Below are 230686 nucleotides of genomic sequence, written 5' to 3' on the forward strand. Positions count from 1 at the left end.
ATAAACGGCGTGTGCACAGCCGCAATAATGCCGGAAAATGACATGATTTTAACCGGGTCTCCAATGGCCAAGATCAGCGCGGTTGAGGCTACGCCGGTAATGCTCACGAGATAAAAGATTTTCAGCGCTTGCCGATATCCCATTTTGGACGGACGCCAAAACACCATGGGGTGCATCCATTTCGGCGGCGCCTTTTCCTTGACCTGTTCATCGCCCCCTTTTTCGTAACCACTGAGCGGTAAAAGCAAAGTGATGTCGGCAAAGGAGCGAGCCCAGCCATCCTGATTGGCAATGACACTGCCGCCCAAAATAACGACAATCGCCATCATCATGACCCAATAGCCGAGTGATCCCCATATTTCAGAAAGAAGCTTTGTGAGTTGCAGCGCCACATCCACACCCGACGGCACAATGCCTTCAGGCTTGAGCAGTTCAACGCCCAACACCAGAAAACTGGTGATGGTCAATGTGCCGATCAGTACGCCAATAAGCGCGGTGTTCGACATGGTACGCATCCAGGCTTTCAAGCCATCTATCGCGGCATAATAGTCCTTTTCGGAGCGGCCTTCCTCTTCAACATCGTCGACATCTTCGCCCTTATGCAACTCGCCCACAGCACCGCCATAACCTTTGGTGGCCACCCAATAGGAATACCACAAGATCCCCATGGACCCGGCGAGTATGGTGCCGACCCAAGGCAAGATAAAAGGGATGTCGAGATTGTCAGGAATGTTGGGGGCAAGGCCCGCGGTGAAGCTTTGCAGATCAGGCTTTGATTGAAGGGCAGCCAAAAAGGTCACCACAACCATGATTAGCGCAAAAATCTGCGCCACGCGGGAAACCCATTTGTAACCCCCGAACCCCACAAGAAAGACTGAAGCCCAGAGCAATGCGATCGACCACAAGACCAAGCCGCCCGGCAAGACAGTCTTAAGGGCGCTACCTGCCAAGCCAGAAAGCCCTGCCACGCCGACAGCAGCAGCAAATAATTGTGGCACGAAAATCAACCACAAAGCCCAGTTGCGGGGGCCGGGCAAGGTGCTAAACCCATCGAGCACGGTACGCCCGGTGACCACCGAAAAGCGTCCTGCCTCACGGATCATAATCCACATGAGAAAACACACCATCAACAACAGCCACAAGAACGAGTAGCCATATTCCGAGCCAATACGCGGTGTGAATAAGATCGAACCAGACCCAACTGAAGATATGGCCCACAGGATACCCGGTCCCCACCATTTGACACGGTTTTTACCTTGTGGTGCTTCTGGCACAAATGAGCGTATTTGAATGGGCTGTTGTGGCACTTTGACTCTGGACGTCGATTTAAAATTTCAGGGCACTGTCGCGAAGATGCAGCCGCCGTCCCCCGGACGGCAGCTATTGTTTAAATGCGACGCCTACTGAAATGTTCCAAATCTGAAGCCTACGGGGCCAGCCTCGTTCAGGCTAAGTGAGAATGGGATCGCCAAAAATCAACTTATGTTCACCAGGCACGGCTTCAATTTTCGCTCGGCTCATCAGGCAAAATGCGGTGGAAAGCCCATCTGCGCGCGCTGCCGACTTGTCGACCACGCTTAGGCTTTGCCACATGCCGCCGGGTTGGCCGGTGTGCGGATCCAGAATATGCCCGGCTTGGCCGCCTTGATCGAACGCAGTTCCGCTGGGTGCGGATGTTGCGATGGCCGCATTTGACAGATTGAGCTGCTCATTTTTGTAGGCCAAGGAAACAGGCCAAGGCATACCATTTGGAGCAACGCCTTGGGCCGAGATTTCTCCGGTATTGACCAGCACATTTTTGACGCCCTCTTGCCGCAGCAAGTCGGCAACTTTGTCGGCAATATATCCCTGTGCGATACCATTAAAGGTCAATGCCATATCCGGTTTTGAAAACTCGACCTGAGATGGCGATGCGGAAACGCCCATCCACCCTGATCTGGCACGCGCGGTGGCGATCTCGTTTGGCGTCGGCTGTTCACCCCTGGCATATTTTTGAGCATGCAGCGCCCAAAGTGGCTGCACCGACGGATCGAAAACGCCAGCCGTCTCGCGGTAAATACGATCACTAATATTGATCAGTTCGAGCAATTCGACGGCGGGATCCGCCAACACCCCGTCTCGGTTTAATCGCGCCAATTGGCTATCTGGCAGATAGAGTGAAAACACCTTTTCCAACCGCGCAATTTCCAGCAGCGCCTTTTGGGTGAGTGCTTTTGCGTCGTCATGGTCGAGAATAATGTTGGCATTGGCCCCAAGTGCAACACCACTCCATTTATAGGTTGAGGCGCGAGCACCCTGCCCGATTAGCGGCAATGCGGCAGCTCCCGCCAAAATAGAAATCATCCGGCGTCGAGTGATCATTGGCTAACCTCTTCGTTTGTCTCGTCATGATCTACAGGGGCGAGCACGTGGTCTTGTGTTATGTCTTGCAAATGGCGTACTTCCCCACCGCGCAAATTGGCGAAGGCAAGCGCCGCGTCCTCCTCAGCAAAGGGCACAAGTTCTGGTGCGCCCATGCCCCCGAGGGCGTCAGACCCCACCACATAGAAGGCTTCGTCCGCGCGAATCCAATTGTCTTCACCTGGTTCGGACCAATTTTTGGCTTTGCCCATATCGTTCACATACATCACCACAATTTCCGCTGATTGCTCGGGTGACTTTACATAGGCGAGACCGTCGCGCACTTGCGAGAACCACAAGGGGTTCTCCATGCCCGCCAGGTACATTTGGGCCTTTGGCCCTTCGTGATCCAAAATAATCATTTGGCAATAATGCCCCGCCGCTTCTGCTGTCAAAGCGATGGGTTCAGGGGTTGGCGTCACGGCAGCTTCACTTGCGCAACCCGCCAGCACAAGCGCTGCGCTGGCAATAATGATTAGTTTTTTCGCGTGGATCATGGCTCGACCTTTCTGAAGGCTAGAAGCGCAAACAAGAGGGCCGCAATTGGCCACACCAGTAAAGATGCAAGTTGGCCGCCCAGCCCTGTCGCACTACTTGCTGCGCCCAGGCCGGAGGACAACATGTTGACGGATTGATCAGGCATGTTCAGCAGCCGAAATGCATCGGCTGGATTGGCCACCAAGGCGTAAGGGAAAATGGTTTTGGTAAAGGTGCCGCCTGCATCAGCGACCAACGCGCCGAGCAAGCCCAGATCATAAAGCACCACAGCGATCAACCATAAGGCGATGGCGACGCCGGACGCAGCCCCGGTTTGTTTGACAAGCGCTGAAATGGTGTAGCCGAGGCCCAGAAAAGTGGCCCCCAGAGCCAATGAGGTGAAATAGAGCACGATCAGAGCGCGCCACTCGGTGGCAGCAACTTCGTGACGAAAGGCGATGATTGCGGCGGTGATGCTAAGGCCGATGGCCACAGCCACGCCGAGCACCAGTAGGTGTGCGAAAAACTTGCCCAACAAGATTTCTGCCCGCGATAATGGATAGGACAGGCTAAGGGTCAATGTGCCGCGTTCTGCTTCGCCGGATATGGCATCAAACGACAAAAGCAGCCCGATCAGTGGCATCAAATAAACGGACAGCGTTGTAATGGAGGTGATGGACACAGTCATCGGCCCAGCGCCCAACACGCCTGTGGGCGCGTTGCCAGCTATGGTCAGCACCACATTGAAGGTGGCCATCAAAACAATAGCCGTGGCGACCCAAAGGTTGCGGCGTGCAATCAGCAATTCTAAACGTGCAATCGACAAGATTGATGTCATGATGATTTCTCCTCAATTCGAGAGAAATGTCGATAAAGCTCTTCCAGACTGGCGGGCGTCACATCGACATCTTTGACCACTGGCCCCAACGCGGTGATGGCAGACAAAACGCCGATTTTCTCGTCGGGGCGGCACATCAACTCCACGGACTGGCAATTGACGCGCGTGCCGCCGAGCTTATCGCTGACGCTTTCAATTGTGTCGGTGGACGCAGTGACTTTAAACCTGATCGGCAGGCTGGCGCGCTCGCGCAATTGTTGCAAACTATCATTGGCGACCAACTGGCCTTGCGACAGGATTGCGATGCGGTCCGTGCGCAATTCCAATTCAGTAAGTGCGTGAGACGACAGCATAACCGCTGACCCATTGTGCGCCATCTCTTCGACAATATCATAGAATTCATGGCGGCTGACCGGATCTAAACCACTGGTTGGTTCATCCAAAATCGCCAATTTCGGCTGGCCCAGCACAACTTGTGCCAAACCAATGCGCTGCCGCATACCTTTTGAGTACGTGCTGATCCGACGATCCGCTGCGTGCCCCAGACCAACGCGATCCAGCAAATCATCCGCTTGCTTCAATGGCACTGATTTTAATCGCGCGAAATGGTGCAGCTGCTCGCGCCCTGTTAAGGCGCCATGAAAGGCAACACTTTCCGGCAGATATCCGGTTTGCCGACGGGCTGCAGCCGAACCGGGATGATTGCCAAGCACATCAATCGTGCCTTGGCTGATCGGCATCAGGCCCAGCACCATTTTGATGATGGTGGTTTTGCCCGCCCCATTGTGGCCAAGCAACGCAACACGTTCCCCCGCTTCAACGGTAAGCGAAACGTCTGAAACGGTTTCCAGATCTCCGTGACGTTTGACAACATGTTGGATATTGAGAGCAGTCATTTAAAATTCCTCCCATTCAGGGATTTCAGGCTGGACCGGTTGCATGAGCGGATGACGATCCACTACGCCCCCGGGCAGCAGAGCGGGAAAAGCGGATTGGGACCACCGGATCAATTGAACAGCGGGCGAGCCCAACAGCGATTTTGCCATAGGCTGCGTCCATAAAACGTGGTCCATAATATCGTTTGGGCGGTAGGCCGCGTCGGCAATGCCGTTGCCGTCCAGATCGTAGGCGGCGTGATCAGACCAATAATTACCCTTGCCGTCGACGCTCCAATCGAGCCATTTTGATCCGACATATTTCACCTGAGTTCGATTGCCGACAAAGGCATTTTCAACAATGCTATTGCGCTCGGACCCGGCGGTGAAATGCACGCCGATCTGGCATTGTGAAAACAGATTGCCGCGAAAACTGTTCTTGTGGGCATTATAGATGAACACACATTTTTCGCCGCCCTGCTCGATGCGGTTGGTGAGGATGGTGCTTTTGTTGGTGTAATTGAGCATGATGCCGTGATCGCGGTCATTGCGCGACAGGTTCCCCTCAATCACCACATCATCAGAATACATAATTGCATAGCCAAGGTGATTGCCGAGGGAGATATTGTTGCGCACGACAGATTTGTTCGCGTGCATATAGTGGATGGCAAACCGCAGATCGCGCATGCGATTGCCAATGAATTCGTTCTGTTTTGAGGTGTTGACGAAAATGCCGTCGCGGCCATAGCGAATATCGTTGCCCACGACCTTCGAGCCCGGTGCGTTCCAGACATAAACACCATTGCCCCGCTCATTCATGCGGTGGTCGAGCCGGCCCTCAATCTTGTTCGCCCGCACCATAGCATCCTTGGTGCCGTGAACATCGATGCCGACGAGGTTGCCGAGCAGCACATTGTTTTCGATGAGCGCTCGATCTGCACTTTGGGCCGTGACGATACCAGAATCCCGATTTTGGCCATCGGAACCAGAGCCCGTGACCTTGATGCCGCGCACGGTAACGTCTGTGGCGTTGACGACAATCACCGAACCGGTTTCGTTGCCTTTGATGTGGGCTTTCCCTTGCCCATCCAGAACCAAAGGCACGTCAATCTGAATCGGCCCTGCATAGGTGCCTGGCGCGAGGCGGACATAATCGCCCGCCTCCGCTTTTTCGAGGATGACGGACAATGCCTCACCTTCAGGCGTCACTTGCCAATCGCGGGCCATGGCGGTGGCCACGTTCAATAGCAATAGTAGACAAGCAAGAAGGCGAAGCATCATGTCCGACAATCCTTATTTGGGCTCAACAAACATACGGCCGCGCATTTCCATGTGCAGCGCGTGGCAGAACCATTGGCAATAGAACCAATGCACACCTGGACGCCCTGCAATGAATGTAACAGACGCTGTAGCTTGTGGAGCAACTTCCATCGCCACATTGTGGTTAGACAGGCAGAAGCCGTGGGTCAAATCATCAATCTCATCGAGGTTGGTGACATACACAGTGACTTCATCACCCTGTTTGACGGTGAAGCTCTCCAATGAGAAGGCCGGGGCCACGGAGAACATGTAGACGCGAACCTTGTTGCCGTCGCGAATAACGGTGTCGTGACCATCTTCCAACACCACGCCATCGGCCGCAGCTTGCGCTTTGGCATCATCGAACATTGGATCATTGCGATCCCAAACAGCGTTTGGATTCACTTTTGACCGGTGCACAATGATACAGTCGTGTGGCTCTGCGAAAGTTGGGCCATCGTGAACGACCTTCATCTCATCAGAGCTGATGTCAATCAGTTGCTCATTTTCAGGTTTCAGCGGACCAACGTTCAAGAAACGGTCTTTTGAGAACTTGTTCAAAGAGATGAGCCATTTGCCATCAGCTTCTGCTGTTTCACCCATGGATGTTGAGTTGTGTCCAGGCTGATAAGCCACATCAACTTTTGAGATGATTGGATCAACATCTTCACCCGCGTAAGCGCGCACAGCGTCTTCAATGTTCCATTTGACCACTTGGCTGTCCAAGAACAATGTTGTGAAGGCGTTGCCTTTGCCATCAAACGCTGTGTGAAGAGGGCCAAGACCCAATTGTGGTTCTGCAACAATGCATGAACGTGGATCGATATCTTCTTCAAACAATGCGTCCAATTTGGTCACATCGATCACAGATACAGTTGGTGACAATTTGCCAGCAACACAAACGTGACGTTTGTCAGGTGCAGTGTTGATGCCGTGTGGGCTGTTTGGAATTGGAATATAGCGTGTGTATTTCTTATTGGAGCCTTTACGACCATCAATAATAGGCACGCCATTCAACACTTCCACATCACCATTGGCGACGCCTTTTTCGATTTCCTTGATGTTGAACACAACAACATGGTCCATCTCGCTCTCAGTCATTTCGGCAAGGTTCATGCCCATTTCTGAGTTGTAAGATGTTGAGAAGGCATATTTGCCTTGATAGTCACAGTCGGTGTTATCAAGGTTGCCGGAAACCATCACCTGCCAAGACACCTTCATTTCGTCGCCATCGATGGCTGAGAAGATGTTTGTGTAGGTGGAAACGTCATGCATTGTAGAGCCGTCATTCACCAAAGGTGCTTCATGCTCTGAGTTGGCAAACACATAGCCAGTACGTGGGTATTTTTGAGGGCGCATGCCGTGAATGTCATGTGCGTTCGGGATCTCAATGATCTTGTCACACTTCATCACGTCAACGCGCACACGAGCAACCCGTGTGTTGGCTTTGTCGTTCATGAAAATGTAGCGACCGTCATAGGTGCCGTCAGTGAAAGACATATGAGGGTGGTGAAGGTCACCATTGTCATATGTTTTCATGCCGGAATCGGCCAAGAATTGTTTGGTTTCGTCGGTCAAACCTTCAGTCAAAATTTTCAATGACTCGTTGGTTTGGCCCCAACCGGTTGCGGAACAGCGATTGAATACGGGTACCCGCATCAATTCACGCATGGAAGGCATGCCCATAATGCGCAATTCGCCTGTTTGGCCGGAAGACCAAAAGCCGTAATATTCGTCCAGCTCACCCGGAGCCAGCGTATGGTCATTTTCCGCTGCTGCCGCAGGTGTTGCCATAAGTGCGGCACCACCAGTGGTTGCCAAAGCGCCAGCTAAAAACGCGCCGGCACCTGTGCCTGTGAGAAGTTCCCGACGGGAAATCCCAGCTGATTTTACTTTATTGTCAGACATGTTAGCTCTCCTTTTTGCTAATGCCTTGCGGTGGATTTTTTTTACTCAGCAGGGCTTCCATTGCCGCCTTTGATGCCGTGTCATTTGCTGAGCGACGCTCGCGTCCTTTTCGTTGTTTGATGCAGACGGGACATTTCTGGTCGTCCTGATAGAGCACTTGGCAGTGCAAGCAGGACAGACATTCATTCGGGTTGATTTCCCCAGTTGGGTGGATCGCTTGCACAAAACATTCGTTTGCACAGGTTTGGCAGGGGTTGCCGCATTCTTTGTAGCGCTTGAGCCAATCAAACATCCGGATACGGCCTGGAATGGCCAGTGCCGCGCCCAACGGGCAGAGATAGCGGCAATAAAAACGCTCAATGAACAGGCCAGCGCCCAACAGCACCGTGGCGAACACCACGAATGGCCATGCGCGATCAAACTTCAAAATGATTGCTGTTTTGAAGGGTTCGATTTCGGCATATTGCTCCGCCATCGGAATGGAGACGAGCGACAAACCGAATAGACCTAGAAAGATCATATATTTCAGCGGCCAAAGCCGCTCATGTAGGCCCCAGGGCAGTTCCCACTGAGGTACTTTGAAAAAGCGCGCGATCTGGTTGGTGATTTCTTGCAAGGCGCCGAAGGGGCATAGCCATCCGCAAAATGCGCCGCGTCCCCAAAACAGCAGTGCGGCCGCAACTGAGAACCACAGAATAAACACAAGCGGGTCGAGCAAAAATGCATCCCAACTGAAGCCGCTTTGCAAACTTGCACCCAAGGCCATCAGGTTGACGATGGAAAGCTGCGCGTTTTGTCCCCAGCCCAAAAACACCAGCGTGACCACCAGAAAACTCATGCGGAACCAGTAGAAGAACCGCGCATTCCGGGTGAATTGTTTTTGGAAGAAGAAGGTTGCTGTGAGCACCGCCAACATGACGCCAAGCACGGTGATTTCAAATTGCTTGTCGCGCCAGATTCGTTGCCACAATGCGGCGCGGGCAGCATCATCATCGTTGGTGTCAACCGCTGAGGCGACTGGTGCAACTTTAGGCAAAGGCTTCAAATATTGCTCTGGCAATTTATAGCCGAGATCGAAGGTCAAAAAGGTCTTTTCAACCGGGCCGACTTCGCGGTGGGCCAGCAATTGCAACCGCCACGGTTTGGCGGGATCAAACTCGGCGTTTGCCGGAATTCTAAAAATATCCAACTCCGTAAAGCTGGGCGCACCATCCGCTGCGATTTCGCCGAGCCGACGATGGTTTTTATCGTGAAAGCGGACGGAAATGTCGCCCTGAATGAGCTGGATACGGTCAAAAATGCCGCCGCGCACGTAACCAGAGCCTTTAAAGGAATAAAGGCCACGTCCCGCGATCAGAATTGCATGTTCACCTTCATCCAGCCAGGATTGCAAATTGCCATATTCGGCCTCGCCCAAAAGGCTGAGGCCAATGCTGGGGGCAGACACCAAAGCGGCGTGCATATCGATGAACGTGGTTTCGGGGTCTTTTTCGATGGGCCGCTCAATCGCGCGTGGATCGCCCGCCTGCACGAAGGCCTCATTGATTTGACCAACATCCAAGGTCAGGCGACGGATGGAGCCATCGCCGGACATGGTTTGCCAGTCAGACACAAGACTTTCATCGTCATTCAACTCGCGCTGCGGGCTATTGTCCTTCGCTTCAGTGGACAGACCACCCAAGCCCAATGCGCGTGCCACCTTAATGGCCGAACGCACAATTGAGTCGTCGATGATCATGATGGTCACCGTCGCGCCAGAAATGATGTCGAGCTCGTGGGCTGATCCCCCTTGAGCCGCTTCCTGAACGACATCAAGGCCTTTGTAACTTGCAGTGAGCTTTTTGATTTTGCTGTCTGGAATGCCGATCAAAACGATTGGTTCAGAGTGTTCAACCAACTCAGCGCCGAGCAATTTACCCTCAAGGTCGATGGCGGCCATAACGTGAATGGGTTTGCCGGAATAGCCAGTGGTGCCGACGAAATCTGAAGTGACGAAGGCATAGCCAATCAGGTCTTGGTCCTGATAGATCGGCGCGACGGGCAGGTCTTGCTGAATGTCGCCATATCCGGACGCATCAGGCGCAAAAAGCTGAACGTCAGTCTTGGACAGGAATTTTTCAAGGACGGGGCGGTTGGTCTGCGCTGAAGCTGTAGAAACGCTTAGGATAAGACCCAACGCTAACGTTGATAGCAGGAATAAAAGGCGGGAAAGAATATTTGATTTGCTCATGAGAAAACTCGTGCATCACAAGTACTGGCGGGCGGTCCTCGCAGCATTTGATTGTGGATTGGCGCTGGTGTTTTGATGGTTTGGAATCGAAACGGGGCGGAAGAGTTGGCAGCAACAGTTAGAAAATGCATTGCGCCTTCAGGCGGGAAGCCGCCAAATTGCTCGGAGTCGGCAAGGCAAATTGCGCAACTGGCGCAGTCGGGACATGGGGTGTCCTGGTCACCATCGACCGCAACGACAAGTGCAGACTGTGAATCACAAATAACCGCTAGCAAGGGAGCTGCCTGCGCCGCAAAGGGTTGGGCCAACAAGAACACTACCGCACATGCCAGCAAAAAATCTGCACATAGCGCGTACAACGCCTTGCACAATGTCTTCCAGCTGGTTTTTGGGCGTGAAGCGTACATGGACAACCTTTTTTAGTTACAGTTGTCAAATACGCCTTGGTGGGGCGTTGGTCTTTGCGCTAGATCAAGTAAGGCGACAGATTTGTGGATTAGCGATCGTGCCTGTCACATTTCGGGACACGCGAAAACGGAAAGTTGCACTGGGACGTTGGCCAGGTTTAAACGGTTTTACGCGCCTCTTGCGACACCACGCGCAGATAGTTCAGGCAAGCAATTACTTCCCTGCCTTGGAAAGGCTTGGTGAGATAGACATCTGCGCCTAAGGACTTGCCGTAGCTAACATCGGACGCGTTGGCGCGTGAGGTCAGCATCATCGTTGGAATATCAGCAGTTTGTGGTGACGCATTCAGATGCCATAGAAACTGATAACCATCAATGCGCGGCATCATGGCATCAACCACGATGAGATCAGGCGTTGTTGTTTTCAGCAGATTCAGGCCAGCTTCGCCATCGGCACAGCTTAGAACGCGAAAGCCCTCTTCCTGCAGAAGCGGCGTGAGAAAGTCGATAATCTGGTCATCATCGTCGATCAATAAAACTGTTTCCATCTGAAATCTCGTCGGGTTTTTGCACTCAATACTCACTGATCATAATCTCAGCTTAAAAACATATTGTTACAAACCCATTGTTCATAAAATTAAAGTAAATAGGATATTATACTAACTAGGTATAATTTAATCTTAAATATAATTGTATCTACTCATGTTAACCTGAATGAAATCATTTCTGAGCCCAATAGTATAATGCGGCTCGCTTTTTATGTGCGCCCAGTTATGTCTTTTTGAAATGGTCGGCGCATATGAATATGATTTCGAACCGGAAAAAAACGCTTTTTGGTGCCATCCTGATGGCATTGGGCGTGGTCGCAAGTCTCTATCTTACCGCACATTACGAAAATATACCCCTTATCTGGATACCTACAGGCATCGCCACGTGGATGTTTCTAACGTGCCAAAAACGATGTGCGATTGCCCTCTTGATCGGCATGCTGGTCGGCACATCTGGGTATTTTTTATTGCTTGATTGGATTGGCGGCCCAAACCTCAAGCCGGCCATTGTGCTGCTGATTGCGGCAAGTTCCATGGCCTTTGCCGCAATCGTTTCTAATGTCATACAACGCTATTTTATGGTCAAAACCGGTGGCATATTTGCCACCCACAAAGTCCAGCCTGTCATAATTGCTGTGGTTGGGTGCATCGCACTTTCCCTTGCCATTGCGTGGATCATTGTCAGTTTTTTGGGTGGCACATCAGATTCCATTCTATTAGCAACGCTAAAAATCTTTGCCAGCAACACCTTGGGCATCATCGCTCTCTTCCCACTCATTATCGGAAAGGTTCAGCTGGAATTTTTCCGGGAAACAAATCGAACGCGCAATCGACGCGAATATTTGGCCATCGCCGTTTTGGTGTTCGCGATTTTTGCAGCCACGGTTTTTGCATGGCATGCCACAAGCACCAGCCAGTTTGAAAAGAACACCGCTCGTTTTGATGCCCTCACTGAAGAAAGTGAAAAGGCGCTCAAGAACCGCCTATTGTCGTATGAAGACGCCATTCTTGGTGGAGCCGGCCTTTTTTATGCGTCTGAGGAGGTCAATCGTGCCGAATGGCGCCAATATGTAAGTGCGTTGGATGTCGTCAACCGCTATCCCGGCATCAACGGCATTGGCTATATTGGGCGCGTTGATGTTGACGATTTGGAGCGCTATATCGCGAACGAGCGCTCGTCCGGCATGCCCGACTTCAGGTCTCATCCGGAAGTGGATCACGACACCCACTATGTGATCACATTCATCGAACCCGTGGAAATCAACGGCCCAGCTGTTGGCCTTAATATCGCATTTGAAACCAACCGCCGAACGGCGGCTGATCTGGCAGCAACAACCGGAAAGTCTGCCATTACACAGCGCATTCTACTGGTGCAGGATGCAGCGAAAACCCCGGGCTTCTTGTTGCTCTACCCGATTTATTCAACCGGTGTATTTGATGAGCTGACCAACCCGGAAACCGACTTGCAGGGCTGGGTCTATGCGCCTTTCATCGGCAAAAATCTGCTTGGTGATTTGACTGCCAGTCAAGGTCAGCAATTCAATGTCAGCATTTACGATGGGGCCACCACAAATAAGAACCAATTGATCTATGCTGAAAGTGAGACACAGGACGCAAAAGCGGCCGAGCCACCGCACTTTAAAAAAGTGCGGACCTTTAACGTCATGCAGCAGGATTGGACGATCGAGTGGACCAGCACAAAATCGTTTGAAGCCTCCACGATCGATTTTCAGGCAGAACTGATCCTGATTACCGGCATTGTGATTGGTGGCCTGTTGGGGCTTATGCTCGTCTCCATTGCGCATCGTGCCGCCAGCATTCAAACCGAAGTTGATCGCAAAACCAGAGAAATCAACAAGGCACGCGGGGGACTACAAGCGGTGCTGGACACGGTTGTGGATGGGATCGTTGAGATTTCAGCCGGTGGTCGCATTCTGGCGTTTAATCCATCTGCAGAGCACATATTTGGCTACGCCGCTGCCGATGTCATTGGCAAACCTTTTCACACGCTTTTGCTCAAACGTGACCACAGCAAAATGAAAGCCTATCTTGAAGGCGAAAGCCGTTGGTTGGAAGAAAATGGCATGGCCAATGGCATCACCATTACCGGCGTCCGTAAAGACAAAAGCACCTTCCCGATGGAGCTGGGCGCAAGCGCGTTCGATTTGGATGATGTGCGCCGTTATGTGGCAAGTGTGCGTGACATCACAGAGCAAGTTGAGGCGCAGCGCGCATTGGAGCTGAGCGAAAGAACGTTCCGACAAACCCTGGAAAATGCGCCCATTGCAGCCCTGTCGATCTCGCCGCAACGCGAGCTGATTCATATGAACAAGACCGCCAACGACATGCTCGAATATTCGATGGAAGAGCTGCAAGACCCTTCGATACTTTTGGCTCACCCCGACGATATGGATGTTGATGCCGAACAATTATTGTCCCTGGCGAATGGGTCCGCACAGAATTTTGTTGTTGAGAAGCGATTGATCACAAAGTCTGGCCAGACCATATGGGTCGAACAACATGTCTCCCCGGTTTACAATGCGGACGGGTCCATCAAATATTTCATCAAACAGATGATCAATTTGACTGAACGCAAAAAGACTGAGCGCATCAAGAACGAGTTCATTGCCACGGTCAGCCACGAACTGCGCACCCCAATCACTTCAATTTCTGGCTCACTATCGCTAATTTTAGGGGCATTTAAGGAAGAAATATCTCCCAAGGTGCACGGCCTTCTCACCATCGCACAGCGCAACAGCACACGGCTGATTGCCCTTGTGAACGACATCTTGGATATGGAGAAACTGGGCAATGGCGGCATGCATTATGAAATCGCAAATGTGCAACTGAATGAACTTTTGCCGCAAATCGTTGAAGACAACAGATCCTATGCCGCAACGTTCGAGGCAGATCTGAAGCTTGAGGCTGTCGATTCTGGACTATACATCAATGTCGACAAATGGCGCTTCAACCAGGTGCTGTCCAACTTTATTTCCAATGCCATTAAGTTTTCGCCCGCTGGCGGCACGGTTAAAGTGCGTGCGGACCAAAATGGTGATTATGCAAGGATCAGCGTTAGCGACAATGGTATTGGCATTTCCGATGAATTTCGGAACCGAATTTTTACCAAATTCGCGCAAGCTGACTCTTCGACAACCAGAGAGAAAAGCGGGACAGGTCTTGGACTGATGATCTCCAAGCAGTTGGTTGAACAAATGGACGGCAGGATTGGTTATACATCCGAACCGAATGTGGAAACTGTTTTCTGGGTCGAGTTCAAACTGGCAGCCCATGAAAATGAAGATGGAGAATCCATCCGTAAGGCTGGTTAGATCAAAATGATGAATGCAGCTCAACAAAGCGTAGGCCCAAAAGGGCATATCTTATGTGTTGACGATGAACACGATATTTTGAGCATTGCGCAAACCTCGCTCGAAGCGATTGGTGGCTTTGAGGTAACGGTTTGCAATAGCGGTCCGGAAGCACTGGATGTATTGCGCAACTTCCAGCCTGATTTGGTGTTGTTGGACGTCATGATGCCCAATATGGGCGGCCCTGCGACATTGAAGGCCATCAAGGAGTTGCCGAATTGTACTGACTTGCCCATCGTGTTCATGACCGCGCGGGTTCAACCCTCCGAAGTTGAAGCCTACCTGGCCATGGGGGCAAAACAAGTCATCTCCAAACCATTTGATCCGATGACATTATCTGATCAGGTCCAAGGCATTCTTGATCTTCAATTGCAGCACAAGAAAACCGAATAGGTGGTGACATATGCAGCGTGAGGGTGGAAATTTTGCTGACGCGATGCACGCGCTGCGACGTACATATATTCAGGATTTGTGGGAACGTGAGGAAATCGTTCTTGATGTTCTGACCAAACTTGAGGCCAACGATCTTAACGACGATGACCTCAAGGATTTGGAAGAGGTTGCACACAAGTTTGTTGGCACCGGTCGCACCTATCAATTTCCCGCCATAAGCGAGACTGGATTGATTGTCGAAGACCTGGCTCGCGACCGGGTGGGCGCCAACGATCCGAATTTGCAGCCGGCCATCCTGGCGCTTTTGAATGCGTGCGCGGATGCACGCACAGAGTTCGAAGCGCTCGACATGGCGCAGCAGCCTGCAACCGAAGAACAGCCCATATCTGTTGAAACGCCCAAGCCCGCTGCGTTGGCGAATTTACCGGCCGTTCTAATCGTTGACGATGACGCGGACACGCGCAGTTTGCTCGGGCAATTTATGTCCGACTATGCAGAATGTACGATGGCCGAGAATTCAGATCAGGCCGAAGAGTTTATGGCGAAGATACCTTTTGATCTGGTGCTTCTGGATAACAAAATGCCAGGTGGAAAAACCGGACTTGAATTGCTTAAACACATCAAGGCGGATGCTACCCTGCGCCATATGGACGTTGTGATGATTACCGCCAGTGGTGAACCGCAGATGGTATTGGATTCACTGACCGCGGGGGCTTCAAATTATGTTCTTAAGCCCTTTAAAGCAGAAGCGGTGGCGCAAAAGCTTAAGACAAGATTGGCCCATTTGAAACAAACCATATTGTTGGTGGATGATGATCAGGCTGTGCAGAATTTGCTTCAAGCCAAATTCCGCACGCTTGGCGTGAAATGCATCGGCTATGACGATGGCCTGCAGGCTCTCCAAGATATGGAGGACATCAAGCCTGACCTTGTTATTCTTGATCGCATTTTGCCGGGTCTTGAGGGCATGGCCCTGCTGCACAATATGCGTCAAAATACGTCGCTCAAGGATATACCAGTGGTGATTTTGAGCGCGAAACGAGACAATAAAGACATTATGGCTGGCTTGCAGCTCGGGGCATCAGACTATGTGGTCAAGCCCTTTAGCCTGGATGAGCTGGTGCTCAGGTGCCAACGCTTGTTGGAACGGGCGGCAGTTGAAGGCAAACCAATGGGCGCTCACGCGTACGGTGCATAAAGCGCAAACAGCTTTTCAGGTTAAGGGCGTGAAGAGCAAAGCGGGGATATTCTGAGAGAACAAATCTTAGTGTCGATTTGGGTGCTGAGCGGCATCTTGGCCTTGGCGGCAATTTCTATTCTGCTTTTACTTGTCCTACGGCGCATCTTTTTACCGCGGTGGGGGCAGAAGTTCAAAGATCGACGACACGAAATCGAGCAATATTTGGTGCTCGCGGTGAGTAGCCCAGTGGATCTGAGCGGCACAACAAAGCCAGACATTTCCCCGCGCGAATTTCCTTTGGTATTGGCAGCCGCATTGGATTTGGTGAGATCCGTTACCGGACAGGACGCAAAAAGGGTTGCGCAAATTGTTGATCATTGGCTTGGTCGTAACACGCTGCAGCGCATCGTGCGGGAGAGCGGACGGGGTCAGATCATTCAAGTCCTCACACTGCTTTCCAACCTTGATGACCCGGAAAGCAAAAGCACATTGTACGCCCACTTAGCGCATACTGACCCTTACGTGCAGCTGGCCGCTTTGCGCGGTTTGGCGCAACGGGCTGACGACGACGAGCTGCCCGAAATATTTGAACATATTCCGAAAATGGACCGCACAAACGCGGCCTTTATGGCGGACGTGCTCACACAATTTGGGCCACAATCAACCCCCTTTTTGGTGGCTTTGCTGGCGCAACAGGCCGAGGAGAGCTGGTGTGCGGCCATCATCATGGCGCTGGGCAATGTGGGGGATATGACCACGGCGCCCCACATCGTAGATTATGCCCAATCCCCATCTGTTCAGGTGCGCCGGGCTGTCGCGCGCGCATTGGGCGAGTTGCAGGCGACCGATGTGATCGACACGCTGCATTTACTGGCCCAAGATGAGCACGTGGATGTACGCAAAGACGCTATTGTTGCGCTGGGATCTGTTTACACGGACCAAACATATGCTGTTTTGCTTGAGGCCCTGGACGACACCGATTGGTGGGTCACCTATCACGCCGCCCAAGCCTTGCTAAAGATAGGGTCAAAGGGCGAAGCGCTTTTATTGGCCTACACCAACGCACAAGGTCCGCACGCGGCGCTGACCCAGCAAATCATGCTTGAGCAGGGTGGAACGCAATATGCTTGAGCAAATGGCCCAATCGCTCAGTGCATTTTTTCTCACCCATATTTTTTGGGTCTATGCGTTTTTGGGCGTCATTTTTGCTATTGGATTGCTGCAAAACTTGATCAGCGCCATCCAACTGCCGGCAGCCTATGCGGAGATGAAACGGCACTCGCAGGCACAAGACAGCGAAACCAATTGGCAATTGCTGATTTCAGAAGAAGTCATGCCCATGTCAATTTTAGTCCCCGCCTACAATGAAGAGCAAACCATTGTCGCCAACATTCGGTCGATGCTGTTTTTGCAGTTTCCGAATTTGGAAATTCTGGTCGCGAACGACGGTTCAAAAGATAACACATTGCAAGCGATGATTGACGCGTTTGGCCTTAAGCCCATGACGCGTGCCCATGAATTGACCCTACCCCACGCCAAGGTGCGCGGGGTTTATGGCTCACCCGCCTATCCGCAATTGGTGGTGATCGATAAGGAGAATGGAGGCTGCAAAGCCGATGCTGTCAATGCAGCGCTAAACTTCTCACGGCACCCACTTTATTGCGTTGTCGATGCAGACTCCCTGCTGGAGCCAGAATCGCTGCTGCGCTGCGTGCGTCCTTTTATGGAGGAGCCCGAACGCATGGTTGCGGTTGGTGGCACCATTCGTGTGCTCAATGGCTGTACGGTTAAAAATGGGCGCATCACCAAAATCGACTTGCCGACAAAGTTTGTCCCCTTAGTGCAAACGATGGAATATATCCGTGCGTTTCTCATGGCCCGTCTGGCATGGAGCCACTGGAATATGTTGTCGATCATTTCCGGCGCCTTTGGTATTTTCCGCCGTGATCTTTCAATGAAGGTTGGTGGGTGGTCGTCAGATACGATTGGTGAGGACTATGATTTCATTGTCAAATTGCACCGATATTTGGCGGAGCAAAAGATCGATTATAAGATGCGCTATGTGCCAGAGCCCGTATGCTGGACCGAAGCACCCGAGCAACTAAAGGTTTTGCGGACCCAGCGCACGCGATGGCAACGGGGCGCACTTGAGGTGGCGTCCAAAAACAAAGATATGATCTTGAACCCGAAATATGGACGTTTTGGCATGCTGGCCATGCCCAATAATATTTTGGTGGATGTGATCGGGCCGCTGGCAGAATTTATCGGCTATGTCGCCTTCCCGTTTTTGTTTTTCCTCGGGATTCTGGACCAAGCATTTCTGCTTGCATTTCTGGCGATCTTTTTCATTTTTGGCACTTTTATCAGTGTTAGTACCTTGATCTTGGAAGAGCTGGAGCTCGCCCGGTCCCCCAGAGCGCGCGACCTTTTGAAACTTGGTCTGGTGGCGCTAGTCGAGAATTTTGGCTATCGACAACTCAATAGTTGGTGGCGCATCGTTGGCTGGTGGCAATTTTTGCGCAAGGTCGAGGGTTGGGGCGACATGCCGCGCACTGGCGCAAACGACACCAAAGAATAGCGCAATTTCGCTTCCCCCAACCCACAAGATGCCAGCCTAAATCCGTGGCTAGGTAACCAGCCTTTGCAACAGCGAATCCGATGTGACCATGCCGACCGGCGCACCGTTTTTGGTGACCACAACGGATGCCTTGCTCGCGGTCAATTCGGCGGCGAATTCCATCACAGGTGTGTCTTCATCAACGTGTAAGTCGCCGCTGATGTCGGCATCGGTCATCACGTCTTTTGCCCGCAAAAAGGTGAGCGGGTTGGAGTGGGCGACAAATTCTTCCACATAGTCGCTGACCGGGTTGTTGGCGATGCCGTTCGGCGTATCGCATTGCACAATGCGGCCGCCTTCCATGATGGCGATGCGGTTGCCCAGCTTAAAGGCTTCGTCCAAATCGTGGCTCACGAAAATGATGGTGCGTTTCAGCCGTTTTTGCAGTTCCAAAAGCTCGTCCTGCAGTTTTGTGCGGATAAGCGGATCAAGCGCCGAGAACGGTTCGTCCATCAACAGGATAGGTGCTTTGGTCGCAAAAGCGCGGGCGAGGCCAACCCGCTGTTGCATACCGCCCGATAGTTCACTGACCTTATTATCTGCCCATTCGGACAAACCCACCAGTCCAAGTTGTTCGAGCACGACTTCACGACGCTTGGCTTTGGACATGCCGCCCAATTCCAGACCCAATCCCACATTTTCAGCGACACTACGCCAAGGCAGGAGGCCGAATTGCTGGAAGACCATCGCCACGCGTTCGCGGCGAATGCGGCGAAGATCTACCTGCGCCGCTTCGGTCACGTTCATCAGACCTTCGCCATTGCCCTCGTCTACATGCACAGCGCCGCGCACGACGGGGTTAAGGCCGTTGACTGCGCGTAAAAGCGTTGATTTTCCCGAGCCGGACAGCCCCATCAACACCAGAATTTCACCTTCGTTCACATCAACAGAGCAATCATGAACGCCCAGGACCTGATTGGTTTTTTCTTGAACCGTGGTGCGGTCTAGCCCTTCATCCATAAAGGGGAGCGCACTTTCCGGCGCATCACCGAAGACGATGGACACATTTTCGATTTTAACAGCTACACTCATTGTTCCGACCCTCTGTTCAGCATGCGATCCAGCAAGATAGCGACCACAACAATGACAATGCCGCTTTCAAAGCCTAGGGCTGTATTCACTTGGTTCAGGGCGCGCACGACTGGCACACCAAGTCCATCAGCACCCACGAGGGCGGCGATCACCACCATGGACAGTGCCAACATAATGGTTTGGTTCAACCCCGCCATAATCTGCGGAAGTGCATAAGGCAGTTCAGCTTTGATCAGCACATCGCGGTCTGTTCCACCAAATGCGCGCACGGCCTCCGTCAAGCGACTTGGCGTGGAGGAAATGCCCAACTGGGTCAGACGAATTGGCGCGGGGAGCACGAAGATTACTGTCGCAATCAAGCCGGGCACCATGCCGATGCCGAAAAACACAATCGCGGGAATGAGATAAACAAAGGTCGGCAGGGTCTGCATCAAATCAAGCACAGGGCGCATCATGGCGTAAAGGCGCGGTCTGTGGGCGGCGGCAATCCCAATTGGTACGCCAACCGACATGCACACAATACAGGCGGAAAGCACCAGCGTGAGGCTTTCAGTGGTTTCTTCCCAATAGCCCTGGTTGAAAATAAAAAGGAAACCGAGAGCCACGAGCAAACAGGTTTTCCAATTGCGTTGCATGAGCCAGGTGAACGCAACGAATGCAGCGATCACCAAGAGCGGATGTGGTGTCTGAAGAATCCAAAGAAACCCATCGATCATGGCTTCGAGTACAAGGGACAGCAGGTCAAGCGCGCCCTCCGCATGATCCCGAATCCATTCGAAAATCGCACTCGCGACTTTCCCCACTGGAATTTTGTAAGACGTCAGCCAATCCACGACCTGTTTCCCCCTTCGTCGTCTACATGCGAGACTTAATACGGCCCTGCACAAAGGCGCAGGGCCGCAATTTATAGCCTAAGATTAAAGGCCGAGTGCTGATTTCACAGCAGGCAACGCTTCGCCACCATCTTGCGTGGTGACACCAGCCAACCAGCCGTCGAGCACGGATGGGTTTGCAGCCAACCACGCTTTTGCGGCGTCGCTTGCTTCTTCACCATCATTGAGGATCGCGCCCATGATTTCGTTTTCCATTTCAAGGGAAAACTCTAGGTTTTGCAGCAGCTTGCCAACGTTCGGGCATTCTTCAACATAGCCGGCACGGGTGTTGGTATAAACCGTTGCGCCGCCGTAGTTTTCGCCGAACCAGTCATCGCCACCGGCAAGGTAGGTCAGCTCAAAATTGGCGTTCATAGGGTGTGGCGCCCAGCCAAGAAATACGATTGGTTCGTCTTTTTTGGTCAAGCGGGCTACTTGCGACAGCATCCCCTGTTCGGAGCTTTCTTTTACGTCAAAGTCTTTCAGACCAAACGCATTTTCCGCGATCATATCGAGGATCAAGCGGTTGCCGTCATTGCCCGGCTCAATGCCGTAAATGGTTTCATCAAGCGCATCGGCATGTTCAGCGATGGAGCCAAAATCTTTAATGCCAAGTTCTGCGCCAGCGGCGTTCGTGGCCAATGTGTATTTCGCGCCCTGCAAGTTGGCGCGTACAGTGTCCACAGTACCTTTTTCGCGATAAGGCGCGATGTCTGCTTCCATGGTGGGCATCCAGTTGCCCAAGAACACATCCACATCGCCTTCTTCAAGCGACACATAGGTCACAGGCACAGACAAAACACGTGTTGTGGTGTCATAGCCCATGGCTTCAAGCACGGTGGTTGTGGCCGCGGTGGTGGCGGTGATGTCAGTCCAGCCCACATCAGAGAAGGTGACTGTTTCGCAACTGTTGGCCAGCGCAGATGTTGCGCTCAGCGTGAGAATTGCAGCAGTAAGTGTACGCTTCATTGGGATCCCTCTTTTTTTCACATCATAAGTGCATGAGTTATTGATTGACGAGTCAATTAATAATATATTATGCGAGAAATGCAACCTTCAACTCTGGAATGACCTTTATGGCCCGCAAATCGGAAGCTGAACGCCGCCAGGAACTCATCGCCGCCACCATCAATGAAATCGGCTCCACTGGCACGTTGAATGTGACCACCAGTCAGATCGCGAAAAGTGCTGGCGTTTCGCCGGGGCTGGCCTTTCACTATTTCCAGGACAAGGAAGGATTGTTTCTGGCGGCCATGCGCTCAATCCTAAGTGAATATGGCAATGATGTGCGCCAAGCCCTCCGCGGGAAGAAGACCGCGGATGAGCGGTTGGAAGCCATCGCCGAAGCCAGCTTTGGCATGACCAGCTTTCGCCGAGAGGCCATTTCGGCTTGGGTGAATTTCTATGCCCTATCGCTGCGTTCTGAACCTGCCCGGCGGTTGCTTTATGTTTATCAACGCCGCTTGCACTCAAACCTTGTAGATGCCCTGCGCCCAAAGATTGGTGTGCGTGCGCCAGACGTCGCGCGGCGCATTGCGGGTTTGATTGACGGACTTTATTTGCGCTACGCGCTCGACACCAGATCCATCAATGTGATCGACGCCGAAACCCATCAGCTTGACGGCGCGGAGGGCTCGCAACATGTGATGCGCGCCATCGCAGCCGAATGTGCCGAAATTTCAGAAAATGACGTGATCTCGACCGAACAGGTCGACCCGGACCCAACAGCCATTCTCGTTGGCCCACAGGAGTAAATTGACCATGAGTTACCGCCCCCAAGCCAGTCACTTCATCAATGGCCAATATGTGGACGACTCAAACGGCGAACCGTTTGATGTAATCTATCCGCATACCGGCGAGGTGTTTGCCACGCTGCACATTGCGACCGCCGCCATTTTGGACGCGGCATTGGACAGCGCAAAGGCTGCGCAAAAAGAATGGGCGGCCTTGTCGGGCACTGAGCGTGGCCGCGTGTTGCGCCGGGCGGCGGATATTATGCGTGCGCGCAACCGTGAGCTTTCTGAAATCGAGACACTAGATACAGGCAAACCCCTGTCAGAGACGTTGATCGCAGACCCGGCTTCCGGCGCAGATGCGCTCGAATATTTCGGCGGGCTTGCCGGCACATTGACGGGCGAACACATCCCCGTTGCAGGCGGCGATTTTGTCTATACACGGCGTGAACCCTTGGGGGTTTGTGTGGGGATTGGTGCATGGAATTACCCGATCCAGATCGCCAGCTGGAAGGCGGCACCTGCCCTTGCTTGCGGCAATGCGATGGTGTTCAAACCATCAGAAATGACGCCCTTGACCGCGCTAAAACTTGCCGAAATTTTGCATGAGGCAGGAGCGCCAGCAGGGCTGTTTAATGTGGTGCAAGGCGCAGGCAGCGTCGGCCATTCGCTTATAACCGACCCGCGCGTTGACAAGGTATCGCTTACCGGCTCTGTGCCCACGGGACGTAAAGTCTATGCGGCGGCCGCTGATGGCATTCGTCATGTCACCATGGAATTGGGTGGCAAATCGCCCATTGTTGTGTTTGATGATGCGGATTTGGAAAACGCCGTTGCCGCCGCCATCAATGGCAATTTTTATTCAACGGGACAAATTTGTTCCAACGGCACACGGGTCTTCGTACAGGACGCGCTTTACGAGAAATTCATTGCCCGCGTTGCTGTGCGGATGGACAATGCAATTATTGGCGACCCCATGGATGAGACCACGACAATCGGCCCCATGGTATCTGCCCGCCAGCGCGACATTGTTGCAAACTATATCCGCATTGGTCAGGACGAAGGCGCCCGCCTGGTCAAAGGCGGCAAGGTGATCGACGGCGACGGGTTCTATATCGAACCCACCCTTTTTGCCGATGTGACCGACGAGATGACCATTGCCCGAGAAGAGATATTTGGTCCTGTGATGTCGGTGTTGCGCTTTAGCGATGAGCAAGAAGCAATCAACCGTGCAAACGCCACTGAATTTGGCCTTGCCGCAGGCGTTTTCACTTCAGATTTAACCCGTGCCCATCGCGTTGCGGCAGCGTTTGAGGCGGGTACATGTTATATCAACACCTATAATCTTACCCCCGTTGAAGCGCCGTTTGGGGGCATGAAAGCATCTGGCGTTGGCCGTGAGAACTCGAAAGCGGCGATTGAGCATTATAGCCAGATCAAAACCGTCTATGTCGGCATGAACGACGTCGAAGCCCCGTTTTAAGGAAATTGTTGTGCACGCAGAATATGTGATCATCGGTGCTGGCTCCGCGGGCTGTGCCATTGCGTATCGTCTCGCCGAAGCGGGCAAAAAAGTCATTGTCGTGGAATATGGCGGCACCGATGCGGGTCCGTTTATTCAAATGCCCGGCGCGTTATCCTATCCCATGAATATGAAGCAATATGACTGGGGATATGAAAGCGAGCCAGAACCGCATCTGGGCGGCCGTCGGTTGGTCACACCACGTGGCAAAGTGCTGGGCGGTTCGTCCTCGATCAACGGCATGGTCTATGTGCGCGGGCACGCGCGTGACTTTGACAATTGGGCCGAAATGGGCGCTCAGGGATGGGCCTATGCCGACGTGTTGCCTTACTATAAGCGGATGGAAAACTGGGATGATGGCGGCCATGGGGGTGATCCTTCGTGGCGCGGTAAGGATGGTCCATTACATGTCTCCCGTGGCAAGCGCGACAATCCGTTGGTGAAGGCATTTGTGGAAGCGGGCGCGCAAGCTGGCTACCAGACAACTGATGATTATAACGGCCAACAGCAAGAAGGTTTTGGGCCTTACGATGCGACGATCCATAATGGCGAGCGCTGGTCGGCTTATAAAGCCTATCTCAAACCCGCCATTGCATCTGGCAACGTTACGGTTGTGCGCGGACTTGCCCGTAAAATTGTCGTTGAAGACGGTCGCGCCACTGGCGTTGAAATCGAGCACAAAGGCAAGATTGAGACCATCCGCGCGACGGCAGAAGTAATCATTTCAGCCTCGTCGATCAATTCGCCGAAATTGTTGATGTTGTCTGGCATTGGTCCCGCGGCACATCTGCAAGAACATGGCATTGAATTGGTGGCAGATCGCCAAGGCGTTGGACAAAATCTGCAAGATCACCTTGAGCTCTACATTCAGCAAGCCGCCACCAAGCCGGTGTCCCTGTTTAAATATTGGAATTTGCTGGGCAAAGCCTGGGTTGGGGCGCAATGGTTGTTCACGCGCAAAGGCGTTGGCGCCTCTAACCAATTTGAAAGCGCAGCTTTTATCCGCTCCAAGCCGGGCGTGGATTATCCGGATATTCAATATCACTTTTTGCCGATTGCTGTGCGTTATGACGGGCAAGCGGCGGCGGAAGGTCATGGATTTCAAGCGCATGTGGGGCCAATGCGGTCCAAGTCGCGCGGCAGCGTTTCCCTGAAGTCAAATGATCCGTCAGATGCGCCGAAGATCAAATTTAACTACATGTCCCACCCTGAGGATTGGGAGGATTTCCGCACTTGCATTCGGCTGACTCGCGAGATTTTCGCGCAAGATGCTTTTGCACCCTATCGCGGCCACGAAATTCAGCCCGGAGCGGACGTTCAAACGGACGCCGAACTCGATGATTTCATTCGAGATCACGCGGAAAGCGCATACCATCCGTGTGGGACGTGCCGCATGGGCAAGGCCAGTGATCCGATGGCCGTTGTCGACCCCGAATGTCGCGTCATCGGGGTAGATGGACTGCGGGTCGCAGACAGCTCGATTTTCCCGCGCATCACCAACGGCAATCTCAACGCGCCTTCGATTATGACCGGGGAAAAGGCGGCTGACCATATTCTTGGCAAAGCCCCCTTGCCAAGAGAAAATGTTGGACCTTGGATCGCGCCGAACTGGGAAGAAAGCCAACGATAATTTTGGGGCCGCCCGGCACTCCATTCACAAATGGTTCAGCCGGAAACCGATGCTGACGATCCAATGCTAATCAACCATTCGCTTTTCATGTGCGAACGGGCTTAGGCCGAGCCACTCTTGCATGCAGGTGATCACTTCGCGTTCGCCACTCAGCTCGAGCCTGCCTTCATCCAAGGCCCTTTCAACCGTGTCCAGCCCCATCCAAATCGCGGTCATTGTGCGCAAGGTGGATTCAGAAAACAGATCAACGTCGTAACCGGGGTCGGCATAGCAGGCCTCTACGCCGGACTGGGGGTCGGCCAGCAGCCAGTAATTCTGTCTCGCCTTTGGCAAGTTACTAAAGACGAATTGCAGGCAAACGCGCCGCGCGGGAAGCGGGGCGATGTTCAGGCAACGATGCATGTCCCATATCAGCAATTCGGGATCGAGATTATTGAGGGAAACCTCTGTCTCCACCCATCTTTGCCCCCATGTCCCGATCCCCATAATAAGGGGCCGGAGGTCTTCACCAGCTTTGGTGAGGCGATATTCTTGCGTGCCTTGTTTGTTTTTGAACGATTGAATAACACCCACTGTTTCAAGCTCACCCAGCCGCTTGGACAATAATGATGGTGACATTCGCGGCACGCCACGCCGAAGGTCGTTGAACCGCGTGCTGCCACATAAAAATTCCCGGATTAGAAGCGGCGTCCAGCGCGCGCAAAGGATTTCAGAAGCCATCGAGATTGGACAAAACTGACCGTAACTGCCGCGCATAAGTGCCCCCCTTTCGGGTCCGGAGTTTTAGTCATTCTAGCCTAGGCCGAATTGTGACGGTGGTCCAGTACAGTTTCTGGACTATCGCTGCGCGGCCAATGGGAGGAACCTGTTTGCACATTCACGATACGAGGGAGAACAGGACATGGCACAAGTTATGGATAGATCAAAAACGGCTATCGACTTCAATGCGACGGCCAAAACTCTGGCTGAATCTTTTGCCGGCAAGGCGCAAGAGCATGACAACAATGACAAGTTCGTTGCCGAAAATTATGCCGAGTTGAAAAGCGCCGGGCTGATATGTGCTGCGGTGCCTGCGGAGTTGGGTGGTCAAGGCGCGAGTGTACGCACCCTTTGCGAGGTTTTGAGTATTATATCGGCGGCCTGCGGCTCAACGGGTCTGGCACTTGCCATGCATACGCATCAGGTGGCGATCCCCGCGTGGCGCTGGCATCATCAAGAGCCAGCGCGTCCGATGGTGGAGCCCCTTTTGCGTCGAATTGCGGCAGAAAAACTGGTGCTGTTGAGCTCGGGCGGATCCGACTGGATCGGCGGTTCTGGCAAAGCGGATCGGGTGGACGGTGGATATAAGATCACCGCACGCAAGGTGTTTTCATCCGGGGCACCTGCAGGCGATATTCTGATGACCAGCGCCATTTTTGAGGAGAACGGCGAAAAAACCGTTCTGCATTTCGGGGCTCCCATGGCCGCGCCAGAGGTCACTGTTTTGGATACGTGGCACACAATGGGTATGCGCGGAACCGGTTCGCACGATGTGCAAATTGATGGACTATTCATCGCGGATGACAAAATTCCGCTTCAGCGCAAGGCAGGTGAGTGGCACCCGGCATTCCAGATGATTGCAACCATTGCGTTCCCGCTGATTTACGCGGTTTATTTGGGCGTAGCACAAAGCGCACGTGACATCGCGATTGACATTGCTGGCATGAAGCCGATCTCTCATCGCGCACAGGCAATTGCAGGCAGAATGGAGAATGCGCTGGTTGCCGCGCGGCTGGCGCATAATTTTATGATTGAGGCGGCTGAGCGCAATGCCCCATCTGCCAACACAGTCAATGATGTGATGATCGGCCGCCGTTTGGTGGAAGAGAACACCATCCGGACCGTCGAATTAGCGATGGAACTGGCCGGTGGTGCGAGCTTTTATCGCCGCACCGAATTGGAACGGCGATTCCGCGATATTCAGGCCGCCCGCTATCATCCACTCCAGAAAGAAGTGCAGGCCGAATATGCTGGCGCCATGGCGCTCGGGCACCCGATTGCGGAAATCTACTAGCACAGGTTTTGGGAGCTAAAACCATGGGACAAAACGCCAAAGCCAGCGAACGATTGAATGCAGGAGGCGCGGCGGCCCCTCACCCACTATCTTCGGTTGATGCGGCTGCATTCCGAAATGCTTTATCGCGGCTGGCTGCGGCGGTGAACGTGATCACCACCGATGGCCCCGCGGGGCGATGCGGCGTCACAGCATCAGCGGTGTGTTCGGTATCGGATACACCGCCAACCGTTTTGGTTTGCCTAAATCGGGCGCATCGCATGAACGGTTTTGTGAAGGCAAATGGCGCATTTTGCATCAACATGCTGGCTGCTGACCAGCAAGACATTGCCGAAATGTTTGCAGGCTTTGGTCGGGTCGGAATGGCGGAGCGCTTTATCCGTTGTGGCGCTATTTCGGACATGGATCGAGCGCCGATTGTGGCCAATGTAATCGCCGCAATTGATTGCGACATAACTGGCATTCGCGAGGTCGGCACCCATTCGGTGATCTTTGGTACGGCCCGAGCGATAAAGATTGGCAAGGACCAAAAGAAGGCTCCTCTTGTCTATCATCAGCAGCACTACCACACCGTACAAATTCTCAAATCAAATGGAGAAAGCGCATGACTAAAATTGCGATTGTACAGGAACCACCTGTATATCTAAATCTTGCAGCCAGCATGGAACGCGCCATTGGCCTTGTTGAAAAGGCCGCTAAAGACGGCGCCAAGCTGCTCGTTTTTCCAGAAGCGTGGTTTCCGGGCTACCCAACCTTTTGTTGGCGCCTCTCGCCCGGGGCGGATATGGGCAAGACCGACGATTTATTTGCCCAACTTCAAGCTAATTCCATCGATCTGAGCAAAAACGGCATGGCCCCCTTGCAAGAAGCGGCGGCGGAGCATGAAATGGTCATCGTTGCGGGGTATCAGGAAGTTGACGGCGCAGTTTCAGGTTCGACCCTGTTCAATTCCTGCATCACGATTGATGCGGACGGTACAATTGCCAACAATCATCGAAAACTCATGCCGACCAATCCTGAACGAATGATTTGGGGTTTTGGCGATGGGGCCGGACTTAATGTGGTGGATACCGCTGTTGGCCGCATCGGTGCGCTTTTGTGTTGGGAAAGCTACATGCCGCTTGCGCGATACACACTCTATGCGCAAAACATCGACATCTATGTGGCGCCAACATGGGACAGTGGCGACACATGGCTTGCCACAATGCAACACATTGCCCGCGAGGGTGGCTGTTGGGTCATTGGGTGTGCAACGGCGCTTGAGGCGTCTGACATCCCAACCGACATCCCCCACTATGACATCTTGTTTCCGAAAAAAGATGAATGGGTAAATCCCGGCGATGCGGTTGTCTACCAGCCGTTCGGTGGGGTTGCAGCCGGCCCGATGCACCGGGAAAAGGGACTGCTTGTTGCCGAAATTGATGTGGCGGCGGCCAAAGCTTCACGCCGGAAGTTTGATGCAAGTGGTCACTATGCGCGGCCAGACATTTTCTCGCTGTCGGTTGACCGAACACATAAGCGGCCAGTTTCGTTTAAATGACAATCAAACCGGCGGTTTTGTTCAACAAAACTGCATCTCAGTGCCGCCGGTTTCAGTCGCTTTTACGAATGTCGCGCTGCCTCAAGTGCGGCGCGCATGTCTTTAATGCCTTCACCTATCTTATCGCCATAGCGTAACAGGCTGCCGCCCAAAAGATAAACCACATCGTCACCATACATGCTGAGCATATCGCCAGCCCTGTCTTTTGACATGCCGCCGCCCGGGCTGGGGAACATGGGTTTCCCGATGCCGTCCGCTGCACGGCATGCATTTGCGATTGATTTGCACTCTTCAACAGAAAAGCCGAAACGACCGCCTACATTGGGGAAGACAGAAATGTCCGAGCCAGCCAAGCGCTGCAACACGCCAAACATCATGGCGTGGGTGAAACCCGTATCATTGGACAAAACATATGGCCCCAAAAAGCTGGGGTGTGTCATGATCGGCAAGTCGAATGCCGTGTCGCGCGAGAAGTGGTTGACGATGTCAAAACCCAATAGGCCGGGCATGAGCAAAATGCCTCCTGCACCCGCCTGTTTGGCAAAATGGGCATCGTCGATCAATGTCGCGAAATGGCCGCCAATGTTGGGCAAGTAGAGGCAGCTTTGACCGGTCTCTTGATTGGCCCGCGCCACCGCGTTGGAGATTTTCTCCACCCGCTCTTTGAACGGCGCTGCCGGCTGGTTCACCAACCCATGATCTTCTTTGACAATATTGGCGCCAGCCACCGCGCACAAATAGGCGATTTCGGCCAATTCGTCGGCACTTGAGCCCTGGGGCTTCAGCACTGGAGAAATCAACCCTCCCTTTGGGGTATCCGCACGTTTGCGCACACCTTCAATACCAAATCGCGCACCGGGAAATTGTTTGCCCAGCGTGGAGCCCAAATCAATATGAGTTACCTGCAGGCCTTTTTGGATTGAAGAATTGCCAAAGATGACGTTGAAAAGCTGCGTTAGCTCTGTGCCAACGCTTTCAGGGCTATAGGAGAGCACAGCCTCGAACTGACCTTCATGGGATTGGCCACAACTTTCAACTTTACCTAAAATCTCGTCCTCGATAAATCCTTGAGGCACCACGTCCCGCGGGATCTCAACGGTCTGCTCCAGCGCGATATTATGGGCGCGTTCCAGCGCCTCATCGTTGCTTTGCGCTTCGATTTGATAGGTAACGTGCAAGCGGTCCATGATTAAAGGGCCTCCGCCTTGGCGCTTGAATGCACCGCATCTACCCGCACTGTGTCTAAATCGTCTGCGTCGATATTGGTTTCAATGTTCATCAGCCCTTCAATGCCACGCACTAGGGCCAGAGCATCAAGACCGTAATAGCGCATCAAATAGGGGCGTGAACCCCCATGGGCATATGTGTCTTGAAGGCCCAAACGCACCAGCTTTTTCTCAATACCAGCTTCGGCGATGGTTTCTGCCACGAGCGAACCGATACCACCATTGATCACATGGTTTTCAAGGGTGATCACCCCGTGTTTGACTGATTGCAAATGGTCAAGCAGACGTTTTGAATCAAACGGCTTGATGGTGTTGAGGTGCAAATGCCGGATCGACACGCCAGCGCCTGCCAAAGCCGCCTTTGCGCGAAGAGCTTCTTCTGTTGTGATGCCCGCTGTCACCACCAGAACGTCATCGCCTTGGGAGAGTTCGCGCATTTCACCCACTTTGATCGGGGTATCAAACAGACGCGGCACCGAACCGCGCAACACGCGACAATAAACCGGACCATCAATGGAATCTGCAGCTTCACAAAGACTTTCGACTTCCGTGGCATCGCCTGTTTCCAAGATCGACATATTTGGCATCGCGCGCATGATCGCAATGTCTTCAATGGCTTGGTGGGTCATGCCACCCGGCGTGGTGACGCCCGGCAAAAAGCCCATGATCCGCACTTTACGGCGCGGATAAGCGATCGAGGCCATCAATTGGTCATAGGGGCGACGATAGGTGAACACCCCAAATGTGTGAATGAAGGGCCGGAAGCCAGCAAGGCCCAATCCGCCCGCAAAGCTCATCATATTCTGTTCAGCCATGCCCATCGACATGAATTGCTCGGGGTGCCGATCGCGGAAGCCATCAATCTCGCAAGATGAGGTCAAATCCGCTGACATGCACAACACATCTTTGTTGGCCAGCGCGTATTTTTCAAATGCACCCGCATAAGGGCGCGTTACCATTTCAACCATTTTGATCTTCCCTAATGCGTGTCGAATTGAACCGGATCAATGCCCAGTTCTTTTGCGATGGAGACGTTCATCTCGTCACGCTCTTGTTCTGATTTAAAGCGCACATAGTGCAAGCGCGGGAATCGTTTTTGCAAAAATGACATGCCGTGTGTGGGTGATGAATGCGCCAGAATTATCAAGGGCTGCCCCTCATGTGGCTCTTTTTTGGCTTGTCGCATCGCATCCAAATCATGGGCGTCAATTTCCACCACGGTTGCGCCAAAGGCGCGCATCTTGGTGGCGATATCGCGTACTTCCATAACTGAGGACATGGCGCCATCGCACTGCTGATCATTCACATCCATGATCGCCCACACATTGTCGATACCATGGTGCGCGCAGGCCTGAATGGCTTCCCAGGTCTGTCCTTCTTGCACTTCACCGTCGGACATGAACACGCAGACTTCGCCAGGTTCGCCGCGCAAGCGACGGCCATATGCAAGGCCAGCGCCCGTGGATAGGCCGATGCCGAGGGTGCCATTGTGCACTTCCATGCCGGGAGAGTGTTCCGCGCCAATCATTTCAACTGAAGAACCGTCCTTATTGAACATTTCAAGCCCCTCTGCCGCCATGCGCCCTGTCTCGATCAAGGTGGCATAGGCCACCAGCGCGTAGTGGGCTGGGGCAATGAACAGTCGGTCATATTGGGGTTCAAACGGCCCGTTGTAGCCAGCACCGGTGACATAGTCATCATTGCCCGGCGCGGGCACCCCGCCAAATGGCGGCGGGATCATCGGCATTGTTGGCTCGCCCAAATTCAACGCTTCATTGTAAAGCCATGCCAATTGCTCAGCGGCTGAACAGGCTTGGCTGAGATAGCCACCATTGTTGCGCATCGAGTGTTCAAAAACGCGGCGGCGTATGCCCAACGCGATCTCTTCTGTCGTCTTTTGGTTTTTCACCCGTTCCCCCATCAAAAGTGTGGCGTGGATTCTCTAATTATTACTAATGTCAGTAACACATAACATTTGATAAATAAAGCGTGCAGGCGCCCTGAACTGCTAAAAAATCACGCCTTTGCGCAAGATAAAGCACCCAAATGGGCGCATTTCACCCACACGCACCACAGCAAAGCAATTTTTGGCGCGTTGGTAGAATGTTTGACGCTCAAGTGAGCCGAGATTTGCAGGCGCTGGCTTGGCCTTTTCCAGCACATCAAATACCAATTGATGCACCTCACCCATTTCGTCGGGCGCATTGTCGATTTCCATGCGCCATGCGCAAAAATCGTAAAATTCTTCAAGCGGGAAATGCTTGGTCATGGCGTTGATCAAAGCTGGGGCATCCATGCCGGGCAGGTCGACGATTTCGCCGGTTACTGTTTCAAGCGCTGTCGAATGAGCAGGAAAATTTGCATCCACAATAGCGATCTCGTCGCCATGGCCCATTTGCATCATCACATAGACGAGATGGGCGGATAGTTTGCGGTCTAGTCCTTTGAGCATTTGCTCCTCCACAAAAAAGGGGCGATCTTGGGTTTTGCCCAGTTGATCGCCCCAAGTTCAAAGGGTTGCGTCTTTTAGATTATGGCAACGGCATCCAGTCTGGAACCGCCACTGGTGCATGGGCAAACTGTGGCAATTTTTCGCTCAGCTCTTCCATGTTTTTGATGTCTTTTTCCAACAGATCTTTTTGTGTGATCAAGGTTGGTGGCACCACAACGCTTGCGCCGGGATCTTCACCAGCCAACATCATGGCCAAGGCCCGTACAGACACTTCGCCCACAACTGCTGGGTTGGTTGCCGCTGTGGCTTTCCAAGCACTGTTTGGCTCGCGCATTGCTGCAATGTCAGATGTCGAAACGTCAGCGGAATAGATGCTGACTTGATCGGTCATGCCCGCTTCATCAACAGCAATTTTTACGCCTTTAGCAAATTCATCATATGGCGCAAACATCACAGTGATGTCTGGGTTGGCGGACAATACTGAACGCGCTTGGTTGGCGTTTGAGTTGGCGATTGGGTTGTCCAATGTGCCGAACTGGGCTTTTTCGTCGATGCCAGGATAGCGTTCTTTGAACTCTACCCAAGTTTCGTTACGACGATCCAATGGCGCGATGCCTGGTACGTAGACATAGCCGGCTTTCCAGCTCTCGCCATTGTCAGCGATCGCTTGTTCCAAAGCCAAACGGGCCAAGTCGCGGTCAGACTGTTCGATCTGCGGCACCGCTGGATTTTCAACATTCACGTCAAAAGCCACAACTTTGATGCCTGCATCCACTGCGCGTTGCACAGCTTCCTGCATGGATTCAGTCAGGCCGTGCTGCACGATGATGCCGTCTACACCAAGGGCGATGGCTTGATCGACCATATCTGCTTGCAAGGCAGCGTCCTGACGGCTGTCCAACACGCGCAGATCAACGCCCAAAGCTTCTGACTGACGCTCTACGCCAGACAAATAAGCCTGGAAAAAGTCACCCGTTGAGAGATAACGCACCAACGCAATTTTCACATCGCCTGGATTGTCGAATGGTGCAGGCATATCGGCCGCATGGGCCAATCCTACGAAGCTAGATGCGGCAAGGGAAACCCCTGCGAGCATTTTAGCAAACATGCGTCTAGTTAGTTTCATTTGGTTCCTCCGATTTAAGTCGACCATATTGTTGAACGCTCTAGGGTGGTCGGGCCTAGCGTCTATTTGAAAGCGCGAACGTGAACATGAGGGCCACCACCAGCACGCCACCTTTCACAAAGTCCTGCGTGTAATAAGGGGCATTCATCATGGTGAGGCCTTGCAGCAAAATGCCGACGAAAAGTGCGCCGATTGCCGTGCCGAAAGCATTTGGCTTGGCGGCGCCCAGAACGGCAAAACCGATCAGCGCGGCGGCCACGGAATCGAGCAGCAAATTGTTGCCCGAGGCGATATCGCCACGGCCAAGACGGGCCGCAAGCAAGATGCCACCCATTGAGGCCAAAACGCCTGAAATCATATAGGCGATGATTTTGTATTTTTTCACCGGCACACCAGCAAGGCTTGCGGCGCGTTGGTTGGAGCCAATCGCGTACATCACTCGGCCATAACGGGTATATTCAAGGAAAAGCCAGATGCCGATGGCAATAACAATCAAGAAGACCACGGAAACCGGGATCAGATTGTCGATAAAGAAGTCAAAGCGATGACGGCCCAGCGCCAAGAATTCTGGCGAAAAGCTACCCTGAGCTGTCGAACCATCGGGCAAGCTCATGCCAGTCGCGATGGAGCGCCCTTCGGTTGGAATACGCTGCAGACCAATCAGCAAGAACATCATGCCCAATGTTGCCAGCAAATCCGGCACGCGCATTTGCACAATCAAGAAGCCATTGATCAGTCCGACCAGCGCGCCCATCAACAAACAGGCAACAACGGCAACCAGTGCGCTTTGCTCGAGCACCACCATCACATAGGCGGATAGCATCAACGCCGAAGTGGCGACCGCCCCAATGGACAGATCAAACCCATCCACCACCAAGGTGGCCGTTACGCCCAAGGCCAAAATGCCGGTGATGGCAACAGACTGGAAGATAAACACTGCGCTATAGGGACTTGCAAACCCTTCTGCGGCAATGCTGAAATACACCACAAGGCCGACCAACAAGGCCACAAAGCCATAGCGAATGGCGTAGTCGGTTAATGACATTGTTTTTGTGTTTACACGGGTTTCGCTCATCGAGCTGCCCCTTCTTTTTGCTTTTGTTGGTCTTTTGCCGCTGCAGCGCCAGATACTTGCTCTAAGATCAAGTCCACATCGACATGTTCATTTTTGTGCTCACCGACAATGGTGAATTCAGCCATCACCAAAATACGGTCTGCAATTTCCAAAGCCTCATCCAATTCCGCCACCAGCACGATGGTAGCCCGATCTTTGGCTGTTTCGCGCAATTTGGTGCCAATATCGCGACGCGCAGCGATATCCACCCCTTGGAAGGGCTCATCCAAAATCAGCACGTCGCATTCGTGAGAGAGCCAACGGCCCACCATGACTTTTTGCTGGTTGCCGCCAGAAAGCGTGCCAATTTCATCATTGGCCCCCTGGCAGACGATGCCCAGCTTGTCGATGGCGGCATTGGTTATTTTGTATTCGGCATTTCGGCGCACAAAACCGAAGGAAGACAGGCTGGACAAGAACGGCAAGGTAATGTTGCGGTTAATATCGAAATCCTGAACCACACCGTTTGTGCCACGGTCTTTTGCGCACAAAAACACGCCTTGATTGATGGCATCGCGTGCGGAGTTTGGCGCATAGGGCTTGCCGTTAAGTTGCACTTTGCCGCCAGCCGCAGCCATTTGACCAAATAGAACTTCAGAAAGCTGGGTTTTGCCCACGCCAACCAACCCGGTGATCGCGATCACTTCATTGCGGTGGGCTGTTAGATTAATCGGCTGGCTTTCAGGTTTGAGTTTCACATCGGTGAGCTCCAGCACTTTTTCGCCAGGCGCTTGTACGGTGATGTTCACATCGGTCATGGTGTGCCCGAGCATGTCATTCACGGCGCCCTCATAATCCAGCGGCGCTGTTTCGTATTTGCCAACAATAGTGCCATCTCGCATGGAGACAATTCTGTCGGCCACGCGACGGATATCTGACATGCGGTGGGAAATATAAAGAATCGCAACGCCGCTCTCACGTAGTTTTTCCACCAACCTGAACAGGCGCTCAGCTTCGGCTGCGGAAAGGGAGGAGGTCGGCTCATCCAAAATCATCATTTTGGGCGAATGGGCCATGGCCCGTGCAATCGCGACCAATTGGCGATCAGCGAGCGTGAGGTCGCTGACCATTGAATTCATATCAAAGTTCAAGTCGAGTTTGGCGGCAATTTCCTCAGCGGATTTGCGAATCCGTCTTGGATTGAGCAATGGCGCGCTCTTTGGGTTGGCCAACCAGTCCAACATCAAGTTGGACGCCACATCCAAGTCTGGCACCACCCCATCATTGATGTTTTGGTGCACAGTGACGATGCCTGCTTGCAGCGCCGCTGACGGCGTGTTGGGCGCAAATGGCTCGTCGTTGAGAAACACTTCACCTGCGTCCGCTTCATATAGGCCACAGATTATTTTCACCAGCGTAGACTTGCCCGCCCCGTTGGCGCCCATCAAAACGGTCACCTTGCCCGCAGGGATATCAAGATCCACGCCGCGCAACACACGGTTGGCGGCAAATCTCTTTTCTAGCCCACGAATTTTAATGGGTATTCCAGCCATAGTCTCCTCCGATGAAGTCACGTTAAATGCATCTGACATCAAATGTCAAACGTTATTGACATTTGACATTTAAATTGCAAATCATGGGTCAATATGTGTTTGGCGTTTGCGCTTTTGCATGTCACCCTAACCCTTGAATTTGTTAGCGTGACGAGCGCTTTGGGAGGATATTGTGAGCAATCCATATGAACCATTAAATGTAGACACAATTGGCGAAAAACTTGGCCATTTGGAGATTTTACAGGAAAAAGTAGGCCCCGATTCCAGCACGTGGACAGCCCAAGAAGTCGGCGATGGAAACTTAAACCTTGTGTTTATTGTCACCGGCCCGAGCGGACAAGCAATTGTGAAGCAGGCGCTGCCTTATGTGCGCCTTGTGGGCGACAGTTGGCCCCTGCCGCTAAAGCGTGCCTTTTTTGAATATCACGCGCTGACACGGCAGGCAAAATATGCGCCAGAGGATGTGCCGGAGGTTTATCACTTCGACGAATCGCAGGCGCTTATTGTGATGCAGTTCATGTCACCGCATGTCATTTTGCGCAACAGCCTGAAAGATGGTGTGCAGCATAAAAATTTGGCTGAGGTGGCTGGCAAATTTTGTGCCCGTACTTTGTTCCGCGGCTCAGACCTTTCAATGGACACAAAGCAGCGTAAAAAGGATTTGGCACTTTTCGCGGACAATATTGAGCTTTGTGACATTACCGAAAATCTGGTGTTCACTGACCCTTATTATGATGCGGAGATGAATCGCCACACCAGCCCGCAATTAGACGGCCTCGTGGCCAGCCTGCGCGCGGATATCGACCTTAAAGTCGCCGCACAGCATCTAAAGGCCAAGTTCTGTAACAATGCAGAGACTTTGTTGCACGGCGATTTGCACACCGGCTCCATCATGGTGACTGAAACGGACACGGTTGTGATTGACCCTGAATTTGCCACCTATGGTCCCATCGGGTTCGACATTGGCATGTTGTTGGGCAATTTCTATATGGCGTTTTTTGCGCAAGATGGCCACGAATCTGAAAAAGGCGCGCGCGACGATTATGCCCAATGGATTTTGGACGTGACGTGCGACATCTGGCACCATTTTGAAGAAGAGTTCAGCCATTTGTGGCGTACGGAACGCAACGGCATTTTGTATGACCAGCGGCTTTACGAAGACCAAAATCAAAACCTTGCGTCAGAACAAGCGCTGGCCGATCGGTTGAACGACATATGGACAGACTTGCTTGGCTTTGCTGGTGTTGAAATGCACCGCCGCATTCTGGGTCTGGCTCACATTATGGAGCTCGACAGCATCGAAGATGATGATCAACGCGCCGCCTGTGAAGCGCGGGCATTGCATTTTGGCCGCCAGCTTGTGATTTCACGCGCTGCATATAAATCCCCCCACCAAATCGCCGAGCTTGCGCGCACGGTTAGAAAGGACAATTTCCTATGAAAATAGATGGCACCCATTATCGCTCGATTTGGCTTGGGGACGATCAAAAAACCGTCAAAATAATTGAGCAGCGCCTGCTGCCGCATGAGCTGAAGGTCGTTGACCTGAAGTCGCGGGAAGACGCGGCCATTGCGATTAAGGATATGTGGGTGCGCGGTGCGCCGCTGATCGGCGCCACCGCGGCGTACGGCATGGCTTTGGCTATGGCCGACGATCCATCGGATGCCAATTTGGAAAAATCGTGGGAGATTTTGCACGAGACACGCCCCACCGCCATCAATCTACGTTGGGCTTTGAACCGCGCCAAAGCGCATCTTGGTGCCATGGCACCGGAAGAACGCGCGGCAGCGGCTTACAAACTGGCAGCCGAAATTTGCGATGAAGATGTAGAGATCAATCGCTCCATTGGCGAAAACGGCCTCAAACTCATTGAAGAGATTGCGGCCAAAAAAGCGCCGGGCGAAACGATCAATATTTTAACTCATTGCAATGCGGGGTGGCTCGCCACTGTGGACTGGGGCACCGCCACCTCGCCCATCTATCATGCGGTGGAAAAAGGCTTGAAGGTTCATGTGTGGGTGGATGAAACCCGGCCCCGCAACCAGGGCGCACAATTGACCAGCTGGGAAATGGCCAGCCATGGCGTGCCGCACACGTTGATCGTGGACAATGCGGGCGGCCATTTGATGCAGCATGGGCAAGTGGACATGGTGATTGTGGGGACAGACCGCACCACCGCCCAAGGCGATGTGTGCAACAAGATCGGCACCTATTTGAAGGCGTTGGCCGCCAAGGACAATAATGTGCCTTTCTATGTGGCGCTGCCCTCACCCACCATCGATTGGACCGTGAACGATGGCGTGAAGGAAATTCCAATTGAAGAACGCGATGGCCGCGAAGTGACCCATGTTTATGGCAAGCTGGAAAATGGCGAGCGTGATTGGGTGCAAATTTCACCTGACGCCACCCCAGGTGGCAACCCCGCATTTGACGTGACACCATCGCGCCTGATCACTGGTCTGATCACAGAGCGTGGCATTTGCGATGCTTCGAGTGAAAGCTTGAAAAAACTATTCCCTGAGCAGGAATAATGTGGGAAGGGGGCGCAACATGGTTTGCGCCCTTTTCTTTTTAACGTCTAATCTAAAGCGAGAATAAGTTCAGCTGTTTCCGCATCGGTCACCAAATGGGTCGCATAGCCGCCATTCATCACCGCCGCCATCGCTTTGGCCTTATCTTCGCCGACGGAAACCAAAAGTCCCATTTCGAGATCTGTTAGCTTGTCCAGTTCAACGCCAATCATGCGTTCATCAAGCGGCCCTTTGACAGGTTTACCGACCTTGTCGACAAAACGACCACACAAGACCCCACTGGCGCCATTTTCCACATAGGTTTTCAAATCGTCTTCGCTGGCAATGCCGCTCATCACGACGTGGGAATTGGCGCACACAGACCCTGCGGCAAACACAGCCTTGTTGCATTGATCCAACGCGGCCAACTGATTTTTAATGATCGGCTCCGCCCGCAATTGCCGGGCCAAATCAATGTTGGTGACAATGGCCGGCGCATGCAAATTGATGCAGGCCGCGCCGAGGCCCTGTGCCAAATGGGCGGAACAGATTTCGGCAGTGAAGCCATAGGGCGTTGCCATCGAACCGACGAGCTGCGCCACTTCCACATCAGGAATGGTCACATTGGCAGAGGACACCAAAAGTTCTGCCATTTCATATATGGTTTGCCCCCAAGCGACCCCCAGCTTATCGCCGGGCGCCACCAAATCCGGCAACCATTCGGCCGCGCCGCGCGCGGCCCGTGTGAGCCGCGATTGAATATCGCCCAACCCGTTGGGCACGATAAAGGCGGCTTTCAGGCCAAACTTTTCGCGCAATTGGTGCGAAAGCTTATGGCCCATAAATACGTCAGGCGCCATGGTGACGCGGATATAGTTCCGCTCACGCGCTTCCTGCAAATAATTAACGACAGTGGCGCGAGACACCGCCAAGCGATCGGCAATTTCGTTTTGGTTTAGCCCGTCATGGTAATAAAGCCACGCCGCTTCCACCACGATTTCGTCACCACTCACCTGTCCTGAGGCGCGTCTTTTGCCGTATGCCATAAAATCCCTCTTTTTTCTATTTGACAGATGTTACTAACATTTGTCAAATTACAGAAAATTTCCCCTAACTGGACGGACAGCTTCGTGGTAAAAAATCTCTGGAACGACAAAGACGCTCAACATTTTCTTGATAATGCTGGCCCAGAGGAAGCAGATCGTCAACTGGCATTGAGGGTTTATACATCCCGTATCATTGGTCAAGACCCTGATATGGTGATGCATGGAGGTGGCAACACTTCTGTGAAGGTGAAACGCGCGGATATTTTCGGCAATGAAATAGATGTGCTTCACGTAAAAGGCAGCGGTTGGGACCTTGAAACCATCGAAGCGGCGGGCCTGCCCGGTGTGCACATCACACCGCTTGAAAAGCTACGCCAGCTCCCAGCGTTATCCGACGAAGACATGGTGAATTTGCAGCGCTCCAACCTGCTCGACAGTACGTCGCCGAACCCTTCAGTTGAAACCTTGCTGCATGCATATATCCCCCACAAATTCGTCGATCACACCCACGCCACGGCCATGCTGGCTTTGGCCAACATGCCGAATGTGGAAGAGGTGATCAAAGAGATCTTTGGCGATAAGGTGGCTCTGGTGCCCTATATTATGCCTGGCTTTGAACTGGCCAAGGTGGCGGCCGATATCTTTGATCAGAACCCTGATGTTGAAGGGCTGCATCTGATCAATCACGGTCATTTCACGTTCGGCCCTGACGCCAAATCATCCTACGAATTGATGGTTGAGCATGTGAGTGCGGTTCAAGACTGGTTTGAGCGCCGCGCTGAAGCGCAGCCCCCTGTGCGCGGGTCAATGCTCAGTGCCAAAAGCATCTTGCCGAAAATTCGTGCCAGCCTTGCCCGTGCCATGAAGACACATACGGGCAATCAGGACCAAGCCGCACCATTTTTGGATTTGCGTGCCAATGACCAGATTTTGCGCTTTCTCACCCGCGATGATTTGGGTGATCTGGCCAAGCGCGGTGTAGCCACACCAGACCATGTGATCCGTACCAAAGGGTTTCCTACCATTATCGCCAGCGACGATCAGCAAACAATTGATGCGGCCATTGATGCATTTGTCGAGAATTACAAAGCCTATTTCGCGCGGCAGGACGCACGAGTGAGCGATCAAAAAACCATGTTGGTGCCCACCCCAAATCTATTTTGGGTGCCCGGTCTCGGTTTGATCGGGGTTGGCGGCAATGCTGCCGCTGCTCGCATTGCAGCAGATCTCGGCACGCAAACGATTCAGGTGATGGAATGGGCCGAGGCCAATGGTGGCTTTTACCCGATCAAGGAAGATGACCTTTTTGATATGGAATATTGGTCATTGGAACAGGCCAAGTTGGGCAAAGCCAAACCAAAGCCATTGCAAGGCAAAGCCGTGTTGGTGACGGGCGGTGCCGGTGCAATCGGACTGGCCACAGCAAAAGCATTCAAAGATCAGGGCGCCAACATTTTCGTGGTCGACCGGGATCAGGATGCGTTGATCGGAGCTATTGGCAATTTGGGCATGGATCATGATGGCGCCGTGATCGATCTTTGCAGCACGGAAGGGCCACAACATGCCATTGATGCCATCGTTCGACGGTTCGGCGGCATTGACATTTTGGTCACCAATGCAGGCGCGGCGTGGTCAAAATCCATGCTCGATATAGATCAAGATACATTGCGCAATAGCTTTGAGCTCAATTTCTTCTCGCACCAAAAAATTGCGCAAGCTGCAGCAAAGGTGATGCATACCCAAGGCACGGGCGGCGATATTCTCTTCAATGTATCCAAGCAAGCGGTCAATCCAGGCAAAGATTTTGGCGCTTATGGATTACCCAAGGCCGCGACATTTTTCTTGGTCAAGCAATTTGCCCTCGAGCTCGGGGAAATGGGCATCCGTGTCAATGGCGTTAATGCCGATCGCATTCGCTCTGGTTTGTTGACTGACGAATTCATCGAAAGCCGCTCTAAATCTCGCAACATCAGTGCCGAAAATTATATGGCTGGTAATTTGCTCAAGCGGGAGGTCGAGGCCCACCACGTTGCGGACGCATTTGTGGCACTTGCGCTCGCGGCCCGCACAACGGCGCATATAATGACCGTAGACGGCGGCAACATTGAAGCCAGCTTACGCTAACCAAACTTGTCGGCACGTGAACTGGCTAGTCACGTGCCGCTCCCCAGCGCGCAATCGGTCAACCGCTACGGCTCCAATCCAACAAATTGGCGATCAGGCGGTAGGCACCCGGCACCAGCTTATCAAGCTGGTGATGCAGGATCAGACTGGTGTGTATGTGGCGCCCCTTGCCAAACGCACCGACAAGCAAGCTGCCCTCAAGTGGCTTCTCGCCCGCATCATGCATAGACAAGAGCGGCTGATAGGCATCGTCCCAGGTTGAAGCAAAATAGAGCCCTCGCTCCTTGTGCCAATCTGCCCAGTCGTCAGCCCCTATTGTGTTTGGCCCGTTCAGCACCTCGTGCTCGGGCGCCAAATAGGTCACGGCTGCATTTTCATCGGTCACACGCCACCGTAAGGAGGGTTTGCCAATTTCCAATGGCGCCAATGGGACCCGATCTTTATCCCAATTGTCCCATGGGCGATGATATAGGGTGAGCAAATTGCCGCCGCCATGCACCCATCTATGTAGTGTCTCGATATTGTTGAGCAATTCGGGGCGAGTGCGGAAAGCAAATACCCCCACAATGATGCTATCAAAATCATCAAACCGACCCGCTGCAATGGCATCGTCGTCGATGTTTGCCACCTCCACGCCAAATTGGTTTAGCCAGTAATCCACACGATCACTGCCGCCACCAATATAGCCAATACGTCCCCGTGGCAGCGTGGCATCCAAAACACGCACCGACAATCGCGCAGGCTCTGCCCGATTGAGTGGTCCCGTGTGCGGATAATGCATACGCCGGACAAAATAGGCATCTTCACCGCCCAGCGTCACGGGCAACTCATAAAGACCTGGCTCAATGTTTTCCTTCGCCGTCAACGCAATCCCTCGAGCCCCCACTTCGCATTCCAAAGAGTCGTCTCCAGCTATCTGCAAATCGTCGGCGCTGCCGCCCGCACGCTCAATAGATTTGGTGGCCAAGCATTGTTTATTCAGCAAAATTGCTTTGGGCTCCAAGGCCACTTCATGTGCAGGCAAAATGTTTAGCCGTTGCAATGGATCAATTTGCATTTCTATTTTCACGCCTTCGATCGTCCACGCGAGCTGCAGATGGACATCTTCATTGGCGCGCACTGGCGACCAAATATCGGGCAATGGATCGCTTGGTAGCGCGTCCACGGGCACTCGGACCTCGAATTGATGTGGCGCTTCTTTTGTTACCTGCCATCCTGCTGGGCAAACGACCGTCGCTTCAATGTCAAATGGCGAATCCAACTCCACCTCAAATCGCACCGCATCGCCGGGACGCGCATAAATCTGATCTGACGACAAACTGGCGCGCACTGGACAGGCAAAGTAAAGCGCACGCTGTAGTTGCATCTCTTTTGCATCGAGCCGATGGATGATTTCGGCCTTCGCGTGGCTTGGACATTGCGCCTTGGCTTCACGCACAGCTTCCAGCGCCGCCAGCAAAGATGTCATAACACGATTGGCATGCGGCCAATGCTCAAGCGCAGCGTCCATCGCACTTTGTGCGGTGAAAAGCAGCAAGCCGATTTCGGGCGCTTTGGCGTAATTTGCCAGCTGGTCTAAAGTCTGGGGCAGCCCCTCAAATATTGAGTGCTCATCATGGGGTGCCTCGTCGGCCGCCCAGGCCAAATGCAGGGGCCATTTTTTCTCTTTGCCCGGCGCGACCCAGGTGCCCATGCCTTGCGTTTGGTGGTAAGCGCGAGACACTTGCCCCAATTGCGCATAATCCATACCGATCACAGGATCTTGGCCAGTCCCGTCAATCTCCACGGTTGCGGGCGGCGGCGGCAAGTCATCATCATATGCATCTCCCGCACCAGACCATGCGGGCAGATAGAGTTTTTTGACATGCCACACAGGTAGATTTTGCTCAGGAAACGCCTCTGGATCAGCGGCCAATATCACCGCCTTATAGGCACTTTTTGTCATCGCCCGATGGTGCCCGTGCTGCCCCGGCACATCCAGAAATGTGACGGCGGCGATATCTGGACGCTCGGTACGTAAAATCCAAACAAAACGCTCTAACGTGCGCGCTTCGCCCCACTTTTCTAGGGTTTCTTCGCCACTTTTGGAAAATCCAAAGTCTGCTAGCGGATCACCGGGATATTGGCACAGCCAATATTGGGTCATGTCCAAAATGTCTGCCGCACGTTCCATTTCACGCGTACGCACCACGCCAAGATCAACACCGGTTTCGGTGCCAATTGCATTCTGCCCGCCTTCCCCACGGGTAGAACAGGCGTGGGATAAATTGATCCCATCGCGATAATGCAAAGCCGCCAGCATGGTGGAGATTTCATCATCAGGGTGTGCACCGGTATTCATAAAGGAGACACAGGATTTTAGCGGCAACAAAGCGCGCCAAAGCTGCACAGAACGTGGCTGCGCAAAGGCGTTTAACAATCGATCTGCATCATGCTTGGGCATAATTATTCCTTTGCGTTCAATATGTTCGTGTGTTTGGCGTTATGGTTTGGTGGATCACCATTGCGCCCGCACCCAATGCCGCCGTCAGTCGGCCGGAAAACCCACGCATGACCCGCGGGCAGGTGCGGTCTTCGCGATTGGAAACAGACCCATCGGGCAAATCGAGGCGTTCGATAAGCGCGTTGATGACAGCGTCGGGCAACGCCCCACCTAAAATCACGCTTTGGGGGTCAAAAATGTTCTCTAGCGTGCCAATGACGTGGGCTAGATGTTGAGCGGCCTGGTCAAGCCAATCGCGAAAATGTGGATTATCCTGCGCCACCAATTGAGCAAAATCATCGCCGGAATTTGCGTCGATTCCAAATTGTGCCAAATGTTGCCGAGCCGCATAGCGGCTGGCATAGGTTTCAAGACACCCTTTGTTGCCGCACGGGCAATCACGACCGCCAATTTGCGTGACGATGTGGCCGATTTCACCCGCATTTCCAAACGCACCGCGCATCACATGCCCCTGAGAAATCACCCCAAGGCCAATACCCGTACCGAAATACACATAGCAAAAATCGTCCATGTCACTGGCGACCCCTGCCACCCGCTCTGAAACAGCGGCGGCTGTCGCGTCATTTTCGATCAGAACGGGATGTCCTATTTCGGCTTCAAATGCCGCCTGAGGATCAACATCTTCCCACCCTGGCAGCACAGCTTCACCGGCACTGGAGATGGCTGTTTCGCCAAACGGACCGGGCATCACCACACCCACACCCAACAGGCTTTTCGGACTAAAGGCAGTGGCGGCTATTGCTGCCCGCACCTGATCGCCCACCGCTTTGATCGCCGGCTCCGGGTGAGCATCCTCCAGCATCACACGTTCAAAATAAATCTGCTTGCCCGACAAGTTCAACGCGGCAACAATAATCACATCCGGTCGCAACTCGACGCCGATCGCAAAGGCCCCCTCGGGATTGAACCTATATTGCAAAGCAGGCTTGCCGCGCACCCCAGTTTTGTGGCCGTCGGGCATGAGCAATTTTTGACGCTCAAGTTCAGCTGTAATGTTAGAAACCGCCTGAATACTGAGCCCGCAACTACGCGCAATTTCGGCCCGCCCGGCAGGTTCATTCGCCCGCACATAATCAAGCACCACTTTTTGATTGTGGTCGCGATTGCGCAGCGCGTTGCCGCCAATAATGCCTGTTGTGCTCTTTGTTGTCATAAATGAAATTTATTTACTCAATTAACTTGAGTTAAGTATTGATTTGTTTTCTCAAATGGTCAACACTTACCGGCAGGCTCGAGCAAAAAAACATCAAATGTAGGGCATATCCCTCCATTAAGATGTTGAAAAACAAAAATAATATTCAGCCTTGAGCACAACCTATAGTGGAGGGATCCAAAAATGAAATCATGGAAGAACAAGCTACTGGGCTTTGCCTCAGGTGCAATTTTCGCCCTCAGCGCCGGGTCATCCTGGGCTGTGGAAATCGAATATTGGCAATATTTTTTCGAAGCCCGCGTCAATGCCATTGATGCGCTGATCGAAAAATTTGAGGCTGAAAACCCAGACATCACCGTCAAGCACAACACATTCCCTTATGCGGATTACCGCACCAAAGTGGCGGCAGCGATTCCCGCAGGCGAAGGCCCGGACGTTGTGCAGCTATTTTATGGGTGGTTGAATGATTATGTGGACGCTGAGCTGATTACGCCGCTGCCCACCGATATGTTCCCCCCGGAAAAAATCGAAGCCGAATTTTTCCCCATGGTGCAAGCCATGAAGCGTGATGGTCAATATATGGCGCTGCCCACTGCGGTGCGCTCATTGGCTCTTTTCTACAATGAACGCTTGTTTGAAGAGGCTGGCATCGAAAACCCGCCAGCAACGCTGGATGAGTTGGTCGAATCTGCCAAAAAACTCACCAAAAAAGACGGCTCCGGCAACATCACGCAGGTGGGCATCACCACAGGCATGAATGCTCAGGATCACCATTGGTGGCGCGAGGTGTTGACCCGTCAGTTTGGTGGCGAGCCCTACACCGACAATTATCAGAATGTGAATTATGATGATGACGGCAGCGGCGCTGCGGCCATGAAGTGGTATACCGACCTGCAGAACGTGCACGAGGTGACCCAAGCAGGCTTTATGGACGAGCCGCAAGCGGCCTTTAAAGCAGGGCGCGCAGGCATGCACATTGATGGTTCATTCCGCATTGGGGCACTTGAAAAGACCCGCGGATTGAAGTGGGGCGTGGCTGAACTGCCCGCTGGCCCTGATGGCACCAAGTCCAACTATTCAAGCTATTGGGTGAATGCCGTCACCTCTAAGGCACAAGGCGAAAAAGCCGAAGCTGCGCAGAAGTTCCTGGCCTTTATCACATCAGACGAAGCAATGCAGATTTGGCTGGACACAGTTGGCGAGCTGCCTGCGAAACCTTCGGCCGCATTGACAGATGAAAACAAAGCCAATCCTGTGTTTGGTCCTTTCATCGAAGGCTTGGGTTATGCAAAAACCACCATTTTTGCCAATGAGTCAGCTCAACGTCAGGTCTTGATGGATGCAACACAACGCATCTTCCTTGAAGGACAAACCGCTGAGCAAGCCATTGCGATTGCGGCAGAAGAAGAGCAAAAAATTCTCGACGAATATTACGGCGAATAATCGAGTTAGAGGGGCGGCGGCGCGTCGCCCCTTTATATTCTGAGGGGAACAGATATGAGCTTTTACGCCAATTTGACCATCAAACAAAAACAGGTGGTTTGGGCATGGACGTTTCTGTCGCTGCCAATTCTTTTTTATTGTGTCATACGCTTCTACCCAACCTTGAATGCCATCACCTTATCGTTTCAAGAATGGAACCTGTTGGGCGATCGCACGTGGGCTGGTGTCGACAATTATGCCAAATTGTTCGCGGACCCTGTTTTTTGGAAAGTGTTTAAAAACACCTTTATCTATTTGCTTTTGGGCACACCGGTCAGCTTGGTCCTGTCATTCCTTGTCGCTTATCATCTGGACAAAGTGCGCTTTATGCACGGCACCATCAGAGCGCTCTACTTTCTTCCCTTTATGACATCAGCAGTTGCCATGGCATGGCTTTGGCGCTGGTTTTATCAGCCCGTGCCGATTGGCCTCTTCAACAATGCGTTGGCCAGTGTCGGCATTCCGCAGTTTCCCTTCCTGTCCTCAACCACCTGGGCGCTTCCCTCAATTTTGGCACCGGCGGTTTGGGCAGGTTTGGGTTTTCAAATCATCATCTTTATGGCCGGGCTGCGCGCCATTCCGCAAACTTATTATGAAGCGGCCCGCATTGATGGTGTTGGTCCTTGGACCATTTTATGGCGCATTACCCTGCCGCTGCTCAAGCCGACCATAGTCTTCCTGGTCGTGCTGTCATCGATTGGGTTTTTGCGGATTTTCGACCAGGTCTTCAACATGACCTCAAACAATCCGGGCGGTCCTTTGAACTCCACCAAACCGTTGGTTTTGATGATTTATGAAACCGCCTTTGACTCATTTGACATGGGGTATGCCGCTGCCCAAACCGTAGTGCTTTTTGTCATTCTTTTGGCGGTGAGCCTGGCGCAGCTTTATATCATGAGGGACAAGTAAGATGGCCAACACAGCAGAAATTAAAGTCACGGCTGACGCCCTTGATAAAGCCGCGCCAAAGCGCCATGCCCGCAAACAGGACCCCGCCGCAATTTTGCGTTGGATCTTGCTGATGGGTGGCGGCATCCTGATGGTGTTGCCGATTGTTTACATGCTCTCCACCTCGCTCAAATGGCCGCATGAAATTTACAATCTATCCATCTTTCCGGATGAACCCACCCTCGATAACTACGCGTATGTGCTTGAAGATGGCCGCTTTTATATGTGGTTCGTCAACTCGCTTATTATCGCGGTGATCACCACGGTCTCCGCCGTGCTGTTCGACGCGCTTGTGGGATACACCTTGTGCAAGTTTGAGTTCCGTGGCCGCCTGATCGTGTTCGTTGCCATCTTGTCAACGCTGATGATCCCAACCGAGATGCTGGTGATCCCCTGGTATTTGATGGCCAAAAACTTTGGCTGGCTCGACACCTATTGGGGCATCATGTTCCCCGGCATTATGACGGCGTTCGGCACGTTCTTGATGAAGCAATTCTTTGAATCTGTGCCCAACGACTTCTTGGAGGCCGCGCGTATCGACGGGCTGAATGAATTTCAAATCTGGTGGCGTGTCGCCATGCCGATGGTGAAGCCCGCGCTTGCCGCGCTTGCAATCTTCATCTTCCTCGGCAACTGGACAGCCTTTATCTGGCCGCTCATCGTCACCAACTCGCCCGAGCTTTATACATTGCCGGTTGGCCTCACGACGTTCAGTGTGGAGCAGTCCGTGCAATGGGAGTTGATTATGACAGGCGCCGCTTTGGCCACGATCCCAACTCTGATTGTGTTTTTGGTGTTCCAGCGCTTCATTATTCGCGGCGTGGTAATGGCAGGGTTGAAAGGATGACCGATAACTCAACCTTTCCACATCCTGTTTATAAAGACACGGTTTTGGCCCCTCTATTTGAGGGGGCCAAGGCCCATCATGTGGACGCGTTCCGCATGATCAACCAAGCGCATCTTGTGATGTTGGTGGAAGAAGGCATTTTGCCCACTAAAACAGGGCATGAACTGGCCAAGGCATTGCGATCGATTGATGAAGAAGTCGACGTTAGCGCCCTCACCTACACGGGTGAGGTTGAAGACTATTTCTTTCTTGTGGAAGCAGAGCTTAAAAAGCGCCTTGGGCCAGATATCGCTGGCGCGTTGCACACCGCGCGCAGCCGCAACGACATGGACCATACGGTTTTCAAATTGGGGCTGCAAAAGCGCGCGGATCATTTGATCCAATCGCTGCATAATTTGGTCAACGCCATGCATGAAACGGCGGCACGTGAAAAAGAAACATTGATCGTGGCCTATACTCATGGCCAGCCAGCCCAGCCCAGCACGTTTGGCCATTATTTATTGGCCGCTTCGGAGGTTTTGTTGCGCGATCTCGACCGCTTGATGTTGGCGCGTGATCAAATCGAAAAATGTCCGATGGGCGCCGCCGCGATCACAACATCGGGCTTTCCAGTCAGCCGCCAGCATGTGGCGGAATTGCTTGGATTTGAAGAACCGCTAGAAAACTCATATGGCTGCATCGCTAGCGTGGACTATATCACCGGGTTATATAGCGCCATCAAACTTGTTTTCGTGCATCTCGGCCGGGTCATCCAGGATTTCCAATTTTGGAGTGCCTTTGAAGTTGGCCAGCTCTATGTACCGAATGCGTTGGTGCAAATCAGTTCGATCATGCCACAAAAGCGCAACCCAGTGCCCATCGAGCATATGCGCCATTTGTGCTCTGTGACGGCCGGGCGTTGCGACATGATGGTCAACACCATGCACAATACACCTTTCACCGACATGAATGACAGCGAAGGCGAAGTGCAACAAGCTGGCTATTCCACTTTTGAAAGTGGCGGTCGGGCCATTGATCTGTTGGCAGCTTTTATCCCGGCCCTATCCATCAATGACGACCGGGTGGCCAAAACCGCCGACGCGGCCTGCATCACGATCACAGAGCTGGCAGACACATTGGTGCGCGAGGAAAGCATATCCTTCCGCCAAGCGCACGAAGTCGCGGCGGCGACAGCCAAAAAGGTGATTGCTGAAGGTAAATCGTTGGGCGACGCCCATACGGATTTTATGACAGCTTTTGTCGAGATGACCGGACGCGAGTCCCATTTGGATGAGGCCGCTTATCGACGCGCTGTTTCAGCTCGGCATTTTGTGAATGTGCGCAAGCGTTTCGGCGGCCCAGCCCCGGTGGCAATTGAGGCGTCGCTTGAGCGACAAATAACGCATTTTGGACATCTCAAAGCCCACTTCGAGCAAATTCAAACAAGAAAAAAAACAGCGAACCAAATGCGTGAAAAGGCATTTGACGCCCTACTCAACAATCGGGGGGAATGATTGTGGCAACGGTAAAATTAAGCGATCTAACAAAAGCCTATGGCAAAACCGAAGTGCTACATGGCATCAATTTAGATGTAGAGGACGGCGAGTTCGTTGTGTTGGTCGGGCCCTCTGGTTGCGGCAAATCGACAACATTGCGCATGCTTGCGGGCCTAGAAGAGATCACCTCTGGCGAGGTCAGTATTGGCGACCGCGTTGTCAATAATCTGGAGCCGAAAGAGCGTAACATCGCGATGGTGTTTCAAAACTATGCGATTTACCCGCATATGAGTGTGCGCAAAAATATCGGCTTCGGGCTGCACACATCAAAAATGAGCAAGCCTGAAAAGGAAAAGCGCATTGATGAAGTTGCCGCCATTTTGAGCATGACAGACTTGCTGGAGCGCAAACCTTCGCAGCTGTCTGGTGGCCAGCGTCAGCGTGTTGCTATTGGCCGCGCCATGGTGCGGAACCCAGCTGTTTTCCTCTTTGACGAACCTCTTTCCAATTTGGACGCGCAATTGCGCACGCAAATGCGGTTGGAAATCAAAAAACTGCACCAGCGTGTTGGCACCACGATCATTTTTGTGACCCACGACCAGGTGGAAGCCATGACGTTGGCAGACCGCATCGTCATTATGAAGGATGGTCATATTCAGCAGGTCGGCACACCCTCTGAAGTGTTTCAAAAGCCTAAAAACATGTTTGTGGCCCAGTTTATCGGCGCCCCTTCCATGAATATGCTCACCGCTACTGTGGCGGGCAACAAAGCAAAACTGGATGCTGGCCCCACGATTGAACTGCCCAAGGCGCCAGGGGTTAAAGATGTCACTATTGGCATTCGCCCAAGTGAATTGACCACCGCCAAGGATGGCCAAACACCAACAATGGAAGGCATCGTTTCACTCGTCGAGCCCCTGGGCACCGAGACGTTGCTTTATCTCGATGTTGGCGGCATTGAAGTGATTGCGTCTGCCCCTGGCCGTGTTCACCCCCAGCCTGGCGACAAGATCAAGCTTTATGCTGATCCCGAAGAAATTCACGTATTCGATAGCGCCACGCAGGAGACCATTGCGTGAATGAGCTAGACCAAAAAGGCGTTTTATGCGTCGGCCGGGTTTATTGCGATTTGGTTTTCGCCGGCCTGCCGCATATGCCCAAGCTGGGCGAGGAGGTTTATGCCGAAAGCTTTAGCGCACACGCGGGTGGCGGCGCCTACATCACTGCGGCCTATTTAGCGGCGGCGGAACAACCGACGGATCTATGCGCATTTTTGCCACACGGTCCCATTGGCACCTTTGTGCAGAATGATCTGAACAAATCGGGCATCAGCAAGACATATACCGAAGAGGCCGATGCCAGCTGGGGCACGCAGCTCACTGTTGCAATGGCCCTCAATGACGATCGCGCGTTTTTAACGCGTAGGGGTGGCGCTCCCATTCCTGATAGCTTTGATCGTGCAATCAACGATCCCACCATTCAGCATCTGCACATTGCTGAACTGGCAACCTTGCTGGAAGCGCCCACAATTTTGGAACGCGCCAAGCAAGCAGGACTGACCATTTCTTTAGATTGTGCTTGGGATGAAAGCGCGATGGATGCCGGTCATGTGCGTGAATTGATTGGCGAAGTGGACCTTTTCTTGCCCAACCTATCCGAATTCCGGCGCGTCTTTGATGTGGCAGGCGAGATCGAGTTTTTTACTTCCGAAATGAGCAATTGGGCCACAAAAGTTATTGTAAAACGTGGTGCAGATGGCGCTACGCTTTTCCACAAAGCGTATCATATATCAGCGCCTGCACTCCATTGCGCCATTGTCGACCCCACCGGTGCAGGTGATGCGTTCAATGCGGGGTTCATCACCGCATGGCTTCGAGGTAAATCTGATCAGGAGGCATTGGCTGAAGGCAATCGCTTCGCCGCCTCGTCCATTAGCTCAATTGGCGGCGCCACTGGTGCAGCAATGATCAAAAAAACCGGCAGCTAGACAAAATTCTCGCTGCAGTCGGGGCAAACTCCCACTTGCCACGCTGTGTCGGCTTGGCATCGCGTCTTAATCCATCTTGCCCTTGGAGTAAGGGCAACACCAGTCTTGTCGATTTCTTTCTGCTCGTGATAAGAGTGTTGGTACATCGGAACATGTGCCTCTATCAGCAGCATGTCCTCATGCGTTGATCACAAGAAATTCGCTTGGACACATCACCTTCCCAATTTTGTCGACAGAAATCCATTTTGGATATTTTTCGACCTATCGCTTGGTCACACAATTTGAGAATGTTCAAAGAGGGAGGACGTATCGTGACCAGAGACGAACTTATACGCATTTTGGACTTTGCTGATACATCGCGACAGATCTGTTCAGACCGCACCAATCTCGCGGCGCCAGATGCGCGGTGGAACATCATTTCATATTCCATGCGTCGACACCTAGAGGGAAAGCTGTTGACGATCACGTCAGCGGCGTCAGCGTCAGGTGTGCCTTATGGCACCGCGATGCGAAGGATTACCGAGTTGATCGACGAGGAGCTTTTGCATAAGCGCCCAAGATCAAATACTGGCCGCTCGTTCTCGTTGCACCCCACCCGTAAGCTGATCCGTGAATTTGAATCTTATGCGTTGCAGCTTAAAGCCCATGTTGGCAAAACATTTGGGTTTGTCCAAAATGATGGCACCGCGAGCGACTTCTTCTTTGGTGGTTCATATATGACCGCCAAAATCCTGTCATTTCCCAATGCGATGCGAACTGGCGTTGGATTTGACAAGAAAATAAAGATCCTTTGCTCGCCCGACCCGACTTTTCGAACGCTGAAGCAAAACGCGCGAACGATCAATGAGCTTTGCGGCACGCAGGTGGAATTCACACTCTTGCCTCTTAATGAGCTTTATGCGGCCATTTTGCAAAATCACGAATTGGAGCAGTCAGAATTTGATATTGTCAATTTCGATCTACCCTGGCTGGGCAAGTTCGCGCATGATGAGATATTACGCCCCCTTTCAGACCTGATTGAGAATGAGCGGTATAATTCATCGGACTTTCATACCGCAGCTTGGAAAGGTGGACGATATCAAAATAGGCAATATGGCATTCCCATCCAACCCACCACTGAATTGCTTTTCTACCGTTCAGATTTGCTCAATGAAGCCGGTCTCACTCCGCCGCAAACAACTGAAGACGTTTTGCTCGCGGCGCGCACTTTGCATAAATTCCGCGGCACAACGCCCGGCATCGTGATGAATTACGGCCGTGGTTTGCCGGTGGCGCACACCTTTGTGCAAACCTTGGCGGATTTCGGCCAGCCCATTATCAATCTGCAACAGATCGACAATGAATTCGATGTCGATCATATCGAAGGCGAAAATTTTCGCCCAATGATCGATACAGAAGCTGGGCATCGAACGGCAGAGTTTTTGAAAGCATTGTTGGATTATGCCCATCCGAAAAGCCTCAAATGTTCTTGGGACGAACGGATTGCCATCTTCGCCAATGGCGATGCGGCGATGACCTATGGTTGGTCCGTGCGGGCAGCGGCCTTTGGCAAAGAGGGCGCAAAGGACATCCACGATAAAATCGGGTTTACGTGCCATCCATCCGTGGAAGGCAAGCCAATGGTGTCTCCAATTGGCGGTTTTTGCATGGGCATGCCAGCCAATTTGAGCGATGAGCGACGCCAATCCGCATGGAAAGTCATGGAATATCTGGCACGCCCGGAAATGATGAAGTGGTATGTGCAAAATGGCAGCCACACCAGCCCTCGCTTTTCGACCAGTGCCGACCCTGAGGTGCAGTCTTTTTCTAAAATGCTGGGTTATTTGGACACCATGGAACGTCAGGGGATGACGCAAAACTGGCCCCGCCCTCCTGTGCCTGAAATCAGCGGTATTTTTGAGATTCTTGGCAATGTCATTCATCAGATGCTGTTGAAGGATATCACCATTAAACAAGCGCTTTTGACCTGCCAGAATTCGATTGATCATTTGATGCGCGAAAATGGTCGCTATAAATAAAAAGCCCGCAATCGTTTAAGATTGCGGGCCCTATTAAGTGACATTTTAAATGTCGCTTACCAGCTAGGACGCTCGAACTCATCCACATTTTCTGGTGTTACTTTCGGTGTTTCAATACCTTGTAGCGGTGGCACCTCAATGCCATTCGCAATTTTGATTGCCGTTTGAATGGCAAGGATGGCATCATCAACAGGTGATTGCTTGTTAGAGCCAGAGTGCCAGCCCTCTTTCATGGCGTCCCAACCTTCACCAAACTGGTTACAGGTTACGACTTTCACCTCACCCGGTGCTTTGCCCGCACCTTGAAGTGCACTAATCACACCAAGGCCCATGCCATCATCAAAGGCATAAACGCCGTCGATTTCATCACCAAACTGGGTCAGGAATGTTTCCATCACCGTTTGGGCTTTCTCGCGGTTCCATTCAGCGGTTTGGCTGGCCAAGATATTGATGTCCGGATAGGAGTCGGCCATTTTATCTAGGAAGCAGTTTTTGCGTAGAATGGACACGGTGTAACCCGGCGTACCTTCCACAACCACAATGTCACCTTTGCCGCCAAGCGACTCGGCCAACATCTCAGCTGATTGCTCCGCCTGTGCGCAGTCATCCGGGCCGGTATGCCCTGCAATATAGCGACGCCCCGCTTCGCCGATGGGAGAATTCGACGTGATAACCGGGATGCCATTGCGTGATGCCTGACGGATCGCAGGGATCAATGCATTTTGTGATGTTGGCCAAACCACCAGGGCGTCAATCGGCTGTGATGACATGTCTTGGATTTGGTCAAATTGTGTTGCGGGGTCGCCTTGTGGGTCCAACACAATGGCTTGGATGCCAAGCTCTTTTGTGTAGCTTTCAGCGGTTTCCGCATATTTTGCTTGGTAGGCATTAGAGCCTGGGTAAAGCACGGTGATACCGATGCGTGTTTCAGCCAATGGTTTTTTCAGTTCGCCACCCAACCAGTCTGGAGCGTCCTGCGCCATGGCCAAGCCAGTGGCGCTGGCCATTAAAACCACGCTTGCGACCGTAAGCTTGATCGATTTGATCATGCTGTTCATATTTCTTCCTCCTCATTGATGCACAACTGACGTTGAGAAATAGCTCTCTTGCCAATCCGGTTAATTGGACGATTTGTGCATTTGAAAAACAACGACCCTGATATCCAAATCTGACAATTGGCCAGAACCACCCATCAAACGGCAATAAATATCCATTTTGGATGAACGACCGCTGTTCTCCCGCGTCTAATTGCGTCAGTTTACAATAAATGCTTGTCAGGCAAAGCGTGGAGGAGAGATTTGCCTATGTTCAAGCAGGATATGACCGCCCTACTCAGGCGACACGGTCTCTTATTCGCATTCGGCATATTTCTCGCCGGGGTTGCGCTCACCACAGACACCTTTTTAACCGTTGGCAATTTTCTCGACGTGATCCGTCAGGTGTCGATAACAGGCATGATCGCAATCGGGGTGACCTTTGTTGTCATTACTGGGCGCTTTGACCTTTCCGTTGGGTCCATGCTTACGTTTTTGACGGTGATTGTTGTTGACCAACACAATGTGTCAGGCCCCTTTATGGCCATTATATATGTGATGATTGGCGGCATCGTCATCGGCGCAATCAATGGGTTGCTTATTGGCTTTATCGGCCTGAATGCCCTCATCGTTACGCTCGCCATGCTGTCATTCCTACAAGGCCTGACTTTGTTTTATTCCGGCGGCGCCAATGTGAATGTCCAAAACGCGCAGAATACTTGGTTTGCCTTTTTCGGGCGGGCCGATTTATTCGGAATTCCTGTTCCAGCGCTTATTTTCATTCTCACGGCGATTGTGGCCAGCTTTGTGCTGACGCGCACAACATTTGGGCGGCAAATCTTTGCGGTGGGTGGCAATGAAACGGCCAGCAAATTCTCCGGTATTGATACGCGTAAAACGATTTTCTTTGCTTACATTCTGTCCGGCCTAACCACTGCGTTGGCCGCCATTATTATGGGCAGCCGGGTTATGGGCGCGCAAAACACCATTGGCCAGGGATACGAGCTTACCGTGCTTGCAGGCATTATTCTCGGTGGCACCTCATTGCTTGGCGGCTCTGGCGGCATTTGGCGCACCATTCTCGGCATCACCATGCTGGGCTTTATTCAAAACGGCCTGCTTCTGCTCGGATATCCCTATTATGTTCAATGGCTTGTCACCTGGGTTGTGATCATCCTCGCAGTATGGATTGATCTTGGTGCGAAGCGTGGAAAGGTGTTTGCATAAATGTCTACTCCCAACAAAATCTCCTTTCTCGCTCCCATTAAAAACTGGCTGCTGCGCAACCATATTTGGGTGTTCTTTCTGGTGGTGTTTGGCGCGTTTTCTCTCGCTTCGCCCTATTTCTTGACGGTAAATAATCTGAGCAATGTCCTCACCCAGTCTGCCTTTATCGGCATTTTGGCCATCGGCATGACCTTGGTGATGATCAATGGTGAAATCGATCTGTCGGTCGGTGCGGTTTTGGCTTTGGCCAGCGCGTTGGCCATTGGCCTGCAAGATTCGATTGGTGTTTGGCCCGCCGTGTTTTGCGGCTTGCTCTCCGGTGTGGCGCTTGGTGCCTTAAACGGCACCATTATCGCCCTCTCCGGCATTCACTCCTTTATCGTGACCTTGGGGGCGCTGATTGGCGTGCGGGGCCTGGTGTTCATTTACACTGGCGAAGATGCACTGATGGTCAGCGACTTTTCCTACACTGAATATCCCGAGATTTATCTCGGCCCCCTCTCCATCACCGCGATGATCTTTTTGGGGCTGGCTTTTCTGTTTCAATGGATTTTGACCTCCACGCGACATGGTCGCGAAGCCTATTCGGTGGGCGATAATATTGAAGCGGCACATGATGCAGGCATCAATGTAAAGCGCAACAAGATCATCAATTTCACCATTTGCGGCGGACTGGCCGCAGTTGCAGGCATCTTGCTGTCCATGCGTTTAGGCACAGCCGAGCCAAATGCGGGGAAGATTTGGGAGTTGTGGACCATTATCGCTGTTGTGCTGGGCGGTGTGCGGCTCACTGGCGGCTATGGCACTTTATGGATGACCATTGGCGGGGTGTTGACCCTGGCGGTTATGCGCAATGGCCTACGCCTTCTGAGCACTCCTAATTATGTGGAACTGATGGTTATGGGTGCAGTGCTTATTATGGCGTTGCTGCTTGATCACTTTTTGTCTGGCATCTCACGGAAGAAAACGTCATGACCCAGAACACAACACTTTTAGAGCTACAGGGCATCACCAAAACATTCCCCGGCGTCAAAGCGCTCGACAATGTGAGCTTGGATGTGAAGCAAGGCGAAGTGCTGGCCCTAGTGGGCGAAAACGGCGCTGGCAAATCCACATTGATGAAGGTGCTCGCTGGGCTTTACACCGCGGAACAAGGCAGCATCAAATATTTGGGAAAAGAGATGCAAGTGCACTCGCCGCTTGATGCGCGGCTTAAGGGTATTTTGCTGATCCATCAGGAACTTTCCCTATCCCCTGAGCTGTCCGTGGCTGAGAATATCTATCTCGGTGCGTGGCCAACCAATCGGTTTGGCTTGCTGCAAAAAAGAAAGCTGCGCAAGCAGACGCAGCAGGCATTGGAAGCACTTGGCTGTGACTTTGCGCCCGATGATCGCGTTGGCCAATTGTCCATCGCGCGCCAACAGATGGTGGAGATTGCCCGCGCTCAGGCGTTCAACGCCAATATTGTGATTTTTGATGAGCCCACTGCCTCCCTTACAGACAATGAAAAAGCCCAGCTTTTCGAAACCATTGAGGATCTACGTTCTCGCGGCAAAGGCATCATTTACATCTCGCACAAAATGGATGAGATCTTTGAAATCACTGATCGCATCACTATTTTGCGCGATGGCCAAGTGCAAGGCACCAAAATTACTGCGGATACGAGCGTTGATGAAATCACCCGGGCAATGATCGGGCGCGACCTCGACACCTATTTCCATCGCGCCAAAGAAAATTTTGGCGAGGATGTGCTGGCGATAGACGGTTTGAGTGCTGATGGTCTGTTCAGCGACGTCAGTTTTTCGGTGAAATCCGGCGAAGTGCTTGGCCTTTATGGCCTGGTGGGCGCTGGTCGATCCGAGGTGGTTGAAACCATTTTCGGCATTCGCAAGGCCCAAAGCGGCAGGATCATATGGAAGGGACGCGAGATTTCTCACCCCACGCCGGCTGAGGCCATTGAACTCGGCATCGCCTTGGTGCCCGAAAGCAGAAAAGAACAGGGCTTGGTTCTGGGCATGGGCGGACGTGAAAACATCACGCTGCCGCACCTTCACTTCTTTTCTACTTTGAGCGTGATGTCGAAAGAAAAAGAGCTCGAAACCTACGAGCAGTTTCAACAGGCGCTTGATATCAAAACCACGGGCCCCGAACAGCCTGTTGCCAAACTGTCAGGGGGCAACCAGCAAAAGTTTGTTCTGGCAAAATGGCTATGCTCAAGCCCCAATCTTATCATTTTGGATGAGCCAACGCGTGGCATTGATGTGGGATCAAAATCGTCCATTCACGAGCTGATCGCCAATTTGGCGGAACAGGGCTTGGCGGTGATCGTTATTTCTTCGGAAATGCCTGAAGTGCTTGGCGTGAGCCACCGCGTACTCGCCATGGCGAATGGCCGGATTGTGGGCAGTTTTTCTGGGCAAAACCAAACAGAAGAGAACCTGATTTCTGCTGTCTCCAAAACCTAACCTCGCACAACCCTCTGTGTGAACTTGGGCGGGCAATCACCAATGGTGTTGTCCGCCCTTTTTATTATCCAAATCGGATAACTGCGCGATAGGCGCGTTTTGGGCGAAATGTCATCATCGCCAAAAGACAGTTTTTGGAGTTTTATATGTCACAATCCAGCACAAGCTATGATTTTATTGTGGTTGGCGCAGGCTCGGCGGGTTGCGTGGTCGCGGGTCGATTGGGCGAAGCCGGATTTAAAACTCTACTTCTTGAAGCGGGTGGAAAAGATCGTAATCCTTGGATTCACATCCCGCTTGGCTATTCTCAGCTATACGCCAATAAATCCGTCAATTGGTGTTACGAAAGTGAGCCTGAACCTCACCTCAATAATCGGCGCTTGTTCCAGCCCCGTGGCAAAGTCATGGGCGGCAGCGGTTCGATCAATGGCATGATCTATATGCGCGGTCAGCAGCAAGATTTTGATCATTGGCGCGATTTGGGGTGCGATGGCTGGGGCTGGTCTGATGTGTTGCCCTTTTTCAAAAAAAGTGAAGATCAGGAGCGCGGACCCGACCAGTTTCACGGCGTTGGCGGCCCACAGGCCGTATCGGATTTGAGGACCGAACATAAGCTCGGCGAAGCCTTTCACGCCGCTTCTGAAGCGTTGGGCGTGCCGCGCAATCCGGATTTTAATGGTGCCACGCAGGAAGGCACAGGGTACATACAAACCACCACCAAAAAGGGTTGGCGCCATAGCACGGCAGCGGCTTTTTTGAATGGTCCGGGCAAAGAAAACATTCACATCGTGACCCATGCGATGGTTGATCGCATCATCATCGAGGATGGTAGAGCGATTGGCGTTGAATGGCATGATCGTTCGGGCCGTCATCAGGCACATGCAAATCGCGAAACGATTTTGTGCGGCGGCACGTTTAACTCACCGCAATTGCTCAAACTATCAGGTGTGGGCCCTGCAAACGAGTTACAGGCGCACGGCATTCCGGTGAAGCACAATGTACCTGGCGTTGGTGAAAATCTGCGTGACCATTTTGGCATTGGTGCTGAATATCGGTCGCGCGAGCATTCCACCGTGAATGACCTTTATAACAACCCGCTAAAGGGCGGATTGCAGCTGCTGCGTTTTCTCTTGTTCAGAACGGGTCCATTTGCGGATAATGGCAATTATTCCAACACCTTTATCAAAAGCCAACCGCATATTGATCGCCCGGATATGATGGTGACTTTTATGGCCTGGTGCACCGACGAAGAGCTAAAGCCACACCCTTTTTCCGGCTTCACCATCTTGGCGGAACATATGCGGCCAAAATCATGCGGACGGGTCACCCTTTCCGGTCCGCGATTGGAAGATCAACCGAAAATTCAATTCAACTTTCTTGAACATGATGACGATGTGCAGGCGGCGCTGGCCGGACTTAAATTTGGAAGAAAAATCGCAGAAACTGAGCCTTTGGCGAATATGGTTGAATATGAGCTATCGCCCGGCCCTCAGGTTCAGTCTGACGATGACTTGATCAGCTATTTGCGGGAAAGTGGCCTGTCCCTGCTCCATCCTGTGGGCACCTGCAAAATGGGTGTCGATGAGGATGCAGTCGTCGATTCACGACTCCGCGTGCATGGCATTACCAATCTGCGCGTTGTTGACGCCTCCATCATGCCCAGCATTGTCACGGCAAACACAAATGCCGCCGCCATTATGATTGGCGAAAAAGGTGCTGCACATATTATCGAAGATCATAAAGGGTGAATTGAACCATGCTGAATATTGCGCTCTTGGGCAGCGGCAGAATGGCCCATGTGTATGGACCCAAAATTAATGCGCATCCGCAGATGAATTTGGCCGCGATTTTCAATCCACGTTTATCGTCTGCGCAAAAAGCGGCGGCTCAATATGGCGGCCGGGCGGAAGATTCACTGGACGATCTTTTATCGGCACCGGACATTGATGCGGTGGTTATCGCCACACCGACAAACACTCATTTGGAGTATATTGCCGCCTGCGCCAAAGCGGGCAAACCCATCTATTGTGAAAAGCCGTTGGATTTAAATCTCGAACGGGTTGATCATTGTTTGGATATGCTCGCAACGCATCGCGTGCCCTTCATGTTGGGGTTCAACCGTCGGTTTGATCCGGACGTTGCCGCGTTGAAAAAAGCCGTGGATGCAGGTGACATTGGTGCGCTCACCTTTTTGATGAGCTGGAGCCGCGAGCCAGCTCCGCCACCTATACAATATGTGCGACAATCCGGTGGCTATTTTGTCGATGGAACGATCCATGACATTGACCTAATGTGTTGGATTACAAACGAAAACCCTTCGGAAGTGTTTGCTGCTGGCAGTTGCCTGTTCGATCCTGAAATCGGCGCGGAAGGCGATTTCGATGCTACAATGACAACGTTGAAAATGCCGTCGGGCTGCATTGTGCATGTCAATAACAGCCGCAAATGCGCCTACGGGTTTGATCAACGTATCGAAGCCTTTGGTCGCGATGGCATGTTGCAAACGCAAAATCATCGGGATCAAAATCTGATCCGCTCCACGAAAGATCTCACCCAGGCAAAAGCGCCGCTAAAGCACTTTTTCTTGGAGCGATATGATGCCTCTTTCGGACACGCGCTTGATGCATTTCATCAAGCCATTATGGCCGGCGCGGCTCCCTCTCCGTCAGCATCGGATGGTCGCAACGCGTTGGCCATTGCGCTTGCCTGCACGCATTCGGCAAAAACCGGCGAAACCGTCAAACCTGACTATATCTAAAAGGGGTATTTATGTCTGAACAACAATCTGTCGGCATCGGTTTGGTCGGAAGTGGATTTATGGGACGATGTCATGCCAATGCATTTCGCTCCGTTGCCGGGCTGTTTGATTTGCCGGTTACCCCCGTGCCGGTCATGCTGGCCGATGCAACCTACGATCTGGCGGAGCAAAGTGCGCAACAGCTTGGCTATAAGCGGTTCACTGGCGATTGGACAGAGCTTTGTCACGACCCTGACGTGGATATTGTGGCGGTCACCGCGCCCAACGCGTTGCATGAGCCAATCGTTATGGAAGCACTTCAAGCCGGCAAAGCGGTTTATTGCGAAAAACCACTTTCCACCACACTTGAAAGTGCGCGACGCATGGCGAAAGCCGCGCGAGACGCCAATGCCCTCACCTTGGTCGGTTTCAACTTTTTACGCAATCCGTTGATTGCCTTTGCAAAGCAGATGGTTGAGTCGGGTGAATTGGGTGAAATTGTCAATTTCCGGGGCCGGCATGCGGAAAACTATATGTGCGATCCCTCAACGCCGCATTCGTTTCGCACGGCGATTGATGGCGGCGGTGCCCTGGCGGACATTGGCAGTCACATCATTTCCATGGCGCGTTATCTGCTCGGTGATTTTGCTGCGGTTTCCGCTCAATGCAAAACCATCCACAAAGAGCGGCCTGTGGCGGTAGGTTCAAGCGAGCTTAAGCCTGTCGAGGTCGACGACATCACAAACGCCGTTATCAGCCTCAAAAATGGCGCCAGCGGCACGATTGAGTCCAACTGGGCGGCCAGTGGCAGAACGATGGATTTATCCTTCGAGATCACCGGCACTAAAGGTGCGATATCGTTCTCACAGGAACGCATGAACGAGTTGCTTGTGACGTCCAATGATCCAAAGCGATCTGGCTTCACCAAAATCGAAAGCGCTCCACAGCATTATCCTTACGGAAATTTTTGCCCCGCCCCCGGTCATCACCTTGGGTTTAACGACCTAAAGGTCATCGAAGTTGCAGAGCTGTTGCAAGCCTATGCCAATAGCTCGTTTTGCCAGACCGACTTTGACGAAGCTGTCGAAGTTCAACGCATTGTGGACGCCATGCAGCAATCATCGCGTGAGCAGGCAGTGATTGCCATATAAAGAACGAGGCAATTAGTCTTTGGGCTCTTCCGGACACACTGCGAATTGCACAGTGAAGCGCGTTGTTTATCGTATTCCACTTGCAATGCAAGTGGTCAAAATTCTTGAAGGGATCCACCAAGACCGGGATCAGGGAACTAATCGTGTCGTTCCCTCCTCTGGAATTACTCCGTTTGCGATATGGCATTCGCTATATTCTAGCGTAAGAAGTAACCTGCCGAGCGGCATGGTGGGCCAGCATGCGACGGCGCAAGGCTTTCGCTCATACAATAAAAAGCATTCTGACAATGATCGTCAAAACAGCATTCAGGCAGAAATCGCCCAACGCTAACATTCTTCGCTCGACTTTTTCTAATGATAGCATAATCCCATGACTAAGCTTCGCACAGTTGGCCATCTCAAACGGCCGTAGCTATCTGAAAACAAACATCGTGAAGTTCGTCGTCGTCATATCATCTGATCACATGAACAGCGGCTGCGGCGTGGCGTACGACGCGGCTGGCGGTTGAGCCCAGAAAGTAGTCTTGGAATTCCGGTCTATGGGACGCAATGACGATACAGTCGATCCCATGATCATCTGCATATTCCACAATGGCGCGCCCGGCATGGCCTTCAACAATAGCCGGCGCAATATCTTTGGCGCCTTCCAATGCGGCGGCCAGCGCCGTTTCCGTTTCCGACTGGCGTTTCGTGCGGTGGCCTTCTGGCAAATAGGGCTCGACATAGCCGGAGATCGGCTCCATGACGTGTAAGGCTGTAATCTTGCCCCCGTCAGCCAAAAGGCGCTGAGCAATTTCTATTGAGCCGCTGATGTCGCGATCATGTTCCAATGCGACGGCGATCAGAATGTTTTTATACATGTTCAATCCTCCTCTGCCTCCGAAGTATAGCAATTTCTGCCGGAGACAGATTGATTTAGGTCAGCCCTTTCGCCGAGCCTGTGCACGAGTGCTGCGCGGTTATCCCAACTGGGCAAAAGCTTTGAGCAAATCCGATCGGCTGATGATGCCAACTATTTGGCCATCATCAACAACTGGAAACAGGCGATAGGAACTGGCAAGGAAATGCTCGGCGGCTGAGACCACATCCAAATCCACATCAAGTGTGACCGGATCATGCGACATATATTGCGCGACGGTGCCGCCCCATTGCTTGTAGTAATTGGCGTTCAGCGCTGCGCGGAAACAGTCTTTTTTGGTGAGCATGCCGAGCAAACTGCCCGTATCATCCACCACCGGCGCGCCCGAAATGCCTTTATCCAGAAGCATCGCCACCGCATGATTAATTTCGAGCGTGGGAGAAAAGGTGGTGACATCTCGCACCATAAAATCGGCAATCGACTGGCGGGTACTCATGTGTTTTCCCGTTCATGTTCGCGATACGGACAGAAGTCGCAATCAAGCTTTTTGATACATGCCAACCCGCCACAGGACCCTTTGATTGGTGGGCGCCCCAAAAAGACGCCCACAGCCATGGCCGTCACGGCCAATAAAAAGATCACAAACACCGGCAGCAGAATTTCCATGATCTCTCTCCCTTCCTCACGCTATGACGAAACGCGTAAAATCACCAGTGTAGACCGGCTGCACCTTGTCGCCGTCTCGCAACAAAAACAGCGCATTCAGGCTTTCCCGCTCGGCCATTGCGATGGCTTGTTCTTCGGCAACGGCCATTAAGGCGGTGGCCCATCCATCAGCAAAGGCCGTATTGGCGCTGATCACCGAAACCGAAAGGGTGCGGCTTGGGTTGGGCCCGTCGCTGAACGGGTTGATGATGTGACCAAAGGTACGTCCGCCGCTTTTGTAGGCCTGCACGCCAAGCCCCGATGTGGCTATTGTTTGCCCCTTCAGGTCAAGCAAATGCGCAAGGCCCTGTTCGCCGGGCGTTTCCACGCCCACCTGCCAGGGGCGCCCATCCGGATGCAGACCGTGGCTGGTAACTTCACCGCCCAGATCAAGCATATAATCAGCAACGCCCATTGCCGCCAACTCTGTACGCATCAGGTCAAGGGCATGGCCCTTTGCGATGCCGCACAGATCAAGAGTGAGGCCCGCCCGTGCTTTGCGCAATTTGCCGGGGGCCAGGGTAAGCTCCTGATAGTTGCCGGCCACCCCTTCAATGGGACCAAAGCCATAATGCGCCACCCGTGGCCCGACGGTCGGATCGAAAGCCCCGTCGCTGCGTGCCGCGAGGTCGAGGCCTTCTGCCAGCAAGGCCTCCAGCGCCGGTGGCAGCGCGATCCAGTCTGTGCCGTCCTGTTTATTGACAACAGAAAGCGCGCTGGTGGCCAGATAGGGCGAAAATAATGCATCCGTCTCGCGGATGACCTGATTGATCTGCCTGGAAATCTCAGCTTCGGCGAAAGGCTGAGCAAGGGACAGTCGCCAGTACGACCCGAAGGCAGGACCGCCATAGGTTGCCAATTCCGCAGACCGCGCGGGCAGCGCCGTTAACGCAAGTCCACTGGCGGTAAGGGTCATAAATTTACGTCGCGTCAGCATGATCATATCCCGAAATCGTCGTTAAAAATGGAAGTGGGCTCAACCCCACAACTGTCCAGCATGGCCAGAACCGCCTGGATCATCAGTGGTGGGCCGCACAAATAATATTCGCAGTTTTCCGGTGCTGGATGGTTTTTCAGATAGTGGCGGAAAACCACTTCATGGATAAAGCCGGTCGCGCCGCGCCACTCATCTTCGGGCGCAGGCTCTGACAAAGCCAACGTCCAGTCAAAATTCTCGTGCGCTGCGGCGAGTTTGTCGAACTCATCGGCATAAAAAATGTCGCTGCCACTTCGGGCGCCATACCAAAACGAAATTTTGCGCGTGGTGCCAGCGGTCAGTTGCTCGTGGATCATGGCCCGCAGGGGCGCCATGCCGACCCCACCGCCAATGAATACCATTTCCCGCTCTGTCTCCTGCACGCCGAAATCCCCGAATGGCCCGGAGACGTTCAAGCTGTCACCTGATTGCAGATTGAACAGATAGGAGGAAACTATTCCCGGCGGAATGTGGGCATCAGCACCCGGTGGCGGCACCGCAAGGCGAATATTGAATACGATTTTGCCCTGATCCTGCGGCCGACTGGCGATGGAATAAGCACGGTGGGTGGTTTCATCATTTTTGGCCACAAGCTGTCGCCACCCCATGGTCTGCCACACCGCGTCATATTTGGGGGGCACGTCCAATTCGGCAAAGTCTAGCGTGTAGGCAGGCGCTTCCAGCTGCATATAGGTGCCAGCGCGGAAGGCAAAATCAACATTTGGCGGCACCTCCAGCACAAGTTCCTTGATGAGCGGCGCGAGCATCTGATTGGAGACAACGCGCGCGGTCCAGCTTTCGGCGGCCAGAATGTCATCAGGCACCGCCACAGCCATTGGTGCGCGGACCACAATTTGGCAGGCCAGACGTTCCCCTTGTTCCAGATCGCTGCGCGAAAGGCGGGCGGTCTCTGTGGGCAAAGGAGGTCCGCCGCCTTCGGTGACCTTCACCTTGCACAGGCCACAGGTGCCTGCCCCTGCGCAGGCCGAGGGGACGGGAATGTCGGCGTTGTTCAGCAAATTGAGCAGTTTTTGGCCGGTAGTGCCGGGCACTTTCATGGACCCATTTACAGTGACCTCCACAGGTAGGGCTGGCGACAGCCAAGCCCTAACCCCGATTACCAAAAGGGAAAGACATAAGATCAATATAGTGATCAGCGCGGTGCCCATGAGAATTTCGGTCATAGCTGCACCCCGGCAAAAGCGGTAAAGCCCATGGACATCAGCCCGGTGACAATAAAGGCCATGCCGAGCCCGCGCAGCCCGGCGGGGATGTCCGCATAGTTCAACCGCTCCCGAATGGCGGCGAGACCCATGATCGCCAGCGCCCAGCCAATGCCGCCGCCAAAGCCGAACACAACGCTTTCGGAAAAGCTATAATCGCGCTCGGCCATAAAAAGGCTGCCACCCAAAATGGCGCAGTTGACGGTGATCAATGGGAGATAGATGCCTAGCGCGCGATAAAGCGCTGGCACAAATCGATCCAACACCAGTTCGAGGATCTGCACCGTGGCGGCAATCACCCCGATAAAGGCGATGAGGCTCAAAAAGGTCAGGTCTACATCGCCGAGACCAAGCCAGCTCCAGGCACCTGGCGCCAGCAGTCGGGCCAGAATAAGATGATTGAGCGGCACGGTGATCGTTTGCACCACGATCAGGGCAATACCCAGACCAAAAGCTGTGTCCAGACGTTTGGAGACGGCGAGAAAGGTGCAGACCCCCAAAAAGAAACTGAGGATCAGATTGTCCGCAAAAATGGAGCGCAGAAATAGATCGATCATGGCGCTCTCCGATTGGGATCAATGGCGATTTTATAATCTGACGGCTCAATTTGCGCAGGGCGCAGCGCGCGAATGGCCCAAATTAGGAGCCCGAGAATGAAAAAGGCGCTTGGGGCCAAAAGCATGAGGTTTAGCGGGGTAAACCAGCCCCCGTCATAAACCGAAGGAAACACGGTAAGCCCGAACAGCGTGCCGGCCCCTAACAGTTCCCGAATAAAGCCCACAATCAGCAAGATCAGACTGTAGCCAAGCCCGTTGCCCAAAGCATCAAGCACGGCTGGCCCTGGCGGATTTTGCATGGCGAAGGCCTCAGCTCGCCCCAAAACCAAACAGTTGGTGACGATCAGGCCCACAAAAATCGAGAGACGCTGGCTGATGTCAAACGCAAAGGCCTGAATGATCTGATCGGCAACAATCACCAGCGACGCGATGATGGTGATTTGAACAATCAGCCGGATAGCGCTCGGTATATGCCGCCGAATGGTGCTGATTACCAGACTGGACATCACCAAAACGGTGATCAGGGCTAACGACATCACGGCAGAGGTGGTCAGGGAGGTGGTGACCGCCAGCGCCGAACAGATCCCAAGGATTTGCAGGGTGATTGGATTATTGTCGATGATCGGACCATAAAGATGCCGGAGTGCGCTCATTGTTCAAGCGCCCCCGCGCGCAATTTGTCGAGGAATGGCCCATATCCATATTCTCCAAGCCAGAAATGCACCGCTTCCGTCACCGCATTGCCGGTGCGCGTGGCGCCGGTGATCCCATCAACCTCAAACTCATTCGTGGCGCGACCGCGCACAACAGTAAGGGTGATGTCGCCATTCTTATCGGCCAGTTTTTTGCCCGGCCAGAGCGCTTGCCATGCCGGTTCCTCAATGCGGGCACCAAGGCCGGGCGTTTCGCCCTGTTCGACAATGGACAGACCTGCCACCGTATTGAGGTCAGCTTCAAGCGCCAGATTGGCATGGATGGTGGATTGATAACCGGACGCCGAAATCGGCAGGATGATCAACCGCAACTCGTCGCCGCTGCGCAAAATATGCACGGGTGCATAATCTGCCCGTCGCCCAAGACCCGCAATATCCGCTTCCGGCGGGATAATCGTGGATGTTTCGGGATCTTGCGCTGCAGCACGCATGTCGAAGGTGCTCGGGTCGATCTCGGTCATCTCAATATTTTTGAGATCAACGACTACGCTGTTTAGAGTGTCCGCGTCTGCCTCGGCGAGGATTTCTTCCATGCCGGGCATGGCCGCCATCATGGCGTCCAGCCGTGCCTGCCGTTCCGCAGCGCGGTTTGCCTCTTGCATTGGTTCCAGAATGACTGCGGCGCTCGACACCACCAGGGCACAAATGCCAGAGACCAGAAAGGCCACCACCAACGTTTTGGTGCGGCTTTCATTGGGCAATGCCAGCAATTTCAGCCACCAGGATATCGGATTAAGATCAGGCATTATGTTCTCTCCATTGCTTTGTGGTGGCGGCGATAATGCCGGCATCGATCAGGGGCGCAAAAATCGCGGCCAGCAAAGCGGCAAACACCACTGCCTGAGGCGCGGCGATGCCCACATCGGCCCAGCCGAGCAGTGCAATCAGTGCCCCAGCCAAGCCACCATAAAGCCAGCGCCCGCCGCGGGTGCTGGCCGAGCAAACCGGGTCTGCCACCAGAAAAACCATCCCAAAAACAAGACTTCCCTGCAAGAAAGGCGCGCCCGGATCTGCGCCCATGACAAGCGTGACAACAACAAGGCCGACGACGGCACCGATCATCACGCGCCCGGACAAGATGCCCGTGAGCAACAGCAAAGCCGCGCCGGGCAAAACCGATATGGCGACCCAGATGCCGGTGCCCTGATGGGCCACCTCTGGAAAGGCAAAGTATAAAAAGGCGAGCGCAACAACGCCGGCATGAATAAAGTTGCGACCCCAGCCGCCGAATATCTGTTCACCCACCACCGTGCCGAAACTGACCGCCAGCACAATTTGCCAGGCTTCGGTTATGCCGGAGGCCAAAAGCGCGACGGCAAAGGCGGTCACCACCGCAATCGGAGACAGGGGTTGCGCACGCGCAATCAAAAACACGGCCTGCCAAATAAGGATGGTGACCAACGCCACGCCGAACCGGAGCAATGCCGCGCCATCCTGCTCGATCCACAGGGCAGCGGCCACCGGCAAAAGCGCCACCACCAGCATCCAACTCACCATGTTACGTTGCCATATGCCAGTTGTCATGAGGCCTCCAATGTCGTCAATACGTCGCGCAGACGGGCAGCAAAATCTACTTCGCCGCCAGTCGCATAAGTGGCCAAAGCCATATCTTCTTCCGCCAGTTGCAGACAGCCCAACCGCGCCGCGCTTTCAGCATCACCAATGCTCAATGCCCGCAATAGCGGCACCACATGAAGCTTTGGGCCGAGGGCATTTTCCACCGCCTGTGTGGGCACAAAAGGCGCGGGCACAGCCGCAGCCCGCAGCGCAGCCACCAACCAGTTGCGTGGCCGTTCGGGCGGCATATCCAAGACGGTGGCTTGCAGGTGATATCGCGACAAATGGCGGTTTTCACGCCCACCCAAAGCTGGGCCGGAGAGAATACGCTTCCGGCCGGGCTGCAAATCCTTCCGCGTCAATGCGTGTAAATCCGCCCCCCACCGGACGCGCAAATAGCGGGCCGTGCTCAGGCCGGGGCCGGACAGCGTGATGGTGCGTTGTCCCGTGAGGTGACCATCGGTCAGCAATATGCCGAGTTCCGCCACATCCTGATAGCCGATATGCCAGACCGGCTTTTGCCGCGAAGGTGGATGAAGCCGGTTAATATGGGTGCCGACCAAGCCGGCGGGATGATGACCATCCACGTTCACAATCTGCGTTTGCTCATCCGCCGGGGCCAAAGCATCGCCGCTATGCTGGCAAAGATAGATTTTTCCCGGCGTCAAAAGCTTGAGCGCCGCCACGCCACGGGCAAAGCTGGTTTCCAGCCCCGACAGCACATCACGCGGATTCGGCGCTTGTGCGTGGGTGTCTGTTGCTGTGATAAAAATGGCAGCAGCCTGCCCGTCCAATGGCGGCACGCGGTCAAAAGGTCGGGCACGAAGAGCGGGCCACAGCCCGGCGCTCTGCATGAGGGCGCGCAGACCTTCATTAGTATGCGCCTTGCTCACATCAAACGACAGTCTATCATCGCCTGCAACCGTGATATGAATGGAGGACAGGCGGCGTTGAGCGCCGATATTGATCTGGTCGATTTTGCCACTGACTGGCGCGGTGACCGTGATTCCCGGGTTCCGCCGATCCTCAAAAAGCGGCGTGCCTGCTTTCACCGTTGCGCCCTGATCCACAAGAACCCGCGCGCGCATGCCGGGATAGTCCACGCCTAAAAGGGCGATGCAATCGGTTTTAACAGTGTCTGTTGGCCCGCTTATGGCTGGGCCGCTGAGTGGATACGGCAAGCCGCCGCGCACACTTATCTTCATGCCGATCAACCCCTTCTGATACAAACCCAAGCCTAGAGGTTTTATTGCGCTCAATCGTTGATTTGGGTCAATCTGATCTGCAACTTGTGGACGTATAGTCGGATGCAATGGAGGACCCTCAATATGAAGCGAAATGTTATTCTCGTTATTCTGGCTGGCCTGAGCCTGTTGCTCGCTCAGGTTGCCCTTTCCCAAAATGAGTCGACCGGACCGTCAATGGTTGAGCTTTGGCAAAAGTCGGGTCATGCCAATCCGCAGTCGTCTTCCTTCACGCATTGGAATGATGAGGGCGAGATCCCGGTTTCATGCGCCGCGTGCCACTCGGGTGAGGGTTTTCGCGCCTTTCACGGTATTGACGGTTCGTCCGTTGGTGTCATCGATAAGCCAGTAGCGACTGGCGGTGTCGTTGATTGCGCGACCTGTCATGATGACGGGGTGAAACAACTCGAACAAATTTTGTTCCCCTCTGGCGCGGCAATCGCGGCGCATGACGGCAGTGCAACTTGTTTGACTTGCCATCAGGGCCGGCAATCTGGTCCCGACCTTGACCAACGCACAACAGGTTTGCCGGATGACGAAGTGAATTCCGAGCTCAGCTTTGTGAACCCGCATTATGCATTGGCTGCTGCAACCTTGTTCGGTACTGAGGTCAAGGGCGGCTACGAATATCCGGGGCGCGACTATGCCGGGAAGTTCAGCCATGTCGAAGCCTATTCAACTTGTATCGACTGTCACGATCCGCACAGCACGCAGGTTACGCTGGACAATTGCACAAGCTGTCACACGGTAGATGCGTTGCGCGATATCCGTACGTCAAAGCTTGATTTTGACGGTGATGGCGATGTAACGAACGGCATTTACGCTGAAATTTCTGCACTTCATGAAAAGCTATTGTCCGCAATCGAAGCATACGCGGAAACCGTTTCCGAGGCGCCGATCGCCTATGCTAAGCAGTATCCTTACTTCTTTCATGCCGAGACTGAGCCAACCTACGCCAACCGCTACAATGCGTGGACCCCTGCCCTTTTGCGCGCCGCTTATAACTATCAGTTCATTGGCATGGACAAGGGCGCTTATGCCCACAACCCCCATTATGCGGTGCAACTGCTGCATGACGCGATCACTGATCTCGCAGACCGCACCAACACGACAAATATCGAGATTGGGCCTCGCCCGTAATACACAAAGCCCATGAAAGCCGCCTCGCGGCTTTCATGCTGTTCGTCTGATCGGCATTAGAGTGGGCAAGGTAGTATACCCAATACTGCATTTCAGCGGTTGCAGGTTGCCAACCGTCGCAAAATCCCAATAGCAGACATTGGGACATTTGATTTGAGTTTACTCAAAACAGACCTTCGTCGAACTATTGGTCTAAATTGTAGGTTAGTCGCTCGTGAAACTTGCTGGCGGCGAATGAAAGATGCCGCTTGCGCTCTATGACGACATTTATGTAGCCGGACCCAACATCGTTTTCGTGAAGTTTCAAGACCTTATACCCAACAGGGACAACGCCGATTTGATTGGGGTTCGGCAATATTGCAAGGCCGATCAAGGCAATGGGTGTTTGTTGGAGATATTGTGTCTGATCCGGGCAGGACAGATATAGCGTGGGTTCGATATCCTGTCTTTCGCATGCCCCCTCAAATTTCGCCATTAACTCGGTGTGTGTTGGCGGTGTAACAAGATTCAGGCCCTCCAGATGGTGGAGGCGCGCGGTTCGATCCTGTCCGAGCTTCGCACCATTTGGCACCATTAAACATATATCGACTTGTTTGGAGAAATTGATCTTTATGTTGCGGCTTAATTGGGGTTGATAAAAAAGGGCAAAGTCAATGTTGCCATTTACAAGTTGATCTTCGAGATCGGATTGAGACACGAGTTGGATTGATAGTTCAACTTGCGGGAACTCCTGTTTGAACTCGGTAATAAGAGGCACTAGGAACCCTGTGTGAATGTCTGCACTTACGCCAATCGTAACCTTGCCGATGTGCAGCCCCTTAACCGCCTCGATCTGAGAATTCATTCTGTCGTAGCTTGTCAATTGTTCCAAAGCAAAGCGATAAAACAGCTCTCCCTCAACGGAAAGCGCCACGCCGCGTGACAACCGGTCGAACACCGATATCCCCAGATCCAGTTCCAGCGCCTGAATGTTTCGATTGAGCGCGGACGGCGAAATTGCGAGCGTTTCTGCGGCCCCACGAATAGAACCAGCCTCTACGATTGCCCTAACATATTTGAATGTTTGTAAGTGACGCATGATTATTGTTTCACCACACTGGTGCAAAAAACGCAACATTAAGCGCACTTCTTTGCGGCAGACAGCAACACTCAATGTTTATTACCGTTCTGGCATGTCCAAAATGCTGATCAGTTATGGGCTCGAATGAACGCGAAAAGCGCAGGGCTTTCGCGACAACATTGAGAGAGAAATGATGAAAAAGCTGCTTCTAGCAACCGCAATGTGCGCCGCCGCCACAACATCAGCATTCGCGGAAATCAAGGTGGGGATTCTGCACTCATTGTCAGGGACAATGGCAATTTCTGAAACAACATTGAAAGACACCATGTTGATGCTCATTGAGCAACAGAATGAAAAGGGTGGTCTATTGGGCGAGGAGATCGTGCCCGTGGTGGTCGATCCAGCATCAGACTGGCCTTTGTTTGCCGAAAAGGCGCGTGAACTTCTAACAGTTCATGAGGTTGATGTGATCTTTGGGAACTGGACTTCTGTATCTCGGAAATCTGTTCTTCCAGTTATTGAAGAATTGAACGGCTTGCTGTTTTACCCGGTTCAATATGAAGGCGAAGAATCTTCCAAGAACGTTTTCTACACTGGTGCTGCACCCAACCAACAGGCCATCCCGGCGACCGATTATTTCCTGGAGGAGTTGGGCGTAGAGAAATTTGCACTTCTGGGTACAGACTATGTCTATCCACGCACAACGAACAAAATTCTCGCCCAATATTTGGCTGACAAAGGCATCTCTGAAAGCGACATCTTTGTAAACTACACGCCATTTGGCCATTCTGACTGGTCAAAGATCGTTGCTGATGTGGTTGCACTTGGCGCTGATGGCAAGAAAGTCGGCGTGATCTCAACCATCAATGGCGATGCCAATATCGGCTTCTATAAAGAGCTAGCTGCAGCTGGTGTCTCCGCTGCAGATATTCCAGTTGTTGCGTTTTCAGTGGGTGAGGAAGAGCTGACCGGCTTGGACACAACCAACCTTGTTGGTCACCTTGCGGCTTGGAACTATTTTCAGTCTGCCGATAGTGAAGCGAATGCAAGCTTCATCGAAACATGGAAAGAGCGCATGGGTGAAGATCGGGTGACGAACGACCCCATGGAGGCGCACTATATCGGGTTTAACATGTGGGTGAATGCTGTCGAACAAGCCGGCACAACCGATGTGGATGCTGTGCGTGAGGCCATGTACGGCCAGCAATTTGAAAACCTGACTGGCGGCACAGCCGAGATGTTGGTGAACCACCACCTGACAAAACCCGTGCTGATTGGTGAGATCCAAGAGGACGGCCAGTTCGACATTATCAGCCAGACTGAAGAAGTGCCGGGTGATGCATGGACAGATTTTCTTCCAGAATCTGCTGTCCTGAAATCAGATTGGAAAGAGCTTGGCTGCGGTATGTACAACACCGAAACATCAAGCTGCGTTCAGATCAAATCTAACTACTAATCCTATTGTTTGACCGATGAGAGGGCGGGGCTCTGCCCTCTCATTTGCTTGGAGACCAATGTGATATCTCGATTTCTCTTATTGCTGGCATGCTTTCTGATCGTACTGCCCACCCAAGCACAGGAAGGCACTGCTCCTTCCTTGAAATCCATTGTGTCTCAAAACGCACCGGACATCATCAAAGGCTCCGTGAGGACCGCCCCCCCAATCATTGATGCACTCGTCGCTCTGGACGATCCCAGCAGCCTACGGTTTCTTTCGCTTTGGCAGGAAAAAGACCTTTGGTATCGCAAGTCTGACGAAGAAATTTTTGTCGCAGAAAAGCGTGAAGACCGCACCTACGAATTGTTTGATATTGCCACCTTGGAACTTGTCGAAACCCTGCCCAAAAAGCAGATCAAGCAAATCAAACCCAATTCAGGTTTGCGGGCGCTCATTGATGAAGCCTTGGTGATCTCCCGGCTCAAAAGCGCCGACATGTCAGTCAGACAGGAAGCTATTTCAAGCCTATCACGCTTAGCCAACAAGCAGCATTTGCTGCCGTTGCGCGGGGCCATCAGTGCCGAACCCAACCAGGCGCTAAAAGCGGAAATGGAGCGGCTTGAACGTTTTTTGACTATTCAGTTCGGTGCGAGCTCTGAGGAACGGGTGAGTGCCATTCATAGAGCATCAGATGATCTGTCAGTTGAAACGCGCGCCAACCTAAATCGTGTCACCAGTTCGACAATGGCATTAAAAGACATGCTGGACGATGATGCCAACATTGCCCGGCACGTCATCCCGGGAGAGGCCGATTTTAGTGTTGAAGATGCGTATCAGCTTCTCATCGACAACGACCTTGCCGAAGCTATTCCCACCGCCAGCGAACGAACACAATTCCTTATCGAAAACATTGGGGAAGGAAAAGTCGGCCGATTCACATTGCACAATCTCGACACTCAAAAAAATCGCGATGCGGCCTATCTTTCACTTGTTGCTGAAGGAAAAGCACCCTTTTGGTCACCAGGGCTTAGCGCAGACATATTGGTTGAACAATTTGAGTTTGTAGAAGTCTATGATGAAAGGGATGCCCAAGTAACACAGGCGGCGGAAGTCGCGCTTGAAAAGATCGAAACCAGCGTCGCCTTGTCTGAGTTTGTGGATGTTTTGCTTGACGCCATTTCGCTGGCATCCATCTATTTCCTGGCTGCAATTGGCCTGGCCATCACTTTCGGCGTTATGCGCGTTATCAATATGGCCCATGGCGAATTCATCATGATGGGCGCATACACTGGCTTTGCGGTCCAGCAATTCGTCACAAACTACACCCTGTCTATCATCATCGCCATTCCTCTGGCGTTTGCCGTGACCTTTTTTGCTGGTGTTGCCTTAGAGCGATTGGTCATTAGACACCTTTATCATCGTCCTCTGGAAACTCTTCTTGCAACATTTGGCATTTCCATCGCGCTGCAACAGCTTGCGAAAAACATTTTTGGCACCCAGGCACGGCCGCTCACCGCGCCAGAATGGTTGGATGGAGCCTTAGTGATCAATGATGTGATCTCCATTTCCTTGATTAGGATCGCGATCTTTGGATTGGGTGTCCTATTTTTCGTGGTGCTCTTGTTTGTACTGAACAAAACAAGGTTTGGGTTGGAAACGCGTGCGGTGACCCAAAACCGCCAAATGGCGGCAAGCATGGGCATCAACCCGAACTTCATCAACATGCTGACCTTTGGCCTTGGCTCTGGCATTGCGGGCATCGCAGGCGTCGCAATTGGCCTATACGCCAAAGTGACGTCAGAAATGGGCGGTGACTATATCGTCCAAAGCTTCATGACCGTGGTCGTTGGTGGTGTTGGAAACATTTGGGGCACGCTGGCTGGCGCTGTGATGATCGGCTTTTTGCAAAAAGGCATCGAATGGTTCAATCCGGCAAACACTTTGGCGGCACAAACCTACATGATCATCTTCATCATCATTTTCATTCAATTTCGACCTCGCGGCATTATCGCCCTTAAAGGTCGGGCAGCGGGAGATTGATCATGCAAGGCCCCTTGACCCAGTTTTTGATGAAAAACCCGAGCGTTTTGATTTTTCTCGGATTGCTCTCCGCTTTCACCATTTTCGCCGCCATCGGCAGCGAGGCATTCGGCATCGGGTTCATTTCAACATCGATGATCAAAACACTTGGCAAAACACTTTGTTTTTGCCTGATCGCCATCGCCATGGACCTTGTGTGGGGCTATTGCGGCATCTTGAGCCTGGGGCATTTCGCCTTCTTTGGGCTTGGCGGATATATGATTGGCATGTGGTTGATGTATGAACGCACGCGCCTCATCGTGGAAAGCTCCATGGCGAATGCAGCACTGCCCCCCACCCCACAGGAAATTCAGGAGGCCATTGGCACGCAAATTTTCGGCGTTGTCGGTGGTGCCGAAATTCCGGCAATCTGGGCGTTTGCACATTCCTTACCGATCCAGCTTGCGCTGGTCGTGCTGGTGCCCGGTTTGCTTGCCTTGGTTTTTGGCTGGCTCGCATTTCGCAGTCGCGTAACAGGCGTTTATTTGTCGATCCTGACGCAGGCTATGACGTTGGCGTTGGCGCTCTATCTTTTCCAAAACGATAGCGGCCTTCGCGGCAATAATGGTCTTTCTGGCTTGCAAAATATTCCGGGGCTTGACCATGTGCCCCAATCTCATATCTCCCTTTATTTCCTTTTGGCGTCTGCGTTTGCGCTGGGCCTTGGATTTGTCATTGCCAAGCTTATTGTCGAGAACAAAATGGGCAATGTGATCAAGGGTATTCGTGACAATGAGGCGCGTGTACGCTTTCTCGGATATCACGTGGAGACCTATAAGCTGTTCATCTTTGTGCTTACGGCCATAATGGCCGCAATAGCCGGTGCCATTTACTATCCTCAGGCGGGCATCATCAACCCAGCGGAAATCGCGCCGATTGCCTCAATTTATCTTGCTGTTTGGGTGGCGATAGGCGGGCGTGGCCGCATTTACGGCGCGGTGATTGGTGCCGCGCTTGTGTCGATGCTATCCAGTTTGTTCACCGGGGGTCAGATACCGAATATTGAGGTCGGCCCCGTCAATGTCGTCTGGGTGGATTGGTGGCTCGTTTTGTTGGGCGTGAGTTTTGTCGCCGTAACACTTTACGCACCTAAGGGAATTGGTGGCCTAATCGATATGATTAAAATGGAGCGGACAAAATGAATGAAGCTCTATTGGAAGTCCGCAATATTTCCGTTTCCTTCGACGGGTTCAAAGCCATCAACGCGCTTTCTTTCAGCATCGCTGAAGGAGAATTGCGGGCAATCATCGGACCGAACGGGGCGGGCAAGACAACCTTTATGGATATTGTAACGGGCAAAACCAGGCCCGATGCCGGAGAAGTCATTTGGGGCGAAAAAAATGTTTCGTTGCTCAAACGTCAGGAAAGCCAGATTGCGCGTCTCGGTGTGGGGCGGAAATTCCAAAAGCCCACGGTGTTCGAAGAGCAGAGTGTTTATGAGAATTTGCTCATGGCGCTCGACAATGATCGTAGCCCGTTCTCGGTATTGTTCTATCGACATAATGAAAGTGACGACCAACGGATAGCGGCATTGGCCGAGGAAATTGGGCTTCAGGATCATCTGGAAAAACGCTCTGGAGACTTAAGTCACGGACAAAAACAGTGGCTGGAGATTGGCATGCTGCTCGCACAAGAACCAAGATTGCTGCTGGTGGACGAACCCGCTGCAGGCATGACCCAGGAAGAGCGCCAAAAGACGGTGGACCTGCTCCGCCGCGCGGCGCAAAGCCGGGCTGTGGTTGTCGTGGAGCACGATATGGACTTCGTCCGTAAACTCGACTGTCGGGTGACCGTATTGCACGAGGGATCGGTTCTTGCCGAAGGCTCATTGGAACATGTGACCGAAAACCAAGACGTCATTGACGTATATCTGGGGCGCTAAAATGCTGGAGCTAAAAGACATCACCCTTCACTATGGCCAGAGCCAGATTTTGCACGGTGTGGATTTGGTCGCTGAAAAGGGCAAGATCACTTGTTTGTTGGGCGTAAACGGCGTCGGCAAAACAAGCCTGTTAAAAGCCATAGCAGGTGTCCACAATCATTCTGGCGGTCACTATGTTCTGGATGGCGTGGAAAAAAAGGCGGCTTCGGCACACCATCTGGCCAAAGCCGGTATCGGCTATGTCCCGCAAGGTCGCGACATCTTTCCGCTCATGACCGTGCGGGAAAATATGGAGATCGGGTTCGCCTGTCTGGATAAAGATGAACGTGTTTTGCCAGAAGAAATGTTTGAGCTGTTTCCGGTCTTAAAGGAGATGCAGAACCGCCGTGGCGGTGACCTCTCTGGCGGCCAGCAGCAACAACTGGCCATCGCACGTGCATTGATCACGAAGCCAAAGCTTCTGCTGCTCGATGAACCCACCGAGGGCATTCAGCCCAATGTCATACAACAAATCGGACGTGTGATTTCATTTCTCAATGATCAGGGGCAAATGGCCATTTTGCTTGTGGAGCAATATTTTGAGTTCGCCTACCAGCTTGCTGATCATATCTATTCCATGCGTCGTGGTGAGATTATTTTGGACGGCAAAAAGTCTGAGCTGAAAAAGTCTGCGGTTCTGGAAACGCTGAAGGTATGATTTGATGCTGGATCGGGCGAGCCAAAATATTCATATGCAACGCGCCAAGGGATGCGCGAGGATTGGGTTTACGCATAAATCCGGTTCAACTCGGCTTGAGAGTTTGCATCAGTCCGGCTGCCTGAAAGCGCTGTTGCCAAATGTGCACAACACTTCGCCAGAAATTGTCTTCGTAAACACAGCAGGCGGCATCACCGGCGGCGATCAACTGGATATTTCGTGCTCGATCAGCGCGCAATCTGAGGCCACCGCCACAACGCAGACTGCCGAACGCCTTTACCGATCCACGGGCGACAATGCGTATATCAATATTCACCTGAAAGTGGATGAAAACGCCAAATTTTTCTGGCTGCCGCAAGAAACAATTGTTTTTGACGGTGCCCGGCTAACCCGTCGCATGAATGTCGAAGTGGCACCCACCGGCAGCGTGCTGTTGCTTGAAAGCTTTATGCTCGGGCGCAAAGCAATGGGTGAGAAGGTTCTTCAGTGCGATTTGTCTGATCAATGGCGCGTGTATTTGGGCGATAAGCTTGTTTTTGCAGAATCCATGAAAATCGGCGACGTCAGCGGACTGAGCTCTGCCGCGGCCCTCAAGGACAATTTGGCCTTTGCGACATTTGCATTTGTTGAGAAAGATGCACACCAAAAACTCGGCTGGCTCAACTCGCTCCTGACTGGTCTAGACATTCGCGCTGCCGCAAGCGGATGGAATGATGTTTTGGTCGCGCGATTTGTTGCTCCCGATGCATTTACGTTGCGCAGCGCCCTGTTCACAGTTTTAGAGCAATTCAACAAGCGACCCCTCCCCCGGGTTTGGCAACTTTGAGGTTCAAACATGAAACTTACCCCCCGAGAAAAAGACAAGCTGTTGGTTAGTTTAGCGGCCATGGTCGCGCGAAACCGGCTTGAGCGAGGCGTTAAACTCAACCACCCGGAAGCAATCGCATTGATCACCGATTACGTTGTTGAAGGCGCGCGCGATGGCAAGTCAGTTGCCCAGCTTATGGAAGAGGGCGGACGTGTGATCTCTGACGAGCAATGCATGGATGGCATCGCCGACATGATCCACGAAGTTCAGGTTGAAGCGACATTTCCGGATGGAACCAAACTTGTCACTGTCCACCACCCCATTCGATAGCTTTTTCGGAGACAAAAATGAAACCAGGTGAAGTTATTACAGGACCTACTCCGATCACGCTCAATGCGGGCGTTGACTCCATTGTGCTCAGGGTTGCCAATTCAGGTGATCGGCCCATCCAGATCGGCTCGCATTACCATTTTGCCGAAGCAAACCCATTCCTCATGTTTGATCGCGATGCCGCCTATGGCATGCGTTTGGATATTGCGCCCGGCACCGCGGTTCGGTTCGAACCCGGCCAAGAGCGAGATGTGCAGTTAATCCCGATCTCCGGAAACCGCAAAGCATTCGGCTTTAATCAAAAAGTCATGGGAGACCTCTAGATGGCGCGCGATATTGCACGGAATACTTATGCCGATATGTTTGGTCCGACGACAGGCGACAAAGTTCGGCTGGCGGATACAGAGCTGTTTATTGAAGTCGAGCGGGACCTGACAACCTATGGCGAGGAAGTCAAATTCGGCGGTGGCAAAGTTATTCGCGACGGCATGGGTCAGTCTCAAGTGACAAATGCCGATGGGGCGATGGATACGGTGGTCACCAATGCGCTGATTGTCGATGTTACTGGTATTTACAAAGCCGATGTCGGGCTCAAGGCGGGCCGCATTGCAAAGATCGGCAAAGCGGGAAACCCCGATACCCAGCCAAACGTAGATGTCATCATCGGCCCCGGCACAGAGATTATTGCGGCCGAAGGTAAAATCCTCACATCGGGCGGTTTTGACAGCCACATTCATTATATTTGCCCTCAGCAAATTGACGATGCGCTGCATTCCGGCGTCACAACCATGCTTGGCGGCGGCACCGGACCCGCGCATGGCACGTTGGCCACCACCTGCACGCCGGGGCCTTGGCATATTGGTCGCATGCTGCAATCAGCAGACAGTTTACCGATGAACCTTGCCTTTGCCGGAAAAGGCAATGCGGCGCTGCCACAGGCATTGGAAGAGCAAGTGCTTGGCGGTGCCTGTGCCCTGAAGTTGCATGAGGATTGGGGAACCACGCCTGCAGCGATTGATTGCTGCTTGTCGGTTGCCGATGCATTTTATGTGCAGGTGATGATCCATACTGACACTTTGAATGAAAGCGGGTTTGTCGAACATACGGTTGGTGCGCTCAAAGGCAGAACCATTCACGCCTTTCATACGGAAGGCGCTGGTGGTGGTCATGCCCCCGACATCATCAAAATTTGCGGCGAGCAAAATGTGTTGCCAAGCTCCACCAATCCGACCCGACCATTTACCGTGAACACACTTGAAGAACATCTCGACATGTTGATGGTTTGCCACCATTTGGATAAGGGCATTCCAGAGGATGTTGCCTTTGCTGAAAGTCGAATCCGAAGGGAAACCATTGCCGCAGAGGACATTTTGCATGATCTGGGCGCCTTCTCCATTATCGCATCTGACAGTCAGGCCATGGGCCGTGTCGGTGAGGTTTTGATCCGCACCTGGCAAACTGCCCATAAAATGAAGGTGCAGCGCGGTCCGTTGAAGGACGAAACGGGTGACAATGATAATGTTCGCGTCAAACGCTATATCGCCAAATACACGATAAACCCTGCGATCGCCCATGGAATTTCGAAAGAAATCGGGTCAATCGAACAAGGCAAGCGGGCCGATCTGGTGTTGTGGGACCCGGCCTTTTTCGGAGTGAAACCTGAGATGGTTGTGATGGGCGGCAGCATCGTGGTTGCCCAGATGGGGGACCCAAACGCCTCTATTCCCACGCCGCAGCCCGTTTATTCGCGCCCAATGTTTGGCGCGCTGGGCGGAGCCGTTCAACACACCTCGGTGTCCTTTGTATCCGCTGCGGCATTTGAAGCGGATATTGGCAATACGCTCGGATTGCAAAAGGAAACAATAGCCGTGGAGAACACACGGAATATAGGCAAATCGGATCTGGTGATGAACGATTATTGCCCTGAAATAGAAGTCAATCCGGAAACATATGAAGTGCGCGCTGACGGCGAACTTCTCACCTGCGAACCGGCCGAAGAGTTGCCGATGGCCCAAAGGTATTTCTTGTTCTGATGTTACGCGCTTTAAAAATTGACCGCCGCCAGGCGGATCCCATCGATACGGTAACCCTTTCATTTGATGATCGTTTTCGTCGCCGGATCAAGCTGTGTGGTGATGCTGGAACCGAGTTCCTGCTGGATCTTGAGAAAACGACTGAGCTTCACGAGGGCGATGATCTGATTTTAGAGGACAACTCGCATATCCGTGTACGGGCAGCACATGAGCCGCTCGTAAAGATCCAAGGTTCCGACGCACATCACTTGCTGCGCTTAACATGGCATATCGGGAACAGGCACTTGCCCTGTGAAATCCATGAGGATCATCTTGTGATACGTGCTGATCACGTGATTGAACACATGCTGACGCATCTCAATGCCACTTTGGAAAAATTCGAGGGGCCCTTCACGCCTGAGGGTGGCGCATATGGTCAAGGCAGGACGCATTCGCATGAGCATTGACCTACACCGACTTGTCGCCTGGTTTTCCCCTTCGTTCCCGATTGGCGCATTCAGCTATAGTCATGGGTTGGAGAACGCAATTGAGAATGGCGAGGTGACCAATGGTGGCGAGCTTGCAAGTTGGTTAGAGGCCATTCTGATAAATGGCAGCGGCAGAAACGATGCCATTTTGATTGCGCAAAGCTATCGCGCTGACGACGATGAACAAAATGCGTTATCAGAACTTAGTTTGGCAATCTGCGCGGGCCATGAACGGCAGTTCGAAAGCGTGCAACAGGGGCAAGCTTTTGCGAAAACAGCTGGAGAGATATCGGGATATTCGTTTACGCCAGGCCCGCTACCAATTGTCGTTGGGGAAGTTGCCGCAAAATATGAGATTGGTCTGCGCGAAGTGATCGCACTCTATCTACACAGCTTTGTTTCAAACCTCGTTTCGACGGCAATAAGATTGATGCCAATCGGCCAAACCGAAGGCCAAAAGATTCTACATGCTTTGTTCGAGCCCATTGAAATTGTTTCAGAGAACGCCCTGAACGCCTGCTTGGACGACCTTGGCGGTTCATGCTTTCTCGCCGATATCTCGTCCATGGCCCACGAAACACAACAACCAAGGATTTTCCGAACATGACCGGACCTCTACGCGTCGGCATTGGCGGCCCCGTCGGCGCAGGCAAGACCACACTGACCGAACGGCTCTGCCAGGCAATGGCTGACAAAGTGTCGATGGCGGTTGTCACAAACGACATATACACCACAGAGGATGCAGAACACCTCATGCGCAAGCAGGTCCTGCCACTCGATCGCATCAAGGGTGTTGAAACAGGGGGGTGCCCGCATACCGCTATTCGCGAGGATGCGTCGATTAATCTTGCGGCCATCGATGATCTGGTCGCGACCCACCCTGATCTCGAGCTTGTCCTTATCGAAAGCGGAGGCGACAATCTCGCCGCGACGTTCAGCCCGGAGCTCGCAGATATTACAATCTACATGATCGATGTGGCGATGGGCGAAGAAATTCCGCGAAAAAGGGGGCTAGGCCTCACCCGATCAGATATTCTGATCATCAACAAATCATCGCTCGCCCCATATGTCGATGTGTCGCTCGACATTATGGAACGCGACACCGAAGAAGTCAGAAACGGTAAACCTTATGTGTTCGCTGATCTTAAATCTGGCAATGGTGTAGCGGAAATTGTCGAAATCTTGTCAGAACTTGGCGGCTTGGCGCGTTCTTGAACTCGTACTTTTCGAACTGGCTAGCACATGTTTCATGTTTGGCAATTCGAAATTGGATGGGCCGCATCTTTTTTCGCACAGTCCAACAGTGAGGCTTGACGCTCATCTTACGCGGCACTGGGCATAATTCACCCTAACTCCATCACATGGGTGGTGGTGCTAGAAATATGAAGCGCCTTATCAAGAAGAATGGCAGAGAGAGAGACTGTATTTTATGGTGTAAACATCAATCAAAATCGATCTGAATCCATCCGTCTTATCTCTTTATATTCAATAACTTATTGATTTCATCTATCAAAATCTGTCAAAATAAAAATCAGTAAATCAAACCCACACTGGCGGGCTAGATGGTGGGCTGAAATGATATTGACAGATACCAAACTAAAGAAGATTTCACCGAAATTTAAGCCGGTCGCGGACGTTTATGTTCAGGGCTTATATTTTTATCCTTCTGCTACAAAGGTTGGCAATGGGAAGTGGCTTTTTCGATATACCTCCCCGCTCACTCGTAAACGTCGCGAAATGGGGTTTGGGTGCAGAGCGTTTTGTTTAACGGCATTCCGCCCCATATCTGACTTTCAACGTAATTGAATTCAGAGCACTACAATCAACAAATCCAGACATTCAAATTCTTGACAATTCAAGTGTCATTTTGGGCCCGCAATTCGTGCCAAGCTACCTCTGCCACTACCAACCAGATGGGAAATAGTATGGCTTGCATGTTAGCTTTGAGGTGGGGCTGGTCGAAGGATCACCCCCACCTCTGAGGGTTTTAACCGCCGTGTAGTTGCTGCAAAATACTGACGAAATTAAGGGAAACGCTGAAATGTACGACCAGTCCAATCCCAATGATCAGAAGGGCAAAAATGCCCACTAGTTTTAGTCGAGATAATGGTGTTCTTTTTGACATGGTTTTCCTATTGGCGGTTGAGGGAGGAATTTACGCTTTCGCGAATAGCTGAGAAGGCTGGTGGGCTGGACGCAAGTACTACGCCCACGAGTGAGCCGAGAGCCCATATCAGTAAAGTTGCAAAATCGAACGAGAATGGCAGCGCCATCCCAAATGTCATTTCGCCGATCAAAGAGGAGAGAAATTGAGATACTGGAATTGATACAAGTACCCCTGCTATGAGTGCAAACGACCAGAGGACTATACCCTCAGACAAGATACTTGTGAGAATTTGTCCCCGTCTGGCACCAATTGCCCTAAGAATGCCAAATTCACTGCGCCGCTCAACCACGGAAATACCTTGTGTCGTCATAAGTCCCAACGCCCCAACGGCGGCCATCATTAAACCCAACGAAGTTAGAGTTACGGTGAGAATACGGATGTGACCGGATACCGCTTTGACCATCTGATTTTCAGAGACGACATTGGCAACGCCAACGCCCCATGCCTGTGTCAACGTGTCGATGGTGGATACTGTCATTTTGGTCGAAAACTCAGGCGATGCCTTGTATACTAGCGAGTTCACGCCAGAAAATCCTTGAAGGCTTTTTAGCTCCGCAGCTGAAATATATGCATTCGCGGGGCTCATATATTGGCGTATTACTGCTGTTAGAGGCAGACGGATTGCTGCCCCATCGACAGACAAATTCAATACTTTGCCAATCGCTGGATTGCCTAGCATGGCGAGGGCAGATTGGTTTAAGATAATGCCATTTGATAATCCACCAATAGTCGACCCTTGAAGAACTTTGTGGTGTTGAATGTTTTTTGTGCTCGGCAGAGCTATTAATGACAGTGACCCGTGACCTCCGTCTGGATATGTCCGAACAAGTGTGAGACCGTCTTCCCGAATGGTAGCTGCTTCGAGTACAAGTGCCGCATCCAAAGGAACCATGTTGGGCAATGCTGCCGAAACAGCGGCCGCCTGAGGTGCCGAAATTGGGTCGGTGAGAATAAGCTGGATATCCTGCAGACGCTCCTCGGCTGCAATGTTTGTCGATAGCGTATAGCCAGCTGCCACATTTCTCGCAGAAAGGGTAATTGCTCCCGCGAGCGTCAGCAAACTGATCGCTAAGGCACTACGCCAAGGATTCCTCAAAAGTCCTGCTGTAGCGAGCCTGCGTGTGCCGCTGCCAAGTAAAATTGTGATCGTTTGCTTCTGTTTTACACTGCTGGAAATCTGGTCTGATAGCGCACTTATTACAGAAAGACCTGTCGCACGCAGCAGCGGGCGGATTGCAAAAACGATAGGCGTGCCGATTGAAGTAACAATCCAAAAAGTGATAAGACCGACGGATGGAGTTGTCGTCGTTATATCAAAATTCAATAATGATGAAACCGATTGGGCCAATCCGTTCCCCAAAACTAATCCAATTGGAACAGCAATCAAAAACGCAGCCAAACCCAAGATTGCCACTCCAGAGAAATACATATTTTGGATCTGCTTTTGCCTCGCGCCGATAGTCTTCATGATGGCGATTTGGCGCACCTGTTGAACCATTAATCCCTCGATAGTGACGGAGACAAGGAATGCGGAAAGCAAAAAGGCGGTCGCTCCAAAAACCATGAACAAGCTGAGAACGGCGTTCATTTGATTAGCGTGGGGATGGGTTTGTGCATATGGAACTTGCACAAGGTGAACGTCTACTTGCTCCTGTCCGAGTGTTGATGCGATCTTCGCCATTTTTTGGTCAACGTTTTCTTGGTCACCAAGATCACCACTTACGCGGATCTTGATTAGTTCCAGCGGAGCACTTGTCAGTTTGGCCCAAGTTGATCGATCTATGTATCCATAAACTGCTTGCTCTTGTTCGGCTGGTGCGAGAGCTGGATCAAAAACAGTTCCCGCAACTGTAAATTGAGTGAAGCCGACACCCGGTAAATCAAAACTGACTTCTCCGCCGATCTGCACATCTGCGACATTTAACGCGCGTCGTTCCAAATACATCTGAGCATTACCATTTGACGCACCCTGTTCTTCAAGACGAAGCTTACCAATTTCGTGAGTGAGGGGATTTGAAGAAACGAATAGAATTCCACGCCCAAAGCTACCATCCTCCAGCCTCACACGAGTGTGCAAAATGTTGGCAGCTTCAGCCTCGCTAACTTCAGGCAAAGCACGCACGCGTTCTAAAAGTTCGTCGTCTACAAATCCTATATCTAGAATACCGGAAGCGGGATTTGTTGTGGTGTATGCTGAGGTTATGTCGCGTGTCAAAATTGTGCTTGATGAGCTCAATGCCACCACGCAGATCAGTCCGAAAACCATTGCCATTACTGCAAGTGCGAGACGACCGCCAATTGCCTGAAAATCGCGACCAAGTTTTAACAGCGGTGCCGGAACTCTCATGTGACGTCCTCCGACACAATCTGTACGCCGTCTGCGAGTTCAAATGTACGAGAGTAGTAGTCGGTCAGTGCGAGATCATGTGTAACCATGACGACTGACTTGTTGCGTAAGCATAGCACCGCAAAAAGGTCCATAACTGACTTTGCGGTGGTTGTATCAAGATTGCCAGTTGGTTCATCAGCAAAGATAATATTTGGATCATTTGCAAGCGCGCGTGCGATCGCAGCCCGCTGCTGCTGCCCACCCGAAAGCTCGCTTGGCAACTTGTCGGATTGATGTAAAATCTCTAGGTCATCAAGCAGGGATTTAGCTCGGGTTAGCCGTTCTGCTTTTGGTATGATGTTGCAAAGATCCATCGGCATTAGGATATTTTCCAACACTGACAGTGAAGGTAAGAGCTGGAAGGATTGGAAGACAATTCCTACGTTCTTTCCGCGCCAGCGCGCCAGTTCTTCTTCACTCAATTTGGTAATGTCTGTGATGGAGTCTGACCTGGAAATAATTTCTCCGCTGGTGCTTACATCAAGCCCGGCAAGCAAATTGATCAGCGTGGACTTCCCACTTCCCGAACGCCCTATAATGGCAATAAACTCACCAGGACTTATGTCAATCGAGATATCTCTTAAAGCAGCGCACGTTGTTCCGCCCGTATTGTAGATTTTTGAAATACGTTTCGCGGAAAGGATTGGTGCAGTCGAACTGGTTGGGAGCATCAAAATTCCTCTTTATGGACAAGTGTCTATTATTGTTACAATGTTCATATGCAACCAACGTTATGGCTTTCAATGCCAATTGGGCGGTGTGGGGAATCAATTGCTGGACGGCTGGAATGGTATCTGTCCGATAGGAGACACTTGAATGGACAAACGTAGTCAAAGAACCCGGGATGCTTTGTTGGAAGCCATGGTTGTGCTGATGCAAGAAAAACCATGGGAAGCCATAACAATACGCGAAATTTGTGAGGAAGCGGATATTGCACGTTCCACATTCTACATACATTTCGCCGGCAAAAGTGAGCTGCAGGAATATGGATTACGTTTTTTGGAGTTGGAGTTACGCGCTATGCCAACGTCTCGGTCCTTGGACGAAGATGGCAAGCTGGGGCACTTGCCATGTATTCTGCAAATCATGATGGCACCCCAACACCAATTCCTGTTCAAGGATGCTCAGAGCTCGCCCGCTGCATCGTTAGCTCGCTCTAAAATGAGTGCCGTCGCGTTTGATCTGATTGAGAATGAAATTCGGTCGTCACGGTATTTTGGCCAGAATTCGGAATTGTCTATCCATTTTATTGCGGCAGGCGTTCAAATGGCTGTGCACCAATGGCACCAGCAAAGCGTTGAAAGTGGACTGGGTCTTATGCTTGAAGAATTGGACGGGATAATCTCAAGAACGCTACAGGATACTCGTCTCCTCACTTCTTGAACAAGATTGAGTGGCACGGGCATTGCTGTGTTTCGTCGTTATGATGCAGCGAGTTTGATTTCCAAAAAAGCGCGGGCGTCCGAGCAATCGTGCATATTCCAAAGGATTTAAGGATTATGTCATTGAGGTTGTGCGGCAAAACTATGCGGAATTTGGCCCCACTCTTGCGCTTGAGAAGCTCTATGAGCATCATGACGTTTCTGTATCCAAAGAGACCTTGCGCAAATTGATGTTCGCTGCCGGTTTGTGGACCTCACGCTAGGAGTGCAAGGGCCGGATTTATCAACCGCGCAATCGGCGTGAGTGTTTTGGAGAACTCATTCAAATTGATGGCTCACATCATTGGTGGTTTGAGGATCGTGGCTCAAAGTGCGCCTGCTCGTCTTTATTGATGATGCCACCAGCAAAATTGTACATTTGCGGTTCTGTAAGACCGAGAACACTTTTGACTGTTTCCATAGTGATACTAGCGGATCGACTGAACGATTGGCCTCCGGATTCTTTTCAGAACGTTGGCGCGCCGCCGCAATCTGCAATTATCCCTGCTAAATCATGTAGGCCTTGTCCCGCCAGCATCATCGACCATTTGCAAAGCCAAATAATGAGCAATTCCAATAAAGAGCGCAGTTATTTCAATCCAGTTGCGTTCACATAGATTGCGTAAATGGATGTGGTTGCGCACACAAAAAGCCTGTTTTTCTTCGGGCCGATAAAGCAGAGATTGGCGACAACTTCAGGGATCAATATCTTGCCCAGCAATGTGCCGTCTGGTGCAATGCAGTGGATCCCATCCCCGGCTGAGGTCCAAATGCGGCCCTTCGCATCCACTCTGAACCCGTCATAATGTCCGTCATTTGTTGTTGAAATCACGCGTCCGGTGCCCAAGCTGTTTGTGCCCTCGTCCACTGTATACGAACAGATTTTTGGGACGCAGTTGGGATCATGTGTAATGCCGGAGTCTACAACATAAAGCTCGCGCTCATCCGGTGAGAACGCCAGGCCGTTTGGCTGCACCAAATCTTTGATTACACAGGTAACTGATCCGTCTGGATCAATTCGATAAACATTGCTGGCACCAATTTCTGAAGGGGCCGCATCGCCCTCATATTCGGTATCGATGCCATAGGTCGGATCAGAGAACCACACAGAATTGTCGCTTTTGACAATCACATCATTGGGGGAATTGAACCTTTTACCCTCAAAGGTGCGCGCCAAAGTGGTCGTGGTGCCATCATGCTCAATTCTACTGATACACCTGCCCTGATGTTCGCACGAAATCAAACGCCCGTCATTGTCCACCGTATGCCCGTTTTGATAACCGGCGGGGCGTTCAAATTCAGATATTGAACCACTTGTTTCGTCCCACCGCAGGGTCCGGTTGTTTGGAATGTCAGACCAAATCACATATTTCCCGGCCGGAAACCAGGCAGGTCCCTCGCACCAGCGACCACCAGTCCAAAGCCTTTCAAGCTGACTGTTTGCCAGGACCAGCTTTTGAAATTCTGGTTCAATGATCTGATAGAGATCGGACATCCGCTTTCCCTTTATCTAACTCGTTACTTTTTGTCCGCGACCGTAAACCAACAGCATGGTGATGATCACCGTACCGTAGATTACCTGTCGACCTGCTTCCGGCATCTGCATTATAGACAACACCGAATTCAACAGCACAAGCAGCACAACGCCAATTAACGTACCGATATATTTGCCTTTTCCCCCAAGAATGTGCGTTCCTCCAAGAACAACGGCTGCAATTGACGGCAAAAGAAAAGCGTTACCCATGCCTTGATAGGCCTTTGCCGAATAGCCAGCCAAAAGCACCCCGGCCAACGCCGCACAAACACCAGAAACAACAAATGCTCCCAAAATCACGCGCCTGGTTTTGATGCCCGACAAATAGGCTGCGGCTTCATTGTTGCCTGTTGCGTAAATGGATTTACCAAACGTGGTTTTCTTCAGCAAAAAGACAATCACAAGCGAGACAAAAGCCCACACAAAGACCGACATTGGCACGCCCATAAACTTACCAGAGGCCAGAAATCGCATAAAGGGCGTTGCCGTATCCGCCGGGGCATAACCACCGGTGTGAGCAACCATCAAACCGCGCATGGCGCTATCGAGTCCCAAGGTAAAGATCATTGAGGGCACGCGCAGATATCCAACGCCAATCCCGTTGACCAATCCAATGCAAACGCCCACGGCTAAGCCAGTCGGCAACGCCAGTTCGCCGCCCACGGTTGTGGCCATCATGGCGGCGGCGGTCATCGTCCAGGGGATCGACAAATCAATGTGACCATGAAGGATAACCAGCATCAATCCAGCCGCGGCAATGCCGAGAAAGGCTCCGGATTGAAGCTGCTGCAGCAGGTAATTGACGGTTAAAAGCGGCATGGTGCCCTGGGTCGCAAGGGTATATCCTGTGCCGATCAGCAAAATGACCAGAATGAAGCCTGAGGCGATCAGGATCGGCTTGTCCTCAGAGCTAATATTAATTGTTGGAAAGTTCATGATCCACCTATCTGAAAAGCCGTAGTCGATTTTTTGTTCGAAGCGTGCGCAACGCGCCAAGACTGACCGCAACAAGAAGGACCACACCCTCAATCAGCGGCTGCAAGAGCGGATCAATCGACATAATTCTGAAATAGAACGACAGCATGCGCAGCAATAGTGCGCCCACAAGAGAACCAATGGCGCCGCCGACGCCACCAAACAGTGAGGTCCCACCCAAAACCACCGCGGCAATCGAATTTAGCGTGTAAGAGCCAGCCTGGGTCATGTCTGCATTGCCGGAAGAAGTCTGAATGGCAAGGTATAAGCCACCACAGGCCGCAAAAAACCCAGCCATTGTGAAAGCGGTAAGCTTGGCCCGTTCAATCGGCAAGCCCGACATAAAGGCGGCACTTTCTGAAGAGCCAACCGCATAAATTGTGCGCCCGGTAACCGTCTTCTTAAAAGGAAGCCAAATGCCGAAACCGACGATAATTATGATGAGCAAGGGAACCGGAATCCAGGCAAAAGGTGAAAACCACGCCGCATCGGCATCCCACCAGCCATAGGTATAAACGAGTTCATATAGATCGTTGGTGAGCGCCCAGCCTAAATCACCATCCACATCACCGCCCGGCTGTGGCCGGATAAACAACGCCAGACCAATCGCGATGGAGCCGGTGGCCAAGGTCGCAATAATGGGCTGTATCCGCCCGTATACGACAATCATGCCGTTCAAAAAGCCAAAAGCTGTGCCGGTGAGCAGTGTAATGATCGCCCCAATCAGAATTTGAATAGGCGATCCAGACATCAACGCAGAGGCAACACAATTGGCCAAGGTCATCACAGCGCCGACGGACAGGTCCAATCCGCCAAGCAATATGGGAAAGGTCTGGGCAATCGCTACAAAGACAATCACCACACTTTCATTGGTGTTTTGAATCAATACGGCCGAAGAAAAACCACCGGGGTGAAGAATATTGTACAGCAGCCAGAGCAACAAAAGGCCCACAGTTGCCACAGTGAAGCCCATGTTTTGACCTATGGCCAATTTCAGGCTTTTCTTATAATCATTCATTGCATTGCTCCAGGCTTCTGATGGGCAGGCGTGTCACCAATATTGAGCGCGGCGCTCACTATTGACGTTTCTGAGATCTCGTCGCCTTTCAACTCAACGGTAATTTTGCCGTCATACATCACGGCGACTCTGTCGCAGCAGCCAATCAGCTCGTCATAGTCGGTAGAATAAAGAAGGATCGATTTGCCCTCATCCGCCAACGCGCGGATCAGTTTATAAATCTCCTGCTTGGTCCCCACATCAATCCCACGTGTCGGGTCGTTGAGAAGAACAATGTCTGGATTGGTGCAAAGCCATTTTGCGATCACAACTTTTTGCTGGTTGCCACCAGAAAGTGTCGAAACGGCGTGGTGGGGCGAACCAACTTTTATCTCAAGTTGTTTGATTCCGTTTGCGACCGCCTCCTTCTCCTTACTTGGAGAAACCACTGGGCCGTCTGAGATTTTGTCCAAGCTGGCGATCATGAGATTGTCAGCAATCGACATTGGCAACATAAGGCCTTCAGTTTTCCGGTCCTCCGGCACCAGTGCAAAATTGGTCGGCGACGCTTTTGCTTCAGCGGGAGAACCGGTGTGTACGATTTGGTCATCCACCCTCACTTCACCTTCAACGCTCCGAAGAACACCAAATAGCGCCAACAAAAGCTCTTTTTGACCCTGGCCATCCAAACCGCCCAGGCCAACGATTTCGCCGCGACCAAGTGTAAGGTCGACCCCTTTGAGCTGCCGCTCCCATTTCAAGTCGCGAATGCTAAGCCGCGTTTCATAATCCTTTGGCGGGGGTTTGGCCGGAAACTGCGCATCGACAGTTCTGCCAATCATTAGTTTTACAATTTCGTCGTCTGATTTTGCGCCTTTAGCGAAAGTCTCAATATGTTTGCCGTTTCTAAACACCGAAAGCGTGTCGCAAAGCCGTTCAACTTCATGCATTTTGTGGGAGATGAACAGGCAGCAAACGCCTTCATCCTTCAACTCGCCGAGCAAACCATAAATGGTATCAACGTCCTGGCTGCTCAAGGCCGATGTTGCTTCATCAAGGATCAGCACCTTGGGTTTTTTACTCAGCGCTTTCGCAATCTCGACCATCTGACGGCGCGAAAGCGACAAGTCTTTGACCAATGCGCGTGGGTCAATATCGCCACATTTAATGCGTGCAAGTAACACTCGTGCCTGCTCGCGTTGCGTTTTTTTGTCAATCAGACCCCATTTTTTGGGGGGAGAATCCAAGAAAATATTGTCCGCCACACTTAAATCGGGAACCAGTGAGAGTTCTTGAAATATACATACAACACCGTCTTTTGCGGCTTGGGTTGGCGATTGAAAGTTTACCAGCCCTCCCTCAACAAACAGTTCGCCAGCGGTTGGGTCCAAAACGCCAGACATGATCTTGATCAGCGTGGACTTGCCAGCGCCGTTTTCCCCAAGGATCGCGTGGATTGAGCCTGTAAAACAACTAAAGTCGACGTCCTGCAATGCCTGGGTCGCCCCGAAACTTTTCGAGATACCGGCCATGCGCAATATAGGTTCAGATTGAGGCATATTGTGCTCCGTTAGAAATGGCGCCCCGCCAGAGGCAGGGCGCCGCATACTCAGCTACCTACTAGGAGTTGTCTTCGGTCTGGGCCATAATTGATGGACCAGATATGTACACATCGCATGGAGGGAACGCGTTGACAGTGAAGAAGTTGTCCGGAAGGTCGCTCCAATAGTTCGTGCCGTCTTTCAACTCGTCATAAGTTGCAACCGGCAATGGCACTGAGATCAGTTGAGGCATAACATTGCCTTCAAGTGCCGAAATAGCAGCTTTCATTGAGATCGCCACCAAACCGGGTGACTGACCAATGGAAATGCCTTTCAATCCATCGGTTGCATACTTGGCCAAAGCCTTGCGATAGCCATTTTCGGCTTCACCCGACATTGGAACCATTGGGTGACCGGTATCCAGCAAAGCTTGAACCACGCCGTTGGTGCCACCTTGGGCGAGCACACCATCAAATTCACCATGAACAGCAATGGCATCCGAAACCACTTTTTTGGCGGTGCCATCATCCCAATTGCCAACAACTGAGATCACTTCCCATTCACCACCGGACTCATCAAGCACCTGGTGAATACCCCGAGAACGGTCACGATCAACGGAATTGCCTGCAAGGCCACGAACTTCAAGAAGCTTGCCCGATGTTTTGCCTTGCGAACTCAGTACGGCCAAAACGTGTTCGGCATACATTCTGCCCATTTCGATTTGGTCTTCGTTCACCTGCATGACTTTGTCTGTATCAAGCACATTGTCGAACGGCACCAGGACCACATCATTGCGGTCAGCCAATCTGATCACGCGGTCAAAACCATCAGGGGACACCGCAATTGTAACAATAGCGTCATAACCTTGGTTGATGAAATCCTCGATCGCGCCCAGCTGCACTGCTGCATCGGTGCCTGTTGAGACAACCTTGAACTCGGAAATCTTGTCTTTGATAGCTGGATCTTCTGCAAAAGCCTTTGCAGTTTTCACCATTTGGATGCGCCAGCCATTTCCAACAAAGCCGTTGACGACGGCAATTTTAAACGGCCCTTCGCGCTCTTCCCACTGGAAGTATTTTGTGTCCTCAGCCCATGGTGAGAAGCAAGCCGGGTTTACACCTGGCCCACTGACAACCTCCGGCCCGGCCCAAGCAAGTGAGCAGCTCATGGCCACCCCAGCTAGCGATAATGCTATTAAACGTTTCATTCTATTTCCTCCCTTTGCGGAACCTCCGCATTTCAGTTTCGCCTGTGTGGCGCCTCTTTGAAGCAATCGCCCCAAAAGCTCAGTTGCCTGGACCGCCATAATTGTCCGGTGATTGGCCCGCACGCTGTGCGCCGGTCATTTGCCAAGCATATGCTTTTGTCCACGCGCTCATGCCTGGCCGCTCAAGTCGGTCGGCAGCAGAGCGTTTGGTAAATTCTGGTAACAAACCGGCCGCAAAAAGCGCCGGATCGACATGGTGCCCACCGAAGTTGCGCCAAAATTGGTCGAGGCGGGGTAAGGCCCGCCATGCACCATGGCATCACAAACCTCTACGCCTGTGGGGTAGCCGTTGGCGAGCAAGCGCCCCGCCTTGCGCTCGAGAATGGGCAGCAAGGAATGCGCCAGCTCAAGATCATCATCCTCAAGGTGCAATGTGCAGGTCAGTTGGCCCTGCAAAGCGCGCGCAATGGTTTTCATTTCGTCAGCATCCGCCGCTTTCACAACCAGCCCAAGCGGCCCGAACACTTCCTCGCCCAAGGCTTCACTGGCGAGCCACGCGGCACCAGACGTAACAAAGAGTTGTGGCGTCACCTCACGCGACTGGCAGGACGCTTGGACTGCCGTTTCAACATTGGGTATGGCAGCTATGCGATCGCGACCCGAACGATAGGCCGACGCGATCCCGTCCGTCAGCATTGGTTGGGCAGCAACATCTTCGAGCGCCATGGCTGTGGCGGCGATATAGTCATCGGCACCTGGTCCATCAATAATGACGGATATGCCTGGGTTGGTGCAGAACTGCCCCGCCCCCATTATGAGAGAGCCGGCCCATCCCTCGCCGATTTGCGCGGCGCGTTGCTGAAGTGCAGTCGGTAGCAAAAACATGGGATTGACCGACCCCAGCTCGCCAAAAAAGGGAATGGGTTCCGGACGCGCCGCACACAGATTGAACAGGGCCCGCCCCCCGGCAAGACTGCCGGTGAAGCCAACCGCTTTGATCAGCGGGTGCGTGACCAACGCGGTGCCAACATCGCGTTTTCCGCCCTGGATAAGTGAAAGCGTGCCGGGGTGCACCCCGGTTGATTTTACGGCTGCATCAATCGCCTGCGCCACCAATTCGCCGGTTCCCGGATGGGCCGAATGGCCCTTCACAACAACAGGACACCCTGCGGCCAGGGCTGCGGCTGTGTCGCCACCCGCCACAGAGAATGCCAGTGGAAAATTGGAGGCGCCAAACACCGCAACGGGGCCGATCGGGCGCTGTTGCAGGCGCAATTCGGGTCGTGGCAAAGGGGTTCTGTCCGGCAAGGCCGCATCAAACCGCCGATCAAGATAATCACCTTTCAAAATGCAGTCGGCAAACAATCTGAGCTGCCCGGTGGTGCGTCCCCGCTCATTATTCAAACGGGCTTCGGGCAATCCTGTTTCTTCGGTCCCGATTTGCGTGATCTCTTTCGCCAAGTTGTCAATTTCGTCGGCAATCGCGTTCAGAAACGCCGCGCGTTGGGAACGGTGTGAATAACCATAGGACCAAAACGCCTCCTCGGCGGCGTGGCAGGCCACTTCCACAAGCTCTGGCGAGCCCATGGCAAATGTGTGCGCCTGGCCAAACACGGGCGCTGAACTGAATTCTTGTTCGCCACCGACCCAATTTCCGGCAATGAGGTGTTTTCCAATAAGCATTATTCGTCCATTTCGCAGTTAGATAAGGTTGCGGGCACTCAGATTCCGCATCAGATGCGAAATGCCAAAGGTCCATTCGGGGCATTCAGTTGAAAGCCGGACAATGTTGGTGAGCGCGCCAAGTTTTTCTGTTGAGATCGTGACCTTGTCGCCAATTTTGTGGGTAAAGCCCTGCCCTGGCTCATCGCGATCTTCGGTTGGGGCAAACAGCGTACCAAGAAACAGCATAAACCCGTCTGGATATTGGTGGTGGCGACTGATGACCTGCGAAACCAGTTCTTCCGGATCTCGGCTGATTTCCTTCATTGAGCTGTGGCCGCGCAACACAAAATCGTCCTCTCCTTCAACCAGGAGATCGACTTCTGCGTTTCGCACATCGTCCAAAGAAAAGGTGTCGTCGAACAGGCGGATAAAGGGACCGATTGCGCAGGAGGCGTTGTTGTCTTTTGCTTTGGACAGCAAAAGGGCCGAGCGCCCCTCCACATCGCGCAGATTGACATCATTGCCTAATGTTGCACCTTGAATGCGTCCGTCCGAGGCGACCGCCAAGACGATTTCGGGCTCCGGATTGTTCCAGCTGGACATGGGGTGAATGCCAACATCAGCCCCTGCTCCAACGGATGAAAGCGTTTGCGCTTTTGAGAAAACCTCGGCGTCAGGTCCGATGCCCACCTCAAGATATTGGCTCCAAAGCCCTTCTTGTTGGAGCGCCTTTTTGACCTTTTCCGCTTCGGGCGATCCGGCCTTGATGGTCTTTAAGCTATCGCCAATGGCCGCACCTACTTTGGCTCGAACCGCGTTCGCCCGCTGCGCATCGCCTGCGGCTTGCTCCTCAATGACACGCTCAACCATTGAACTGGCAAAGGTCACCCCACAAGCTTTGATCGCTTGTAAATCACAAGGCGCCAGCAGCCGGTTTGGCGCACGCTCGCCAATAGCAGCGAAAACCTCGACGGGGCCAAGGTCTTTTCCAGGTGCGGATTTCACATATTGGGCGGCGTCGGGGCGTTCCAGAATGTCGCGCACTGTCGGCGCCTCAGCACAGGTAATGTCAAAAAGGTGCCAGTCACGGATGGTGACAATGCAGGGCCCTTCGTCCTGCGCACTCCATATGCGCCCTAAATAGATGCCTTCATGGTCTAATTTGTACATTTTTCAGCCATTCTCAGTTTAATTCCTGCCGGTTCGTTCAAGCCATCAGTGGTTGTTGCGCGGGAGGGAATTGCGCCCAACGGCCCTAAACTTGTCCGCCTTTTTAAGGATCATTCCATCGTCAAATTGGGTGACATTTTCCCGAAAGATTTTTTGCCAGGGTGTTTGACTGTCGGGCACTGAAAACCCGCCATTTTCGAGCAATGCGGCGTAGCGACTTTCTATTTCTTTTTCATCGAGCAAGACATTCACTGTGCGATTATTGAGGTCGATCCTGATCGGGTCACCAGTTCGCAAAATGCCTAGGCCGCCGCCTGCCGCCGCTTCCGGCGCCGCATTCAAAATGGAGGGGGAGCCTGAAGTTCCGGACTGTCGTCCGTCCCCAATGCACGGAAGCGCGGTCACGCCTTTTTTGAGCAGGTAAGATGGCGGACGCATATTCACCACTTCGGCGCCGCCCGGATATCCCAATGGCCCGGTTCCGCGCATCACAAGGATGCTGGCTGCGGAGGCGTTGAGACTCGGGTCATCAATACGCGCGTGAAAATCTTCCGGGCCATCGAAAACAAGCGCGGTACCCTCAAACACACCTGGCTCGTCCGGGTTGTTGAAATAGGTCTCTCTAAATTCATAAGAGATCACGCTGGTTTTCATGATCGCGCTGTCGAAAAGATTGCCTTTGAGATTTAGGAAACCTGCCTTTGCTTTGAGCGGGTTGGAAACGTCGCGGATAACGTCCTTATTCTGGCTCTTGGCGTTTGCATAGTTTTCTCTAAACGTTTTCCCATTGCAGGTGATGGCATCAGGATTAGGCACCAGATTGGCCGCCAACATCGTGCTCGCCACCGCTGGCACACCGCCTGCTCTAAAAAAGTCTTCAGAAAGATATGTGCCTGCTGGCTGAAGGTTGACCAGCAAGGGAACGTCATAGCCAATGTTCTGCCAATCATCGTTTGTGATTTCATGGCCAACATGGCGGGCAATGGCATTCAGGTGGATGGGGGCATTAGTCGAGCCGCCCAAAGCTGAACACATCGCAATCGCGTTGTTAAAGGCAGAGCGGGTCATGATGTCCGAAGGCTTCATGTCTTCCCAAACCATCTCCACAATCCGTTGTCCAGTTTGGTAAGATATCTGGCCGCGTTCACGACACGGCGCGGGAATCGCTGCCGAACCTGGCAATTGCATCCCAAGGATTTCGGCAAGCGAATTCATGGTGCTGGCGGTGCCCATCGTGTTGCAATAGCCAACTGAAGGCACAGACGCAGCAGCCATATCCAAGAACTGTTGTTCGTCGATTTCACCCGCCGCCAGCTTTTTGCGCGCGTCCCAAATAATAGTGCCGGAGCCAACCCGTTCACCATCAAGCCACCCATTGAGCATGGGACCAACTGACAACGCGATTGCAGGAATGTCGACCGTTGCAGCGGCCATCAACAAGGCGGGTGTGGTCTTGTCACAGCCGATATTGAGCACCACCGCATCAATCGGATAACCGTGAAGCGCTTCCACTAAACCAAGATAGCTCAGATTTCTATCCAGCATCGCCGTCGGCCGCTTGCCTGTCTCCTGAATCGGATGGACAGGAATTTCCATTGGCGTCCCACCCGCGCTGATAATACCGTCGCGCACCCGCTTGGTGAGTTCCAAATGATGTCTGTTGCAGGGGCTCAAATCGCTGCCGGTTTGTGCAATGCCGATAATGGGCTTTTCAGAGCGGAGCTCTTCCCACGTCAAACCGTAATTGATGTATTTTTCCAAATAGAGCGCTGTCATCTCCGGATCGTCCGGATTGTCGAACCATTGTCTTGAACGCAGCTGGCTTGAATCTATTTTTTTGTCTGACACTTCTGAACTCACGCTTTCAATCAAATTCCAACACAAATTTATTCAGGTATCGATACCGGTATCGATACCGGTGCTCGTCAACACCTATTCAGTTTTTCCGAAATGGTCAACCGCCTTTTATCGAGATTGTGGATATTGACTTTCGTGATTTTCCTTTACAAAGAAGTTCGGAACAGCGAGTTTGGCCGTGGTTTGCAAAGGTAGAAGCTTTGAAAAAAGAAGTAACTTTAAGGGATGTGGCCGCAGCAGCAGGCGTGAGCAAAATGACGGCATCGCGAGCACTGCGCGGTGCGCAGGATGTATCTCAAGCCACTGTTTTAAAAGTAAATAATGCTGCAAAAGAGATTGGCTATGTTGGCAATCACCTCGCCGCGTCTCTCACCAAAACAAACTCGAATCTGATTGGTGTGGTGCTGCCCAATCTGACAAACGTCGTGTTTTCTCATGTCATGAACGGCATTACCGAGGCGCTCGGCAATACCATTTTTCAGCCCGTTTTTGGTGTGACCGAATGGGATGAAGACAGAGAATATGAAGTGATCAAAAACATCCTTTCGTGGCGCCCCGCAGGTATGATTGTCACCGGCACCGGCTTGCCTGCCAGCACCAGGCTCATTCTTGAACGCGCGAACATTCCGCTTGTCCAGATCATGGACACCGATGGTGAAGTGATTGATTCAGTCGTTGGTTTTTCGCACGAAAAGGCCGGGTACGATATGGCCCAGGCACTGCTTAAAATCGGAAAGCGGCGAATTGGGTTTATCGGCTGTATCGTCAACAATGATCGGCGCGCTGCAAAAAGGAGGGTTGGCTTTCGACGGGCGCTAAAGGAAGCTAATCTAGATTTTTGTTGCGAGGTGAATGAAGCAGCCGTGTCCTCAGTTTCCCTTGGTCGAAAACTTATGCAAGAGGCGCTTCAGGACTGTCCCGATATGGAGTGCATTTACTTCACAAACGATGACATTGCCGCAGGCGCGTTGTTCTACTGCATTGAGCGCGGTATCGATGTGCCGAGCCGCCTCACGCTGGTCGGATTTAACGGCATGGACATTTCAAATAGCTTTCCGGGGCGGCTTGCCACCTCGGTCACTGACCTTACTGGTATCGGCACTGAGGCGGCGAAAATCCTGCTGAAAAGATGCACAGGTGAGAAAAGCGAAGTGTCAGAACGGATCGTGTTGGAGCCGCGGATAGAGCTTGGCAACTCAGTTTCAAACGCACCAACTGAGTATGACTAGTCGATACAGTTTACACCTAGCCCAGTGTTTGCAGGGTATGTAGCATATATAAGTTGAGCCACCAATTCGACGACTGTTGATTGCTACCAGTTAAAATATCCCTGATATAGAATATTCAATCCGTTTTTGGCATTATTGCAGCGGCAAAGCTCCATAGAATGGGCATTCGTCTTCTCTTAATAAGTGGCGATGCAGACTGTTTGCTTGTCTACTAGATGGCTCCAACCGCAACAGAGTGACGATCACTCTTGCACTGTTTTGCCAATGTACGCATGTGCATGGCGAATACTCGAAAATGCTGTGCTAGAATCGCGCTAGCAAAGTCGCTTCCCCTTCGGTCTCAATGTGCATGTGGAGAGGTAGGCGTTGGGACCTGTTTTTAAACTGGTCTCCAGCCTACGGCAATGCACTTTTTGTGCAAACTAGCGATCATTGATCGGAGGGAGAGAGACAAATGACTTTCAAACATTTGATTGCCGCGATGGCAATTTTGACGACCACAAGTGTAGTGCCCGGCGCGCTGGCACAGGAATACAATTGGACGTTCCAGACGTCCGAAACTGCAGGGGAGCCTGGTTTTATCAACAAGAAAAAATGGGCCGACCATGTGAATGAGCTTTCGGGCGGTCGCATTGAGATCGAAATTTTGCCCATTGGTGCGGTTGTGCCGCATACTGATACGCTGGAAGCAGTGGGCTCCGGGATTTTGCAAGGCCATCTAACCGATCCAAGCTATTTCGCAGGTAAGGACCCCGCTTTTGCCATGATGGGCAATTTGGTCGGCGCTTGGAGCGATCCGTTTGAGCTTTTGGGTTTCATGCAGTCCGGTGGCGGGCATGAGCTTTATGCCGAATTAGTCGAGCCATATGGCGTGCACTTCATCGGCGCGGCGGCAACCGAACCTGAAGCCTTCGTCTCATCAGTGCCAATCCGCACCGTCGACGACCTTGAAGGCGTCAAGCTACGGGCACCTGAAGGCATGGTCTACGAAATCTTTTCCAAAGCCGGCGCCTCACCTGTATCTCTGCCAGGTTCGGAAGTGTTTACCGCATTGGATAAGGGGGTCGTGGACGCTGCCGACTACACGGTATTTGCCACCAACCAGGCTCAAGGCATGAACGATATTGCCAACTACCCACTATATCCAGGCTTCCACTCGCTACCATTGATCGACATTTCAATGACCAAATCGATCTGGGATGATCTTCCTGATGATCTCAAGGCGATCCTAAACGCATCGGTGGAGCAGTTCATCTTTGATCACGTCTATTCCGTGCGTCAGCTGGACGCCGAGGCTGTGGCTGAGGCCAAAGCCAATCCAGATATCGAGATCATCAACTGGGCAGCTGACGAGCGGGCGAAGTTCCGTCGGATCGCGCAGGAAGAATGGCAGAATTGGGCTGGGCGCAACGATATGACACAGCGCTACTACGACGCTGTAGTCGCCTATCTCGAAGGTCGCAACCTGCTGTAAATGCGTACGAAATAAGAACTTTTTCGCCCGGCTGATTTCTCAGTCGGGCGCAAATTTGTAATCGGGAGGGGATATGACTGAACTCAATGAGATTGAGGCGCATCGCGACGGCGGCGAACCGGATGTACGCACCAAAACAGACCATGGAATCGCCGCGTCCGCAAAAATTTTCGCGTGGGCCATCTTTGTGGCCTTCGCTATTAGCGTTTACGAGGTCATTGCCCGGTACGTTTTCGACAGCCCTACCTTTTGGGCGCACGAGACGACCACCTTCTTGATTGCTGCGATTTTTCTTGTCGGCGGGCCGATTGCCCTCGCCCGGGATAAGCATATCCGCGTGCGCATGATTTATGACGCCGTATCCGACTCGAAACGACGCTGGCTCGACATCGCCAATTCAATCGTCGCAATGACATTTTTTGCGGGTCTGGGCTTTGCTGCTTGGACGATGGCGTGGAAGGCGACGCATACGCCCACCGGCAAGATACACTTCGAGGGAACAGGGACATCTTGGAATCCGCCAACCCCGGCATTGCTGAAAATTGTTATTCTGATTGCGGTGAGCGTGATGTTCATTCAAAGCACACTGCACCTGATCGAGGCGGTTCGCCGCCAACCGACCAAACCAAGCGGGGAGCGCTGAGATGGGTGTTATGAGCGGACTAGGGGTGGAGCTGGGCACCTATATCTTGGTGGGCAGTATCTTTATCTTGCTGCTGACCGGCATGCCGCTTGCTTGGGTGACCGGGCTTGTGGCGCTGGTCTTCACCTTCGGCTGGTTTGGCGGCAACGCTTTGCCGTTGGTCACCTCGCGTATTTTCGGATTTATCACCGAGTATTCGCTGGTGGCCATTCCAATGTTTATTCTTATGGCCGCACTTCTGGACCGATCGGGGATCGCCAAAGATCTGTTTAACGGCATGCGAGTGCTGGCAGGCCGGTTGCCCGGCGGGGTGGCTGTCCAGACCCTGATTGTGTCAATTCTGATGGCGGCCATGTCAGGCGTCATCGGCGGCGAGATCGTATTGTTGGGCATATTGGCGCTACCGCAGATGTTGCGGCTGGGCTATGATCGGAACCTGTCGATTGGCGTGGTCTGCGCTGGCGGGTCCCTGGGCACAATGATGCCGCCCTCGATCGTTCTCATCATTTATGGGCTTGTGGCGAGTGTGTCCATCGCTGACCTTTTTGTGGCGGCCATAACGCCGGCCTTCCTGCTTTTAGCCTGTTATGTCGCTTATGTGCTTATCATGTGCTTACGCGATCCCAAGCTCGGGCCGCCCATGTCCAAGGAAGAGATGGCAAAGGAATCGCTGACGAGTGCCTTCAAATCGCTCATCGCGCCCCTCTTTATCGTGCTGGTGGTACTCGGGTCCATCTATGGGGGTGTCGCGTCGGTCACGGAAGCAGCGGCGCTGGGCGTGTCGTCGGTTCTGGTCTTTTCGATCATTAGGCGTGAGTTCAGTGTCAAAATGCTGCAGAGCAGTCTTGTTCACACGCTGGAAACCTGTGGCATGATCATCTGGATCGGTATCGCGGCGGCGGTGCTGGTGGGTGTTTACAACCTGATGGGCGGCAACCGGTTTGTGTCGGCAGCCATTTTGGGGATCGACGCGCCGCCGGTGGTGATCATTATGGTAATGATGCTGATCCTTCTGGTGCTGGGTATGTTCCTCGATTGGATCGGCATCGCGCTTTTGACCCTGCCGATTTTCGTGCCAATCATCATCCAACTGGGATACGATCCAATCTGGTTCGGCATTCTGTTCGCGGTGAACATGCAGGTGAGTTATCTCACACCGCCCTTCGGGCCGGCGGCGTTTTATCTCAAAAGCGTGGCGCCGCGTGAGATATCGCTCAAGCATATTTATGTGTCGCTATTACCGTTTATCGCGCTGCAATTGTTTGTGCTGATGATCCTGTTGTTCTTCCCGGGCATTGCTACCTGGATGGTCTAATCGGAGTGAGCGGGAAGATCATGATCAATTCAGATTATTGATCTTCCTTCAGCCAGCGTTGCAGTTCGGCTTCTGCCAACTCAAGGGCGTTGTGGTTGATGAGCTTCATGCGCAGGGCGACGACTCCAACGCGGGCACGGGTGTTGAAATGAACAGCGTGCTCGCTACCCGACCTTTGTTCACCGCAAACATCGAGCTTATCAAAAATTTGCTGGAGGCGGTTTTGTACAGTTCGTGGCGACAGGTTGCGCCGTTTGGCAATTGCTCGGTCGGTAAGGCCGAGCGCCACGTCCATCAAGACTTCATACTCGGAATCGGAGAGACCATTTCCACTCGTGGCACCACGGTGTTGCAGGCCATGTACTTCCCGATCGACCACGCATTGGTTCTCTATAAAAACACCTTTTAGCGCAACTTTAAGGCGCTCCTCCGAGGCCGATTTCAACACATAGCCGTATGCAGCGCCTGGCGGAACGATCCGTCCAACGCCGCGCACATAGGCCTCATCGGAATAGTTGGACCAAAATAGGATGTTCGTCTGCGGTCTTTCCTGCCAAATCGTGCGGGCGGCCTCAATGCCGTTACGGTGGTGCATCTGAAGATCCATGACCACGTTTTCCGGCCGATGCTCACGATGGAGCGCCTCTCCCTGCAAACCATCTTCTGCCTCGATGACAGTCTCACATTCTGGCAGGGCGCTGATGACAATGTCTTTCAAAAAACTACGGTGAAGAGGGTCATCCTCAACGATCAAAACCTTCATGAAAGACGCCTTTCGGTGTTTGTGTCGACGTGCGATTTCGGCATTTCTAGACTGATGACGACAGAAGTGCCGGTCCCAGATTGAGCCTGTGATATACTCAATTGTGCGCCGATCAATTGTGCACGTGTCGCCATATTGTCCAATCCTCTGCCTTGACTTCTCACGCTTGAGGGAAGTCCCCTGCCGTCATCTTCAAGGTGCACGGTAATAAAATCTCCATCCACCCTTATCGACAATTGGATCACCTGACATCCCGCATGGTGAACCGCGTTGTTTATTGCTTCCTGCGTAATCCGGAATAGCGCAAGTACAACAGACTCGTTCAAATGTTCGAGGGCTGACCCGCTCGTGTCGGAAAACCGGGTTTTTAGCCCGCCCTCAATGTGTCTGGTTGCCCGTTCAAGATAATCCTCAATTGCTTGCGATAACCCAAAAAGTTGCAAAACAGAAGGTGTCGCCTGTTCGATGATAAGGCGAAGATCTTTCATAGATTCTTGAAGTCGCTTTCCCACAATGGCGACCTCCTCTTGCGAAACGTTGCGCGAGTCCGCAATACGCTCAACTTGCCGCGAGATCCTGGTCAGATCGGCCAGTGTTTGATCGTGTAAATCCATGCCAATATTTTGCCGTTCACGCTCGAGCTGTTCAGTTAGCGTCCGGGCACCCAACCGCAGCCCTTCCTCCCGCGCCTTGGCGTCTGCCTCTATTATCGCAGAGCGTTTGGCCTGCTGTGCGGCACGCAGGGCGTAGAAATATGGCGCCAGAAGGTCAGCGACGGCCTGACCCACACTAAGGTCGTGTTCATTGTACACCGCCTCGCGTTTAGACGAGCAACTGAATGCCCCAATAACCCCGCCATTGACTTTCATCGCAACGCTGAGGCGGCTTTTCAATGAGTGCTTAAAGATCGGGCCGTCGAGTGATCCCTTGAAATGATATACGGGATCGACACCGGCATCGTCACTCATTATGTAGTCGGCCTGCCCGATCAGGATTTTGCGCAAGGGACCCTTCGAGATTGGGGCGCCGTCGATCAAGCCCCAGTCAGTCGAAAGACCCGTCTCATACGCGGTATGGTACTTACCATTGATCAAAATGATGCACACATCCAAATGGTCGTGAGGCAAAATTTGCTGGACCTCGGCCGCGACCGCCCTGATGGCAGGCAAATAGTCGAGCTGGCCAGCCAGCAGCCTTGAAATGCCTAGAAAGTGGCGCAACAATTGTTCCGGGTCCGTACTATCCCCAACCATAAGCGAATCCTTGATTGCCTAAAATCTAACGCCTGACGAACAATTTGCCACGAATAATTATCGCATCACAGTTGCAAGAACTCGCAAATCAGTTTGTATCTGCTACAACTTCTTTCAAGTCGGCAGTTTGCCTACCCAGACCTTTTGAAGAAGCTTTCCGCCACGGCATTGTCGTGGTATTTCCCACGCCTGTTTCATCTTCGCTCCACAAGGGGTACGATGAACCAAAAAACATCTCTTTCGCAATTACAGCAATCTGCCTATCAAATGCGGAGTTATGCACACCCAACCTCTTGGTGTGAGCAAACGACAATCTTATCCACGGCAGTCGTGAACTCGCCATGGTGTGCTGTGCCCACGCTCTCACGCACCATCACAATCAAAGTCGGATCGTTTATATCGCGTCCTCCCGGATCATGTCTGACGCTTTTTCCGCGATCGTGATGACCGGTGATGCGGTGTTGCCGGAAACAATTGCCAATTAGTTACCTTCGAGTGTGAAAAGGTGCAGCAAAGGGCTCGAAGCTGTCAACCGGCACCTGGGCCTTGCCAATGGCCCAACAATCCCAAGAAGCGGACGTTGGGGTCACCTCATTTGATTTCCTCAAAGTGGACCTCCCGTTTACCGGTTTGGGCGGATATGATTAGGGCAATAATGCGGTTGAGAGCAGCCTCTGATTTTTGGTTAGAGAGCTTCTTGTCCAGTAAGTTGAAACTCTCCTCGTATTTTTTATGCAATTTGCACCGCATTCTGACATACTGACGGCAATACCTTAATAGTTAATCGATAGCGAGAAGCTTCTCCACGATTACGGTCACCTCCCACTTTTGAATAACAGTCTTAAACTTTTTCATGTGCGGAGAGGACCGATGCTCGCACCATTCTTCATCACTTCCCCAAACTTCATAGATAAGAAAACCGTCTGTCTTATCATTCGCACGATAAACCTCATAAGCTATACAGCCTTGTTCAAGTCGTGATGCACTTGCCAAATCTTGTATGGCCCCGCCAAGTTCAGCCACAAACTTATCCGCCACATTAAGCCGGGCAACAATAATCAATTCTTGACCCATCATCTCGCGTCTTCTTTGATCATGTCTGCGGCCTTCTCTGCGATCATTATGACGGGCGAAGCTGTATTGCCGGAAACGATTTTGGGCATGATGGATGCGTCCACAACGCGCAGGCCGGCCAACCCATGAACCCTCAGCCTTGGATCAACAACGCTATTGGTATCGCTACCCATCTTGCAGGTCCCCACCGGGTGGAAAATTGTGGTGGCAATATTGCCCGCTTCGATCAGCAATTCTTCGTCTGAGTTTTTATCTGGACCGGGTAAAATCTCTTCCGGCCGATAGGGCTGCAACCGCTTGGCCGTCATAATCTCACGGGCCTGCCGCAAAGACTTCACCGCCACCTCCTGATCCGATGGTGCGCTCAAATAGTTCAGCTTAATCTCTGGCTGCGCCGCAAGGTCGCGCGAGGTGATATGTGTGCTGCCCACACTGTCCGGGCGCAGGTTGCAAACGGACACGGTGATCGCGGGAAACGGATGAAGCGGATCACCCAAACGGTCGGTGGAAAGCGGCTGAACATGATATTCAAGGTCTGGTGTTTCCTGCGCCGGATCGCTTTTGGTAAACAGGCCAAACTGGCTTGGTGCCATCGACATTGGCCCGCTTCGATTAAGCGCATATTTTGCCGCGATGCCGATTTTGCCGATCCAGCTATTCGCGGTCTCATTCAATGTCTTGGTGTTATGCACTTTGTAAACGGTACGAATTTGCAAATGATCCTGCAAATTCTCCCCCACACCCTGCAGGGCATGGCAAACTTCAATCCCGTGATTGCTCAGAATATCCGGCCGACCGATACCCGAAAACTCCAAGATTTTTGGTGAATTGATCGCACCGGCGCTCAGCACAACTTCGGCATTGGCCCGCGCATCTACCACCTTGCCTTTATGGTGATAGGCCACGCCCACAGCACGCTGTCCGTCCAGTAAAATACGATCCACCAACGCATGGGTGACCACTTTCAGATTTGGCCGTTTCATCGCCGGTCGTAAAAAGGCTTTGGTGGCGTTCCATCGCACCCCGTTTTTCTGATTGACCTCAAAAAAGCCGGAACCTTCATTATTGCCGTCATTGAAATCATCTGTCGGCATATAGCCAAACTCTGTCGCCGCCTCCTGAAACGCTTCAAGAATTGGCCATTTCAATCGCTGAGTAGACACTTTCCATTCGCCGTGCGCACCATGGGTCGGCGACGCCCCCTTATGATGATCCTCAGACTTTGTGAAATAGGGCAGCACATTATCCCACGACCAACCCGGATTCCCCATTTGCTGCCACACATCATAATCACGCGCCTGGCCCCGCATATAGATCATGCCATTGACCGACGTACATCCCCCCAGCACCTTGCCGCGGGGATAAACAAGCGATCGACCATTCAACCCCGCATCAGGGCTGGTTTTCATCATCCAGTCCGTGCGTGGGTTACCAATGCAGTAAAGATAACCAACGGGAATATGAACCCAGTGATAATTGTCATTCCCGCCCGCTTCCAGCAACAGGACTTTATTTTGCGGGTTCTCACTCAGCCGGTTGGCCAGCACACATCCAGCTGTTCCGCCGCCAATGATGATATAATCCCAATCGCCGCTTAAGGCTTTCTCTGTCGTCATGGTTATCTCAATATCCTCAAACCAAACTGCCGCCGCACACATGCGGGTTCACCGATCTTGGCGGTGCTCAGCTTTGCCTTTTCGCTTGCATCGTCCAAAAATCATCCATGGCGGTTTTGAGTTGGACAAACATTTCATATCGCTCATCATAATGTGTCAGCAGATCGGGGTTGGGCGAAAATCTGGCCTTTTCTCTGGTCATCTTCGACACGCCTTCATCCAGACTTTCAAACACACCGGCGCCTTGGCCTGCGGCGATAGCAGCGCCAAGCGCCCCAGTCTCCTCACACGCGGCGACGGACATGTTTGCCCCCAAACAATCCGCAAACATTTGCGGCCAAACAGGACTGCGTGATCCCCCACCGGAAAGGATGGCATCGCCAAATTCCACGCCGCCTGCAACCAGGCCTTCAACATGCCGTCTATGTTCAAAAACCACGCCTTCAAAAAGGGCACGCAGCATGTGGCCTTCGCTGTGCCACCCTGCCAAACCATAAAAGCCGGCGCGCATATGCGCCCCCTGCCCAGACCCGTAAAGAAACGGGTGGAATATGGGGTCGTCCGCCTTAGGCGTGACTTTCTCAATGATCGCATTGCAATAGCCAAACGGGTCATCATGATGCCCACCGCGCTCAACAAACTCGCGCACATACCATTCAAGATTGGCTGCTGACGTTGCGCTGGCCTCGATATTCATGAAGCGCGCCGGGCCGAAGCCACTCACCATGAAAATACCTTCATCCACCACAGGCGTTTTGGATAGAACCTGATTGATGCTCCAGGTGCCCGCAATGATCGATGCCTGATTTGGTTTGACGGCCCCAGATCCCAAAGCACTAGCGACCACGTCAAACAGGCCGCCCACAACAGGCGTACCCGCCTTCAGCCCAGTCAATTCCGCAGCTTCTTCCGTCACAAACCCTGCGATCTCATCGGGTTGGATTAGTTTGGGCAGCATGTGACGCGCATCTTGCAGGCCATATAGCGTCAGCAACTCATCATCATATTGGCAATCGGGCATGCGCAGAAAACCGGCGCCACTCATATCCGAAACATCACTCACCAGCGCCCCGGTGAGCTGATAGGTGATAAAGTCTTTGCAGAAAAAGACTGTCCCGGTCTCAGCGTAAAGCTCGGGCCGGTTATTCTTTATCCAGGCCAGCAAAGTGGCAGATTGCGACGGCCAGGGTTTTTGCAGGCAAAGGGCGTGCAACGGTTGACCATTTTCATTCCCAAGCTGCTCTGCCAGAGAAGCAGCGCGGGTATCAAGCGACTGAATCCCGGTCAATGGCGCCTTGTCTTGGTCCAGCAGATAAAGGCCATTGCCATGCCCAGCACAACCTACCCCCAAAATCTCAGAAGGGTCCACCTGCGCTTTTTCAAGACATTGGCCGATCACCTGCTTGGCATTTGCCCACAGCTCCGCCAAATCTCTTTCCACATAGCCAGGTGCCGGGCAGGATGACCGCCCATCACGGGCGGCCTTGGCAATTGGGTTACCATCCAGGTCAAACAAGATTGCCTTGATGACCGTGTTGCCTGCATCTAAACCGAGTAGATATCCAGGTTTATTGCGCACTTTGATAAATCTCCCATGCCTCTTCACCACTCACGCCATCATGGATCATCGCCATAAGCGCTTTAACAACCTGCCTTGGATTGTCATGCTGGTAAATGTTTCGACCATAAACGGCACCTTTTGCCCCTTGCTGCAACAGGGCCGATGTCTTTTTCAGAACGGTCTTCAAATCTTCTTTGCCGCCACCGCGCACCAGCACAGGACAACGCGCCGCTTCCACAACCCGATGAAAATCTTCAGGGTCATCGGTTGGGTCAGCCTTGATAATATCAGCGCCCATTTCCATCGCTAGTCGCGTCAATGTGACGATCTTTTCCGCGTCGCCATCCACTTGATAGCCGCCGCGCACATCATTGGGGAGCATCACCAAAGGCTCAATCATGAGCGGCATGCCATATTTGTGGCACGCAGCCCGCACCTTGCTGATATTTTGAACGCACTGGCTAAACAATTCAGGCTCATCAGGCAGCATGAATAGGTTCACCACCACACAGGCCGCATCCATTTCCAACGCGCCGATGATCGGCTCATCGGCATTTTGCAGATGAGACCACATATAGCGGTGGCGTTGATCATTATAAGGATTGCCCATATCGATCCGCATGACCAGCGCGGGCTTGTCTTTTTCCGGCCGGTTTTGCAACAAATCTGCCTGCCCATAGGTCATTTGAACAGCGTCAGGCCCTGCTTGCACAAGCGAGTCGACGACCGCCTCCATGTTCTCAAGCCCCTTCAAAAAACTGGGCTCATTGCAAACCCCATGATCGATCGCAACATCCAGACAGCCACCATTAGTGAACATGCGGTTCATGCGTGCTTTTGTGCTGATACGCATTCTTTTCTCCTTTAACTGATCGTTCTTTGAGGGCCGCGAGCGACACCCCGTGAAACTTTTCCAATTCATTGACAACATTGGCTATTTCGCGCTGCCGGCGCGCGTCACTCCAACTGAAAACAGCCGCGAGCAGATCGGCAATTTTAGTCACCATTTCGAAGGACACCGCGCCGCTAATGGCCAGTGAAGTACGCCGAAAAATAATATCGCTGAGATGCTCAACCTGCTCGGCCATGGCGAGATGGACGATTTCGCCGTTGGTATAGGCGCAGTCCGCGGTCACCGGCTGGTCACGATGGAACGTGCGCGCCGCCTCCAAAACATCTTCAGCGCTCGTGCCATAATGATCCAGCAAATGCTGCGCACGTGATGTGGTGAGTGTGTGTTTGGCGCAAAATTCATCCACCCATGCCGCCACATCTTCTGGGTAGCTGCGCCCACCGCCGATCGCCATATTGAGACTATCTTTCTTGCGCGGCACCCCAAGCTCGTCCAGCACTGCATCCGTCACCTGCTCTGCAAAAGCCCGAAAAGTGGTCCATTTTCCGCCCACCATGCAAAACTGGGTGATGTCTCCCTCGAGCTTTTCGATAAAATGACCGCGAGAAATGCGGCCGGTAAAACTCTGGTCGCTCGTGGGCAGAGGACGAATGCCGCTATAGCTGAATACTATCTGTTCCGGCTCGATTTTTATGTTCGGAAAGACATGGGAAAGCGATTGAAGAATATATTCTTTTTCTTCCGGCTCGCAGCGCACACGGCCTGGCGACGAAACACGTATATCTGTGGATCCAACCAGCACATGCCCGGCATAGGGAAACAAGATACAAATCCGGCCATCATAGTTCTCATAGTAAACCATGCTGCCCTGAAGCGCCTTTTCCAGTTCGGGATGATCAATAATCAGATGGGACCCTTTGGTCCCCTCAACCAACCGCTTCGGCGGCGCATCAGCTTTGGAAAGCGCAGCCGCTGTCTGGTCCACCCATGCGCCTGTTGCGTTGACCACAGCTTTGGCTGTGACGATCTGTGATGCCCCACTTTGTTCATCACGCAGTTCCAGCGCGCCATCAGCATTAATGCCGATGGAACTGTAATTCAGGGCAATGGCATCTGGGTTCACATCAACTGTATCCGCAAGCAGCTCAAGCCCTAACCGCTCAGGATGGCTAATCCAGGCGTCGTAATAAGTGGCGGTATATTTCGTATCGGGGTGCAGATCGGGCCATTGGGCGAGAGAACCGCCAAACATCTTTAGCTCATGTTTTGGCAAGCGACGGCGTTTACGCGTGACCCAATCATACAGCATCAATCCTATTTTCACCGTCAATGCCCCCCGCTCGGTTGGCTTTGACGGCAGGCGGAAAAAATTGGCAGCGCCGTTCAACAGACCAGAGAAAGTTGTACGAAGGGGCACCACAGTCCGCAAGGGCCGCACCATATGCGGTGCATTTTGCAACAAGGCATCCCGCTCACGCAGCGACTCTTTCACAAGCTCAAATTCGCCATTTTCAAGATAACGCAGCCCGCCATGAATCATGCGTGATGGAGCAGCGCTGCACCCTGAACAATAATCGTTCTTTTCAACCAAAAGGACGCGCAATCCCTGCAACGAAAGTTCGCGGAAGGTACCAATGCCGTTGATCCCGCCACCCACGACAATCACGTCGAAGGCCTCATTAGCGGTTATTCTGGCAAATTTATCTGACCTGCGTTCAGGCATAGGCTACCCGTGCACCGACAAGGTGATTGTCGGCGTCCTTTCAAACTTGAATGGTCCGTTTAACTATCCGTCCAGATTGGCAAGATGCGCGCTGACCGCGGCATCAATCTGTTGTAAATCGTTTGGTTTCAGCTCAATCTTGCCAGCGGCGGCATTCTCCTTTGCCTGGCGCGGATTGCGCGCCCCACAAAGCGAGAAGGTGATGCCGGGCTGCTGCAACGTCCAAGCAATAACAATTTGTGCCTTGGACGCATTGTGGGCATCACAAACCGGCGCAATTTCATCCATAAAGCGCATGACCTTTTGGCGGTTTTCAGCAGAGAACCGTGGATTGTCCTTGCGTTGATCATCGCCCTCAAACTTGCGATCTGCATCAATCTTGCCCGAAAGCAACCCCAGCGCGAGCGAGGAATAGCTCAGCATCGCCACATTGTTGGCGCGGCTCAGCGGCAACAAACTGTCTTCAATATCGCGATGCACCATGCTGTACTCTTCCTGCAGGCAATCAAGTAGCCCAGCCGCCAAATAAGCCTTCACCTCTTCAACGGAGGTGTTGGACGCACCAACCGCGCGGATTTTGCCTTGCTGTTTCAAAAGCTCCATCGCTTCCATCGTCTCATCAATGGGCGTCGTCGGGTCCTGCCAATGGGTGATGTAAAGGTCGATATAGTCAGTTTTCAGCCGACGCAGGCTTTGTTCCACTTCATGAACAATGCTGTCTTTGCCCAAATAACGGTGGACCGGCTGACCATCCTGATCGAAAAAGTGATTGCCTTTTGTGGTGTGCCAGACAAGGCCGCACTTCGTGGCCAACACCACTTCGTCACGACGCCCGGCAATCGCCTCGCCAACAATTTCCTCGGAACGCCCCAAGCCATAAGCCGGGGCTGTATCGATCAGGGAAACACCTTCATCAATGGAGACACGGATCGCCTCGGTCGACGCCTGTTCGTCCGTGCCGCCCCACATCCAGCCACCAATGGCCCATGTGCCCAAGCCGATTGCGGAGGCCTTTATTCCTGATTTTCCAATTTCTCGCGTTAGCATTTCGCTTTCCTCCTACTCGGCTTTCGACTTTAATTTCAAAGCGGCGCTCGCGGTGGCTTCATCAACCACCAGCGACGACAAATGTCGGCCATTCAAAACACACACAACGGGCTGCACCTTGTCCTGACCGGCGGCAATGCCGATGGTCTTGGGAATTTTGGAGACTTCACTGGGGGTCAGCGCCAACAAGCGTTGGTTCAGTTCAACATCACAAGGCGTGCCGTTTTCATCAATCAGATGCGCGACAAACTCGCCCACAGCCCCCTGATCAATCAGGTTCTGGCGTTCTGCCACGGGAATGGGGTGCAAATCATAATAGCTGGAGCTTGGCGTCAGAATGGAGCCAACCCCGGTAAACGCAATGTCTGCATTGCGCGCCATATCAAACACTTCGCCAATCTGCCGCAAGGAGAACAACATATCGCGCTCCTGCTTGGATTCAGCAAATAGCGGTGCATGGATCAGCATGGCCTTGCCGCCGAGCCGATCGGCCAGCATGGTCGCCACATGGTTCACATCCGTATAATGCTTGCCCTGCACACAGCCGGTCAGTGGCACGATCGTCACATCAAATTTGCGGTCGACGGTCAGGTTTTCCACCAAAGCGCTTACGCCCTTTCCGCCTGTGATGGCGATCACATCACCATCACGTATATTCTCCGTCAAAAGATTACCCGCAGCCGTGCCAACCTGTTGCAACACCGTTTCCATATTGGTCGACAAGGTTGGCGTCACCAATGCGCTATTGAGTGGCCAATGCGCGGTCAGCCGATTTTCAAGCTCGGCCAGGCGCTCAAATGGGCTGGTGACAGTGATGTGCAACATCCCCAATTCGCGACCCTGCTTGATCAGCCGGTTCACCTTGGCGGTGGACATATTGAGCTTGGTCGCAATATCGGCCTGTTTCTGCCCTTCAACAAAATGCATCACCAAAACAGTGTGAATCTGCCGAATAACACCAAAATCTTCTTTGTTCTTCACGTTAGCCCCCGCACCGAATGAGTTGGACTATATAGCCAGATATCGACAATCGATGGCCAATTTCCCGTGCGCTTTTTTTGAGAAAACACATCATTTGGATCCTTTGCGACTAACAAGGTGGTTCGAAGCGGCGGCTATCAATAGCACAGTTCCCACCACCAAGGTCTGATAATAGGCAGGGACCAGCGTCAGCATGCCGACGGTCAGCGCCATGATAATCAATGCACCGATAAACGATCGGAGCACGCGCCCTTCACCGCCACTAAATGCCGTACCACCAAGCAGCACCACCAAAATGGCCGTCAATTCCATGCCGTCACCGGAAAGCGGGTCGCCCAAAGACATAAAGCTTGAGCGTGCAATACCCGCCAATGCGGCGCTGACCCCAACAACCACGTAGAGCAAAATGACAATCTTGTTTGAGCTCACCCCGGAGAGCCTTGCGGCTGTGGGGTTACCCCCCACCGCTGCGGCATGCTTACCCAACAAGGTTTTATTCTGCACGACAATCAAAGCAATCGTGACCAAAACGGCTACCCAGAACGCCATAGGCAGATTGAGCAAAACGCCGGAGCGACCATAATCATTGAACCAGCCTGGCATCTTCAGCCCGCCGCCGGATTTAATGGCCGAAACACCATCCTGCACCATAAGCAGAGCCACGCCCTTATAAAGGCTCAAGGTAATCAAGGTGGCGATCACCGGCGTGATTTTGAGCTTCACCACCAAGAGGCCATTGATCGCCCCCAACAGAACGCCAACAACTACGGTCAGCCCAAACGCCATAAGGAAGGGCACGCCATTGATCGCAAGCGACGCATAGACCACGGCCGCCAGACTCATCGCGCTCCCCACCGAAAGGTCGATATGGCCCGACACCATGAGCAGGGTAAAAGCCCCAGCTAAGGTCAGAATGGGCGCGGAAACACGCAGAATATTGACAATATTTTTCGGGTTTAAAAAATTGCCGCGTTCAAACAGATCGAACCGATCGAGATTGGCAACGCTTAGCAACACCACCACAAGGATCAACACCAGGTAGATATAATAATCCCGCAAAAACTGCCCAAGGCGTGCACTAAACGGTGTATGACGGGTTTTAGAAATTGAATAAGACATTGTTTTCACCGGTTTTTCAGGGTCAGTGCCCACGTCTGAGCCACGATTGCAAGGAACACCGCGATTGCTTTGAGGATGTATTGCCAGTCGGGTGACAACACCAATCCAGTCGCGGCAGAGGTCACGGTGGCCAGGATCAATGCTCCAAAGAACATGCCTACGACCGACCCGAAGCCCCCTGCGATAGCGACACCGCCCAACAACGCAATAACCAGCGCGTCAAATTCCATCAGCATGCCGCGGCTGGAGAAGCCCGACTTGAATTCAGAGGCCAGCAAGATGCCCACCATCCCCGCAATCGCCGCGCTGAACAGATAGAGGTGAGTTTGATGTCTTGCATTTTTTATCCCCGACAGCCGCGCTGCAACCGGGTTTGCACCAATCCAGAAGGTCAACCGACCAAAAATGGTGCGTTTTTCGATCACAACAGCCACACAGACCAGGACCAGCATCAAAACCACGGGCAGCTTGATGGAAGTGCCAAACAAATAGATGTTGCCCAAAAAGCCAAAATTATCCGGCAAATTCGTGTTGCGTTGTGACCCGTGTGTGATCACTTGTGCAATGCCGCGCGCCACCAACATGGTGCCCAGCGTCACAATGATGGACGGGATTTTAAATCGCACAACAAACAGCGCGTTCAATCCGCCAATTGCCAAAGCACCAAACAGCGCAAATAACATCGCCATCCACGTCGGCATGCCAAACCCGCTGGCCAGTGCATTGGCGCCGCCGGGCGCTTGGGCAAACCACACGGCCAACACACCGGATAGAGCGACAATGCCACCCACCGACAAATCAAAGTTGCCGCTAACAAGCAGAAACGTCACACCAACACCCAGCGAAATCACGGCCCAGTTGTTGGTGACCAAATTCACAACGTTTTGAAATTGAAAAAAGTTCGGCACCAGCAGCGAGGCAAACAGAAAAATAAAGACTGCAGCAGACACCACCAACAGGGTGATAAAAGCCTCATCACTCATCTTAAGCCCTTTGGCCATTTTTGCTTTTAGTTGCACACTCATTGACCTTTATGCTCCGCGCCGCCCGTTACCACATTCAAAATGTGGGCGATATCAACATCTTCCCCATTGAGCAGCTCTTCCTCCAACATGCCTTCATACAGCAGGATGATGCGGTCACAGATGCCCAAAATCTCTTCAAGCTCAGTAGAAAACACGCAAATCGACTTGCCCTCATTGGCGAGTGCCTTGATGACGTCATAAATCTCGGTTTTGGCCCCCACATCAACGCCGCGGGTCGGCTCATCCAGCAACAACAGATCAGCTTCGGCAAATAGGCATTTCGCCAAAACCACCTTTTGCTGGTTGCCGCCGGAGAGTTTTTCCGTGTGCTTCTCAATGCTGCTGGTGGCAATGCCCAGTTGGGCAACAAAATGCTCCGCAGCCTGACGCTCACGTGATGGAGATAACATCCCTGTTGTGGAGATTTTCTCCAAATTCATCACAGGCACATTCTCTCGAATGGTCAGATTTGTGAAAAGCCCCTGTGTTCGGCGCTCCTCCGGCACCAAAGCGATGCCCGCAGCAATCGCATCGTGCGGCGTGGGACCGATTTCTTTGCCATTGAACCTGACCGAGCCAGAAAACTTGTCCGCGCCATAAATCGCCCGCGCGATCTCTGTTTTGCCCGCACCCACGAGGCCATAAAAGCCCACCACTTCGCCCTTATTGACGTGAAATGAAACATCTTTGAGCAACGAGGTTTTCAGATGCTCCACCTGCAAAATTGGTTCGGCATCGGCTATATCTCTGGGTTCATATTGCTGAAAAACGGTGCGGCCAATCATCAACTCAATCAGCTGTTGGCGCCCGTCCACCTCGTCGAGCGGCTTGGTCACAATATGCTTGCCGTCTCTAAACACTGTGACGTCATCTCCCAGCTCAAAGATTTCATCCAGCTTGTGAGAGATGTAGACAACTGTCACATTTGCATCGCGCAGACGGCGGATCACCGCAAATAGTCGCTCCACTTCGCGCTCTGACAGCGCAGCGGTTGGCTCGTCCATAATGATCACGCTGGCACCGGATGAAGCTGCGCGCGAAATCTCCAAAATCTGTTTTTGTGCTACACTCAAGCTCGCGACACGTGCCTCCGGATCAATGGACGGCTCAATCGTGGCCAAGGTCTCGATGGCAACCTCATCGGTTTTGGAGTTCACCAAAAACCCAAACCGGCTCGCTTCCATGCCCAGAGTCAGATTTTCTTTCACCGTCAGCTCATCGACCACGTGAAGCTCTTGAAAAAGTGTGGCAATCCCGCCATCCCGTGCTTCTTGCGGATTCCTAGGACAATGGCGACGTCCGGCCACTGTGATGCTACCACTTGTGGGCTGCAATACACCTGTGAGCATTTTCACAAGTGTGGACTTGCCCGCACCATTTTCACCAACCAGACAATGGATCGCACCTTGTTTGATTGTAAAACTCACATTGTCGACAGCCCGCACACCCGGATAATCCTTGGTAAGGCCCTCAACAGAAAGCGCAGATGATTGTTGCTGTGTCATCAGATCGACTTTCTTTGACTAATCTTGCGTATATTCCGCCGTTTAAACTTGAGGACTATCTGACCTTCCCACACTTTTTGCGTCACAGGTCTTAGTGCCTCCCACAGGTATAATTAACTCCGACGGTTGGTCGGCGCATGGCCGATCAATTTGGTTGGGGCCGCCGGAGTTAAACTGTTTTAGCCGCCAAATTGCGAGGTCAGCCAGGCTTCAGCAGTCTCTTCTGGCATAGTCCAGAATGAAATTGTGTACGCCTTATAGAAGAACTCTTGAGCTGGATCGGATGTCATGTCTACTTTGCCATTGATCACATCCATCACCAGATCAACACGCCCACGAGCTGTTTCGATTGGTGGGAGCCCCATAGAAACCTTCAGGCTGGAATTCGGATCATAGACTTGATCAAACTCAACAGAGTCAAAATCAACGCTCGCCACGATTTCGGTCAAAGGCTCGCCATTCTCAAATTTGCCGCGGCCGAGTTGAGACAGGCCGGCCATCGTACCAACAGTCAGGTTTGAGGCCTCAGAATAGATGAGGTTGACCTCAGGACGTTGTGTCAACAAATCGACGACGATCTGCTTGGCTGCTTCCTGCCCGCCGCTCGCATCAAGCGCGCCAAGGTTTTCCGCATCAGGCGCTACTGAAAGCACGCCTTCAACAAATGGCTTTGTCCGCCCAGAGTTTACCTCTGTGTGGTTGGGCCAGCCCAACTGCACCATCACAATCGGCACGTCCGGATGCGCAGTTTTCCATGCTGTTGCCATTTCAGCGCCCATCGCAAAAGACACGGTGGCTTCATCGCTTCGCGCAACAGGAATGCCTGTGTCGCCCAACGGGCTGAAGAAAGATGTCATCGCCACACCCTCTTCCAAGGCCTCACGCACACCCGGTGCGGCCGCTTCAGCGTCCCAAATGTGCAATGTCGCGCCATCAAAACCGCCAGCAACCACTTGGTCAACATTTTGCGTCATCACTGCGGAATCGGCCTGGCCGTCAAAAATAACAACCTCAGCGCCATATTCCTCTTTGCCGTAACGCTGCGCTTCAGCAGCTTGCGCTTGGTGAAATACATTTGACAGATCGGACACAAAGAATGCGATCCGTTTTTCGTCTGCAACGGACGCGCCAACCGCAGCCGCTGAAAACACAGATGCCGCCATCAGCATCCCGATAAATTTCCGTTTCATTGATTTTCCTCCCTCAATGTAAGCTTGCTGTCACGAACATATGCTCCTCCGCTCACAACAGCCATGTAATATATTTCAGCTTGCGTAAAAAATTTCAATAGTAATTTCTTCTTTTTTGGGAAAAATTTTTAAGTCATTGTTTTAATTTATTTTTCGAGCCATCTCGCCGCGTAATCATCCTAAAATTTTGTTACCATTTATAGCATTGAGCGCCAATTAAGCTGCGGAAGCGCCTGCACTGCCCTGCCAACTACTCGACGTTAATTCCCTTCCGCGACGGAAGTGGGCGATAGCGCCATTTATCCGCTACTAATAGAAGGGGGCACGCCAGTACGTGTCACAGAGAAAACACCGTCCTATTGGCACGGCTGGTCGCCCGACGGCGCCTGGATTTGGTTCAATGGCGAAAAGGATGGCAGCGTACAGCTCTGGCGTATGCGCCCCGATGGCCGTGACCTGCAACAAATGACCGATGAGGACAGCGTGAACTGGTTCCCACATCCCGCACCTGATGGGCGCCACATTCTCTACCACGCTTATCCCGCCGGTACAAAAGGGCATCCCTTCGGCAAAGATGTGGAACTGCGTTTAATGCCGGCTGAGGGCGGAAAAAGCCGCACATTGACCACGCTCTATGGCGGACAAGGCACGATCAATGTGCCGTGCTGGGCGCCAGACAGCGCGCGTTTTGCATATGTGAGTTACAGCGCCTGACCGACCTGCATATGCTGGGGTGCGCCATATAAAGAATCCGCACAAAAAATCCCGCCCGAACCACGAGGCCGGACGGGCAAGTTGAGGGTTAAGACGTGATCGTCTCTTCACCAGGTTTTTTGCCCAGAATAATCATGCTCAACAAATCATCATCGGTAACGTCGTCGACATTGACGGTGCCGACCAGCTTGCCATTTTTCATCACAGACGCGCGGTCGCATAAATCCAGCACGTCATGAATGTCGTGGCTGATCAGGAAAATGCCGATCCCTGCCTTTTTCAACTGCTTGATCAGGTCGGCCACCATTTGTGTTTCATGGGGGCCAAGCGCAGCTGTGGGTTCATCCATGATCAGAATGCGGGCATCAAAATAGACTGCCCGGGCAATGGCAACCGATTGCCGCTGCCCGCCTGAAAGCGCAGATACGGGGTCGGCGAACTTTTTGAAGTTCGGGTTCAGTTTCCCCATAATCTTGCGGGTTTCCGCTTCCATGGCGTCGTCATTGACAAAGCCCAAAGGATTGGTGATTTCACGACCCAGAAAAAGGTTGGACGCAGCGTCCAAATTGTCGGCCAGGGCCAGCGTTTGATAGATGGTTTCAATATTGTGGGCGCGGGCGTCGCGTGGATTATGAATCTCCACTTTTTCGCCATTGATAAAAATTTCGCCCGCATCGCGTTTATAGGCGCCCGACAACACTTTAATCAGCGTCGATTTGCCCGCGCCATTATGGCCCAATAGGCCCACAACCTCGCCGGGATAGACGTCAATACTGACATGATCGACCGCCTTGATGCCACCAAACGACACGTGAATATCGCGCATTTCAACAAGGGGATGGGCTGCATTTGCATGTGTCATCTTATGTCTCCTTACTGACCCGCGCGACGGCGATAGGCGATGTCGAGATAGACCGCCAACACCAAAACGAAGCCGACAACGATGGATTGCAATGGTGCGTCCACGCCGACCATGGCCATGCCCGATTGCAGGCTTTGCATAATCAGGGCCCCGAGCAACGCGCCATAAATGGTGCCGATGCCCCCAGCCAAAGCGGTGCCGCCGATTACCGCAGCGGCGATTACGCGCAACTCATCCAGGGTGCCCAAATCATTGCCGACCGAGCCCAAGCGCGCCGAGGCAATGACCGCTGCGATGGCGGTGAGCGCACCCATCAGCGCAAAAACCTTGACCGTCAATAATTTGGTGTTGATTCCGGAAAGCTCTGCCGCTTCAGGGTTGCCACCGGTGGCAAACACATATCGGCCAAAACGGGTGCGCCGGGCAATAATGGTCATGATGATGGCGATCACAAATACAATCACCACAGGAATGGCGATGCCATGCATCACTGCAAACTGCGGAATCTCTTCGCCGCGGGCTTCATAAATCCGCCGCACTGCTCCCTTGGGCAGTGGATATGAATTCATCACCGTGACGAATCCCAGAATAAGCGCGATCACGATGCCCCCGAGCGTGAATTCCGCCCAAAGCGGCTTCAATTTAAAGCCATGGCTGTTTTTCTGACGTCTGCTGAGCACCATCATGACGACTGCTGCTATGGTGGCAATAATGCCCACGAGCCAACTTAAACCTTCGCCCAGCGTGCCTTCAGCGCCGCCGCCCAATAGACGAAAATTTGAATCCAGCGGTGCTACGGTTTGGCCAGTGGTTACCCACCATGCGGCCCCGCGATACATCAGCAAACCGCCCAGGGTGACAATAAAGGAAGGGACAGCCAGATAGCCGATCACCCAGCCCTGAGCGGCACCCACAATCACCCCGACTGCAACGCCGGCGACAATGGTGATCACCCAGATCAAAGGATGCTCGAGCCCAAGAAATTGGGGCAAAATATGCACCTGCAACGTGCCCATGAGCATGCCAATCAAGCCCAAAAGCGAGCCGACCGAAAGATCGATGTGCCGGGTCACGATCACAAACACCATGCCCGTTGCCATCACGGCGACGGATGCAGTTTGTACGGAAAGGTTAAAGATGTTCCTGGGGGTGATGAAGCGGCCATCGGTGAACATATTGAAGGAAAGCCAAAGGATGACCAGGGCACCGATCATGCCCAGCATTCTTGTGTCCAGCTCTAGTCCGGCCACGAACTTTTTGAGCGTTTCTGTCATTGTGAAGTCTGCCTCTACACACAAACGGGCCGCTTGGCGCATATTACCCCAAATCGCGGCAAACCGTGAGCACTGAAAAATGCCTCCCTTGATAACAGGGGAGGCATCTTTTGGTTTGTTTAGTTACACACAGCCACTTTAGAGCCATCTACACCGACGCACAGCGCGTCTTTGGCAATCCAACCGGCATCCAAAACAACGTCCAGATTGTCGATGGTGATCGGAACTGGCTCAAGGAATTTCGCTTGGATTTCTGTGCCTGCTGGTGAGGTCCAAAGGGCAGCGCCCTCAATCTCACTCATAGAAGCACCATTGGCCAAATCCACGGCAATATTGCCTGCAGCTTTACCCAATTCACGCGCATCTTTCCAAACAGATACAGTTTGTGTGCCCAGGGCCACACGGTTCAGAGCCGCATGATCCCCGTCTTGACCAGAAACAGGCAGTCCTTCCATGCCCTGCGCTGTCAGCGCAGCAACAACGCCACCGGCGGTGCCGTCATTTGACGCCACAACGGCATCAACGTTGTTGTCATTGGCTGTCAGGATTTGCTCCATGTTGCGCTGGGCATTGGCTGGCACCCAACCATCAGTATAGGCTTCATCAACAATGGTGATGTCGCCTGCATCAATGGCATCTTGCAACACTTCTTGCTGACCACCGCGCAAGAAATCTGCGTTTGGATCGGTGGGCGAGCCCTTAATCATCACATAGTTACCTTCAGGCTGCGCTGCCAAGACCGCGCGGGCCTGCATGCGGCCAACTTCCACATTGTCAAAGGTGAGGTAGAAGGTGCGGCTATCTTCGATCAAACGATCATAAGCGATGACAGGGATGCCTTCATCTGTAGCTGCATCTACCGCAGGGCCAACCGCGGATGCGTCTTGTGCCAAAATGATCAATGCATCTGCGCCACGGGCGATCAGGCTTTCAATGTCTGAAAGCTGTTTTGATGAGGATGCTTGCGCATCAGCGGAGATATAGTCCGCACCAGCTGCCTCAAGCGCCGCTTTAATCGCGGCTTCATCCGTTTTCCAGCGTTCTTCTTGAAAGTTTGACCAGCTCACGCCAACCACCAAATCGGCGGCAAGCGCATTTGATGCGACGCCCATGCTCAGCACAGCTGCCGTCGCCAACATAAATTTCTTCATTCTATTTTCCTCCCGAAAACGAGGTTGGCCGAGCCAAAGCATTTGTGAAATGGAGGCTTGCCAACCGACCCAATATCGGTAACAATTTTAAATTCGACAGTCAAATTAAATAATCGTGAATTGTTAAACCGCTGAAATTTATACCTTTCTGACCTTGGGTCAGGATTTGCCGATTGAAAAAGTACCTATATTGCGTATAGATCGGTCGGACGAAGTGGAGGAATGACCATGTTGGGCGAGCAAAGAAGCATAGGCAGACGCGCAATCCTGTCGCAAATTCGTAAAGTTGGCCCCTTGCCCCGGATCGAGCTTTCCGAGCAAACCGGCATCAGTCGAGCTACGGTCACGACCATCACGGCGGAGCTGTTGGATCATGGTTTGATCGAAGAAATTCCCGTTGAGCCGAAATCTAAAGATTTGAAACGGGGTCGCCCCAAGGTGGACCTAAAAATTCGCGGTGACATCTTTCATGTGGCGGGGATCAAACTGGCCAACAAGTCTATCTCCATCGGAATCTGCGATTTTGAAGGCAATCTGGTGTCCGAATATTGGTCGGCGCTGCCACAGACCATCTATGATGAAGGTGAATTGTTGGCCACGTTGACGGCCGAACTGGAGAACGCAACGCGCGCCACCAATCTTACGCTCGCAGATCTTTCGGCTGTGGGATTGGGGTTGGCCGGGATTGTGGATGTGGTCGAGGGGGTTGTGCGCTGGTCTCCATCGCTGACAACACGCAATGTAAAACTTCGCGATGCGTTAAGCCAACGCTTGGGCAAACCGGTCTTCATCGACAATGACGCCAACTTGGTGGCCAAAGCCGAACAATATTTCGGCAGGGGCAAAAATGTCAGCGACTTTATCGTTGTCACCATCGAAAATGGTGTTGGCATGGGCATTGTGTTGAACAATCAGCTTTATCGCGGCACCCGTGGTTGTGGCGCGGAGTTTGGCCACACCAAGGTGCATCTGGATGGCGCTTTGTGTCGGTGTGGCCAGCGGGGCTGTTTGGAGGCCTATGTGGCCGATTATGCCTTGCTGCGCGAGTTGGCGGTGGGCACCGATATGGTGGGGTCAGCTGACCCGGCAGAGGATATGGCGGCCCTGATTGAGGCGGCAAAAGCGGGCGACAAGACCGCGAATAGTGTTTTGGATCGCGCGGCGCGCATGTTCGCCATGGGGCTGGCCAATCTGGTCAATATCTTCGATCCGAAATTGATCATTCTTTCGGGCGAACGGATGCAGCTCGACTTTTTATTTGCTGATGATGTTTTGGCGAGCATCCGCGATATTGTGGTGCAGGTGGATGCGCCTCCCCCTGAAATCATTGTCCACAAATGGGGAGACATGATGTGGGCAACCGGGGCCGCCGCCTACGCCATTGAAGGCTTGGGCGAACTCACCTTGCGGGAGCTGGCCGATAATGTCGCCTAAGCTGGTTGCCATCGGAGCTGCGCTTCTCACCGCCACCTGCCCGGGTTTGGCGGCACCCAATTTTGCGCCACGTGCCACTGATATTGAGCATCAATATCTTGGAGGGTGGGAGCATTTTGTGGGCGGCGGTGTCGCCGCTTTTGATTGCAATAATGACCATTTGCCTGAGCTTTTCTTGGCGGGCGGGACCGCGCCGTCAACCTTGCTGCGCAATATAACCAACACGCTTGGTGAAGATGTTGCCTTTGAGCAAATGCCAAGTCCGCTCAATGTCACGGGTGCGACGGGCGCCTACCCGCTCAATATCAATAACGACGCGCACACAGATCTGATGATTTTACGCGTTGGCGAAAATCTGTTGTTTGAGGGGCAAGGCAATTGCCAATTTGCACCCAGCACCATGCTTGATGGATTGGGCGGTGATCATTGGACCACAGCCTTTTCGGCCACATGGGAAAATGGGCAGAAGCTGCCCACGCTTGCCTTTGGCAATTATGTTGACCGGACCGATCCTGACGGCCCTTTTGGCACATGCGACGCGAATATTTTGCTGCGTCCGAAAGAGGGCGGGTATCAAAAGGTCATCCAGCTGGAACCCGGCTATTGCGCCCTGTCCATTTTGTTTTCGGATTGGAATGCCAATGGCCAACAGGATTTGCGGATCAGTAACGACCGACATTATTATTTGAACGACGGACAGGAGCAGCTTTGGCAATTGCGTTCTAAGGGGCCACATTTGTTAACGGCAGAAGAAGGGTGGATAAAGCATCAGCTTTGGGGCATGGGCATCGCCAGCCGCGATCTGGATTTTGATGGCAAGCCCGAGGTGTTTTTGACGTCGATGGGTGATCAAAAATTGCACAGCTTACAGCCCAATGCCAACGGGCCGACCTATGCGGATGCCGCTTATGAGCAAGGTATTACCGCCCATCGCCCCTATTTGGGCGACGATGGTCGCCCTTCAACGGGGTGGCACGCCGCGTTTGGCGACGTTCAAAATGATGGGTTGGACGATATTTTCGTTGCGAAGGGCAATGTTGACCAAATGATTAGCGCAGCAATGCAGGACCCCAATAATTTACTGGTGCAGCAACCTGATGGTCGGTTTGTGGAAATGGGCGATGTGGCGGGGATTGCAAGCCTTGCCCGCGCCCGTGGCGGCGCGCTGGTTGATTTGAACCTCGATGGGCGTCTCGATCTGGTGATCAACAATAGGCGCAGCAATGTTGAAATATATCAGAACATGACGTCAGACAGCGGCAATTGGCTGAGCGTGAAGCTGAACCAACCAGACCAAAACCGAGATGCAGTTGGCGCCTGGATTAAATTGCGCACATCGGAACGGACTTATAGCCGCGAAATCACCATTGGCGGCGGCCATGCCGGAGGCACATTGGCACCAGCACATTTTGGTTTAGGCGCCAATGAGCAGGTTGAAATCATGGTGATCTGGCCCGGCAATGTCAGCTCAAACTGGCACACGATTGACGCCAACAAACAATATCGAGTGACCCGCAAAAAAGACCAAACATTAGTCGAGGCTTATTGATCTACCGGCAATCCGCTGGGCACGTTTTTGGGCACGCCCAAGCGACCAGACAGGCTTTGCTCATCCGTTAGTGTTTCCAAAAAGGCGATCAGATTGCCGATTTCGGCCTGCGTCAGCGCCAAGGGCTTTAGCGCGTTTGCGTCGATGATTGCGGCACGATCCTGAGCATTGTCCATCACGCGCCAATCGTCACTATGGGGAAACCGTGGCAGGGCAACCCGGCGATCATATTGTTCAAAATACTTCACCGGATCCGTGTGATGTTGGATGATCTTTTCAAGATTGTCATAAGCACCGCTATGTCCGTAAGGCGCAGTGACCGCGACATTCCTTAAAGAGGGGGTTCGAAAGCGGTAGAGGTCTTTGGCGGCGCCGGTCACATGCGCGCGCCCCACGTCGCGGGCATGGTCCTCAAATCGAGCGGCCTTACCGGGACCAAATTGCGGCATCGCAATCGCATGAAAGTCATGGTCGGTCTGAAACAAACCTGCGTGACAGCTGGCACATTCTGCGCGGCCATAAAACAAATCCATGCCGCCCTGGGCTGATGCGGGCAAGGGTTTCCCGCCAAAAACAAATTGGTCAAAGGGGCTATTGTCCGCCCGCCATTCAAACGCAATAAAAGCTGCAATGGCATTGGCGATTTCCACGAATGAAATGTCGGGGCGCGCCACATCTATAGCCGCGAATAGGTCCGCATATTCATCAATATTACGCACCCGCTGGGCGATAATGTCCCATGCGCCCCCCTCACCCGTCAGCACGCCCATGCGCACCGCGCGGGCCACATCGTTTTCTTGATAGTGCCCAGCCATTTCATCAGGAGAAAGCACCGGGAACATGGCTTGCGCCGCCAGTACACCATCAAAACCCATGACCATTTCATCGGCAAGTGGCGTGCGGATGCCTGAGGCCCGAGATTCGTCTTTCTCCAGCCGTCCATCGTGGAACATAGAAACAAATTCCGACGCACCAAGATTAAACAAAGCTGGCGAATTACGGGGCACGCGCTCTTCAGGCAGATTGTCTGGCGCAAGCATGCGATCTGGCCCTAGCCCAATGCCACCATCACCAATGCCCAGGGGCAAACCGTCCGAAGTGGCAAATTTTGGATGATGGCAACTGGCGCAGGAAACGGATTTATTGCCACTTAAAATTGGGTCGTAAAACAGAAAACGCCCAAGTTGCACTTCTTCCATATTGACAGCGGGAAATTCAGCGCGCGCAAAAGTCGGCAGTTTCACCTCCTGCGCGGTAGTGGCGATGCTGCTGATCAAAACCAATATTATGCCGAGTTTAATTCGCATCTTTAGCTCTCGGGTCACGGTCGTTTGGGCCGGAAACCATGCAGCCGAGGCTGAGATTATCAATCTCAGCCTCACCACGCTTCAGCAAAGTGATCAATTGAGGGAATGTGTCTACTTCGCCAATTCGTGTTTGGTGCATCATGTTACAAAATCGATTGCCCGGTCGACTTCCAGTCGGCCACGAAGGCGTCCAAGCCTTTATCGGTTAAAGGATGGTTGGCGAGTTTTGCCAGCGTCGAGGCGGGGATGGTGGCCACATCTGCGCCCGCAAGCGCGGCTTCACTCACATGATTTGGCGTGCGAATTGAAGCGGCCAAAATCTCTGTGTCAAAGCCATAATTATCATAGACCGTGCGAATGTCGCGGATCAGCTCCATGCCATCCAAATTTATATCATCCAAACGGCCAATAAAGGGACTGATATAAGTCGCACCAGCTTTAGCGGCCAACAGCGCCTGATTGGTTGAAAAACAAAGAGTGAGATTGGTGTCCACCCCCATATCGGTCAATTGCCGACAGGTTTTCAATCCATCTAAAGTGGTCGGCAATTTGATGACAACGTTGGGTGCAATGTCCTTGAGCACCATGGCTTCTTTCAACATGGTGGCATGATCCAGTGCAGCCACTTCTGCGGAGACCGGACTTTCGATCAGTCCGCAAATTTCCTTGATCACATCGAGAAAATCGCGGCCCGATTTGGCGACGAGGCTTGGATTGGTCGTGACCCCATCAAGGAAGCCGCTATCGGCCCACTTTTTGATTTCACCCACATCAGCTGTATCGATAAAAAACTTCATTGTGTACTGCTCTTCCCCCAGCGCGCTTAGACGAACCGGTTGACATAGTTTTCGAGAATTTCCTGACGACCAGAACGTGGTTCAGGATTGATGTTTTGGCTTTCCACTTGGGCGGCAATTTCATCCAATGAACCATTCAGCAAGCTGTTGCCCAAGGCTGTGTCCCAACCGGCATAACGCTCTTTCAGCGCGGCATCCAAGCCACCATCTTCCAACATCGCCGCCGCAGCTTTCAGGCCGCGGGCGCAAATATCCATGCCACCAATATGTGCTGCCACCAGATCTTGCGGGTCAAGCGATTGACGACGCAAGCGCGCGTCGAAATTGGTACCACCTGACGTCAGGCCACCATTTTTCAATATATAATAATAGGCCAAAGCCACTTCAGGCACGTTGTTGGGGAACTGGTCCGTGTCCCAACCGGATTGATAATCATTGCGGTTCATGTCAATCGACCCGAAAACACCCAACGCAATTGCGGTGGCGATCTCATGCTCAAAGGAGTGGCCAGCCAAGATGGCGTGACCCTGCTCCAGATTGAGCTTCACCTCATTTTCAAGGCCGTATTTTTGCAAAAAGCCATAGCATGTGGCGACATCATAATCATATTGGTGTTTGGTGGGCTCCTGTGGTTTAGGCTCCACCAAAATTTGCCCCTTAAAACCAATTTTGTGTTTATATTCCACCACCATATTGAGGAAGCGGCCCATATGGTCCTGCTCCTGCTTCAAATCCGTATTTAGCAGGGTTTCATAGCCTTCGCGACCGCCCCAAAGCACATAATTTTCTCCACCCAACCTGTGTGTAGCGTCCATGCAAGTTTTCACGGTCGCCGCAGAAAAGGCAAACACTTCCGGATCTGGGTTGGTGGCCGCCCCGGCCATAAAGCGCCGATTGGAAAATAGGTTCGCCGTGCCCCACAAAAGCTTAGTACCCTGCTGCTGCATCTTTTCGGCGAAATAGTCTGTAATTTCTTCGAGATTACGGGAGTTTTCAGCAAAGTTTTCACCTTCTGGCCGCACATCCACATCATGGAAACAGAAATAGGGTGCACCAAGTATGTCGAACATTTCAAAAGCCACATCCGCTTTAAGCTTCGCCAGCTCCATGGTGTCACCAAACCAGGGGCGTTCAAAGGTTTGCCCGCCGAACGGGTCCCCACCCGGCCAAGCAAACGAATGCCAATAGGCCACAGAAAATCGCAAATGATCTTCCATGCGCTTGCCCATCAAAACTTCGTCTGGATTGTAGTGCCGGAACGCCATTGGGTCAGTGCTACCTTCACCCTCATATTTGACCTTGCTGATGCCCTTAAAGAAATTGCTGCTCATTGTACCGCTCTAACTGCTGGATATATTTTGATAAATTTTTCATAGGCCGAATTGTAAGCGGCCGATAATTGAGGATCGGGCAAAACCGTTTCGGCAATGTCCGGCGGTGCCATTACCATTTCTGGCTCTCGTCCCGTTACACCACAAATCGCCAGACGCGCAGCCCCAAGCGCAGCGCCGAATTCGCCTTTTTCAGGCACGTTGATCGGCAGATTGAATGCAGTAGCGAGCATCTGCAGCCAATAGCCAGATTGCGCGCCCCCCCCAATCGCCAAAAGATCATCAATAGTTGCACCTGTAGCGCGCAATGCTTCAAGGCATTGGCGCAACGCAAAGGTGATCCCCTGCAACACTGCATGCGTCATGTCTGCCCGGTCGTGTGCGATATCCAGGCCCACAAAGCTGCCACGAATGTGGCTGTCATTAATGGGCGTGCGCTCGCCAGATAGATAAGGCAGGAACTGAATGGTCGAAGGTGGTTTTAATTGCGCACCCAGCTCGCGCGTCAGCTTGGATGGGGGCATGCCAGCAATTTTCGACAGCCAGTTCAAACTGTCCGTTGCCGCAAGAGTGACGCCCATTTGATACCACCGATCTGGTACAGCATGGCAAAAGGTGTGCACCGCAGTTTCAGGCTGAGGCGCAAACGCATTGCGGCCCACCAGTATTACGCCGGATGTGCCCAGCGAAACAAAGCCCTGCCCTTCTTGCAAAACGCCTGCGCCGCACGCGGCCGCCGCATTGTCGGCGCCACCGCCGACAACCATTACCTCCTGACCGATGCCCCAATCTGCGCACAAATCATCACGCAGTGACCCGGCGGGGGCCGAGCCTTCCACCAGCTCGGGAAGTTGATTTTCGCTGATCTGACCAACTTTTAGCAAAGCATTGGACCAACGGCGCGTGCTCTGATCGAGCCAACTTGTGCCCGCAGCGTCGGAAATTTCAGCCCTCAATTCACCTGTCAGGTAGAGCCGTAAGAAGTCTTTTGGCAGCAATATATGCGCGGTTTTTTCAAAAATATCAGGTTCGTTGGCTTTAACCCAAACCAATTTAGGCGCCGTGAACCCGGGAAAGACGATATTGCCGGAAAGTGTGCGTACATTCTCATGGGCATCCAGTTGTGCCGCTTCTGCATGACTGCGGGTATCGTTCCATAGAATACAAGGACGCAGGGGTTTTAACGCCTTGTCGAGTAGCACTGCCCCATGCATATGGCCGGAAATGCCGATGCCTTTAAGCTGTGCCAAAGCATCTGGCGCGGTGTCGCGCAAATCATTGAGCACCTTTTTGCAGGCTGCTATCCACAATTGTGGGTCCTGTTCACTCCACCCCGCATGTGGGTGTGCGGTTGAATAGGCGTGATCTGCCGAGGCAACGCTCTGGCCCTGATCGTTGGTCAACAAAGCGCGGAGACCAGAAGTGCCTAAATCTAATCCTAAATACATATTCTCACTCCCTTGCCCAACCTAAATTATATTTAATTTGAAAGTCAAATTAAAAAATAGGATGTAGCTGGCGCAAAGGCGGCCGCATCCTTTGGTCTGGGTCAATAATACGCATTAGAATCTGGAAAAGTGCTCACTTTTGAAGTGTTTGAGCGCAAACTGAAGGAATATTGTGGCGCCAAAGGTGCGAGGCAGCTGCATTTCAGAAGGCAGAGGACGCCTGCTGTATCCCGTCAGCGTTCATTAGACAGATTGATGCGATTAGAAGCGCGTCAAGCATCTTCTGAGAGGTAGGGCACAGGATTTCAATGCGGCAAGCCTTAATTCCAGCCCCTTCCCGCAACTTTCGCTGACTTCCGCAAAAGATGCGCTGGATCAAAACATAAGATTCGCAATTACCAATGACGGGCAGTTTTTTTGGGAGAGACAAAATGAGGGAAGCCAAAACAGAAATTCTATTTATAGCAATAAAAATGGCGGAGAGAGAGTCTGCATTTTACAGTGTAAATATCAATCAAAATCAATCAAAACTTATCCGACTTATCTCTTTATATTCAATACTTTATTGATTTCATCTATCAAAATCTGTCAAAATAGAAATCAGTAAATCAAACCCACGCTGGTGGGCTAGATGGTGGGCTAAAATGATATTGACAGATACCAAACTAAAGAAGATTTCACCGAAATCTAAGCCGGTCGCGGACGTTCAGGTTCAGGGGCTGTACTTTTTCCCTTCTTCAACAAAGATTGGGAATGGGAAGTGGCTTTTTCGATATACCTCACCGCTTACTCGCAAACGTCGCGAAATGGGACTTGGGAGGTTTCCTGAAAAAAGCCTAAAGGAAGCTAGGCGAGAAGCGTTCGAACACCGCATTGCTGTGGAAGACGGACTAGACCCGTTGCGTGAAAAGGAAATTGCCGAAGCTGATGCACGTTCTGAACACGAGATTCCCGATTTTGCTAGTGTTGCTCGTAAGGTTTACCGAGAAATATCGCCCTCTTTTAGAAACCCGAAGCATTCTGCTCAGTGGATAAACACCATAGAAAAGTTTGTTATTCCTCAGATTGGCTCGATCAAAGTCAATGAGCTTCGACCGGTGGATTTTGCGAATTGTTTGAGGCCCCTTTGGCTCTCCAAGCCAGAGACCGCTACTCGCGTTAAACAGCGTTGCGACAGGATCATGAAATGGTGCGCTGCCCATGGCTATATTCTAGCAAGCCCTGTCAGCGTTGTAGATGACCTTTTACCTCGTCAGCCAAGCAAGAGAGAACGTGTTGTTCATCATCCAGCGCTCCCTTGGCGTGAGATCCCAGGCTTTGTTGTAAAATTCCTGACTGAAGGGCACCTTAGCTCTACGCAAATCCTTCTCAAACTACTGCTGCTAACCGCAACACGCTCAGGTGAAATTCGAGGTATGAACTGGGCAGAAGTCGATCTCGACAATGCGATTTGGACAATTCCAGCAGATCGGATGAAAGCCAGCGCTGCACATCGTATTCCACTAGCTAAACAAGTAGTCCAATTTCTCCAAGAACTTCACAATCAAAGAATTTGTGAAACAAACCTTGTTGTTCCTTCGTCTCGAAATACCCCACTTAGCGATATGGCATTCACAAAGTTTTTGCGAGAGCAGAATATAACGAGCGACGTGATTGACAGACATGCCACCGCACACGGTTTCCGCTCCTCTTTTCGCGATTGGGCATCAGAGAATGGCTTCCAGCGCGATCTTGCTGAACGTGCCCTCGCCCACACAATAAAAAGCAGCACCGAGGCAGCATATCACCGTACTGATTTACTCGAACAGCGCAGAGAAATGATGCAACAGTGGGCGGACTTTTGTTTGAGAAATTAATTGTATCACTACTTGTGCTTCAACAAGCCTATAACCCGTTTTCGAGCAAGACTCGATATGATGTGACAATCAGGTGAAGACGTTATTGCTACCATTACGCACCAGAAGTTCGATAGGGTGGAAAAATCCCAATAGCAGACATTAGACACACTTGACTTTAAATCTTCAAAGCAGACTTTCGTCGACAGAGTTGCCTGAAATTTGATTTGGACTGCAAAGGGCACAATCAAGTCTTTAAGATTGTGCCTATCTAACGATCTACTCCATTTTAGCACTCAAAATGAGATCCTCGTTGACCTCTATGCCTAGCCCGGGCCCTTCTGGCATCGGCACAAAGCCATTTTCGTGCCAAATGGGTTTGTCCACCAAATCCTTTTGTGCAGGTCCGTATACGGGCTGCAGCTCTAACAGTTTGCAGGCAGGAGACGCCCAACTCAAAGCCTGACTGGCGGCGCCGACAATAGCCGTCGAGAAATTATGTGCATTTGCTTGGCGATTTGACATGGCACAGAATTCGGCCGCCATTTGAAATCCCGTGATCCCTTCAATGCGACCGGGGTCAATGCCAACCACATCCACGGTGCCCGTATCAACAATTCGTTTTACACCTTTCGCATTCCACTCACGTTCGCCATAGGCAATACGAATTCCGGATGCAGCACGGAGCGCCTTATATCCTTCGGGATCATCATGCCCCAGCGGCTCCTCCAGCCATGCAACGCCTAACTCCTCAAAGGCTTTCGCTCGTGATATGGCCGTCGCAATATCCCACTTATTCTTCACGCCCAAATCGACCATCAAAGATTTTCCGGGACCCATTGCCTCCGTCACTTGCCTAACGAATTCTAAATCCCGGTCCTTCTCAAAGCCAAGATTTGCCTCGCCGCGCTTGCCAAAGCCAACCTTAGCGCCATGCAATCCAGTGGCTGTGTGCGCTGAGATTTCTTCGGCCATCTCTTCAATGTGCACCTTTGTACCGTGCAAACTTGCGATAGCCGGCATTCTTTCGTGTGCCGGCCCGCCAAGCATTTCCAAAACACTAAGACCAGTCACCTTGCCCTTCAAATCCCAAAGCGCAATATCAATGCCTGAAATGGCGATAGAGGCAATCCCAGCTGCGGTGCCATACCACCAACTATGTTCTTTTAGGGCCAGCCAAATTGATTTGGTGTGCAGCACATTCTGCCCAACCACCAACTCCGCTAGGCCTTCAACCAGCTTTGCCGTGGCAAGGGTCGCTTCAGGGAAATATGCACAGCCTTCACCCCAGCCAACATGACCATCTTCACTCGTAATTTTAACCAAACAAACGGCTCGAAACCGATTATGGTCCGTAGGCTCTTGATAGGAGACTGGAAACGCCTCTACACTTCTGATACGCATCTTTTGTTCCTTTCGTACAACGCCAGCATCTCTTAGCGCTGCGTTGTTCTCCTCAATCCGCGCTTCGCTGGCGAATTGAAAACTATTCAGCTAAATAATCTAGAAGCACCTTGCCCGGCACCAATGTGAACTCGGCTGTCCAGAAAAAACCATCGCACATTTCTTGCACTGGCAAACGATGAACAGGTGCTTGTGCATTGGGCAAAAGATGAGTTGTACTGGCCCCGCGCCAACATTCGCTAACTTTTACGTCAGCTAAGCTGCGCGAGGTCAGCTGGCGGATCGCTGGCGAGCCATCAATATGGTCGACTGCTTTCAGATTTATATTTGTTGCAAAGGGAAAAATATCAGATAATTCAGATATCTCAGCTGGTCGCTGTTTATAGGGCATCGTGCCCGTTACCACATCAATCCCGTTGCGTTCCAGTTTACCGACGATCAAGTCCTGCCGAAATTCGATTGTTGGGTTGCCAAATTTTTTCGGCTGCCCATGCACTTCGCGACCATGTGCAACCCCAATATCGGACGACAAAAATAGATAGGGTGAATAGCTGCCGACAGCCTCGCCGGGCAATTCCACGCCCACCATCACATTCACTTCATTGTAAGGCCCAAGCCAGGAGGTGTCATTCATCTGATAAAAATGAATCATCACCTCTGGCCCAGTGCACACCAATGGTTCTGGAAGAAGCGCGCCAATGGCGTCAATATCCGTCTTGTAGACCAAAGTGAAAATATTGATATTTCTGAAGGTAAAAGGAAAATTAGGCACCATCGGAGCATCCAATGGTGTAGAAAACCCACCTTTTACAATATCCTCGCGCTTTTTCTTCCAGCTCATGTTTAGACCTTCTCGGATTGCCCTGAATTAAAGGATCGATACATCGCATCAAGCACTTCAATGGCTCGCATTCCAATTGTACCGTTGGCCTCGATTGTTTTCGCTGTGCCTTGGCATACTTCGCCGAGGCGGGTAATCGGCTCAACTGCAGCATATTGGCCTTCGTCGAGCTCTAAATCCAAAACCAAGTCTTCCTTGTCGAAACGCCGCAACTCCATCCGCGTGCGCTCCATGTCGATCAACAACATGCCCTCGCTGCCATAAACCCTAACATCCATTTGATAGGAACAATGTTTTGGCACGAGTGCGCTACCCGAAATACTGGCCTTCGCGCCGTTCTCAAAGGTCAATACCGCTGCGTCTGTGAGATCCACGTTGGCATCAGAATTTGTTTTGATTGCATATACCTCTTTAGGCGCCAGATCGACCAAACGGAACATGAGACCCAGCGCATGACTAAGCTGTCCCCAGCCGTAGCCACCTGCATTGTCAGGGTCAGCCCATGTTGATTTGTTTGGTTGAAACATGTGGTCTGCTGCCTCACTTAGCCCATGCCCGCCAAAAAGATCATAGGTAAATGTCGCCATATTGCAGGTTACATGCCGCACTTCACCAACCTTACCCCGCGCAATGAGTTCGGAAGCCTGAGTTGCAAACTCCTTATAGTTCCACCCATATGGAATAAGGATTTCAAGCCCTTTTTCCGCCGCTAACTCGACGAGAGCCCGCGCATCGTCGGCGTTTGTTGTCATAGGTTTATCGATGAGCACGTGGCAACCCGCCTCAAGCGCAGCCTTCGCATGTTCAAAGTGCACTGTGTGCGGTGACGTTATCACCACACCGTCCAGCTCTTCTTTTTCCAGCATTTCACGATAGTCTGTGTAGCCGCTCACGCCATCAAACTTCTCAACAATCTGGTTTAAGGCATCTTTATTGCGTCGATTGACGGCGACAAGTTCAATTTCCTCACTTGCCAACATTGCAGGCACGTAAACTTCCACGCCCCACCAGCCAGCGCCAATTAATGCTAATCTCGCTTTACTCATCATTTCCTCCCAATATTGTTCAACTAGACCATCAACTGGCCGCCATTTACGTGAAGTGTTGTTCCGGTGATGTATTGCGCCCACGCGCTCAGTAAAAATGCAGTAGGCGCCGCTAGCTCATCAGGATCCGCGAACCGTCCGATAGGGATCATCTTTCTAAAGTTCTCCAAATCGTCCTCACTCATGCCGCCGCGTAGCATTTTCGTATCAGCAGCGCCCGGGGCAACAGCATTAACAGTGATGCCGCTTGGCGCAGCAATACGGGCAAGCGATTTCACTAGCGCCGTAACCGCAGACTTGTTCATTGCATAAGGAATTGAACCATTGAATCCGCCTGTAAAAGCGCCTTGGCTTGTGTAGAGAATGATGCGGCCTTCACCTTGTTTCTCCATGATTTCGAGCGCTTTACGCGCCAGAAAGAACACACCAGATTGGTTCACTGCCGTTTGCAGTTCAATCTCATCTTTCTGCGTTTGTTCAAGTGGGCGGCGCATCAAAACACCGGAACAATTTACAACGCCGTATAAAGGCGTATCCAAAGCGGTCGCCCGCTCAAGCAACGCCTCAATTTGTTGCTTATCGCTCATATCCACCGTCTCAAATTTTGTGTCTTTTGAGCATTGGCTTAGTGTTTCATCGCAATTTTGGATGTCGGCGATAGTTAGCTTTACCCCCATATGTGACAACCAACGCGCGGTTGCCTGCCCTATGCCTTGGGCAGCACCAATCACAACAATGCTTTTGCCTTCAAGATTCATATTCAAATTCGGCTTCGTCTCTACCATTTTGCACGTTCCTCCAAGCCTACAAGTTCTCTCAAATATGGATCGCGAATTGACAAATCTGGCTCCAAATCATGGCTTTCGCCTTGATCCACAATCCACGCCAAACATTTTGCCGGAAGTTCCGCAGGTAGTTTGATGCTTGAATCAAGACGGGCAATCGCATTGTCAAACTGCGCCTGTGCCCCGTTCAGCATATCTGTATTTACAACGCCTGGAATGAAGTTATGTATACGTACGCCCAAATCGCGCACTTCTGCTGAAAGGCAACGGGTGAACATATCGACCGCGGCTTTTGACGTACAATAGGCGCTCCACCCCTCAACGGGATTCGACGCAGCGCCAGAGGAAAGGTTAACGATCACGCCAGACTTGGCTTCGACCATATCGCCAAGAACTGCTTGGCTCATATTCATAACACCGCCAACATTAATCTGTTGCAGACGAAGCCAGGCGTCGCTATCAATAGTTGCAAATGATCCCACTGGGTCGATAACACCTGCATTGTTCACGAGCGCGCCTATGGGGCCAAATTCTTCCTGAACCGTAGCCACCAATTGGTCAACGGATGTGCGATCGCTCACATCGCATGGCACAGCCAATACATTTGGGCTATCCAACATCAACGCCGCCGCCTCAAGCGCTTTTACGCCACGCGCAACGATCGCTACTTTCCACCCTGCTTCCAGCAACAAACGTGCTGTTTCATAACCAATTCCTTTTGATGCGCCTGTCACAATGGCCACTTTGTTGATCTTCATAATTTTCCTAACTATAGCGTAATTGTTGAAAAGCCTGAGAGCTTGCCACACCACTCAATTGCCTCGTTTAAGTGCCCTCTGCTCAACGCGCCGTGATGGGGAACACCGGTGTTTACCCAGTCTTCAAATATTGCATTGCAGGAACCGTTTGCCGCCCGAAAGAAGCCGTGTCCTACTTTTAATTTGGTGGGTTTGGCCGCAAGTGTATCGCCCTCAATCGTACAAAGCGAAAAAGGTTTCTCGGCCTCCATATTTGGCGACAACCCCACCATTGTCGCAGCATCGGCAGCAATAATCTGTTCGATAACGATGCCAGGTACCTCGCGGCCGGAATGAGCTGAAGCATCATGCAAAACTACCCCCTCAACACCAGACCATGCGAAATCGGCTTCACCTGTGTTCGCCACTAGAAAAGCGTCCAATTCAAGATCAATTGCATCGAGTTCACAATATAAAGCCGCGCCGCCCAACTGGTGTCCAATCCACATGGCCACGCCTGTTAAAAGGTCACCTGTTGCTGCAAATGCATGCCCAGATTTCAGTGCCAACGCTGTTGCAAGACAGCTGATTGAACCACTGCTCAACCCAACACCAAGCGGGCCACGGCAATTTATAGCGCCGCAATCCAAATCATACGCTTGAACCACCTGATCAAGAGTGAGAACTTGCCGCACAGCATTTTTCAATTGTGATGAAATTTGGAAAGTCGATCCGCTAGGCAGGATATTTGGCAAGTCATGTTCAATAAACTCCTCAATATCGCGCTCAGAAATAGCGGCGTGCTTTTCCGCCCAATCCTGATGAGGAATTTCGACTAACTCAAATCCTGTTTGATTGGCCTCTAAGGTACTCATACCCACATGGGCATATCCTGGCATGGGTTCACCAAGCTTCCCTATTCTCAAGCCTTTCAACCCATATGCAGTCGCCCCAGCGCGAACGGCCATGCCCAAACGCCAGTGAAAACTAGGTTGATCCAGATGCCCACTAACCAAAATAGCTTTTTGCCCATTAGATTGTCGCGAGAGCATGGATTGTAGCATCGTTGCACCGACTCCAACTGAATGGGTACATAACGCTTTCATATCAAAGCTTTGATCAATTTCATGCACAGCGTGACCGCACGCAATAACAATGGGAACACCAGCTCTCGATACAATTTGCACAAGACATTCTGGCGGTGTGGCCATCGTCGGCACAAGTAAAATCACATCGTAATTGTGGTTTTCCAACTGGCTGCTGATCGCCTGATTGTCTGCATCTTCCGCCCAAAGACCCAAAAAAACGACATCACAAAATGTCCTTAGTTCCTCAACTGTCTTGTGCACATGGTTGCGCCGCGTTTCCCGGAAATCTGGGGCCATAATGCTTTCAAAATAGCTCATCATGCCGCCGATTACGGCAACGCGGATCATACGTGGGTCGGAAAAAAGGGGGCGCTTGTTCATGATTGTTCGCGCAGTGCTTTATGAGTCGAACCCAGCGGCACACCCTTAAGTGGCTTTTTCGCCCCTACGCGTTCATAGGCCCACTCGGGGATAGCCTCTAAATCTTTATAAACAGTCCACGCGCATCGACTTTGCTCGGTCAATGGACCAACAGGCGGCTTCGTAACACGCACAGGATACCCAAAATGCTCTATCGGCAGTTTTTCATGTAAGATGCAACAATGTGCGCAATAGCTGCAGATCCCTTTTTCGTTCCAAGTAAAATCATGTGCTTGCTCCAAAAGTGGCCATTCGAAGGGTTTTTGATGCAAAGCAGGCAGCCCGTCACGTACCTCGCCTTCCATGGATCGACCACCAGAACCGCAAGGTGCAAAGCTTATCGTGATCTTCTCATCATCTTCTTCAAAATCAATAGAACCATCGCGATGCGTACCACTAAAGTGACCGTGATGCCCCTCAAAACCGAGATAGGTGAGCAACCAACTTGCCTCACCCCACGCAATCTTAGACACGTCAAATCGCTGATAACGTTGGCGAAACCAATCGCCAATTACCCAACCCTCATACATCTCTAGCAATCCATTTTCGCCAAATCGTGAGATGACCAAGTTGAAAAGCCCTGAGAGTTGATCAACCTCGCAATCATGCAGGTCCCGCCATTTATCCTTGGCTGCAGCCAGTTTTGTAAGCTTTTCTTCGGTTGAGACATTGATATCGGATATGTAATTAAGATGACTTTCAATGTCAGACCAAATATCTGCGCGGTCCTTACCTATTGCCTGATGATAGGGGGCCAGCAATTCATCAATTACATCCATTTCATGTTCGAGATCAGCTTCCGACATACCTTTATCAAGCAAGCATTTGGCTGTATCTCGAAACCACTGGCTATAGATGTCGTAAACAACGCGCATCTCACCGGCCAAAAATGTTGCCAGCTCACCGGCCTCCTGATTGCGCTCATTTTCAAGCGCCCGTTCAATTAATTTTGGCGTTCCAATGGCGAGTTCCTCCCAACGGCCAGAGCGTATCTTCCGCTCTAGCAAATCGTTATCAATGATCGGCATAATCATTTAACTAGTCCATGCGCCACTGAAGCGGGAGTAGAAATGGAAAGCCAATATTTTCATCGACTTCCACCTTCATAATCGGGCCCATAAATTCACCCCATCTGCGATTTGCATCACTCTGTCCAAGCGCTGCAATTGCGTACTCCAAATCGTCAGTTTCGAAATAGCCGAACAGGGTCAAACCGTGACGAAAAATATTGTAGTTTTTGATGCCCGCGGCCGATATATCTGCGACAAGTTCTGGCCATATTTCATCATGACGCTTCTTGTATTCGTCTTCATATCCCGGGCGAACCTCGAGTATCCAAGCATAATGTCCCACTGCAGCCTCCTCTTTAGCCAGCATGCCATTCATTAAAGCAATTGCGCATCTTGACGGTCTCAGACAGCACGTCGTCGAATAAAGTGTTCATATAGGCTTGGTGCACATATTCGATCGCCAGCCAATTTTGGTAGCCGGCATCACGAAGGTCCCCGAACAACGCAGGGAAATTGATTGTGCCCTCTTCCAATTTGGTTTGTAGAAAACCCTGCTTTGCTTGACGCAGATGCACATGACCTATGTGCGGAATAAGCTGGCTTAACTCATCTTGCCTGTAGCCGATTGAAACAAAGTGTGCCGGATCAAAGGTAAGCTTTAAACCAGGGACTGCGTCGACGAGTTCTTCCACCATCTCAACACTCTCAAGTAGGCCATGAACATGCGGCTCAACCGTGAGCGCGATGTCCGTTTCAGCAGCGATATCAACAAGCGGTTTCAATGCGGCAACTGAGTTTTCAAAAGCTGTACGACGCGATTGGCCCGGATTTATCACGCCGGGAAGGATGAACACGGTTGAGATATCTGCGGCCTTTGCAAAGGATAAAACCGCCTTCAAGTCAGCCTCATTTTCATCACTACGACCGAGAGCAAGATTTCGATGCGCCAGGCCGTCGCCAAACAAATGATAATAGTTGGCGATCTTGGACTGAAGGCTCGCCTGCAATTTATTGCCGTAAACCTCTGAATTTCCTAATACCTCAGACTTATCGAGCGCCGAACCGTAGAATAATCCGACATCAATGGCTTCAATACCTAAGGTTTTTGCTATGCCGTCGACCTCTTTGAGAGTCAGCTCCGGAAATGACCAACATGTCACACTCAATTTCATAATTTCTTCCTCCAAATTCAGCTAAACGGCAATTTCACGCATGGCCGATTTCATTAAAATCGGTGCCTCAATCGGCGTGTCGAAATATTCGACGGATTTGCCGTCGATCAATACTGTGGACGTGTCGGCAAGGCCGGCAATTTCCTCAGCATCTGAAGAAATCACAACTACCGCTAATCCACTGTTGGACAACTTGCGCAACTGTGCATAAATATCTTTGCGCGCGCCAAGATCCACACCGCGAGTTGGCTCCTCCAAAATCAAAACCCGCAGATCGTTCACCAGCCAACGCGCAATGCACACTTTTTGTTGGTTACCACCAGACAAGCCGCCGATAGGCTGTTGCGGTCCAGAGGTTACAATCCCCAAGGTATCAATCCATTTCTTGGCCAAATTTGATTGTGATCGAGTGGAAACCTCCAGGCCTGATTTATGGCGCTTGAGGTAGGGGAGTGTTAGGTTATCTTGCAACGGAAGATCCGGCACAATGCCTTCGGACTTTCTTTCTCCCGAAACAAAGCCAACACCATATTCAATTGAATCGTTGGGGCTTTGGGGATCAAATTTTTCACCATCAAGCAAAACCTCCCCTTGTTCCATGTGAGTGCCGCCAAACAACATTTTTCCAAGGTGCTCAATGCCAGATCCGATAAGGCCAAAAACGCCGTGAATTTCGCCTTGTCGTACTTTGAATGAAACATCCTGAATGTTGGGTAATTTGCGCGCACCGTTCACAACAAAAATGTCTTCAAGTGCAGCGTTCGAGTGTTCGGGATATAAATCGCTTGGCTCCCGCCCCAACATGGACGTCAAAACAGTGTGATGATCAGTTTCATCGACCGAAAAACTCCCTGCGTTTTTGCCATCGCGCAACACTTCAATTCGATCGCATATTTCGAACACTTCGTCCAAAAAGTGAGAGATAAAGATGATCGAAACACCTTTAGTTTTGAGCCTATCTAAGATCTCAAAAAGCCGCTTACACTCAGGCTCTGATAAGGATGCCGTCGGCTCGTCCATCACTAAGATACGCGCATCTCCTGCCAATGAGCGTGCAATCTCCACCAACCGCTGTTCAGAAATTGAGTATGCAGAGAGTTTCTCGCGCACATTGATCTTTTCAATTCCTAAATCTTGCAAAATCTCCGTAGCTTTCTGGTTGAGTTCGTCTTTGCGAACTGTGGCAAAAGGTCCGGAACCGGATGTCGGAAACGCACCGATAAATATGTTCTCGGCAACCGAGAGATCGGGAACGATTTGCAATTCTTGCGGCACGAGACGAATACCATGCACCATGGCGTCAGAGGGTGAGCCGATTTGCACTTCTTTGCCGTCGATCTCGATCATACCGAAATCTTTGGTGTATATGCCCGTCATGATTTTCATAAGTGTCGACTTCCCGGCGCCATTTGCACCGAGTAGCGCGACAATTTCTGATGAGTTAATCTCGAAATCGACATTGTCCAGCACCATATTTGAACCGAACGATTTAGAGATGCTTTTCATCTTCAACATACCAACACCCAATCTTGATTGAAAAATGCCTGCCCGCAAAACTGCGGGCAGGTCCCGATACACTATTTCGTTGGAATCAGGTCTTTAACGTCGGCCAAGGCTGGGTTCACCAACTGGTCTTTCAAATGCCATTCAAATGCTGTTTCCGGGAATACCAACTCTACTTCGCTATCGTCGGTACACTCGATGTTTTCATAGAAGTTGCAGATGGTTGGGCTCGTGACCATCTTATGTTCAACCAAAACAGCAGGTGGAACGTCTACACCAGCCAACTCCATTAGCGCGATTGGAACGAGATAATTGCCATAATTTTCAGGGAAATAACCTACTGATCCCAAAAAGTTTGGTTCAGCCACCATGGTTTCACCTTCATCGGCACCCATACCTACAAATAGAGCCTCGTCTGACCGGCCAGCTTGTTCAACCGCGCGCAGCATCCCCAAAATGGATTGATCGTTGATTGCAAGACCCAAGATCGGCACACCCTGTGGAATTCGCCCCACCAGGTCGCTCATAACACGAAAGCCCTCTTCCAGAGTGCCCTTTGTATCGATCTTGATCAGCTGGTCTTCTGGGAAGTCTGGATATTCTGCAAGGAAGCCCGCAACCTGTCCGTCAGTGCGCATCGCAGGGACTGCACCTGACTGTGGCAGCTCACCGACAACCAGATATGAAGACATGACTTTGTCATCCCCCCATTTCGCTCGCGCATTTTGAGCGAGATATACGCCTCCCATAAAGCCTGAACGCGGGTTGTTCGCCCCCATAAATGTGGCACCTGGCATTGGAATATCAATTGCCGTAACCTTTACGTTGGCCTCATTCATTTTTTGCATGATCGAGTAGCCAAAATTAGTGTCTGTTTGGAATTCGATCACATAATCAACATCACGCCGCAAATAGCTTTCTGCGTTGGCCAGCGCTGTTGAGCCATCAAAGGCATTATCCGTTACAAGAATTTCGACCCCGGCCTTCTCACCATTGTCGACAATGCCTTGCTCCACGGAAAGGAAAAATGGCGCATTGCGACCAAGATTGGCGAAACCAAAGACATAGTTCTCACCATTTTTGGGCGGATTGACTGATTTGGCTGCATTCACCAATTCAATATACTGGCCCTCGGTGATCGGTTGTCCCTTCAGGTCACTCGCATCAATCGCAAATGCGGAACTTGTGGTTAGCAGTGCAGCTGTAAAAGCTATAGCTAGTTTATGTGTCATATTTTTCCTCCCAAAATGACAGCAAGTTTAGTTAGATATGCTCAATTCCCCTCGCATGCCGTTGATCCCGGCACCGGCTTACGCAATGCCTGACCGGAAAGGTGGGCGCGTATGTCGTCAGCAACTAGTGATTGCAATTTCCCGATTGCGTCCTCTGAATACCAAGCGGCGTGCGGCGACAAAATGACACCACGTGCTGCCCGGAGCTCAGAAGTTTCAGGCAATGGCTCAACCCCGAAAACGTCGAGCGCTGCTCCTGCGATTTGCCCGTCATTCAACGCGTCCGCAAGTGCGCATTCGTCAATAAGCGCTCCGCGCGATGTATTCACCAGAACGGCATGGCTTTGCATGTTTGCTAGAACATTTGCATCGACAAAATGTTTGGTTTCTGGCGTGACCGGTGCATGCAATGTAATCGCATCAGCTACCGCAAACAGCGTCGTAGCATCAACCTTTTCCACACCAAGTTCACGCGCCTGAACATCAGATAATGCCGGGTCTGCCACACAAAACTCAAAGCCAAATGCTTTTAGACGCTCATGCACTGCACGACCAATTTGACCGAAACCAAAAAAACCCACTTTGACATTCGCAAATGCCTTCATTGGTGACGCAATGCTTACTGCTTCCCACCGCCCAGCACGTACAGAAACATCAAACTCAAAAACTTTGCGCAGTTGAGTGAGCATCAATGTGCAGGTATGTTCCGCAACCTCTTCCACACAATAATCAGGCACATAACCCACGGGAATGTTACGCGAATTGGCTGCGGGAAGGTCTATATTGTCGAATCCAATACCATATCGAATTAAGGCTGCACCGCCATCCATCCCCTTTATGGCATCACTTGAAACAGGCGCAAACTGCACCACCCCAACTTTGGCGCCTTGAAGCACCCTCTCAACCTCTTCGGCACTGCGGCACTGATGGGCCGCAAAACTAAAGCCTAACTCCTCCGCTGCAGCACGCTCCTGATCGAGATTTGGAAATGTATAATCTGTTACAACAACATCAGCCATGCTCGTCACCCAGAACACCACTTGTTGTTTCGAACACTTGCTCCATATGAGCCGCCATAGCGGCGCGAGCCAAGTCTTGGTCTCGTGCAGTTAGTGCCTCAAGTATTTTCCAATGATCTTGAATGGATCTATCTTGCGCCTGCTTGGTGGTTGCGGCACGCTTGCGAAATTCAACGCCCAGCACATTCAAACTTGCGGCAGCTCTGGCCAAAAATGGATTATTTGCAACTTCGGCTATAAGCTCATGAAATGCAGAATCTAGCTTTAGATAGGCATCAGCATCTGCTTTCACCTGCTCTTGCTTCAAAATCATATCGCGCAATTGCTCGATCGAATTATCTTCAATTGACTTAGCGGCTAACGCGCATAATTCACCTTCGATTAGGCGACGCGCTTGATACAACTTTTCAACCGAAACCTCGGATAAAGACAAAAAGAAGTTTAGCGGACCTAGCAAATCTGCAGCATTCAACTCACTGACGAATGCACCACCACCGTGCCGGATTTCAACAACCCCTAAGACTGACAAAGCACGCATCGCTTCGCGCACCGTCGGGCGACTTACTTGAAAGCGCTCCGCAAGCACACGCTCGGATGGCAGTTTATCCCCTGCCCGCAACTGCCCCGCAGTCACAAACCCCAATATCTGCTGCACCAACATATCCGAAACGCCTGTCTTGGATATTGGAGAAATATCTATCGTCACCGAAAACCTCCCATCGGTTTAGGCCATAAGTTGATTAAAGTGACCAAGTGGCCTGACCACTTATTGACTAAGCCTTTTTTTATTGCTAGTCAATAGTGAAATTGCGATTGCTATTTGGAGGAGAAAATTAATGGCAATAACGAGCGCTAAAACTGCGCCTGCATCGAAGAACCGCTTTGTCATGCAATGGCTGCAAAAAGAATGGGCTGGCGTTGCAGTGCTGGCCATCTTCTATTTGTTGATATTCGTTCTCTTCAGCATCTTGTCGCCATATTTCTTACAAACGCGCAACTTGATGGCCATCGGTTCGAATATGTCTGTGATTGGTTTAATGGCGATAGCGGGAACACCGTTAATTATCGCAGGAGGATTAGATCTCTCAGTGGCCGCTGTTGCAGGATTATCCGGTGTTATCGTTTCCTTACTATATGGAATGGGCATTGACGTTTGGGCGGCCTGCTTTATTGCGATCACAGTTGCCGTCGCCCTTGGTGGCATAAATGGCATTCTTGTAACGCGCCTGAAGCTCAATCCGCTGATTGTGACCCTAGGTACAATGAGCATCTTTAGCGGCACGGCACTTGTGTTGACTGGCGGCATCAGCAAACCCTTGGTGATCAGCGGATTTAATTGGCTTGGCTCGGGCCGCTTGATGGGCATCCCTGTCCCACTAATTTTTATGGCCAGTTTTTGTGTTGCATCATGGTGGGTGATGGCCCGCACCAAATTTGGTCGTGAGATCTATGCGGCTGGCGGCAATGCAGATGCGAGTCGACTTATGGGCATCAATGTCGACCGCATACAAATCGCGCTATATGTAGTTTCAGCTGTCGTTGGCGCTGTGTCCGGCATCATTCTTGCTGCTATGCTGGGTGCCGCTGCCCCTAATGCTGCAGGTCAGCACCTACTTACAGTTATCGCAGCTATCATTCTTGGCGGTACAAGCCTCTATGGCGGACGCGGTTCTGTTTGGGGCACCGTTCTGGCGGTCCTAATTCTTGGCACCCTGAACAACGGACTAACATTGATGAATGTCTCCAGCTTTTGGCAAGAGATTACACGTGGCACGGTTTTGATCGCTGCAGTCGCATTTGACCAAATTCGGGTTCGAGCAAATTCAAACTGAATGAAGTAAGCAGCCTAACACACGAATCAATGACGGCTGAACGATCTAAGGAATAACAGAATGAAACTTTTACGCATTGGCCAACCGGGCCAGGAAAAACCTGCTCTTTTGGGGCCGAATGGCGAATATTATGACGTATCTGCCTATATTGATGATGTGGCGGGCGACGCGCTTTCTGATGAAAAGCTGAATGAGCTTTCACAGTTGGATTATGTGGACTTGCCACAATTGGACGCTAATGAACGCATTGGCGCGTGCGTGGGCAATGTGGGCAAATTCATCTGCATCGGCCTCAACTATGCCGACCATGCTGCTGAATCTGGCATGGAAGTGCCATCCGAACCCGTGATGTTCTTCAAAGCGACTTCAGCCATTTGTGGCCCAAATGATGAAGTTGAAATTCCACGCAAATCAGAAAAATCTGATTGGGAAGTGGAATTGGGTGTCGTGATCGGCAAACGCGCCAAATATGTGGAACAGGCTGACGCCATGGATTATGTGGCAGGCTATTGCGTGGTGAATGATCTGTCTGAACGCGAGTTTCAGATTGAGCGCCAAGGCCAGTGGGTGAAAGGCAAATCTGCCGACACTTTTGGGCCAATCGGGCCTTATTTGGTGACGCACGATGAAGTGGTCGACCCACAAAATCTCGATATGTATCTCGATGTTAATGGCGAGCGCCGTCAAACCGGCAACACCAAAACCATGGTGTATGGCGTGGCGGAACTCGTGTCCTATGTATCGCAATTTATGAGCCTGCAGCCGGGCGACATTATCTCCACCGGTACGCCTCCAGGTGTTGGCTTGGGCATGACCCCACCAACCTATTTGAATGTGGGTGACACAATGGAATTGGGCATTGAAGGTATGGGCGTGCAGCGACAGACCTGCGTTGTCGCAAAAGACTAAACCTCGTAACCCTGTCGACTTTCCCCAACTCTCAGCATGAGTCCGTCGGCAGGGTTATCCCTCTTTCCAGAACGGCATGACACATGGCAACTCCCGACAAAATCACCACGATTGGCGATCTGAAAAAACTGGCCAAACGACGTGTGCCGCGCATGTTTTTCGATTATGCGGATTCAGGTGCGCTCACCGAAGATACCTATCGCGCCAATGAGCGAGATTTTGAGCAGATAAAGCTGCGCCAGCGCGTGGCCGTCAACATCGCCAACCGCAGCACTGCCACCAAAATGATCGGGCAGGATGTGGCCATGCCCTTGGCGATTGCACCCACAGGGTCCGCAGGTCTTCAACATGCGGATGGTGAAATGCTCGCGGCACAGGCCTGCGCTGAATTTGGCGTGCCCTACACGCTTTCAACATTGTCAATTTGCTCGCTTGAAGATGTGGCTGCCGCATCATCGCGGCCAATCTGGTTTCAGCTTTATGTGATGAAAGACCGCGGATTTAGCAAACGGCTAATTGCGCGGGCGAAGGCGGCCAAATGTAGTGCCTTGGTACTGACCCTTGACCTGCAAATCATGGCTCAGCGACATAAGGATGTGCGCAATGGGCTGAGCGCGCCGCCAAAGATCAACCTCAACACCATGACCCAATTCGCCACCAAGCCACTTTGGTGCTTGAATATGCTGGGCACCAAAAATCGGCAATTTGGCAATATTCACGGCCATGTGGAAAATGTGAGCGATCTTTCTTCGCTCAGCGCTTGGATTAGCGAGCAATTTGATGAGCAACTAAATTGGGATGACATTGCCTGGATCAAAGAGCAGTGGGGCGGTCCGCTGATCTTGAAAGGCATTATGGACCCGGAAGACGCCAAAATGGCGCTCAAAGTTGGCGCCGATGCCATGATCGTCTCCAACCATGGTGGTCGACAATTGGATGGCACGGAATCGTCAATTGCTGCATTGCCAAAAGTTTTGGATGCGGTGCAGGGCGATAGTGAAATTCATTTGGATGGCGGTGTGCGCACAGGCATTGATATTTTGCGAGCGCGTGCGCTCGGTGCGCAGGGTGTTTATGTGGGACGGCCTTATCTTTATGGGCTTGGCGCTATGGGCAAAAAGGGCGTGACCAAAGCGCTGCAGATTTTCAATAAAGAGCTAGACATCACCATGGCGCTTTGCGGTGAGAACAATATCGAAAATATTGGCCGCCACAATCTGATTTGAGTTCACTACAGGATAGAGCCCCCCTCTCCATCGCAGGTAAGGCAAAATGGTGTTTACCATTCAAGTCGTGGCTACCGTTTTGTTATTTGCCTATTACCACCATTATCGAAGATTCGTAGTCTGCATTTGGTTAACTGAATCCCAATAGCTGCCGTTCGTATGCTTGGTTTGAATTCCTCAAAGCGGACCTTCATCAAGCCCTTTGCTCAGATATGAGTTAAGGCCCACTGTGCGGACAAAGTAAACATTATTGTTTGGTTAAATACGATGGTTGTTGCAATGGTTTTCTGTAACCTTAAAATTCGGCGGCTTAGGACTCGCAAGATGTGATAGTTGAATTCCCATTTTCAACCGATCTTGAAGATAGAAGTTATTGCGTGTTCCCAGATGAGCTGGAACAGGATGACCTCGTGCTCTTTCATGGAACGCCATTGAAAAACCTCGCTAGCATCAAGGAAAACGGATTCAGGTTGCCACGGCTAGATGATGGCAACCCTCTCACTGGAGTTTCTTTTGCTCGTAGGAGTTCATCGGCGTTCACCCACGCGTTCATAAGCGTAAATCGCATCCGGGCAACTATTGCATAATTGCTGTTAGATACCCAAACATGGATTTCCCACACATTGTCAATGACGGAACAGAGGTAGTTCACGACTACAAACTTGATCCTTTGCCCAAATGCGTTGGGGTTTGTGTTGTACCAGAAAGCTATCAGTTTGTTTAAATAGCACCGTTGCGATAAGGATTTATTTTGCAACAGCCAAAGCTCCCGAAGAGGCACCAAGGGGCCGTCAGCTTAGCGGGCAAAATGTCAAAATTTTGAAGTCGATTGTGGTGCACCGCCTAAAGCTTCAACCTACGTACTCGTTATCGATCGAAGCCTGAAATTCACTTTTTTCAGTATTAGATATTGGGCTTCCTGATAATTCAGAAACCAACGCTAAACTTGGAAACGTTACCTCACCAACTTCTTCAAGACTGTTATCATCGCATAGGATGAAGCGTTTAGGTGTTTCAACACGTGAAATAAAAATGCCAGCTTCGCTGGCCTCCAATTGCTCATTGACTTTCTCGCGGACAAACTGAATGTAAGAAAAACTTTCGGCAGAGCTCCACACAAAGTCTGGTAAGCGGCTTGTACTCAAAATATCGGTTTTGCGAGGGACTCTTAATTCAACATGACCGTCTGCATCCAACTTGAGGTAATAAACTTCAAATTTAGTTCCGTCTCTGTAATGACTTTTTACTGCACTGACGCCTGAATAAAGATCAAATTTTCGGAAAAAGCCTTTGCGGCCCTCGTATACCCAACAGGCATTTTCAATATACTGCAAAGCATCTTGGCGCGTACAAAAATTCGACTCAAATATTGTTCTCAGCATGCGTGCTCGCCTTAAAATTATGGTAACCAGAGTCCGATCGTAGTCATTTTGCGTGCTAATCTGCAATCCAAAAGAATGGCAAACTGTTTGGTGTTTCCCGCATGCACAAAGTTTCCGTTGGGCTCGAAGCTGTCATTTGGCACCGGGCCCCTGTCCTTGGCGCAACATCCTAATATAGCGGACATTGGACCAAATCCTTTAAAATTTTCAGAAACAGACATTCAACTAAATTGTAGGTTAAATACCTCAATGGCGACTAAGGAGCAATATCCCGGGGCTCGCCGCCCTATTCAGCCATAAAAAAGCCCGCTCCGAGGAGCGGGCCAAGTTGCTCGTCTAGGGTCAAGAGGAGCCTATTCGCAAACCCACCGCATGGTGTGGAAGTTGTATTCAAAGCTTTGCATTGGCACCCAAGAGAAGCCTTCAAGACATTTTGAGAAAGCCACTTGGCTGGTTTGGGTCAGCAGGTACACATCTGACTGTTGATCCACCAGATAACGCTGCAAGTCTTTGTAGATTTCATTTTGAGCGTCGATATCGCCCTCACCGCGGGCTTGTTCGATCAACTCATCCACCTTGTCGTCCAACACCCACTCCATCGAAGTCCAAGTGCCTTGGGCGCGTGAGTGATATTGAGGGTAGAAGAAGCTATCGGGCGATGGATATGTAGCGCCATAGAACACTTCGTTGATGGCTGGCGTTGTTTCAGCGGAGCTGGCCAACTCTGTCATCCGGTTCCATGGCTCTGGCTTCATGATCGTATTGAACCCAACTTGGTCCAAATTAGACTTCATCAGCAGCGCGATTTCTTCTTCAAAGGCCAGACCAGCCACAAACATGATCTCAATCGGGATTGCACCCGCATTGGCATATTTGCTCATGGCCACATGCTCTTTTGCCTTTTCAAGATTATATTCTGGCATGGCCAGATCATCGAGATAGGCTGCGGCGAACACTTTCGGCATTGGGCCGGCAAGTGGCTCGCCAGGCAACAATTGAGACCGGATGGTCTCATAATCAGTTGCATAGGCAATGGCCTTACGGATGTGCACATCGTCCGTTGGCGCAATTTGATGGTTCAGTTTCAAATAGAAGTTGGTCGCCGTTGGGAATGATTCAATACGATAACCTTCGATTTTGCTGATCGCATCATAGGTTTCCTGCGCCTGCCCGTCTGATGACATAGACAGTTCGCCAGAAGCGGCCAGTGCTTTCACAGTGGCTTCTTCATTGGTCACCACAAAGCGCACTTCATCAACGGGCTGATCGCTCCAACCCAAATGATAGCCATCATATTTCTTAATGGTCATGGTGGCGCCACGGTCCCAATTGGTCATCATATATGCGCCAGCGCCAATGCTGTTATTGGCCAAATAATCCTGTGCCCACGGATCGCTATCGGTTTTGTTGGCGTCTGCCACGTCTGAGTTGACCACGAACAGGATCGGCGTGTTGGTCAAGAACGGTGTATAGACCTTGTTCAGCTTGAACTCGACGGTACGATCATCCAACGCTTTGACTGAGTTTTCATCCAGCACGCCTTCAAACAAATAGGCTGGGCCTTCATTTAGCGCCAACAAGCGATTGACCGAGTAAGCTACGTCTTTCGCTTCCACTGGCGAACCATCTTGGAAGGTCGCGCCTTCTTTCAGCGTAAAGGTGTAGGTCAGCGTGTCTTCAGATACTGTCCAGCTCTCTGCCAGATTAGGCAAAATATTGCCTTCTGAATCGAGCGTGGTCAGCGCGTCGTAGAGGTTCACACCGGCCATATATTCTGTGTAGTCGTTGATTTTTGCCGGGTCGATGGTGCCGAAAATCTGCACCACATTGACCGTTGCCACATTGTCGGCAAATGAGGGTAAGGCATAGCTAGAAATGGCAGTACTCGCTGCCAGTCCCAGCAGTAGTTTCTTTGCAATCCGCATATTAGTCCTCCTTTTGAAATTAAGTTCTATCCCCGTCCCTCTAGTTGAGGGCTTCTAATTTTTGATAATCGAGGTCGTAGCCAAAGTAGCGTGGCCCCGCGAGTTCGATGCCATGGTCCGTGCGCCATTGCGGGTCGCACGGCAGGCCAAACACAATTACGCGGAAGCCATATCGAATTTGTTCGGTTGTGATGGGTTGCCCTGTTTCCAAATCCAGCAAGCAGATCAGATCTGGCGTGATCGCCTTTGGCTTTCCATCAGCCGTTTTGGCCAGCAGGAATTCATTTTGAAATTCCAGCGAAATGCTCTCGCCATCATATGAGCCCAAGCCTTCAATGGTGCATGAACCGCGGGCAAACCCGCCTTCGGTTCTGCGGTCCACATCCATCACGCGGCCTTCAAACAGCGAAACGCCATTGAGGTCTTTTGACAGCTTGTGCACTGGGTTGCGATTGGCGGCTTGTTCCTCATGGATGATGCGGCCAATGGAATTGATCAGTGACATAGAGCCACGCAAAATCGCCTTTTTGGCCTGCGCACCTGTCATCGGGTAAAGGGCGATTAGCCCCGCCCCGCCCATTTCAATGGTGATCACACGCGCGAACTTTTCAGTCGACAAATTATCGACTGTGTTTAGCACAAGTGAGTTGCCCTTCTCATCGGCCATCACCATTGGGCACGCCGTAATGTCGTGCATGGTCATGGACACCATTTGCAACTCTGGGAAGGCCCGCCCCATGCCATCGCCATCCACAATGGGCAGGCCCACGCCTGCGGCCACAGCGATTGGAATGGTGGAGTTTAGGCCGCCCGCTTCAATGCAGAAAATCGCATCCGCTTTTTTGCCAAGATAATCTTCCAGTGATTTCAAAGCATTATTGGCTTCATCGCCACGGGGCAGTTTCTCCAACATAACTGTCGGTGCGCCCATCATGGCAACAGGGATCACCAAGGCATCATCTGCCAAGCTGTCAACATCCACCACATCTACCGGGCCGTTGGCGCGAATAGCCTGTTCGGCCATCAACCGCCCGATGTAAGGATCACCGCCGCCACCAGTACCCAAAAAGGCACCGCCAAGTGCGATATTTTTCATGTCCTCAAGGTCGATCTTTTTCAAAATATCAGCGGACATTATACTCCTCCCAATTCTGCGCGATCGAGCGGTGTAAAGCTCAATTCTGGATAGCCAAAAGCGGCTGGCCCGATCACTTCAAGTGCGCGTGGCGTGCGCAGCAAATCATGGCAAGGCAGCGCCAAAACGGCGATCCGCTGGCCATAGCGCAACACTTCGGTTGTAATCGGCAGGCCAGTATCCGCATCCAGCACCACAATCAGGTCTGGCACGCAGACTTCCATTTCGCCATTGCGCCAAAACACCAGAAATTCGTTTTGAATGGCGATCTCGCCACGTTCGCCTTGGTTGTTGCCAAAGCCTTCCAAATGGATATGCCCGCGGGCAAACCCGCCTTTCAAATGCCGTTCAAGATCAACAATCTTGCCCGTCATCAGCAGTTTGCCGGTTTCTTGCTTGAGTACAGTGGCAATCGGGTCGAGATTGCGCGCTTGCGCGTTTAGAACCGCCTGCCCCAAAGATAAGGCTTGTGTGATCGTGTTCGGCACTGCGGCCTTCTTCACGAATTCGCCACGCATTGGCGCCATGGCGATTGCCGCTGCTGCGCCCATAGACACAACTGTGGCCCGCGCAATGGTTTCCACCCACACTTCATCGCGTGTGTTGCGGATCACCACCACATTGTCCTTCTCATCTGCCATGGCGGCAGGTGTGGATTTGTGGCCGTAGATTGACCAAGTGCACATCTGCATTTCCGGGAATGCCCGGCCCATGCCGTCGCCATCTACAACGGGAATGCCTGCTTGCGCTGCCGTCAACATCGGCTCCATTGCGTTTGCGCCACCAATTTCTGAGGAAATCAGTGCATCGACCTTGCAATCAAGCTCCTGCTCGATAGCGCGCAGGGCACGCAAACACTCATCGCCACGTTCGATCTTTTCAACGCCCACCACCGGAGCGCCGATGCCGCCAAGCGACACCACCAAAGCATCATCAGGCAACTCATCCAACGGGATCACGTCGATCTTATTGCCTTTGCGCAATTCCTGCCGACAGCGCCACTTCCCAATATAGGGGTTGCCGCCGCCGCCCGTGCCCAAAATGGCTGCGCCAATTTCAACAGCGTCCAAATCGTTGTCTTCAATTTTCCGCACCTTATCCATTGAGGTCCCCCACAACTTTGAGGCGAATGCGGGTGGCGTTGCCCGGCAAATAAGCCAATGGCACATCTTCTTGGTCCAGCAATTCAATGCTATCCGGCTTCGCGCCAGCAGCAATCGCTTTGTCTGTCGCTTCTTTCCGCGCTTCGCTGAGTGCTTGATCGCGTGAAATTTCGGACAGGCTGTAAATCCGGTCGACTTCACCGCTAATCTGGCCAATGGCGGCACCAACCGCATTGGCGACAGCAAAGTTTTCAGGTCGCTTCACGGGCAGATCGCCAATTTGGTCTGGGATCAGGATTGAGCCGCCGCCCACTGCCAAAACTGGAATAGGGTCTGGCGAAACGCGCATCCGCTCAACGGCGTTGGTGATCATGTCGTCGATCTGGGCTTTGATCTGCTTCAGCTTTTCTTCGCCTAGCTCGCGTGCTGGCCCCGCGTCACCAATGTCCGCAATGCCCAAGCCAACAGCAATATCGGTCGAAGTCAGCGTGTTGCCGCCAAACAATTTGCCTTCTTCATGAATGCGATAGCCCACAGATTTAGGGCCGATTTTCGCTGGATCAGTTGGCTCAATAATTGTGCCGCCGCCCAAAGCGATGGAAAACACGTCTGGCATACGGAAGTTTGTGCGCACGCCGCCCACATCAACTGATGTGCTGGCTGGCCGTGGAAAGCCTTTAACAAGTGCGCCCACGTCAGTTGAGGTGCCACCCACGTCCGCGACAATGGCATTTTGCTCGCCGGTCAGGAACGACGCGCCACGCATAGAGTTTGTTGGGCCACTGGCAAAGGTCAAAACCGGATAGGCTTGCACAAATTCTGACCCCATCAAGGTGCCATCATTTTGCGTGATGAAGTATGGGCAAGTCAGCTTCAACGATTGTAGTGCCCGGCGGAATGCGTCCACCGTATGCGTACTCAAATTGCGCAAAGACGCATTCATAATGGCCGCATTTTCGCGCTCCAAAATGCCCAAGCGACCAATCTCACTCGACAGCGTGAAGTTGGCATTTGGCAAGCGCTTTTTCATGATCGCGGCTGCGCGTTTTTCCATATCGTCATTGACCGGGCTGAACACTGAGCAAATGGCAATTGTTTCGATGTTCTTCGCTGCAATTTCATCAGCGATTTTGGTCAGTTCGTCTTCGTCAATTTTCGAAATCTCGCGACCATCAAATTCGTTGCCGCCTGCAGCCATCCAATAATGGCCGCCAACTGCCTCGCAAATATCATCTGGCCAATCCACCATAGGCGGCAAGCATTGCGCTGCGGGCAAGCAAAGGCGCACCGCTGCGGTTTCAGACATGTTGCGCCGCTCCACCACCGCGTTGGTGAAGTGGGTTGTGCCGATCATCACTGCTGAAATTTGGTCTGCGCTGATTTGTGTGTCGTCCAAGGCTTTCTTGATGCTATTGACCACACCGGACATCACATCTGAAGTGGTTGGCGATTTCACGCCCACAAGCACCTTATCGCCGTGCATAATCACCGCATCGGTGTTTGTGCCGCCTACATCTATGCCAATTCGGTACATTGTCCCCTCGCTTTACTTACCAAGCGCGGTTGAGGTGGCCAGCACCGCCGCGCGTTCTTGTTTTGTTAGTTTTGGTTTGAGATTTTCTTCTTCAGCGCTGATCACCGGAATGGAGCTGATCAGGGCTTGGGTGTAATTGTGCTGCGGGTTGGCAAACACATCTTTTGTGGCGCCAAGCTCACACATTTCACCGCGAAACATCACGGCAATTTTGTTGCAGAAATTGCGCATCAGCGACAAATCGTGAGAGATAAACACATAGGTGAGATTGAGTTCTTCACGCAGACGGTGCAGCAATTCGATCACAGTGTTTTGCACCAACACGTCCAAGGCGGAAGTTGGCTCATCCAACACCAGAATTTCAGGCTCCACAGAAAGTGCACGCGCGATGGCGACCCGTTGCTTTTGCCCGCCACTCAGTTCATGCGGATACATGGAGGCGTAATGCGCGGGCAAATCCACCATATCCAGCAGCTGCGCAACGCGGCCTTTGATTTGGGCTTTGTCGTAACCTGTGAAGTGCAATGGCACGGCCAGCTGGTCCGCAATCGTTCTCTTCGGGTTCAATGAAGAGCCCGGATTTTGATAAACGATCTGCACCAATTTTCTAAACTCAACGGTGCCGCGCAATTCATTCAGGCTTTTGCCATTAAACTGAATATCGCCGGACGTTGGCCCATAAAGGCCCAGCAGCATTTTGGCCAAGGTGGTTTTGCCGGAACCAGACTCCCCGGCAATGCCAAAAATATCGCCACGATTGATCTCCAGCGAAACGTTTTTCACCGCCTGCACTTCGCCAATTGGCCGATTGAGCAATCCGCCGCGCCGGACAAATGTTTTGCTGATGTTCGAAATTTTGATTTCGGTGTTTTTGTCCGCGTTGTTTTCGATGTCGCGCACCCGCGAGCCATAAAGCGGTGGCACTGCTTCCATCAGCTTGATCGTGTATGGATGTTTGGGCGCCGAGAACACTTCTTCCAGCGTGCCCGTTTCAACAATATGTCCCCGCTCCATCACATAGACACGGTCTGCCATTTCGCGCACCACGCCCAAATTGTGGGTGATCAACAGCAGCGACAGTCCTTCGTCACGCACCAGCGCATTCAGCAGGTCCAAAATCTCTTGTTGCGTTGTCACATCAAGCGCTGTGCCCGGCTCATCGGCGATAAGCAGTCTGGGCTTATTCAGCAGTGCCATGGCGATCAGCACCCGCTGGCGCATTCCGCCGGAAAGCATCATGGGGTAAGACCCCATAATCTGCGTCCCATCGGCCAGTTGCACTTTCGCTAATGTTTCAATGATGTGTTTTTTGCGCGCATCGGCAGAGCGGTTTTGCCCATAACGAATGTCTGCAAAACGAACGATATCGTCCATCTGCTTGCCGATGGTTAGAACCGGATTGAAGGAAAGCAATGGATCTTGCAAGATGATCGAGATCCCCGCTCCCTTCAATCCGTCGCGCTCACGCTTCGAAAGGCTCAGAAGTTCTTTGCCTTTATATTTGATCGAGCCACTCTCAATGGTTGCAGGCGGCATCGGCAAGGTGCCGATAATGGTGCGCATGGTCACCGTTTTGCCGGAACCAGATTGACCGATAAGCGCAACCCGCTCGCCTTCATTGATGGTCATCGACACATCAAAAAGGGTGTGAGACTTGTGGCCGTAAGTTGAAAAGCTGATATTGAGCTTGTCGATGTCGAGAATTGGAGTTGTCGTCATCATCACACCTCCACATCCATCATGTCGCGCAGCCCATCGCCCAGCAGGTTGAATCCTAGAATGGCGTAGAGAATGGCGAGGCCCGGCATCAGCGCTTCCCACCAATATTCAGGCAAATATTCGGAGCCCGTGCTCACCATTGTGCCCAAATCGGGGGTTGGCGGTTGCACGCCAAGACCAAGGAATGAAAGCGCTGCGCCAAACAGGATTACAAAGCCCGCATCAAGTGAGATTTTCACCGAAATGGCGGACACGCAGTTGGGCAGCAATTCGCGGAACATTATGTGCGTGTGGCTTGCGCCCGCCACTTTCGCGGCTTCCACATAATCTTCGCTCATTTGCGCTCTTACAATGCGGTAGATCAGGCGCGTGTGCCAGGTCCACCACAGCATGGTGATGGCGATCATCGCATTGATCAAATTTGGCGAAAGCACCGCTGTGATCGCAAGGGCCATCGCCAAAGGCGGAATAGCCAGCATTACATCGGTAAAGCGCATTATGGCAAATTCGATCCAGCCGCCGAAATAACCGGCGGCAAGGCCAAGCACCACGCCGAACGGCACGGCAAAGCCTAACACGCCAATCACCATGCCCAACGAAACGCGATAGCCGAACAGCACTCGGGAGAAAATGTCGCGCCCCACATTGTCGGTGCCGAACCAAAATTCTGCATTGGGCGCCGTATGCCGATTTCTAAAATCAACAAATGACCCGGCAGATTGTGGCGATGGCGCAAGAAATGGCGCGAAGATCGCGGCGACTATCACCGAGAGCACAATAAAGGCGCCGATCATGGCCGCAGGGTTTCGCGTGAAGCGATACCAGGCCATTTGGCCACTGGTCATATTGCGGTGTGCGGTGCCCTGGGTGGTGGTTGTGCTGTCTACACTCATTTGGACGCCCCCTCTCTCAAGCGATGGCGGGGATCTAAAATGCCCAGCAAAATATCAATCACCAGATTGGCAATCACGAAGAACAGGCCAGATACCAGCACCACGCCGATTACTGCGTTCAAATCTTTTTGCAGGATTGTGCGCACGCCATAACTGGCGATGCCCGGCCAACTGAACACAAATTCAACGATAAAGGCGTTGCCGATCAGCGAAGCGAACTCCAAGCCCAAAATGGTCAAGGGCGCGACACAGGCGAGCCGCAACATATACTTGAACGTCACCACACGCTCTGGCACGCCATAGGCCCGTGACGCTTCCACAAAGTCTCGGCCGCTCAATTCAATCATTGAAGACCGGGTGATTCGCATCACTTGCCCGATGCCTGCCGCTGCCAGAGCCGTTGCGGGTAAAATCAGATGCATGAAGGCATCGCCGAACACGTCTGGTCGGCCAGCTAAAATGGAGTCGATCAGCAGAAGGCCCGTTACATCTGCGCTGAAATCCAACCCACCATCTAGGCGTCCGGTCACAGGGAAAAAGGTGAATACATAGCTTGCCATCAGCTGCAAGATGATCGCGAGCACAAAGCCCGGCGTCACCACCCCGATTAGCGAGATAATCCGGGAAACATTGTCTACCCAAGTGTCGCGATAAATCGCGGCCAACACACCAAGTGGAATCGAAAGCACAATTTGAATAACGATGGTGAACAGCACCAATTCAAGCGTTGCCGGCAAGGCTTGCATAATATCTGCCGAAACTGGTCGGCTGGTCAGCAAGGATTTGCCAAAATCACCGTGGGTAAGCCCCACCAGATAATTCCACAATTGGGTATGGAATGGCAGGTCCAGCCCCATTTGTTCGCGCATTTGCGCCACCTGCTCGGCCGATGCCAGCGGGCCAAGCGCGATCCGTGCAGGATCACCCGGCACAATTCGCGCAATAACAAATATGAGGATGGCTAAGCCAACCAGTACAAGAAAAAGCGAAGCCGCCCTTTTCAGCAAATAATAAAACACCGCAATCCTCCCTCACAGGTATGGTCGCGGCATCCCACCCAAAACGGAAGGCGCTAATTAGTCTAGTTTAACTCTTAAAAGTATAGCTTTTTTCATTATTGGAGGTTTTATCAATAATTTCAATCAATTCACCTCTCGAACTTGCGTTAAAAATCTTAAACAAATTGGTGAGGTGATATTTAACCGCAGCCTCTGTAAGCCCCAGATTTACTGCGATTTTTTTGTTTGACCCGCCATCTTGCAGCGCATTTAAAATGCGCAATTGCTGGGCCGACATATTGTATTTCTGGAATTCTTTTGGCGCGATGTAGCTTTTGCGGATGATCCGGTGCACCTGCTTCGCGAAATAAGCAAGCCGCTTATGCCCGCGTGCAAATTTGCCCGTCGCCAATTGGGAGGAAACTTTAGACACCACTTCCCGATATTCCAAAAAGATCGAAGCCAAATTCTCATGGGCAGCAATGCGCATGGCATTTTCTACATGCTGCCGCATTTTCGACCGTTGTTTTTCTGATTGAGCAACCGCAGCGCGCGCCAACTCAGACATAATGTTGCCGCGTACATTGCGTTCATCGATCGAGAACTTGTCCAACACCTTTTCCGGGTTCAGCTTGAGCGCCATTGTCTCAGAGATCACAATCCCGGTCGGGCTATACATGGCGGCCTTATCGAGATCATAGAGAAAATAATTGGCCTGATCTTGCAGTCCGTCAATATGCTCGATATGGGCTTGGATCGCCTCAATCGCCAACGAAAAATCACCATGACGACGGTGAAAATCGACTTGGCATTCTTGCAAAAACGCAATTGCCATTTTCCGACCCTCCAGAAAATAAATGCTCAGAGCGCCAATGCGACTTACTTCGATAAAGATTTCTGACCAACTGTCACCATCAACGAGAGCTTGCCTGATTTTCGCAGTACGCTCAGGAATATGGGCAAACTCCCCTGCCTCGAAATCAATCGTCAGCCACAGCGCTTCGATAAGCTCCTTTTCGCTCGAAATACAAATATTCGCGATCTTAAAAAATCGCTCTGCTGCTTTTAGATGCTGCTTGGCCTGGCGTAGTTTGCCTTCAACAATAGCCAAATCAGCCAAATGCAGATGTATGAAGAATTGAAGATAAGGCTGCTTCGCCTTTTCATAGGTCTCTAGCGCTTGCGCTGCAATCATTCGCGCTTCAGTCAACATGTTTAAACGCGCATAAACGACCAACATTGAATTATAATAGAGGCCACTGAACAAGTGCTCGCCCAAGGGCAACAGCCCTTCTAACCGCTCCCAAGCTTTGAGTTGCCTTTTGTCGACCTGTTCCCCGAGATGGATATGCACCATCAATTCGGTGAGAGTAAAAATATATGAAGGCTTAAAACTGCGTTCCTCATCGCACAATAGAGCTTTTGCCCGTCGCGCCCGCCCATGCTTTACGAGGCTCAAACACATCGCAACCAAAAAAATCTCGCTTTCCTGAGCAATTCCCTCCGGCGCAGCAGTGAAAATTTCATCTAATGCTTCATAGCCTAAAGTGAAAGCAAAAAACGGTCCACCAGCGTCCAAAACCAGCCGCTCAGCAACTCGAACATCACCCGACTTCAACGCGCCAACAATACTTCCTACAAATTTCTTTGCGTCAGACAACTAACCAAACCTCAAGTATTTTGACACTGCAGATCAACCAAGTATCGCAAAAGGTAATCCATTTGACATGTGTCCGCCAAGACAATTCACAATATTTAGAATGCTAGCGATAAACCAAAAATCCGCCACGGCACTTGTCGATCGAGGAAAAATACTGTTGACGCAAATCTAGTATCTCGCGTCACTCACCAACTCCATCGTGGCTTCAGCATTGCCTCCCAACTTTCAGTTGCTTTTAACGCGAGAGCTTTGCCATCATGCCTTTCCTCGATCACCCGGTACATCAAGTGTGATCCCCGGAACAGGGATTAGTCTGGCACCATTCCCGCCTTGGTCGTGTCAGACCATCCCAAAATCAGAGATTGAACGCATGTCGTTTGCGCCTATTGTTCTTGGCCCAGAACGCCCGCCAATTTAGTCGAAGGCAACTTGTCAAACTCCTCGCGGGTCGAAAATACCAGACTAGAGCATCAGAAGGGCGTCTCTTTGAGCAAACGTCTCGGCCATGGAACAAGAATAAACACACCAATTCCACAGTTGCGCTAGAGTACGGCCCCGAATCGCCAGGGTATAAATTCATCGTCGCCATAACCCAATAGTTCGCTTTTGGTGCGTTGGCCGGAGGCAAATGCTAGGATGGCGTTGAAAGTCTCTTCGCCCAACTCGTCAAAGTTCTGGCTCCCGTCTAAGACTGTGCCGCAATCTATGTCCATGTCGCCTTCCATGGTAGCGAAGAGTTCTGAAGTGGAGGCTAGTTTGAAGCTTGGGGCGGGTTTTGCGCCGAAGCATGAGCCACGCCCCGTGGTGAAGGCAATCAGGTTGGCGCCGGCAGCTATTTGTCCAGTGGCAGACACGGGGTCATAGCCGGGGCTATCCATAAACACCAAACCCTTGTGGGTGACCTGCTGCGCATAATCATAATATCCGTTTAGCGGTGTGGTGCCTGCCTTACTGACTGCGCCGAGTGATTTCTCTAAGATGGTGGTCAAGCCCCCGGCTTTGTTGCCGGGCGATGGGTTATTGTCCAAACTGATGCCGTTTTCCCTCGCGTGATCTTGCCACCACTTCACGCAGCCCATCAGCTTCGTTTTGGTTTCCGCGCTTGCGCCGCCGAGTAATAGCGGCTCTGCACCCAAAATTTCTGGTGTTTCGGAAAGGATGGCCGTACCGCCTGCTTGCACCAATAAATCAACGGCTTTTCCAAGTGCTGGATTGGCGCTGATACCGGAAAATCCATCTGATCCACCGCACTGCAAGCCCAACATAATGTGCGATGCATCGCATGGGGTGCGGTTTGAATTTTGATTGAGATTAGAACAGATTGGCTGCAAAGCTTTGAGTGCTGATTCAACTGTTTGCGCGGTGCCACCCGTCTGCTGCATATTGAAATAGGTGAGCTGTTCGCCATTATGACCCGCCTTAGCATAAGCACCAATCTGGTTCACTTCACAGCCCAAGCCGATCACCATCACGGCGCCAAAGTTTGGCTGGTCGATATATCCTTTCAGTGTCCGCTGTAGCAGATCAAATGACATGTCGTAATTGGCCATGCCACAGCCAGATTGATGCACAATTGGCACGAAGCCATCGATATTCGGGAATTCAGCTAACAGCTCTTTGTTCGCCCGTTCCGCCACAATGCGGCACACAGTGCCAGAGCAATTGACCGTCGATATGATGCCCACATAGTTGCGGGTGCCCACGCGGCCATTTCCCCGATTAAAGCCTTGAAAACTGTGTTTTTGTGATTGTATCTTTTGGCTTGTTGACGGCGCAATTTCGCCCATTGCGCTGGCCAAGCTGTCATCAAACGCCAAATTATGGTCGTGCACCCATTGTCCGGGGAAAATATCAGCGCTGGCCACGCCGATTGGGCGCTGAAATTTCTTAATCACATCGCCCGCCTTAAATGGCTGCAACGCAACTTTGTGACCCTTCAAAATCCGATCCACCGCATTTAGATCAGCGGTCAGCGGTTCACCTTTTTCAATGCGCGCTAAAGCAATGCCCAGCCCGTCGCCGAGCGGCATCAATTTTTGAGAAATGCTCATGATAGGTCCTAGGCTTTTATCTGCTCGATAAGAACGTTGCGAAAGGTGTCCGACTGCGAGAGGTCAGCGCCAAAAATCTCCTGCCGCGCCAACACCAGTTCAGCAAGATGTTGCAGATCGCCGTTGGCAGTGTGCACATCTTGCTCCAAGGCTTGACGCATCGGGTCATTCAGTGGACCGAAGGTTTGCCCCTCACCTGATTGGCTTACAAACTTGATCCACGCGGCAACCGCTTTGATCAAATGGCCAAAGGGCTGATTGGCAGCCATGCGATCTCTGATTGTGTTCAGTAATCTTTGCGGCAGTTTTTGGCTGCCATCCATCGCAATTTGCGTCAGCCTATGCGCCATGCCGGGGTTTTCAAACCGTTCGATTAGCTCGTCGCGATAGGCATGCAAATCAAATGAATCCGGCAAATCGAGCGTTGGCATAATTTCATCACTCATCATGTTGAGGACATGGGTTCGCAATTCATGATCGGCGATGGCTTCAGCCACAAACTCATGTCCCTTGAGCAGTCCGGCATAGGCCAAGAAAGAATGGCTGCCATTGAGCATCCGCAACTTCATGTGTTCGAACGGTGTCACGGCAGCCACCATCTCAACGCCCACGCTCTCAAAGGCTGGACGACCCGCACAGAAATTGTCTTCAATCACCCACTGGCGGAAAGGCTCTGTGACAATCGGCCATTGGTCTTCAATATCGGTCGTGGACTTCAGAAATGCGCGATCAGCGTCCGTTGTGGCGGGCACAATGCGATCCACCATTGAGGCGGGAAAGGTAACATTTTCCTTGATCCACGCAGCTAATTTTGCGTCAAGCAGATGGGCGAATTCGACGATGATCTTTTGGACCACCCGACCATTCGAAGGCAGATTATCGCAAGATAAGACTGTGAATGGCCCAGCTCCGCTTTCCATACGCCGCCGCAGTGCTTCAACAATCAAGCCCGCCGCACTGATCGGTTCACGCGGGTTTGCTAGGTCTTTCACAATGTCTGGATGGTTCTGGTTCAGCCGATCCTGCGCCGCATCATAGCAATAGCCTTTTTCGGTGATGGTGAGCGAAACGATTTTAATCTGTGGATCTGCCATTGTTTCGAGCAATGCTTCGCGCTCAACCGGCGCAACAAGCACGCGGGAAAGGCTACCCATCACGCGAATGTGGGTCGACTGGCCCTCTTTCACCATCAGGCTGTAAAGCCCGTTTTGCGGATTAAGTGCATCCGCCGTGCTGGCACTGCGCAGAGACGCGCCGACAATGCCCCAGCTGGGCTCATCCGCCAGAATATCATCGATAAACGCAGCTTGGTGCCCACGGTGAAACGCGCCAACGCCCAGATGCACTATGCCACTTCTGATGGCATCGCGGTCATAATTTGGCGTCTGCACATTTTTCAACGTCGCAAGATTTGCTTGAGTGAGTTTCATCTATCGCGCTCCAAATGAACGGCTGTGATCAAGTCCCGCGATCACGCCCCGCAATTCGGCTAGGCCCTTCAAGCGACCAATGGCAGTATAGCCTGCGTTTACGCCTTGCTTGTCCAAATCATCCAGCATCTGGTGACCGTGATCGGGGCGGAACGGGATTTCTGCGAAATCAGCAAAACCCGCTTGTTTTCTGCGCGTTTCTTCATTCAGCAATTGCGTGATCACGCCCGGCATATCAACATCAGATTGCAAATGATTGCCTTCATAAAAGCTCTCGGCGTCCTGTTCACGCACCGTGCCGCGCAAATGGGCGAAGTAAATTCGCTCGGCAAATGTTTTTGCCATCGCAACTAGATCATTGTCCGCACGCACGCCAAAACTGCCTGTGCAGAACGTCAATCCGTTTGCGACGCTTGGCACCACCGTGAACAATGCTTCGAGGTCAGTGGCAGTGGAAACGATGCGCGGCAAGCCGAGCAATGGCCGTGGCGGGTCGTCCGGATGCACTGCCATGCGCATCCCCAATTCTTCAGCAACGGGAATCACTTCGCGCAAAAAGCTCACAAAATGATCAAACAGATCGGCTGACGTGATGCCCTTATATTGCGCCAATTGGGCTTTGAAACTTTCGAGCGTGTGTCCGCCAGAAGTGCCCCCTGGAAGCCCCGCCACGATGTTGAGGGAAATCGCTTCGGCTTCATCAGGGGACAAACTTTGAAAATAGGCTTCGGCCGCTTTGATGCGCTCCGCGTTATAATCATCTGCGGCACCCTCTCTTTTCAAAATAAAGAGATCAAAGGCGGCAAATGCAGTTGCATCAAACCGCAGTGCTTTTGCGCCGTTAGCCAGCGCGAAATCCAAATCGGTACGCGTCCAGTCCAAAAGCGGCATAAAATTATAGCAGATGGTTTTGATGCCAGCTTTGGCCAAGTTGCGCAGCGTATCTTTATAAGCAGCGATGTGAGCACCTGCATCGGCACTCCCCACTTTGATCGCATCAGAAACTGGCACGCTTTCTACCACGCTCCAGCGCAGCATTGCTTCTGGTTGGCTATATTGCGCCACATGAGTTTGATGCTTTTCAATCTCTGCGTCAGTCCACACCTGCCCTGCTGGCACATGGTGCAATGCAGACACAATTTCGGTGGCACCTGCCTGCTGAATATAGGGCAACGGAACCGGGTCAGCTGGTCCATACCAGCGCCATGCTTCTAACATATCAATGCTCCACTCAGTCGCGGCTAATTGTTGAGAATGGACAATAAGCCCAAGGAAAATGCGGGAATAAATGTAACCAGCAACAACACGATCACCATGGCCATATAGAAAGGCATCAGGCTTTTGATCGTGTTCTCAATCTTCACCTTACCGATCCCGCACCCGACCATGAGTGAGGTGCCGACTGGCGGCGTACACACGCCTATCCCCAAGTTCAAAATCATAATGATGCCGAAATGGATGGGGTCGACGCCGATTTTCAGCACGATTGGCAGCAAGATTGGGGTCATTATCAAGATCAGAACGCCCATATCCATCAACATGCCCAGCACCAGCAGCAGCAGATTGATCAACAGCAAAATCACGATTGGGTTTGATGACATGCCCAAGATGAATTCGGCCAAAATGGTTGGCACTTTCAGGTAGGATAGCAAAAAGCCAAATGCGGATGATGTCATGATAATTGACACAACCATGCCCAGCGATGACAGCGTTGAGGACATGATGCGGCGCATTTTTGTGCGATCCATGGTGCGATAAATAAATATTGTCACCAATAGCGCATAAACCACGGCCACAGCAGCAGATTCAGTTGCGGTGAAAATGCCCGCAATGATGCCGCCAATGATGATCACAATAGTGAACAGGCCGATGGAGGCACGGCTCATAATGCCAATGCTTTCTTTAAAGCCATATTTGTCACCTTTAGGGTGATCATGGCGGATCGCCGCAATCCAGCACAGCACCATCAGCGAAACGGACAGCAAAATGCCCGGCACATAGCCAGCGATGAAAAGCTGGCCAATCGGAATCCCCCCTGCGGCCAAGGCATAATAAATCATGTTCTGGCTGGGCGGGATCAACACGCCCTGCACCGATGAAGTCACCGTAACGGCTACTGAATATTCTGAGCTATAGCCCCGTTTTTTCATGGCGGGGATCAGGAATGACCCGATGGACGCCACGTCGGCGACGGACGAGCCTGAAATACCGCCAAAGAATGTGCTAGCCACCACATTACCTTGCGCTAAGCCGCCTCGGAAGCGCCCCACCAGCACGTCAGCAAATTTCACCAGCCTGTCGGAGATTCCGCCCTCGGTCATGATGTTCCCGACGAGAATGAAGAACGGCACCGCAAGGAAGGTAAAGCTGAACAGGCCATTGACCATGCGTTGGCCGATCATCATCAATGGCAGGCCCAAATAAGTCGCGGTGATCACCGAGGATAGCCCAAGGGAGAAGGCCACCGGCACACGCGCAAACAACAGGCCCAAAAAGCTGCCCAGCAATAGAAAAACACCGAAAGTTTGTTGGGTCACGCGCTTGTTCTCCCCTCCTGGAAACCAGGCAAATCAAGTGAATTTGTGATCAGATTTGCAATCACGTTGAGGCAGATCAGCGCTCCGCCTGCAAGCGCACTCATATAAAGGGTGGATTTCGGAAAACCGGACGCAGGCAGTTTCACAGCACCCGTCAGTTCCGTTAGTTTCAAACCGGAATAGATCAAGACAAGCGCGAAGATAAATGCTGCCACTTGTGCTGCAATATCGAGGAAGCGCGATATTCGCGGTCCGGCCAAGTCCCGGAAAAATGTGATGGCGATATGTTGGTGGCGACGCACGCAAATTGCTGCGGCGATCATGCCATACCAAACCAAGCAGATCATGGCCGTTTCTTCTGACCATTTGGTGGGATTGCTGAATACATAGCGCATCACCACCTGAAAAAAGGTGACGCACACGATCAATTCAAGCAAACGGTGGCACACAAATTCGGCCACGACATTTAAGCCGTCTATTGTTTTTGCAATCATGATCATTGATTTGCCTCCCCGCCGCATAAAATGAGGGCAAGCACAAGCCTGCCCTCACTCGTTTTATCATGAATTATTCAGCGTCAACTGCGCGGATTTTTTCAATCAAGTCAGAAAGATGCGGGAACTCGTCATAGATTGGCAAAATGGCTTCTTGGAATGGGCCATTGTCAATTTCTGATACGGTTACGCCCGCTTCTTCAACTTTCGCCCGCGCTTCTTCATTGGCGGTGAACATCAAGTCACGCTCATAAACAGCAGCATCTTTCGCCGCTTTTGAAATCGCGTCCTGATCTCCCTGTGACAAGCTGTCGAACTTGGCTTTGTTCATGATCAAAATGGCTGGTGGGCTCAAGTGACCATCAATCACATAGTTTGCTGATACTTCATAATGACCAGAGGTCAAGAAGCTCACAAAGTCGTTTTCCGCGCCGTCAATCACGCCAGTTTGCAGGCTAGAATAAACTTCACCATAGTTCATTGGTGTTGGCACGCCACCAAGCAATTCAACCATCCGGATTGAAATCGGCGAGCTTTGCACCCGAATTTTCAAGCCGTTCAAATCGTCGATCGAATTGATGGGTGAACCTTCGCGGGTATAGAAGCTGCGTGAGCCCGCTTCCATAAAGTCGAAGCCAACAACACCTGTTGCTTCCATATCTTTGCGCACTTGCTGGCCGATTTCACCGTCCAACACTGCATATTTATGCTCTTTGCCTTTAAAGATGTAAGGCAAGGTGAACACGCCGACAGATGGTGACACATTGGCCAAAGGCACAGTGTTTACCCGCGCCATGTCGATGATGCCCAATTGGGTTTGCTCAATGGTTTCCACTTCCTGTCCGAGCTGCGCGCCTGAATAGACTTCAACTTTCACGCTACCGTCAGAATATTCGTCCACCAATTCAGCGAAATGGTGCATCGCCACGGTTACAGGGTTGGATTCTGGCTGGTTTTCAGCCAAGCGCAAAACAGTTTGCGCATTTGCCAATGTGGCGCTGCTGAACAGCAATGTTGCCGCCATCATTAGGCAGCGTTTTGTGATCATTTTTGACATAGTTTCCTCCTCACAATCACGATTATTTACGTTCAATTTTGTAAGGGCCCACATAGGCGCGTTTCACCGCAAGGCCCGTCGAATGGCGCTGCCATTCCACAAAATTCTGTTCTGTTTTTGAGTTTAAGTTCTCCGGCTGTTTGCCGAGCACTTTCAAAGGGTTGGCTCTGGTCATTGTCAGCACATCCACGAAGGAATAGCCATACCAATCCATCACATTGCACACCATTTGATCCATGGTGGTGGATGAACCGGCAAGATATTTGGAACCCGGAATGCGCACCGTGCCACCTGCATCGCGCTCCACCTCAGCTTCGCCAAGTGTGTAAAGCCCGGTTGGCATTTCCGCCCCTGCCGCTGACACAGCGTCTGTCGATAGAATTGATCGTTCCACACCTTTGGCCCTCAACATGGTTTGCAATGCACTTTTGGTCACGTGGATGCCATCTGCAATGAACGTGGCAAACAGTCGATCTTCAGCCAATTGCCAAAAAAGCGGATTTTCCGTTTTGTGCATTTGCTGCGGCAAGCCATTGCCCAAATGGGTGCAGAGCATCGCCCCAGCTGACGCCGCGTCATTCACCTGCTCGCCATTGGCGGCCGTGTGCCCCAGTGACACGCAGATATTTTGCGCCACCAATTGTGGGATCAGCGTCAAAACGCCTGTCACCTCCGGAGCAACGGTCACCAATTTGATTTTGCCGTTGGCAGCCTTTTGCAGCCGCTCATAAAGCGCGATACGGGCTGGCCCCATATGGTTTGCATTGTGGGCACCTGAAAAACCATCTTGTGGGGAAAGGAATGGCCCTTCAATGTGATAGCCCAGCACCATATGAGGGCCAAGTTTTGATTGGTTCACTGCCTGCTCAAGCGCAACCAGTGTTTGCTCCAAATGTTCGTCAGCTCCGGTGATCAGGGTCGGCAAAACCGATGTCACCCCGGTTAGCGCCAATTGCGCCAATGCCAAATCCAGCTGATCCGCCGTGATCGGCGCACGGTTAAAATCCACACCGGCAAAACCATTCACTTGCAGATCAATCAGGCCATAGCTGAGCACAGCTTCGCCCACTGAAGCCATGCCAGCCTGTTCTGCCTGCTTTTGCAGCAGTGTCGGATCTGCATTATGGGGCGCAATTTGAGGCATATGAACCATTTGATCCGCCACTTATGCTGCGCTTTCGCTCAGTTTGCTGGCCGCCGCAGCATCCAAAAACACATAAGTCTGGTCATGAGTTTGCATGATTGATGCTGGACATAGATTGCTCACAGGCCCTTCTACAGCCCCCTTCACCGCATCCGATTTGCGTTCATCCGGCACAGTGCAAATGATCACTTTCGATTTCAAAATTTGCTGCACGCTCATGGAAATGGCTTGCTCTGGCACCGCGGCGAGGTTTTCGAACCAACCCTCTCCAGCCTGTTGCTGGCGACACGCCTCATCAAGCGTCACGACCATATATGGCACTTCAGTTTCGAAATCTGCTGGCGGATCATTGAAGGCAAGATGGCCATTTTCACCAATCCCAACAAACGCAACATCAATGGGCGCCTCAGAGATCGCGACGTTAAGCACCTCGATCTGTCTGTTCATATCTGCCGCCTGACCGTCAATTGCATGGAACGCCGCTACCGCAGGAACTTTTGCGATAAAACGCTCGCGCAAATAGCGCACAAAGCTCGCGCCATGATCTTCGCCAATGCCAACATATTCATCCAAATGGAAGATGTCGCATTTGGCCCAATCAATATCTGGCGCCTGCACCAATGCTTCCAGCATTTCGAATTGGCTTGCACCAGTCGCCAAAATAATCCGCGCATGGCCTTTTTCAGCAATCGCTGTGCGGATGGCTTTCGCCCCCGCCTCTGCTGCCAATGCGCCATTTTGTTTTTTGGTGTCAGATATTGAAATTTTCATGGCTACTCCTTATTTATTTCCATATTCGTAATTAAATACATTTTTGTCAATAAATAAAAATCATGCTTATGAGTTTTTTTTTGAAAATTTTCGCTGCATAGTGAGCATGATGGAGATGGGACTAAATTTATGACGATTATTCCGATGCTTAGCCATTATTCTAAGCAGTTTAATTTTGACGGGCATGACATGCCTGCGGGCCGAAAAGGCCGAATTTTTTCAATGATTTGCGCCCAGCCCTTCCAAACCCGAAAGAAAATTGCAGAAGATACGGGCATCCGCCCTGCCACGGTTTCCAAGCTGGTTCTCAATTTAATTGAAACAGGTCTCGTTGAAGAATCACGCCCGGAAGAAATCAGTCAAAAGGGTCGCCCGGAGATTGTTTTATCCCCAATTGTGAATCGGTTGGTGGCGCTCGTCGGTTACACTGTTTCGCGCACCATCCATTGTGCGGCCGTCAATTTGGCGGGCGAAGTTCTGCATGTCGCAAGCGAAAAAACTGTCGCCGATAGCATCGATCCAGACCGTTTTATCACCATCATGGAAGCCCTCTATCATGAATGCATGATCAATTTGCCCAAGGGCGCGCAGTTCGCAGGCTATTCCATCTCACTGCCCGGCATTGTGAATGAGACCGAAAAGAAGTGGGTCTATTCCATCTATTGGCCAAAGCTGCTTGGGCTAGACCTCAATGTTCTCGAACAAAAGCTGCAAACCCCGGTGGGTGTGCGGAAAAACCTAAATTGCGAGTTACATGCGCGTTTTGACAAGCGGTTGAGGCAGAAAACTCAAAGCATGGTGCTCGTCCACTGGGGTTTGGGTATCGGCGCTGCTTATGTGTGTGAGCAAGAAAATGGTCGCCGCTCCAGCTTGGGCGAAATCGGCCATTGCTGTGTGGATCAGGCCAGTACTGCCGTTTGTAAATGCGGCATGGTCGGCTGTGTTGAAGCTGAGGCTGGCCTTTGGGCGCTCAAACAAAAATCGTCAGACCCGGATATGCCCATCGATGAGCGTCGGTTTCAAACCTATCTAGACCAAAAAGATAATGAGCAGGATTATGCCCGCCAAATCGAGCTGATGGCTCTCACCTTACGCAATGTGGTGCTCACGCTCACCCCTGATGAAATCGTACTCACCGGCCCGTTCACCCACAATGAAGCGATCTTCAAGCGACTTTTGGCTGCGTTTGAGAACGCCCTGCCGCCCAATTCGCTGATCACCAAAGATATGCGTCCACAAATCGTCGCTGGCGATAAGCATAATGCCGACGAGTTGATCGGCGCCGCCGCACACCATTTTAGCAAACGTTTAGGCGAACTTTGCGCCGATTGAACCCAAAGTCTGGGGACTTCGAATTCTTGGTCGCCGGACATTGTTTCCATGTCAACCTAACTATGAAATCCGGACTGGATATCCTAACCAAAATCGTGCCAAGTGAAATCGTTTTGAATAAATGAACTTGGCAATGCTTATTGCGCCTACCAAACTTTGGTTATTTTAGATCGACTAAAGGCGTCCGTTCTTTTTAGGTCGTTTGAAGTTCCAAAGCAGTTTGACACTCAGCTTGATCAGAGAAAATTCAAACTAGCAATTCTCGAAGGCTAATCTCTCAGGATTTGAGTAAATGTCCCACTCAGGCAAGCGCTCCGGTTACGACCGATTGGCAACAAAAGAATGCCCGTATTCTACGTCAAAAATCTCGATTATAGTCCAATCTGGAAGCTGGCTTTGAGCACTTTGGTATGTTTGTTGACCACTCAATCCCAAAAGCTGACGTCTGTTATATAGGGCGAAATGGCCTAAATACTTTAAGTTATGGAAAAGTCATGTTATCGATCGCCAGACAAGGTCGGGTATAGCACCCATTCTCCAGGAGGGCGCAATTGCGATACTTTCCAACATCCATAACGTCTGACCTAACTGGCCTGTAGACGGAAAAGCTCCGCGAATGGACAAATCGGCTTGCCCCGATACCGGCTTATATCCGACCAGGAAAAAATGATCGCCTGCGAAGTTGGCTTGGCAGACAATTTTGATGTTAAAAAATACTGTTCTGCTGTGCGAAAGCTTCCATTTAGAACTGCAAGCACACATATGCCACAAGACCCATTCGAACGCATAAAAATCTGGAAGTGGGCGCTTGATACGCTTGCCGCCCGTATCGATGAAATGGGCGATGCCGGCATGGTCTATTTGCCGCTTTATGAGCGTACTGAACAGGAGCTTGCCGCTGATCAGGCGAAGGCCAAAACGCTCTCAACCATGCGCCATAGATTGCACCGTGTGCGCGCAACTCAGCGGAACGCCGCTCAACAGCAAAGCTGAATTGCACGCAAAACGCTAACAATGAAATGAGAATAAAGCGCCTGGGGCCAGCAGAGTAAATACTCAAAAACTAAACAATGAACTGGCTCACATCGGCAAAATCGTCCAAACAATTAACAATCCCGAAATAGTCTCAGACTATTGTCGATACTTGGGGGAGTTGGGACGATCATCGATATGCCAAATGACTTGATCAAAGCGATAAAGAACCATTTCCTATTTATCAATGAAACAGATCAGCTGGTCGTAGAGCGGCTATACGCCTCCCAGCGCCAAATTCCACTAATGTATGGAATACTGATTATCAATATGCTTGTTCTTTGCAGGAACTTGTATGGTCAAGCCCCATTATTTTTGACAGTAGTTCTTCCTGGCATTCTAATTCTTGCCGGATCCATAAGAATGATCGCATGGATTCGATTGAGACCGAGAGGCGTAAAAGCTGTCAATGCTAGAAAATCTCTAGGTATCACCATAGCTGTGACTGGAGCACTTTCCATCATTTTAAGCATATGGGCGTATTTATTGTTTCAACATGCCGGTATTCATGCAAGATATCACATTATTTTCTTTATAATAATGACAATAATGGCCTGCATATTCTGCCTGGTCTCCATACCAAGGGCATCCATCGTTTTAGCTTGTTTTTCGGCCATTCCCGCTTCAGTTTTTCTATTTTTGCTGGGCAATCACACCTATGACGCAATTGCAATCAATCTCATTATGGTTGTCGGGACGCTCGTTTTTGTGATTGCCAACAGGGACCGGTATTTTCGCAATGCTGTAGAAAGCAAAGCCCGTCTCAAAAAAGCGAATGCCAGAATGAATACACTGGCAAATATAGACCCCTTAACGAACTTTTCAAATCGCAGGAGCTTTTTCAACAGGCTCACCATTGAGACGAGTTTTTCAAGTTCAAAACCACCGAAGACACTTTTTCTCATGTTGATCGATTTAGATGATTTTAAGCCGATAAACGACTTATACGGGCATGGATATGGAGATAAAATACTAAAACGTGTATCAACCAGAATTTCTAAAGCGGTTCCTAGCAACTGCTATTTTGCAAGACTCGGTGGTGATGAGTTTGGAGTTATCTGTTTTACCTCAAACCAAGCTGAAACACAAAAGCTTGGTTTGCAGATTTTAGATGCGATTAATAAGCCAATCACAGTTGAACACATTAGAACTAAAATCGGTGGCACCATTGGCGTTGCAACATTTCCTGATGATAGCGATATTGGCGAGGACCTTTTTGAGCAAGCAGATTTTGCATTGTGCTATGCAAAACAATTTTCACGCGGTCATGTTGTTTTCTTTGAAAATCAACACTCAGATTACATTTTGTCGACGGCGCGAATTTCAAAACACTTAGCGGTTGCGGACCTCCAAACTGAGCTGTCAGTTCGGTTCCAGCCTATTTGGAATTGCGCCACGAATAGACTGGTTGGGTTTGAAACCTTAGCACGTTGGCAGAGCCCTGCTCTTGGAAATGTACCGCCCGACGATTTTATTCCAGTTGCGGAAACATCAGGAATGATTCATACAATTACAAGCATCATTTTTGAGAAAGCCTTCGTGGAAGCTAAAAGGTGGCCTTGCCATCTGAAAATTGGCCTTAATATTTCACCAATAGACATAGCAAACGAAGGTATTGTTGAAACTCTTCTGCAACTTTGCAAAAAACATGGCATTGATAGCAAAAGGGTTACCATCGAGATCACAGAGACAGCTGTGATGAAAAACTACGAACTATCAACCTCGCGCTTAAAAGCGTTTAGAGAAGCTGGTGTGTCAATTGCAATGGACGACTTTGGCGCGGGCAATTCAAGTTTAAGCTATCTTCAAAAGCTACCGCTGGATCACGTAAAGCTAGATAAAAGTTTTGTGCAGGCGACAATAGAAGATGAAAAGGGAAAAATAATTGCCTCCACGCTTATCACTTTATGCAAATCACTTGGACTCGGCTGTATAGCAGAAGGCATTGAGAGCGAAGGTCAGTTACAAGCGTTGCAGCAACTTGGATGCACAACATTCCAAGGATACTACTTTTCTGTCCCATTACTGCCTGAGCAAACTTTAGCGTTTGTCAACAAACAGATGTAGTCACGCGACACTTGTGCAATCGAACTGACCAACTGCAGCCTTTGTCTCGATACTTTGAAAATCCTTCGAGAAATGCGGAAAAAACTTCCAGCGACATGCCTACAAGTGGCCTAAGCCCGACATTGGGCTTCTAGGGTCGCGATTCCCAGAAGCAGACGTTCGATGGCCTCGGTTCAAAACTCAATGAACTACGTTTTGATTGATCATTAAGCTTTGACCCTAGTAACGGCATTTCACAGGTGGATCGAGGTGTGTTTCTCCGATCGCGTTACCGGTACGCGTACGAATGATTGCTTTAGTTGGTGTCACGAATCACGGAATTCCAGGCGTTCTCCACCAGCATATCGATAGCCACACTGTGATCGGACATGTGCCCGCATTTTCTGAGATAGTCATATGCCGGTCCCACGATAAGAGCGGAAGCGATGGGCCACTCGATATCACGAACCTGTCCCTGCGCCACCCAAACGCGATAGATTTCAGCTGCGGCTTCATGAGTGAGTATTATCTCGTCGAGAATAGGTCGCAATTCAGGATCTGAATGGGCACGGATACGCAACTCTTCGAAAAACAGAAACAGGTTCCGGTTCGCCGTGGCCCACTCCATGAGCCCCCGCACAGTTGTCGTTACCATTTCCTTCGGCGTACGAGATTGGCGCCGGGCTTCGGCTCGCGAAATCCATAGGGCGTTTGCATCTTTCCAAAGTGCGATGGCCAGGCCCGGCTTCCCGGAAAAGAAATGATAGATGCTGCCTGTGGTGGCACCGCTGGCCTTGCGAATATCGGCGATGGTTGTGCCAATATATCCTTTTTCAACGAAAATTGGCAGAGCGGCATCCAAAATGTCCTGTCGACGGTTGGTCATGATGAATCCTTGACGAGATTAGAACAATGTTCTAGTAGTGCTTCTAGAACAATATTCTAGAGGAGTAACAAAATGCAATCAACTCACGAAGATAAAAATGTAAAAGCAGCCTTGAGTTTTGTTCGTGCTGTCGAAGCTATGGATGGGAGCAGGATGGAAGGGTTCTTTGCCCCGAACGTCGAGCAGATCGAAATGCCAAATGCATTCAAGCCGAGAGGTCAGGTCCGCGACTTAAACGCATTGACCGCAGATATTGAAAAGTCCAAGGGGATTATCGAACAACAGAAATACGATATCCTCAATACTGTCGCACGCGGAGATATCGTGGTTCTGGAAATGGTCTGGCACGGAACCGTCGTAAAGGATATTCCACCCTTGCGAGCAGGGCAGAATCTTAGAGCACAATGCATGGCTATTTTCGAATTTCGCGAGGGAAAGGTCATTAAACTTCGCAACTATGATTGTTTCGATGCTCTCTGAGAGTATGTCCCCTCCGAGGCGGACAAAGTAGGAAAAAACGGAAGGTAACATGAAAAATTAAGGGCAATTAACCCTACAATTTATGATCGGCATCAGAACGTTTCCGCCTCGACCTCGATTGTTGACGCAAAGAAATTACCGTTGAAACTATCCCGCGCTAACGCAGTTGGAGCAGTTTAGGGTGGCTTGTCAGGCGAGGTTACGGTTGCTGCTCAAAACAGGACTTTGATTCCCTCAACCGATCAACGACAACCTTAATAAGGGTTCCAATTCATATTGGGACAGGTTCTAGTTGCTCATTGGCAGCTTTTGCGCGTTGGGCATTACGCCGTGCCAAACTACCAAGATGCTCCTACTCTCGGCCAACAAGTTTTTATACATAGATCCCAAAAGCAGACATTGGGACATTTGATTTGAATTCCCTAAAGCGGCCAATGGAACCATATAATTTGCAACGCCCTGCACATGGCCCGCCAAGAATTTGGCTTGCCAAGTTGAACCCGAACAAAAACCGTGACTATAAAAGAAAAATCTATCTGCTAGCTATTTACGAAAGCGTAACCGGGTAGTCCGTAAAGTGGGCCCAAGAAGATATGTAAAAATATCCGTTTAAGGGGGCCCAAATGAATTTGAAGCCAAAAAAACTGTTTGTCGTTCTCACAACGATGTTTCTTGCCTTTGCACCTTTGTCATCGATTGCAAACGAAGAAAAAGTCATCTTAACAATCGATGGCGAAATTGCTGGTTCGGAGCCACGATATTTCACCCTAAAGCAACTTGAAGCTTTAGGGATGGATACCATCGTGACCACAACGCCCTGGCATGATGGCAAGCAAACCTTTGAAGGCGTTCCTCTTGTTGACCTAATGGAACATGTAGGGGCCAGCGGAGACAGTGCATATGTTGTTGCGCTTAACAATTATAGCACGGAAATACCTATTGAGGATTTTTCAAAGCATGGTGTAATTCTCGCGTCACGCAAGAATGGCCAAGCCATGCCCGTGTCTAACAAGGGGCCGCTTTTTGTTATTTATCCTTATGACTCGGACAAATTCCTAAAAACTGAACTGTATTACACGCGTTCCGCCTGGCAAGTGCGCACGATCACAATCGAATAGAAATGAGTTTACTTCGGCTACTGAAACTTGGATGGGCTAAAGGTCGAGTGTTTGCGCTTTGTGCACTTGGCACGCTCCTGGTGGCTGCAATTCTTCAGGTCACGTTGTTTGCGGCATCAGAGGACGCAGTTTCCCGCTCTATGCATTACGATGTTAGCTGGACGGGTGCGAATGGTCGCATTGAGGCTGCTCAATTCGAAAAGTTTGCCGCACGTTTTGCCGCACTCGGAGACGAAGTGGACGCTGAGAAGGCGCGCCTATTTTATGAAATAATTCTTAGTCGCATTGAAACTTGGGATTCAGGTGGCTTCTCAGAACTTGTGTTAGACCGGAACCCTCGCCAGCGGGCCCGGTTTGAAGAGCTCCGAACTCTGATCTCCAGTATTGCTGAGGATGTTGACAACCTGGATCAGCCGAAGGCACAGAAAAAGGTGCTTTCAGTACTTGAACAAGCGGCTCCTATCATAGACCGAATTGGCTCGGATGCTCACACTATCGCTGTCGCCGAAGCTGACATTGTAAGGAGTGAACTCGAACAAAGGCAGTTTCATCATCGGCTGGTAATATTGGCTTTGTTGGCAGGCGCTGCCGCATTAATTGGACTTGTGATACGTCAGAATGCCCTGATGCATCGCGCCAAAATAGCAGCAGAAAAAAATGCTAAGGACTTCTCGTATCTTGCCCGTCATGACTCCTTAACGGGTCTACCCAATCGGTCGGCCCTGGAAGAATGGTTTCAAACTGTGTTTGGTAGCGACCAAAGCCACAAATTGGTGGCTGTTTATACACTCGACCTTGATGGCTTTAAGACAATCAACGACTTGCTCGGCCATCCTGCCGGCGACAAACTTTTGGTCAGTGTTTCAGAGCGTCTTTTGAAATGGGCAGCAAAAATCGACGAAAACTGTTTGGTTTCTAGACTTGGCGGTGACGAATTCCTCATTCTGACGGAACTGGATCATGCATCAAGTGCCCGCAGTATAGCTGAAAACTTAATAGAGCAGTTTGAGACGCCATTTGACACCGAATTCGGCAATATGGCGGTTGACGCTACAGTTGGCTATGCCGCTAGGTGGATAGGGATTGATGAGTACGAAAACCTTGTGCTAGATGCCGATCTCGCTTTAACAGAGGCAAAAGCTGGCGATAAAGGCAGGGTTCTAGAGTTTGAGCCAAGCATGCGATCCAACTTACAACGCCGACAACGAATCGAACGCGATATATCTAAAGCAGTGGCAATTGGAGATATCACGCCCTATTACCAGTTGCAGATTGACCTAAGGTCGGGCCGGGTATTTGGTGTCGAAGCACTGGCACGTTGGAAGCACCCTGAATTTGGATGGATTTCTCCAGCTGAGTTTATTCCAATTGCTGAAAGCTGCGGTGATGTGGTGGGCTTGGGAAGGTCTATTCTAAAACAAGCCTGCTATCACGCCAGTCAGCTGCCAGAAGAGTTGAAGGTCTCGGTAAATTTGTCCGTTGTTCAATTGCACGATAATCAGCTGATTGATGAAGTGAAGGAAATTCTAGAGCGAAGCGGTTTGACGCCCAGTCGTCTAACCCTCGAAGTGACTGAATCGGTTATCATCTCGGATACTGAGGCGGTTGTGGAGCGGCTTAATCAGCTAAAGAGGTTGGGTGTATCGATAGCGCTCGACGATTTTGGTACAGGTTATTCGGCACTTTCCTATCTCACCAAGTTCAAATGGAACGAGCTTAAAATTGATCGCTCCTTCACTGAAGCGGCACGAGAGAACCCGGTTAATTGGACCATTATTCGGGGTGTCAGAATTCTGGCTAAAGACATAGGCGCGCGCGTAATTGCCGAGGGTATTGAAACTCCGGAGCAGGAAGCTAAACTTGCCAATATTGGGTGTGATATAGGTCAGGGCTTTTTATACAGTCGACCCATTCCTTTCAATGAATTGTTGCCAGTGTTAAGAGACATCCAAATGAAACCTCATGCTGTGCTTGAGCGATGCTAATTAACCACCTCTGTACGATTGAAGTCGCTATTCGTGTTAATTGACCCATGATATTTCTTAAGTATTTTGTGCGAGACTTCTCCTTAGTTCAACATTGAAGCATGCGAGACAAAGTGGACGAGTTCGACCTATTTGCGGATGATATTGATGAAGTCAACACGATTATCAAAACGCAAGAATCACTGTTCGATACCGAGCAGCGACTTGGTGCGATGCTTGATGCTATGCCCATCGGACTTCTCTTTCACACCCAGCAAGGAATACTCTATGCCAACGACCAGGCATCCCAATTATTGCATAGCCAGAAGTCGGAGTTGGTTGGCCGTCATTTTCTAGATTTTATCCGCGAAGATGAGTTTTCTTCGGTTGATAGCTTGCTGCAACATGCCTTTTTGGCCTGTCAAAAAGCTGTCGAAACCGAAAGTGTGATCTCAATAAAGGATAAGGCAAACAGACTGGTCAAGATTACCACTAGCCGGTTGCCCTGGGATGGAACGCCGGTGATCCAAATATTGTTTCAAGATATTACTGCCCAAAAGCGGGCGGAGCAATCTTTGCGCAAGCTTTCAATTACGGATGAATTGACTGGTGCTTATAATCGGCGCCATGTTTTTTACGAAGCAGAAAGCTATCTTCAGCAAGAGAACATGCCACCTGTGACCATCGCAATGTTAGACGTAGATCATTTTAAGTCGATAAACGACACTTACGGTCACGCGCTCGGCGATAGGGTCCTTAAAGATATCACCAAAATAGCTCACAATTTTGTACCAACAATAAAAAACTGCAATTCAGCCATGTTTGCGCGTATCGGCGGTGAGGAGTTCTTGTTTTTGTTGCCTGGACTCACAGTGGATGAAGGTACAGCAGTCGCAGAAGAGTTCAGGCAATCCATAATGCGGTTGCGGATATCACAAAATGGCGGTCGTTTGGTCAAGATAACAGCAAGCTTCGGCGTGGCGGAATACCAACAGGGGGATAAATCCTTTGATCAGCTTTTGAGCCGTGCCGATGATGAGCTTTACCGAGCGAAAAAAAATGGGCGAAATCAGGTGAGCAAGGCTGAATAAAGCTCCAAACATATCTTTAGTCGAAACTACGGAAGCCATACCCTTTTTCTATCTAAGCCGATTTATTGCATGGCCTGTTAAGCAGCGTTGCCGACGCAGTAGCCTTTGCGTAGAGGGCTATACTTATGTTTGTCAGAAAATTGTCAAAGTTAGGTGCAACATACCACTATTAAATTTCTTTCCATCATTATCCAGTTTTTAAAGTCAGTGTAATAGACTTGAAAGCTCGAAAAACAGCTAATTAGGACCGATACACAATGCGGGTTAAATTTGATGATTTAATTGAAAAACTGCCCGGCCCGGCCACACGCATGTGGCCAAATGGGGTTTGGTTCGCGCCAGCATTCTCATCTGATACGCTCTCCGTTCAACTCTATGTCCCCCACACAAGCAGCTATACGCCCCCAGAAGGGGTTAATATCATCTACCTCTCTATCCGCGGAAGGTCGGACATATCCATAGCCGGGCGACTACATGATATGCAACTCGGCGATGTAGTGACTGTTGACGCTGATACATCTCATGAGTTTGTAAATTACACGAGCGATTTTGCGGTGTACGTGATATTCTGGAGATCACTTTCACAAATCAGAGCTCGAACTCAAGCTATGCGAGAGGCGAAGCGAAAGTTTTAAGGCAACAGGCAAATTACCTATACACGCAAATCGAGTTTGAGGCAGGTAACGGCAAATCATGTATTACCATTATGTTTAATACTCATCCTACTATCGGAAAAAATATTCGATATAATTGTCTGGAAACCGGAGTAATCAAATTGGGTTTGCCAATAGATAAAAATCCCGACAATAGACATTAGATGTGTTTCATTTCGTTAAGTGGCGGATAGCCCTAGGTCGCAGTTTTGACACTTTCAATTGTTTGTATATGCAACCTTAGCTGCGTGCCATATAAGTGCAGATGTTCGGCCATCGCCCAGTAACATTTCGCAACTTTCTTGAGCGGCGCAACTCGTTGTTGTAGGCTGTTGACGCCTATTAAACTTTCATGTGATGTCAGATAGCATTTCCAATGCCCATTAAAATGAAATTTCATTTATTATCAATCTCGTGTTTGATCTTAAGTGCAATCACCATCATTCTGACGTCTGTAGTTGTGATCGTCAGCACAATCGATTGGATTATTAAAGTTATATTGGTGTTCTTAGCGACTGGGATTGTCAGTCTGTTGTATTGGACCTTTCGACTTTGCAGACTTAGCGCTGACAATCGGAAAAACGCCTTGACCAACGAATTCATCGACGATTAGGTTATGTTGACACTCCCCAACTGGCACCGTGAAACCGTCATGCAAATGAGACTGAGGTAGCCTTACAGTGGCTTGGCGTATCTGTTCGCTGTCAAAACATCGACCGTCGAAAAATCCTGTCTGTCTGTATTTTTGTGCAAACATTAGAGGTTAGACTCCGACAGAGGACCTTTGACACCAATGTTTGATTTTGCTACCTTGGAATTGGTCCAACCACAAAGCAGTCCCCCTGATTTGTGGCATATTGGCCAATTTTACCCGCTGGGACAATTCCTCCCCTAGCGGGTTTTTTTATGAGATTGAATCGATCAGAATGTTGTTCTTAAAGTACGACAGAGAAAGTATTCTTCGCTACGCTCAGCGTTTATACATCCCATTAGCTGCCATTCAGCTGTTTCCGCACGAATACAGGCTATGCTTGACCAAATCCAACCTTTGAGGCTCCGTCTTAGCTACCCAACTAAGGACATTCGTTTTCCGATCTGTCCCAAAATGGATATAGGTGCGGAAGCTTGCAGTAATGAACACCCGACTTCTGGAGGCAGACAAGAGCGATCAAAGTAAACGTTTGTTGCATATTCTTCCTTAACCTTTCATTCTAAGTGGGCACTTGCAGAAGCGACTCGTATATGAACAAGCCAATAGCCCCGAAGGGTAATGAAAATCGCGAAGCCGTCGCCTCACTTGGAGGGTACGTCTATCAGGTCTATCAAGCCGCCCTTGCATGGATTGAGCTCGATGAAAGTGAATTTCTCTTCCTGGAAGCAGCTGAAGACTATGTCATTGCCGCGCAGAATGCGCTGAACGCGGTTCAGATCAAGGGCACGTCCAACACCGTAACCATAAATTCTGACGATATAATCGCTTCGATCGACAGCTTTGTTGAGCTTCGAAAAAAAAATCCACAACTGGCGATCAGACTGCGCCATCTGACCACGTCGCAGATCGGGAAAGAAAAATCCGCAAAGCACAGAATTGGCGACACTCCAACTCTAGAGGTTTGGCGCAACATCGCGAGAACCGGTGATGTGTCTCCTCTGAGAGATTTACTTCTCGCCTCTAAGCTATCACGACAAACAAAGACATTTATCGCCTCTCTGAGTGATGTAAAATTTCGAGAAGAGTTCCTGCGGCGCATTCATTTTGATTGTGGAGCGCTTGATATCAAATTCCTCAAGCAACAGCTACACGCTAAAATAATCGACCTGCTCCAAGCTCGTGGTGGAACCGCTTCGCAAGCAAGTGAATGCGTAAGCAACATTCTGGTGCACCTTTTGGAGAAATCTACCCAACAGACAGACCGCTTTGTTGACCGTGCAAGTCTTGAACAGCTGCTCGAAGCAGCAACACACGTTCCTATCAACCGAGCTCAACTTGATGCTCAAAACGAATTAATCGCGAAAGCGCTAGCTGGCTCTATTCCGAAGCCTGCTGAATTGACTTCGTCCAGGCTTGCACGGCCTCGCCCGATAGATGACGTGCCTCTTCCGGCCGCAATTGCACAAAGATCGGTCCTGATATCCAGCATTGTCTCTTCCCTCGAGCAATGCGGCGTAAGTTGGGTATTGGGAGCGGCTGGAGTCGGCAAAACAGTCGCTGCGCGTTTGGCAGCTCTACGCGAGGGCGGAAATTGGGCGAGCGTTAACTTGCGAGGTCTGTCAGCTGAACAGGTTAGCGACCTTCTTGCGGCCACGAGTAATATCATCGCAGAAGAACACGATATTCATGGCCTTCTAATTGACGATCTTGAATGCAACTTTGAGCCTGATGTTGTCGACAAATTCCTAAACCTGTCGTCGGTTTGCAAACGCCGCGATCTGCTTTTGCTCGTCACAGCACCGAGAAACGCACCTTCGGACTTACTGTTTATTGCTGACCTGCCAGCCACCATCGAGACTATATTGGACGATTTCACAGAGGAGGATGTGCAGGAAATCCTAACTTCATTGGGGGTCGAAGAACCACAATGGGCAAAGTACATTCATTTGATTTCTGGTGGGGGGCACCCACAGCTCGCAATAGCGGCCATACAGAGTATGCAGCGAGCAGGTTGGGACACAAACGAGTTCCGAACGCTCAACTCAATTCTTGTGGGCAATCCGGAAGTCGATCAGGTCCGCAGCCGCACGAGGGAACGCCTTCTTCAAGAATTGCCCGAGGGAAGCCGACGGCTTTTGGAACGCCTATCTCTTGCATCGCGTGGTTTCAAACGCGAGCTGGTGCTTGACCTCGCCCAAGTCAGTCCCCCCATTTCTGACGCAGGAATTCTATTCGATCAATTTGTTGGGGCATGGGTAGATCAGCAGGAAAGAGATCGATTTTCATTGTCGCCGCTACTGTCGAATTTCGCGCACACCACGCTAACAATTGAACAAAAGCAGGAAATTAATTTTGAGATTGCAAACTCAATTGTGAAGTCACGAAATATAGACCCGATCGAAGCGAATTCGGCTTTACTTGCCGCTTGGGTCGGCAAGAACGAAGCCGTAATGCTTAAGCTGTGCCTATCGATTATCGGGTCTGACAACTCTGACACGCGGATGATCGCTCCGCACTTGCTAATGCTCACGCATATGAGAACGGATGAATTCGCTTATGAAGACAATCCCATTATCAGCCAGATATTCCGCGGAGCTCAACTTCTTCTCCTTTGCTATGAAGACAAAACCCCAGATCACTTTTTGAAGGCACTTCAGTGCTTCGAACGCGAGACAGCTCGCATTCCGCAAGCGAACGCCCGAGCGGGAATGGCTCTAATCATCTATTCGAAATTGCTTCTATCGGAGCCCGTCTTCGGCCCGGTCCCGCAATTTTGGAAGGTAGTACAGAAGCTTGCCGTTTTGTTTAAAAATCAGGACGAAAGCCTGCCAAATGATATCATTGGCGAAATGGGCCAAGGGTCCACGCCAGAGCAAACGGTGGGCTTCATGTTTCTTTTTCAAGCCCGACAGCTTCGAAAGATCAATGAGTTGGTTTCGGCCTTTGATTTCCTCGAGTCATGCGATGAAAGATTTCGAGCTAAGATTTTCGAACCCTATGACACACCTGAGTTGCTTGTAGACATTGACATGCTCATATCCGGCGCGTGGCTGAGGGAACATGACGCAAATACGATTGACCCAAGCGCGCACTCATCCGCCTACGCCCATATGGAACAGCTCGCGAGTGGATGGGGACGGCAGGATCTTGCAGTCGCCTGCAGAAAATACCAAGCAATAATTCTCGATGAGTACGGCAATGACAAAGTAGCTGCATTGTCGGTTCTCGACGAAGGATTAGGCGCCTATGGCTCTACAAATTCAGAACTTATTCGTGCGAAGGCAAAAGTTCTTTATCGGGCAAACGAACATCAGGCCAGCTTGGAAATCTCCAGCACACTGATCGAGGGCGACGCGCCGCTAAGTGAAACCGAAAAGGCCTTTCTCGGCAGAGAAGCAGCAATTAGCGCAGAGAAGCAAGGCGACTTAGAAGCAGCAAGGCGCTACTTTTTGTATGGAGCAGATGCAGCAGAAGCGTGTGGCGTGCCGGACATGGTGCCCATGCACATCGGTCTCCTTGCAGATGCAGCTTTGGCTAGTTGGCACGCAGGCGATCGAGAAACGTGTTTGCTTGAAATTGCGGTCGTATTGGAAAAACTCTCGGCGCTAGACTCCAAAGGCTCCCTGCGAGCTGCACATTGTCATGCGGTATCTAGGCACATACTCCTTTGGCTCGACCAAGAAGCCACTGGCGAAATGCGCTACATAGAAAACGGCGAAATTCCACGAATTTATCCAGGGCTAGTAAGTAACCCAGAGCCGCATTCGGACATCGGAAAACGTTTTTTACCCGCTTTAGAACTGTCTTGGTACATGCTCGCTCAAATTGAAAATCATTGTCTGCTGGATATCGGCATCACAAAAGGATTGGATGCCCACCTTCCCAATGGGCCGGTGCGAGAGGGGCTAATTCTGCTAACTCAAGGGAAGATGTATAGTGCTTTCCACCTGAGGGATGTCGAATTGTTCGTCTCGGCGCTTGCAAACACCGTTGCTGAATATGCTCTTATGATCAAACTTGGTGGAAAGGAAAAAAGCTTCAACGCGAAGAACGTTACCTATGGGGGCTTTCCATTACCCACTGTAGAAGAAATGAACGCCCTAATCACGTTGACAGAACAACAAATAGTTTCCTTCGCAGCTACATGCATTCTAGACAATGATGCCGCAAGCTACGACAGATTGTTGGCTGCTCTGGTTAGTCCAGAAGGATTTAGAAGGAGGGACGAACTGGTTGAATGTTTGGCCGGCAAAGCCAGTGGAACAGACTTCTACACGAGCTATGCAAGCCTTCTTTACCTTGCGCGGAAAAAACTCGAAGAAACTTTGCCGCTCTCTCCGAGTGAAGTATTTGAATTTGCAATGAAGCTAATCCAGACGGGCAAGCTAGTGGGCCAAAACCGCCTTCTGTCAAAACAAGTCTTGATTTGGTTGAGAGAGAGGTGGAGCTTCATTTTGGAAGAACAAAGGTTTCTTCTAAAGCAACCATCGCTGCATGAGGCAACTATATCCGACACATGGGAGCAGTATGAGCCGAATGAAACGGCGAAAGTGTTGGCGATCCTACTTGCGACCTTGCCGACGCTTGGCATATCAAATCAAAGAGAAATCGTCGTAGTGCTTGAGAACATGCTGAAAGTGGAGCGCCAAACTATAAGCTAAGGCAGATTGTTGCATAGTCGGCAGTTTACCTTCGTAAAACAATACCCAACTCATATAGTTTTGGAAACCCGACAAGGTCAAATAGATGCCGGGTTTCATCAGTTTGGACGTCTGTTTTGCTGAGCTTTCATCGGTTTCTCGTCGAGCTACTGCAAATCTGGTTTCTGCCATTCGCTTGTAACGCAGCTAACTTCCGCTTCCAGCCCGAAATGAGTGCTGGTGACTAAATCCCCCAATGACCGCTTTCCGCCCTCTTTGGACATCGTTGGGGCGAATGATTCCCAAAATATGCGCAAACTTCACTGCAAAAATTCAATGGGTTCTATTTTGAACTTTCGCAGATAATTAAACGAAGCTAAACACAATGGCCCCGCCTGTTTCGATGAACATAGATAGATACTGAGGACTTGAGTTCTGCGAGAAACATCTTACCCGCCACTGATAAGTCTGCAGATATCCACATCCAACGCGATTGCTATTTTTTCTAACACCCTGATTGTCGGGTTGCGCACTCCCCTTTCAATACCTGAAATATAGGTACGATCTAAATCCGTGAGGTGGGCAAGCTCCTCCTGAGAGATACCCTTCATCCCTCTGAAATGCCGCACATTCGCTGCGATGATGTCACAAATATCTGTCATGCGACTATGTTGACTATTGTCAACATAGTCGCCACGGACTATAGTCTACATAGCTATCTCGGTTGGATAAAGATTTATGTCGAAAACGCCAAGTTTTTCCCTCACCAAATATTTTATGGCGCTGACCCTTTGCACCATTGGAATGCCGACAATCGCATTATTGCTTGGGGAGTTTTCCGGGGGCTATAGCAGCCCGATTTTAGGGCCGGTCAGTTTGTTCCTGGACTATTTTGGCTTCGCGATTGGTCAGGTTTGGGTGCTCTCTATTTTAGGTGCGGCTATCTTTGCCATTTGGCGCTCCGTCGGTACATCGAGAAAATGAAGTCACGTTCCCTATATTCATTTACAGCCGCAATAATGTTCAACGCTACCCTCGCCACTTCCAGCGCCTATAGCCAGTCTTATGCTGGGCCTATAAGTGAAGAGATGATATTTGGTGCTGGCACAGTAGTCGCCTACCAAGAAAAGTGCAGCCTAACGCTGGTTGATCCCCAAACTCAAACACAGGTTGAGCAGATTAGGAAAGCTTACGTTCGCGATCATCGATTTGTTGAGGGATATCGCTATGGCTTACAAGCAGTCGATATGAGCAAATACATCTATGGCGACCTCGTCTGTCACGCGCTTGTTTCTGTTGTAAATGCCGACCGGGTTGAAAAAGGCTTTCCGCCGTTATTTGCAGAACTCGACTAACTCAACGTCGTTCCATCCTTTTCGTGAACAACTCCAGCCCCCTTTTGTACTCCGGCGATCCTGGTTCTAACTCCTGAAGGAGAAACCGCAGAAGCAAATCCTTCTCGTCTTCAGAATAAACAACGCCTCTTCGCATATCTTCGAATATTCTTTGACGATGATCAGCTGTCATCTTGGCATAATATTTTTCGGTGATCACGACAGTTTCATGCCCAAGGTTTTGAGACCATGCTTTTCTCGGCCCCTCCTGCGACGCAATTTCCCGACCAAGTTCTGTTAAAAAATGTCTTACAGAATGCGGCGTATACGCTGGAACATTTGCGAACTGACACGCACTTTTAAATGCCATTGCAACGCTACCAGATGATTTCCATGTCGATATGGGGGGACGTCCCTCAATCTTGAGACTTGCAACGTTTCGCAGATCTGCATTTGGCGGAAAGAGTGCGTCTTCATCCTCAAAGCCCTGCTCTCGCAATCGTTTAATGTAATCAATCAAAATCTGATCAAATTCGTCATTGATGGGGAACCAGCAGGTCAGCATTGATTTGGAGTTTTTGGTTCTCACCTCAGTTGCGTCTTGATTGACCTCTTTTTTGTCAATATCAACATGTTTGAGCCTCAATGAGGCTGTCGCGTCAGCCCGCGTTCCAAAAACGAAACTTGCCGCGACTATCGCGCGGTCACGTTGCTGGGCAAGTGTATTTGCTGGCATACTGGAGATCATCAATTCAACTTCAGCAATAGATGGATAATCCCGATTTTTTGTCCCTGCCGCCCCTGCCAGATCAGCTCTTGATAACTCTAAATAGTCAGGAATTGACCTATTTAGACGCCGATAGCCTTCCTGCTTGGTCAACCATACGATAAATTTTCTCAGATGGGATGCCGCATGTGCAATTGAGCTTTTGCTTCTTCCGTCCATACCTTCATAGGCTAAATGGCGTCGATAGCGGGTTGCATCGTCGGTTTTGAGTTTATCAAATGGCTTGCATTGCAAAAATACCTCAAAAGCACGGATAGTTGCCAGATAAGCATCCTGTGTCTTTTTGTTGTACCGTTCGGTGTATTTTTGGAACTCAAAAATGATGCGCTCATTCTCAGCGCTATATTCCACAACTCCATTACCCTGATCTTTCACAACATCACCGGGAACCAATTCATTATCTTCGTCTAATGATTGCGGGGTGATGTTGGATTCCAGCGCCTTGCAAATTTGCTGATATTGAACACCAGAAATAACTTTCTTAACGCCCTTTTCACATTCTGGGCACGTCGCGTGTGCCCAGAAACAGTTCGATGTTCCCTCTTCAAAGTTCCAACTTCTAGGTTCAGGCCAAGTTCTTGCTTTGCAGGAAAAGCACTTGAATTGCCCCAAGCGAAGTTTCTGCTTTTGCTTCAATTGCCGCTGCTTGAGAAAACGACGCAGTTCACTTCCTTTAAAAAGAAGTGGCTGTCGCTCATCAATCGAACAAAGACCTGACTTTCGCCAGTTCGTGACGGTGTTTTTATGCACGTCAAATTTTTCGCAAATCGCTTCTACGTCATAGACCCGATTTTTCTTAGCGTGCGTATATTTGTACGCCCGCACCATGATCATCCACCAAGGTGCTCTTGTTCAAACTGAATGATGTCTGCCGCTCGCCAGCGCGTGGTTCCTGGCGAGATACATACGGGCTTGGGAAAGTTCGGGATGTTCTTAAGCCAGTTCCAGATGGTCGCTGGCTTGACGGAAAACCGCTCCGCAACTTCCTTGACCGAGAAGTAGGCCTTACCTGGCTGCAAACACTGCGCCTCTGGCGCTGATCGAGGTTCTCTTCGAGGGTTAGAATCCTGCGATCCAGCCAACTTCTTGGCCGAGGTATGATCGGATTTGGTTTTCCTTGAAGACTTTTGGCCCAAATCTAAATTCGGGTCCAAAAGCGATAGGGTATTAGTATCCTTGATAGCGCGAGGCATAACTCACCTTTCCTTCACCCCGTAGGATGTGGGTGGAAATGTGAAGCCCCTCTTGCGCTTCTAAAAACTACGATTTGAACTAATCTTGAGTGATTCTGACGGGATTTGCCAAGATAAAAATTAAACCAACTAAAGCCTGTGAATAACTTTGCGGTAACCTAGAACGTCAATCTAGTGGTGGGCTAGATGGTGGGCTAAAGCGCCAATCCATATATTTTAATATTTAAATTCAATTACTTACAAAAAGGAATGGCGGAGAGAGAGGGATTCGAACCCTCGAGACGGTTACCCGCCTACACGCGTTCCAGGCGTGCGCCTTCGACCACTCGGCCACCTCTCCGACGCGGCAGCAACTTGCTGCCAGAACTTTCCACCGCTGTCGCCGGCTCATGTGGGCCCAATGACGTGGCAGATTGGGCTGCAATATACTGATCACAAGCGAGATCGCAAGTGTTCACGATGATGTTTCTGCCGTTGAATTGCATTTATTTATGTTTATCTTGTTTTACAACGACCGGACGGGGCTGTAGGCCCCAATTTTAAAGGATATGCGCGTGCGCTTGACCCTACGACTGATTGGCACATTTTTCTTGGCGATCACCCTTTTGCTGGTGGTGATGGATGGTGCGCGCATCTTTGCTAGCTCCAGCTTTGTATTCACCCCGTTGGGCGAGACCTGGTTTAAGATTGACCAAGCCCTTGGTACATTGACGCTGAATACACTTCAGGCGTTGATCCAGCGCTATGTTCATCCCGTAATATGGGATCCCTTCATTGTCACCATATTGGGTGCGCCCGGGTGGCTTGTGTTTGGCATTTTGGGTTCGCTGTTCCTCTTTTTGGGCCGCACCCGGTCGCACAAGCGCTTTATGAACGTTGAGGGGCTTTAGACCTCAAAGGAGATTCGTTTCATGTTTATGACCAAGCCGAGCCACATTGTGAGCAAAAGCGATGCCCTACCCGGGCGTGATACACCATTGCCGACGGCCGAAAACCATTTTGTGAATGGTAACCCGCTCAAGGGCCCATACCCCGAAGGCAATGAAATGCTCTATATCGGTATGGGATGTTTTTGGGGGGCCGAACGGTTGTTTTGGCAGCTGGAAGGCGTTTGGGTGACAGCTGTTGGCTATCAGGGCGGCCACACGCCCAACCCCACCTATCATGAGGTGTGCACGGGCAATACCGGCCACACCGAAGCGGTGCTAATCAATTTCGACCCCTCTGTGATTTCGCTTGATAAAATCCTGCGTACATTCTGGGAGGAGCATGATCCAACCCAAGGCATGCGTCAGGGCAATGATCGGGGCACCCAATATCGCTCCGCCATCTATGCCACCGGCCCTGAACAACTGGCGGCGGTTGAACGCTCACGCGATGATTTTCAGGCGCAATTGGATAAGGCGGGTATGGGCAAGATCACCACCGAGATTGCTACTGCTGAAACCTTTTATTTCGCTGAGGACTACCACCAGCAATATCTGGCTAAAAACCCTGGCGGCTATTGCGGCTTGCGGGGTACTGGTGTGACCTGCGCAGGAGACTAGGCCGTGCTCAGCCGGGAAGAATTTGAAGCCTATTGCTTTGCCTTGCCCCATACCACCCACGTGGTGCAGTGGGGCAATGCTTCTGTGTTCAAAATCGGCGGCAAGATATTCGCCATATACAGTCGTTGGGATACAGAAGATAAAGACATTATCAGCTTCAAGGCGAGCGACGATAGCTTTCGCATCTTGCCGGAGCAGACGGGCATCGCCCCAGCAAAATATCTCGCGCGCGCCAAATGGGTGCAGGTCAATGAGGATGCAGGCTGGGGCGCCGAGGATTTTCACGCCTATATCGAAAACGCCTACAAAATTGTTTTCGCCAAGCTACCTAAAAAAGTGAAAGACACCCTATAGACAACAGATAGATGGACTCATCTATTGATGTGGCATGCTATATCTGTCTTGATGCACAAAAATAGGGGATCGACCATGCGTTTACTTCTTTCTATCGGCTTATTTGTCAGCCTTGCCTTCTTGGCGGGGTGTGCCACCTTGAGCAAATCACAGTGCCAAACGGGTGACTGGCAACAAATCGGTTTTGGCGATGGCGCTTCTGGTGCAACTTCCTCGCGCTTTGCTGACCATCAAGAAGCCTGCTCTGATCACGGCATCACGGTAGATCGCGCCCAATATATGCATGGCTATAACCGTGGTTTGCAGCAATATTGCACCCCCTCAAAAGCTGCTGATGTTGGCCTTGCGGGGCGCACCTATAAAAATGTGTGCCAAGGCGAAGAAGGTGTTTCATTCCTGCGCGTTTATGCGGCCGCCAAAGAAGTTTATGAGGTGGATCAAGAGATCGAAGGCATTCAGGAGAAGATAGATAAAGCGACCAAAAAACTTGCGGACCCCGCCACGCCGCAAGCAGAACGCGACCAACTGGCGCGCGATTTGAATTGGCTGAATATCGAATTGAACAGCGCCTATCGCGTTAGAAGCCGAGAAGAGAGCGAGCTGCGCAACATCCAAGCGCGGGAAGAAGCACGGCTGGCACGACTTTAGGGGCGAAAAACGCGCATTAAAAAGGGCGGTCAAAATCATTTGGGCCGCCCTTTTCTTTATTTATATAAAAAGCTTATGCGCCAGGTTGTTTCACGATGCGCAGATAAGGCTTCACTTCGTTCCAGCCATCAGGAAACTTTTTCTTTGCGTCTTCATTTGAAAGCGCAGGCACGATGATCACATCTTCACCATCTTGCCAGTTCACTGGTGTCGCTACCTGGTGATCTGCTGTCAGTTGCAGTGAATCGATCACGCGCAACACTTCATTGAAGTTCCGGCCCGTCGATGCAGGATACTCGATCTTCAATTTGATCTTTTTGTCTGGCCCAATCACAAACACAGAACGCACGGTGAGCGTGTTGTCTGCCTTTGGGTGAATCATTGAATAGGCTTTCGCCACTTCACCTTCTGGGTCTGCGATCAAAGGAAAGTTCAAGGCTGTGCCTTGAGTTTCTTCAATGTCGCCAACCCACGCACGGTGGTCTTCAATCGGATCCACGGACAGGCCCAAAACCTTCACGCCGCGTTTGTCGAACTCAGGCTTCAGCTTTGCTGTAAAGCCCAATTCCGTGGTGCAAACAGGGGTAAAGTTTTTCGGGTGTGAGAACAAAACGGCCCAAGACCCATCGATATAATCGTGGAAATTGATTTTACCTTCGGTTGTTTCTGCTTCAAAATTCGGGGCTTCATCGCCAATCAGCAATCCCATGTCGTATTCCTTTCGGTTTGCCAAAATTCTTAAATTTAATATGGGCTTTTACCAGCCCGTTTGAAATAGGCAAAGGCCGAAAGTTTTTGCGATTTTTGGCAGGGGATGGAAATTCAATTGCGCGAAGTTGCCATTTGATGGCTAAAACATTCCGGCGAACATGGTGCCGCCATTGCTGGTATGGAAGAAGAACACAATTGCTGGTAGGGTTGAAAAGGTGAGTGCGACAGGCCAGCGCGCCTGCAGCATGCGCGCCACGACATAAAGAACGAGCGCCAAGGCCCCCAAAACAATAATGGGCATGCTGTTTAATTCAACAAATCTTATGATCTGCGCAACCATTGCTTCACCTCAAAGTGAATTAAGGAAGATAGCGTTAGGCCGATTTACTGAAATTACGCACAAGCTTATTGATGGCATTTTGTGCTCATTTGAACGATTATCCACTCAGTGAGGTCGCCAATCGACGCCAACAAGCGACCCAACAGATCCCCCATTGCGGTTGTCAGTTGGTTGTATCGCGATGGGACTGATCAAACATCCGTTCAAACCAGCGCACCACCAAGGTGAGCGAAATGGTCATCACCAAATAGAGAAACGCCACCACATTATAAGTTTCAAAAAATTTGAATGTGGAGGCGGAATAGACCTTGCCCAATTGGGTGATGTCTTGCACCCCGAGGGCCGAAACAAGGGCACTATCCTTAATCATCGCCACCAGCTCATTGCCCAAAGGCGGCAAGATCAGTCGTAGGGCCTGCGGGGCAATGATGAACCTGAATATATGTTTGCGACGCAAGCCCAATGCGCGGGCCGCCTCAACCTGGCCGCGGTCCACCGCTTCAATGCCCGCGCGGAAAATCTCAGCCAAAAACGCGGAATAGGAAATGGTTAAGGCGATGATGGCACGCCATGTGAAGTCGAACATGCGCACTGTCATTTCGCCCATCAAGCCAGTTTCTTGCAGTGGTCCGGTAACGGTGTTGAAAAAGTCGACAAACCAAGGTGCGCCCACAAAGGCGATATAGAAAAGCAGCACCAGCATGGGGATGCCGCGCACAATCTCAATATAAAAAGTGGCACATTCACGAACCAGCCGAATGGGCGACAGGCGCAACACGGCCATGATCAGACCCAAAATCACCGCCAGTGTAAAAGCAATCACGGTCACGTAAATGGTGGTCGTGACACCGCGCATCAACGCCCAAAAAATGGTTTGATAGCCTTGATCGGCCACAATATTCCACATGATCAGCACGGCCAGCAAAATCGCGGCGAGCAACCAATAGGGCATTTGGAAGCCGCGCTGAGTGCGGCGATGGGTGGCATGCATATTATTGGGGTCCGGGACGGATGTAGGGCGGGGAAATCCCCGCCCCTTTAATTTATTGGTTGGCCTTATATTCGTAGAACCATTTTTGGTTCAACGCTTCAAGCGTGCCATCTTCGCGCATGGATTTCAGCGCCGCATTGACCGGCCCTACAAGGTCTGAACCCGGGGTGAAGATAAAGCCGAACTGCTCGGTGCCCAGCGCGTCGCCCACAACTTTAAACGCACCAGGATTGGCGCCGATATAGCCTTGAGCGGACGTATTATCCATCAACACAGAATCCACATCACCACTTTTCAGCGCCTGCACGCTTGCACCAAAGGTTTCGAACAATTTGACACGCGGGTTGGCTTCGTCGCCATCCAACACATCATAAATGGCCACATAGAAGTTGGTGGTGCCTGCCTGTGCGCCAAACAACAGATTTGGATTTGATGCAAATTCGGCAGAACTATCGAACCGATCTTCATTTGCGCGCACGAGCATAAATTGCTCCGACGTCATATAGGGATCGGAAAAGTCGACTTGGGTTGCCCGTTCTTCGGTGATAGTGATGCCATCCATGCCCACATCAAACTGACCATCGCGCACCGCTTGGATCATTGTGTCCCAGCTGGACAATTGCCAATCCACTTCAGCGTTCAACCGCTTGGCGATTTCGTTGAAGGCGTCATATTCCCAGCCAATGCCTTGGCCGGTTTTCGGATCAACAAAGTTGAGTGGTGTGTAGGCATTTTCCGTCACCGCCACAATCGTACGGCCTTGCAGATCTGGCAGCTCATCCGCCAATGCGGGCGTGATCGAAACCAGACCAGCCGCAAACAAACCTAAAAGAGTGGATTTAATCGACATAATGATGGGCCTCCCCCAACGATTCATATTTTTGTTGCAATTGCGCATCAGCTTAAGCGGGTTATTCAAGGATGAAAAGAGGGGCTTGTGTTAAAAAGCCAATCCATGTTGGGATGGAACAAATGTGCTTTTCTGCCGTTTTTGCAATAGGATATGGGCGAGAATAATGCGGGGACGACAAAAACTGATTGACAATTATGGACAGTCAAGCTCATTGGTTTTTCGCCTGAAATAATCGGGCAATGGTCGCGACTTCTCTTTTCATTTCATTCAATCTGGAGACGAACAAAATTGGAAAAAAATCTGGGTGCCGATGTTTACGGCATAGATCGTTGGGGGCATGAGATTCTAAGCGTTTTGCCGAACGGCGACGCGGGTCTTATCGATGTAATGAACCGTGGTGCTACACCCGTAAGTATTCCCTCGATCATCCAGGATTTAAGTGAGCGCGGGATCACCTCGCCAATTTTGTTGCGGGTCAATTCCTTTTTGCAATCCAGCCTGATCGAACTGAATGAAGGTTTCCGCACCGCCATCAAGGATTATGAATATCAAGGGGCCTATCGCGGCGTCTTCCCAGTTAAGGTCAACCAACAAGCCGAAGTGGTGCGCCGCATCGTTGAAACGGGCCATCAATATGATTACGGACTTGAAGTTGGGTCCAAGCCGGAACTGCTGATTGCTTTGGCGCAAAATCTGTCGAAGGAAGCGCTACTGATTTGCAATGGGGTGAAGGACGAAGAGTTTATTCGCCTCGCCATCATGTCACGCAAGATGGGTTTCAACACCATTATCGTGCTGGAAAGCCCCAAAGAACTTGACCACGTGTTCAAGGTGGCGCGCGATCTGGGTGAAAAGCCTGCGCTTGGTGTGCGGATCAAACTCACCCATCAGATCAAAGGCTATTGGGCCACCTCTTCTGGTGATCGGTCCAGCTTTGGCATGACGGTGGACAATGTGATCGATGTGATTGACCGCCTCAAAAATGAAGGCATGGACGATTGCCTGGTGCTGCAGCACTCGCACTTGGGATCGCAAATCCCTGACATTATTGATGTGCGCCGCACCGTGAATGAAGCCTGCCGCTTTTATACCGAATTAAAATCACTCGGCCTGCCGCTGCGCTATCTCGATTTGGGGGGCGGCCTCGGCATTGACTATACTGGCGAAAAGCAGGCCAATGAAAACTCAATCAACTATGGTTTGAGCGAATATTGCGAAGCGATTGTCGAAACAGTCAAATATGCCATGGACGAAGCGGAAATTGAGCACCCCAGCATTGTCACAGAGAGCGGACGCGGTGTGGTCGCCCTTTCTTCAATGCTGCTGTTCGATATTTTGGATGTCACGCTTTATGACAGTAAAACCAAGCCCGAGATCAGCGAAGACGATCACCATCTCATCCATGACATGATGGCAATTACCGAATATTTGTCGGCCAAGCGGCTGCAGGAATCGGTGAACGACGCGATCTATTATCGTGACGAAATTCGAGCTTATTTCCGCCGCGGCAATGTGGACATTCGCTCCATGGCGCGGGCAGAAAATGTGTTCCGCTATCTGGTTTCGATGTTCAAGCAATTGGCGACCGAGATTGAAGTGCCTGCGCAGTTGGAAGAGCAGTTGGATGGGTTTGCGGATATTTATCACGGCAACTTCTCGCTGTTCCAGAGCTTGCCGGATGTGTGGGCGATTGATCAGCTACACCCGGTGATGCCGCTGCAACGCCTTGATGAGATGCCTGAACGCCGCGCCGTTCTGTCCGACATCACTTGCGATTCTGACGGTAAGGTGGATCGATTTGTGTTGGCTGATGGCGTGTCGAAAACGCTGCCCGTGCATGAAATCTCTGATGAAGAGAATTATTATATCGGCGTGTTTTTTGTGGGCGCTTATCAGGAAACCTTGGGCGATCTGCACAATCTGTTTGGCGACACCAATGTGGTCACCATTTCCCTGAAAGAGAACGGCGATTTCGACCTTTTGCATGAAGTGGAAGGCGATACCATTGCCGAAGTGCTCAATGCGGTGGAATATGAGGCGGCAGCTTGCTTGGCAGCGTTCCGGCAACGGGCAGACGAAGCGGTGAGCCAAAAAGAATTGACCATATCTGAGCGGCGCGAATTGATCGCAGCCTATAAAGACAGCCTTGCTGGCTACACATATTTTGAAGCCTAGGCTTTAACAAAAGAAGGATTTGTTTGATGGGTAATGTACTTGTCATTGGCGCCGGGGGCGTCGGATCAGTTGCCGTACACAAGATGGCGATGAATAGCGATATTTTTTTAAATATCACGTTGGCCAGCCGCCGCAAATTCAAATGCGACGACATCGCCAAATCGGTTAAAGAGCGCACAGGGGTTGAGATCAAGACTGCAGAAGTGGACGCCATGGATGTGGATGCAACTGCCGCGCTGATCAAAGAAACCGGTGCGGAGCTGGTGGTCAATTTGGCCCTGCCTTATCAGGATTTGGCCTTGATGGATGCGTGCTTGAAAGCGGGTGTGAACTATCTCGATACAGCCAATTATGAGCCTGAAGACGAAGCCAAGTTTGAATATAAGTGGCAGTGGGCTTATCAGGACAAATTCCGCGAAGCAGGATTGACCGCGATTTTGGGGTCGGGCTTTGATCCTGGCGTCACTTCTGTGTTCGCCACATGGCTTAAAAAGCACAAGCTCAATACCATCGATTATATCGACATTCTCGACTGTAATGGTGGCGACAATGGCAAAGCCTTCGCCACTAACTTCAATCCCGAGATCAATATTCGCGAAGTGACCGCACCAGCCCGGCACTGGGAAAATGGCGATTGGGTGGAAAGCCCCGCCATGACCACCAAATATAAATTCGACTTCCCGGCCGTGGGCGAGAAGAACATGTATTTGATGTATCACGAGGAATTGGAAAGCCTTAAAACGCATTTCCCAGAAATCAAACGCGCCCGTTTTTGGATGACGTTTGGAGATGCCTATATCAATCACGTCACCGTGCTGCAAAATGTGGGCATGACCAGCATTGAGCCTGTGATGCATGAGGGCAAGGAAATCATTCCCTTGCAATTCCTCAAATCTGTTTTGCCAGATCCCAGCGAGCTGGGCGAATTGACCAAAGGCAAAACCTGCATTGGCGACATTGCCACAGGCGAGGCCATTGATGGCGGCGGACAGAAAACATATTATATCTACAATATTTGCGACCATGAGGCGTGCTACGCTGAGGTTGGCTCACAGGCCGTGGCCTACACAACAGGCGTGCCCGCGATGATCGGGGCCGCACAAGTGTTGAAAGGCAATTGGGCAGAGCCAGGCGTATGGAACATGGAGCAGCTTGATCCAGACAATTTCATGGACATGCTCAATCAGCATGGCCTGCCTTGGGAAGTGCACGAGTTGGATGCCCCTGCCGAGTTCTAAATGTTTTAGGGGCGGGCAACCGCCCTTTTTACTTTTAGGCGTTGAGCCGGAACCCAAGTGGTGCAAAGCTAGACCGGCACGGCTGGTGCGCTTCAGCAGTTTATGTTGAATCATCCAGTTAGTGAAAACAGGAGGACGGCATGATGAACTGGGATTATATGGGCACTGGAATGGGTTTCGGGATGGGATTTGGCTGGCTTTTCGGCCTGCTGGTCCTCGTGCTGCTGGTTTTGGCCATTGCGGCACTCATCAAATATCTTCGGAATTAGCAAAAAGGAGTTCACTATGACTTACACAATCAATCGAATGATCTCCGATGCTGGCATTGACGAAGTTGACGCCCGCACCCGTGAGGCGCTGGCGGACCACGGCTTCGGTGTGCTGACCGAAATTGACGTCAAAGCTACGATGAAGAAAAAGCTCGATGTTGAGATGCCGGCCTATCGCATCCTTGGCGCTTGCAACCCCAAAATGGCTTTTCAGGCGATTGGCATTGAACCGCGGGTGGGTGCAATGCTCCCCTGCAACGTGATCCTACGCGAGCTTGATAATGGGGTGGAGGTTAGCGCCATTGATCCCGTGGCGTCGATGCAAGCGATTGAGAATAGCGAGCTCACATCAGTCGCTGGCGACGTCCGCGACATGCTGGCGAAGGCTGTAGATGCAATTTAAGCAGAACTTGTCCGTCGCCAATTGTAAGACGACGGGCATGACTTCATCAAACGTCAACGCGATTGAGTTGTTTCGGCCTTTACCGCTTAACACCATCTCTTTTACTTTGGAGCCCTAATCAATGGCCGAAATGATGCAAACCCAAGCGGGGGATGCTGGTTCGTTCCAGCAGTTTGATTTGGCACGTGTTGCCTCCCCTTGTTTTGTGGTGGATGAGAAAGCTGTCGAACGCAATTTGCAGATTCTGGCTGACGTGAAGAACCGTTCCGGCGCGCACGTGTTGGCGGCGCTCAAAGCGTTTTCCATGTTTTCTGTGGCGCCCTTGGTGTCAAAATATCTTGATGGCGTGTGCGCCTCGGGCCTATTTGAAGCCAAGCTGGGACGCGAAGAATATGAAGGTGAAGTGGCCACGTTTTGCGCAGGCTATAAGGATAGCGACATTGATGAGATCATTGCGCTGTCCGACCATATGATCTTCAACAGCCCAAGCCAAAAAGCGCGTTTTGCCTCCAAATGCCAGCAAGCTGGTGTCAGTGTGGGATTGCGGATCAACCCGCTGCACTCGGAAGGTGAGATCCCCAAATATGATCCATGTGCGCCCTGCTCGCGCCTAGGCACCCCTATCAACCAGCTGGATGACGAACTCCTGGACGGCGTGGACGGTTTGCACATGCACACCTTATGTGAGCAGGGGTTTGAGCCTCTGGCCCGCACGTGGGCTGCCATTGAAAGCAAGCTCGCGCGGTACCTGCCTCAGCTGAAATGGCTGAACTTTGGCGGAGGTCATCATATTACGCGCGCAGATTATGATCGCGAGGGTTTAATCAAATTCATCAAGAGCATTCGCGAGAAATATCAGCTCGAGGTCTATCTTGAACCGGGCGAAGCCGTGGCGCTTGATGCGGGCATTTTGGTGGGCGAGATCTTGGATTTACCGCACAATGTGATGGATTTGGCGATCACCGACATTTCTGCCACTTGCCATATGCCTGATGTGATTGAAGCCCCTTATCGACCAGCCTTGATGGGCGAAGCGGAAAGCGGTCACACTTATCGGCTTGGCGGCCCCTCTTGCCTGGCAGGTGATGTGATCGGCGATTACACTTGGGCCGCGCCGCTTCAAGTGGGCGATCGGTTCGCTTTTTTGGATCAGGCGCATTATTCCATGGTGAAAACCAACACATTTAATGGCGTACCCCTTCCCGCCATTGCGCTTTGGAACAGCGAAACTGACCAGCTCACGATGGTTCGTGAGTTTGGCTATGATGAATTTAAAACCCGTTTGAGTTGAGGCGTTATGAGCATTTTCCTAGACAGTGAATTGAGCGACCAAGAGCGCCAGCGCGAAGCGGCCAAATTTGTGGTCATCCCCATGCCGTTGGAACGCACCGTTTCTTATGGCGCAGGCACCGAGGCTGGGCCAGGCGCGATCATCGAAGCTTCCAATGAGCTAGAGCGCCTCACCATAGGCAGGGAGCCCGCACTGGAGGGCATTGTCACCGAAGAGGCTGTGTCTTGCGACGGACCGTTGTCAGACGTGATGGAGCGTTTGGCTGCGCGTACGGCTCTTGCCGTTGAAGAAGGCAAAATCCCTGTCACCCTCGGCGGCGAACATTCACTAACCTATGGCGCGGTCACGGGCGTGTCGCGAGCGTTGGGCAAGAAGGTCGGCATTGTGCAGATTGACGCCCATGCGGATTTGCGCATTGCCTATCAGGGCGAAAAGCACTCCCACGCTTCTGTCATGCATTTGCTGTGCGAAGAAGGGCATAAGCTGGCACAATATGGCGTGCGCGCCCTCTGCCAACAAGAAGTGGATTTGCGCGAAAAATACAATGTGAGTTTTCGCGATGCCGAGGAATTAGTGATGGAAAACATCACCAGCGCCGTGCTGCCCAATGATTTTCCAGATGAGCTTTATATCAGTTTTGACGTGGATGGCTTGGACCCGTCCATCATGCCCGCAACTGGCACCCCAGTGCCCGGCGGCCTGGGCTATTATCAATCACTGTCCATCATCGCTTCTGTGCTGCGCGGGCGTAAAATTGTCGGCATGGATATTGTCGAACTGGCCCCGGACGAGAAAAGTCAGGCGTGGGACTTCACCGCAGCGCAGATCGCTTATCGGATGATGGCGTTGGCATAGATTTCGGAGTAGCGACAGCGCCATAGGGCGCTTTGCGTTATCCCGGGCACCCGGCTCTTTTCTTGCCGCCACCTGTCGCTGTGCGCCCGTCCCCGGCACCCCCGGCATTTTTCTGCCGCCACCGGTCGCTATCGCTCCCGCCCCGGCACCCCCGGCTCTTTCTTGCCGCCACCGGTCGCTACGCGTCCGTCCCCGGCACCCCCGGCTCTTTCTTGCCGCCACCGGCCGCTACGCGCCCGTCCCCGGCACCCCCGGCTCTTTCTTGCCGCCACCGGCCGCTACGCGCCCGTCCCCGGCACCCCCGCCATTGGTGCATCACAACTTGCGCAGTGCGCGGCTTGGTTGGAGCAGGCGCACAATCCATCCACTACTGCCACCAAACCTGTCCCCCCTTAGCGAGTGTCGCCTCTACGTTCTTGCCATTTGGCATAAATTACACTATATTTGCCATTAAGGAGAATAATTATGCTCAATGAAGTGCGGCGCACGCCGTCGCAACCCGACCATAAAGACATCAGCCAAGATGAGGCGGCGGCCATGGCCCGCGCCACGGTTAATCTGTTTCGCCGTTGGGAATTGAGCGACGTGCAGGCTCGGGAGCTTTTGGGCGGCATGGCGCCGCGCACTTGGGCGCGCTGGAAGAAAGGCAATATGGGTCGCATTGATCGCGATTTGGCCATGCGCATGTCTATCTTGATGGGCATCCACAAAGGCTTGCGTTATCTGTTTTCTGATCCGCATCGCGGCTATAAATGGGTTAAAAAGCCCAACAGTGCATTTGCCGGGCAATCTGCACTGGATGTGATGTTGGGCGGATCAATCTTCAATCTTGCGCGTGTGCGCGATTATTTGGATGCGGAGCGCGGCGGCGCGTGAATATCGACCACATTCCTACGCGGCAGGTTACCTGGTCCCACACCTTTCGCATTATCCGTTCCATCTTCCCACCCATAGATCTATTTGAAGACATTGCCGACCCGGCGGACTGGGACGCATTGGCGTCTGCCGAAGCCAAAAGCAATCCGCGCATCGTCGACGAAATTGGCAATCTCGCTCTGGTGCCCACTCATCGTCGCGTCAATGGCATTGGGGCCAGCTATGTGATGGCGCCCTTTACCCATGTCTCTACAGACCGACCGGGCCGCTTCACGGATGGAACCTATGGCGTTTACAGCGCTGGAAACCGGGAAGAAGTGGCGATTTATGAGGTGGCCTATCATCATGGACGCTTTATGTCGGCAACACGGGAAGAACCGGGGTGGACCTCGCAATTTCGGATGTTGATCGGATCGCTTGATCAATTCCTGCACGATCTGACAGATGTGGCTGACGCCCTATTGCCGCATGATTGGACACAGAGCCAAAAGATCGGTGCGGAGCTGCGTGCGGCTGGCAGCAATGGCGTCGTCTATCCGAGCGTGCGCGCGCCGGAGGGCAAGTGCGTTGGAGTTTTTTGGCCCAATTTATTGCCCATCCCGCATCAAGCGGATCATTTCGACTTCCATTGGAACGGTGCTGAGGTGGACAAGGTGCGCAATTGCAATAGCGGTAAAATTTTTGCACTTTAGGGCATACTGAAAATACGGAGATTTTCCATGCCAATGCCACAGGAATATCAACGGGCCAGTATTATTTATGATCAGATTTTGACTGATCTGTGCGACGAGTTGCACTTAGCAACCCGCAATCAGACCTATACTTTGCTGCAATCGGTGCTCCTCGCCTTTCGTCGGCGCCTTACTGCGCCGCAAGTCCTGCAATTTGCTTCGCTTTTGCCGCCAATTGCGCGGGCTATTTTTGTCAAAGATTGGGATGAGCGTGAATATCTACCTGACTTTGGCAGTGAGGATGATTTGATTGAAGAAATCAAAGATGTGCGGCGGGCGCATAATTTTGCCGATGGTCACGCCATTAAGGGTGTAACGCACGTTCTGCGCCACCATATGGATGAAGCAAAGCTTGATGCTGCGCTGGCAGAAATCTCAGGTGATGCTGTTGCCTATTGGCAAAACGAACAAGCCTAGTCTTTGCGTTTAAACGCCAAATAGTCGCGCAAGCCAGTTACAAGATAGTAAGCCGCAGCCACCAGCGCGATAATCACCGCATAAAAGGTAAAGCTGCCATTTTGCGCTGCATCAGGGCCGACCATAAAGGTGGCAGCAATGAGCGCAACCAAGATCGCGCCCACAATTTTGCCCATGCCGGGATCATTCAGATTCATGATCAATTATCACCCATTTTGAGGGCTTTGATAAAGGCTTCCTGCGGGATTTCGACTTTACCGAATTGCCGCATTTTCTTCTTACCGGCCTTTTGCTTATCCAAAAGCTTGCGCTTCCGGCTGGCGTCGCCACCATAGCATTTTGCCGTCACGTCTTTGCGCAAAGCAGAAATAGTTTCGCGGGCGATTACCTTGCCGCCAATAGCCGCCTGAATTGGAATTTTGAACAGGTGCTGTGGGATCAGTTCTTTGAGCTTCTCACACATTACACGGCCGCGCGCTTCCGCCGCAGAACGGTGCACCAGCATCGACAACGCGTCTACCGGTTCGCCATTGACCATGATCGACATTTTCACCAAGTCGCCTGCGCGGTAATCGGAGATTTGATAGTCGAAACTGGCATAGCCCTTGGAGATAGATTTCAAGCGATCGTAGAAATCAAAAACCACCTCGTTGAGTGGCAAATCATATTGCACCATGGCGCGGCTGCCGACATAGGACAAATCCACCTGGATACCGCGGCGGTCCTGACACAATTTCAAAATCGCGCCGAGATAATCGTCGGGGGTGAGAATATTGGCGCGAATCCACGGCTCGCGCACTTCTGCAATCTTCATCACTTCCGGCATATCGGCCGGGTTGTGCAATTGCTCCATATCACCATTGGTCATTTGAAGTTCGTACACAACGCTCGGCGCTGTCGCGATCAGCTCAAGATCGAACTCGCGGCTAAGACGTTCTTGAATGATCTCAAGGTGCAAAAGCCCCAAAAAGCCACAGCGGAAACCAAAGCCAAGTGCGGCGGACGTTTCCATTTCATAAGAGAAGCTGGAATCGTTCAACCGCAGCTTGCCCATCGCCGCGCGCAGATCTTCAAAATCATTGGCATCAACAGGGAACAGGCCGCAGAACACAACGGGTTGCGCTGGGCGGAAGCCTTCGAGCGCTTTATCACATGGCTTTTTCGCGTCGGTGATCGTGTCACCCACATTGGTATCGGCCACTTCTTTGATTGATGCGGTGATAAACCCGATTTCGCCCGGTCCCAACACGTCCGTTGCAATCAATTTCGGGGTAAAGACGCCCACACGATCAAGATCATAGATCGCGCCCGTGTTCATCATCTTCACCTTCTGGCCCTTTTTGATGGTGCCGTCGATCACGCGGACCAACACCACAACGCCCAAATAGGCGTCGTACCAGCTATCCACCAGCATGGCTTTGAGCGGAGCGTTAATGTCCCCTTCTGGCGGCGGCAGGCGCTTTACGATTGCCTCAAGCACTGTTTCAACGCCGATCCCCGTTTTCGCTGAGATTTCCAGCGCATCCGAGGCATCAAGGCCGATCACATCTTCAATCTGTTGCTTAACACGGTCGACATCAGCCGCGGGCAAATCGACCTTGTTGAGTACCGGCACGATCTCATGATCAACTTCAATCGCCTGATACACATTGGCCAGCGTTTGCGCTTCCACCCCTTGAGAGGCATCCACCACCAGCAACGAGCCTTCGCACGCAGCCAGAGAGCGGTTCACTTCATAGGCAAAGTCAACGTGTCCCGGCGTGTCGATCAAATTGAGCACGTAGGTTTCACCGTCGTCAGCTTCATATTTCAAGCGCACAGTTTGTGCCTTGATGGTGATGCCGCGCTCACGCTCAATATCCATGCTATCAAGCACTTGATGCTGCATCTCACGTTCGGTCAACCCGCCTGTCAATTGAATCAGTCGATCAGCCAAGGTGGATTTACCATGGTCGATGTGAGCAACGATGGAGAAATTGCGAATGTTTTTAAGGTCTGTCATGGGCTGGTGATTACCAGCTTTCTTTTCACAAGAAAAGAGAAATTGGTAACCATGTGTGAAAAGCGTCAATCCCTTGCCGCACGCGGTTTGACGACGGTTCAAATTGCGGGTGCATTTGGAGTGTGTCGGGAGCGTGAATTTTGACGAACGCGACCTCAAAACATGCATTCGAACCGGAACAAATTGGTGATGTCGTTCGTTCTATTCTGAACACATTGATCGATATAATGAGGCGTGTTTGGCGCTGCCAAATACGATCAACTGCCGCACCAGAGGGAGGGGCAATGAACATCTTAAAATTGCTCCTGTCACTCGCACCGTTTTTGGTGCTGCCGACCGCCTTGGGCGCGACCCCCTTGCCGCCCGAACGGCCTGCTGATTTGGCTGTAACCGTTGCAGCAGAACCCGAAAAACCCAAAAGCGACATTGTCTATCAAGCCGCTTGCCCAGCGCTTATGGATAAGGGGATTGAGGCAAAGATCCTCCCTCCAATCGACAGTGAGGGTTGTGGCACGTCCTCGCCTTATCAATTGAAGTCCATTTCCATTTCAGGACGCAAAATCAATCTGGCCTCACCGGCCACATTCAATTGTGCCATGGCGACGGCTTTTATTGACTGGGCCAAGCGGGTGGATCAGATCAGCCGCACCATGCATGGCGCGGGCATCAAGACCATTTACACGGGCACCAGCTATGTGTGTCGACGTCGCAATAATTCAAAAACCGGCAAAATCTCTGAGCATGGGTTTGCAAATGCCATCGACTTGACGGGCTTTTCACTCACCAACGAAACCGAGATAAAGCTACCAAGCGCGTGGAACAATGGCGGCAAAAGCCAAAAATTGATGCGCGCCAGCCACAAGCAGGGCTGCGAGATTTTTACCACGGTTCTGGGACCCGAGGCCAATGCCTTGCATAAGGACCATTTGCACCTTGATATGGGGTGCCACGGAAAGAATTGTACTTACAAAATATGCGATTGATTGCCCCACCTCGCAAATAATCATGATTGCGAGTTGTTCTCGTAAAAAATCAGGATTAGATTGAACTAAACATGCTGATTTTTTTGGGAATATTCCATGCTCAACCGGGTACTAGGTGGCCAACGTCGCCGATTTGATGATCTATCAGAAGCCGAAATTCTAGCCCTTGCCATTTCAGCTGAAGAGGACGACGCGCGCATTTATGCGGCCTATGCGGATATGTTGCGCGAAGAGTTCCCCGCATCGGCAAAAGTGTTTGAGGGCATGGTCGCGGAGGAAAACGAACACCGCCAGATTCTGATCGACATGTTCACCAAAAAGTTTGGCGATAAGATCCCGTTGGTGCGGCGCGAGCACATCAAGGGCTTTATGGAGCGCAAGCCGTTTTGGTTGATGAAAAACCTGCCGCTTGAAACCATCCGCCAACAGGCTTGGGAAATGGAAGAAGCGGCGCAAAACTTCTATCTTGAGGCATTGAAGCGGACCAAAGATGCGCATATTCGCAAGCTTTTGGGCGATCTGGCGATTGCTGAGCAGCATCACAAGAACGCGGCAGATGAGCTGACAGAAGAGCATTTGGGCGAAGATGCCCTTGAAAGCGAAGACAAGCAAAAGCACCGTAAATTTGTGTTGACCTATGTGCAGCCAGGGCTTGCAGGGTTGATGGACGGGTCCGTCTCCACCCTTGCGCCCATCTTTGCTGCTGCCTTTGCCACCCATTCCACATGGGAAACGTTTTTGGTGGGTTTGGCCGCATCGATCGGCGCGGGCATCTCCATGGGCTTCACCGAAGCCGCCTCTGACGATGGCAAACTGACCGGACGTGGATCACCGATTAAACGGGGCTTTGCTTCCGGCATCATGACCACTATTGGCGGGTTGGGCCACGCGCTACCCTATCTGATTGCTGACTTTTGGACGGCCACTGTCACCGCGATCATTGTGGTGTTTATCGAATTGTGGGTGATCGCCTATATCCAGAACCGTTATATGGATACGCCTTTCTGGCGGGCGGTTTTGCAAGTGGTGTTTGGCGGTTCACTGGTGTTTGCCGCAGGTATTTTGATCGGCAATGCTTAGCGACGCTATTTTAATTTTTGTGTGATTTTATGACCCTGACGCCCGAATTTTTGGACGCCAATTATGTCGAACGCGATGGCGTTCGTCTTGCCTATGGTGATGTCGGCCCCAAAGATGGTCCTGTGGTTTTTCTTGTGCATGGGCTTGCGGCGTCAGGCATGCAATTTACCGCAGACGCGCATTTTTTCGCCAAATGGGGCTACCGGGTCATCGTGCCCGATTTGCGCGGACATGGTCGCTCCAGCGCGCCAACGGGTAAAAAGTCAGAGGACTTTTCAATCGCCGAAATGGCAAACGACATTATAGCAATTGCCGACCACATTGAAGCGAGTGAGTTTCATTATGTGGGCAATTCGCTGGGCGGCATTTTAGCGCTCTGGGCGCTCAAAGAGCATGGTGCTCGGTTCAGAAGTTTTGCCAGTTTCGGCACCAGCTATTCACTGCGGACTCCGGAGGCCGGGGTCGGGCTATTAAAGTGGATCTATAAATTGCTGGGACCAAATCTGATCGGGCGTATCGGCGCCGTGGGCACCACCAAAAACAAAGCGGCCCGTCCGATTGTTCGAGCCATGCTGACCGCGATTGATATTGACGTGGTTACACAAATTGTGGGCCATGTGGGCAACTATAATTTGATCGACAATGCGTTGGCCTATCCAGGGCCGATCATGCTGCTGCGCTGTGGATACGACAAATCCGTAAATTCTGCGTTGGGGCCAACGCTTTCAAAAATGAAAAGCCAAGATAATTTCACTCTGATTGAGGTGCCCGATGGTGGCCATTGCGCCAATCTGGATGCCACAGATCGCGTGCGGCAATATTTGTTGGAATTCTGGCAAACCACCGAGCAAAACGAGCGTTAAACAGCGCTTTCCTCAACTTCATTTCGCAAACCATCGAGCAAGGTGCGCCAGCCTTCTTGATGCTCTTTCTTCATATTTTGGCCACCAAACCAGACAACTTGCTCATAGCAAATAACACGGGTGCCATTGCCTTCAGGCACCAACTCAACTGTACTTTGCGAGCAGGACATTATTTGTCCGCCTGCTTTGACTCGGATTGAGCTGACGATGCGTTTTTCCGGCAGGATGTCGATATAGCGTGTATCGAACGATGCCATGACCTCACCGTCCTTGATCATTTCACTTTCTTCGTGAGCGCCCACTTCAAATGAAGAAGGGCCATATCTCATCTCCATATCTGGCGGCGTTGGCTCCCATCTTTTGCGCGCCTCTGCATCCGCAAAAGCCATATAAACGCGTGCTGGTGAGGCCTTCATGACACGTTCATCATGCACGGTTTCCGCGATAGCAACTGGTTCCGTCATCCCAAATCTCCTTAGTTCAATTGCTCATTGTCCAAATAGTTTTCCAACGCGTCCAAACGCTTTTTCATCAGCGCGCGACGGTCTTGCATCCAGTCCATCATTTGGTCGAACGCCGCCTGGTTGATCGTACAAATGCGGCGGCGTCCCTCCTTTTTGGTGACGATAAGTTCGTTGCTTTCCAAAATATCCAAATGTTGCATGAACGATGGCAGCGCCATTTTGAATGGCATCGCCAGTTCTTTGACTGACGCAGGCCCCTCCGTGAGGCGGTCCACTACCGCCCGACGGGTCGGGTCAGCAAGGGCTTGGAAATATCCATCTATCGCGTTTTCATACTTAGGCATAAACCTAACCAATCACAGCTTCCGCTTCATGTCAATAACAGTTAGGTAATTAACTTACCTTTTTTCTTTATTGAAACTGTCATCTTTTTGAATTTTTTCCGTCATGATGCGTCGGCATTTTCCGGGCTGATCCGGTTCGTGATCTTTTTGCTTTGGAGAGAAAAATGATGAAATTTAGCCCGGCCCTTTTTGGCCTTGCGCTGTTGGCCCAGCCCATGGCTGCGCTCGCAGACAATCATGATGAAGCCGCCGTTCATCTGGGTGTGCGTCCGCTCTATTTGGTTGATCAAATGGACGACAGCGCTTTGAAGGACAAGTTGGCATCTTGCGCCAATGGTCCATTTCAAAAGACTGACTTTTCCATTGGCCACCGCGGTGCGGCCCTGCAATTTCCTGAACACACCAAAGAAAGCTACATAGCGGCTGCGCGTCAGGGCGCGGGCATCATCGAATGTGATGTGGCCTTCACCGCAGATCAGGAGTTGGTTTGCCGTCACTCCCAAAGTGATTTGCACACGACAACTGACATTTTGCTGCGTCCAGAATTGGCCGCGAAATGTTCAGTGCCCTTTTCTCCGGCTGATCCGGCAACAGGCAAAAAAGCTGAAGCCAAATGTTCGACCTCGGACATCACTTTGGCTGAATATATGACCTTGAACGGCAAGATGGATGGCGCGAATCCAAACGCCACCACAGTTGAGGACTATGTCAAAGGCACCGCTGGTTTCCGAACCGACCTTTACGCCACAACAGGCACTTTGGTGACCCACAAGCAGAGCATTGAGCTGATCAAATCATTGGGCGGCAAGTTTACCCCAGAACTGAAAACACCAACCGTGGACATGCCTTATCAAGGCGACTTTAGCCAGGCTGCTTATGCGCAAAAAATGATTGATGAATACAAGGACGCCGGCATCGACCCCAAGAGTGTTTGGGCGCAATCGTTCCTGCTGGATGACGTGCTCTATTGGATCGAAAATGAACCTGAATTCGGGGCCCAAGCGGTTTATCTGGATGGCCGTTATGGCGAGGAAGGGTTTGATCCCATGGACCCATCAACCTATGGCAAAAGCATGCAAGATCTTGCTGATGCAGGTGTGAATTATATCGCGCCACCGCTTTGGGTGTTGGTGACCACTGAAGACGGCAAGATCGTGCCATCCGTTTATGCCAAAGAAGCCAAAGCCGCTGGCCTGAACATTATCACGTGGACATTGGAACGCTCTGGCCCGCTCAACAATGGCGGTGGCTGGTATTTCCAATCCATCACCGATGTGACCAACAATGATGGCGTTGCCTTTGAACTGCTTGATGTGTTGGCCAAAGAAGTTGGCGTTGTCGGCGTCTTCTCAGACTGGCCTGCGACCACAACTTACTACGCGAATTGCATGGGGCTCTAAATCCTCCCTAGACCGTCATGCGGGGTCGGGTGCTATTGCACCCGACCTTTTTGTTTGTGCCAGCCTATTTGCGCCACAAGCGCAATCAAACCAAACAAAATCCATTGCGGCATGGGCCACAAAGATTGCAGATAGAACATCCCGGCGACGACAAAGATCAAGGCGATGCCGGCATAAATCACGTTGATGAACAGCACCATATCCATGGATTGTGCCCCGCGCTTCGAGGCCAGCAATAGCGCCAAGCCAACGACAATCAGCAACAAGCTGACCTGGTTCCAGATCACGTCCATAATGGCGTAAAGCACATCGGGCATGTTCAACTGCGCCAGCGGCACCATGATCTCAGGTGTGCCCGCAAAAATGTGTATCGCCGCAACCAATAGTGACATCACACCTGCGGCACCCCACCAAAGATTAAATTCATTTTGCATAATCATCCCCTTTCCATACGCTGCCGTATGTATTGCATTTACATATAAAGCACCATACGGATACGTATGTTTGAGCGCATTTGTCGCAGACAAGGATGCGGCGTGGGTTGTAAGGATGAGGCATGGCAAAATCAGGTGATGCGAAGCGAAATCAATTGTCGGCGCAAGATTGGCTGCTGGCCGCCATTGCGGCCATGGCCAAAGGCGGCGTGGAAAATGTGAAAGTTGAGCGGTTGGCGAAAGGCCTTGGCACCAGCAAAGGATCCTTTTATTGGCATTTTAAAGACCGCAAAGATTTGCTTGATCAATTGATCCGCTATTGGGTGACCCAAGGCACAGAACAGGTGATGGCGACCAACGAACGTGAAGAGACGTCTCCGCACGATAAGTTGGTTGCGCTGTTTCACGTCGCGCTTAAGGAGCCCGTGGGTACGCTCAGCTCCGCACAGGGGGAGATGGCCATGCGCAGTTGGGCGATGGTTGACCCAAACATCGCGCAAACTGTTTCCGAAACAGATCAGCAACGCATAGACTATGTGACCCATCTCTTTGCAGAACTTGGGTATAGCCAAGAACGCGCGGGGACAAATGCCCACCAACTCTATTTGATGTTGCTAGGCTATTATGCACGGGCCACCTATGCGCCAAACGCAGCGAAAGCAGCTCAAGAAAGCATCCTCGCCGCCCTGAGCGACATGATGACGGCGCGTTCGATTTAACGCTGCAAATATGCTTTGATTTCCCGTTCCCAGCGTAAATAGGCGCCAACGCTTGTCAGCAATATGGCGAAAATGACTGTGGGTAAAAGTGTGCCGCTTTCCCCGAAAAGCAGAATGTGCAATCGGCGCCCTGGCATCAGCGCCAAAACGAATGGAATGCCCAACGCGCCCCAATACATGGACAACATTGCTTCCCGGTGGGCGCGCACCTTTTTGGCCCGGATATCGCGTATCCCGCCCCAAAGACCTGCAATGGCAAAAGGAATAATCAAATGGATGGGACTGAAGGGGCCAATCCACTCAAATCCATGAATGAATAAAGCGCTGAATATGGCAATGGCCATGCCAATTACCCAAGCCCATCCCATAATTTTATGGGCATTTGTTCCCTTTTTCGCGTAGAGCATATAGCCGCCCAAGGCGATGCAAAACAACGCCGCGATAAGATGTATAATGACCGGCAGGGGTGCCGTTGCCAAGATTTCACTGTCCATAATGTCCTCATTTCCGCATTTGCGCGGGGTTCGCCAATTGCGCCGCTGCACTTGTGTGCGATAAATGAAAACCTTAAGTACTGGCGCAATGGGGATTTCGCCAAAACAAGGGAGTGCTTCGTGAACGACGGCCCATTACAATTGACGCTTCGCGAAATGCGCGAGATGTTCGGCTCTGGCCGAGTTTGGGCGGGCATCATCACTGTTGCGGTGTTGATCGGGATCATCGGCCCCTTCCAGACTTTTTCCTACTTTGCGCTGGGGCCGCGCTTGGCCTATTGGCTCACCACTGTTGTGGTCACTTATACGGGCGGCGTTTTTGCGGGCAGCTTAGTGATCAATGCCTTTGAGTATTATCTCAAAACCACCAACGCGGTGCTGCATGTGATCGTTGCGGGCACAGGCGCAGGCAGCACCGTTGCTGTTTTGATCACGCTGATCAACGGCGTCGCCTTGGGCGATTGGGAAATCCCAGGGTTCGTATCGTTTATGGTCTGGGTGTATTGCGTGGCGATTTCGATCTGCATTTCGGCACTGCACTACATATTTCAGCGTCCACAAAGCGAAGTCATCAACCCGCCGAAACAAGTGCCGCTCATGGCGCGCCTCAATGTCAAAAATCGGGGCCAGCTTTATTATTTGTCGATGCAGGATCACTATGTGAACATCGTCACCAGCAAGGGGGCCGAACTAATCTTGTTGCGGCTCGCCGACGCGATCAAAGAAACAGATGGCGTACCGGGGGTGAAAATTCATCGCTCCCATTGGGTGGCGCTTGATGCGGTGACGGAAACCCGCAAGAAGGGCAGTACGCTGGTCGCTGTAATGAAAGATGGGGCAGAACTGCCCATCAGCCGCGGGCAAACCGAGGCGGCGAGGGCAGCTGGGCTCCTGCCCGCTGCACCAGCCTGATCTAAGCCTGCTTGGCCTTTTCCGCCATTTTACGGTTCAGCTCGCGCTGTTCTTTGCGCAATTGCTTCATGCGTTCTTTGTTTTTCCGGGCAAATTCTTCTGCTTCATCGCCGATGTGGGCTTGGCCACGCTCAGCGGCCAAACGGATTTGCTTTTCCCGCTCCGCAGCGCGCGCCCGGCTGCGCTCTGATATTTTGTCAGCGCAGTGGTGGCATTGTTGACCTTCGATGAATTTGGGGTGCTGCTGGTCTTCTTCGGTCAGCGGATAACGGCAGGCCCGGCAAAGGGTCAAATTGCCCTCCTTCAAGCCATGCCCCACAGACACGCGCTCATCAAACACAAAGCACTCCCCGTCCCAAAGGCTTTTTTCCTCTGGCATTTCTTCCAGATATTTCAAAATGCCGCCCTTGAGGTGATAGACCTCTTCAAAGCCTTGGGCGAGCATGTAGCTGGACGCTTTTTCACAGCGAATGCCGCCGGTGCAGAACATGGCGACCTTCTTATTTTTTTTCGGATCAAGGTTTTCGGCTACATAATCCTTGAACTCGGTGAAGCTATCTGTTTTTGGATCGAGCGCGTTTTTGAACGTACCGATCGCCACTTCGTAATCGTTGCGCGTGTCGAGCACGACCATCTCCTCATCGGAGATGATGTCGTTCCAATCCTCAGGCGACACGTATGTGCCGACTTGTTTATTGGGATCTGCTTCTGGCGCGCGCAGGGTAACAATTTCCTTTTTCAGCTTCACCTTCATACGCAAAAACGGCATGTCGCTGGCGTCGGAAAACTTGATTTCGGTGTTTTTGAAACGGCCCTTGAATTGATTGCCGCGCTCCAAATAATCCACCAGTTCATCAATCGCTTCAGGACGACCCGCTACCGTGCCGTTGATGCCCTCTTCGGCCAACAAGAGCGATCCTTTGATGTCACGTTTCTTGCAAAAATGGAGAATGGGTTCTTGCAGTTCTTTATAGTCCGGCAAGGACACAAATTTATAAAGCGCAACGACCTTATATTCGCTCATCTTCAGCTTCCTCAGGTGATCAATCGCCTCGCCAGTTGAGGCGGTAAATTTCAATGGGGCGGTTTAGCAAAAAAGCGCCGCGCCGCCAAGCATTGATGTTTCATAGCCAAATCATTGCCATTTCCCCTTGATCTATGTCATCCTAGTTGTCCTGCCGTGATCTAAAATTGTGATCAACACACCAGAAATATGAGGTCCCTTATGCCCTATAGCGCATCACCTTCTCGCTATGACAAAATGGAATATCGCCGTTCCGGCCGTTCCGGTCTTAAACTTCCAGCCATAAGCCTTGGCCTTTGGCAAAATTTCGGCGGCACACGTGATTATCCAAGCGCACTCGAGATTTTGGCCTATGCTTTTGACAAAGGCGTCACCCATTTCGATCTGGCCAACAATTACGGCCCGCCACCAGGCTCATCTGAAGAGCTTTTTGGGCAAATGATGCAGCATGATTTTAAGCCTTATCGCGATGAAATGATCATCTCGTCCAAAGCCGGTTATGAGATGTGGCCCGGCCCTTATGGTGAGTTTGGCTCCCGCAAATATTTGATCGCCAGCTGCGACCAAAGCCTACAACGTTGCAATGTTGAATATTTCGATATTTTCTATTCGCACCGTTTTGATCCAGACACACCGTTGGAAGAAACAATGGGCGCCCTCGCCTCGCTTTACCACCAAGGCAAAGCGCTTTATGTGGGCGTCTCTTCTTATCCGCGCGAGCAAACCATCGAGGCCCACCGCATTTTGCAAGAAATGGGTGTTCCCTTGACCATTCACCAGCCGTCTTATTCGATCCTTAATCGTTGGATTGAAGATGATGGCACCTTGGATGCCCTTGGCGAACTGGGCGTGGGCTGCATTGCCTTTTCGCCTCTGGCGCAAGGCGTGTTGAGCGGCAAATACTCAAAAGGCAAAGGCGAAAATACCCGCGCGGCGGAAAAATCATCTTCTGTTGCTGGATCGCATTTGGAAATGGGCGTTTTGGACGCAGCAGATCGTTTAAACGAGATCGCCAAATCGCGTGGTCAATCATTGGTGCAATTGGCATTGGCTTGGGCCCTGCGGCGCGAGGAAATGACATCAGCACTCATTGGTGTGCGCACGCTTGAGCAGCTTAAAGACAATCTGGGCGCGCTCGACAATCTTGAGCTAAGCGACGAAGAAATCGCTGCCATCGACAAAGCCTCAGAGGGTGGGTTGATGAACCTCCACCCGCAACCTGAAGGTTGGCTGCGTTAAAAACAATTAGGGCGGCTTTCGGGGCCGCCCTTCTCAATTTAATCGTTGATTTTCATCATCTCGCTGGTTTGATCCCAGCCTAGGCTTTCATACATCGGTTCGGCTTCTTGAGAAGCATGCAGCACCATGGTGGAGACGCCGCGGGCTTTAAATTCCTGTTCGGCGCAGCTCACCAGAAATTTGGCAATGCCTTGGCCGCGATGGACGGGTGCAACATAGACATTGGCGATATAGCCGCGATGGGCCTCTTCTTCATGATGAAAGTGCGGCGCCCAATCAATGATCCATTGACCAACGCCCGCCACGGGCTCGCCATTGCGTTCAACAATAAAGCCGAAATAGCGCCCATCTGCCAACCGCTCCTGCAGCCAGGGGCGGAAATATGTGGTCATCTTTTCAAGGCTTTCGCGCGTGCGCTTGCCGCCATCGGAAAACATCAGTTCGCGCTGGGCGCAAATCAGATCGAGATCCATCTCGCGGACCGCCCGCAGCCGATAGCCCTTTGGCAAATCCATCAGGCAGGCTCAGGCAATTTGCCAATTTTCTTGCGCCAGATGGCCGGGGCGATCTGGTGGACGCTCTGACCCGTGGAATCCACGGCAACCGTCACCGGCATATTCTCCACGTCGAACTCATAAATGGCTTCCATGCCCAACTCTTCAAACGCCACCACGCGGGACGAGCGAATGGCTTTGGAGATGAGGTAAGCCGCGCCGCCTGTGGCCATCAAATAGGCTGCTTTGTGCTTGGCGATGGCCTCTAACCCGGCAGGCCCACGCTCGGCCTTGCCAATCATTGCTACAAGGCCAGTTTTGTCGAGCATCATCTCGGTAAATTTATCCATGCGTGTCGCTGTGGTTGGGCCGGCTGGGCCAACCGCTTCGTCGCCGACGGGATCGACAGGGCCGACATAATAAATCACCCGATTGTTGAAATCGACACCTTCAGGCAAGCCCTTACCGCTTTCATAAAGCGATTGAATTTTCTTGTGCGCGGCATCGCGCCCGGTAAGGATTTTGCCGTTAAGCAGCAAGCGATCGCCTTGTTTCCATGTGGCGACTTCTTCCGGTGTCAGCTTATCCAAATCAACACGCTTCGCGCCAGTGGAAGGCTTCCAGCCAATGTCAGGCCACGCGCTCAAAGGTGGTGGTGTCAAATCCGCTGGTCCCGTGCCATCCAATTCAAAATGCACATGGCGGTTGGCCGCGCAGTTCGGCGCAAGGCCAACTGGCTTAGAGGCCGCGTGGGTTGGCATGTCCAACACTTTCACGTCTACCACGGTGGTGAGACCGCCAAGGCCTTGCGCGCCAATGCCAAGTGCGTTGACCTTTTCATATAGCTCAAGCCGTAATTCTTCTGCAGTCGAGTTCGGGCCACGCTCAATCAGTTCTTGAATGTCGACCGGGGCCATCAGTGATTTTTTGGCCAGATACATGGCCTTTTCAGGCGTGCCGCCAATGCCGAGGCCGAGCACACCAGGCGGACACCATCCCGCACCGAGCGTTGGCACGGTTTTGAGCACCCATTCCACAATATCGTCGCTGGGGTTGAGCATTGCCAATTTGGCTTTATTTTCAGAACCACCGCCCTTGGCCGCCACAGTCACATCCACCTTATCGCCCGTGACCATTTCATAATGGATCACGGCGGGGGTGTTGTCGCCAGAGTTTTTGCGGGTGCCAGCCGGGTCAATCAGCAATGAGGCGCGTAGCAAATTGCTATCTGTCTCCGCATAGGCCTGGCGCACGCCTTGATTGACCATATCCTCGACAGACATGTCCGTATCCCAGCGCACATCCATGCCGATTTTCAAAAACACAACAGCGATGCCCGTGTCCTGACAGATCGGACGATGCCCTTCAGCGCACATGCGCGAATTGGTCAAAATCTGCGCAATCGCATCTTTCGCTGCGGGGCTCTCTTCCTTTTCATATGCCTTGGCCACCGCTTTGACATAGTCAAGCGGATGATAATAAGAAATGAATTGAAACGCGTCAGTGATCGACTGAATGAAATCTTCTTTTTTGATGGCAGGCATAAGTCCCTCGCGACAAAGGTGCATTAGTTAAATGCTTGTCCCATGAGTTGGTCAAATTTGCAACTAGACCAAGGGTCAATTTGATCGGTTTCGTCAAACGCTCTAAAACTCGATGTTGCGCCGCTCATGGATTTCGGGATCGAATTGCATTGGCGTTGCCCGGTTAAGCTTCCAATTGGTGTTGATCCCCTTAAAGTGCCAAAAGTGCACCCCTTCCACATAGCGTCGACCGAGTTGGGCGCGGTTTTCAATCCAATGCATATATGGGAACACCTTCAATTTTTTGAACCATTTGCGCTTTGGGTCAATCGCCCACTTGCCAGCGTAGCAGTGACTTTGCTTCTCATCTTTGGCGACAACGCAAAAGTCGCGATGATCGCCGAATTCGCTTTCTGCAATTGGCTCCACCCAAACGCCCTTCATGGCCAAAATGCCCAAGCTGGATTGCTCTGCCAGTTGGAATACATCGGCCTGGCCGTTGCTGTTCGCCAGCTCGTCAATATCCAGATTCAAAATGGCATTCGCGCCCATACCAAATCGGCGCAACACGATGCTCATTAGCGCGATTTGCAGAAAATGAGCCCAATAGGGGTTCACCCGCAATATTTCATCCTTGGCGCAATAGGGATAAGGCATGCTCACGACAAGGACTTTCTTAAGCCCATCAATGTCCGTCAGCGTCTTTATGAGATCATCCATCTCATATTGATCCGAACCATTATCAAACAGGATAATGGCGGAAACATTTTGCTTTCGCACATGGTACTCCGCCCAAAACTTGATCCATTTCAGATCGTTGTTTTTCGACAGGGTGAACATCAAATTTTCGCGTGAAAAATCATCACATCCATTTGGCTGCACCGGCATCAGATGCGTCTCGCCGGCAAAATGCATTTCAATTGCCGTGGTGTCGACAGGTACATCCTTCAATTGCGTGGACATCACCGTCAGAGAGAAAAAATGCTTTGCCTTTATCTGTTTACCTGAGGGCAACGCGCGGTAAACCGCCCGCTTGAAATGCGGCTTAAGATTTGTCGGTGTGGGGCCAACGCATAAAACATCTTTGGTGTTTTGGTCCCAAAAGCAATCATAGTAGAGGGTGGTGAAATCGAAGCTTGCCAAGAATTTTTCGGGGCGCTCGCGCTCCGGGTATTTTGGTCTGCGCTTAACATCGCTGGCATTGTCGAGTTGCACCGTGGAAAGGCGCACACTTTCCCGCTCACCGGTACTGAGATTCAGCAAACAGCCAATTGAAGCATCACCCATTTTTCTGCCCAAATATCTCTTCCAGCTTCTTGGCCAAAAACTCATCCTTCAAGTGCTTTTCGGGATCAAACGGCTCGGCGACAAGACGTTCATGCTGCCATTCCCGCTTTTCACCCTTTTGGGTTTTTGCCCGCCAACCGGTATTGACGCTTGCGAAGTGATAGCATTTGAAATCTTTTGATGCAGGATATGGGTTTAAGATGCCATACACACGATGCGTCCAAGGCATTGGAGTTGGTTTAGTTCGCCTCAGTTTTCCAGGCGCAACCACCCATTTGCGCAGGTGGTCTTGTCGGCCGAGGCGATCTTTGTTGCGAAAGTGAAATCCCTGAAACACCGATGCTTGCTCATCACCGACATTTCCCTGAACATTTTCGACCAGAAAACGGTCGAATTTGAGGGTTCCAAAATATCTTCTTTCGGCAGCTGCAAAGATCGATTTTCCAGATGAAGACAAGATCAGTTCGTCTATATCCACATTTAGTATCGAGGCCGCACGTAGGCCAAATCTTAGGTGGAATGCAGGAAACATTGGCGGTTGTGCAAACGAAACGTTTGGGTTGAGACCGTGGTCCTGTCCAACCTTGTCGATAACACCATAGATGAATGGCCACTCAACGACCTGAACGGATGATATGCCTTCAATATTTGTCAGATACGCTGAAAGATCCTCCGGATCATAAATGGACGAGTTATTGTCAAAGATGCATACGCTATCCGCACCATGCTCTTTGACATAGAATTTGACCCAGTCCTCGATCCATTGCAGGTCGTTGTCTTGGTTCATCGTCAAAAGAACACGCTTACCTTGAAACCGTTCACAATGGTTCGCGCCAATATCACCAACAATACGCTGCCCCGCAATCGTCAAAGCAAACTGGTGGTCGACCTCAGGCAGCTCCAGATAGCCAGCAATGTTTTCGTGGCTTTTGACGAGCTTAAGCTGACCAATATGCCCAGACTGTATGCCCTCAACTCGGCAATTGACTAAATCATCCAAAAGATTTTTGGGATCCGGTCCAACAAACCACACACGCTTTCCGTTCGCGTCACGGAACACATCGTAGAAAAGCCCAAACCGGTCAAAGCCTTCCCAAAAATCCCCGGCACGCGCCAAGTCCGGCCTGTCTGGCTGACGTGTTAATCCGCCGTTGGATGCCAGAAAAACTGGATTTGGTTGATTGACTGCTGACATCGGGTCGGCTCCACCGGTTCTTTCATTCAAGCCCTATCCCCGCAATTCAGCCTTTGTGGCTTTTTGCACAGCAGCAACCACTTTTTGGCTGATCGCGTCGATTTCTTCGTCGGTGAGGGTTTTGTCTTTGGGTTGAATGGTCACTTCAATCGCCAAGGATTTTTTCCCTTCGCCCAAATTGCTGCCTTCAAACACGTCGAACAAGCTGACATTTGTAATCAGCTTCTTGTCGGCTGATCCGGCGGCTTTGAGCAATTTGCCCGCTTCGACAGATTGATCGGCCACGAAAGCGAAGTCGCGTTTCACGGTTTGTAGGTCGGATATGGTCAAAGCAGGTTTCGCCTTGGTGGCTTTTGCCCGAGGTTGCGGAATCGCGTCCAGATTTAGCTCGAATGCGGCAATGTTTTTGGGCAAATCCAAGTCTTTGATCAGTTTGGGGTGCAGCTCACCGAACCACCCGATGATATTTTTTGGCCCCAACTGCACGCGGCCGCCCCGGCCCGGATGCGACCATGTTGCGGGCTCAGCTACAATTTGCAGATTGTTGGGATCGACACCCAACTGCGCCAATGTCTCAAACAGATCGGCCTTAGCTTCAAACACATCTGGTTTTTCTGCTTTGCCCTGCCAATGGCGGCCCACTTGGCTATAAGTGTCCAAGCCAGCACGTACGCCAGCGGCATAGTTATGTTGCCCATCTGGAGCGGCGGTTTTAAACACCTGACCAACTTCGAAAAGCGACAAGTTGGCAATGCCTCGGTTGGTGTTGCGGTTGACCGCTGCCAGCAAGCCGGGAAGCAAAGAGGGGCGCATATCGCTTAGTTCTGCGCTGATCGGATTTTCCAACTTCAGCTCATCTTGGCCGCCGCCAAAGGCTGCTGCTTCTTTTTCAGAAACAAAGGACCAAGTCACTGCTTCATTAAAGCCACGCGCCGCCAAAGCCCGCCGCGCAATACGACGACGGTTTTGAATCGTTGTGAGCATTTTAGGCGCAACGCTGGTGAGACGCGGCAATGGATCAACAGGCACATTGTCGACGCCGACAATGCGCATCACTTCTTCCACCAAATCTGCTTTGCCCTCAATGTCGGGCCGGTAAGACGGCACCGCCACTTTCACCACATCGCCAGATCCAGCCACCCAAAAGCCCAGACGGCTCAATACGGCCTTCACCTCGACGAAAGGTACCTTCAAACCGGTCAGGCGGGTGATTTCCGCCAGTGGGAAGTCGATGACTTTTTCCTCAGGTTGCACATCGCCTGTGACGGTGATTTCGTGCACTTCGCCACCGCAAATCTCCAAAATCAGTTTGGTGGCCAATTCGAGACCTGCGATCGTCAGCTCTGGATCAACATGGCGTTCCAGCCGATAACGCGCATCAGAATTGATGCCGGTTTTGCGGCCAGTTTGCGCGATTTCGATCGGTTCCCACCATGCACTTTCCAAAAACAAGCTGGTGGTGTCTTCGGTACAACCGCTTTCTTCACCGCCCATAATGCCGCCAATACAAAGCGGGCCATTATCATCAGCTAAGATACACATGGTTTCGTCAAGCTGATAGGTTTTGCCGTCCAGCGCTAAAATCTCTTCGCCTTTTTTGGCGTTGCGCGCGTGGAACTGGCCGTTGATTTTGTCAGCGTCGTAGGCGTGCAGCGGGCGGCCACGATCGTAAGACACATAGTTAGTGATGTCGGCCAACGCGTTGATGGGCCGCAGACCGATCGCGATCAAACGCTGCTGCATCCATTCGGGCGATGCGCCATTTTTTACGTTTTTGAACAAGCGGCCAGCAAATTGCTGACAGGCTTGGGGCTCACCCTCGCCAAAGCGAAACTCAACAGAAATATCGCCTTTGCCGTCCAATGTTGCAGGCACAGGTTGGACAGTACCGTCCTTCAATTCACCAACGCCCACGGCGGCCAGGTCGCGTGCGACACCGTAAATGCCGGTGCAATCGCCACGGTTGGGGGTGATGGCGATGTCGATCACCACATCGTTCAGTTTGGCATAATCAACATAGCGCTCGCCTACGGGCGCATCCGCTGGCAAATCAATGACGCCGTCATGATCGTCAGACAGGAGCAATTCACGCTCAGAACACAGCATGCCATTGCTTTCTTCGCCGCGGATCACGCCTTTGGACAACACAAAATCTGTGCCGGGAATATAGGTGCCTGAAGCGGCGAACACGCCCTTCATGCCCGTGCGCGCATTGGGGGCGCCGCACACCACTTTCACGGGGTCGCCTTTGCCAGTGCTCACTATGCACACTTTTAGCTTGTCCGCATTGGGGTGTTTTTCAGCGGAAAGAACTTCGCAAACTGTAAAATCCGCGAGTGCTTTTGCCTGATCTTCAACCTCTTCCACCTCAAGTCCGATCTGGGTGAGGGTTTCAATGATCTCATCGTTGGACGCAGTGGTGTCCAGATGATCTTTTAGCCAGTCAATTGTAAATTTCATCGGTTTTACTCTTTTGTCGTCGTTTGATCCGCTAACGCTTCAATCAGCTTAAAGCGCTCGCACACCAGTTTCATTTCGGGTGAAAACCCGCCATTCCGGGTAAAAAATTCTTTGTGGCCATCATGCCAATATTGATAGCTCAAATCCCCTTCGCCTTCGGCGCGGGCAAAATCCTCATCCACTTCGTCAAAGCGTTTCACCTCCACTGAGGTCGTTTCGATGATGCATTGGGGCACGCCGTCCCAGTTGGGCACAATGTAGCGCTTCCCCACTTCAGGCAAAGGTTCGCCATCGGCTTCATAATGTACCAGCGCCCCACAGGTCGCGGTTTTCTTGCCCGCAACAATCAGGCCAACCAGTTCGTTGCACAGGGTTTCGCTGTCGCCAAATTCAGAGATTTCGAGCTGGCGCAAATGTTGCGGCAGGCTGGAAACAATGAAGAAGCGCTTGAGCAAATGGGCAAAGCCGCGGGCGTCATCAATGGCGAAATGGCTGTGCGGCTGGAACCCAATCCAGCTATCAGGCACCCGCCGTGTGGTCCATTCCTGATGCGGCACGCCAGCCAAAATGCCCGACATGGTGTAAATATCCGCCGCCCCGCCGCTAAAGATCACTTGGCTGTGGGTGGGGCCAGAAAAGACGCGCGAACGGGTATAAAGATCCAAATAATGATCGATGAAGATGCCGTCAAAAATGAGTGGCGCGGCGGCGAACACCTTGCGCCCCTCAAAGCCCTTCACCCACGCGGCATATTCCTTCATCACCTTTTCCGGTGATTGGGCATTTTCGGTGGCCGCCTTATAGGCATCGGGTTCGGTCTTCCACCATTCCATGGTTTTAGGGTCGGGCACCCGGTCTTTGCGCGGCTCAAGCACAGCTTGAAACTCACCCAAAAACTGGCCACGGCGATTCATCGCCACACTGGCAAAGCTCAGCATAGAGTTGCGCAGGGGGCTGGGGCCATCGCTTTCAATGTCGGTCACGATATAGATTTCTTCCATATCGCTGACGGGCATGGTCACGAAGACAATCCTCCAAACAGGGTCGGCAGATCCAGTGGGCGGAAGCCATAATGGTCGAGCCAGCGTTGATCAGCGCCAAAGAAATCGCGCAGGTCAGGCATGCCATATTTCAGCATGGCGATCCGGTCGATGCCCATGCCCCAAGCAAAGCCTTGATAGATATCAGGGTCGAGCCCACAATTGCGGATCACATTGGGGTGCACCATGCCGCAGCCCAGAATTTCCATCCAGTCGCTGCCTTCGCCAATTTTCACTTCATTGCCGGAGCGGTCGCACTGCACATCCACTTCCATGGATGGTTCGGTGAACGGGAAGAATGACGGGCGGAAGCGGGTTTTAACGTGATCAACTTCAAAGAAGGCGGTCAAAAACTCTTCCAGCACCCAGCGCAACTGGCCGATATGTGATGATTTATCAATCACCAAGCCTTCCAACTGGTGGAACATGGGTGTGTGGGTCTGGTCGCTGTCGCAACGGTAGGTGCGGCCCGGAATCACGATGCGGATCGGCGGCTCCTGATTTTCCATGGTGCGGATTTGCACCGGTGAGGTGTGCGTGCGCAGCACCATCTTGCCTTGATTGGAGCCTTCACCCTCTTGCTGCTTCATGAAGAACGTGTCGTGCATTTCGCGCGCGGGGTGACCTTCGGGGAAGTTCAACGCGGTGAAATTGTAATAGTCGCTTTCAATATCGGGGCCTTCGGCAATGGCGAACCCCATATCGGAAAAGATCGCAGTGATTTCATCAATGGTTTGGCTGATCGGGTGGATAGAGCCGCGCTGCATGGGCCCTTGTTGCAGCGGCAGGGTAATGTCCACTTTTTCAGCCGCCAACTTGGCATCCAGCGCCGCATTTTCCAATTGCTCTGCCTTGGCTTCAATCACCTCGGCGATTTCGGTTTTTAGGCCATTGAGCGCGGGGCCAGCCACTTTGCGCTCTTCGGGGGTCATTTTGCCCAAGCCTTTCAGCTGTTCAGAAATGGAACCCTTTTTGCCCAAGGCGCCAACCCGAACCGCATCCAGTTCTTTTAGGTCAGCCGCGTTTTCAACCGCAGCCAGGATTTCAGATTTGAGCGCGTCCAGCGCTTTGGTATCAACCATTTGTTCGGACCCCTTGTCCCGTTTATTCGTTTAAGCAGCGAGAAGATTTGCGCACCATATAGGCGCACAAAGCCTTTAAACACAAAAGCCTTGCGCCAACCCCAGACTGGAGGATGGCGCAAGGCTTTAAATTCGGCCTCAGAAAAGATAAGGCGAGGAGTGCTTAGCTGGCAACCCGAGCGTGGGTTGTCGCGTCAACATCCTTAAGGTAACCGAGCGCTTTTTTGGCAGTTTCCACCAGCGCTTTGAAGCTTTCTGGCTCACGAACGGCCAGGTCAGCCAATACTTTACGGTCAACCGCAACCTCAGCTTTGCTGAGGCCGTCGATAAATCGACCATATGTCAAGCCATGCTCGCGAACAGCAGCGTTGATACGCTGGATCCACAATGCACGGAAATTACGTTTTCTCGCCTTCCGGTCGCGATATGCGTACTGACCCGCTTTTTCCACCGCTTGCTTTGCAACGCGAATGGTATTCTTGCGACGGCCATAATAACCTTTGGCTGATTTGAGCACCTTTTTATGACGGGCGTGGCTCGTTGCGCCTCTTTTTACACGTGACATGGATTTAGTCCTTAAAAGTCAGATTATTAGGCGTAGGGCAGGAATTTTTTCACCGTGCGTGCATCTTGTGCACACATTGCGCTCGTACCACGGTTTTGACGGATATATTTACCGTTGTGGCTGATCAAACGGTGGCGTTTGCCTGCTGCTGCGGCCATGACTTTGCCAGTGCCAGTCACTTTAAAGCGCTTTTTAGCGCCAGACTTTGTCTTAAGCTTGGGCATTTTGCTTTTCCTTCTTGTTGCCTCATCCCCGGTGGGATTTGGCGGGTTTTAAGCATTATGGATCGACACGGCATACCCTTTTCAGGCCGGACGATCCGCTTGAACTTGAGGGTTATAAGAGCACACAGTGCAAAATGCAAGCCTTGTGCGCTGTTCTTTTAGCGGTTTTTACACGTCGTGCTGGTCAATCAGAATATCATTGCCATCAGGGTCTTTGAACAAGGCCATTTTGGGATAGTCCTCACCTCCCATTTGCCGTGAATAGTCCACCCCCATCTCATCCAGCTTTTTGTGGATTGGTTTTATATCCTTTGGATTGAACGTCATGATGTTTTGTTCAAACATGCCTTGGAAAATTCCCACTTTGGCATCGCCATTTTGCAGCACCAGCCAGTTTTGTGCCTGATCGCCAGCGACGATTTCAAACCCCAAATTTTGATAAAATTGCTTCGACACTTCAATGTCTTTGACATTCAAGCTCACCGAAAAACGTCCCAGTTCCATTTTGTCCTCACATTGCCTGATTGTTCATTTTTGATTTTGTCCAGAAATAGTGGCCAAGCCCGCCCAGCACTGAAACCACAAGCCCGATCATCCAAACAGTTGCTGCCATCACCAAAAACACCATGATGGGTTGAGCAAACATTTCGCGTTGCGCCATGGCCTCTTCCACCATGCGCTCATATTCCGGACCTTCTTGCACCGGCAGTGTGCTCAAATAATACTCGAAATAGGCGTCCATAAAGCCGGGATTGATCATAAAGGTATAGATCACGTCACATATGGCGAAGATTGTGCCGGCGATCACGGCGATACCCACACCAAATATAATGCGCTGCCACAGGCTTTGCTTATCGGCCCGCTCATTAAACTGTTTGTGCATGGCGAAAAGAATGATGGCCAGAGCGGCGATCATCCCCACATAGCCTGTGACTTCCGCTATGCCCATATTTTGCGCTTGATTGCCGGCCACCACAAAATATGAGCCGAACATAAATATGGTCATGACCGCGCCAACAATGACGCCCCATTTAAAGATTGTTTGCATTTCTTCCCCCAAAAGCGTTTTTGCGGGATTTATCTTGACCGATCAGGGTGCACTTGTCCTCCCCCAAAAGGAGGAAGCGGGACATTATTCAATCAAACCAAGGGCGCGCGCCTCGCTGGCCGCCTCTGTGCGATTGGCCACATCCAGCTTTGAAAAAATGTTCTTCACATGGGTTTTGATGGTGGATGGCGCCACCTTCAGCTGCGCAGCGATCTGCTTGTTGGTGTAGCCATGCACCAGAAAAATCAACACGTCGGTCTCGCGTTCTGTGAGACCAATTTCGGCGATACGCCGCGCGTCGCGCACTGGAACCGATGGGCGCAACATGCCGAGTTTGGGCCGCGCCCAGAGCCAAACGCCGACACCACCGAGCACCAGAAAGATCAAAGCAATTAGGGTTGGATAAAGCCCGCCTGGCCAAAAATAGGCGTAAGAATTGCGCCGCAAAAATTCCAGCAAGATCAGAAACAGCGCCAGCAAACCGCCATATCTGAATATCGCTCCACTCATCACGCCAACCTCATTTGCTTCCGAAGCTTTTTAGCTTTGCCTAACTTATGACACACAGACTTTACTGCTGCTGGAATAAATTCCCTTACATTCCGCAAAGGTTTTGTTAACCTAGGGTTATATTTATAGCAGTTTTTTGAGAATTTTCTCGATGCCCTCTCCATTTCTAGAACGCCACATTTCTGGCTATAAAAACGCTTTCAATGATTATTTGCGCTATGGCACGCCGATTGAGCGTAGCCTTAAAACGAAGGCGCAGCGCCACACCGGCTATTATATCTGGACGACGCGGCAGGATCAAAAAGTCCGCCCCTCACATGCAGCCAATCACGGCAAAATTTTTGCATGGGATAACCCGCCACCCACAGGCCATCCCGGCGAGGATTTTGGTTGCCGCTGCCGCGCGGTGCCCTATGTGCCCAGCAGTGCCGAACAGTTTGAGATTAAGTTGCATGATGTTTCTGACAATGGACGCGCCTGGAGCGACATTGATTATGTACTGCATTATTTCTATGGCAAAGGCCGAGCGATTAGACTGCGCAATACGGGCAATCTCGTCAAAGTGGTGCGGGAATATCGCAGAGAAGCCATTGATGACCCCGCAAGACTGCCTGGTCAAATTGCTGATGAAGCGCGGAAATTCAAAGCGTGGGAAAGGGAGGGCGTTGCGTTTTCCTATCCATTTGGTTCGACTTACCCGATGAAGGATGTCGTTTTCTCTTTGGGCACGACCACGATACGCGGCAAATTCAACGGCCGCTGCCAAAGGATTGGTGACAAACTGCAAATTGAAGGCAAAATTAATTTTGAGTTGTGGGACGAGTTTCTAGACCCACTTAATATCGGTGCCTACCTCAGAGACAACAATATTGATCCGCATTCTGATGAAATCATTATGCATGATGCATTGGAGAAGCTGCGGCGGCGTCTGCGCCTCCATTTGCCCAAGATAGATGGCGATATTTTGTGGCATCGTCTCAGACGGAAAGATTTGCGGGAGATACCCGGCAGCAAGTTTTACGCAATCACGGACAATTGGCGCGGCACCGTCATCGCAAGGGTAAATGTCGATGGGACAGCAAGCAGATTCAAGAAATAGCGATTCACCAGAATACTATGATGCGATTGGCTGTCTGATCTTGGCTGTGCTGCTTGCAGCAGTGCTGGGGCTTTGGATCCTTTACACCAACATTGCCGAGCGCTTTTTCTGTGTTGAAATGCCCAACGGGTTACTGATCGGACGGGCAACTGTCTTTTCAAAAATGCATGCTGGGGGTGGTTCTGATGCGGACATCGCAATCAAATATCCGGATGGGCGTATTTTGCGGCGTGGCGATGGCACCATCAGTTTTTATGATTTTGAGTCAATGGCCGGGAGTTATCCTAGTGACGATGAAAGCAAATTTAATCGCTTTATCTACATCAAGGATGTGGGCCTGTTTATTGAATCTGAACAACCCGATCAGTTCCGCCATTACTGGGAAACGAAGAAAAAGGAAATTTTCAGCGAACCAAGCAGCAACTTGCCTGACTCATTTGGCGGCAACCTTCACTACACCTATTTAATGCTGGATAAAAACCGTGAATATCAGCGCGCGCGGTGTCCCACCGCCTGGTTTTTGCCAGAAAAATAAAGGCTCCCGAAGGAGCCTTTTGCATTCTTGATAAAGGTCTTTTATTTTGTCGCTGTCGGCGCCAGGATCATAATCATCTGGCGGCCTTCGGTTTTCGGCTTGGCTTCAACTTTGGAGATCTCTTGCACGCGCTCGCGCACTTGATTCAAAAGTTGCAGGCCGAGTTCTTGGTGCGCCATTTCACGTCCGCGGAAACGCATCGTGACCTTCACTTTGTCACCACCTTCCAAGAACTTCACAACATTGCGCATCTTAACCTCAAAGTCGTGCGTGTCCGTATTCGGTCGCATCTTGATTTCTTTGACGTCGATGACTTTTTGCTTTTTGCGCGCTTCGGCAGCTTTTTTCTGTGCTTGGTATTTATATTTACCCAAGTCCAGAATCTTACAAACTGGCGGCTTCGCATTTGGCGAAATTTCAACAAGATCCAAACCGGCATCTTGTGCCATAGTCATGGCTTCGCGTGTATTCACCACGCCGCGGTTTTCCCCTTCAGCATCGATAAGCTGAACTTCAGGTACATTGATTTCGCGGTTAGAGCGTGGCCCGTCTTTTTGGGGTTGTACAGGTCTTTGTGGACGACGAATGGTGTCAATTCCTTCTTTAGACAAAAGATATTAGTTGTGACGCATAAAATCTGGTCAAATGGCCTCAAAGTCAACACCTTGAGCCAAAGATTCGACACTCGAGGCGAAAATAGTACCTAATGAGTAAAAAGAAAAGCAAATGCAAAAGCCAACCCATTGGATTGAACACCAAAATCAACATTCCACACACAAATTGGCGGTGCTCCATCAGGGCGACCAAACACCGGGTTTGTTTTGGCTTGGCGGCTTTATGTCCAATATGTGCGGTGGAAAAGCAATTGCCATGGCTGCTTTGGCCCAAGAATTG

209 protein-coding genes, 1 tRNA gene and 2 pseudogenes (2 of these 212 running past the window's edge) are annotated in these 230686 nt (G+C 51.5%); 88 read left to right on the forward strand and 124 right to left on the reverse strand.

Annotation, left to right across the window (positions count from 1 at the left end):
• The 9 genes from G549_RS0104660 to G549_RS19060 form a co-directional block, all read right to left on the reverse strand.
• Positions 1-1274 carry the 5' portion of an Nramp family divalent metal transporter gene (locus tag G549_RS0104660; RefSeq protein WP_169449604.1) on the reverse strand. 148 nt of this gene lie to the left of the window's left edge, so only the first 1274 of its 1422 coding nucleotides appear in the window; the start codon lies at positions 1272-1274; its stop codon lies off the left edge, out of view.
• Between the two features lie 175 nt (positions 1275-1449).
• Positions 1450-2361 (reverse strand): FAD:protein FMN transferase, encoded by a 912-nt coding sequence (locus tag G549_RS0104665; RefSeq protein ID WP_027834048.1) that lies wholly within the window; start codon positions 2359-2361, stop codon positions 1450-1452.
• Entirely contained in the window at positions 2358-2897 is a 540-nt protein-coding gene (locus G549_RS0104670; protein WP_036220995.1) for a nitrous oxide reductase accessory protein NosL, read from the reverse strand. Before G549_RS0104670 ends, G549_RS0104665 begins: the two co-directional genes overlap by 4 nt.
• Positions 2894-3715: an ABC transporter permease gene (locus G549_RS0104675; RefSeq protein WP_027834050.1), complete on the reverse strand. Its 822-nt coding sequence runs from the start codon at positions 3713-3715 to the stop codon at positions 2894-2896. Before G549_RS0104675 ends, G549_RS0104670 begins: the two co-directional genes overlap by 4 nt.
• Positions 3712-4611 (reverse strand): ABC transporter ATP-binding protein, encoded by a 900-nt coding sequence (locus tag G549_RS0104680; protein ID WP_027834051.1) that lies wholly within the window; start codon positions 4609-4611, stop codon positions 3712-3714. Before G549_RS0104680 ends, G549_RS0104675 begins: the two co-directional genes overlap by 4 nt.
• A complete protein-coding gene (locus G549_RS0104685; protein ID WP_210162394.1) occupies positions 4612-5871 on the reverse strand; it encodes a nitrous oxide reductase family maturation protein NosD in 1260 nt (419 codons plus the stop codon). It abuts the gene before it with no gap.
• A gap of 12 nt (positions 5872-5883) precedes the next feature.
• Positions 5884-7797 (reverse strand): TAT-dependent nitrous-oxide reductase, encoded by a 1914-nt coding sequence (gene nosZ / locus G549_RS0104690; protein WP_027834053.1) that lies wholly within the window; start codon positions 7795-7797, stop codon positions 5884-5886.
• Between the two features lies 1 nt (position 7798).
• Positions 7799-10027: a NosR/NirI family protein gene (locus G549_RS0104695; RefSeq protein WP_036220998.1), complete on the reverse strand. Its 2229-nt coding sequence runs from the start codon at positions 10025-10027 to the stop codon at positions 7799-7801.
• A 565-nt stretch (positions 10028-10592) separates the two neighbouring features.
• Entirely contained in the window at positions 10593-10982 is a 390-nt protein-coding gene (locus G549_RS19060) for a response regulator (RefSeq protein WP_051213367.1), read from the reverse strand.
• 251 nt (positions 10983-11233) lie between these two features.
• Here G549_RS19060 and G549_RS0104710 point away from each other — a divergent pair, with 251 nt between their 5' ends.
• The 5 genes from G549_RS0104710 (at position 11234) to G549_RS0104730 (ending at position 18504) form a co-directional block, all read left to right on the forward strand.
• On the forward strand, positions 11234-14314 hold the full coding sequence (locus G549_RS0104710) for a CHASE domain-containing protein (RefSeq protein WP_027834056.1): 3081 nt from the start codon (positions 11234-11236) through the stop codon (positions 14312-14314).
• A gap of 6 nt (positions 14315-14320) precedes the next feature.
• Entirely contained in the window at positions 14321-14746 is a 426-nt protein-coding gene (locus tag G549_RS0104715; protein ID WP_246778334.1) for a response regulator, read from the forward strand.
• Positions 14747-14756: 10 nt separating this feature from the next.
• On the forward strand, positions 14757-15944 hold the full coding sequence (locus tag G549_RS21190) for a response regulator transcription factor (protein WP_051213369.1): 1188 nt from the start codon (positions 14757-14759) through the stop codon (positions 15942-15944).
• 69 nt (positions 15945-16013) lie between these two features.
• Complete coding sequence (locus G549_RS21195; protein WP_027834058.1) at positions 16014-17057, forward strand: HEAT repeat domain-containing protein; 1044 nt, start codon at positions 16014-16016, stop codon at positions 17055-17057.
• Positions 17050-18504, forward strand: coding sequence for a glycosyltransferase family 2 protein (locus G549_RS0104730; RefSeq protein ID WP_027834059.1), 1455 nt, complete (start codon positions 17050-17052; stop codon positions 18502-18504). Before G549_RS21195 ends, G549_RS0104730 begins: the two co-directional genes overlap by 8 nt.
• 48 nt (positions 18505-18552) lie before the next feature.
• Here G549_RS0104730 and choV read toward each other — a convergent pair whose 3' ends face one another.
• The 3 genes from choV to choX all read right to left on the reverse strand — a co-directional run bounded on the left by choV (position 18553) and on the right by choX (position 21416).
• Positions 18553-19575, reverse strand: coding sequence for a choline ABC transporter ATP-binding protein (gene choV / locus G549_RS0104735; protein ID WP_027834060.1), 1023 nt, complete (start codon positions 19573-19575; stop codon positions 18553-18555).
• On the reverse strand, positions 19572-20408 hold the full coding sequence (choW, locus tag G549_RS0104740; protein WP_027834061.1) for a choline ABC transporter permease subunit: 837 nt from the start codon (positions 20406-20408) through the stop codon (positions 19572-19574). The genes choV and choW overlap by 4 nt, the downstream gene beginning before the upstream one ends.
• Positions 20409-20492: 84 nt before the next feature.
• The gene (choX, locus tag G549_RS0104745) at positions 20493-21416 is read right to left on the reverse strand and encodes a choline ABC transporter substrate-binding protein (protein ID WP_027834062.1); all 924 of its coding nucleotides are present in this window, start codon (positions 21414-21416) and stop codon (positions 20493-20495) included.
• 98 nt (positions 21417-21514) lie between these two features.
• Between choX and betI the strand changes: the two genes are divergently transcribed.
• From betI to betA, 3 genes are read left to right on the forward strand one after another with little or no spacing between them, the layout of a single operon-like run.
• Positions 21515-22201, forward strand: a complete 687-nt coding sequence (betI, locus tag G549_RS19075; RefSeq protein WP_051213371.1) for a transcriptional regulator BetI — start codon at positions 21515-21517, stop codon at positions 22199-22201.
• Between the two features lie 7 nt (positions 22202-22208).
• On the forward strand, positions 22209-23663 hold the full coding sequence (gene betB, locus G549_RS0104755) for a betaine-aldehyde dehydrogenase (RefSeq protein ID WP_027834063.1): 1455 nt from the start codon (positions 22209-22211) through the stop codon (positions 23661-23663).
• A 10-nt stretch (positions 23664-23673) separates the two neighbouring features.
• Entirely contained in the window at positions 23674-25332 is a 1659-nt protein-coding gene (gene betA / locus G549_RS0104760; RefSeq protein WP_027834064.1) for a choline dehydrogenase, read from the forward strand.
• A gap of 66 nt (positions 25333-25398) precedes the next feature.
• Here betA and G549_RS0104765 read toward each other — a convergent pair whose 3' ends face one another.
• Positions 25399-26088: a winged helix-turn-helix transcriptional regulator gene (locus G549_RS0104765; protein ID WP_027834065.1), complete on the reverse strand. Its 690-nt coding sequence runs from the start codon at positions 26086-26088 to the stop codon at positions 25399-25401.
• Positions 26089-26233: 145 nt separating this feature from the next.
• Between G549_RS0104765 and G549_RS0104770 the strand changes: the two genes are divergently transcribed.
• From G549_RS0104770 to G549_RS0104780, 3 genes are read left to right on the forward strand one after another with little or no spacing between them, the layout of a single operon-like run.
• Entirely contained in the window at positions 26234-27385 is a 1152-nt protein-coding gene (locus G549_RS0104770; protein ID WP_051213373.1) for an acyl-CoA dehydrogenase family protein, read from the forward strand.
• 23 nt (positions 27386-27408) lie between these two features.
• The gene (locus G549_RS19080; protein WP_051213375.1) at positions 27409-27993 is read left to right on the forward strand and encodes a flavin reductase; all 585 of its coding nucleotides are present in this window, start codon (positions 27409-27411) and stop codon (positions 27991-27993) included.
• Positions 27990-28925, forward strand: a complete 936-nt coding sequence (locus tag G549_RS0104780) for a carbon-nitrogen hydrolase family protein (protein ID WP_027834067.1) — start codon at positions 27990-27992, stop codon at positions 28923-28925. Before G549_RS19080 ends, G549_RS0104780 begins: the two co-directional genes overlap by 4 nt.
• A gap of 62 nt (positions 28926-28987) precedes the next feature.
• Here the strand turns inward: G549_RS0104780 and G549_RS0104785 are convergent, their stop codons facing one another.
• From G549_RS0104785 to G549_RS0104815, 7 genes are all read right to left on the reverse strand, one after another.
• On the reverse strand, positions 28988-30112 hold the full coding sequence (locus tag G549_RS0104785) for a RuBisCO large subunit C-terminal-like domain-containing protein (RefSeq protein ID WP_027834068.1): 1125 nt from the start codon (positions 30110-30112) through the stop codon (positions 28988-28990).
• 2 nt (positions 30113-30114) lie between these two features.
• Entirely contained in the window at positions 30115-31119 is a 1005-nt protein-coding gene (locus tag G549_RS0104790; RefSeq protein ID WP_027834069.1) for a transketolase family protein, read from the reverse strand.
• 11 nt (positions 31120-31130) lie between these two features.
• The gene (locus G549_RS0104795) at positions 31131-32060 is read right to left on the reverse strand and encodes a transketolase (protein ID WP_027834070.1); all 930 of its coding nucleotides are present in this window, start codon (positions 32058-32060) and stop codon (positions 31131-31133) included.
• Between the two features lie 99 nt (positions 32061-32159).
• Complete coding sequence (locus tag G549_RS0104800) at positions 32160-32603, reverse strand: RbsD/FucU family protein (protein WP_027834071.1); 444 nt, start codon at positions 32601-32603, stop codon at positions 32160-32162.
• Between the two features lie 79 nt (positions 32604-32682).
• On the reverse strand, positions 32683-33729 hold the full coding sequence (locus G549_RS0104805; RefSeq protein ID WP_027834072.1) for a substrate-binding domain-containing protein: 1047 nt from the start codon (positions 33727-33729) through the stop codon (positions 32683-32685).
• A 55-nt stretch (positions 33730-33784) separates the two neighbouring features.
• Positions 33785-34774, reverse strand: coding sequence for an ABC transporter permease (locus G549_RS0104810; RefSeq protein ID WP_027834073.1), 990 nt, complete (start codon positions 34772-34774; stop codon positions 33785-33787).
• Between the two features lie 26 nt (positions 34775-34800).
• Positions 34801-36336, reverse strand: coding sequence for a sugar ABC transporter ATP-binding protein (locus tag G549_RS0104815; protein WP_027834074.1), 1536 nt, complete (start codon positions 36334-36336; stop codon positions 34801-34803).
• A gap of 172 nt (positions 36337-36508) precedes the next feature.
• Between G549_RS0104815 and mtnK the strand changes: the two genes are divergently transcribed.
• Together mtnK and mtnA are read left to right on the forward strand one after the other, a co-directional pair.
• Entirely contained in the window at positions 36509-37777 is a 1269-nt protein-coding gene (gene mtnK / locus G549_RS0104820; RefSeq protein ID WP_027834075.1) for an S-methyl-5-thioribose kinase, read from the forward strand.
• Positions 37774-38868, forward strand: coding sequence for an S-methyl-5-thioribose-1-phosphate isomerase (mtnA, locus tag G549_RS0104825; RefSeq protein WP_027834076.1), 1095 nt, complete (start codon positions 37774-37776; stop codon positions 38866-38868). The genes mtnK and mtnA overlap by 4 nt, the downstream gene beginning before the upstream one ends.
• 47 nt (positions 38869-38915) lie before the next feature.
• Here mtnA and G549_RS0104830 read toward each other — a convergent pair whose 3' ends face one another.
• The gene (locus tag G549_RS0104830; RefSeq protein ID WP_027834077.1) at positions 38916-39893 is read right to left on the reverse strand and encodes a sugar-binding transcriptional regulator; all 978 of its coding nucleotides are present in this window, start codon (positions 39891-39893) and stop codon (positions 38916-38918) included.
• A gap of 27 nt (positions 39894-39920) precedes the next feature.
• Between G549_RS0104830 and G549_RS0104835 the strand changes: the two genes are divergently transcribed.
• Entirely contained in the window at positions 39921-42017 is a 2097-nt protein-coding gene (locus G549_RS0104835) for a bifunctional aldolase/short-chain dehydrogenase (RefSeq protein ID WP_051213379.1), read from the forward strand.
• Between the two features lie 58 nt (positions 42018-42075).
• On the opposite strand, the gene G549_RS0104840 is transcribed toward G549_RS0104835, so the two are convergent.
• Complete coding sequence (locus G549_RS0104840) at positions 42076-44460, reverse strand: PIG-L family deacetylase (RefSeq protein ID WP_051213382.1); 2385 nt, start codon at positions 44458-44460, stop codon at positions 42076-42078.
• A gap of 16 nt (positions 44461-44476) precedes the next feature.
• The gene (locus G549_RS0104845; RefSeq protein ID WP_027834080.1) at positions 44477-45673 is read right to left on the reverse strand and encodes an ROK family transcriptional regulator; all 1197 of its coding nucleotides are present in this window, start codon (positions 45671-45673) and stop codon (positions 44477-44479) included.
• 183 nt (positions 45674-45856) lie between these two features.
• On the opposite strand from G549_RS0104845, the gene G549_RS0104850 reads away from it, so the two are divergent.
• The 7 genes from G549_RS0104850 (at position 45857) to G549_RS0104885 (ending at position 54430) form a co-directional block, all read left to right on the forward strand.
• On the forward strand, positions 45857-47116 hold the full coding sequence (locus G549_RS0104850) for a sugar ABC transporter substrate-binding protein (RefSeq protein ID WP_027834081.1): 1260 nt from the start codon (positions 45857-45859) through the stop codon (positions 47114-47116).
• Positions 47117-47170: 54 nt separating this feature from the next.
• Complete coding sequence (locus G549_RS0104855; RefSeq protein WP_027834082.1) at positions 47171-48064, forward strand: carbohydrate ABC transporter permease; 894 nt, start codon at positions 47171-47173, stop codon at positions 48062-48064.
• Position 48065: 1 nt separating this feature from the next.
• A complete protein-coding gene (locus tag G549_RS0104860; RefSeq protein ID WP_051213383.1) occupies positions 48066-48950 on the forward strand; it encodes a carbohydrate ABC transporter permease in 885 nt (294 codons plus the stop codon).
• The gene (gene argH / locus G549_RS0104865) at positions 48947-50443 is read left to right on the forward strand and encodes an argininosuccinate lyase (protein WP_027834084.1); all 1497 of its coding nucleotides are present in this window, start codon (positions 48947-48949) and stop codon (positions 50441-50443) included. Before G549_RS0104860 ends, argH begins: the two co-directional genes overlap by 4 nt.
• 2 nt (positions 50444-50445) lie before the next feature.
• Positions 50446-51504, forward strand: coding sequence for an ABC transporter ATP-binding protein (locus G549_RS0104870; protein WP_027834085.1), 1059 nt, complete (start codon positions 50446-50448; stop codon positions 51502-51504).
• Complete coding sequence (locus tag G549_RS0104875; RefSeq protein ID WP_027834086.1) at positions 51501-52412, forward strand: carbohydrate kinase family protein; 912 nt, start codon at positions 51501-51503, stop codon at positions 52410-52412. Before G549_RS0104870 ends, G549_RS0104875 begins: the two co-directional genes overlap by 4 nt.
• 311 nt (positions 52413-52723) lie before the next feature.
• The gene (locus G549_RS0104885) at positions 52724-54430 is read left to right on the forward strand and encodes an ABC transporter substrate-binding protein (RefSeq protein WP_027834087.1); all 1707 of its coding nucleotides are present in this window, start codon (positions 52724-52726) and stop codon (positions 54428-54430) included.
• Positions 54431-54486: 56 nt separating this feature from the next.
• Here the strand turns inward: G549_RS0104885 and G549_RS0104890 are convergent, their stop codons facing one another.
• Complete coding sequence (locus G549_RS0104890; RefSeq protein WP_036221002.1) at positions 54487-55488, reverse strand: sugar ABC transporter substrate-binding protein; 1002 nt, start codon at positions 55486-55488, stop codon at positions 54487-54489.
• 246 nt (positions 55489-55734) lie between these two features.
• Between G549_RS0104890 and G549_RS0104900 the strand changes: the two genes are divergently transcribed.
• From G549_RS0104900 to G549_RS21910, 7 genes are all read left to right on the forward strand, one after another.
• Positions 55735-56691 carry an ABC transporter permease gene (locus G549_RS0104900; RefSeq protein ID WP_027834089.1) on the forward strand — a complete coding sequence of 319 codons (957 nt, stop codon included), beginning with the start codon at positions 55735-55737 and terminating at the stop codon, positions 56689-56691.
• Complete coding sequence (locus G549_RS0104905; RefSeq protein ID WP_051213385.1) at positions 56692-57666, forward strand: ABC transporter permease; 975 nt, start codon at positions 56692-56694, stop codon at positions 57664-57666.
• Entirely contained in the window at positions 57663-59156 is a 1494-nt protein-coding gene (locus tag G549_RS0104910) for a sugar ABC transporter ATP-binding protein (protein WP_027834091.1), read from the forward strand. Before G549_RS0104905 ends, G549_RS0104910 begins: the two co-directional genes overlap by 4 nt.
• 146 nt (positions 59157-59302) lie before the next feature.
• A complete protein-coding gene (locus G549_RS0104915) occupies positions 59303-60904 on the forward strand; it encodes a GMC family oxidoreductase (RefSeq protein WP_027834092.1) in 1602 nt (533 codons plus the stop codon).
• Between the two features lie 8 nt (positions 60905-60912).
• Positions 60913-61914 (forward strand): inositol 2-dehydrogenase, encoded by a 1002-nt coding sequence (iolG, locus tag G549_RS0104920; RefSeq protein WP_027834093.1) that lies wholly within the window; start codon positions 60913-60915, stop codon positions 61912-61914.
• 11 nt (positions 61915-61925) lie between these two features.
• Positions 61926-63044 carry a Gfo/Idh/MocA family protein gene (locus G549_RS0104925; protein WP_027834094.1) on the forward strand — a complete coding sequence of 373 codons (1119 nt, stop codon included), beginning with the start codon at positions 61926-61928 and terminating at the stop codon, positions 63042-63044.
• Positions 63045-63096: 52 nt separating this feature from the next.
• Positions 63097-63375, forward strand: a complete 279-nt coding sequence (locus tag G549_RS21910; protein ID WP_169449605.1) for a hypothetical protein — start codon at positions 63097-63099, stop codon at positions 63373-63375.
• A gap of 121 nt (positions 63376-63496) precedes the next feature.
• Here the strand turns inward: G549_RS21910 and G549_RS0104935 are convergent, their stop codons facing one another.
• The 10 genes from G549_RS0104935 to G549_RS0104980 all read right to left on the reverse strand — a co-directional run bounded on the left by G549_RS0104935 (position 63497) and on the right by G549_RS0104980 (position 70839).
• Entirely contained in the window at positions 63497-63904 is a 408-nt protein-coding gene (locus G549_RS0104935; protein WP_027834095.1) for a universal stress protein, read from the reverse strand.
• Between the two features lie 99 nt (positions 63905-64003).
• Positions 64004-64399: a CBS domain-containing protein gene (locus G549_RS0104940; RefSeq protein WP_027834096.1), complete on the reverse strand. Its 396-nt coding sequence runs from the start codon at positions 64397-64399 to the stop codon at positions 64004-64006.
• Positions 64396-64569, reverse strand: a complete 174-nt coding sequence (gene nqrM, locus G549_RS21645; RefSeq protein ID WP_084633978.1) for a (Na+)-NQR maturation NqrM — start codon at positions 64567-64569, stop codon at positions 64396-64398. The genes G549_RS0104940 and nqrM overlap by 4 nt, the downstream gene beginning before the upstream one ends.
• 16 nt (positions 64570-64585) lie before the next feature.
• A complete protein-coding gene (locus G549_RS0104950) occupies positions 64586-65545 on the reverse strand; it encodes an FAD:protein FMN transferase (protein ID WP_169449606.1) in 960 nt (319 codons plus the stop codon).
• 2 nt (positions 65546-65547) lie between these two features.
• The gene (gene nqrF, locus G549_RS0104955; protein ID WP_027834098.1) at positions 65548-66768 is read right to left on the reverse strand and encodes an NADH:ubiquinone reductase (Na(+)-transporting) subunit F; all 1221 of its coding nucleotides are present in this window, start codon (positions 66766-66768) and stop codon (positions 65548-65550) included.
• Complete coding sequence (gene nqrE, locus G549_RS0104960; RefSeq protein ID WP_027834099.1) at positions 66765-67364, reverse strand: NADH:ubiquinone reductase (Na(+)-transporting) subunit E; 600 nt, start codon at positions 67362-67364, stop codon at positions 66765-66767. Before nqrE ends, nqrF begins: the two co-directional genes overlap by 4 nt.
• On the reverse strand, positions 67361-68017 hold the full coding sequence (locus G549_RS0104965) for an NADH:ubiquinone reductase (Na(+)-transporting) subunit D (protein ID WP_027834100.1): 657 nt from the start codon (positions 68015-68017) through the stop codon (positions 67361-67363). Before G549_RS0104965 ends, nqrE begins: the two co-directional genes overlap by 4 nt.
• Positions 68014-68823 (reverse strand): NADH:ubiquinone reductase (Na(+)-transporting) subunit C, encoded by an 810-nt coding sequence (gene nqrC / locus G549_RS0104970; RefSeq protein ID WP_027834101.1) that lies wholly within the window; start codon positions 68821-68823, stop codon positions 68014-68016. The genes G549_RS0104965 and nqrC overlap by 4 nt, the downstream gene beginning before the upstream one ends.
• Positions 68816-69601 carry an RnfABCDGE type electron transport complex subunit D gene (locus tag G549_RS19085; RefSeq protein WP_051213387.1) on the reverse strand — a complete coding sequence of 262 codons (786 nt, stop codon included), beginning with the start codon at positions 69599-69601 and terminating at the stop codon, positions 68816-68818. Before G549_RS19085 ends, nqrC begins: the two co-directional genes overlap by 8 nt.
• Positions 69598-70839, reverse strand: coding sequence for a hypothetical protein (locus G549_RS0104980; protein ID WP_036221004.1), 1242 nt, complete (start codon positions 70837-70839; stop codon positions 69598-69600). Before G549_RS0104980 ends, G549_RS19085 begins: the two co-directional genes overlap by 4 nt.
• 123 nt (positions 70840-70962) lie before the next feature.
• On the opposite strand from G549_RS0104980, the gene G549_RS19090 reads away from it, so the two are divergent.
• Positions 70963-72018, forward strand: coding sequence for a cytochrome c3 family protein (locus G549_RS19090; protein WP_051213389.1), 1056 nt, complete (start codon positions 70963-70965; stop codon positions 72016-72018).
• Between the two features lie 184 nt (positions 72019-72202).
• Here G549_RS19090 and G549_RS0104990 read toward each other — a convergent pair whose 3' ends face one another.
• Positions 72203-73171 (reverse strand): LysR family transcriptional regulator, encoded by a 969-nt coding sequence (locus G549_RS0104990; protein WP_156905475.1) that lies wholly within the window; start codon positions 73169-73171, stop codon positions 72203-72205.
• Positions 73172-73271: 100 nt separating this feature from the next.
• On the opposite strand from G549_RS0104990, the gene urtA reads away from it, so the two are divergent.
• Genes urtA through ureG form a run of 12 tightly spaced genes read left to right on the forward strand, consistent with a single transcriptional unit; the run spans position 73272 to position 84027 of the window.
• Positions 73272-74534: an urea ABC transporter substrate-binding protein gene (gene urtA / locus G549_RS0105000; RefSeq protein WP_084634025.1), complete on the forward strand. Its 1263-nt coding sequence runs from the start codon at positions 73272-73274 to the stop codon at positions 74532-74534.
• A gap of 60 nt (positions 74535-74594) precedes the next feature.
• Positions 74595-76556, forward strand: coding sequence for an urea ABC transporter permease subunit UrtB (gene urtB / locus G549_RS0105005; protein WP_210162395.1), 1962 nt, complete (start codon positions 74595-74597; stop codon positions 76554-76556).
• 2 nt (positions 76557-76558) lie between these two features.
• The gene (gene urtC / locus G549_RS0105010; protein WP_027834106.1) at positions 76559-77737 is read left to right on the forward strand and encodes an urea ABC transporter permease subunit UrtC; all 1179 of its coding nucleotides are present in this window, start codon (positions 76559-76561) and stop codon (positions 77735-77737) included.
• Positions 77734-78477 (forward strand): urea ABC transporter ATP-binding protein UrtD, encoded by a 744-nt coding sequence (urtD, locus tag G549_RS0105015; protein WP_027834107.1) that lies wholly within the window; start codon positions 77734-77736, stop codon positions 78475-78477. The genes urtC and urtD overlap by 4 nt, the downstream gene beginning before the upstream one ends.
• Before the next feature lies 1 nt (position 78478).
• The gene (gene urtE / locus G549_RS0105020) at positions 78479-79174 is read left to right on the forward strand and encodes an urea ABC transporter ATP-binding subunit UrtE (RefSeq protein ID WP_027834108.1); all 696 of its coding nucleotides are present in this window, start codon (positions 78479-78481) and stop codon (positions 79172-79174) included.
• A gap of 4 nt (positions 79175-79178) precedes the next feature.
• Positions 79179-80000, forward strand: a complete 822-nt coding sequence (locus tag G549_RS0105025) for an urease accessory protein UreD (RefSeq protein WP_027834109.1) — start codon at positions 79179-79181, stop codon at positions 79998-80000.
• A gap of 9 nt (positions 80001-80009) precedes the next feature.
• Positions 80010-80312, forward strand: coding sequence for an urease subunit gamma (locus G549_RS0105030; RefSeq protein WP_027834110.1), 303 nt, complete (start codon positions 80010-80012; stop codon positions 80310-80312).
• Between the two features lie 17 nt (positions 80313-80329).
• Positions 80330-80635 carry an urease subunit beta gene (locus G549_RS0105035; RefSeq protein WP_027834111.1) on the forward strand — a complete coding sequence of 102 codons (306 nt, stop codon included), beginning with the start codon at positions 80330-80332 and terminating at the stop codon, positions 80633-80635.
• Positions 80636-82345: an urease subunit alpha gene (ureC, locus tag G549_RS0105040; RefSeq protein ID WP_027834112.1), complete on the forward strand. Its 1710-nt coding sequence runs from the start codon at positions 80636-80638 to the stop codon at positions 82343-82345.
• Entirely contained in the window at positions 82345-82791 is a 447-nt protein-coding gene (locus G549_RS0105045; RefSeq protein WP_027834113.1) for an urease accessory protein UreE, read from the forward strand. Before ureC ends, G549_RS0105045 begins: the two co-directional genes overlap by 1 nt.
• Positions 82781-83419, forward strand: coding sequence for an urease accessory protein UreF (locus G549_RS0105050; protein ID WP_027834114.1), 639 nt, complete (start codon positions 82781-82783; stop codon positions 83417-83419). The genes G549_RS0105045 and G549_RS0105050 overlap by 11 nt, the downstream gene beginning before the upstream one ends.
• Positions 83416-84027, forward strand: coding sequence for an urease accessory protein UreG (ureG, locus tag G549_RS0105055; RefSeq protein WP_027834115.1), 612 nt, complete (start codon positions 83416-83418; stop codon positions 84025-84027). Before G549_RS0105050 ends, ureG begins: the two co-directional genes overlap by 4 nt.
• Before the next feature lie 917 nt (positions 84028-84944).
• Here ureG and G549_RS0105065 read toward each other — a convergent pair.
• Both G549_RS0105065 and G549_RS0105070 read right to left on the reverse strand, forming a co-directional pair.
• Entirely contained in the window at positions 84945-87326 is a 2382-nt protein-coding gene (locus G549_RS0105065; protein ID WP_027834116.1) for an ABC transporter permease, read from the reverse strand.
• Positions 87323-88039, reverse strand: coding sequence for an ABC transporter ATP-binding protein (locus G549_RS0105070; protein ID WP_036221008.1), 717 nt, complete (start codon positions 88037-88039; stop codon positions 87323-87325). Before G549_RS0105070 ends, G549_RS0105065 begins: the two co-directional genes overlap by 4 nt.
• Positions 88040-88184: 145 nt before the next feature.
• Between G549_RS0105070 and G549_RS21200 the strand changes: the two genes are divergently transcribed.
• Positions 88185-88751 (forward strand): TetR/AcrR family transcriptional regulator, encoded by a 567-nt coding sequence (locus G549_RS21200; RefSeq protein ID WP_027834118.1) that lies wholly within the window; start codon positions 88185-88187, stop codon positions 88749-88751.
• Positions 88752-88815: 64 nt separating this feature from the next.
• Positions 88816-89213, forward strand: a pseudogene (locus tag G549_RS22035) (transposase family protein); the annotation flags it as partial.
• 165 nt (positions 89214-89378) lie between these two features.
• Here G549_RS22035 and G549_RS0105085 read toward each other — a convergent pair.
• The 8 genes from G549_RS0105085 to G549_RS0105125 form a co-directional block, all read right to left on the reverse strand.
• Positions 89379-90284 (reverse strand): SMP-30/gluconolactonase/LRE family protein, encoded by a 906-nt coding sequence (locus G549_RS0105085; RefSeq protein ID WP_027834119.1) that lies wholly within the window; start codon positions 90282-90284, stop codon positions 89379-89381.
• Positions 90285-90299: 15 nt separating this feature from the next.
• Positions 90300-91259, reverse strand: a complete 960-nt coding sequence (locus G549_RS0105090) for an ABC transporter permease (RefSeq protein ID WP_027834120.1) — start codon at positions 91257-91259, stop codon at positions 90300-90302.
• 7 nt (positions 91260-91266) lie between these two features.
• Positions 91267-92316, reverse strand: coding sequence for an ABC transporter permease (locus G549_RS0105095; protein ID WP_051213391.1), 1050 nt, complete (start codon positions 92314-92316; stop codon positions 91267-91269).
• Positions 92313-93854, reverse strand: a complete 1542-nt coding sequence (locus G549_RS0105100; RefSeq protein ID WP_027834122.1) for a sugar ABC transporter ATP-binding protein — start codon at positions 93852-93854, stop codon at positions 92313-92315. Before G549_RS0105100 ends, G549_RS0105095 begins: the two co-directional genes overlap by 4 nt.
• A 61-nt stretch (positions 93855-93915) precedes the next feature.
• On the reverse strand, positions 93916-95043 hold the full coding sequence (locus G549_RS0105105; protein ID WP_027834123.1) for a sugar ABC transporter substrate-binding protein: 1128 nt from the start codon (positions 95041-95043) through the stop codon (positions 93916-93918).
• A gap of 168 nt (positions 95044-95211) precedes the next feature.
• Positions 95212-96726, reverse strand: coding sequence for an aldehyde dehydrogenase (NADP(+)) (locus tag G549_RS0105115; protein ID WP_027834124.1), 1515 nt, complete (start codon positions 96724-96726; stop codon positions 95212-95214).
• Positions 96727-96744: 18 nt separating this feature from the next.
• Positions 96745-97878 carry a fumarylacetoacetate hydrolase family protein gene (locus G549_RS0105120; RefSeq protein WP_027834125.1) on the reverse strand — a complete coding sequence of 378 codons (1134 nt, stop codon included), beginning with the start codon at positions 97876-97878 and terminating at the stop codon, positions 96745-96747.
• 45 nt (positions 97879-97923) lie between these two features.
• Positions 97924-99726: an IlvD/Edd family dehydratase gene (locus G549_RS0105125; protein ID WP_027834126.1), complete on the reverse strand. Its 1803-nt coding sequence runs from the start codon at positions 99724-99726 to the stop codon at positions 97924-97926.
• A 128-nt stretch (positions 99727-99854) separates the two neighbouring features.
• On the opposite strand from G549_RS0105125, the gene G549_RS19100 reads away from it, so the two are divergent.
• The 4 genes from G549_RS19100 (at position 99855) to G549_RS0105145 (ending at position 104396) form a co-directional block, all read left to right on the forward strand.
• Positions 99855-100964 carry a LacI family DNA-binding transcriptional regulator gene (locus G549_RS19100; RefSeq protein WP_210162396.1) on the forward strand — a complete coding sequence of 370 codons (1110 nt, stop codon included), beginning with the start codon at positions 99855-99857 and terminating at the stop codon, positions 100962-100964.
• 454 nt (positions 100965-101418) lie between these two features.
• The gene (locus G549_RS0105135) at positions 101419-102438 is read left to right on the forward strand and encodes a TRAP transporter substrate-binding protein (RefSeq protein ID WP_051213393.1); all 1020 of its coding nucleotides are present in this window, start codon (positions 101419-101421) and stop codon (positions 102436-102438) included.
• Positions 102439-102511: 73 nt separating this feature from the next.
• Complete coding sequence (locus tag G549_RS0105140; RefSeq protein ID WP_027834128.1) at positions 102512-103081, forward strand: TRAP transporter small permease subunit; 570 nt, start codon at positions 102512-102514, stop codon at positions 103079-103081.
• 1 nt (position 103082) lies between these two features.
• Positions 103083-104396 carry a TRAP transporter large permease gene (locus G549_RS0105145; protein WP_210162397.1) on the forward strand — a complete coding sequence of 438 codons (1314 nt, stop codon included), beginning with the start codon at positions 103083-103085 and terminating at the stop codon, positions 104394-104396.
• A gap of 34 nt (positions 104397-104430) precedes the next feature.
• On the opposite strand, the gene G549_RS0105150 is transcribed toward G549_RS0105145, so the two are convergent.
• From G549_RS0105150 to G549_RS0105220, 13 genes are all read right to left on the reverse strand, one after another.
• On the reverse strand, positions 104431-105159 hold the full coding sequence (locus G549_RS0105150; RefSeq protein WP_027834130.1) for a response regulator transcription factor: 729 nt from the start codon (positions 105157-105159) through the stop codon (positions 104431-104433).
• Positions 105156-106412, reverse strand: a complete 1257-nt coding sequence (locus G549_RS0105155) for a GAF domain-containing sensor histidine kinase (protein ID WP_027834131.1) — start codon at positions 106410-106412, stop codon at positions 105156-105158. Before G549_RS0105155 ends, G549_RS0105150 begins: the two co-directional genes overlap by 4 nt.
• A gap of 780 nt (positions 106413-107192) precedes the next feature.
• Complete coding sequence (locus G549_RS0105170; RefSeq protein WP_027834132.1) at positions 107193-107489, reverse strand: putative quinol monooxygenase; 297 nt, start codon at positions 107487-107489, stop codon at positions 107193-107195.
• Positions 107486-109102: a GMC family oxidoreductase gene (locus tag G549_RS0105175; protein ID WP_027834133.1), complete on the reverse strand. Its 1617-nt coding sequence runs from the start codon at positions 109100-109102 to the stop codon at positions 107486-107488. The genes G549_RS0105170 and G549_RS0105175 overlap by 4 nt, the downstream gene beginning before the upstream one ends.
• A gap of 67 nt (positions 109103-109169) precedes the next feature.
• Positions 109170-110681, reverse strand: a complete 1512-nt coding sequence (locus G549_RS0105180) for an FGGY-family carbohydrate kinase (protein WP_027834134.1) — start codon at positions 110679-110681, stop codon at positions 109170-109172.
• On the reverse strand, positions 110671-111516 hold the full coding sequence (locus tag G549_RS0105185) for a class I fructose-bisphosphate aldolase (RefSeq protein ID WP_027834135.1): 846 nt from the start codon (positions 111514-111516) through the stop codon (positions 110671-110673). The genes G549_RS0105180 and G549_RS0105185 overlap by 11 nt, the downstream gene beginning before the upstream one ends.
• A complete protein-coding gene (locus tag G549_RS0105190) occupies positions 111473-113239 on the reverse strand; it encodes a glycerol-3-phosphate dehydrogenase/oxidase (protein WP_027834136.1) in 1767 nt (588 codons plus the stop codon). Before G549_RS0105190 ends, G549_RS0105185 begins: the two co-directional genes overlap by 44 nt.
• 63 nt (positions 113240-113302) lie before the next feature.
• Positions 113303-114286, reverse strand: coding sequence for an aldo/keto reductase (locus G549_RS0105195; protein ID WP_027834137.1), 984 nt, complete (start codon positions 114284-114286; stop codon positions 113303-113305).
• 12 nt (positions 114287-114298) lie between these two features.
• Positions 114299-115213, reverse strand: a complete 915-nt coding sequence (locus G549_RS0105200; RefSeq protein WP_051213487.1) for a sugar-binding transcriptional regulator — start codon at positions 115211-115213, stop codon at positions 114299-114301.
• 144 nt (positions 115214-115357) lie between these two features.
• Positions 115358-116386 (reverse strand): ABC transporter permease, encoded by a 1029-nt coding sequence (locus G549_RS0105205; RefSeq protein ID WP_027834139.1) that lies wholly within the window; start codon positions 116384-116386, stop codon positions 115358-115360.
• 5 nt (positions 116387-116391) lie between these two features.
• Complete coding sequence (locus tag G549_RS0105210) at positions 116392-117411, reverse strand: ABC transporter permease (protein ID WP_027834140.1); 1020 nt, start codon at positions 117409-117411, stop codon at positions 116392-116394.
• The gene (locus tag G549_RS0105215) at positions 117408-118916 is read right to left on the reverse strand and encodes a sugar ABC transporter ATP-binding protein (protein ID WP_036221013.1); all 1509 of its coding nucleotides are present in this window, start codon (positions 118914-118916) and stop codon (positions 117408-117410) included. Before G549_RS0105215 ends, G549_RS0105210 begins: the two co-directional genes overlap by 4 nt.
• 179 nt (positions 118917-119095) lie before the next feature.
• The gene (locus tag G549_RS0105220) at positions 119096-120106 is read right to left on the reverse strand and encodes a substrate-binding domain-containing protein (protein WP_027834142.1); all 1011 of its coding nucleotides are present in this window, start codon (positions 120104-120106) and stop codon (positions 119096-119098) included.
• A gap of 282 nt (positions 120107-120388) precedes the next feature.
• Here G549_RS0105220 and G549_RS19105 point away from each other — a divergent pair, with 282 nt between their 5' ends.
• Positions 120389-120820 carry a TolB family protein gene (locus G549_RS19105; RefSeq protein WP_051213395.1) on the forward strand — a complete coding sequence of 144 codons (432 nt, stop codon included), beginning with the start codon at positions 120389-120391 and terminating at the stop codon, positions 120818-120820.
• 88 nt (positions 120821-120908) lie between these two features.
• Here the strand turns inward: G549_RS19105 and G549_RS0105230 are convergent, their stop codons facing one another.
• The 3 genes from G549_RS0105230 to xylF all read right to left on the reverse strand — a co-directional run bounded on the left by G549_RS0105230 (position 120909) and on the right by xylF (position 124107).
• A complete protein-coding gene (locus G549_RS0105230; protein ID WP_027834143.1) occupies positions 120909-121682 on the reverse strand; it encodes an ATP-binding cassette domain-containing protein in 774 nt (257 codons plus the stop codon).
• Positions 121683-121693: 11 nt separating this feature from the next.
• Entirely contained in the window at positions 121694-122956 is a 1263-nt protein-coding gene (locus G549_RS0105235; RefSeq protein ID WP_027834144.1) for a sugar ABC transporter permease, read from the reverse strand.
• A 119-nt stretch (positions 122957-123075) separates the two neighbouring features.
• On the reverse strand, positions 123076-124107 hold the full coding sequence (xylF, locus tag G549_RS0105240) for a D-xylose ABC transporter substrate-binding protein (RefSeq protein ID WP_027834145.1): 1032 nt from the start codon (positions 124105-124107) through the stop codon (positions 123076-123078).
• 222 nt (positions 124108-124329) lie between these two features.
• Here xylF and G549_RS0105245 point away from each other — a divergent pair, with 222 nt between their 5' ends.
• Both G549_RS0105245 and G549_RS19110 read left to right on the forward strand, forming a co-directional pair.
• On the forward strand, positions 124330-125541 hold the full coding sequence (locus G549_RS0105245; RefSeq protein ID WP_027834146.1) for an ROK family transcriptional regulator: 1212 nt from the start codon (positions 124330-124332) through the stop codon (positions 125539-125541).
• Complete coding sequence (locus G549_RS19110; RefSeq protein ID WP_036221016.1) at positions 125531-127090, forward strand: CRTAC1 family protein; 1560 nt, start codon at positions 125531-125533, stop codon at positions 127088-127090. Before G549_RS0105245 ends, G549_RS19110 begins: the two co-directional genes overlap by 11 nt.
• Here G549_RS19110 and G549_RS0105255 read toward each other — a convergent pair.
• Genes G549_RS0105255 through xylB form a run of 5 tightly spaced genes read right to left on the reverse strand, consistent with a single transcriptional unit; the run spans position 127084 to position 131973 of the window.
• Complete coding sequence (locus tag G549_RS0105255; RefSeq protein ID WP_036221018.1) at positions 127084-128397, reverse strand: cytochrome-c peroxidase; 1314 nt, start codon at positions 128395-128397, stop codon at positions 127084-127086. The genes G549_RS19110 and G549_RS0105255 overlap by 7 nt on opposite strands.
• Positions 128387-128539 carry a hypothetical protein gene (locus G549_RS21780; protein ID WP_156905477.1) on the reverse strand — a complete coding sequence of 51 codons (153 nt, stop codon included), beginning with the start codon at positions 128537-128539 and terminating at the stop codon, positions 128387-128389. The genes G549_RS0105255 and G549_RS21780 overlap by 11 nt, the downstream gene beginning before the upstream one ends.
• Position 128540: 1 nt before the next feature.
• Complete coding sequence (fsa, locus tag G549_RS0105265) at positions 128541-129194, reverse strand: fructose-6-phosphate aldolase (protein ID WP_027834148.1); 654 nt, start codon at positions 129192-129194, stop codon at positions 128541-128543.
• Positions 129195-129220: 26 nt separating this feature from the next.
• Entirely contained in the window at positions 129221-130525 is a 1305-nt protein-coding gene (gene xylA, locus G549_RS0105270) for a xylose isomerase (RefSeq protein ID WP_027834149.1), read from the reverse strand.
• On the reverse strand, positions 130522-131973 hold the full coding sequence (gene xylB / locus G549_RS0105275; RefSeq protein WP_027834150.1) for a xylulokinase: 1452 nt from the start codon (positions 131971-131973) through the stop codon (positions 130522-130524). The genes xylA and xylB overlap by 4 nt, the downstream gene beginning before the upstream one ends.
• Positions 131974-132617: 644 nt before the next feature.
• Between xylB and G549_RS0105285 the strand changes: the two genes are divergently transcribed.
• Positions 132618-133829, forward strand: a complete 1212-nt coding sequence (locus tag G549_RS0105285; RefSeq protein ID WP_027834152.1) for a tyrosine-type recombinase/integrase — start codon at positions 132618-132620, stop codon at positions 133827-133829.
• 258 nt (positions 133830-134087) lie between these two features.
• Here the strand turns inward: G549_RS0105285 and G549_RS0105290 are convergent, their stop codons facing one another.
• From G549_RS0105290 to G549_RS0105350, 13 genes are all read right to left on the reverse strand, one after another.
• The gene (locus tag G549_RS0105290; protein ID WP_027834153.1) at positions 134088-135212 is read right to left on the reverse strand and encodes a mandelate racemase/muconate lactonizing enzyme family protein; all 1125 of its coding nucleotides are present in this window, start codon (positions 135210-135212) and stop codon (positions 134088-134090) included.
• A gap of 82 nt (positions 135213-135294) precedes the next feature.
• Positions 135295-136053 carry an acetoacetate decarboxylase family protein gene (locus G549_RS0105295; RefSeq protein WP_027834154.1) on the reverse strand — a complete coding sequence of 253 codons (759 nt, stop codon included), beginning with the start codon at positions 136051-136053 and terminating at the stop codon, positions 135295-135297.
• A gap of 2 nt (positions 136054-136055) precedes the next feature.
• Positions 136056-137099 carry a Gfo/Idh/MocA family protein gene (locus G549_RS0105300; protein WP_027834155.1) on the reverse strand — a complete coding sequence of 348 codons (1044 nt, stop codon included), beginning with the start codon at positions 137097-137099 and terminating at the stop codon, positions 136056-136058.
• 23 nt (positions 137100-137122) lie between these two features.
• On the reverse strand, positions 137123-137857 hold the full coding sequence (locus G549_RS21205) for an SDR family NAD(P)-dependent oxidoreductase (RefSeq protein WP_169449607.1): 735 nt from the start codon (positions 137855-137857) through the stop codon (positions 137123-137125).
• Between the two features lie 20 nt (positions 137858-137877).
• On the reverse strand, positions 137878-138642 hold the full coding sequence (locus G549_RS0105310; protein WP_036221020.1) for an SDR family oxidoreductase: 765 nt from the start codon (positions 138640-138642) through the stop codon (positions 137878-137880).
• Positions 138643-138653: 11 nt separating this feature from the next.
• Entirely contained in the window at positions 138654-140090 is a 1437-nt protein-coding gene (locus tag G549_RS0105315) for a hypothetical protein (protein WP_027834157.1), read from the reverse strand.
• On the reverse strand, positions 140087-141163 hold the full coding sequence (locus G549_RS0105320; RefSeq protein WP_027834158.1) for a hypothetical protein: 1077 nt from the start codon (positions 141161-141163) through the stop codon (positions 140087-140089). Before G549_RS0105320 ends, G549_RS0105315 begins: the two co-directional genes overlap by 4 nt.
• A gap of 4 nt (positions 141164-141167) precedes the next feature.
• Positions 141168-141515 (reverse strand): L-rhamnose mutarotase, encoded by a 348-nt coding sequence (locus tag G549_RS0105325; protein WP_246778336.1) that lies wholly within the window; start codon positions 141513-141515, stop codon positions 141168-141170.
• Positions 141496-142311, reverse strand: a complete 816-nt coding sequence (locus G549_RS0105330) for a sugar phosphate isomerase/epimerase family protein (RefSeq protein ID WP_027834160.1) — start codon at positions 142309-142311, stop codon at positions 141496-141498. Before G549_RS0105330 ends, G549_RS0105325 begins: the two co-directional genes overlap by 20 nt.
• A gap of 21 nt (positions 142312-142332) precedes the next feature.
• Positions 142333-143826 (reverse strand): ATP-binding cassette domain-containing protein, encoded by a 1494-nt coding sequence (locus G549_RS0105335; RefSeq protein ID WP_051213403.1) that lies wholly within the window; start codon positions 143824-143826, stop codon positions 142333-142335.
• A 62-nt stretch (positions 143827-143888) separates the two neighbouring features.
• Entirely contained in the window at positions 143889-145046 is a 1158-nt protein-coding gene (locus G549_RS19120; RefSeq protein ID WP_036221021.1) for a sugar ABC transporter substrate-binding protein, read from the reverse strand.
• 41 nt (positions 145047-145087) lie between these two features.
• A complete protein-coding gene (locus G549_RS0105345; RefSeq protein ID WP_027834162.1) occupies positions 145088-146065 on the reverse strand; it encodes a C-terminal binding protein in 978 nt (325 codons plus the stop codon).
• Positions 146058-146726 (reverse strand): FadR/GntR family transcriptional regulator, encoded by a 669-nt coding sequence (locus G549_RS0105350; protein WP_027834163.1) that lies wholly within the window; start codon positions 146724-146726, stop codon positions 146058-146060. The genes G549_RS0105345 and G549_RS0105350 overlap by 8 nt, the downstream gene beginning before the upstream one ends.
• Positions 146727-146901: 175 nt before the next feature.
• Between G549_RS0105350 and G549_RS0105355 the strand changes: the two genes are divergently transcribed.
• The 3 genes from G549_RS0105355 (at position 146902) to G549_RS0105365 (ending at position 150032) form a co-directional block, all read left to right on the forward strand.
• Positions 146902-147897, forward strand: a complete 996-nt coding sequence (locus G549_RS0105355) for an ABC transporter permease (RefSeq protein WP_027834164.1) — start codon at positions 146902-146904, stop codon at positions 147895-147897.
• Between the two features lie 60 nt (positions 147898-147957).
• A complete protein-coding gene (locus G549_RS0105360; protein WP_027834165.1) occupies positions 147958-148806 on the forward strand; it encodes a fumarylacetoacetate hydrolase family protein in 849 nt (282 codons plus the stop codon).
• Positions 148807-148889: 83 nt separating this feature from the next.
• Positions 148890-150032, forward strand: coding sequence for an alpha-hydroxy acid oxidase (locus G549_RS0105365; RefSeq protein ID WP_027834166.1), 1143 nt, complete (start codon positions 148890-148892; stop codon positions 150030-150032).
• An 851-nt stretch (positions 150033-150883) separates the two neighbouring features.
• Here the strand turns inward: G549_RS0105365 and G549_RS0105370 are convergent.
• The 17 genes from G549_RS0105370 to G549_RS0105450 form a co-directional block, all read right to left on the reverse strand.
• Entirely contained in the window at positions 150884-151414 is a 531-nt protein-coding gene (locus G549_RS0105370; protein WP_027834167.1) for a hypothetical protein, read from the reverse strand.
• Positions 151415-151767: 353 nt separating this feature from the next.
• Positions 151768-153339 (reverse strand): ABC transporter substrate-binding protein, encoded by a 1572-nt coding sequence (locus G549_RS0105375; RefSeq protein ID WP_027834168.1) that lies wholly within the window; start codon positions 153337-153339, stop codon positions 151768-151770.
• Positions 153340-153379: 40 nt separating this feature from the next.
• On the reverse strand, positions 153380-154474 hold the full coding sequence (locus tag G549_RS0105380; protein ID WP_027834169.1) for an S-methyl thiohydantoin desulfurase family protein: 1095 nt from the start codon (positions 154472-154474) through the stop codon (positions 153380-153382).
• A complete protein-coding gene (locus G549_RS0105385; protein WP_027834170.1) occupies positions 154474-155577 on the reverse strand; it encodes an S-methyl thiohydantoin desulfurase family protein in 1104 nt (367 codons plus the stop codon). Before G549_RS0105385 ends, G549_RS0105380 begins: the two co-directional genes overlap by 1 nt.
• The gene (locus G549_RS0105390) at positions 155570-157111 is read right to left on the reverse strand and encodes a hydantoinase/oxoprolinase family protein (RefSeq protein WP_027834171.1); all 1542 of its coding nucleotides are present in this window, start codon (positions 157109-157111) and stop codon (positions 155570-155572) included. The genes G549_RS0105385 and G549_RS0105390 overlap by 8 nt, the downstream gene beginning before the upstream one ends.
• Positions 157112-157123: 12 nt before the next feature.
• A complete protein-coding gene (locus G549_RS0105395; protein ID WP_246778337.1) occupies positions 157124-158833 on the reverse strand; it encodes a dipeptide ABC transporter ATP-binding protein in 1710 nt (569 codons plus the stop codon).
• Complete coding sequence (locus G549_RS0105400; protein ID WP_051213405.1) at positions 158833-159723, reverse strand: ABC transporter permease; 891 nt, start codon at positions 159721-159723, stop codon at positions 158833-158835. Before G549_RS0105400 ends, G549_RS0105395 begins: the two co-directional genes overlap by 1 nt.
• Positions 159720-160748, reverse strand: coding sequence for an ABC transporter permease (locus G549_RS0105405; RefSeq protein WP_027834174.1), 1029 nt, complete (start codon positions 160746-160748; stop codon positions 159720-159722). The genes G549_RS0105400 and G549_RS0105405 overlap by 4 nt, the downstream gene beginning before the upstream one ends.
• Positions 160749-160809: 61 nt before the next feature.
• On the reverse strand, positions 160810-162381 hold the full coding sequence (locus G549_RS0105410; protein WP_036221023.1) for a helix-turn-helix transcriptional regulator: 1572 nt from the start codon (positions 162379-162381) through the stop codon (positions 160810-160812).
• A gap of 542 nt (positions 162382-162923) precedes the next feature.
• Positions 162924-164432, reverse strand: coding sequence for a UxaA family hydrolase (locus tag G549_RS0105415; protein ID WP_027834176.1), 1509 nt, complete (start codon positions 164430-164432; stop codon positions 162924-162926).
• Between the two features lie 8 nt (positions 164433-164440).
• On the reverse strand, positions 164441-165862 hold the full coding sequence (locus G549_RS19125; RefSeq protein WP_051213407.1) for a mannitol dehydrogenase family protein: 1422 nt from the start codon (positions 165860-165862) through the stop codon (positions 164441-164443).
• Positions 165863-167080, reverse strand: coding sequence for a mannonate dehydratase (gene uxuA / locus G549_RS0105425; protein ID WP_027834177.1), 1218 nt, complete (start codon positions 167078-167080; stop codon positions 165863-165865).
• A 23-nt stretch (positions 167081-167103) separates the two neighbouring features.
• Positions 167104-168399, reverse strand: a complete 1296-nt coding sequence (locus G549_RS0105430) for a TRAP transporter large permease (RefSeq protein ID WP_027834178.1) — start codon at positions 168397-168399, stop codon at positions 167104-167106.
• Positions 168396-168899, reverse strand: a complete 504-nt coding sequence (locus G549_RS0105435) for a TRAP transporter small permease (RefSeq protein WP_027834179.1) — start codon at positions 168897-168899, stop codon at positions 168396-168398. The genes G549_RS0105430 and G549_RS0105435 overlap by 4 nt, the downstream gene beginning before the upstream one ends.
• A 67-nt stretch (positions 168900-168966) precedes the next feature.
• Complete coding sequence (locus tag G549_RS0105440; RefSeq protein ID WP_027834180.1) at positions 168967-169950, reverse strand: TRAP transporter substrate-binding protein; 984 nt, start codon at positions 169948-169950, stop codon at positions 168967-168969.
• A 22-nt stretch (positions 169951-169972) separates the two neighbouring features.
• Entirely contained in the window at positions 169973-171103 is a 1131-nt protein-coding gene (locus G549_RS19130) for an N-acetylglucosamine-6-phosphate deacetylase (protein ID WP_156905480.1), read from the reverse strand.
• Between the two features lie 12 nt (positions 171104-171115).
• Positions 171116-171865, reverse strand: coding sequence for a glucosamine-6-phosphate deaminase (locus G549_RS0105450; protein WP_027834181.1), 750 nt, complete (start codon positions 171863-171865; stop codon positions 171116-171118).
• Positions 171866-171994: 129 nt separating this feature from the next.
• On the opposite strand from G549_RS0105450, the gene G549_RS0105455 reads away from it, so the two are divergent.
• The 3 genes from G549_RS0105455 (at position 171995) to G549_RS0105470 (ending at position 176296) form a co-directional block, all read left to right on the forward strand.
• Complete coding sequence (locus tag G549_RS0105455) at positions 171995-173197, forward strand: ROK family transcriptional regulator (protein ID WP_027834182.1); 1203 nt, start codon at positions 171995-171997, stop codon at positions 173195-173197.
• Positions 173198-173959: 762 nt separating this feature from the next.
• A complete protein-coding gene (locus tag G549_RS19135) occupies positions 173960-174190 on the forward strand; it encodes a hypothetical protein (protein WP_027834184.1) in 231 nt (76 codons plus the stop codon).
• 189 nt (positions 174191-174379) lie between these two features.
• Positions 174380-176296 (forward strand): putative bifunctional diguanylate cyclase/phosphodiesterase, encoded by a 1917-nt coding sequence (locus tag G549_RS0105470; RefSeq protein WP_169449608.1) that lies wholly within the window; start codon positions 174380-174382, stop codon positions 176294-176296.
• Between the two features lie 295 nt (positions 176297-176591).
• On the opposite strand, the gene G549_RS0105475 is transcribed toward G549_RS0105470, so the two are convergent.
• Positions 176592-177161: a TetR/AcrR family transcriptional regulator gene (locus G549_RS0105475; protein ID WP_027834186.1), complete on the reverse strand. Its 570-nt coding sequence runs from the start codon at positions 177159-177161 to the stop codon at positions 176592-176594.
• Between the two features lie 72 nt (positions 177162-177233).
• On the opposite strand from G549_RS0105475, the gene G549_RS19140 reads away from it, so the two are divergent.
• The 5 genes from G549_RS19140 to G549_RS0105515 all read left to right on the forward strand — a co-directional run bounded on the left by G549_RS19140 (position 177234) and on the right by G549_RS0105515 (position 187780).
• Positions 177234-177641: a nuclear transport factor 2 family protein gene (locus G549_RS19140; protein ID WP_027834187.1), complete on the forward strand. Its 408-nt coding sequence runs from the start codon at positions 177234-177236 to the stop codon at positions 177639-177641.
• Between the two features lie 623 nt (positions 177642-178264).
• A complete protein-coding gene (locus tag G549_RS0105490; RefSeq protein WP_027834188.1) occupies positions 178265-178759 on the forward strand; it encodes a putative pterin-binding protein in 495 nt (164 codons plus the stop codon).
• 2 nt (positions 178760-178761) lie between these two features.
• On the forward strand, positions 178762-180744 hold the full coding sequence (locus tag G549_RS21210) for a putative bifunctional diguanylate cyclase/phosphodiesterase (protein WP_051213411.1): 1983 nt from the start codon (positions 178762-178764) through the stop codon (positions 180742-180744).
• Positions 180745-180845: 101 nt separating this feature from the next.
• Positions 180846-181814, forward strand: coding sequence for a sensor domain-containing diguanylate cyclase (locus G549_RS21215; protein WP_051213412.1), 969 nt, complete (start codon positions 180846-180848; stop codon positions 181812-181814).
• A 1895-nt stretch (positions 181815-183709) separates the two neighbouring features.
• A complete protein-coding gene (locus tag G549_RS0105515; protein WP_027834191.1) occupies positions 183710-187780 on the forward strand; it encodes a hypothetical protein in 4071 nt (1356 codons plus the stop codon).
• Positions 187781-188208: 428 nt separating this feature from the next.
• Here G549_RS0105515 and G549_RS0105520 read toward each other — a convergent pair whose 3' ends face one another.
• Positions 188209-188421: a helix-turn-helix domain-containing protein gene (locus tag G549_RS0105520; protein WP_027834192.1), complete on the reverse strand. Its 213-nt coding sequence runs from the start codon at positions 188419-188421 to the stop codon at positions 188209-188211.
• Positions 188422-188497: 76 nt separating this feature from the next.
• Here G549_RS0105520 and G549_RS0105525 point away from each other — a divergent pair, with 76 nt between their 5' ends.
• Both G549_RS0105525 and G549_RS0105530 read left to right on the forward strand, forming a co-directional pair.
• Complete coding sequence (locus G549_RS0105525; protein WP_027834193.1) at positions 188498-188743, forward strand: hypothetical protein; 246 nt, start codon at positions 188498-188500, stop codon at positions 188741-188743.
• Between the two features lie 35 nt (positions 188744-188778).
• The gene (locus tag G549_RS0105530) at positions 188779-189114 is read left to right on the forward strand and encodes a hypothetical protein (RefSeq protein WP_156905481.1); all 336 of its coding nucleotides are present in this window, start codon (positions 188779-188781) and stop codon (positions 189112-189114) included.
• A 1-nt stretch (position 189115) separates the two neighbouring features.
• Here the strand turns inward: G549_RS0105530 and G549_RS0105535 are convergent, their stop codons facing one another.
• Positions 189116-190714, reverse strand: a complete 1599-nt coding sequence (locus tag G549_RS0105535) for a phage integrase N-terminal SAM-like domain-containing protein (RefSeq protein WP_027834195.1) — start codon at positions 190712-190714, stop codon at positions 189116-189118.
• Between the two features lie 609 nt (positions 190715-191323).
• Positions 191324-191413, reverse strand: a tRNA-Ser gene (locus G549_RS0105545).
• Positions 191414-191627: 214 nt separating this feature from the next.
• Between G549_RS0105545 and G549_RS19155 the strand changes: the two genes are divergently transcribed.
• From G549_RS19155 to G549_RS21220, 4 genes are all read left to right on the forward strand, one after another.
• Positions 191628-191963 (forward strand): hypothetical protein, encoded by a 336-nt coding sequence (locus tag G549_RS19155; protein WP_156905483.1) that lies wholly within the window; start codon positions 191628-191630, stop codon positions 191961-191963.
• Positions 191964-191984: 21 nt separating this feature from the next.
• Complete coding sequence (gene msrA / locus G549_RS0105555) at positions 191985-192620, forward strand: peptide-methionine (S)-S-oxide reductase MsrA (protein ID WP_027834197.1); 636 nt, start codon at positions 191985-191987, stop codon at positions 192618-192620.
• Positions 192621-192623: 3 nt separating this feature from the next.
• On the forward strand, positions 192624-192974 hold the full coding sequence (locus tag G549_RS0105560; protein ID WP_027834198.1) for an MmcQ/YjbR family DNA-binding protein: 351 nt from the start codon (positions 192624-192626) through the stop codon (positions 192972-192974).
• Positions 192975-193049: 75 nt separating this feature from the next.
• The gene (locus G549_RS21220; protein ID WP_051213414.1) at positions 193050-193622 is read left to right on the forward strand and encodes a DUF2799 domain-containing protein; all 573 of its coding nucleotides are present in this window, start codon (positions 193050-193052) and stop codon (positions 193620-193622) included.
• Positions 193623-193695: 73 nt separating this feature from the next.
• On the opposite strand, the gene G549_RS0105570 is transcribed toward G549_RS21220, so the two are convergent.
• The 4 genes from G549_RS0105570 to G549_RS0105585 form a co-directional block, all read right to left on the reverse strand.
• A complete protein-coding gene (locus G549_RS0105570) occupies positions 193696-194331 on the reverse strand; it encodes a peroxiredoxin (protein ID WP_027834199.1) in 636 nt (211 codons plus the stop codon).
• Between the two features lie 141 nt (positions 194332-194472).
• The gene (locus G549_RS0105575) at positions 194473-194634 is read right to left on the reverse strand and encodes a hypothetical protein (RefSeq protein WP_169449609.1); all 162 of its coding nucleotides are present in this window, start codon (positions 194632-194634) and stop codon (positions 194473-194475) included.
• A 202-nt stretch (positions 194635-194836) separates the two neighbouring features.
• Positions 194837-195664, reverse strand: coding sequence for an amino acid ABC transporter permease (locus G549_RS0105580; RefSeq protein ID WP_027834201.1), 828 nt, complete (start codon positions 195662-195664; stop codon positions 194837-194839).
• Positions 195665-195716: 52 nt separating this feature from the next.
• Positions 195717-196514, reverse strand: a complete 798-nt coding sequence (locus G549_RS0105585; RefSeq protein WP_051213415.1) for a transporter substrate-binding domain-containing protein — start codon at positions 196512-196514, stop codon at positions 195717-195719.
• 291 nt (positions 196515-196805) lie between these two features.
• On the opposite strand from G549_RS0105585, the gene speA reads away from it, so the two are divergent.
• The 9 genes from speA to G549_RS0105630 all read left to right on the forward strand — a co-directional run bounded on the left by speA (position 196806) and on the right by G549_RS0105630 (position 204772).
• The gene (gene speA, locus G549_RS0105590) at positions 196806-198692 is read left to right on the forward strand and encodes a biosynthetic arginine decarboxylase (protein WP_027834203.1); all 1887 of its coding nucleotides are present in this window, start codon (positions 196806-196808) and stop codon (positions 198690-198692) included.
• A gap of 26 nt (positions 198693-198718) precedes the next feature.
• On the forward strand, positions 198719-199930 hold the full coding sequence (locus G549_RS0105595) for a saccharopine dehydrogenase family protein (protein ID WP_027834204.1): 1212 nt from the start codon (positions 198719-198721) through the stop codon (positions 199928-199930).
• Positions 199931-200070: 140 nt separating this feature from the next.
• On the forward strand, positions 200071-200199 hold the full coding sequence (locus G549_RS22090; protein ID WP_281491779.1) for a hypothetical protein: 129 nt from the start codon (positions 200071-200073) through the stop codon (positions 200197-200199).
• 16 nt (positions 200200-200215) lie between these two features.
• On the forward strand, positions 200216-200602 hold the full coding sequence (locus G549_RS0105605; protein WP_027834205.1) for a DUF302 domain-containing protein: 387 nt from the start codon (positions 200216-200218) through the stop codon (positions 200600-200602).
• A gap of 121 nt (positions 200603-200723) precedes the next feature.
• Positions 200724-201893 carry a carboxynorspermidine decarboxylase gene (nspC, locus tag G549_RS0105610; RefSeq protein WP_027834206.1) on the forward strand — a complete coding sequence of 390 codons (1170 nt, stop codon included), beginning with the start codon at positions 200724-200726 and terminating at the stop codon, positions 201891-201893.
• Positions 201894-201899: 6 nt separating this feature from the next.
• Complete coding sequence (gene speB, locus G549_RS0105615) at positions 201900-202748, forward strand: agmatinase (RefSeq protein ID WP_027834207.1); 849 nt, start codon at positions 201900-201902, stop codon at positions 202746-202748.
• A 465-nt stretch (positions 202749-203213) separates the two neighbouring features.
• A complete protein-coding gene (locus tag G549_RS0105620; protein ID WP_036221031.1) occupies positions 203214-203624 on the forward strand; it encodes an MbcA/ParS/Xre antitoxin family protein in 411 nt (136 codons plus the stop codon).
• Complete coding sequence (locus G549_RS0105625; protein ID WP_210162398.1) at positions 203621-204316, forward strand: RES family NAD+ phosphorylase; 696 nt, start codon at positions 203621-203623, stop codon at positions 204314-204316. The genes G549_RS0105620 and G549_RS0105625 overlap by 4 nt, the downstream gene beginning before the upstream one ends.
• Before the next feature lie 27 nt (positions 204317-204343).
• The gene (locus G549_RS0105630) at positions 204344-204772 is read left to right on the forward strand and encodes a DUF2267 domain-containing protein (protein ID WP_027834210.1); all 429 of its coding nucleotides are present in this window, start codon (positions 204344-204346) and stop codon (positions 204770-204772) included.
• Here the strand turns inward: G549_RS0105630 and G549_RS0105635 are convergent.
• Together G549_RS0105635 and lepA are read right to left on the reverse strand one after the other, a co-directional pair.
• Complete coding sequence (locus G549_RS0105635; RefSeq protein ID WP_027834211.1) at positions 204769-204969, reverse strand: hypothetical protein; 201 nt, start codon at positions 204967-204969, stop codon at positions 204769-204771. The two genes, G549_RS0105630 and G549_RS0105635, sit on opposite strands and share 4 nt — an antisense overlap.
• A gap of 2 nt (positions 204970-204971) precedes the next feature.
• Positions 204972-206774: a translation elongation factor 4 gene (gene lepA, locus G549_RS0105640; protein ID WP_027834212.1), complete on the reverse strand. Its 1803-nt coding sequence runs from the start codon at positions 206772-206774 to the stop codon at positions 204972-204974.
• 284 nt (positions 206775-207058) lie between these two features.
• On the opposite strand from lepA, the gene G549_RS19165 reads away from it, so the two are divergent.
• From G549_RS19165 to G549_RS21225, 3 genes are all read left to right on the forward strand, one after another.
• Positions 207059-207757, forward strand: coding sequence for an extensin-like domain-containing protein (locus tag G549_RS19165; RefSeq protein ID WP_051213417.1), 699 nt, complete (start codon positions 207059-207061; stop codon positions 207755-207757).
• 96 nt (positions 207758-207853) lie between these two features.
• A complete protein-coding gene (gene mbfA / locus G549_RS0105650; protein WP_027834213.1) occupies positions 207854-208837 on the forward strand; it encodes an iron exporter MbfA in 984 nt (327 codons plus the stop codon).
• Between the two features lie 29 nt (positions 208838-208866).
• Positions 208867-209700, forward strand: a complete 834-nt coding sequence (locus tag G549_RS21225; protein ID WP_027834214.1) for an alpha/beta fold hydrolase — start codon at positions 208867-208869, stop codon at positions 209698-209700.
• Here G549_RS21225 and G549_RS21230 read toward each other — a convergent pair.
• Both G549_RS21230 and G549_RS0105665 read right to left on the reverse strand, forming a co-directional pair.
• The gene (locus G549_RS21230) at positions 209697-210164 is read right to left on the reverse strand and encodes an SRPBCC domain-containing protein (RefSeq protein ID WP_051213419.1); all 468 of its coding nucleotides are present in this window, start codon (positions 210162-210164) and stop codon (positions 209697-209699) included. The genes G549_RS21225 and G549_RS21230 overlap by 4 nt on opposite strands.
• An 11-nt stretch (positions 210165-210175) precedes the next feature.
• Positions 210176-210508, reverse strand: a complete 333-nt coding sequence (locus tag G549_RS0105665; protein ID WP_027834215.1) for an ArsR/SmtB family transcription factor — start codon at positions 210506-210508, stop codon at positions 210176-210178.
• 167 nt (positions 210509-210675) lie between these two features.
• Between G549_RS0105665 and G549_RS0105670 the strand changes: the two genes are divergently transcribed.
• Entirely contained in the window at positions 210676-211908 is a 1233-nt protein-coding gene (locus G549_RS0105670; protein WP_027834216.1) for a glycerophosphodiester phosphodiesterase family protein, read from the forward strand.
• Positions 211909-211940: 32 nt separating this feature from the next.
• Here the strand turns inward: G549_RS0105670 and G549_RS0105675 are convergent, their stop codons facing one another.
• Positions 211941-212342 (reverse strand): hypothetical protein, encoded by a 402-nt coding sequence (locus tag G549_RS0105675; RefSeq protein ID WP_156905486.1) that lies wholly within the window; start codon positions 212340-212342, stop codon positions 211941-211943.
• Positions 212343-212464: 122 nt separating this feature from the next.
• On the opposite strand from G549_RS0105675, the gene G549_RS19180 reads away from it, so the two are divergent.
• A complete protein-coding gene (locus G549_RS19180; RefSeq protein WP_051213422.1) occupies positions 212465-213061 on the forward strand; it encodes a TetR/AcrR family transcriptional regulator in 597 nt (198 codons plus the stop codon).
• Here G549_RS19180 and G549_RS19185 read toward each other — a convergent pair.
• The gene (locus G549_RS19185) at positions 213058-213555 is read right to left on the reverse strand and encodes a DUF2306 domain-containing protein (RefSeq protein ID WP_051213424.1); all 498 of its coding nucleotides are present in this window, start codon (positions 213553-213555) and stop codon (positions 213058-213060) included. The two genes, G549_RS19180 and G549_RS19185, sit on opposite strands and share 4 nt — an antisense overlap.
• A gap of 120 nt (positions 213556-213675) precedes the next feature.
• Between G549_RS19185 and G549_RS0105690 the strand changes: the two genes are divergently transcribed.
• Entirely contained in the window at positions 213676-214467 is a 792-nt protein-coding gene (locus G549_RS0105690) for a LytTR family DNA-binding domain-containing protein (protein WP_036221034.1), read from the forward strand.
• A 1-nt stretch (position 214468) separates the two neighbouring features.
• On the opposite strand, the gene trhO is transcribed toward G549_RS0105690, so the two are convergent.
• Entirely contained in the window at positions 214469-215491 is a 1023-nt protein-coding gene (gene trhO, locus G549_RS0105695; protein WP_027834219.1) for an oxygen-dependent tRNA uridine(34) hydroxylase TrhO, read from the reverse strand.
• 201 nt (positions 215492-215692) lie between these two features.
• Between trhO and G549_RS0105700 the strand changes: the two genes are divergently transcribed.
• Positions 215693-216730, forward strand: a complete 1038-nt coding sequence (locus tag G549_RS0105700; protein ID WP_027834220.1) for an aldo/keto reductase — start codon at positions 215693-215695, stop codon at positions 216728-216730.
• Between the two features lie 38 nt (positions 216731-216768).
• On the opposite strand, the gene G549_RS0105705 is transcribed toward G549_RS0105700, so the two are convergent.
• The 12 genes from G549_RS0105705 to G549_RS19195 all read right to left on the reverse strand — a co-directional run bounded on the left by G549_RS0105705 (position 216769) and on the right by G549_RS19195 (position 228158).
• Positions 216769-217245, reverse strand: a complete 477-nt coding sequence (locus G549_RS0105705) for a GNAT family N-acetyltransferase (RefSeq protein ID WP_036221038.1) — start codon at positions 217243-217245, stop codon at positions 216769-216771.
• Positions 217245-218768 (reverse strand): fumarate hydratase, encoded by a 1524-nt coding sequence (locus G549_RS0105710; protein WP_027834222.1) that lies wholly within the window; start codon positions 218766-218768, stop codon positions 217245-217247. Before G549_RS0105710 ends, G549_RS0105705 begins: the two co-directional genes overlap by 1 nt.
• A 102-nt stretch (positions 218769-218870) precedes the next feature.
• Positions 218871-220034 carry a hypothetical protein gene (locus G549_RS0105715; protein ID WP_027834223.1) on the reverse strand — a complete coding sequence of 388 codons (1164 nt, stop codon included), beginning with the start codon at positions 220032-220034 and terminating at the stop codon, positions 218871-218873.
• Positions 220027-221229, reverse strand: a complete 1203-nt coding sequence (locus G549_RS0105720) for a hypothetical protein (protein WP_027834224.1) — start codon at positions 221227-221229, stop codon at positions 220027-220029. The genes G549_RS0105715 and G549_RS0105720 overlap by 8 nt, the downstream gene beginning before the upstream one ends.
• A 33-nt stretch (positions 221230-221262) precedes the next feature.
• The gene (gene pheT / locus G549_RS0105725; RefSeq protein ID WP_027834225.1) at positions 221263-223689 is read right to left on the reverse strand and encodes a phenylalanine--tRNA ligase subunit beta; all 2427 of its coding nucleotides are present in this window, start codon (positions 223687-223689) and stop codon (positions 221263-221265) included.
• A 5-nt stretch (positions 223690-223694) separates the two neighbouring features.
• Complete coding sequence (locus G549_RS22115; RefSeq protein ID WP_343251105.1) at positions 223695-224705, reverse strand: ASCH domain-containing protein; 1011 nt, start codon at positions 224703-224705, stop codon at positions 223695-223697.
• 2 nt (positions 224706-224707) lie between these two features.
• Positions 224708-225811 carry a phenylalanine--tRNA ligase subunit alpha gene (pheS, locus tag G549_RS0105740; protein WP_027834227.1) on the reverse strand — a complete coding sequence of 368 codons (1104 nt, stop codon included), beginning with the start codon at positions 225809-225811 and terminating at the stop codon, positions 224708-224710.
• A gap of 163 nt (positions 225812-225974) precedes the next feature.
• On the reverse strand, positions 225975-226376 hold the full coding sequence (gene rplT / locus G549_RS0105745) for a 50S ribosomal protein L20 (RefSeq protein WP_027834228.1): 402 nt from the start codon (positions 226374-226376) through the stop codon (positions 225975-225977).
• Between the two features lie 26 nt (positions 226377-226402).
• The gene (gene rpmI, locus G549_RS0105750) at positions 226403-226600 is read right to left on the reverse strand and encodes a 50S ribosomal protein L35 (RefSeq protein ID WP_027834229.1); all 198 of its coding nucleotides are present in this window, start codon (positions 226598-226600) and stop codon (positions 226403-226405) included.
• Between the two features lie 168 nt (positions 226601-226768).
• Positions 226769-227104: a VOC family protein gene (locus G549_RS0105755; RefSeq protein WP_027834230.1), complete on the reverse strand. Its 336-nt coding sequence runs from the start codon at positions 227102-227104 to the stop codon at positions 226769-226771.
• Between the two features lie 7 nt (positions 227105-227111).
• Positions 227112-227648, reverse strand: coding sequence for a DUF4199 domain-containing protein (locus G549_RS0105760; protein WP_027834231.1), 537 nt, complete (start codon positions 227646-227648; stop codon positions 227112-227114).
• A gap of 84 nt (positions 227649-227732) precedes the next feature.
• On the reverse strand, positions 227733-228158 hold the full coding sequence (locus G549_RS19195; RefSeq protein WP_051213426.1) for a response regulator transcription factor: 426 nt from the start codon (positions 228156-228158) through the stop codon (positions 227733-227735).
• A 151-nt stretch (positions 228159-228309) separates the two neighbouring features.
• Here G549_RS19195 and G549_RS22145 point away from each other — a divergent pair.
• The 3 genes and pseudogenes from G549_RS22145 to G549_RS0105775 all read left to right on the forward strand — a co-directional run.
• A pseudogene (locus tag G549_RS22145) lies at positions 228310-228561 on the forward strand (phage minor head protein); the annotation flags it as partial.
• A 12-nt stretch (positions 228562-228573) separates the two neighbouring features.
• Positions 228574-229257, forward strand: coding sequence for a hypothetical protein (locus G549_RS0105770; RefSeq protein WP_246778338.1), 684 nt, complete (start codon positions 228574-228576; stop codon positions 229255-229257).
• The gene (locus G549_RS0105775; protein ID WP_027834233.1) at positions 229229-229792 is read left to right on the forward strand and encodes a hypothetical protein; all 564 of its coding nucleotides are present in this window, start codon (positions 229229-229231) and stop codon (positions 229790-229792) included. The genes G549_RS0105770 and G549_RS0105775 overlap by 29 nt, the downstream gene beginning before the upstream one ends.
• A 41-nt stretch (positions 229793-229833) precedes the next feature.
• Here G549_RS0105775 and infC read toward each other — a convergent pair whose 3' ends face one another.
• Positions 229834-230379 carry a translation initiation factor IF-3 gene (gene infC / locus G549_RS0105780; RefSeq protein WP_036221454.1) on the reverse strand — a complete coding sequence of 182 codons (546 nt, stop codon included), beginning with the start codon at positions 230377-230379 and terminating at the stop codon, positions 229834-229836.
• 139 nt (positions 230380-230518) lie between these two features.
• Here infC and G549_RS0105785 point away from each other — a divergent pair, with 139 nt between their 5' ends.
• A protein-coding gene (locus tag G549_RS0105785) for an alpha/beta hydrolase (RefSeq protein WP_051213428.1) crosses the window boundary here: on the forward strand, positions 230519-230686 show its 5' end (the start). 606 nt of this gene lie beyond the right edge of the window; 168 of the gene's 774 nt are visible here — the first part of the coding sequence; its start codon is at positions 230519-230521; its stop codon lies beyond the right edge, outside the window.

It is taken from the genome of Maritalea myrionectae DSM 19524, from assembly GCF_000423365.1.
GTDB lineage: Bacteria > Pseudomonadota > Alphaproteobacteria > Rhizobiales > Devosiaceae > Maritalea > Maritalea myrionectae.

Excerpts from the sequence above, each read along its gene's own strand:
- urtD (WP_027834107.1), top strand. The coding sequence starts at position 77,734 with ATGAATGAAGCTCTATTGGAAGTCCGCAATATTTCCGTTTCCTTCGAC.
- pheT (WP_027834225.1), bottom strand. The coding sequence starts at position 223,689 with ATGAAATTTACAATTGACTGGCTAAAAGATCATCTGGACACCACTGCG.
- G549_RS0105300 (WP_027834155.1), bottom strand. The coding sequence starts at position 137,099 with ATGAGTAAAGCGAGATTAGCATTAATTGGCGCTGGCTGGTGGGGCGTG.
- G549_RS0105100 (WP_027834122.1), bottom strand. The coding sequence starts at position 93,854 with ATGCCTCAATCTGAACCTATATTGCGCATGGCCGGTATCTCGAAAAGT.
- G549_RS0105150 (WP_027834130.1), bottom strand. The coding sequence starts at position 105,159 with ATGAAGGTTTTGATCGTTGAGGATGACCCTCTTCACCGTAGTTTTTTG.
- lepA (WP_027834212.1), bottom strand. The coding sequence starts at position 206,774 with ATGACAGACCTTAAAAACATTCGCAATTTCTCCATCGTTGCTCACATC.
- G549_RS0105095 (WP_051213391.1), bottom strand. The coding sequence starts at position 92,316 with ATGAATGATTATAAGAAAAGCCTGAAATTGGCCATAGGTCAAAACATG.
- G549_RS0105530 (WP_156905481.1), top strand. The coding sequence starts at position 188,779 with ATGTTCAACGCTACCCTCGCCACTTCCAGCGCCTATAGCCAGTCTTAT.
- G549_RS0104915 (WP_027834092.1), top strand. The coding sequence starts at position 59,303 with ATGTCACAATCCAGCACAAGCTATGATTTTATTGTGGTTGGCGCAGGC.
- betI (WP_051213371.1), top strand. The coding sequence starts at position 21,515 with ATGACCTTTATGGCCCGCAAATCGGAAGCTGAACGCCGCCAGGAACTC.
- G549_RS0105230 (WP_027834143.1), bottom strand. The coding sequence starts at position 121,682 with ATGACACATGCAAATGCAGCCCATCCCCTTGTTGAAATGCGCGATATT.
- G549_RS0105760 (WP_027834231.1), bottom strand. The coding sequence starts at position 227,648 with ATGCAAACAATCTTTAAATGGGGCGTCATTGTTGGCGCGGTCATGACC.
- G549_RS0105235 (WP_027834144.1), bottom strand. The coding sequence starts at position 122,956 with ATGACAGAAACGCTCAAAAAGTTCGTGGCCGGACTAGAGCTGGACACA.
- urtC (WP_027834106.1), top strand. The coding sequence starts at position 76,559 with ATGCAAGGCCCCTTGACCCAGTTTTTGATGAAAAACCCGAGCGTTTTG.
- G549_RS0105195 (WP_027834137.1), bottom strand. The coding sequence starts at position 114,286 with ATGCTAACGCGAGAAATTGGAAAATCAGGAATAAAGGCCTCCGCAATC.
- G549_RS21220 (WP_051213414.1), top strand. The coding sequence starts at position 193,050 with ATGCGTTTACTTCTTTCTATCGGCTTATTTGTCAGCCTTGCCTTCTTG.
- fsa (WP_027834148.1), bottom strand. The coding sequence starts at position 129,194 with ATGAAGTTTTTTATCGATACAGCTGATGTGGGTGAAATCAAAAAGTGG.
- G549_RS0104670 (WP_036220995.1), bottom strand. The coding sequence starts at position 2,897 with ATGATCCACGCGAAAAAACTAATCATTATTGCCAGCGCAGCGCTTGTG.
- G549_RS0104675 (WP_027834050.1), bottom strand. The coding sequence starts at position 3,715 with ATGACATCAATCTTGTCGATTGCACGTTTAGAATTGCTGATTGCACGC.
- G549_RS0105435 (WP_027834179.1), bottom strand. The coding sequence starts at position 168,899 with ATGATCATGATTGCAAAAACAATAGACGGCTTAAATGTCGTGGCCGAA.
- G549_RS0104940 (WP_027834096.1), bottom strand. The coding sequence starts at position 64,399 with ATGAGTACCCGCCAGTCGATTGCCGATTTTATGGTGCGAGATGTCACC.
- G549_RS0105520 (WP_027834192.1), bottom strand. The coding sequence starts at position 188,421 with ATGACAGATATTTGTGACATCATCGCAGCGAATGTGCGGCATTTCAGA.
- G549_RS0105310 (WP_036221020.1), bottom strand. The coding sequence starts at position 138,642 with ATGAAGATCAACAAAGTGGCCATTGTGACAGGCGCATCAAAAGGAATT.
- G549_RS0105200 (WP_051213487.1), bottom strand. The coding sequence starts at position 115,213 with ATGCATTTTGTTGAAGGGCAGAAACAGGCCGATATTGCGACCAAGCTC.
- G549_RS19135 (WP_027834184.1), top strand. The coding sequence starts at position 173,960 with ATGCCACAAGACCCATTCGAACGCATAAAAATCTGGAAGTGGGCGCTT.
- G549_RS0105070 (WP_036221008.1), bottom strand. The coding sequence starts at position 88,039 with ATGCTCCCAACCAGTTCGACTGCACCAATCCTTTCCGCGAAACGTATT.
- G549_RS21225 (WP_027834214.1), top strand. The coding sequence starts at position 208,867 with ATGACCCTGACGCCCGAATTTTTGGACGCCAATTATGTCGAACGCGAT.
- G549_RS21190 (WP_051213369.1), top strand. The coding sequence starts at position 14,757 with ATGCAGCGTGAGGGTGGAAATTTTGCTGACGCGATGCACGCGCTGCGA.
- G549_RS0104860 (WP_051213383.1), top strand. The coding sequence starts at position 48,066 with ATGGCCAACACAGCAGAAATTAAAGTCACGGCTGACGCCCTTGATAAA.
- G549_RS21215 (WP_051213412.1), top strand. The coding sequence starts at position 180,846 with ATGCGAGACAAAGTGGACGAGTTCGACCTATTTGCGGATGATATTGAT.
- G549_RS0104965 (WP_027834100.1), bottom strand. The coding sequence starts at position 68,017 with ATGAGCGCACTCCGGCATCTTTATGGTCCGATCATCGACAATAATCCA.
- G549_RS0105515 (WP_027834191.1), top strand. The coding sequence starts at position 183,710 with ATGAACAAGCCAATAGCCCCGAAGGGTAATGAAAATCGCGAAGCCGTC.
- choX (WP_027834062.1), bottom strand. The coding sequence starts at position 21,416 with ATGAAGCGTACACTTACTGCTGCAATTCTCACGCTGAGCGCAACATCT.
- G549_RS0104855 (WP_027834082.1), top strand. The coding sequence starts at position 47,171 with ATGAGCTTTTACGCCAATTTGACCATCAAACAAAAACAGGTGGTTTGG.
- G549_RS0104710 (WP_027834056.1), top strand. The coding sequence starts at position 11,234 with ATGAATATGATTTCGAACCGGAAAAAAACGCTTTTTGGTGCCATCCTG.
- G549_RS0104840 (WP_051213382.1), bottom strand. The coding sequence starts at position 44,460 with ATGCCCAAGCATGATGCAGATCGATTGTTAAACGCCTTTGCGCAGCCA.
- G549_RS21205 (WP_169449607.1), bottom strand. The coding sequence starts at position 137,857 with ATGAATCTTGAAGGCAAAAGCATTGTTGTGATTGGTGCTGCCCAAGGC.
- G549_RS0105315 (WP_027834157.1), bottom strand. The coding sequence starts at position 140,090 with ATGAACAAGCGCCCCCTTTTTTCCGACCCACGTATGATCCGCGTTGCC.
- G549_RS0105620 (WP_036221031.1), top strand. The coding sequence starts at position 203,214 with ATGCTCAATGAAGTGCGGCGCACGCCGTCGCAACCCGACCATAAAGAC.
- iolG (WP_027834093.1), top strand. The coding sequence starts at position 60,913 with ATGCTGAATATTGCGCTCTTGGGCAGCGGCAGAATGGCCCATGTGTAT.
- G549_RS0105025 (WP_027834109.1), top strand. The coding sequence starts at position 79,179 with ATGCTGGATCGGGCGAGCCAAAATATTCATATGCAACGCGCCAAGGGA.
- G549_RS0104900 (WP_027834089.1), top strand. The coding sequence starts at position 55,735 with ATGTTCAAGCAGGATATGACCGCCCTACTCAGGCGACACGGTCTCTTA.
- G549_RS0105675 (WP_156905486.1), bottom strand. The coding sequence starts at position 212,342 with ATGCAAAATGAATTTAATCTTTGGTGGGGTGCCGCAGGTGTGATGTCA.
- G549_RS19085 (WP_051213387.1), bottom strand. The coding sequence starts at position 69,601 with ATGACAACTGGCATATGGCAACGTAACATGGTGAGTTGGATGCTGGTG.
- G549_RS0104680 (WP_027834051.1), bottom strand. The coding sequence starts at position 4,611 with ATGACTGCTCTCAATATCCAACATGTTGTCAAACGTCACGGAGATCTG.
- G549_RS0104785 (WP_027834068.1), bottom strand. The coding sequence starts at position 30,112 with ATGGACCGCTTGCACGTTACCTATCAAATCGAAGCGCAAAGCAACGAT.
- G549_RS0105475 (WP_027834186.1), bottom strand. The coding sequence starts at position 177,161 with ATGACCAACCGTCGACAGGACATTTTGGATGCCGCTCTGCCAATTTTC.
- trhO (WP_027834219.1), bottom strand. The coding sequence starts at position 215,491 with ATGAGCGAATATAAGGTCGTTGCGCTTTATAAATTTGTGTCCTTGCCG.
- urtE (WP_027834108.1), top strand. The coding sequence starts at position 78,479 with ATGCTGGAGCTAAAAGACATCACCCTTCACTATGGCCAGAGCCAGATT.
- G549_RS0104805 (WP_027834072.1), bottom strand. The coding sequence starts at position 33,729 with ATGAAACTAACTAGACGCATGTTTGCTAAAATGCTCGCAGGGGTTTCC.
- G549_RS19080 (WP_051213375.1), top strand. The coding sequence starts at position 27,409 with ATGGGACAAAACGCCAAAGCCAGCGAACGATTGAATGCAGGAGGCGCG.
- G549_RS0104770 (WP_051213373.1), top strand. The coding sequence starts at position 26,234 with ATGGCACAAGTTATGGATAGATCAAAAACGGCTATCGACTTCAATGCG.
- xylB (WP_027834150.1), bottom strand. The coding sequence starts at position 131,973 with ATGTATTTAGGATTAGATTTAGGCACTTCTGGTCTCCGCGCTTTGTTG.
- G549_RS0104950 (WP_169449606.1), bottom strand. The coding sequence starts at position 65,545 with ATGCTGACGCGACGTAAATTTATGACCCTTACCGCCAGTGGACTTGCG.
- G549_RS0105120 (WP_027834125.1), bottom strand. The coding sequence starts at position 97,878 with ATGTACAAATTAGACCATGAAGGCATCTATTTAGGGCGCATATGGAGT.
- G549_RS0104730 (WP_027834059.1), top strand. The coding sequence starts at position 17,050 with ATGCTTGAGCAAATGGCCCAATCGCTCAGTGCATTTTTTCTCACCCAT.
- G549_RS0105720 (WP_027834224.1), bottom strand. The coding sequence starts at position 221,229 with ATGTCAGCAGTCAATCAACCAAATCCAGTTTTTCTGGCATCCAACGGC.
- G549_RS0105185 (WP_027834135.1), bottom strand. The coding sequence starts at position 111,516 with ATGCGTATCAGCACAAAAGCACGCATGAACCGCATGTTCACTAATGGT.
- G549_RS0104695 (WP_036220998.1), bottom strand. The coding sequence starts at position 10,027 with ATGAGCAAATCAAATATTCTTTCCCGCCTTTTATTCCTGCTATCAACG.
- G549_RS21780 (WP_156905477.1), bottom strand. The coding sequence starts at position 128,539 with ATGATGCACCAAACACGAATTGGCGAAGTAGACACATTCCCTCAATTG.
- G549_RS0104810 (WP_027834073.1), bottom strand. The coding sequence starts at position 34,774 with ATGTCATTAACCGACTACGCCATTCGCTATGGCTTTGTGGCCTTGTTG.
- nqrF (WP_027834098.1), bottom strand. The coding sequence starts at position 66,768 with ATGACCGAAATTCTCATGGGCACCGCGCTGATCACTATATTGATCTTA.
- G549_RS0105775 (WP_027834233.1), top strand. The coding sequence starts at position 229,229 with ATGGGACAGCAAGCAGATTCAAGAAATAGCGATTCACCAGAATACTAT.
- G549_RS0105385 (WP_027834170.1), bottom strand. The coding sequence starts at position 155,577 with ATGGATAAGGTGCGGAAAATTGAAGACAACGATTTGGACGCTGTTGAA.
- G549_RS22115 (WP_343251105.1), bottom strand. The coding sequence starts at position 224,705 with ATGCCCGTCAGCGATATGGAAGAAATCTATATCGTGACCGACATTGAA.
- G549_RS0105085 (WP_027834119.1), bottom strand. The coding sequence starts at position 90,284 with ATGTCCGATCTCTATCAGATCATTGAACCAGAATTTCAAAAGCTGGTC.
- G549_RS0105375 (WP_027834168.1), bottom strand. The coding sequence starts at position 153,339 with ATGCGGATTGCAAAGAAACTACTGCTGGGACTGGCAGCGAGTACTGCC.
- G549_RS0105390 (WP_027834171.1), bottom strand. The coding sequence starts at position 157,111 with ATGTACCGAATTGGCATAGATGTAGGCGGCACAAACACCGATGCGGTG.
- G549_RS0105345 (WP_027834162.1), bottom strand. The coding sequence starts at position 146,065 with ATGGCTGATGTTGTTGTAACAGATTATACATTTCCAAATCTCGATCAG.
- ureG (WP_027834115.1), top strand. The coding sequence starts at position 83,416 with ATGACCGGACCTCTACGCGTCGGCATTGGCGGCCCCGTCGGCGCAGGC.
- G549_RS19090 (WP_051213389.1), top strand. The coding sequence starts at position 70,963 with ATGAAGCGAAATGTTATTCTCGTTATTCTGGCTGGCCTGAGCCTGTTG.
- G549_RS0104925 (WP_027834094.1), top strand. The coding sequence starts at position 61,926 with ATGTCTGAACAACAATCTGTCGGCATCGGTTTGGTCGGAAGTGGATTT.
- argH (WP_027834084.1), top strand. The coding sequence starts at position 48,947 with ATGACCGATAACTCAACCTTTCCACATCCTGTTTATAAAGACACGGTT.
- G549_RS0105205 (WP_027834139.1), bottom strand. The coding sequence starts at position 116,386 with ATGTCTTATTCAATTTCTAAAACCCGTCATACACCGTTTAGTGCACGC.
- G549_RS0105045 (WP_027834113.1), top strand. The coding sequence starts at position 82,345 with ATGTTACGCGCTTTAAAAATTGACCGCCGCCAGGCGGATCCCATCGAT.
- nosZ (WP_027834053.1), bottom strand. The coding sequence starts at position 7,797 with ATGTCTGACAATAAAGTAAAATCAGCTGGGATTTCCCGTCGGGAACTT.
- G549_RS0105210 (WP_027834140.1), bottom strand. The coding sequence starts at position 117,411 with ATGAGTGTGCAACTAAAAGCAAAAATGGCCAAAGGGCTTAAGATGAGT.
- msrA (WP_027834197.1), top strand. The coding sequence starts at position 191,985 with ATGTTTATGACCAAGCCGAGCCACATTGTGAGCAAAAGCGATGCCCTA.
- G549_RS0105575 (WP_169449609.1), bottom strand. The coding sequence starts at position 194,634 with ATGCCCATTATTGTTTTGGGGGCCTTGGCGCTCGTTCTTTATGTCGTG.
- G549_RS19110 (WP_036221016.1), top strand. The coding sequence starts at position 125,531 with ATGTCGCCTAAGCTGGTTGCCATCGGAGCTGCGCTTCTCACCGCCACC.
- G549_RS0105140 (WP_027834128.1), top strand. The coding sequence starts at position 102,512 with ATGACTGAACTCAATGAGATTGAGGCGCATCGCGACGGCGGCGAACCG.
- G549_RS0104910 (WP_027834091.1), top strand. The coding sequence starts at position 57,663 with ATGACCCAGAACACAACACTTTTAGAGCTACAGGGCATCACCAAAACA.
- G549_RS0105440 (WP_027834180.1), bottom strand. The coding sequence starts at position 169,950 with ATGTCAAAAATGATCACAAAACGCTGCCTAATGATGGCGGCAACATTG.
- G549_RS0105450 (WP_027834181.1), bottom strand. The coding sequence starts at position 171,865 with ATGAAAATTTCAATATCTGACACCAAAAAACAAAATGGCGCATTGGCA.
- G549_RS0105320 (WP_027834158.1), bottom strand. The coding sequence starts at position 141,163 with ATGATTATGCCGATCATTGATAACGATTTGCTAGAGCGGAAGATACGC.
- G549_RS0105035 (WP_027834111.1), top strand. The coding sequence starts at position 80,330 with ATGAAACCAGGTGAAGTTATTACAGGACCTACTCCGATCACGCTCAAT.
- G549_RS0105255 (WP_036221018.1), bottom strand. The coding sequence starts at position 128,397 with ATGCGAATTAAACTCGGCATAATATTGGTTTTGATCAGCAGCATCGCC.
- G549_RS0104765 (WP_027834065.1), bottom strand. The coding sequence starts at position 26,088 with ATGCGCGGCAGTTACGGTCAGTTTTGTCCAATCTCGATGGCTTCTGAA.
- G549_RS0104685 (WP_210162394.1), bottom strand. The coding sequence starts at position 5,871 with ATGATGCTTCGCCTTCTTGCTTGTCTACTATTGCTATTGAACGTGGCC.
- G549_RS0105395 (WP_246778337.1), bottom strand. The coding sequence starts at position 158,833 with ATGATGACGACAACTCCAATTCTCGACATCGACAAGCTCAATATCAGC.
- G549_RS0105050 (WP_027834114.1), top strand. The coding sequence starts at position 82,781 with ATGAGCATTGACCTACACCGACTTGTCGCCTGGTTTTCCCCTTCGTTC.
- G549_RS0105670 (WP_027834216.1), top strand. The coding sequence starts at position 210,676 with ATGAAATTTAGCCCGGCCCTTTTTGGCCTTGCGCTGTTGGCCCAGCCC.
- G549_RS0105535 (WP_027834195.1), bottom strand. The coding sequence starts at position 190,714 with ATGATCATGGTGCGGGCGTACAAATATACGCACGCTAAGAAAAATCGG.
- G549_RS19060 (WP_051213367.1), bottom strand. The coding sequence starts at position 10,982 with ATGGAAACAGTTTTATTGATCGACGATGATGACCAGATTATCGACTTT.
- G549_RS0105295 (WP_027834154.1), bottom strand. The coding sequence starts at position 136,053 with ATGAGCTGGAAGAAAAAGCGCGAGGATATTGTAAAAGGTGGGTTTTCT.
- G549_RS0105030 (WP_027834110.1), top strand. The coding sequence starts at position 80,010 with ATGAAACTTACCCCCCGAGAAAAAGACAAGCTGTTGGTTAGTTTAGCG.
- G549_RS0105065 (WP_027834116.1), bottom strand. The coding sequence starts at position 87,326 with ATGAGAGTTCCGGCACCGCTGTTAAAACTTGGTCGCGATTTTCAGGCA.
- G549_RS21210 (WP_051213411.1), top strand. The coding sequence starts at position 178,762 with ATGAGTTTACTTCGGCTACTGAAACTTGGATGGGCTAAAGGTCGAGTG.
- xylF (WP_027834145.1), bottom strand. The coding sequence starts at position 124,107 with ATGAAGAAATTTATGTTGGCGACGGCAGCTGTGCTGAGCATGGGCGTC.
- G549_RS0105490 (WP_027834188.1), top strand. The coding sequence starts at position 178,265 with ATGAATTTGAAGCCAAAAAAACTGTTTGTCGTTCTCACAACGATGTTT.
- G549_RS0105415 (WP_027834176.1), bottom strand. The coding sequence starts at position 164,432 with ATGAGCATTTCTCAAAAATTGATGCCGCTCGGCGACGGGCTGGGCATT.
- xylA (WP_027834149.1), bottom strand. The coding sequence starts at position 130,525 with ATGAGCAGCAATTTCTTTAAGGGCATCAGCAAGGTCAAATATGAGGGT.
- nqrE (WP_027834099.1), bottom strand. The coding sequence starts at position 67,364 with ATGATCGATCTATTTCTGCGCTCCATTTTTGCGGACAATCTGATCCTC.
- G549_RS19120 (WP_036221021.1), bottom strand. The coding sequence starts at position 145,046 with ATGACACATAAACTAGCTATAGCTTTTACAGCTGCACTGCTAACCACA.
- G549_RS0105700 (WP_027834220.1), top strand. The coding sequence starts at position 215,693 with ATGCCCTATAGCGCATCACCTTCTCGCTATGACAAAATGGAATATCGC.
- G549_RS21200 (WP_027834118.1), top strand. The coding sequence starts at position 88,185 with ATGGACAAACGTAGTCAAAGAACCCGGGATGCTTTGTTGGAAGCCATG.
- ureC (WP_027834112.1), top strand. The coding sequence starts at position 80,636 with ATGGCGCGCGATATTGCACGGAATACTTATGCCGATATGTTTGGTCCG.
- G549_RS0104780 (WP_027834067.1), top strand. The coding sequence starts at position 27,990 with ATGACTAAAATTGCGATTGTACAGGAACCACCTGTATATCTAAATCTT.
- G549_RS0104835 (WP_051213379.1), top strand. The coding sequence starts at position 39,921 with ATGTTACTAACATTTGTCAAATTACAGAAAATTTCCCCTAACTGGACG.
- G549_RS0105355 (WP_027834164.1), top strand. The coding sequence starts at position 146,902 with ATGGCAATAACGAGCGCTAAAACTGCGCCTGCATCGAAGAACCGCTTT.
- G549_RS0105665 (WP_027834215.1), bottom strand. The coding sequence starts at position 210,508 with ATGCCTAAGTATGAAAACGCGATAGATGGATATTTCCAAGCCCTTGCT.
- G549_RS19130 (WP_156905480.1), bottom strand. The coding sequence starts at position 171,103 with ATGGTTCATATGCCTCAAATTGCGCCCCATAATGCAGATCCGACACTG.
- urtA (WP_084634025.1), top strand. The coding sequence starts at position 73,272 with ATGAAAAAGCTGCTTCTAGCAACCGCAATGTGCGCCGCCGCCACAACA.
- choV (WP_027834060.1), bottom strand. The coding sequence starts at position 19,575 with ATGAGTGTAGCTGTTAAAATCGAAAATGTGTCCATCGTCTTCGGTGAT.
- G549_RS0104845 (WP_027834080.1), bottom strand. The coding sequence starts at position 45,673 with ATGACAACAAAGAGCACAACAGGCATTATTGGCGGCAACGCGCTGCGC.
- G549_RS21230 (WP_051213419.1), bottom strand. The coding sequence starts at position 210,164 with ATGACGGAACCAGTTGCTATCGCGGAAACCGTGCATGATGAACGTGTC.
- G549_RS0105105 (WP_027834123.1), bottom strand. The coding sequence starts at position 95,043 with ATGAAACGTTTAATAGCATTATCGCTAGCTGGGGTGGCCATGAGCTGC.
- G549_RS0105710 (WP_027834222.1), bottom strand. The coding sequence starts at position 218,768 with ATGCCTGCCATCAAAAAAGAAGATTTCATTCAGTCGATCACTGACGCG.
- speB (WP_027834207.1), top strand. The coding sequence starts at position 201,900 with ATGAGCATTTTCCTAGACAGTGAATTGAGCGACCAAGAGCGCCAGCGC.
- G549_RS0104715 (WP_246778334.1), top strand. The coding sequence starts at position 14,321 with ATGATGAATGCAGCTCAACAAAGCGTAGGCCCAAAAGGGCATATCTTA.
- G549_RS19165 (WP_051213417.1), top strand. The coding sequence starts at position 207,059 with ATGAACATCTTAAAATTGCTCCTGTCACTCGCACCGTTTTTGGTGCTG.
- G549_RS0105370 (WP_027834167.1), bottom strand. The coding sequence starts at position 151,414 with ATGCTGAGAACAATATTTGAGTCGAATTTTTGTACGCGCCAAGATGCT.
- G549_RS19125 (WP_051213407.1), bottom strand. The coding sequence starts at position 165,862 with ATGAAACTCACTCAAGCAAATCTTGCGACGTTGAAAAATGTGCAGACG.
- G549_RS0105285 (WP_027834152.1), top strand. The coding sequence starts at position 132,618 with ATGATATTGACAGATACCAAACTAAAGAAGATTTCACCGAAATCTAAG.
- G549_RS0104815 (WP_027834074.1), bottom strand. The coding sequence starts at position 36,336 with ATGGCTGGAATACCCATTAAAATTCGTGGGCTAGAAAAGAGATTTGCC.
- G549_RS0104850 (WP_027834081.1), top strand. The coding sequence starts at position 45,857 with ATGAAATCATGGAAGAACAAGCTACTGGGCTTTGCCTCAGGTGCAATT.
- G549_RS0105350 (WP_027834163.1), bottom strand. The coding sequence starts at position 146,726 with ATGTTGGTGCAGCAGATATTGGGGTTTGTGACTGCGGGGCAGTTGCGG.
- G549_RS0105220 (WP_027834142.1), bottom strand. The coding sequence starts at position 120,106 with ATGAAACGGAAATTTATCGGGATGCTGATGGCGGCATCTGTGTTTTCA.
- G549_RS0105705 (WP_036221038.1), bottom strand. The coding sequence starts at position 217,245 with ATGGATTTGCCAAAGGGCTATCGGCTGCGGGCGGTCCGCGAGATGGAT.
- G549_RS0105570 (WP_027834199.1), bottom strand. The coding sequence starts at position 194,331 with ATGGGATTGCTGATTGGCGATGAAGCCCCGAATTTTGAAGCAGAAACA.
- G549_RS0105175 (WP_027834133.1), bottom strand. The coding sequence starts at position 109,102 with ATGACGACAGAGAAAGCCTTAAGCGGCGATTGGGATTATATCATCATT.
- G549_RS0105290 (WP_027834153.1), bottom strand. The coding sequence starts at position 135,212 with ATGCGTATCAGAAGTGTAGAGGCGTTTCCAGTCTCCTATCAAGAGCCT.
- G549_RS0105335 (WP_051213403.1), bottom strand. The coding sequence starts at position 143,826 with ATGTTGAAGATGAAAAGCATCTCTAAATCGTTCGGTTCAAATATGGTG.
- G549_RS0105715 (WP_027834223.1), bottom strand. The coding sequence starts at position 220,034 with ATGGGTGATGCTTCAATTGGCTGTTTGCTGAATCTCAGTACCGGTGAG.
- G549_RS0105755 (WP_027834230.1), bottom strand. The coding sequence starts at position 227,104 with ATGGAACTGGGACGTTTTTCGGTGAGCTTGAATGTCAAAGACATTGAA.
- G549_RS0105455 (WP_027834182.1), top strand. The coding sequence starts at position 171,995 with ATGACGATTATTCCGATGCTTAGCCATTATTCTAAGCAGTTTAATTTT.
- G549_RS0105090 (WP_027834120.1), bottom strand. The coding sequence starts at position 91,259 with ATGAACTTTCCAACAATTAATATTAGCTCTGAGGACAAGCCGATCCTG.
- G549_RS0105580 (WP_027834201.1), bottom strand. The coding sequence starts at position 195,664 with ATGCATGCCACCCATCGCCGCACTCAGCGCGGCTTCCAAATGCCCTAT.
- rpmI (WP_027834229.1), bottom strand. The coding sequence starts at position 226,600 with ATGCCCAAGCTTAAGACAAAGTCTGGCGCTAAAAAGCGCTTTAAAGTG.
- G549_RS19185 (WP_051213424.1), bottom strand. The coding sequence starts at position 213,555 with ATGGACAGTGAAATCTTGGCAACGGCACCCCTGCCGGTCATTATACAT.
- G549_RS19140 (WP_027834187.1), top strand. The coding sequence starts at position 177,234 with ATGCAATCAACTCACGAAGATAAAAATGTAAAAGCAGCCTTGAGTTTT.
- G549_RS0105585 (WP_051213415.1), bottom strand. The coding sequence starts at position 196,514 with ATGTCGATTAAATCCACTCTTTTAGGTTTGTTTGCGGCTGGTCTGGTT.
- G549_RS0105400 (WP_051213405.1), bottom strand. The coding sequence starts at position 159,723 with ATGAGTGTAGACAGCACAACCACCACCCAGGGCACCGCACACCGCAAT.
- G549_RS0104935 (WP_027834095.1), bottom strand. The coding sequence starts at position 63,904 with ATGTATAAAAACATTCTGATCGCCGTCGCATTGGAACATGATCGCGAC.
- G549_RS0105635 (WP_027834211.1), bottom strand. The coding sequence starts at position 204,969 with ATGAATCTGAATGATCCCGGCATGGGCAAAATTGTGGGCGCGATCTTG.
- betB (WP_027834063.1), top strand. The coding sequence starts at position 22,209 with ATGAGTTACCGCCCCCAAGCCAGTCACTTCATCAATGGCCAATATGTG.
- mbfA (WP_027834213.1), top strand. The coding sequence starts at position 207,854 with ATGCTCAACCGGGTACTAGGTGGCCAACGTCGCCGATTTGATGATCTA.
- nspC (WP_027834206.1), top strand. The coding sequence starts at position 200,724 with ATGGCCGAAATGATGCAAACCCAAGCGGGGGATGCTGGTTCGTTCCAG.
- G549_RS19180 (WP_051213422.1), top strand. The coding sequence starts at position 212,465 with ATGGCAAAATCAGGTGATGCGAAGCGAAATCAATTGTCGGCGCAAGAT.
- G549_RS19195 (WP_051213426.1), bottom strand. The coding sequence starts at position 228,158 with ATGAGTGGAGCGATATTCAGATATGGCGGTTTGCTGGCGCTGTTTCTG.
- G549_RS0105630 (WP_027834210.1), top strand. The coding sequence starts at position 204,344 with ATGCCAATGCCACAGGAATATCAACGGGCCAGTATTATTTATGATCAG.
- G549_RS0105380 (WP_027834169.1), bottom strand. The coding sequence starts at position 154,474 with ATGTCCGCTGATATTTTGAAAAAGATCGACCTTGAGGACATGAAAAAT.
- G549_RS0105145 (WP_210162397.1), top strand. The coding sequence starts at position 103,083 with ATGGGTGTTATGAGCGGACTAGGGGTGGAGCTGGGCACCTATATCTTG.
- G549_RS0104890 (WP_036221002.1), bottom strand. The coding sequence starts at position 55,488 with ATGAACAGCATGATCAAATCGATCAAGCTTACGGTCGCAAGCGTGGTT.
- uxuA (WP_027834177.1), bottom strand. The coding sequence starts at position 167,080 with ATGTTAGAAGCATGGCGCTGGTATGGACCAGCTGACCCGGTTCCGTTG.
- G549_RS0104665 (WP_027834048.1), bottom strand. The coding sequence starts at position 2,361 with ATGATCACTCGACGCCGGATGATTTCTATTTTGGCGGGAGCTGCCGCA.
- G549_RS0105365 (WP_027834166.1), top strand. The coding sequence starts at position 148,890 with ATGGCAACTCCCGACAAAATCACCACGATTGGCGATCTGAAAAAACTG.
- G549_RS0105245 (WP_027834146.1), top strand. The coding sequence starts at position 124,330 with ATGACCATGTTGGGCGAGCAAAGAAGCATAGGCAGACGCGCAATCCTG.
- G549_RS22090 (WP_281491779.1), top strand. The coding sequence starts at position 200,071 with ATGATGAACTGGGATTATATGGGCACTGGAATGGGTTTCGGGATGGGA.
- G549_RS0105115 (WP_027834124.1), bottom strand. The coding sequence starts at position 96,726 with ATGCTTATTGGAAAACACCTCATTGCCGGAAATTGGGTCGGTGGCGAA.
- nqrC (WP_027834101.1), bottom strand. The coding sequence starts at position 68,823 with ATGCCTGATCTTAATCCGATATCCTGGTGGCTGAAATTGCTGGCATTG.
- G549_RS0104790 (WP_027834069.1), bottom strand. The coding sequence starts at position 31,119 with ATGGTTGAAATGGTAACGCGCCCTTATGCGGGTGCATTTGAAAAATAC.
- G549_RS0105135 (WP_051213393.1), top strand. The coding sequence starts at position 101,419 with ATGACTTTCAAACATTTGATTGCCGCGATGGCAATTTTGACGACCACA.
- G549_RS0104830 (WP_027834077.1), bottom strand. The coding sequence starts at position 39,893 with ATGGCATACGGCAAAAGACGCGCCTCAGGACAGGTGAGTGGTGACGAA.
- mtnA (WP_027834076.1), top strand. The coding sequence starts at position 37,774 with ATGAAAATAGATGGCACCCATTATCGCTCGATTTGGCTTGGGGACGAT.
- G549_RS0105190 (WP_027834136.1), bottom strand. The coding sequence starts at position 113,239 with ATGCCTGAACGCAGGTCAGATAAATTTGCCAGAATAACCGCTAATGAG.
- pheS (WP_027834227.1), bottom strand. The coding sequence starts at position 225,811 with ATGGTTGATACCAAAGCGCTGGACGCGCTCAAATCTGAAATCCTGGCT.
- G549_RS0104905 (WP_051213385.1), top strand. The coding sequence starts at position 56,692 with ATGTCTACTCCCAACAAAATCTCCTTTCTCGCTCCCATTAAAAACTGG.
- G549_RS0105605 (WP_027834205.1), top strand. The coding sequence starts at position 200,216 with ATGACTTACACAATCAATCGAATGATCTCCGATGCTGGCATTGACGAA.
- G549_RS0105360 (WP_027834165.1), top strand. The coding sequence starts at position 147,958 with ATGAAACTTTTACGCATTGGCCAACCGGGCCAGGAAAAACCTGCTCTT.
- nqrM (WP_084633978.1), bottom strand. The coding sequence starts at position 64,569 with ATGGAAATTCTGCTGCCGGTGTTTGTGATCTTTTTATTGGCCGTGACG.
- G549_RS0105525 (WP_027834193.1), top strand. The coding sequence starts at position 188,498 with ATGTCGAAAACGCCAAGTTTTTCCCTCACCAAATATTTTATGGCGCTG.
- G549_RS0105155 (WP_027834131.1), bottom strand. The coding sequence starts at position 106,412 with ATGGTTGGGGATAGTACGGACCCGGAACAATTGTTGCGCCACTTTCTA.
- G549_RS0105215 (WP_036221013.1), bottom strand. The coding sequence starts at position 118,916 with ATGACACAGCAACAATCATCTGCGCTTTCTGTTGAGGGCCTTACCAAG.
- G549_RS0105325 (WP_246778336.1), bottom strand. The coding sequence starts at position 141,515 with ATGAATGGCATGCTGGCTAAAGAGGAGGCTGCAGTGGGACATTATGCT.
- G549_RS0105170 (WP_027834132.1), bottom strand. The coding sequence starts at position 107,489 with ATGATGGGTCAAGAATTGATTATTGTTGCCCGGCTTAATGTGGCGGAT.
- G549_RS0104980 (WP_036221004.1), bottom strand. The coding sequence starts at position 70,839 with ATGAAGATAAGTGTGCGCGGCGGCTTGCCGTATCCACTCAGCGGCCCA.
- G549_RS0105595 (WP_027834204.1), top strand. The coding sequence starts at position 198,719 with ATGGGTAATGTACTTGTCATTGGCGCCGGGGGCGTCGGATCAGTTGCC.
- rplT (WP_027834228.1), bottom strand. The coding sequence starts at position 226,376 with ATGTCACGTGTAAAAAGAGGCGCAACGAGCCACGCCCGTCATAAAAAG.
- G549_RS0104800 (WP_027834071.1), bottom strand. The coding sequence starts at position 32,603 with ATGCTCAAAGGACTAGACCGCAAACTATCCGCCCATCTCGTCTATGTG.
- G549_RS0105330 (WP_027834160.1), bottom strand. The coding sequence starts at position 142,311 with ATGAAATTGAGTGTGACATGTTGGTCATTTCCGGAGCTGACTCTCAAA.